Origin of the sequence: Haladaptatus sp. ZSTT2 (genome assembly GCF_037081775.1) — an archaeon.
GTDB lineage: Archaea > Halobacteriota > Halobacteria > Halobacteriales > Halococcaceae > QDMS2.
This window is the reverse complement of the sequence record NZ_JBAMHQ010000001.1, coordinates 2,147,807-2,370,431: the sequence shown is the minus strand read 5'-3', so window position 1 is coordinate 2,370,431 and position 222,625 is coordinate 2,147,807. Positions and strand designations below refer to the sequence as shown.

At 61.0% G+C, this 222,625-nt stretch carries 233 protein-coding genes, 1 tRNA gene and 1 pseudogene (2 of these 235 cut by a window edge); 127 read left to right on the top strand and 108 right to left on the bottom strand.

Annotated features, from left to right (window positions below):
• On the top strand, window positions 1–458 hold the end of the coding sequence (locus V5N13_RS12910; RefSeq protein ID WP_332898335.1) for an alkaline phosphatase family protein. The gene continues 886 nt to the left of window position 1, outside the view; only the last 458 of its 1,344 coding nucleotides appear in the window; its start codon lies off the left edge, out of view; the stop codon is at window positions 456–458.
• On the opposite strand, the gene V5N13_RS12905 is transcribed toward V5N13_RS12910, so the two are convergent.
• Window positions 455–1,534, bottom strand: coding sequence for a tubulin/FtsZ family protein (locus V5N13_RS12905; protein WP_336361094.1), 1,080 nt, complete (start codon window positions 1,532–1,534; stop codon window positions 455–457). The genes V5N13_RS12910 and V5N13_RS12905 overlap by 4 nt on opposite strands.
• Window positions 1,535–1,608: 74 nt before the next feature.
• Between V5N13_RS12905 and V5N13_RS12900 the strand changes: the two genes are divergently transcribed.
• From V5N13_RS12900 to V5N13_RS12870, 7 genes are all read left to right on the top strand, one after another.
• The gene (locus V5N13_RS12900; RefSeq protein WP_336361093.1) at window positions 1,609–1,971 is read left to right on the top strand and encodes a DUF7310 family coiled-coil domain-containing protein; all 363 of its coding nucleotides are present in this window, start codon (window positions 1,609–1,611) and stop codon (window positions 1,969–1,971) included.
• The gene (locus V5N13_RS12895) at window positions 1,968–2,195 is read left to right on the top strand and encodes a DUF7311 family protein (protein WP_336361092.1); all 228 of its coding nucleotides are present in this window, start codon (window positions 1,968–1,970) and stop codon (window positions 2,193–2,195) included. Before V5N13_RS12900 ends, V5N13_RS12895 begins: the two co-directional genes overlap by 4 nt.
• Entirely contained in the window at window positions 2,196–2,369 is a 174-nt protein-coding gene (locus V5N13_RS12890; RefSeq protein WP_336361091.1) for a DUF7286 family protein, read from the top strand.
• Window positions 2,344–2,832, top strand: a complete 489-nt coding sequence (locus V5N13_RS12885; RefSeq protein WP_336361090.1) for a DUF5791 family protein — start codon at window positions 2,344–2,346, stop codon at window positions 2,830–2,832. The genes V5N13_RS12890 and V5N13_RS12885 overlap by 26 nt, the downstream gene beginning before the upstream one ends.
• Window positions 2,832–3,725 (top strand): NAD(P)H-binding protein, encoded by an 894-nt coding sequence (locus tag V5N13_RS12880; protein WP_336361089.1) that lies wholly within the window; start codon window positions 2,832–2,834, stop codon window positions 3,723–3,725. The genes V5N13_RS12885 and V5N13_RS12880 overlap by 1 nt, the downstream gene beginning before the upstream one ends.
• A 73-nt stretch (window positions 3,726–3,798) precedes the next feature.
• Window positions 3,799–4,974, top strand: coding sequence for a DHH family phosphoesterase (locus V5N13_RS12875; RefSeq protein WP_336361088.1), 1,176 nt, complete (start codon window positions 3,799–3,801; stop codon window positions 4,972–4,974).
• 36 nt (window positions 4,975–5,010) lie between these two features.
• Complete coding sequence (locus V5N13_RS12870) at window positions 5,011–6,099, top strand: aldo/keto reductase (RefSeq protein ID WP_336361087.1); 1,089 nt, start codon at window positions 5,011–5,013, stop codon at window positions 6,097–6,099.
• Here the strand turns inward: V5N13_RS12870 and V5N13_RS12865 are convergent, their stop codons facing one another.
• On the bottom strand, window positions 6,100–6,270 hold the full coding sequence (locus V5N13_RS12865; protein ID WP_336361086.1) for an HVO_0758 family zinc finger protein: 171 nt from the start codon (window positions 6,268–6,270) through the stop codon (window positions 6,100–6,102). It abuts the gene before it with no gap.
• 82 nt (window positions 6,271–6,352) lie between these two features.
• On the opposite strand from V5N13_RS12865, the gene V5N13_RS12860 reads away from it, so the two are divergent.
• The gene (locus V5N13_RS12860) at window positions 6,353–7,531 is read left to right on the top strand and encodes an MFS transporter (protein ID WP_336361085.1); all 1,179 of its coding nucleotides are present in this window, start codon (window positions 6,353–6,355) and stop codon (window positions 7,529–7,531) included.
• A gap of 22 nt (window positions 7,532–7,553) precedes the next feature.
• On the opposite strand, the gene V5N13_RS12855 is transcribed toward V5N13_RS12860, so the two are convergent.
• The gene (locus tag V5N13_RS12855; RefSeq protein WP_336361084.1) at window positions 7,554–7,937 is read right to left on the bottom strand and encodes a hypothetical protein; all 384 of its coding nucleotides are present in this window, start codon (window positions 7,935–7,937) and stop codon (window positions 7,554–7,556) included.
• Window positions 7,938–8,035: 98 nt separating this feature from the next.
• Here V5N13_RS12855 and V5N13_RS12850 point away from each other — a divergent pair, with 98 nt between their 5' ends.
• From V5N13_RS12850 to V5N13_RS12840, 3 genes are read left to right on the top strand one after another with little or no spacing between them, the layout of a single operon-like run.
• Window positions 8,036–9,136 carry a glycosyl transferase family 2 gene (locus V5N13_RS12850; RefSeq protein WP_336361083.1) on the top strand — a complete coding sequence of 367 codons (1,101 nt, stop codon included), beginning with the start codon at window positions 8,036–8,038 and terminating at the stop codon, window positions 9,134–9,136.
• A gap of 26 nt (window positions 9,137–9,162) precedes the next feature.
• Complete coding sequence (locus tag V5N13_RS12845) at window positions 9,163–9,624, top strand: DUF7109 family protein (protein WP_332898317.1); 462 nt, start codon at window positions 9,163–9,165, stop codon at window positions 9,622–9,624.
• A gap of 25 nt (window positions 9,625–9,649) precedes the next feature.
• Window positions 9,650–10,249, top strand: a complete 600-nt coding sequence (locus V5N13_RS12840) for an NUDIX hydrolase (RefSeq protein ID WP_336361082.1) — start codon at window positions 9,650–9,652, stop codon at window positions 10,247–10,249.
• Window positions 10,250–10,253: 4 nt separating this feature from the next.
• Here the strand turns inward: V5N13_RS12840 and V5N13_RS12835 are convergent, their stop codons facing one another.
• Window positions 10,254–11,063 (bottom strand): alpha/beta fold hydrolase, encoded by an 810-nt coding sequence (locus V5N13_RS12835; RefSeq protein ID WP_336361081.1) that lies wholly within the window; start codon window positions 11,061–11,063, stop codon window positions 10,254–10,256.
• Window positions 11,064–11,263: 200 nt separating this feature from the next.
• Between V5N13_RS12835 and V5N13_RS12830 the strand changes: the two genes are divergently transcribed.
• Both V5N13_RS12830 and V5N13_RS12825 read left to right on the top strand, forming a co-directional pair.
• Window positions 11,264–12,046 carry a DUF7388 family protein gene (locus V5N13_RS12830; RefSeq protein ID WP_336361080.1) on the top strand — a complete coding sequence of 261 codons (783 nt, stop codon included), beginning with the start codon at window positions 11,264–11,266 and terminating at the stop codon, window positions 12,044–12,046.
• Window positions 12,047–12,077: 31 nt separating this feature from the next.
• A complete protein-coding gene (locus V5N13_RS12825; RefSeq protein ID WP_336361079.1) occupies window positions 12,078–13,190 on the top strand; it encodes an NAD(P)/FAD-dependent oxidoreductase in 1,113 nt (370 codons plus the stop codon).
• Here V5N13_RS12825 and V5N13_RS12820 read toward each other — a convergent pair whose 3' ends face one another.
• Together V5N13_RS12820 and V5N13_RS12815 are read right to left on the bottom strand one after the other, a co-directional pair.
• The gene (locus tag V5N13_RS12820; protein ID WP_336361078.1) at window positions 13,191–13,658 is read right to left on the bottom strand and encodes an Hsp20/alpha crystallin family protein; all 468 of its coding nucleotides are present in this window, start codon (window positions 13,656–13,658) and stop codon (window positions 13,191–13,193) included.
• Complete coding sequence (locus tag V5N13_RS12815) at window positions 13,655–13,813, bottom strand: DUF7559 family protein (RefSeq protein ID WP_332898311.1); 159 nt, start codon at window positions 13,811–13,813, stop codon at window positions 13,655–13,657. The genes V5N13_RS12820 and V5N13_RS12815 overlap by 4 nt, the downstream gene beginning before the upstream one ends.
• A 79-nt stretch (window positions 13,814–13,892) precedes the next feature.
• Between V5N13_RS12815 and V5N13_RS12810 the strand changes: the two genes are divergently transcribed.
• Both V5N13_RS12810 and V5N13_RS12805 read left to right on the top strand, forming a co-directional pair.
• Complete coding sequence (locus tag V5N13_RS12810) at window positions 13,893–15,614, top strand: radical SAM protein (protein WP_336361077.1); 1,722 nt, start codon at window positions 13,893–13,895, stop codon at window positions 15,612–15,614.
• An 80-nt stretch (window positions 15,615–15,694) separates the two neighbouring features.
• The gene (locus V5N13_RS12805) at window positions 15,695–17,515 is read left to right on the top strand and encodes a flippase-like domain-containing protein (protein ID WP_332898309.1); all 1,821 of its coding nucleotides are present in this window, start codon (window positions 15,695–15,697) and stop codon (window positions 17,513–17,515) included.
• Here V5N13_RS12805 and yjjX read toward each other — a convergent pair.
• On the bottom strand, window positions 17,512–18,021 hold the full coding sequence (gene yjjX, locus V5N13_RS12800) for an inosine/xanthosine triphosphatase (RefSeq protein WP_336361076.1): 510 nt from the start codon (window positions 18,019–18,021) through the stop codon (window positions 17,512–17,514). The genes V5N13_RS12805 and yjjX overlap by 4 nt on opposite strands.
• Window positions 18,022–18,253: 232 nt before the next feature.
• Here yjjX and V5N13_RS12795 point away from each other — a divergent pair, with 232 nt between their 5' ends.
• The 4 genes from V5N13_RS12795 (at window position 18,254) to V5N13_RS12780 (ending at window position 21,542) form a co-directional block, all read left to right on the top strand.
• Window positions 18,254–19,228: a transcription initiation factor IIB gene (locus tag V5N13_RS12795; protein ID WP_332898307.1), complete on the top strand. Its 975-nt coding sequence runs from the start codon at window positions 18,254–18,256 to the stop codon at window positions 19,226–19,228.
• Between the two features lie 86 nt (window positions 19,229–19,314).
• The gene (locus V5N13_RS12790) at window positions 19,315–20,352 is read left to right on the top strand and encodes a DNA-methyltransferase (protein WP_336361075.1); all 1,038 of its coding nucleotides are present in this window, start codon (window positions 19,315–19,317) and stop codon (window positions 20,350–20,352) included.
• A gap of 36 nt (window positions 20,353–20,388) precedes the next feature.
• Window positions 20,389–21,069 carry a type I 3-dehydroquinate dehydratase gene (locus V5N13_RS12785; RefSeq protein WP_336361074.1) on the top strand — a complete coding sequence of 227 codons (681 nt, stop codon included), beginning with the start codon at window positions 20,389–20,391 and terminating at the stop codon, window positions 21,067–21,069.
• A 53-nt stretch (window positions 21,070–21,122) separates the two neighbouring features.
• Window positions 21,123–21,542 (top strand): zinc ribbon domain-containing protein, encoded by a 420-nt coding sequence (locus V5N13_RS12780; protein ID WP_336361073.1) that lies wholly within the window; start codon window positions 21,123–21,125, stop codon window positions 21,540–21,542.
• Here the strand turns inward: V5N13_RS12780 and V5N13_RS12775 are convergent, their stop codons facing one another.
• The 5 genes from V5N13_RS12775 to trpC all read right to left on the bottom strand — a co-directional run bounded on the left by V5N13_RS12775 (window position 21,543) and on the right by trpC (window position 26,443).
• Window positions 21,543–22,715, bottom strand: a complete 1,173-nt coding sequence (locus tag V5N13_RS12775) for a 3-dehydroquinate synthase II (RefSeq protein ID WP_332898303.1) — start codon at window positions 22,713–22,715, stop codon at window positions 21,543–21,545.
• 117 nt (window positions 22,716–22,832) lie between these two features.
• Window positions 22,833–23,627, bottom strand: coding sequence for a 2-amino-3,7-dideoxy-D-threo-hept-6-ulosonate synthase (locus V5N13_RS12770; protein ID WP_332898302.1), 795 nt, complete (start codon window positions 23,625–23,627; stop codon window positions 22,833–22,835).
• A gap of 28 nt (window positions 23,628–23,655) precedes the next feature.
• Window positions 23,656–24,468, bottom strand: coding sequence for a tryptophan synthase subunit alpha (gene trpA, locus V5N13_RS12765; protein ID WP_336361072.1), 813 nt, complete (start codon window positions 24,466–24,468; stop codon window positions 23,656–23,658).
• Window positions 24,465–25,694, bottom strand: a complete 1,230-nt coding sequence (gene trpB / locus V5N13_RS12760; protein WP_336361071.1) for a tryptophan synthase subunit beta — start codon at window positions 25,692–25,694, stop codon at window positions 24,465–24,467. Before trpB ends, trpA begins: the two co-directional genes overlap by 4 nt.
• Window positions 25,691–26,443: an indole-3-glycerol phosphate synthase gene (gene trpC, locus V5N13_RS12755; protein WP_336361070.1), complete on the bottom strand. Its 753-nt coding sequence runs from the start codon at window positions 26,441–26,443 to the stop codon at window positions 25,691–25,693. The genes trpB and trpC overlap by 4 nt, the downstream gene beginning before the upstream one ends.
• A gap of 93 nt (window positions 26,444–26,536) precedes the next feature.
• On the opposite strand from trpC, the gene V5N13_RS12750 reads away from it, so the two are divergent.
• Both V5N13_RS12750 and V5N13_RS12745 read left to right on the top strand, forming a co-directional pair.
• Window positions 26,537–26,998, top strand: coding sequence for an MGMT family protein (locus tag V5N13_RS12750; RefSeq protein ID WP_336361069.1), 462 nt, complete (start codon window positions 26,537–26,539; stop codon window positions 26,996–26,998).
• Between the two features lie 83 nt (window positions 26,999–27,081).
• A complete protein-coding gene (locus V5N13_RS12745; RefSeq protein ID WP_336361068.1) occupies window positions 27,082–27,930 on the top strand; it encodes a VOC family protein in 849 nt (282 codons plus the stop codon).
• Between the two features lies 1 nt (window position 27,931).
• On the opposite strand, the gene V5N13_RS12740 is transcribed toward V5N13_RS12745, so the two are convergent.
• Window positions 27,932–28,621 (bottom strand): CPBP family intramembrane glutamic endopeptidase, encoded by a 690-nt coding sequence (locus tag V5N13_RS12740; protein ID WP_336361067.1) that lies wholly within the window; start codon window positions 28,619–28,621, stop codon window positions 27,932–27,934.
• 4 nt (window positions 28,622–28,625) lie between these two features.
• Window positions 28,626–30,656, bottom strand: coding sequence for an ATP-dependent protease LonB (gene lonB, locus V5N13_RS12735; protein WP_332898295.1), 2,031 nt, complete (start codon window positions 30,654–30,656; stop codon window positions 28,626–28,628).
• Between the two features lie 174 nt (window positions 30,657–30,830).
• Here lonB and V5N13_RS12730 point away from each other — a divergent pair, with 174 nt between their 5' ends.
• The 3 genes from V5N13_RS12730 to V5N13_RS12720 are packed head-to-tail and all read left to right on the top strand — an operon-like array spanning window position 30,831 to window position 32,712.
• Complete coding sequence (locus tag V5N13_RS12730; protein ID WP_332898294.1) at window positions 30,831–31,349, top strand: nicotinamide-nucleotide adenylyltransferase; 519 nt, start codon at window positions 30,831–30,833, stop codon at window positions 31,347–31,349.
• Entirely contained in the window at window positions 31,346–32,095 is a 750-nt protein-coding gene (locus tag V5N13_RS12725) for an SAM hydrolase/SAM-dependent halogenase family protein (RefSeq protein ID WP_336361066.1), read from the top strand. The genes V5N13_RS12730 and V5N13_RS12725 overlap by 4 nt, the downstream gene beginning before the upstream one ends.
• Window positions 32,095–32,712: a trimeric intracellular cation channel family protein gene (locus tag V5N13_RS12720; RefSeq protein ID WP_336361438.1), complete on the top strand. Its 618-nt coding sequence runs from the start codon at window positions 32,095–32,097 to the stop codon at window positions 32,710–32,712. The genes V5N13_RS12725 and V5N13_RS12720 overlap by 1 nt, the downstream gene beginning before the upstream one ends.
• 2 nt (window positions 32,713–32,714) lie before the next feature.
• Here V5N13_RS12720 and thsA read toward each other — a convergent pair whose 3' ends face one another.
• Entirely contained in the window at window positions 32,715–34,292 is a 1,578-nt protein-coding gene (thsA, locus tag V5N13_RS12715) for a thermosome subunit alpha (protein ID WP_336361065.1), read from the bottom strand.
• A 246-nt stretch (window positions 34,293–34,538) separates the two neighbouring features.
• Between thsA and V5N13_RS12710 the strand changes: the two genes are divergently transcribed.
• Window positions 34,539–35,351 carry an amidohydrolase family protein gene (locus V5N13_RS12710; RefSeq protein ID WP_336361064.1) on the top strand — a complete coding sequence of 271 codons (813 nt, stop codon included), beginning with the start codon at window positions 34,539–34,541 and terminating at the stop codon, window positions 35,349–35,351.
• Here V5N13_RS12710 and V5N13_RS12705 read toward each other — a convergent pair.
• Together V5N13_RS12705 and V5N13_RS12700 are read right to left on the bottom strand one after the other, a co-directional pair.
• Window positions 35,348–36,250 carry a glycosyltransferase family 2 protein gene (locus tag V5N13_RS12705; protein ID WP_332898290.1) on the bottom strand — a complete coding sequence of 301 codons (903 nt, stop codon included), beginning with the start codon at window positions 36,248–36,250 and terminating at the stop codon, window positions 35,348–35,350. The genes V5N13_RS12710 and V5N13_RS12705 overlap by 4 nt on opposite strands.
• A 58-nt stretch (window positions 36,251–36,308) precedes the next feature.
• A complete protein-coding gene (locus tag V5N13_RS12700) occupies window positions 36,309–37,013 on the bottom strand; it encodes a class I SAM-dependent methyltransferase (protein WP_332898289.1) in 705 nt (234 codons plus the stop codon).
• A 107-nt stretch (window positions 37,014–37,120) separates the two neighbouring features.
• Here V5N13_RS12700 and V5N13_RS12695 point away from each other — a divergent pair, with 107 nt between their 5' ends.
• From V5N13_RS12695 to V5N13_RS12680, 4 genes are all read left to right on the top strand, one after another.
• Window positions 37,121–37,285 (top strand): hypothetical protein, encoded by a 165-nt coding sequence (locus tag V5N13_RS12695; protein ID WP_336361063.1) that lies wholly within the window; start codon window positions 37,121–37,123, stop codon window positions 37,283–37,285.
• Between the two features lie 133 nt (window positions 37,286–37,418).
• Complete coding sequence (locus tag V5N13_RS12690; RefSeq protein ID WP_336361062.1) at window positions 37,419–37,700, top strand: MarR family transcriptional regulator; 282 nt, start codon at window positions 37,419–37,421, stop codon at window positions 37,698–37,700.
• A 37-nt stretch (window positions 37,701–37,737) separates the two neighbouring features.
• Window positions 37,738–38,520, top strand: coding sequence for an MBL fold metallo-hydrolase (locus tag V5N13_RS12685; protein ID WP_336361061.1), 783 nt, complete (start codon window positions 37,738–37,740; stop codon window positions 38,518–38,520).
• Between the two features lie 36 nt (window positions 38,521–38,556).
• Window positions 38,557–39,201, top strand: a complete 645-nt coding sequence (locus tag V5N13_RS12680) for a YkgJ family cysteine cluster protein (protein ID WP_336361060.1) — start codon at window positions 38,557–38,559, stop codon at window positions 39,199–39,201.
• 24 nt (window positions 39,202–39,225) lie between these two features.
• On the opposite strand, the gene V5N13_RS12675 is transcribed toward V5N13_RS12680, so the two are convergent.
• On the bottom strand, window positions 39,226–40,410 hold the full coding sequence (locus tag V5N13_RS12675) for an MFS transporter (RefSeq protein ID WP_336361059.1): 1,185 nt from the start codon (window positions 40,408–40,410) through the stop codon (window positions 39,226–39,228).
• A 243-nt stretch (window positions 40,411–40,653) separates the two neighbouring features.
• On the opposite strand from V5N13_RS12675, the gene V5N13_RS12670 reads away from it, so the two are divergent.
• Window positions 40,654–41,034 (top strand): hypothetical protein, encoded by a 381-nt coding sequence (locus tag V5N13_RS12670; RefSeq protein WP_336361058.1) that lies wholly within the window; start codon window positions 40,654–40,656, stop codon window positions 41,032–41,034.
• A gap of 176 nt (window positions 41,035–41,210) precedes the next feature.
• Here V5N13_RS12670 and V5N13_RS12665 read toward each other — a convergent pair whose 3' ends face one another.
• Window positions 41,211–41,636 carry a TRAM domain-containing protein gene (locus tag V5N13_RS12665; protein WP_332898282.1) on the bottom strand — a complete coding sequence of 142 codons (426 nt, stop codon included), beginning with the start codon at window positions 41,634–41,636 and terminating at the stop codon, window positions 41,211–41,213.
• Between the two features lie 233 nt (window positions 41,637–41,869).
• Here V5N13_RS12665 and V5N13_RS12660 point away from each other — a divergent pair, with 233 nt between their 5' ends.
• The gene (locus V5N13_RS12660; RefSeq protein WP_332898281.1) at window positions 41,870–42,106 is read left to right on the top strand and encodes a DUF7123 family protein; all 237 of its coding nucleotides are present in this window, start codon (window positions 41,870–41,872) and stop codon (window positions 42,104–42,106) included.
• Here V5N13_RS12660 and V5N13_RS12655 read toward each other — a convergent pair.
• The 12 genes from V5N13_RS12655 to V5N13_RS12600 form a co-directional block, all read right to left on the bottom strand.
• Window positions 42,103–42,717 (bottom strand): winged helix-turn-helix transcriptional regulator, encoded by a 615-nt coding sequence (locus V5N13_RS12655; protein ID WP_332898280.1) that lies wholly within the window; start codon window positions 42,715–42,717, stop codon window positions 42,103–42,105. The two genes, V5N13_RS12660 and V5N13_RS12655, sit on opposite strands and share 4 nt — an antisense overlap.
• A 51-nt stretch (window positions 42,718–42,768) precedes the next feature.
• Window positions 42,769–43,983 (bottom strand): SPFH domain-containing protein, encoded by a 1,215-nt coding sequence (locus tag V5N13_RS12650; protein WP_336361057.1) that lies wholly within the window; start codon window positions 43,981–43,983, stop codon window positions 42,769–42,771.
• 114 nt (window positions 43,984–44,097) lie between these two features.
• Window positions 44,098–44,661 carry an NfeD family protein gene (locus V5N13_RS12645; protein WP_336361056.1) on the bottom strand — a complete coding sequence of 188 codons (564 nt, stop codon included), beginning with the start codon at window positions 44,659–44,661 and terminating at the stop codon, window positions 44,098–44,100.
• Window positions 44,662–44,698: 37 nt separating this feature from the next.
• Window positions 44,699–44,866, bottom strand: coding sequence for a DUF7312 domain-containing protein (locus V5N13_RS12640; RefSeq protein ID WP_336361055.1), 168 nt, complete (start codon window positions 44,864–44,866; stop codon window positions 44,699–44,701).
• 23 nt (window positions 44,867–44,889) lie between these two features.
• Window positions 44,890–46,644 carry a pyruvate kinase gene (pyk, locus tag V5N13_RS12635; RefSeq protein WP_336361054.1) on the bottom strand — a complete coding sequence of 585 codons (1,755 nt, stop codon included), beginning with the start codon at window positions 46,642–46,644 and terminating at the stop codon, window positions 44,890–44,892.
• Window positions 46,645–46,762: 118 nt separating this feature from the next.
• Window positions 46,763–46,888 carry a hypothetical protein gene (locus V5N13_RS12630; protein ID WP_336361053.1) on the bottom strand — a complete coding sequence of 42 codons (126 nt, stop codon included), beginning with the start codon at window positions 46,886–46,888 and terminating at the stop codon, window positions 46,763–46,765.
• 50 nt (window positions 46,889–46,938) lie between these two features.
• Window positions 46,939–48,999, bottom strand: coding sequence for a methionine--tRNA ligase (gene metG, locus V5N13_RS12625; protein WP_336361052.1), 2,061 nt, complete (start codon window positions 48,997–48,999; stop codon window positions 46,939–46,941).
• A 262-nt stretch (window positions 49,000–49,261) separates the two neighbouring features.
• Window positions 49,262–49,951, bottom strand: a complete 690-nt coding sequence (locus V5N13_RS12620; protein ID WP_336361051.1) for a LiaF transmembrane domain-containing protein — start codon at window positions 49,949–49,951, stop codon at window positions 49,262–49,264.
• 43 nt (window positions 49,952–49,994) lie between these two features.
• A complete protein-coding gene (locus V5N13_RS12615) occupies window positions 49,995–50,561 on the bottom strand; it encodes a YqaA family protein (protein WP_442905076.1) in 567 nt (188 codons plus the stop codon).
• A 104-nt stretch (window positions 50,562–50,665) separates the two neighbouring features.
• Window positions 50,666–51,418: a DUF7537 family lipoprotein gene (locus V5N13_RS12610; RefSeq protein WP_336361050.1), complete on the bottom strand. Its 753-nt coding sequence runs from the start codon at window positions 51,416–51,418 to the stop codon at window positions 50,666–50,668.
• Between the two features lie 43 nt (window positions 51,419–51,461).
• The gene (ppsA, locus tag V5N13_RS12605) at window positions 51,462–53,735 is read right to left on the bottom strand and encodes a pyruvate, water dikinase (RefSeq protein ID WP_336361049.1); all 2,274 of its coding nucleotides are present in this window, start codon (window positions 53,733–53,735) and stop codon (window positions 51,462–51,464) included.
• 138 nt (window positions 53,736–53,873) lie between these two features.
• Window positions 53,874–54,773 (bottom strand): PhzF family phenazine biosynthesis protein, encoded by a 900-nt coding sequence (locus V5N13_RS12600; RefSeq protein WP_336361048.1) that lies wholly within the window; start codon window positions 54,771–54,773, stop codon window positions 53,874–53,876.
• A 109-nt stretch (window positions 54,774–54,882) separates the two neighbouring features.
• Here V5N13_RS12600 and V5N13_RS12595 point away from each other — a divergent pair, with 109 nt between their 5' ends.
• From V5N13_RS12595 to mtnP, 3 genes are all read left to right on the top strand, one after another.
• On the top strand, window positions 54,883–55,047 hold the full coding sequence (locus V5N13_RS12595; RefSeq protein WP_332898269.1) for a hypothetical protein: 165 nt from the start codon (window positions 54,883–54,885) through the stop codon (window positions 55,045–55,047).
• A gap of 94 nt (window positions 55,048–55,141) precedes the next feature.
• Entirely contained in the window at window positions 55,142–55,837 is a 696-nt protein-coding gene (locus V5N13_RS12590) for a phosphoribosyltransferase (protein ID WP_336361047.1), read from the top strand.
• A gap of 36 nt (window positions 55,838–55,873) precedes the next feature.
• Window positions 55,874–56,734 (top strand): S-methyl-5'-thioadenosine phosphorylase, encoded by an 861-nt coding sequence (gene mtnP, locus V5N13_RS12585; protein WP_442905075.1) that lies wholly within the window; start codon window positions 55,874–55,876, stop codon window positions 56,732–56,734.
• 228 nt (window positions 56,735–56,962) lie between these two features.
• On the opposite strand, the gene V5N13_RS12580 is transcribed toward mtnP, so the two are convergent.
• The 6 genes from V5N13_RS12580 to V5N13_RS12555 all read right to left on the bottom strand — a co-directional run bounded on the left by V5N13_RS12580 (window position 56,963) and on the right by V5N13_RS12555 (window position 64,443).
• Window positions 56,963–57,793, bottom strand: coding sequence for a ScpA family protein (locus tag V5N13_RS12580; protein ID WP_336361045.1), 831 nt, complete (start codon window positions 57,791–57,793; stop codon window positions 56,963–56,965).
• On the bottom strand, window positions 57,786–61,358 hold the full coding sequence (smc, locus tag V5N13_RS12575; protein WP_336361044.1) for a chromosome segregation protein SMC: 3,573 nt from the start codon (window positions 61,356–61,358) through the stop codon (window positions 57,786–57,788). Before smc ends, V5N13_RS12580 begins: the two co-directional genes overlap by 8 nt.
• A gap of 74 nt (window positions 61,359–61,432) precedes the next feature.
• The gene (locus V5N13_RS12570; RefSeq protein ID WP_336361043.1) at window positions 61,433–61,702 is read right to left on the bottom strand and encodes a DUF7518 family protein; all 270 of its coding nucleotides are present in this window, start codon (window positions 61,700–61,702) and stop codon (window positions 61,433–61,435) included.
• Window positions 61,703–61,809: 107 nt separating this feature from the next.
• Window positions 61,810–63,132 (bottom strand): amidohydrolase, encoded by a 1,323-nt coding sequence (locus V5N13_RS12565; RefSeq protein ID WP_336361042.1) that lies wholly within the window; start codon window positions 63,130–63,132, stop codon window positions 61,810–61,812.
• A 1-nt stretch (window position 63,133) separates the two neighbouring features.
• On the bottom strand, window positions 63,134–63,592 hold the full coding sequence (locus tag V5N13_RS12560; protein ID WP_332898262.1) for a hypothetical protein: 459 nt from the start codon (window positions 63,590–63,592) through the stop codon (window positions 63,134–63,136).
• The gene (locus tag V5N13_RS12555) at window positions 63,592–64,443 is read right to left on the bottom strand and encodes a DUF3100 domain-containing protein (protein ID WP_332898261.1); all 852 of its coding nucleotides are present in this window, start codon (window positions 64,441–64,443) and stop codon (window positions 63,592–63,594) included. Before V5N13_RS12555 ends, V5N13_RS12560 begins: the two co-directional genes overlap by 1 nt.
• A 178-nt stretch (window positions 64,444–64,621) precedes the next feature.
• On the opposite strand from V5N13_RS12555, the gene gatB reads away from it, so the two are divergent.
• The 3 genes from gatB to V5N13_RS12540 all read left to right on the top strand — a co-directional run bounded on the left by gatB (window position 64,622) and on the right by V5N13_RS12540 (window position 68,420).
• Window positions 64,622–66,109 (top strand): Asp-tRNA(Asn)/Glu-tRNA(Gln) amidotransferase subunit GatB, encoded by a 1,488-nt coding sequence (gene gatB, locus V5N13_RS12550; RefSeq protein WP_336361041.1) that lies wholly within the window; start codon window positions 64,622–64,624, stop codon window positions 66,107–66,109.
• A 68-nt stretch (window positions 66,110–66,177) separates the two neighbouring features.
• Window positions 66,178–66,813, top strand: a complete 636-nt coding sequence (locus V5N13_RS12545; protein ID WP_336361040.1) for an ArsR/SmtB family transcription factor — start codon at window positions 66,178–66,180, stop codon at window positions 66,811–66,813.
• Window positions 66,814–66,836: 23 nt separating this feature from the next.
• Window positions 66,837–68,420 (top strand): S8 family serine peptidase, encoded by a 1,584-nt coding sequence (locus V5N13_RS12540; RefSeq protein WP_336361039.1) that lies wholly within the window; start codon window positions 66,837–66,839, stop codon window positions 68,418–68,420.
• On the opposite strand, the gene V5N13_RS12535 is transcribed toward V5N13_RS12540, so the two are convergent.
• On the bottom strand, window positions 68,417–68,893 hold the full coding sequence (locus V5N13_RS12535) for a hypothetical protein (protein WP_336361038.1): 477 nt from the start codon (window positions 68,891–68,893) through the stop codon (window positions 68,417–68,419). The genes V5N13_RS12540 and V5N13_RS12535 overlap by 4 nt on opposite strands.
• A gap of 166 nt (window positions 68,894–69,059) precedes the next feature.
• Between V5N13_RS12535 and V5N13_RS12530 the strand changes: the two genes are divergently transcribed.
• The 3 genes from V5N13_RS12530 to V5N13_RS12520 all read left to right on the top strand — a co-directional run bounded on the left by V5N13_RS12530 (window position 69,060) and on the right by V5N13_RS12520 (window position 72,992).
• Window positions 69,060–71,543, top strand: a complete 2,484-nt coding sequence (locus tag V5N13_RS12530) for a DNA topoisomerase I (RefSeq protein ID WP_336361037.1) — start codon at window positions 69,060–69,062, stop codon at window positions 71,541–71,543.
• A gap of 40 nt (window positions 71,544–71,583) precedes the next feature.
• Entirely contained in the window at window positions 71,584–72,288 is a 705-nt protein-coding gene (locus tag V5N13_RS12525) for a phosphoglycerol geranylgeranyltransferase (RefSeq protein ID WP_332898255.1), read from the top strand.
• A gap of 395 nt (window positions 72,289–72,683) precedes the next feature.
• Window positions 72,684–72,992 (top strand): HalOD1 output domain-containing protein, encoded by a 309-nt coding sequence (locus V5N13_RS12520; RefSeq protein ID WP_336361036.1) that lies wholly within the window; start codon window positions 72,684–72,686, stop codon window positions 72,990–72,992.
• Here V5N13_RS12520 and V5N13_RS12515 read toward each other — a convergent pair.
• Window positions 72,989–73,426 carry an NUDIX hydrolase gene (locus tag V5N13_RS12515; protein WP_336361035.1) on the bottom strand — a complete coding sequence of 146 codons (438 nt, stop codon included), beginning with the start codon at window positions 73,424–73,426 and terminating at the stop codon, window positions 72,989–72,991. The genes V5N13_RS12520 and V5N13_RS12515 overlap by 4 nt on opposite strands.
• Window positions 73,427–73,490: 64 nt before the next feature.
• Window positions 73,491–74,042 (bottom strand): DUF7344 domain-containing protein, encoded by a 552-nt coding sequence (locus tag V5N13_RS12510; RefSeq protein WP_442905074.1) that lies wholly within the window; start codon window positions 74,040–74,042, stop codon window positions 73,491–73,493.
• Between the two features lie 380 nt (window positions 74,043–74,422).
• Here V5N13_RS12510 and V5N13_RS12505 point away from each other — a divergent pair, with 380 nt between their 5' ends.
• From V5N13_RS12505 to wecB, 9 genes are all read left to right on the top strand, one after another.
• Window positions 74,423–74,701 (top strand): PadR family transcriptional regulator, encoded by a 279-nt coding sequence (locus V5N13_RS12505; protein WP_332900075.1) that lies wholly within the window; start codon window positions 74,423–74,425, stop codon window positions 74,699–74,701.
• A 230-nt stretch (window positions 74,702–74,931) separates the two neighbouring features.
• On the top strand, window positions 74,932–75,921 hold the full coding sequence (locus V5N13_RS12500; protein WP_336361033.1) for a DUF1616 domain-containing protein: 990 nt from the start codon (window positions 74,932–74,934) through the stop codon (window positions 75,919–75,921).
• 2 nt (window positions 75,922–75,923) lie between these two features.
• Window positions 75,924–76,508, top strand: coding sequence for a metal-dependent hydrolase (locus V5N13_RS12495; protein ID WP_332898250.1), 585 nt, complete (start codon window positions 75,924–75,926; stop codon window positions 76,506–76,508).
• 186 nt (window positions 76,509–76,694) lie between these two features.
• Window positions 76,695–77,330 carry a DapH/DapD/GlmU-related protein gene (locus V5N13_RS12490; protein WP_332898249.1) on the top strand — a complete coding sequence of 212 codons (636 nt, stop codon included), beginning with the start codon at window positions 76,695–76,697 and terminating at the stop codon, window positions 77,328–77,330.
• Between the two features lie 5 nt (window positions 77,331–77,335).
• Complete coding sequence (locus V5N13_RS12485) at window positions 77,336–78,433, top strand: DegT/DnrJ/EryC1/StrS family aminotransferase (protein WP_442905099.1); 1,098 nt, start codon at window positions 77,336–77,338, stop codon at window positions 78,431–78,433.
• Entirely contained in the window at window positions 78,430–79,416 is a 987-nt protein-coding gene (locus V5N13_RS12480; protein ID WP_336361032.1) for a Gfo/Idh/MocA family oxidoreductase, read from the top strand. Before V5N13_RS12485 ends, V5N13_RS12480 begins: the two co-directional genes overlap by 4 nt.
• On the top strand, window positions 79,413–80,753 hold the full coding sequence (locus tag V5N13_RS12475; RefSeq protein ID WP_336361031.1) for a nucleotide sugar dehydrogenase: 1,341 nt from the start codon (window positions 79,413–79,415) through the stop codon (window positions 80,751–80,753). Before V5N13_RS12480 ends, V5N13_RS12475 begins: the two co-directional genes overlap by 4 nt.
• Window positions 80,754–81,851 carry a glycosyltransferase family 2 protein gene (locus V5N13_RS12470; protein ID WP_336361030.1) on the top strand — a complete coding sequence of 366 codons (1,098 nt, stop codon included), beginning with the start codon at window positions 80,754–80,756 and terminating at the stop codon, window positions 81,849–81,851. It abuts the gene before it with no gap.
• Complete coding sequence (gene wecB / locus V5N13_RS12465) at window positions 81,848–82,936, top strand: non-hydrolyzing UDP-N-acetylglucosamine 2-epimerase (RefSeq protein ID WP_336361029.1); 1,089 nt, start codon at window positions 81,848–81,850, stop codon at window positions 82,934–82,936. Before V5N13_RS12470 ends, wecB begins: the two co-directional genes overlap by 4 nt.
• A 1-nt stretch (window position 82,937) precedes the next feature.
• On the opposite strand, the gene V5N13_RS12460 is transcribed toward wecB, so the two are convergent.
• Both V5N13_RS12460 and V5N13_RS12455 read right to left on the bottom strand, forming a co-directional pair.
• Window positions 82,938–83,399 carry an SRPBCC domain-containing protein gene (locus tag V5N13_RS12460; protein WP_336361028.1) on the bottom strand — a complete coding sequence of 154 codons (462 nt, stop codon included), beginning with the start codon at window positions 83,397–83,399 and terminating at the stop codon, window positions 82,938–82,940.
• 81 nt (window positions 83,400–83,480) lie between these two features.
• The gene (locus V5N13_RS12455; RefSeq protein WP_336361435.1) at window positions 83,481–84,569 is read right to left on the bottom strand and encodes a DUF354 domain-containing protein; all 1,089 of its coding nucleotides are present in this window, start codon (window positions 84,567–84,569) and stop codon (window positions 83,481–83,483) included.
• A 191-nt stretch (window positions 84,570–84,760) separates the two neighbouring features.
• On the opposite strand from V5N13_RS12455, the gene V5N13_RS12450 reads away from it, so the two are divergent.
• The 7 genes from V5N13_RS12450 (at window position 84,761) to V5N13_RS12420 (ending at window position 96,985) form a co-directional block, all read left to right on the top strand.
• The gene (locus V5N13_RS12450) at window positions 84,761–85,969 is read left to right on the top strand and encodes an antibiotic ABC transporter permease (RefSeq protein ID WP_336361027.1); all 1,209 of its coding nucleotides are present in this window, start codon (window positions 84,761–84,763) and stop codon (window positions 85,967–85,969) included.
• 87 nt (window positions 85,970–86,056) lie between these two features.
• Window positions 86,057–88,009, top strand: a complete 1,953-nt coding sequence (locus V5N13_RS12445; protein ID WP_336361026.1) for a hypothetical protein — start codon at window positions 86,057–86,059, stop codon at window positions 88,007–88,009.
• Window positions 88,010–88,029: 20 nt separating this feature from the next.
• Window positions 88,030–89,145, top strand: coding sequence for a glycosyltransferase family 4 protein (locus tag V5N13_RS12440; protein ID WP_336361025.1), 1,116 nt, complete (start codon window positions 88,030–88,032; stop codon window positions 89,143–89,145).
• 58 nt (window positions 89,146–89,203) lie between these two features.
• Window positions 89,204–90,778, top strand: coding sequence for an alkaline phosphatase family protein (locus V5N13_RS12435; RefSeq protein ID WP_336361024.1), 1,575 nt, complete (start codon window positions 89,204–89,206; stop codon window positions 90,776–90,778).
• A 113-nt stretch (window positions 90,779–90,891) separates the two neighbouring features.
• Window positions 90,892–92,148, top strand: coding sequence for an AI-2E family transporter (locus V5N13_RS12430; RefSeq protein WP_336361023.1), 1,257 nt, complete (start codon window positions 90,892–90,894; stop codon window positions 92,146–92,148).
• A 504-nt stretch (window positions 92,149–92,652) separates the two neighbouring features.
• Complete coding sequence (locus V5N13_RS12425) at window positions 92,653–95,211, top strand: hypothetical protein (protein ID WP_336361022.1); 2,559 nt, start codon at window positions 92,653–92,655, stop codon at window positions 95,209–95,211.
• 100 nt (window positions 95,212–95,311) lie between these two features.
• Window positions 95,312–96,985 carry a right-handed parallel beta-helix repeat-containing protein gene (locus V5N13_RS12420; RefSeq protein ID WP_336361021.1) on the top strand — a complete coding sequence of 558 codons (1,674 nt, stop codon included), beginning with the start codon at window positions 95,312–95,314 and terminating at the stop codon, window positions 96,983–96,985.
• On the opposite strand, the gene V5N13_RS12415 is transcribed toward V5N13_RS12420, so the two are convergent.
• Complete coding sequence (locus V5N13_RS12415; RefSeq protein WP_336361020.1) at window positions 96,958–97,926, bottom strand: glycosyltransferase family 2 protein; 969 nt, start codon at window positions 97,924–97,926, stop codon at window positions 96,958–96,960. The two genes, V5N13_RS12420 and V5N13_RS12415, sit on opposite strands and share 28 nt — an antisense overlap.
• 242 nt (window positions 97,927–98,168) lie before the next feature.
• On the opposite strand from V5N13_RS12415, the gene V5N13_RS12410 reads away from it, so the two are divergent.
• From V5N13_RS12410 to V5N13_RS12400, 3 genes are all read left to right on the top strand, one after another.
• Window positions 98,169–99,668 (top strand): lipopolysaccharide biosynthesis protein, encoded by a 1,500-nt coding sequence (locus V5N13_RS12410; RefSeq protein ID WP_336361019.1) that lies wholly within the window; start codon window positions 98,169–98,171, stop codon window positions 99,666–99,668.
• A 74-nt stretch (window positions 99,669–99,742) separates the two neighbouring features.
• Entirely contained in the window at window positions 99,743–100,912 is a 1,170-nt protein-coding gene (locus V5N13_RS12405; RefSeq protein ID WP_332898233.1) for an FG-GAP repeat domain-containing protein, read from the top strand.
• Window positions 100,913–100,960: 48 nt separating this feature from the next.
• On the top strand, window positions 100,961–101,620 hold the full coding sequence (locus V5N13_RS12400) for a hypothetical protein (protein WP_336361018.1): 660 nt from the start codon (window positions 100,961–100,963) through the stop codon (window positions 101,618–101,620).
• Between the two features lie 31 nt (window positions 101,621–101,651).
• On the opposite strand, the gene V5N13_RS12395 is transcribed toward V5N13_RS12400, so the two are convergent.
• Both V5N13_RS12395 and V5N13_RS12390 read right to left on the bottom strand, forming a co-directional pair.
• Entirely contained in the window at window positions 101,652–102,530 is an 879-nt protein-coding gene (locus V5N13_RS12395) for a glycosyltransferase family 2 protein (RefSeq protein ID WP_336361017.1), read from the bottom strand.
• On the bottom strand, window positions 102,527–103,651 hold the full coding sequence (locus V5N13_RS12390) for a Gfo/Idh/MocA family protein (protein WP_336361016.1): 1,125 nt from the start codon (window positions 103,649–103,651) through the stop codon (window positions 102,527–102,529). Before V5N13_RS12390 ends, V5N13_RS12395 begins: the two co-directional genes overlap by 4 nt.
• 243 nt (window positions 103,652–103,894) lie before the next feature.
• Between V5N13_RS12390 and V5N13_RS12385 the strand changes: the two genes are divergently transcribed.
• Window positions 103,895–104,116 (top strand): hypothetical protein, encoded by a 222-nt coding sequence (locus V5N13_RS12385; protein ID WP_332898229.1) that lies wholly within the window; start codon window positions 103,895–103,897, stop codon window positions 104,114–104,116.
• Between the two features lies 1 nt (window position 104,117).
• The gene (locus tag V5N13_RS12380; protein WP_336361015.1) at window positions 104,118–105,053 is read left to right on the top strand and encodes a glycosyltransferase; all 936 of its coding nucleotides are present in this window, start codon (window positions 104,118–104,120) and stop codon (window positions 105,051–105,053) included.
• Window positions 105,054–105,233: 180 nt separating this feature from the next.
• Here the strand turns inward: V5N13_RS12380 and V5N13_RS12375 are convergent, their stop codons facing one another.
• The 3 genes from V5N13_RS12375 to V5N13_RS12365 form a co-directional block, all read right to left on the bottom strand.
• Window positions 105,234–105,458: a hypothetical protein gene (locus tag V5N13_RS12375; RefSeq protein ID WP_336361014.1), complete on the bottom strand. Its 225-nt coding sequence runs from the start codon at window positions 105,456–105,458 to the stop codon at window positions 105,234–105,236.
• Between the two features lie 38 nt (window positions 105,459–105,496).
• Entirely contained in the window at window positions 105,497–105,961 is a 465-nt protein-coding gene (locus V5N13_RS12370) for a winged helix-turn-helix domain-containing protein (protein ID WP_332898226.1), read from the bottom strand.
• Between the two features lie 94 nt (window positions 105,962–106,055).
• Window positions 106,056–106,679, bottom strand: a complete 624-nt coding sequence (locus V5N13_RS12365; protein WP_332898225.1) for a DUF7344 domain-containing protein — start codon at window positions 106,677–106,679, stop codon at window positions 106,056–106,058.
• Window positions 106,680–107,317: 638 nt separating this feature from the next.
• On the opposite strand from V5N13_RS12365, the gene aspS reads away from it, so the two are divergent.
• From aspS to V5N13_RS12330, 7 genes are all read left to right on the top strand, one after another.
• Window positions 107,318–108,622, top strand: a complete 1,305-nt coding sequence (gene aspS, locus V5N13_RS12360; protein ID WP_332898224.1) for an aspartate--tRNA(Asn) ligase — start codon at window positions 107,318–107,320, stop codon at window positions 108,620–108,622.
• A gap of 220 nt (window positions 108,623–108,842) precedes the next feature.
• Entirely contained in the window at window positions 108,843–110,048 is a 1,206-nt protein-coding gene (locus tag V5N13_RS12355) for an MFS transporter (protein WP_336361013.1), read from the top strand.
• A gap of 48 nt (window positions 110,049–110,096) precedes the next feature.
• Window positions 110,097–110,672, top strand: coding sequence for a pyridoxamine 5'-phosphate oxidase family protein (locus tag V5N13_RS12350; protein WP_336361012.1), 576 nt, complete (start codon window positions 110,097–110,099; stop codon window positions 110,670–110,672).
• Between the two features lie 72 nt (window positions 110,673–110,744).
• On the top strand, window positions 110,745–111,578 hold the full coding sequence (locus V5N13_RS12345) for a pantoate kinase (RefSeq protein WP_332898221.1): 834 nt from the start codon (window positions 110,745–110,747) through the stop codon (window positions 111,576–111,578).
• A 36-nt stretch (window positions 111,579–111,614) separates the two neighbouring features.
• Window positions 111,615–112,367, top strand: coding sequence for a 4-phosphopantoate--beta-alanine ligase (locus tag V5N13_RS12340; protein WP_336361011.1), 753 nt, complete (start codon window positions 111,615–111,617; stop codon window positions 112,365–112,367).
• A gap of 55 nt (window positions 112,368–112,422) precedes the next feature.
• On the top strand, window positions 112,423–112,686 hold the full coding sequence (locus tag V5N13_RS12335; RefSeq protein WP_336361010.1) for a hypothetical protein: 264 nt from the start codon (window positions 112,423–112,425) through the stop codon (window positions 112,684–112,686).
• 41 nt (window positions 112,687–112,727) lie between these two features.
• Entirely contained in the window at window positions 112,728–113,654 is a 927-nt protein-coding gene (locus V5N13_RS12330) for a sulfide-dependent adenosine diphosphate thiazole synthase (protein ID WP_336361009.1), read from the top strand.
• Here V5N13_RS12330 and V5N13_RS12325 read toward each other — a convergent pair.
• The 5 genes from V5N13_RS12325 to V5N13_RS12305 form a co-directional block, all read right to left on the bottom strand.
• Complete coding sequence (locus tag V5N13_RS12325) at window positions 113,651–113,917, bottom strand: hypothetical protein (RefSeq protein ID WP_336361008.1); 267 nt, start codon at window positions 113,915–113,917, stop codon at window positions 113,651–113,653. The genes V5N13_RS12330 and V5N13_RS12325 overlap by 4 nt on opposite strands.
• A gap of 51 nt (window positions 113,918–113,968) precedes the next feature.
• On the bottom strand, window positions 113,969–114,640 hold the full coding sequence (locus tag V5N13_RS12320; protein WP_336361007.1) for a class I SAM-dependent methyltransferase: 672 nt from the start codon (window positions 114,638–114,640) through the stop codon (window positions 113,969–113,971).
• Complete coding sequence (locus V5N13_RS12315) at window positions 114,637–115,533, bottom strand: thiamine-phosphate synthase family protein (RefSeq protein ID WP_336361006.1); 897 nt, start codon at window positions 115,531–115,533, stop codon at window positions 114,637–114,639. The genes V5N13_RS12320 and V5N13_RS12315 overlap by 4 nt, the downstream gene beginning before the upstream one ends.
• Complete coding sequence (gene dcd, locus V5N13_RS12310; RefSeq protein ID WP_332898215.1) at window positions 115,530–116,117, bottom strand: dCTP deaminase; 588 nt, start codon at window positions 116,115–116,117, stop codon at window positions 115,530–115,532. The genes V5N13_RS12315 and dcd overlap by 4 nt, the downstream gene beginning before the upstream one ends.
• Before the next feature lie 62 nt (window positions 116,118–116,179).
• Window positions 116,180–116,812, bottom strand: a complete 633-nt coding sequence (locus tag V5N13_RS12305) for a Yip1 family protein (RefSeq protein ID WP_336361005.1) — start codon at window positions 116,810–116,812, stop codon at window positions 116,180–116,182.
• Between the two features lie 85 nt (window positions 116,813–116,897).
• On the opposite strand from V5N13_RS12305, the gene pth2 reads away from it, so the two are divergent.
• The 3 genes from pth2 to V5N13_RS12290 all read left to right on the top strand — a co-directional run bounded on the left by pth2 (window position 116,898) and on the right by V5N13_RS12290 (window position 119,412).
• Window positions 116,898–117,236, top strand: a complete 339-nt coding sequence (gene pth2 / locus V5N13_RS12300; RefSeq protein WP_336361004.1) for a peptidyl-tRNA hydrolase Pth2 — start codon at window positions 116,898–116,900, stop codon at window positions 117,234–117,236.
• A 97-nt stretch (window positions 117,237–117,333) separates the two neighbouring features.
• Entirely contained in the window at window positions 117,334–118,653 is a 1,320-nt protein-coding gene (gene truD / locus V5N13_RS12295; protein WP_336361003.1) for a tRNA pseudouridine(13) synthase TruD, read from the top strand.
• A 39-nt stretch (window positions 118,654–118,692) separates the two neighbouring features.
• Complete coding sequence (locus tag V5N13_RS12290; RefSeq protein WP_336361002.1) at window positions 118,693–119,412, top strand: DUF2103 domain-containing protein; 720 nt, start codon at window positions 118,693–118,695, stop codon at window positions 119,410–119,412.
• On the opposite strand, the gene V5N13_RS12285 is transcribed toward V5N13_RS12290, so the two are convergent.
• Window positions 119,413–120,633 carry an MFS transporter gene (locus tag V5N13_RS12285; RefSeq protein WP_336361001.1) on the bottom strand — a complete coding sequence of 407 codons (1,221 nt, stop codon included), beginning with the start codon at window positions 120,631–120,633 and terminating at the stop codon, window positions 119,413–119,415. It abuts the gene before it with no gap.
• 217 nt (window positions 120,634–120,850) lie between these two features.
• Here V5N13_RS12285 and V5N13_RS12280 point away from each other — a divergent pair, with 217 nt between their 5' ends.
• The 5 genes from V5N13_RS12280 to V5N13_RS12260 all read left to right on the top strand — a co-directional run bounded on the left by V5N13_RS12280 (window position 120,851) and on the right by V5N13_RS12260 (window position 122,268).
• Window positions 120,851–121,135 (top strand): 50S ribosomal protein L37ae, encoded by a 285-nt coding sequence (locus tag V5N13_RS12280; protein ID WP_332898209.1) that lies wholly within the window; start codon window positions 120,851–120,853, stop codon window positions 121,133–121,135.
• 11 nt (window positions 121,136–121,146) lie between these two features.
• Window positions 121,147–121,281: a DNA-directed RNA polymerase subunit P gene (locus V5N13_RS12275; protein ID WP_332898208.1), complete on the top strand. Its 135-nt coding sequence runs from the start codon at window positions 121,147–121,149 to the stop codon at window positions 121,279–121,281.
• Between the two features lie 75 nt (window positions 121,282–121,356).
• Window positions 121,357–121,611: a KEOPS complex subunit Pcc1 gene (locus V5N13_RS12270; protein WP_336361000.1), complete on the top strand. Its 255-nt coding sequence runs from the start codon at window positions 121,357–121,359 to the stop codon at window positions 121,609–121,611.
• Between the two features lie 39 nt (window positions 121,612–121,650).
• Window positions 121,651–122,028, top strand: coding sequence for a prefoldin subunit beta (locus V5N13_RS12265; protein ID WP_336360999.1), 378 nt, complete (start codon window positions 121,651–121,653; stop codon window positions 122,026–122,028).
• Complete coding sequence (locus tag V5N13_RS12260) at window positions 122,029–122,268, top strand: DUF3194 domain-containing protein (RefSeq protein ID WP_332898205.1); 240 nt, start codon at window positions 122,029–122,031, stop codon at window positions 122,266–122,268.
• 56 nt (window positions 122,269–122,324) lie between these two features.
• Here the strand turns inward: V5N13_RS12260 and V5N13_RS12255 are convergent, their stop codons facing one another.
• Window positions 122,325–122,843 carry a response regulator transcription factor gene (locus V5N13_RS12255; RefSeq protein ID WP_336360998.1) on the bottom strand — a complete coding sequence of 173 codons (519 nt, stop codon included), beginning with the start codon at window positions 122,841–122,843 and terminating at the stop codon, window positions 122,325–122,327.
• A gap of 122 nt (window positions 122,844–122,965) precedes the next feature.
• On the opposite strand from V5N13_RS12255, the gene V5N13_RS12250 reads away from it, so the two are divergent.
• Window positions 122,966–125,041, top strand: coding sequence for a histidine kinase N-terminal 7TM domain-containing protein (locus tag V5N13_RS12250; RefSeq protein WP_336360997.1), 2,076 nt, complete (start codon window positions 122,966–122,968; stop codon window positions 125,039–125,041).
• 2 nt (window positions 125,042–125,043) lie between these two features.
• Here V5N13_RS12250 and V5N13_RS12245 read toward each other — a convergent pair whose 3' ends face one another.
• Window positions 125,044–126,900, bottom strand: coding sequence for a DUF2070 family protein (locus tag V5N13_RS12245; RefSeq protein ID WP_336360996.1), 1,857 nt, complete (start codon window positions 126,898–126,900; stop codon window positions 125,044–125,046).
• Window positions 126,901–126,935: 35 nt separating this feature from the next.
• Window positions 126,936–127,484, bottom strand: a complete 549-nt coding sequence (locus V5N13_RS12240) for a GMP synthase subunit A (RefSeq protein WP_332898201.1) — start codon at window positions 127,482–127,484, stop codon at window positions 126,936–126,938.
• 323 nt (window positions 127,485–127,807) lie between these two features.
• Here V5N13_RS12240 and V5N13_RS12235 point away from each other — a divergent pair, with 323 nt between their 5' ends.
• Window positions 127,808–129,091 (top strand): hypothetical protein, encoded by a 1,284-nt coding sequence (locus tag V5N13_RS12235; RefSeq protein WP_336360995.1) that lies wholly within the window; start codon window positions 127,808–127,810, stop codon window positions 129,089–129,091.
• Here the strand turns inward: V5N13_RS12235 and V5N13_RS12230 are convergent, their stop codons facing one another.
• A complete protein-coding gene (locus V5N13_RS12230) occupies window positions 129,092–129,613 on the bottom strand; it encodes a DUF7097 family protein (protein WP_336360994.1) in 522 nt (173 codons plus the stop codon).
• A 74-nt stretch (window positions 129,614–129,687) separates the two neighbouring features.
• Between V5N13_RS12230 and V5N13_RS12225 the strand changes: the two genes are divergently transcribed.
• The 7 genes from V5N13_RS12225 to V5N13_RS12195 all read left to right on the top strand — a co-directional run bounded on the left by V5N13_RS12225 (window position 129,688) and on the right by V5N13_RS12195 (window position 136,143).
• Entirely contained in the window at window positions 129,688–130,035 is a 348-nt protein-coding gene (locus V5N13_RS12225) for a DUF192 domain-containing protein (protein WP_336360993.1), read from the top strand.
• A gap of 71 nt (window positions 130,036–130,106) precedes the next feature.
• Window positions 130,107–131,645 carry a (R)-citramalate synthase gene (locus tag V5N13_RS12220; RefSeq protein WP_336360992.1) on the top strand — a complete coding sequence of 513 codons (1,539 nt, stop codon included), beginning with the start codon at window positions 130,107–130,109 and terminating at the stop codon, window positions 131,643–131,645.
• Between the two features lie 41 nt (window positions 131,646–131,686).
• A complete protein-coding gene (locus V5N13_RS12215) occupies window positions 131,687–132,121 on the top strand; it encodes an acyl-CoA thioesterase (RefSeq protein ID WP_336360991.1) in 435 nt (144 codons plus the stop codon).
• Between the two features lie 94 nt (window positions 132,122–132,215).
• Window positions 132,216–132,845 carry a Yip1 family protein gene (locus V5N13_RS12210; protein ID WP_336360990.1) on the top strand — a complete coding sequence of 210 codons (630 nt, stop codon included), beginning with the start codon at window positions 132,216–132,218 and terminating at the stop codon, window positions 132,843–132,845.
• Window positions 132,842–134,326 carry a hypothetical protein gene (locus tag V5N13_RS12205; protein ID WP_336360989.1) on the top strand — a complete coding sequence of 495 codons (1,485 nt, stop codon included), beginning with the start codon at window positions 132,842–132,844 and terminating at the stop codon, window positions 134,324–134,326. Before V5N13_RS12210 ends, V5N13_RS12205 begins: the two co-directional genes overlap by 4 nt.
• Window positions 134,313–135,014, top strand: a complete 702-nt coding sequence (locus V5N13_RS12200; protein ID WP_336360988.1) for an ABC transporter ATP-binding protein — start codon at window positions 134,313–134,315, stop codon at window positions 135,012–135,014. Before V5N13_RS12205 ends, V5N13_RS12200 begins: the two co-directional genes overlap by 14 nt.
• Window positions 135,007–136,143, top strand: coding sequence for an ABC transporter permease (locus tag V5N13_RS12195; RefSeq protein WP_336360987.1), 1,137 nt, complete (start codon window positions 135,007–135,009; stop codon window positions 136,141–136,143). Before V5N13_RS12200 ends, V5N13_RS12195 begins: the two co-directional genes overlap by 8 nt.
• A gap of 3 nt (window positions 136,144–136,146) precedes the next feature.
• Here V5N13_RS12195 and V5N13_RS12190 read toward each other — a convergent pair whose 3' ends face one another.
• The 4 genes from V5N13_RS12190 to V5N13_RS12175 form a co-directional block, all read right to left on the bottom strand.
• Window positions 136,147–137,169: a metal ABC transporter permease gene (locus tag V5N13_RS12190; RefSeq protein WP_336360986.1), complete on the bottom strand. Its 1,023-nt coding sequence runs from the start codon at window positions 137,167–137,169 to the stop codon at window positions 136,147–136,149.
• On the bottom strand, window positions 137,166–137,909 hold the full coding sequence (locus V5N13_RS12185) for a metal ABC transporter ATP-binding protein (RefSeq protein ID WP_336360985.1): 744 nt from the start codon (window positions 137,907–137,909) through the stop codon (window positions 137,166–137,168). The genes V5N13_RS12190 and V5N13_RS12185 overlap by 4 nt, the downstream gene beginning before the upstream one ends.
• A complete protein-coding gene (locus V5N13_RS12180) occupies window positions 137,906–138,973 on the bottom strand; it encodes a metal ABC transporter substrate-binding protein (protein ID WP_336360984.1) in 1,068 nt (355 codons plus the stop codon). Before V5N13_RS12180 ends, V5N13_RS12185 begins: the two co-directional genes overlap by 4 nt.
• A 183-nt stretch (window positions 138,974–139,156) precedes the next feature.
• Window positions 139,157–140,599: an amidase gene (locus V5N13_RS12175; RefSeq protein WP_336360983.1), complete on the bottom strand. Its 1,443-nt coding sequence runs from the start codon at window positions 140,597–140,599 to the stop codon at window positions 139,157–139,159.
• Window positions 140,600–140,714: 115 nt separating this feature from the next.
• Between V5N13_RS12175 and V5N13_RS12170 the strand changes: the two genes are divergently transcribed.
• Entirely contained in the window at window positions 140,715–140,942 is a 228-nt protein-coding gene (locus V5N13_RS12170; RefSeq protein ID WP_336360982.1) for a hypothetical protein, read from the top strand.
• Window positions 140,943–140,956: 14 nt separating this feature from the next.
• Here the strand turns inward: V5N13_RS12170 and V5N13_RS12165 are convergent, their stop codons facing one another.
• The gene (locus V5N13_RS12165) at window positions 140,957–143,299 is read right to left on the bottom strand and encodes a heavy metal translocating P-type ATPase (protein WP_336360981.1); all 2,343 of its coding nucleotides are present in this window, start codon (window positions 143,297–143,299) and stop codon (window positions 140,957–140,959) included.
• A gap of 152 nt (window positions 143,300–143,451) precedes the next feature.
• Here V5N13_RS12165 and V5N13_RS12160 point away from each other — a divergent pair, with 152 nt between their 5' ends.
• Window positions 143,452–143,661: a hypothetical protein gene (locus V5N13_RS12160; RefSeq protein WP_332898184.1), complete on the top strand. Its 210-nt coding sequence runs from the start codon at window positions 143,452–143,454 to the stop codon at window positions 143,659–143,661.
• Window positions 143,662–143,676: 15 nt separating this feature from the next.
• Here the strand turns inward: V5N13_RS12160 and V5N13_RS12155 are convergent, their stop codons facing one another.
• The gene (locus V5N13_RS12155; protein ID WP_332898183.1) at window positions 143,677–144,114 is read right to left on the bottom strand and encodes an ester cyclase; all 438 of its coding nucleotides are present in this window, start codon (window positions 144,112–144,114) and stop codon (window positions 143,677–143,679) included.
• An 86-nt stretch (window positions 144,115–144,200) separates the two neighbouring features.
• Window positions 144,201–145,133: a DMT family transporter gene (locus V5N13_RS12150; RefSeq protein WP_336360980.1), complete on the bottom strand. Its 933-nt coding sequence runs from the start codon at window positions 145,131–145,133 to the stop codon at window positions 144,201–144,203.
• Between the two features lie 153 nt (window positions 145,134–145,286).
• On the opposite strand from V5N13_RS12150, the gene V5N13_RS12145 reads away from it, so the two are divergent.
• Window positions 145,287–146,033, top strand: a complete 747-nt coding sequence (locus V5N13_RS12145) for a PHP domain-containing protein (protein WP_332898181.1) — start codon at window positions 145,287–145,289, stop codon at window positions 146,031–146,033.
• Window positions 146,034–146,081: 48 nt separating this feature from the next.
• On the opposite strand, the gene V5N13_RS12140 is transcribed toward V5N13_RS12145, so the two are convergent.
• Window positions 146,082–146,165 (bottom strand) — tRNA-Ser (locus V5N13_RS12140).
• Between the two features lie 105 nt (window positions 146,166–146,270).
• On the opposite strand from V5N13_RS12140, the gene V5N13_RS12135 reads away from it, so the two are divergent.
• Entirely contained in the window at window positions 146,271–147,221 is a 951-nt protein-coding gene (locus V5N13_RS12135) for an AAA family ATPase (protein WP_336360979.1), read from the top strand.
• Window positions 147,222–147,233: 12 nt separating this feature from the next.
• On the opposite strand, the gene V5N13_RS12130 is transcribed toward V5N13_RS12135, so the two are convergent.
• The 14 genes from V5N13_RS12130 to V5N13_RS12065 all read right to left on the bottom strand — a co-directional run bounded on the left by V5N13_RS12130 (window position 147,234) and on the right by V5N13_RS12065 (window position 158,754).
• A complete protein-coding gene (locus V5N13_RS12130; protein ID WP_336360978.1) occupies window positions 147,234–147,731 on the bottom strand; it encodes a DUF7519 family protein in 498 nt (165 codons plus the stop codon).
• Entirely contained in the window at window positions 147,728–149,047 is a 1,320-nt protein-coding gene (locus V5N13_RS12125) for a DUF58 domain-containing protein (protein ID WP_336360977.1), read from the bottom strand. The genes V5N13_RS12130 and V5N13_RS12125 overlap by 4 nt, the downstream gene beginning before the upstream one ends.
• A complete protein-coding gene (locus V5N13_RS12120) occupies window positions 149,048–149,623 on the bottom strand; it encodes a DUF7269 family protein (protein ID WP_336360976.1) in 576 nt (191 codons plus the stop codon).
• Window positions 149,620–150,537: a DUF4129 domain-containing protein gene (locus tag V5N13_RS12115; RefSeq protein WP_336360975.1), complete on the bottom strand. Its 918-nt coding sequence runs from the start codon at window positions 150,535–150,537 to the stop codon at window positions 149,620–149,622. Before V5N13_RS12115 ends, V5N13_RS12120 begins: the two co-directional genes overlap by 4 nt.
• Window positions 150,538–150,598: 61 nt before the next feature.
• On the bottom strand, window positions 150,599–151,006 hold the full coding sequence (locus tag V5N13_RS12110) for a hypothetical protein (protein WP_336360974.1): 408 nt from the start codon (window positions 151,004–151,006) through the stop codon (window positions 150,599–150,601).
• A gap of 51 nt (window positions 151,007–151,057) precedes the next feature.
• Complete coding sequence (locus tag V5N13_RS12105; protein ID WP_336360973.1) at window positions 151,058–152,554, bottom strand: cobyric acid synthase; 1,497 nt, start codon at window positions 152,552–152,554, stop codon at window positions 151,058–151,060.
• Window positions 152,551–153,252: a cob(I)yrinic acid a,c-diamide adenosyltransferase gene (locus V5N13_RS12100; RefSeq protein WP_336360972.1), complete on the bottom strand. Its 702-nt coding sequence runs from the start codon at window positions 153,250–153,252 to the stop codon at window positions 152,551–152,553. The genes V5N13_RS12105 and V5N13_RS12100 overlap by 4 nt, the downstream gene beginning before the upstream one ends.
• Complete coding sequence (locus tag V5N13_RS12095) at window positions 153,249–153,959, bottom strand: adenosylcobinamide amidohydrolase (protein WP_336360971.1); 711 nt, start codon at window positions 153,957–153,959, stop codon at window positions 153,249–153,251. The genes V5N13_RS12100 and V5N13_RS12095 overlap by 4 nt, the downstream gene beginning before the upstream one ends.
• Complete coding sequence (locus tag V5N13_RS12090; RefSeq protein WP_336360970.1) at window positions 153,952–154,962, bottom strand: threonine-phosphate decarboxylase; 1,011 nt, start codon at window positions 154,960–154,962, stop codon at window positions 153,952–153,954. The genes V5N13_RS12095 and V5N13_RS12090 overlap by 8 nt, the downstream gene beginning before the upstream one ends.
• Window positions 154,952–155,950: a nicotinate mononucleotide-dependent phosphoribosyltransferase CobT gene (cobT, locus tag V5N13_RS12085; RefSeq protein ID WP_336360969.1), complete on the bottom strand. Its 999-nt coding sequence runs from the start codon at window positions 155,948–155,950 to the stop codon at window positions 154,952–154,954. The genes V5N13_RS12090 and cobT overlap by 11 nt, the downstream gene beginning before the upstream one ends.
• A complete protein-coding gene (locus tag V5N13_RS12080) occupies window positions 155,947–156,501 on the bottom strand; it encodes an NTP transferase domain-containing protein (RefSeq protein ID WP_442905073.1) in 555 nt (184 codons plus the stop codon). Before V5N13_RS12080 ends, cobT begins: the two co-directional genes overlap by 4 nt.
• Window positions 156,486–157,229, bottom strand: a complete 744-nt coding sequence (cobS, locus tag V5N13_RS12075) for an adenosylcobinamide-GDP ribazoletransferase (protein WP_336360968.1) — start codon at window positions 157,227–157,229, stop codon at window positions 156,486–156,488. The genes V5N13_RS12080 and cobS overlap by 16 nt, the downstream gene beginning before the upstream one ends.
• On the bottom strand, window positions 157,220–158,116 hold the full coding sequence (gene cbiB, locus V5N13_RS12070) for an adenosylcobinamide-phosphate synthase CbiB (protein WP_336360967.1): 897 nt from the start codon (window positions 158,114–158,116) through the stop codon (window positions 157,220–157,222). Before cbiB ends, cobS begins: the two co-directional genes overlap by 10 nt.
• Entirely contained in the window at window positions 158,116–158,754 is a 639-nt protein-coding gene (locus tag V5N13_RS12065) for an HAD family hydrolase (RefSeq protein ID WP_336360966.1), read from the bottom strand. The genes cbiB and V5N13_RS12065 overlap by 1 nt, the downstream gene beginning before the upstream one ends.
• Before the next feature lie 513 nt (window positions 158,755–159,267).
• Here V5N13_RS12065 and V5N13_RS12060 point away from each other — a divergent pair.
• The 4 genes from V5N13_RS12060 to mobA all read left to right on the top strand — a co-directional run bounded on the left by V5N13_RS12060 (window position 159,268) and on the right by mobA (window position 165,591).
• Window positions 159,268–160,140: a sensor histidine kinase gene (locus tag V5N13_RS12060; protein WP_336360965.1), complete on the top strand. Its 873-nt coding sequence runs from the start codon at window positions 159,268–159,270 to the stop codon at window positions 160,138–160,140.
• 74 nt (window positions 160,141–160,214) lie between these two features.
• The gene (locus V5N13_RS12055; RefSeq protein WP_336360964.1) at window positions 160,215–161,762 is read left to right on the top strand and encodes an NADH-ubiquinone oxidoreductase-F iron-sulfur binding region domain-containing protein; all 1,548 of its coding nucleotides are present in this window, start codon (window positions 160,215–160,217) and stop codon (window positions 161,760–161,762) included.
• A 1-nt stretch (window position 161,763) separates the two neighbouring features.
• A complete protein-coding gene (gene fdhF / locus V5N13_RS12050; protein WP_336360963.1) occupies window positions 161,764–164,976 on the top strand; it encodes a formate dehydrogenase subunit alpha in 3,213 nt (1,070 codons plus the stop codon).
• A 3-nt stretch (window positions 164,977–164,979) separates the two neighbouring features.
• On the top strand, window positions 164,980–165,591 hold the full coding sequence (mobA, locus tag V5N13_RS12045) for a molybdenum cofactor guanylyltransferase (protein ID WP_336360962.1): 612 nt from the start codon (window positions 164,980–164,982) through the stop codon (window positions 165,589–165,591).
• Between the two features lie 9 nt (window positions 165,592–165,600).
• On the opposite strand, the gene yqeC is transcribed toward mobA, so the two are convergent.
• Window positions 165,601–166,329, bottom strand: a complete 729-nt coding sequence (yqeC, locus tag V5N13_RS12040) for a selenium cofactor biosynthesis protein YqeC (RefSeq protein ID WP_336360961.1) — start codon at window positions 166,327–166,329, stop codon at window positions 165,601–165,603.
• Between the two features lie 131 nt (window positions 166,330–166,460).
• Between yqeC and V5N13_RS12035 the strand changes: the two genes are divergently transcribed.
• On the top strand, window positions 166,461–167,612 hold the full coding sequence (locus V5N13_RS12035; protein WP_336360960.1) for a HAMP domain-containing sensor histidine kinase: 1,152 nt from the start codon (window positions 166,461–166,463) through the stop codon (window positions 167,610–167,612).
• A 42-nt stretch (window positions 167,613–167,654) separates the two neighbouring features.
• Here V5N13_RS12035 and V5N13_RS12030 read toward each other — a convergent pair whose 3' ends face one another.
• The gene (locus V5N13_RS12030) at window positions 167,655–168,617 is read right to left on the bottom strand and encodes a winged helix-turn-helix domain-containing protein (protein ID WP_336360959.1); all 963 of its coding nucleotides are present in this window, start codon (window positions 168,615–168,617) and stop codon (window positions 167,655–167,657) included.
• Between the two features lie 178 nt (window positions 168,618–168,795).
• On the opposite strand from V5N13_RS12030, the gene V5N13_RS12025 reads away from it, so the two are divergent.
• The gene (locus V5N13_RS12025) at window positions 168,796–168,945 is read left to right on the top strand and encodes a hypothetical protein (protein ID WP_336360958.1); all 150 of its coding nucleotides are present in this window, start codon (window positions 168,796–168,798) and stop codon (window positions 168,943–168,945) included.
• Between the two features lie 30 nt (window positions 168,946–168,975).
• Window positions 168,976–169,182 carry a hypothetical protein gene (locus V5N13_RS12020; protein ID WP_336360957.1) on the top strand — a complete coding sequence of 69 codons (207 nt, stop codon included), beginning with the start codon at window positions 168,976–168,978 and terminating at the stop codon, window positions 169,180–169,182.
• Between the two features lie 85 nt (window positions 169,183–169,267).
• Here the strand turns inward: V5N13_RS12020 and V5N13_RS12015 are convergent, their stop codons facing one another.
• The 4 genes from V5N13_RS12015 to V5N13_RS12000 form a co-directional block, all read right to left on the bottom strand.
• Window positions 169,268–170,473: a glycosyltransferase gene (locus V5N13_RS12015; RefSeq protein ID WP_336360956.1), complete on the bottom strand. Its 1,206-nt coding sequence runs from the start codon at window positions 170,471–170,473 to the stop codon at window positions 169,268–169,270.
• A gap of 169 nt (window positions 170,474–170,642) precedes the next feature.
• Window positions 170,643–171,617 (bottom strand): D-2-hydroxyacid dehydrogenase, encoded by a 975-nt coding sequence (locus tag V5N13_RS12010; RefSeq protein WP_336360955.1) that lies wholly within the window; start codon window positions 171,615–171,617, stop codon window positions 170,643–170,645.
• Between the two features lie 142 nt (window positions 171,618–171,759).
• A complete protein-coding gene (locus V5N13_RS12005) occupies window positions 171,760–172,242 on the bottom strand; it encodes a NosD domain-containing protein (RefSeq protein WP_336360954.1) in 483 nt (160 codons plus the stop codon).
• A 3-nt stretch (window positions 172,243–172,245) separates the two neighbouring features.
• Window positions 172,246–173,169: a glycoside hydrolase gene (locus tag V5N13_RS12000; RefSeq protein ID WP_336360953.1), complete on the bottom strand. Its 924-nt coding sequence runs from the start codon at window positions 173,167–173,169 to the stop codon at window positions 172,246–172,248.
• 760 nt (window positions 173,170–173,929) lie between these two features.
• Between V5N13_RS12000 and V5N13_RS11995 the strand changes: the two genes are divergently transcribed.
• Window positions 173,930–174,568, top strand: a complete 639-nt coding sequence (locus tag V5N13_RS11995; protein ID WP_336360952.1) for a cysteine hydrolase family protein — start codon at window positions 173,930–173,932, stop codon at window positions 174,566–174,568.
• Window positions 174,569–174,585: 17 nt separating this feature from the next.
• On the opposite strand, the gene V5N13_RS11990 is transcribed toward V5N13_RS11995, so the two are convergent.
• Together V5N13_RS11990 and V5N13_RS11985 are read right to left on the bottom strand one after the other, a co-directional pair.
• A complete protein-coding gene (locus tag V5N13_RS11990; protein ID WP_336360951.1) occupies window positions 174,586–174,789 on the bottom strand; it encodes a hypothetical protein in 204 nt (67 codons plus the stop codon).
• 115 nt (window positions 174,790–174,904) lie between these two features.
• Window positions 174,905–175,204 (bottom strand): antibiotic biosynthesis monooxygenase, encoded by a 300-nt coding sequence (locus V5N13_RS11985; RefSeq protein ID WP_336360950.1) that lies wholly within the window; start codon window positions 175,202–175,204, stop codon window positions 174,905–174,907.
• A gap of 274 nt (window positions 175,205–175,478) precedes the next feature.
• Here V5N13_RS11985 and V5N13_RS11980 point away from each other — a divergent pair, with 274 nt between their 5' ends.
• The 5 genes from V5N13_RS11980 (at window position 175,479) to V5N13_RS11960 (ending at window position 180,309) form a co-directional block, all read left to right on the top strand.
• Complete coding sequence (locus V5N13_RS11980; protein WP_336360949.1) at window positions 175,479–176,864, top strand: FAD-binding oxidoreductase; 1,386 nt, start codon at window positions 175,479–175,481, stop codon at window positions 176,862–176,864.
• A gap of 229 nt (window positions 176,865–177,093) precedes the next feature.
• The gene (locus V5N13_RS11975) at window positions 177,094–177,666 is read left to right on the top strand and encodes a pyridoxamine 5'-phosphate oxidase family protein (protein ID WP_336360948.1); all 573 of its coding nucleotides are present in this window, start codon (window positions 177,094–177,096) and stop codon (window positions 177,664–177,666) included.
• A 90-nt stretch (window positions 177,667–177,756) separates the two neighbouring features.
• The gene (locus tag V5N13_RS11970) at window positions 177,757–178,869 is read left to right on the top strand and encodes a winged helix DNA-binding domain-containing protein (RefSeq protein ID WP_336360947.1); all 1,113 of its coding nucleotides are present in this window, start codon (window positions 177,757–177,759) and stop codon (window positions 178,867–178,869) included.
• 139 nt (window positions 178,870–179,008) lie between these two features.
• Window positions 179,009–179,872, top strand: coding sequence for a hypothetical protein (locus V5N13_RS11965; RefSeq protein ID WP_336360946.1), 864 nt, complete (start codon window positions 179,009–179,011; stop codon window positions 179,870–179,872).
• 5 nt (window positions 179,873–179,877) lie between these two features.
• The gene (locus V5N13_RS11960) at window positions 179,878–180,309 is read left to right on the top strand and encodes a hypothetical protein (RefSeq protein WP_336360945.1); all 432 of its coding nucleotides are present in this window, start codon (window positions 179,878–179,880) and stop codon (window positions 180,307–180,309) included.
• Window positions 180,310–180,388: 79 nt separating this feature from the next.
• On the opposite strand, the gene V5N13_RS11955 is transcribed toward V5N13_RS11960, so the two are convergent.
• The 4 genes from V5N13_RS11955 to V5N13_RS11940 form a co-directional block, all read right to left on the bottom strand.
• Window positions 180,389–180,697: a hypothetical protein gene (locus V5N13_RS11955; RefSeq protein WP_336360944.1), complete on the bottom strand. Its 309-nt coding sequence runs from the start codon at window positions 180,695–180,697 to the stop codon at window positions 180,389–180,391.
• Between the two features lie 15 nt (window positions 180,698–180,712).
• Complete coding sequence (locus tag V5N13_RS11950) at window positions 180,713–181,192, bottom strand: MOSC domain-containing protein (protein ID WP_336360943.1); 480 nt, start codon at window positions 181,190–181,192, stop codon at window positions 180,713–180,715.
• Window positions 181,193–181,249: 57 nt separating this feature from the next.
• Window positions 181,250–181,816, bottom strand: coding sequence for a peroxiredoxin (locus tag V5N13_RS11945; protein WP_336360942.1), 567 nt, complete (start codon window positions 181,814–181,816; stop codon window positions 181,250–181,252).
• A gap of 122 nt (window positions 181,817–181,938) precedes the next feature.
• The gene (locus V5N13_RS11940; protein WP_336360941.1) at window positions 181,939–182,925 is read right to left on the bottom strand and encodes an ornithine cyclodeaminase family protein; all 987 of its coding nucleotides are present in this window, start codon (window positions 182,923–182,925) and stop codon (window positions 181,939–181,941) included.
• Between the two features lie 188 nt (window positions 182,926–183,113).
• Here V5N13_RS11940 and V5N13_RS11935 point away from each other — a divergent pair, with 188 nt between their 5' ends.
• The 3 genes from V5N13_RS11935 to V5N13_RS11925 all read left to right on the top strand — a co-directional run bounded on the left by V5N13_RS11935 (window position 183,114) and on the right by V5N13_RS11925 (window position 187,769).
• Window positions 183,114–184,508 carry an APC family permease gene (locus V5N13_RS11935; RefSeq protein ID WP_336360940.1) on the top strand — a complete coding sequence of 465 codons (1,395 nt, stop codon included), beginning with the start codon at window positions 183,114–183,116 and terminating at the stop codon, window positions 184,506–184,508.
• A gap of 395 nt (window positions 184,509–184,903) precedes the next feature.
• Window positions 184,904–185,293, top strand: a complete 390-nt coding sequence (locus tag V5N13_RS11930) for a hypothetical protein (protein WP_336360939.1) — start codon at window positions 184,904–184,906, stop codon at window positions 185,291–185,293.
• 1,210 nt (window positions 185,294–186,503) lie between these two features.
• Complete coding sequence (locus V5N13_RS11925; protein WP_336360938.1) at window positions 186,504–187,769, top strand: RNA-guided endonuclease InsQ/TnpB family protein; 1,266 nt, start codon at window positions 186,504–186,506, stop codon at window positions 187,767–187,769.
• A gap of 36 nt (window positions 187,770–187,805) precedes the next feature.
• Here the strand turns inward: V5N13_RS11925 and V5N13_RS11920 are convergent, their stop codons facing one another.
• Window positions 187,806–188,174, bottom strand: a complete 369-nt coding sequence (locus tag V5N13_RS11920; protein ID WP_336360937.1) for a hypothetical protein — start codon at window positions 188,172–188,174, stop codon at window positions 187,806–187,808.
• A 251-nt stretch (window positions 188,175–188,425) separates the two neighbouring features.
• On the opposite strand from V5N13_RS11920, the gene V5N13_RS11915 reads away from it, so the two are divergent.
• Entirely contained in the window at window positions 188,426–188,710 is a 285-nt protein-coding gene (locus tag V5N13_RS11915) for a DUF7261 family protein (protein WP_336360936.1), read from the top strand.
• Here the strand turns inward: V5N13_RS11915 and V5N13_RS11910 are convergent.
• From V5N13_RS11910 to V5N13_RS11900, 3 genes are all read right to left on the bottom strand, one after another.
• Window positions 188,671–189,849, bottom strand: coding sequence for an inorganic phosphate transporter (locus V5N13_RS11910; protein WP_336360935.1), 1,179 nt, complete (start codon window positions 189,847–189,849; stop codon window positions 188,671–188,673). The genes V5N13_RS11915 and V5N13_RS11910 overlap by 40 nt on opposite strands.
• Window positions 189,846–190,634, bottom strand: coding sequence for a hypothetical protein (locus V5N13_RS11905; RefSeq protein ID WP_336360934.1), 789 nt, complete (start codon window positions 190,632–190,634; stop codon window positions 189,846–189,848). The genes V5N13_RS11910 and V5N13_RS11905 overlap by 4 nt, the downstream gene beginning before the upstream one ends.
• Before the next feature lie 455 nt (window positions 190,635–191,089).
• Entirely contained in the window at window positions 191,090–192,646 is a 1,557-nt protein-coding gene (locus V5N13_RS11900) for a right-handed parallel beta-helix repeat-containing protein (RefSeq protein ID WP_336360933.1), read from the bottom strand.
• Window positions 192,647–193,372: 726 nt separating this feature from the next.
• On the opposite strand from V5N13_RS11900, the gene V5N13_RS11895 reads away from it, so the two are divergent.
• Window positions 193,373–195,052, top strand: a complete 1,680-nt coding sequence (locus V5N13_RS11895; protein WP_336360932.1) for a multicopper oxidase family protein — start codon at window positions 193,373–193,375, stop codon at window positions 195,050–195,052.
• On the opposite strand, the pseudogene V5N13_RS11890 reads toward V5N13_RS11895, so the two are convergent.
• Window positions 195,035–195,380 (bottom strand): annotated as a pseudogene (locus V5N13_RS11890) (zinc ribbon domain-containing protein); the annotation flags it as partial. The gene V5N13_RS11895 and the pseudogene V5N13_RS11890 sit on opposite strands and share 18 nt — an antisense overlap.
• 113 nt (window positions 195,381–195,493) lie before the next feature.
• Here V5N13_RS11890 and V5N13_RS11885 point away from each other — a divergent pair.
• From V5N13_RS11885 to V5N13_RS11875, 3 genes are all read left to right on the top strand, one after another.
• Complete coding sequence (locus tag V5N13_RS11885; RefSeq protein WP_336360930.1) at window positions 195,494–196,384, top strand: CPBP family intramembrane glutamic endopeptidase; 891 nt, start codon at window positions 195,494–195,496, stop codon at window positions 196,382–196,384.
• 419 nt (window positions 196,385–196,803) lie between these two features.
• Window positions 196,804–197,232 (top strand): hypothetical protein, encoded by a 429-nt coding sequence (locus tag V5N13_RS11880; protein WP_336360929.1) that lies wholly within the window; start codon window positions 196,804–196,806, stop codon window positions 197,230–197,232.
• Window positions 197,233–197,863: 631 nt separating this feature from the next.
• The gene (locus tag V5N13_RS11875) at window positions 197,864–200,617 is read left to right on the top strand and encodes a GAF domain-containing protein (protein ID WP_336360928.1); all 2,754 of its coding nucleotides are present in this window, start codon (window positions 197,864–197,866) and stop codon (window positions 200,615–200,617) included.
• A gap of 113 nt (window positions 200,618–200,730) precedes the next feature.
• Here the strand turns inward: V5N13_RS11875 and V5N13_RS11870 are convergent, their stop codons facing one another.
• Window positions 200,731–201,726 (bottom strand): halocyanin domain-containing protein, encoded by a 996-nt coding sequence (locus tag V5N13_RS11870; protein WP_336360927.1) that lies wholly within the window; start codon window positions 201,724–201,726, stop codon window positions 200,731–200,733.
• 173 nt (window positions 201,727–201,899) lie between these two features.
• Here V5N13_RS11870 and nirK point away from each other — a divergent pair, with 173 nt between their 5' ends.
• The 5 genes from nirK (at window position 201,900) to V5N13_RS11845 (ending at window position 205,599) form a co-directional block, all read left to right on the top strand.
• On the top strand, window positions 201,900–202,928 hold the full coding sequence (gene nirK / locus V5N13_RS11865; RefSeq protein ID WP_442905072.1) for a copper-containing nitrite reductase: 1,029 nt from the start codon (window positions 201,900–201,902) through the stop codon (window positions 202,926–202,928).
• Between the two features lie 11 nt (window positions 202,929–202,939).
• Window positions 202,940–203,257 carry a CGCGG family putative rSAM-modified RiPP protein gene (locus tag V5N13_RS11860; protein WP_336360925.1) on the top strand — a complete coding sequence of 106 codons (318 nt, stop codon included), beginning with the start codon at window positions 202,940–202,942 and terminating at the stop codon, window positions 203,255–203,257.
• Window positions 203,258–203,513: 256 nt separating this feature from the next.
• Window positions 203,514–203,849, top strand: coding sequence for a hypothetical protein (locus tag V5N13_RS11855; protein WP_336360924.1), 336 nt, complete (start codon window positions 203,514–203,516; stop codon window positions 203,847–203,849).
• 122 nt (window positions 203,850–203,971) lie between these two features.
• The gene (locus V5N13_RS11850; protein WP_336360923.1) at window positions 203,972–205,327 is read left to right on the top strand and encodes a hypothetical protein; all 1,356 of its coding nucleotides are present in this window, start codon (window positions 203,972–203,974) and stop codon (window positions 205,325–205,327) included.
• Entirely contained in the window at window positions 205,324–205,599 is a 276-nt protein-coding gene (locus V5N13_RS11845; protein WP_336360922.1) for a DUF7410 domain-containing protein, read from the top strand. Before V5N13_RS11850 ends, V5N13_RS11845 begins: the two co-directional genes overlap by 4 nt.
• 111 nt (window positions 205,600–205,710) lie before the next feature.
• Here V5N13_RS11845 and V5N13_RS11840 read toward each other — a convergent pair whose 3' ends face one another.
• Entirely contained in the window at window positions 205,711–206,277 is a 567-nt protein-coding gene (locus V5N13_RS11840) for a hypothetical protein (RefSeq protein WP_336360921.1), read from the bottom strand.
• 655 nt (window positions 206,278–206,932) lie between these two features.
• Window positions 206,933–207,475 carry a GNAT family N-acetyltransferase gene (locus V5N13_RS11835; RefSeq protein WP_336360920.1) on the bottom strand — a complete coding sequence of 181 codons (543 nt, stop codon included), beginning with the start codon at window positions 207,473–207,475 and terminating at the stop codon, window positions 206,933–206,935.
• Between the two features lie 573 nt (window positions 207,476–208,048).
• Between V5N13_RS11835 and V5N13_RS11830 the strand changes: the two genes are divergently transcribed.
• The 10 genes from V5N13_RS11830 (at window position 208,049) to V5N13_RS11785 (ending at window position 216,410) form a co-directional block, all read left to right on the top strand.
• Window positions 208,049–208,342: a hypothetical protein gene (locus V5N13_RS11830; protein ID WP_336360919.1), complete on the top strand. Its 294-nt coding sequence runs from the start codon at window positions 208,049–208,051 to the stop codon at window positions 208,340–208,342.
• 200 nt (window positions 208,343–208,542) lie between these two features.
• Window positions 208,543–209,265, top strand: coding sequence for a hypothetical protein (locus V5N13_RS11825; protein WP_336360918.1), 723 nt, complete (start codon window positions 208,543–208,545; stop codon window positions 209,263–209,265).
• Between the two features lie 313 nt (window positions 209,266–209,578).
• Window positions 209,579–209,962: a hypothetical protein gene (locus tag V5N13_RS11820; RefSeq protein ID WP_336360917.1), complete on the top strand. Its 384-nt coding sequence runs from the start codon at window positions 209,579–209,581 to the stop codon at window positions 209,960–209,962.
• Complete coding sequence (locus V5N13_RS11815; RefSeq protein WP_336360916.1) at window positions 209,962–210,915, top strand: PASTA domain-containing protein; 954 nt, start codon at window positions 209,962–209,964, stop codon at window positions 210,913–210,915. The genes V5N13_RS11820 and V5N13_RS11815 overlap by 1 nt, the downstream gene beginning before the upstream one ends.
• Window positions 210,912–211,223 (top strand): hypothetical protein, encoded by a 312-nt coding sequence (locus V5N13_RS11810; RefSeq protein ID WP_336360915.1) that lies wholly within the window; start codon window positions 210,912–210,914, stop codon window positions 211,221–211,223. The genes V5N13_RS11815 and V5N13_RS11810 overlap by 4 nt, the downstream gene beginning before the upstream one ends.
• A gap of 99 nt (window positions 211,224–211,322) precedes the next feature.
• Entirely contained in the window at window positions 211,323–211,847 is a 525-nt protein-coding gene (locus tag V5N13_RS11805; RefSeq protein WP_336360914.1) for a hypothetical protein, read from the top strand.
• Between the two features lie 4 nt (window positions 211,848–211,851).
• Window positions 211,852–212,388, top strand: a complete 537-nt coding sequence (locus tag V5N13_RS11800) for a hypothetical protein (protein WP_336360913.1) — start codon at window positions 211,852–211,854, stop codon at window positions 212,386–212,388.
• 233 nt (window positions 212,389–212,621) lie between these two features.
• Window positions 212,622–215,792 carry a PAS domain S-box protein gene (locus V5N13_RS11795; protein WP_336360912.1) on the top strand — a complete coding sequence of 1,057 codons (3,171 nt, stop codon included), beginning with the start codon at window positions 212,622–212,624 and terminating at the stop codon, window positions 215,790–215,792.
• 103 nt (window positions 215,793–215,895) lie between these two features.
• Window positions 215,896–216,225, top strand: coding sequence for a HalOD1 output domain-containing protein (locus V5N13_RS11790; RefSeq protein ID WP_332898112.1), 330 nt, complete (start codon window positions 215,896–215,898; stop codon window positions 216,223–216,225).
• A 35-nt stretch (window positions 216,226–216,260) separates the two neighbouring features.
• On the top strand, window positions 216,261–216,410 hold the full coding sequence (locus tag V5N13_RS11785) for a hypothetical protein (protein WP_332898111.1): 150 nt from the start codon (window positions 216,261–216,263) through the stop codon (window positions 216,408–216,410).
• A 47-nt stretch (window positions 216,411–216,457) separates the two neighbouring features.
• Here V5N13_RS11785 and V5N13_RS11780 read toward each other — a convergent pair whose 3' ends face one another.
• The 6 genes from V5N13_RS11780 to V5N13_RS11755 form a co-directional block, all read right to left on the bottom strand.
• Window positions 216,458–217,024: a COG4315 family predicted lipoprotein gene (locus V5N13_RS11780; protein WP_336360911.1), complete on the bottom strand. Its 567-nt coding sequence runs from the start codon at window positions 217,022–217,024 to the stop codon at window positions 216,458–216,460.
• Between the two features lie 65 nt (window positions 217,025–217,089).
• Window positions 217,090–217,392 (bottom strand): hypothetical protein, encoded by a 303-nt coding sequence (locus V5N13_RS11775; protein WP_336360910.1) that lies wholly within the window; start codon window positions 217,390–217,392, stop codon window positions 217,090–217,092.
• A 54-nt stretch (window positions 217,393–217,446) separates the two neighbouring features.
• Window positions 217,447–217,734, bottom strand: a complete 288-nt coding sequence (locus tag V5N13_RS11770) for a winged helix-turn-helix domain-containing protein (protein ID WP_336360909.1) — start codon at window positions 217,732–217,734, stop codon at window positions 217,447–217,449.
• 19 nt (window positions 217,735–217,753) lie between these two features.
• Complete coding sequence (locus V5N13_RS11765; protein WP_332898107.1) at window positions 217,754–218,356, bottom strand: protein sorting system archaetidylserine decarboxylase; 603 nt, start codon at window positions 218,354–218,356, stop codon at window positions 217,754–217,756.
• 48 nt (window positions 218,357–218,404) lie between these two features.
• The gene (locus tag V5N13_RS11760) at window positions 218,405–218,947 is read right to left on the bottom strand and encodes a metal-dependent hydrolase (protein ID WP_336360908.1); all 543 of its coding nucleotides are present in this window, start codon (window positions 218,945–218,947) and stop codon (window positions 218,405–218,407) included.
• Between the two features lie 54 nt (window positions 218,948–219,001).
• Window positions 219,002–219,580, bottom strand: a complete 579-nt coding sequence (locus V5N13_RS11755; protein WP_336360907.1) for a DUF7139 domain-containing protein — start codon at window positions 219,578–219,580, stop codon at window positions 219,002–219,004.
• A 148-nt stretch (window positions 219,581–219,728) separates the two neighbouring features.
• On the opposite strand from V5N13_RS11755, the gene V5N13_RS11750 reads away from it, so the two are divergent.
• Window positions 219,729–219,968, top strand: coding sequence for a winged helix DNA-binding protein (locus V5N13_RS11750; RefSeq protein WP_336360906.1), 240 nt, complete (start codon window positions 219,729–219,731; stop codon window positions 219,966–219,968).
• Here the strand turns inward: V5N13_RS11750 and V5N13_RS11745 are convergent, their stop codons facing one another.
• Window positions 219,969–221,297: a cytochrome P450 gene (locus tag V5N13_RS11745; RefSeq protein ID WP_336360905.1), complete on the bottom strand. Its 1,329-nt coding sequence runs from the start codon at window positions 221,295–221,297 to the stop codon at window positions 219,969–219,971.
• Between the two features lie 564 nt (window positions 221,298–221,861).
• A protein-coding gene (locus tag V5N13_RS11740; protein ID WP_336360904.1) for a DUF7260 family protein crosses the window boundary here: on the bottom strand, window positions 221,862–222,625 show its 3' portion. 157 nt of this gene lie beyond the right edge of the window; the window shows 764 of its 921 coding nt (coding positions 158–921); its start codon lies beyond the right edge, outside the window — the gene reads right to left on this strand; the stop codon is at window positions 221,862–221,864.

Below are 222,625 nucleotides of genomic sequence, written 5' to 3'. Positions count from 1 at the left end.
GAGACAGCAAGGCCTACTCGCTCATCCCCGGCCGTTTCTACATCAACCTAGAAGGCCGCGAACCGCGTGGAAGCGTCCCGAAAGAGGAGTACGAAGCCGTCCGCGAGGAACTGAAGACGAAGCTCGAAGAACTCGAAGGCCCCGACGGCAAGAAGGTGGCTGAGCGCGTCGTCAAAAAGGAAGAAGCCTTCCGCGGTAACCACGAGGACATCGCGCCCGACCTCGTCGTGATTCCGAACCACGGCTACGACCTCAAATCCGGCTTCAAGCCACACGGCGACGTGTTCGACGTGGGGCCACGAAACGGGATGCACAGCTTCGACAACGCCTCGCTCTATATCGACGACGAAAACGCGACCATCCGCGATGCAGACTTATTCGACATCACACCAACCATCCTCGACCTGATGGATATCGAGTTCGCCCGCGACGCCTACGACGGCGCGAGCCTGCTCTAAAAGAGGTCGTCTAACTCGTCGCTTTTGAACGCGGCCGCCGGGTCAGCCCGCTTTTGTGGGCGCGACTCGTGGGCCGTTTTCGCGCGTTCCATGAACTCGGCCAGCCGCGGCGAGCGTTCGACACCGCTCACGAGGACGAGCGCGGCGATTCGGTCGCTCTCAAGCGGGAAGTCGCCTCCGCGCACCTGCATGCTTCCCGTTTCGTCTTCGAGCCAGCGGCGCGCTTTCTCGACGCCTTTGCGCGAGAGGCGGTCTGGTTTCCCGGCAATCACGAGCAGCGCCGCCTCTGCCTCGATGGCGTTCGGGAGACTCGACCCCGTGAGCAGCGCATTGCGTGCAACGCTCGTGATGACGGTCAGATTCTCGCTCGCGTCCGGACTGGCTTCCGCGCTCGCGTAGCCAAGTGCCGCAATGCCGCCGCCACGAAGCGTGTTGATGACCTCGCTCGAATCCACGACACTCTCGCCAACCCCTTCCGTGGCCTCACCCGCCGCGAGAAGGAGGCCCACGCGCTGGGCGATGTTCTCGTTGATTTTCGAGAAGCCTTCCTCGACACTCTCACCCGTTGCGTGCCACGCGTCGTTGTCGATGAGCAACACGGCATCTGCCTCGCGGGCGACTGTCTTGAGCGAGCGACCAGCGTTCGCCTGATAGAGTGAGCCTTCGCTGCGGCCGGGAAGCACGCCGAGAACGTAGACGGGAATGTCGTAGATACGCTTCAGATGGCGAGCCAGCACCGGCGCACCGCCACTGCCTGTCCCGCCGCCGAGTCCAGCGACGATGAACAGTGCCTCTGCTTCTGAGGTGATGCATCCGTCAAGAGCGTCCATCACTTCTGGGGCGTCTTCGTCCATGATTTTCGCGCCCATCTCGTTGTCGCCGCCCACACCGTGGCCCTTCACTCGCTCTTGGCCGATAAGAATCGTGTCGAGCGTAAGCGATTGGAGATCTGCGCGGGCCGAGTTGACCGCGAGTGCGCCTTGGATGGCGTTGAATCCCATCTTGGCATCGAACTCGGCCATTCGCTGTGTGAGTTTCCCCCCAGCCTGACCAACCCCGATGAGAACAGCTTTCATACCTACTGGTCAATGTCGAAACTATTCAACGTTGTCCCGATCATTCAAACCGGATGGCGGAACCAGCGTGAGCCATGACCGAGATAGACGCTCTCGAAGAGCGACTTAGCGCCGTTGAGCGCACACTGACGGACACAGACCAGCTCGTTTCCGACCTCGAACATGTCGCGGCACTCACCCAACGAATCGACGCCGTCACAGACCGACTCGACGCCGCGGTACAGGCGGTTCGCGGCTACGTTGGCCAACAGAAGGCGGTGAATGACGACGTCGAACAGCGCGCAGACGCCGCGCTCGCCGCAGTTGACCGCCTCGAACGAACCCTCGATTCGACCCAGCCCGAACCCGAACCGCGCCAGTCGCTCGACTCGTTCGAGCCAGCAGAGGACACCGGCGAGGAGGTCACTGGACTGCTCGAACGGTTCAGAGCGCGGTGATACTCCGCGTCGTGCTCGCGTTGCTGTTGGCGACTGCGCTCGTCGCCGTGAGCCTGCCCGCAATCGAGCGTGCGAGCGTCGAATCGACCGAGACGCAACTGCGCGCGACGATGAGCCAATTTCAGACGGCCATCGAAACGCTTCCAGAGCGAACGGACCCAGTCTCGCCGGAGCGTGCGCTCACCAACCAGACACTCACGCTCAGGCCGCGACGCTCGATGTAGATGGCGATGGGGGAAAAAGAACGGTTCGGGCGCGCACCGCGCGTGTCGTTTTCGGTCGAAACCGCAGTCGCGGTGGTCGTGCCACCCGGCGGGACGGGCGTTGGGGACATCGACGGGAACGCAGACGAACGCTCTGCAGGCTGGGGAGATGGCACGCAGTCGCACGGCAAGTGACAACCACTTGTACCCGGAGGGCATACCGGGGAGCATGTTGTACGACGTGAGCGACGAAGCGGGCGACCTGTCGCCCACCGAGCTTCGCGCCCTCTACGAGACGGAGTTGCGCGAAACGATTTCCGCGGTGGGCATCGAAACGGTCGCAACCAAGAGCGACGTGGACGTAGAAATCATCGAAGAACTCGCAGGCGGCGACTCCCCGGCGCTGACGCTCGAAGACGCTGCCTCGATTCTCGCCTGTGACGACGACCTTCCCGACAAACGCACCATTCTGGTCGAAGTCCGTGACCACCTGCTGATGGGGATGACGATGGCGATTCTCGACGTCGAAGCCATCGAATCGGGGCTGAACAACCACCTCGACGCCCGCGACATCCAGCAGAAAATCGAAGGGCGTGCGCCGATGACGCTCACCGAATTCGCGTCGCTCCATCAGTTCATCGAAAGCCGCAAACGCTGATGCGCGTCGCAATTCTCGGCTGTGGCTACGTCGGCCTCGAACTCGGCCGCCAGCTTTCGACCGACCACGAAGTCGTCGGTGTCCGCCGGTCTGCTGCGGGATTGGCCGCCATCGAGGCTGCTGGCTTCGACGCAGTTCGGGCAGACCTGACCGACCCCGACTCACTGGCGGCGGTTCCAGACGTCGATGCGCTCGTCTTTGCGGCGAGTTCCGGTGGCCGTGGCCCGGACGCCGCCCGTCGAATCTTCGTGGACGGTCTCCACGGCGCACTCGAACACTTTGGCGAGCGCGAAACCGTCCCCGACCGCCTCCTGTATACCTCCAGTACTGGCGTGTACGGCGACCACGACGGCGCGTGGGTGGACGAGCAGACAGAAATCGACCCGACCACCGAGAAGACGCGCGTCCTCGCAGAAGCCGAGGATGTGGCGCTTTCTGCGGCCGACACAGTCGGCATCGACGGCACCGTCGCACGCTTTGCGGGACTGTACGGCCCGAACAGATACCGCCTCGACCGCTACCTCACGGGGCCAGTCACGGAGGGCTATCTCAACATGGTGCACCGAGACGATGCGGCCGGTGCGCTTCGCTATTTCCTCGAAACCGACTGCGCACGCGGCGAGGTGGTACTGGTCGCAGATGACGAACCCGCCCCGAAGTGGGAGTTTGCCGACTGGCTCGCCACGGCGTGTGGCGTCCCAGAACCGCCAAAGCAGACGAAAGCCGAGCGGCTCGCAGACGAGACGCTTTCTGCGGCCGCAAAACGCCGAATTCTGACGAGCAAACGGTGTTCAAACGAGTACCTGCGCTCGCTCGGCTACGAGCTTGCGTATCCGACCTACCGCGAGGGCTACCGGGGGACGATCGACGCGTACCGCGACGCAGGCACGTAATATGTCAACAACTTTCGGTTGGGTTTCGTGATTGAGGGTAACATACTTACCAATCGGCGTAGAGCGAATTGATATGTCGAAACAGGCCGTCGTAGGAGGAGATTTCGGTCAGTTGACCGATACTGCTTCGGCCTTTATCGAGCAAAATCCGCTCGTCCTCGTCGTGGTTGCGCTTGTGGTGCTCCTCATTCTCGTGGTGGTGTTCAGAAACGGCCCACCTCGGCTTCTACGACCCAAAGGTGCACGCTTTGTAAAGCAGCTACAGAAGTACGACGAGGTGTCGGTGTTGATGCACCCTAACCCCGACCCGGACGCGATGGCCTGTGCGGCCGCGGTTGCCTTTCTCGCCGACAGTGTGGATACAAACGCGACGTTGCAGTATCCGGGGAAGATTCGCCACCAGGAAAATCGGGCGTTCGAGACGGTGCTCGACCTCGAACTCCAGAACATCGACAACGCGAGCGAACTCGCCTCGAAGAACGTCGTCCTCGTAGACCACAACGTCGCACGCGGGTTCGACGGCGCGTCGGGAATCACTCCGTTTGCGGTCATCGACCACCATCCCGGAACGGGCACGGGAACGCAGTTTACCGACTGTCGAACCGACTACGGCGCGTGTGCGACGATTCTCGCAGAGTACATAGACCAGTTGGGCTACGAGCCACATCGGGAGGATGATACGGTCGAAACGCCGCTTCCCCGCGAACTGGCGACGGGGTTACTGTACGGTATTCAATCGGACACAAAACACCTGACAAAAGGCTGTTCTGCAGCGGAGTTTCGGGCGTGTAGCTACCTCTTTGCAGGCGTCGACGAGGATGCCCTCGACCGCATCGCCAATCCGCAGGTCGAAGGTGAGGTGCTCAAAATCAAGGCCCGTGCGATTACGAAGTGCGACGTGAACCCGCCGTTCGCCGTGAGCGACGTGGGCGACGTGGAAATCGTCGATGCGATTCCCCAAGCCGCAGACGAACTCGTGCGCCTCGAAGGCGTGACCGCCGTCGTCGTCCTCGGTTCGCAAAACGGGACGATTCACCTCTCGGGGCGCTCGCGCGACGACCGCGTCCACATGGGCAAAACCCTCCAAGAAGTCGTCGACAACATCCCGATGTCGAGTGCGGGCGGCCACGCGCGAATGGGTGGCGGCCAACTCTCGCTTGAGCACATGGAGGGCATCGGGCCGCGAAAAGGCCTCAACCGCTCGGAACTCGTAGACCGCCTGTTCGACGGGATGGCGGGCGAACTCTAACTCCCCGCTTTTATTCCTCGCGCCGTAAGGCACTGTATGGCCACACAGGACGGCACGTGGCGCTACCGTAACCGCTACTTTGAGCGGTACGGCCGCGCGTACTTTCGACGCTTTGGCGACCAGACGGTCACGAGCATCGGCCTCGGTACCTATCTTGGAGAGCCAACCGACGCGGTGGACGAGGCGTATCACGACGCCATCGTCACCGCGCTCGAATCGGGCTGTAACGTCGTCGACACCGCCATCAACTACCGGAATCAACGCTCGGAGAGAATGGTCGGGAAGGCGCTCGAAGCCGCCGATGTCGAACGCGACGAAATCCTGCTTTCAACCAAGGGCGGGTTCGTGACGTTCGACGGCGACCGACCCGAGAATCCGGGGGCGTACATCAAGTCCGAGTACGTCGATTCTGGGCTGGTTTCCCGCGACGAGTTGGCTCACGGCAGCCACTGTATCTCTCCTGACTTTATCGACGACCAACTCGACCGCTCGCTCTCGAATCTCGACCTCGATACCATCGATCTCTACTACGTCCACAACCCCGAGACGCAACTCGACGTGCGCTCACCCGAGGACGTATACGACCAACTTGAAGCCACGTTCACCCGACTCGAAGAGCGGGCAGCGGCGGGCGACATCAACCACTACGGCGTGGCGACGTGGGATGCCTTCCGCGTGCCGAAAGAACATGAGCATTATCTTTCGATTGTCGAAGTCGTTTCCCGAGCACGGAAAGCCGCGCGTGCGGCGGGTAACACCGCGACGCACTTTCGCGCGATTCAACTGCCGTTCAACGTTCGGATGGCGGATGCGTTCACCGAAGAAAGCCACGACGGCCCGGACGGTCCCCAGAGCGCGCTCTGGTTTGCGCGCGAGGCTGGCCTCAACGTGTTCACGAGTGCGAGCCTTCTGCAGGGAAAACTGGCGACGGGCCTCCCCGAGGCGGTGGCCGCCCAACTGCCCGGCGAGACGACGGCCCAGCGCGCGCTCAACTTTGCGAGAAGCGCGCCGGGTGTGACGTGCTCGCTCGTCGGGATGTCCTCGCCCGTCCACGTCGAAGAGAATTTGAAAGCCGGTGAGGGAGACGCGATGGGTGCCCGAGCGTTCGACGCGATTTTCGAGTGATTAGCGCAGTTCTCGCCACTCGGTTCCGCAGTCCGGACACGCTCGAACCGAGCCGATTTCGTCCGGGTCGTTGCGGGTTTTGAGCGTTTTTTTACACTCCGCGCAGGTGAGTCGTTCGTAGGTGTCTTTGGTGATTGCGCCCGACCGAAGGCCCTTGCGGGTGGATTCCATACCACCGGCCTACGAAGCCATCGGGGAAAAATACCGGGGTCAGTTCGCAACCTTTGAGGGGGGCGCTCGCGAAAATCCGAGTGTGTCACGCCGCCAGCTCTTCGGGTCGCTTTGTGCGATGGTGTTTCTCGTCAACTTGGGGCGAGTGCTGTTTGCCCCCCTCTTAGAGCCACTCATCGTCGATTTCAACACAACGCGGACGACGATGGGGCTGGTGGCCACCCTCGCGTGGATGGGCAGCGCAGTCCCCCGGATTCCGACGGGTTACCTCCTTACGCGGGTCCGCCGTCATCGAGTCATCCTCTTCACGGGACTCATCCTGACCGTGGCCTCGCTGTTCACCTCGCTCGCCACCTCCGTCCAGATGTTGATGGTCGGCTCGTTCTCGATGGGGCTTGCGAGCGGGGCGTACTTCATGGCCGCAAACCCGCTCGTGAGCGAGCTGTATCCACAGCGCCTCGGGCGGGCAATCGGGATTCACGGCATGTCGAGCCAGCTTGCGGCGGTTCTCGCACCCCTACTGGTGACCGCCGTCTTGTTCCTCGATACGTGGCGGGCGGTGTTCCAACTCGTCGCCGTCGTCGCGCTGCTCGCGACCGGCGTGCTCTATCTCGTTGCGCGTCGGACGGACATCCCGGACAGCGGGGCGTCAGACCGCGACCTGCTCGCCGCGGTTCGCCACCAGTGGCCGGTTATACTCGCTGGCATCGCCTTCATCGGCGCGACCTCGTTCGTCTGGAACGGGCTGTTCAACTGGTATCCGTCCTATCTGACCGCAAAAGGGCTGACTCCCGAAACGTCGAGAACCATGCTGTCGGTCGTGTTCGCCGCGGGCGTCCCCGCCTTCTTCATCGGCGGCCGCTTCGCAGACCGCTTCGATACCGTCCGACTCCTGTTCGCCATCATCGGCGCGTTCTCTGTGAGTCTCGTGGCGCTCACGCTCACTTCCGGGCTCGTCCCGCTCATCGCCGTGAGCGTGGTTCTCGGATTCTTCATCCACAGCATCTTCCCCACCGTGGACACCTACATGCTCACCTCGCTGCCGGACAAACACAAAGGGAGCGCCTACGCCGTGTTCAGCGGGACGATGATGCCGTTGCAATCGACGGGTTCGTACGTGGTCGGCAGCCTCACGGACATCGGGTACAGCTATTCGCGGGTGTACCAGTTTTTCGCCCTCTGTCTCGTTGGCTTCATGGTCGTGCTCTTCGTGCTCAACCGGACGGGACGGATTCCACGGCGCGGCGAGGTTCAAAACTAACCCGGGCCAACCTGCTTCGCAGTTAGTCCTGCCAGTACGTCGATGACTCAATGCCCCCATTTTCTTGGATTGTGAAGGAAGAATACGAGGTTCCATCCGTTTCTAACGGGAGCGAGAACGCCTCTCTTGCCATTCGTTCGTCAGCTACGGTGACTGTTATTTTGTAGTCACCCTTGGCAGAGAGCGTTGTCACGTTCCACGTCGCCCCCGGCTCAACCGTCTCTCGGGCACGAACGAGTTCGCCATTCTTTGCAATCTGGACGCTAACAGCGTGATCCGAGTCGTCGTGATTGTCGATGACCACCTTATGTTCCACCGAGGCACCCCAGAATCCGCCGGAGAAAACCACGAGCAACACGAGAAGCGACATTATTCCGAGTATCGCCACCCGATGGGACCGCTTCATGTGTCTGAATGCGACACCACACACCTAAGTTTTGTGACGAGTATACTCGTGCACAGAGATAGCGCCGCTTTTTGCGACCCGGAACCTATCAGCCGCCAATGGAGTACGTCCAAGAGCGCGTCACGACGCTCCACGACCTCACTGGCTACGTCCCCGACGCCCCGACCGACCGGGCCGCCGTCGTGGTGCCGATGACCGAACGCGAGTACGCCGGACTGGCCCCAGAGCGCGTGCTCTCGACGCTCGAAGCCGTATCCCCGGCCCGCGTGGTCGTCCCCCTTCGCGCCAGCGCAGACCACGTTGAGGACTTTCGAGACTGGTTCGACGCCTTCGAGCTCGACGTAGACCTGCTCTGGTGTAACGGCCCGGAACTGAAATCGCTCCTCGCGGACGCTGGCGTCTCGGGGGCGATGGGCAAGGGTAGAGACGTGTGGCTCGCGCTCGGCCTCGCGGCGAGCGAGGAGTTCGTCGTCGTCCACGACGCCGACGCGAAAACCTACTCGCGGGCGCACGTCCCACGCCTGCTCTCGCCGCTCGCAGGCGAGTTTGAGTTCACGAAGGGTTACTACGCGCGCGTCGAGAACAACCAGCTCTACGGGCGGCTGGCCCGGCTGTTCGTCGCTCCACTCATCCGGGCGCTCGCAGACGAACACGACGCGCCCGTTCTCGACTATCTGGCGGCGTTTCGCTACCCACTCGCGGGTGAGTTCGCGGTCACCTCGAAGCTCGCGCGCCACCTCCGACCCCAGCGTCAGTGGGGACTCGAACTCTCGACGCTCGGTGACGCCTTCGGTGCGGTTGGCTTCACCGGCTCCGCGCAGGTCGATTTGGGCAGACACGAACACGACCACCGCGCGGTGTCCGGGCCGACCGGCCTCTCTGAGATGAGCCACGGCGTCGGGCAGGCGCTCTTGCAGGTGCTCGCAGACCACGACGTGACGCCCGCCTACGAGAGTCTGCCGAGTCGCTACGAAGAAGTGGCCTACGAGTTCATCCGCCAGTACGCCGCAGACGCCGCGTTCAACGGCCTCAACTACGACCGCGAGGCAGAGCGCGAGCAGGTGGCCGTATACGCCGATGCCATCGACCCACTCAGGGAGGATACGCGCCTGCCGTCGTGGGACGAGAGTCCGCTCTCACCCGACGAGGTGTGGGAGGCAGCACAAGCTGACCTCGCACACGCGAGGGATGAAGATTAAGCACGGGTGGCCAATATGTGCAGACAATGGAGTTGACTCACGACGAACTCGCGGGGGTAGTTTCGCTCTTTTCTGCGCTCACGCGCGAGGAACTCACCACCGCACTCTCGGAACTCGCCTACCGAAACGGCGAGGAAGGCGACGTTCCAGTCGAGGAAATCGACGCGGCCATAGAGCGTTATTTTCTGGTCGAGTTCGAGCGCGAAGGCACGACGTATCTCACGCCCGGGCCGGTTGCGTTTCCCGAACTCCCCGAGGGCGGCGAAGACCTCCCGCACATCCTCTCGGTCGAGAAGCGCGAGGTAGACCGCGAGGCGATTATCACGCCGCTCGAAGCCCAGTTTCGAAAGGACGCCGCAGCCGCGGTGGACGACGGCGATGACGAGCGCATCCACCACCTCCTCGACGTGAGCTACGACTTAGAGGCGTGGGGACCGGTTGAATTGGGCGACGAACGCGACCTGCTCGACGCGGCCCGGGCGAATTAAGCCGCTCCATCGCATGACTTTGACTATGAATCTCGACCGGGTGGCTCGCTACTCGCCCACGGCAGTCACGGACGAGGAGCGAGAAGCGGGTGTGCTCGTCCCCATCCTCACCCGCGACGACGAACCACACCTGCTGTTTACGAAGCGCGCAGACCACCTTGGCGAGCACCCCGGTCAGATGGCGTTTCCCGGCGGCGGGCGCGAACCCGCAGACGATGACCTCGCCGCAACCGCGCTCAGAGAGGCGAACGAAGAGATTGGCTTAGACCCTACAACTGCGGACATCGTGGGCCAACTCGACGATATTCGGACGATCACGAGCTACGCTGTCCGCCCGTTCGTCGCCACGGTTCCAGACGCGACGTACACGCCCGATGAGCGCGAGGTCGCAGAAATCGTCGTGCTCAAACTGTCTGATCTCACGAACCTCGACAACTACGAATCAGAGCGCCGCTTGCATCCCCATTACGGCGACATCCGCCTGCACTTTTTCCACGTCGATGGCTACACCGTCTGGGGCGCAACCGGCCGCATCCTCGTGAATTTCCTCGAAATCGCAACCGACTGGGAGATGCCGCCGGAAGTTGATCGGGTGGTTGATCCGGATGCCGACCTTCCGTCCTGACTTTTCACGGCGTCTGCGGAAGTGACTCAGACTCACCAGCGAAGGCGAGCACCTCCGCTACGAAGCGGTCTGTCGCCGAATTTATTGCGACGTGGCCGTGGCCTTCGAAGGTGACGACACGACAGTTCGGGAGCACCTCGGCGAGCGCGGCAGTCGCCTCTTTGAGGAACGGCGCGCTCTCACTTCCAGTCAGCAGGAGCGTCGGTGTTTCGAGCGGTGCCAGTCGGTCGGCGTCGAACACGTACGCTGCCGGTGCGGCTTCCTCTCTGACCACAGTGTGGGCCGCACTGACGCGTGCTGGCCAGTTGGGTGCGGCGCGAAGCACGTCTACTTCGTCGAGTGACATACCGGCAACGTCAGTAAAGAACTGCACGAGTGCCTGTTCGTTTTCTTCGTTTTCGACGAGTGCGTGGAGTTCTGCGAGCGTCGCTGCCGGGGTGAGCTCTCCCGGCGTGCGCAAGAACGGCGGCTCGTACAGGATGAGTTTTCTGATGTTGTCAGTACGCAGTGCCGCTTCGAGCGAGCAGAGCGCGCCGTAGGAGTGCCCGAGCAACACCACGGGTTCGCTAATCGAATTGATGACGGCGACAATGTCCTCGAATTCGCGTTCGAGTGCGTACTCAGGAGAATCACCGCTTTCGCCGCGACCACGACGGTCTATCGCATAGACCGTGAACTGTTCTTCAAGCGCAGGGCGGATTGGTTCCCACCGCGTGTGGTCTGCGGTCGTCCCGTGGACGAGGACAAGTGGTGGCCCGTGTCCCGTTTTTTCGAAGGCAATCGTGGTTCCGTCTGCTGAGGTAACTGTGTCCATACGTCCACCCCTACCTGAGAAAACGCCGGCAACGAACGTCTCTTTTTCTCAGCGTTTCGAGAGCGTTCCAAGCATGCAATCGATAATTTCGCCACGAGCGATAGCCTTTTGCCGGGAACGGCGATAGAAGAGGTATGGTCGCACAGACGATGGATCGAGTTCCGGACTGGCGATAGTGTATTTTCCATGCGAGGTGTCCAATGCTAACTGGCGAGACGCGTCTCTCTGAGACCGGGCTGGACGCAGTTGCGCTCAAGCCCGCAGAGTGTGACGTGGGCCGAGCAGCAACTCTGGCAGTGGACGTCATCACAATCGACTACGAGGGGGCAGAACACCTCCCCGATGCCGAGGTGCTTGCCACGCTCACCGAGACCAAGGAAGTCAGGCTGACGACACCCGTTCGCGCAGACGGCTTTGACCCCCTTGGCGACGATTCGCGCTACGACGAGTTACCTGAGGGCATCAAACAGGTGCTCGTCGCCGGGCATTCTGCGTATCTCACCGACGCCGAGCGCAAACGACCCATTGCGCCTCGGTTGTCCGCCGCACTCGCTGCCGCGCCTGATTCGTGGGTCGGTACGGAGGGTATCGAACGAATCGCGCTCGCCACCGGCGGGACGCAGTTCGACCTGCTCTCGCGGACGACGCGCCGAGATACCCGCGCCCTCAGAGCGGCGGGCTACGACGGCGAACTCGCGGTGTACGCACCCACGGTTCTCACCGACGACGAGGACGCGATTCTCGACGCGGTCGGAGCCTATGCGTCCCGCAGACGCCCCGTCGCGCGGGCGCTCCCCGACGGCGCGGCCACCGATTCGTCGGCCACCGGGCGTGCACGGAAGGTGCTTCTCGCTGCGAGCAGAGACTACGCGCTCGTCGGGACGCCCCGAGGCGTCCGCGAACAAATCGACGCTCTGCGCGCGGTTGGCGTGGATACGGTCGTTGGCTATCCCGCCCGCGGTATCGACGAGTTCCTCCGCTGAAAACTAAGTCCCCCTCGCTCGTTTTTCCGGTATGACACTGCACGTCGCCGTCGTCGGTGGCGGAGCCGTTGGCGTGACCGCCGCCCACGACCTCGCCCGCGACGGTGCGGACGTAACGCTGTTCGAACGCGACGAGCTGGCGAGTGGGTCGAGCGGCCGGGCCGCGGGCGTCTGCTACTCGGCGTTTCCCCACGCCGTAGACGCCGAAAACGGCCGTCGCTCACTCGACCGGTTTCGTGCGCTCTCTGAGAGCCGCGACGACTTCGAGTTTACCGGGTGTCCCTACGTCTGGTTCGCTCACGAAGATGATACAGAACGGTGTGACGGCGTGCGCAAACAGGTCGCGCAGATGAACGCGGTCGGTGCGGACGTTTCGGTGGTCTCTCCCGACGCCCTCCGTACTGCGTTCCCCGCGCTCGAAACGGTTGGTATCGGCGTCGCCGCACGATGTGACGATGCGGGCTACACCGAGCCAGCGACGTACGTTCGGGCGATGGGGGCGAAAGCGCGAGAGGCTGGTGTTCGCATCGAAGAGGACACGCCGGTTCGGTTGAGGGAATCGGGAACGATTCTGACACCTGCGGTGACTCAGGAGTTCGACGCCGTGGTGCTCGCAACCGGGGTTCAAACGAAGCAGGTGCTCGCGGAGAGTGGCATCCAGATTCCGATGAAACCCTACCGCGTGCAGGCGCTCACTACCGAGCCGACGCAGGCGAGCGCCGAGATTCCGATGACCTACGACGCGACAGAAGGGTTCTACTTCCGACCGCGAAAGGGCGGTCTGCTGGTTGGTGATGGAACAGAGTTGTTCGAGCGCGACCCGGACGATTACCCGAAAGACGCCGACGACAGCTTTGTCGAGACAAATTGCTCCCGGGTCGAAAATCGGGTTGCGTTCGAGCCAACCGTCTCGCGTGCGTGGGCGGGGATGTGCGGCGCGACACCGGATTGCGACCCACTGGTTGGCGAACTTCGAGACGGGCTGTACGTCGCCTGTGGGTTCCAAGGCCATGGCTTCATGCGCGCGCCAGCAATCGGAGAACGGCTCGCAGAGCACGTGCTCGGCGGAGAAGGAATACAGGAATTCGACCCGGGGCGATTCCGCGGCGACGAGGAGTTCGAAATCGTCGAAGGGCTGAGCTGATTATTCTTCGTCGGCGTCGAGAGGTCCGTCGTCCATCTCGCCTTGCGTGGCGTCGATTTCGACCGTCTCGTCTGTTTCGACTTCGACGTTCGTCTCGCGTTCTTTCGGCACGCGAACTTCGAGCGTGCCGCTTTTCGTGAGCGTCGCGGTCGCTTCGTCGGTGTTTACCTCGGCCTCTGGTGGGAGGGTGACACTGCCGTCGAGCGAGAGGCCGCGGCCGGGAAACCGCATCTCGTAGCCGTCGTGGAAGTCACGAAAGCGGTCTACGCGGACGTGGATGGCGTTCTCTGCAAAGCGTACTTGGATGTCGCTCTGGGTCGCGCCGGGCGCGTCAAAGACGGCGAGATAGGCCTCGTCGCTTTCGAGGAGGTCTACGGGAAGCGGCTTTCGCTCTTGGACGCGCGAAGAGGCGCGGCCGACGTTCTCGACGATGACGTTGCCGATGGATTTGCCAAGTTCCTTTATCATACGGTGATTTCCTCCAGCGAATCGCCGTCTCCGCAGTACGGACAGATGAAGTCCGCGACGGTGACGCTCTCTGGCATGTCGTAGGTGTAGTGCAGCTCGAACATGTCGAGTTCGCAGGCGTCGTTGGTACAGGCTACTTCGACGGTCTTGGGCATGGGGGTGGATAGTGTATCCACGAGTATAAGCGCGAGGGCTTTCGCATCCGTTTTACCGCTCGACTGGCTAGGAGGCCCAATGACTGACCCCGCCGACCTGCAGGTTACCATCGTTGACGGCTACGTCGACGAACCGGCGCACTTCGGCGTGCCGCCGTACATCTCGACGTACCCTCGCTACACGGCGGGCGCGCTGGTAGACGCCGGGGTTCCGGAAGCCCAGATTACCTACCACACCATCGACGCCCTCCGCGACGAGATGATGAACTGGCAGGACGTGGAGGAAGCAGACCTGCTTATCTACGTCGGCGGGATGACTGTCCCCGGCAAGTACGTCGGTGGGACGCCCGCAGAACCCGACGAAGTGAAACGCCTCGCGTGGACCGCGACGGGCACGACGCTCATGGGCGGCCCCATCCGCTTCGGCGTCGGCGAACAGAACGAGGGCGGCAGCGACATGGAGCGCAAGGATTTAGACTACGACTTCGTCGCCAAAGGCGACATCGAGGCCGCAGCTCACGACCTCGTCGAAAGCGGTCTCGAAGGCTTTGGCGACCGGATGCGCTCGAACGAGGAAATCGACCGCTGGGCAGCAAACGGCGCGTTCGTCATCGAGAACCACCCGAACTACCCCGAGTACCTCATCTGCGAGATGGAGACCTCTCGGGGCTGTGCCTACCGGTGTTCGTTCTGTACCGAACCCCTCTACGGCAATCCCGCCTTCCGCTCGGCTGAGTCGGTCGTGAGCGAAGTCGAAGCGCTCTACAACCGCGGTGCGCGCCACTTCCGCCTCGGGCGACAGGCCGACATCCTCGCCTTTGGCGGCGACGGCGAGAAGCCGAACCCAGACGCCCTGCGCGACCTCTACGGCGGCATCCGCGAGGTAGCCCCCGACCTCGGGACGCTCCACCTCGACAACATGAACCCGATTACCGTCGTGAAGTGGCCCGAATTGTCGAGAGAGGGCATTCGGATTATCGCCAAACACAACACGCCCGGCGACACCGCGGCGTTCGGCCTCGAAAGCGCAGACCCCGTGGTCCAAGAAGAAAACAACCTGAACGTCACCGCAGAACAGTGTTTCGAGGCGGTGAAAGTCGTCAACGAAGAGGCGGGCTGGCGACCCGGCGAAGACCCGTCTGTCGCGCCCACCCACGGCGAGGACGCAGCAGCCCGGCTCCCAAAGCTGCTCCCCGGTATCAACCTGCTCCACGGCCTCAAAGGCGAGACGAAAGCAACCTACCAGCACAATCTGGACTTCCTCCGACGCGTCTACGACGAGGGGCTGATGGTTCGTCGGGTGAACATCCGCCAAGTCATGGCGTTTGCTGGAACCGAGATGTCCGAGACGGGTGCGGCCATCGCCAAAGACCACAAGAAGCTGTTCAAGAAGTACAAAACACAGGTGCGCGAGGAGATCGACAACCCGATGCTCAAACGGGTCGCGCCGCCGGGAACCATCCTCCCGAACGTTCACTTAGAGTACCACAAAGACGGCAAGACGTTCGGCCGCCAACTCGGGACGTATCCGCTGCTCGTCGCCGTACCGGGCGAACGCGAACTCGGGCAGTCGGTGGACATCGCGGTGACCGACCACGGCTATCGCTCGATTTCGGGCGTCTGCCACCCACTCGACGTCAACGAGGCGTCGATGGACGAGCTGATGGCGATTCCCGGGCTTGGCCGTCAGCGTGCTGGCGACATCATTGTCAATCGACCCTACACGGCGCCGGACGACCTGAAATCGCAGGTCGGCGCGGACGTTGGCCCCTTCATCGACACGCTTCTTCCCAACCAGTAAAACTACTCTGTGGGGCGACTGGTCTGGCCGCTGAACGCAGGCCAGAAGTGCTTTAGGAGTCGGTGGCCGAAATTCGGGTAATGAGCCAAGACGTTGAAGTGAGCGTTGTTCTCCCCGCCTACAACGAGGAGAAAACCATCGAGCACACGGTGAAAACCACGCTCGATACGCTCGCATCATTTCTTCCCCCCGGCTCGTTCGAAGTCATCGTCGCAGAGGACGGGTGTGACGACCGCACCCCAGAACTCGCAGACGAGATGGAAGCGGCCTACCCGGCGGTTCGCCACTTCCACTCAGACGAACGACTCGGCCGCGGCGGCGCGTTAGAACGGGCATTCGAGGCGTCCCACGGCAGTACGTTGGTGTACTTCGACACGGACCTGGCGACGGATATGCGGCATCTAGAAGAACTCGTAGAGAGCGTTCGCTCCGGCGAGTACGACATCGCAACCGGGTCGCGGTGGATGCCGGGCAAGGAGATAGACCGTCCCGCAAAGCGCGGGATTCCGAGCAAGGGCTTTAACGGCCTCACGCGGCTGTTCCTGCGCTCTGACCTGCTCGACCACCAGTGTGGGTTCAAAGCGTTCGACCGCGAGGCGCTGTTCTCGATTATGGACGACGTAGAGGACAACCACTGGTTCTGGGACACGGAAGTCCTCGTTCGCGCCCAGAAGAAGGGCTACCGCATCAAGGAGTTTGCCGTCGACTGGACGCCGATGGAGGACACGAAAGTCGACCTCGTCCGCGACGTGTTCGGGATGGGCAGTCAGATTCTGCGCGTCTGGTACGAGTTCTCCGTGAGCCCGAAAATCAACCGCACCACGACGCTCGCGGCGGGGACGGTGCTCACCCTTGTCGCGCTCGTCTTCATGACTCAGTACCTCGACTTCAGTCAGGTCATCACGGAGATGGAGGGCGCAGACCCCGTCCTCATCGGGGTGGCCGCGCTTGTCTACCTCGTCTCGTGGCCGCTTCGCGGGGCACGGTATAAGGATATCCTCGACAAACTCGGCTTCCGCGAGAAGACCGGCTTTCTCACCGGCGCAATCTTCATCAGCCAGACCGGGAACCTCGTGTTCCCTGCCCGCCTCGGTGACGGGGTGCGCGCCTACGTCGTGAAAACCCGGCGGAAAGTGCCGTACCCCTCCGGCTTCGCGTCGCTCGCCGTCGAACGGGTGTTCGACTTGCTCACCATCACGGTGCTCGCCGGGTCGGTGTTCATCCTACTCGCGCTCACCGGCTTCACGAGCGTCGAAGGGTTCGCTCAAGCCATCACGCAAATCAGTGGCGAACGGGGTAACAGCGGGAGATACGCCCTCTACCTCGCCGGGTTCGTCGGCGTGGCAGCCATCTCTGCGACGGCACTCATCGTCGCCTCCGCACGCACCGAGAGCAACTACGTCCGCTCGTTCATCACCCGCATCAGCAACGACTCGTATGCGGACTACGTGGCGGGCGTCTTAGAGCGGTTCGCCGGTGACGTACAGGTCGTCGCAAACGACAAGCGAGCGTTCGCCCGCGTGGGCGCGAGTAGCCTCCTCATTTGGACGCTCGACGTGCTCACCGCCGTCCTCGTGTTCGCCGCCTTCGGCGTCTCCTTGCCGTTCACGACGCTGCTCGCGGTTGGCTTCTTCGCCGTGAGCGTCGGGAACTTGGCGAAAGTGCTGCCGCTCTCACCCGGTGGCGTCGGCCTCTACGAAGGGGCGTTCTCGCTGCTCGTGGTCGCCCTGCTCCCCGTCTCGTGGGAACTCGCCCTTGGTGCGGCTATCGTCGACCACGCGGTGAAAAACGTCGTGACGGTCATCGGCGGCGTCGCATCGATGTTGCTGCTCAACGTCTCGCTCACGACGGCGGTCAAAGAGAGCCGCGACGTGCCAGACGTCGAGGCCGTCGATAACTAGTAAAGTTCAGTGACGAAGGGGCCAAGCGCCCCGGCCACGGCGTGGGTCAGTGCGTCTTCGCGGTCGACGACGCCCGCCGTGAGCGCGCCCGCAGCACCCTGTTTTTTCGCCACGTTGGTCATGTCGAGCACGTCGTCCATAACCGGGCCGAGTTCCTCGCCCGCCTCGATGCGTGTGGCGATAGAATCCGGCAACGCGAGACTCGGGCCTGCGCCTTTGCCCACAGTTTCACCGTCGGTGACGGCCGCCCACATCACGAGATACAGCTCGCCTTCGATGGGTGCCACGCCGCCTTCGATACCCACGCCGAGGTCGTATTCGCCCGTGGCAAGCACCGCACGCGCCCGATTTTCAGCGCCCGAGATGGTTTCGGTGAGACCGTAGGGCTGTTCGCTCACGCCCGAGTCGACCGAGACGGCGTCGACGGTCGTGGAGAGTACGTCGCCCACGGCGCGTTCGGTCGCCCTGACTTTGACTGGATTCTGACTGCCAACGCCCACTCGCATAGCAGGGCGGTGGCAGGCCGGGCACTTGGTGGTTCGTATCCGCGGCCCGACCATGACAATATATAACACTTGTGCTGATTTGGCCTGAAACGGCCATATTTTCTGGTTTCGACCGGGTTCGGTGAGGTAAACCAAAACGGTTATATAAGTTTCGTCCGAAGCCCGGGCCACGGACAGCCATCCGGGATTTCTCCAGATACGCTTCCCGGACAGCCCCCGCCAGCGCACACCCATGAGAGAACACACTCGAACACGAACCCGAGCGAACCAAGAAGAGAGCGAGAAAGAACAGGAATCGGGCAGTAAACTCGACTGCCCAGAATGTGGCTCCGGCAAGGTCGTCGCCGACTCGACCCACGGCGAAACGGTCTGTCAGGACTGCGGTCTCGTCGTCGACGAAGGCGAAATCGACCGCGGCCCGGAGTGGCGCGCATTCGACGCCCGCGAGAAGGATAAAAAATCGCGTGTTGGCGCACCGACGACCAACACCATGCACGACAAGGGGCTTTCAACCAACATCGACTGGCGCGACAAGGACGCATACGGCAAGTCCCTTGGCAGCCGCCAGCGCGCGAAGATGCAGCGGCTTCGCAAGTGGAACGAACGCTTCCGCACCCGCGACAGCAAGGAGCGCAACCTGAAGCAGGCGCTCGGCGAAATCGACCGCATGGCCAGCGCCCTCGGTCTCCCGAACAACGTGCGCGAGACCGCCTCCGTCATCTACCGCCGCGCGCTCACCGAAGACCTCCTCCCCGGCCGCTCCATCGAGGGCGTCGCCACTTCCGCCGTCTACGCCGCCGCCCGGCAAGCGAGCATGCCCCGCAGTCTCGACGAGATTGCAGAGGTCTCCCGCGTCGAAAAGAGCGAAATCGCGCGCACCTACCGCTACGTCGTACGCGAGCTCGGCCTCGAAGTGCGCCCAGCCGACCCAGAGAGCTACGTCCCGCGCTTTGCCTCCTCGCTCGACCTCTCCGAGGAAGCAGAACACCGCGCCCGACAGCTCCTTCGCAACGCGAAAGAACAGGGCGTCCACAGCGGCAAATCGCCGGTCGGCCTCGCCGCCGCCGCCGTCTACGCCGCCGCGCTGCTCACTAACGAGAAGACGACCCAAGCCGCCGTGAGCGAAGTCGCAGACATCAGCGAAGTCACCATCCGCAACCGCTACCACGAACTGCTCGAAGCCGAGCAGGACGTGCCGATGGCGTAAGTTCGGACACCACCGTTTTTGCGTTTTCACCACCGCCGAGTCGAGAGACCGCAAGACTAGTACGGAAGGCCCCTGACTGTATGTCCATGCAGACCGACCACGCCATCTACGCGTCGGACGCCCGCGAGATGGCACACGTAGACGAGGGCGCAGTCGACCTCGTCGTCACCTCCCCGCCCTATCCGATGATCGAGATGTGGGATGGGCTGTTCTCGTCGCTCGATTCGACGGTCGAATCTCACCTCGAATCGGGCGCGGGTGACGACGCCTTCGATGCCATGCACGACGCCCTCGCCCCGGTCTGGGACGAACTCAAGCGCGTCCTCCGCCCCGGCGGCATCGCCTGCATCAACATCGGCGACGCCACCCGCTCGATTGGCGGCGAGTTTCAACTCTTTCCGAACCACGTCGCCGTCATCGACGCCATGCGCGACCGCGGGTTTTCGGTACTCCCCGACATCCTCTGGCGAAAGCCCTCGAACCGGCTGACGAAGTTCATGGGCTCAGGGATGCTTCCGTCGAACGCGTATGCGACCCTCGAACACGAGTACATCCTCGTGTTTCGAAACGGCGGCACCCGGGCGTTCGACCCCGGGTGTGCAGAACGCTACGAGAGCGCCTTCTTCTGGGAGGAACGAAACGAGTGGTTCTCAGACCTCTGGACGGACGTACAGGGAACCGGGCAGTCGCTTGACGGGGCGACCCGCGAGCGGTCTGCAGCCTACCCGCTCGAAATTCCCCTGCGCCTGATTCAGATGTATTCGGTGTACGGCGACACCGTCTTAGACCCGTTTTGGGGAACCGGAACCACGACGCTCGCGGCGATGGTCGCGGGGCGAAACTCGGTGGGCTACGAACTCGACGAGACCCTCATCGAGCGCTTCGACGACCGCGTCGAGAACGTCCCTGAAATCGCCAGCGAACGACTCGAAAACCGACTCGACTCCCACCGCGACTTCGTGACCGCCAGAGCCGCGACGGGCGAATCGCTCGACTACGACGCGACCCACTACGACTTTGCTGTCGTGACCAAACAAGAACGCAACATCTTGCTCTACGACGTCGCCGCGGTCGAACCCCACGAAGACGGCTATCTCGTCCGCCACGAGCGCCACACCGAATAGGGGTACGTTTTTCCATCTGAGCGCGTACACACAGCTATGAATTTCGACGAGTTCGTCCTCGCCGCGAGTACGGCGACGCTCAGCGACGAACCCGACGCCCGCCCCGTGGCCGACGCCGTCGAATACCGGATGGACCTCGCCACAAACCCCCGCTCGGCGCTCCGCGACTACGACGGCGAGTTGCCACTCATCGCGACCAACCGCGTCCACTGGGAAGGCGGTGAGGCCGCAGACGACGCAGCCCGCCTCGACGCGCTCTGTGAGGCGGCCGAACACGATGCCGTCTGCGCGGTTGACATCGAACTCGAAGCCATCGAATCGGGCAACGGCGAGCGCGTCGTTGCGGCCGCCCGTGAGGCGGAGACGACCGTCATCGTCTCGATGCACGATTTCGAGGCGACGCCACCGATTGCCGAGCTTCGCCACCTGCTAAAAACCGCGAGCGACCACGGCGACGTGGCGAAGCTCGCGTGTACGGCGACCTCGCTCGATGACGTCCTCGACGTGCTGTTCGCCACCCGGACGTTCGATGCGAACGGCCGCGCCGTAGCGACGATGGCGATGGGCGAGGTGGGCAGACACTCACGCGTCGTCGCGCCGCTGTACGGCTCGCGGATTGGCTATGCCCCAATTAAGCCGGAAGATGCGACCGCACCCGGCCAGTACGACCTCGAAACGATGCGACTGCTCGTTGACAAACTCGACAGCAATGACTGAGACAGTGACCTTCGGAAGTTTAACAAACGGTGACAACCGAGACGGAGGAAGTAATGGGGCAAACCTCGCGTAAGCGCCCGTGGCTTGCGGCGCTGTTGGCGTTCGTCTATCCCGGCCTTGGTCACGTCTACATCCGTGAATGGCTGAGAGCACTGCTCTGGTTCGGGTTGATGATTGCAACGGCGTCGTTCGTCATTCCAGAACAGGCCGTCCAGACGGCCGACCTCTCGATTGCTGCTCTCACTCGCGCGAGCGAGCAGCTGTCGCTCGAAGCGGCGTTTACGGTGCTGTTCATCACGCTGTTGAGCATGATCGACGCCTACCGGCTCGCGGCAACGAAAAATCAGGCCGTCAAAGCCGTCGTCGAGGGGACGCGGTGTCCGTCGTGTGGCCGCGACATCGACCCCGAACTCGACTTCTGTCACTGGTGTACGACGGAACTGCCGCCCACGATGGGCGACGGCGCAAACTGATTACTTCTCGATGATGCTCTCTTCTACGGCTTCCCCGAAGTGGCGAGCCGTGTCCTCGTAGTAGATTTTCACCTCGTCGCCGACGGCGAGGTCGGTGACTGCCTTGCGACCCTCAGATGTGGCGACTTTGATGGTCTCTGCGTTCTGGAGGAGGGTTTCGATACGGTCGCCGCTTTGCGTTTCGGCTTCGACGCGGAACATCGGACGTTTCTCGATTTTCGCCCGCCCGACGATTGCCTCACGAGTGTGGCCCGCCGTATCGACGACCTGCACCTCGTCGCCGCTTTTGAGTTCGGCAAGGTACTTCGTGCCGCCGTCTGGCGTCCGGACGTAGGCGTGAACCGCCCCGGCGTTCACCCGAAACGGCCGGGAAGCGACGTACGGCGACTCCGCGGTCTCTGCGTGGACGAAAAACAGCCCGCGGCTCATGCTGCCGACGAGCATGCCTTCGTCGTGTTCGAACAGCGACCCGGTATCGACGCAGACGCGGTCTGCAGAGCCGGTCTGTTCGACGGCGGTGACGGTCGCCCACTGGAGGTCAAGCGATTCGCGCTCTGATTCGTCGCGCACATCGACCGTCCGGCGAATCTCGTCCGGGTCGTCGGTGTCGAGCAACACGGCGTCAGCGCCGAGTTCGAGCGTCTCGAATGCGGTTTTGGCCTCCTCTGCGGTCTGGACGCCCGCGACGAGTTCGGTCTCCTCACCAATCCGAGCGATGAGGTTTTCGAGCGGGATGATGGTCCAGTCTTCACCGATGACGATGGTGTACTCTGCGTCGTGGGCGGCGGCTTCTGCGAACGCCTCGTACTCTTTGTTCAGGATGCGGACGTACGCGCCGTGGGCGCGGTCGTCGCTCCGACGCAGGGTAGAGAGGTCAGCAGAGCCAGAGAAATCAGCGGGGAGGTCGACCGTGCCGTCGCCTTCGCCTTCTTTGCCGACGATGGTCACGTCGGGGAGGTCTTCGACGGCGTCGGGTTCTGCGTCCATGACGTGGACGTCGCCGTTTGCGAACGCCGCGACGTTCACCTGACCGAGTTCGCGGACTTTCGAAACGTCCTCGCTATCGACGAGCACCCAGTCGACACCGGCTTCGAGTCCGGCGGTGATTCGTTTTCGTCGCGCCTCCCAGTCGCCGACGGTGTCGTCGGCTTTGAGCCATACGGAGCGTGTCATACTTTGACGCTCGCGGCGGGGATTCTTGAACGTGGCGGAAGTGGCACTTCCGTCTCACCGCCCGATTTCAGCGCGGCCGCTCTATATGGGGATTTCGAGAGAAACAGTGTGTCGGGCTCAGGCTTTGACGGCGAGGCCAGCGCGTTCGAGGGCTTTGTCCGCGGGGGCGTCATTGTGGACGACGTCGGTGACCGCACGGGCGATTGCTTCTGGACTCTCGTGTTGGAAGATAGACCGGCCCATCGAGACGCCCGCCGCACCGCCGTCCATCGCACCACGGACCATCTGGATGGTCTCTAAGTCAGTGCCACGCGAGCCACCGGCGATGACGACCGGCAGGCGGGTCGATTCGGTGACGTGTCGGAAGCTCTCCGGGTCGCCGGAGTAGGCGGTTTTGATGATGTCCGCGCCGAGTTCCTCACCGAAGCGAGCGGCGTGGCCGAGGGCTTCTGCGTCGTGTTCGTCGATGCCGGGACCGCGGGCGTAGGTCATCGCAAGCACGGGGATGCCGAGGCGGTCTGCCTCGGAGGTGACGCGCGCTAAGTCTTCCATCTGCTTTGGCTCATGGTCAGAGCCGACGTTGACGTGGAGGCTGACGGCGTCTGCACCCGCGCGGATGGCGTCCTCTACGGTGCCCGTCATGCGTTTGTCGTTAGAATCCGGTCCAATTGTCGTAGAAGCGTTGAGATGAACGATGTAGCCTTTGCCGTTTTTGTTTCCGTGGACGCGTGGTGCAATCCCCTTCTGGGTGAGCACGCAATCTGCGCCACCGCGTGTGACCGCATCAATTGTCGATTCGATGTCTTTGAGGCCTTGTACAGCCCCAAGTGTAATGCCGTGGTCCATCGGGACGATGACGAATCGACCCCGTGTACCGATGCGTTCGAGCCGAGCTGCTTTTCCGATAGTCATTAGTATGTTAGTGTGTAGCAAGCGTTAGTTATGTGCGTTCCGGTCGCGGCACACGTTGTTCGAATCCGGTCCGTGCGCCTTCTGCCAGTTCTCTCGCTTTTCGTTCTAAATTCGACGTGACATTCTCCCCGGAAGCAATCAGGTCGACGAAGACGCTCCCGGCGACGACCCCGTCTGCTCCCGCCGCGACGATTTCGCGGGCGTGGTGGCCCTCGCTCACGCCGAAGCCGACGGCCTTTGGCACGTCGTACGTTGCCAACCGACCGAGACTGTCGTGCGTCTGGGTGCTCACGTCCGCCTGCGCCCCGGTCGTCCCGAGGCGGGCTTGGACGTAGACGAATCCCGAAACCTGTTCCATGACGCGGTCTAAACGCTCGCCTTTCGTCGTCGGGGCGACGATGAAGATGAGGTCGAGGCCGAACTCGTCGCAGGCCGCCCGCAGGTCGTCCGACTCCTCGACGGGGAGGTCGGGGACGATAAGCCCCGAAATTCCTGCTTCGGCGGCCGCTTCGACGAACGCCCGGACGGGTTCGTCGCCGTACTGGTAGATGAGGTTGTAGTACGTCATGCAGACAATCGGCACGGCCACGTCGAGGTCGGCCACCAGGTCGAGATACGACTGTGGCGTCATTCCCGCGTCAAGCGACCGCTGGATGGCGTTCTGGATGGTTGGCCCGTCCGCGATTGGCTCCGAGAAGGGCAGGCCGAGTTCGATGATGTCCGCCCCACCGCGGGCGAGCGCGCGAACCTGTGCTTTCGTACTCTCTGCGTCCGGGTCGCCCGCCGTGATGTACGGAATCAGGGCCGGGCCGTCGCGGAAGGCTTCGCCAATCTCGCTCATTCGAACACCCCCATCTCCGGCGCGTTCGCAAGGTCGCGCTTTGCCGTCTCCTCAAGCACGGACTCCAAATCCTTGTCGCCGCGCCCGGAGATGTTCACGATGACCGACTCCCCGAGGTCGTCGGCCGTTTCGAGGTAGGCAATCGCGTGGGCCGTTTCGAGTGCTGGAATAATTCCTTCTTCCTGCGAGAAGCGGTGGAACGCTTCGAGTGCGGCGTCGTCGGGAACTGTCACGGGCGTCACCCGCCCAGTATCGACGAGGTGGGCGAGTTCCGGGCCGACGCCGGCGTAGTCGAGACCCGAACTGATGCTGTGCGATTCGAGAATCTGGCCGTCCCGAGACTGCAGCAGGCGGGTGCGCGCACCGTGGAGCACGCCGACCGACCCCGTCGAGAGCGATGCGGAGTTCGGCGCAACGCCCGTCTCCTCGTCTACGTCGAGACTGGAGCCACCGGCTTCGACGGCGTACAGCGCCACGTCCTCGTCGGGGACGAAGTTGTGGAACGCGCCCATCGTGTTCGACCCGCCGCCCGCACACGCGACGACGCTGTCGGGGAGGCCACCGGTCTTTTCACGAATTTGCGCGCGCGCTTCCTCGCTGATGACCGACTGGAAGTCGCGCACCATCCGTGGGAACGGGTGGGGCCCCACGACAGACCCGATGACGTAGTGGGTGTCTTCGACGTTGGTCGCCCAGTCGCGCATCGTCTCGTTGATGGCTTCTTTCAGGGTTCCGCGGCCCACGTCGACGGGGTTGACTTTGGAGCCGTTGATGCGCATGCGGAAAACGTTCGGGCGCTGGCGGGTGATGTCTCGGCGACCCATGTACACCTCGCAGTCCATGCCGAGATGGGCCGCGGCCATCGCCGTCGCCGTGCCGTGTTGGCCCGCGCCGGTTTCCGCGACGATGCGTTCTTTGCCCATGTACTTGGCGAGCAACACTTGGCCGAGCGCGTTGTTCAGCTTGTGTGCGCCGCCGTGGACGAGGTCTTCGCGCTTTAAGTACACCTCCGTGCCGTAGCGTGCGCTCAGCTGTTCTGCGTGCTGGAGCGGCGTGGGGCGACCGCCAAAGTCCCGCAACCGGGCGCGAAAGTCGTCCATGAACCCGTCTTCGTTTTCGAGCACGTAGCGTTCGTACGCGTCGGTCAGTTCCTCGATGGCGGGCATCAGCACTTCCGGGACGTACTGGCCGCCGTAGTCGCCAAATTTCGCAGGTGAATCGCTCATAGCTGTGAGAGGAGTCGCGTGTTTGCAGTCACGTCGCCGTCCATGATTGCCGTTCCGATGAGCAGGCCGTCCGCCCCAGCGGCGCGCATCCGCGCCACGTCGTCCGGCGTCGACACCCCGCTCTCTGCGATGAGTGTCACGTCGTCTGGCACCTTTGGTGCCAATTTCTCGAACGTGCCGAGGTCGACGCTGAGCGAGGTCAGGTCGCGGTTGTTGATGCCGATGATGTCCGCGCCTGCGCCAAGAGCTTCGTCCAGTTCGGTTTCGGTGTGGACTTCGACGAGCACCTGAAAGCCGCGGTCGCGGGCGGCGGTGAGCAGATTTTCCAAATCATCGACGAAGCGGACGATGAGGAGAACAACGTCTGCTTCGACGGCGTCGAGTTGCTCCTCGCGGAGGATGAAATCCTTGCGAAGGATGGGAACGTCCACCGCTTCGCGGACGGCGCGGAGATTCGAAAGCGAGCCACCGAAGTGGTCGGGTTCGGTGAGTACCGAGATGGCGGCCGCCCCACCCGCGACCATCTCGCGGGCGAGTTCGGCCGGGTCGTCTGCGCGCACGCCCTCGGTCGTCGGGCTCGTCGGTTTCACCTCCGTGATGAGTGGCACCCGACCGGCGTCCTCGACGGCTGCAAACGCCAATTCGAGCGACCGCGGGTCGACGGACACCCGTTCTGTGACCCCATCTCGCTCGCGTGCGGAGGCGAGAATGGCCGCCACTTCGGGGGCGACCTCGTCTCTAACTACCATTGTTGTTCAATGATGAACTGATTTGTACATAAGACTTGCGCCGTCAGGCCGTCAGTGCCGAATGTTCAAGTCCGTGACGACCCTCTACCTGCTATGGACGAGTCCGCCGGTATTTACGCACGAGAATCCGAGTATCTCGACCGATACGTTCAGATTGGCGTTGCAGGCGACCGGGTCATCTCCGTCTCTTTTCCCGACACGGTCGATGCTGCGAGCTCCTCGAAACACCCAATTCTCGACCGCATTTTTGCGTATTTAGAAGGTGTTCGTGAGTCGTTCGCCACGGTCGATATTGCACTCACCGTGCCCACCGCTCATCGACGAGTGCTCGAAACGGTCCGACAAATCCCGTACGGCGAACAGTACACCGTCGAGAAGGTGGCACGCCTGACCCCCGAATTGAACCCCCAAGACGACGACGATATGACGCTCGTGCGGACCGCCTTGGACGAAAACCCGACACCGATTTTGATTCCAGACCACCGCGTGCGCGACGCACCGAGCGCCGCACCGCCGGAAATCGAGCAGAAACTCCGGTCGCTCGAAGGACTCTGACGGGCAGAACGCGACACACGTTGCACCGAGCGATGGGGCTATCCAAACACGTCCCCTACCAGACACAATCACGGTGAATTTCGATGACTGATTCTATCGCCCCCGATACACACATTGGCCGCGTTGCCCTGCACGTCACCGACCTCGACGAACTCGTGTCCTTCTACCGCGACACGATTGGCTTGGACGTGCTCGAAACGACGGCCACGACAGCCACCCTCGGCGTGGGTGAGACGCAGTTGCTCGAACTCACCGCGACCGACCTACCGGAGCGAACACGAGAGGAAACTGGGCTGTTTCACACCGCGTTTCGCGTGCCCACTCGGGCCGCACTCGCTGATGCGCTCGTGCGCGCAGAGCGTGACTGGCAGCTCTCTGGCGCATCAGACCACCTCGTGAGCGAGGCACTCTACCTCAGAGACCCGGAAGGAAACGGTATCGAACTGTACGTAGACCGCCCCCGCGAGGAGTGGGAGCGCGACGAGGCCGGAAATCTCCGGATGGACACGCTCCCGCTCTCGCTTTCGTCACTGCGCGAGGCGGGCGACCCAGAGCGCCGAATGCCCGCGGGCACCGACGTGGGACACATCCACCTCGAAGTGTCGCAAATTCCAGCGTCGCGGACGTTCTACACCGAAGTAGTCGGCATGGACGAACCCGTGAGGCTGCCGTCGCCGTACGGCGAATCGTCGCTGTTCGTCTCGGCTGGTGGGTATCACCACCATATCGGCGCGAACGCATGGAACGGCCGCACCGAACCGGCGACGGGCCGCGGCCTTGACTGGTTCGAACTCGTCGTTCCAGATGCAGACGCGCTCGCCGCGCTATCTGCGCGCCTTTCCGATGCGGGCTACGACGTGGACGATTCCGATTCCGAGCTTCGAGTCCACGACCCGGACAGCATCGAGCTGCGTGTGCGAGTCGAGCCGTAATTCACAACATGCCTTCGTGCACCACGAATTCGAGCGCGTTCACGACGTAGTGGGCCACGACGACGACCACGAGGCTGCCAGTGGCGATGAACGCGGCGGCGAGGACGAAGCCGACGAGGCCGGTGACGACGACGCCGGCGACGCCCTGTGCGCCGTGACCGAGCGCGAATGCGAGCGAGGAGAAGGCGGCGAGCGCCCACGGCGAGACGACGAAGCCCGCGCTCAACGCCCCGACGAGCGCCCCGCGAAAGAGGAGTTCTTCGAAGCCTGCGATGATGGGCAACACACCGAGTAAGAGCAACAGCCAGCCGCGCGTCGTGGTCGGCGCGAGCGCGGCGCGGAGGTCGTTTTCGTGGTCGAAGCCGAGCCGTCGCATCGTCCACGCGCCGAGTTGATTGCCGCCAAATAGGACGGCCCCGAGCCCGAGGCCGAGGCCAACGGTTGCTGTATCAGGAAGGTGAACGCCAAGCGCAGCCCACGGAATCTGGGCAATCCACGCCGCAAGGAGTAAAAAGAGGCCGAGAATACCCTGTGAGAAGGCGACGTTCACGAGCAACAAGCCCGTCGAGAGGTTCTGTGTCGGTTCGGGTTCGTCCTCCTCGCTCACGACCGAACGCGAGGCGTAGGAGAGCGATAATAAGAGCAGTAAAATGAGGGCGACGAGTCCCGAAAACGCCGCCCACCTGGCCACGGCCTTAGTTCGGGCTTGGGCTACCGGGTCCGGGACGGCCCGACTTGTCGAGCGCCTGTCCGGTGATGCTCTTCAAGCGGTCGACGAGCGAATCTTTCTCCGGTTCGCCCGCGAGTGCGACTTCGAGCACTTCGCTGATGTGGCTGACCGGGATGATTTCAATCTGCTCTTTGTACTCGTCTTCGATCATGACGTCCTGCTCGTTTGCAGACGGAATGATGACCTTCGTGAGGCCAGCCTTCGCGGCAGCCTCGATTTTGTGGGTCACCCCACCGACGGGGAGCACGTCGCCACGAACCGAGAGCGAGCCCGTCATCGCGAGGTTCTGCTCGACGGGGATGTCTTCTAACGCGGAGATGACGGCCGTCGCAACCGTGATAGAGGCGGAGTCACCGTCGACCCCACCCTGTCCGGTCTGGACGAACTGGATGTGGATGTCCTTCTCCGAGATGTCCTCGTCAGAGAACTTCTTGATGATGGCGCTCACGTTCTGGACGGCTTCCTCTGCGATGTCCTGGAGCTGACCAGTCGCAATGACCCGGCCGGGGCCTTGCGATGGCGTCACTTCTGCCATCACGGGGAGGACGATACCGGAGTCCTCTCCCATGACCGCAAGCCCGTTGACGCGGCCGGTGACTGCGCCCTCGTTGACGGTGAGGTCGTAGTCCTTGCGGCGCTCGATGTACTGGTCTGCCAGTTGTTGCTCGATGGAGCGCGAGCGCTGTTTTGCCTGCAGGACGTGGTCGCGCGTGGTTGCCTGTGCATCCTCGGCGCGGGCGATGTCACCCGCGACGCGGACGAGGCCACCGAGGTCACGGAAGCGCAGCGTCAGGTGACCCTTCCGGCCCGCGCGACGGCGGGCTTCGAGGATGACCTCGCTGATGGCGTCTTCCGTGAAGTGTGGGAGGCGACCGTCCTTGGCGACTTCCTGTGCGACGAACCGGGCGTACCGGCGGCGCATCTCGGGGGAGTCGCGGATGGAGTCGTCCATGTACACCTCGTACCCGTACCCTTTGATACGGGAACGGAGTGCGGGGTGCATGTTCTCCATCGCGTCAAGGTTCCCTGCGGCGACCATGACGAAGTCAGTCGGGACGGGTTCGGTCTGGACCATCGCACCCGAGGAACGCTCGGACTGGCCCGTGATGGCGAACTTGCCCTCCTGAATCGCCGTCATGAGGTGCTGCTGGGAGCGAATGTCGAGCGTGTTGATTTCGTCGATGAACAACACGCCCTTGTTCGACTTGTGGATGGCACCAGCCTCGACGCGGTCGTGGCTTGGCGTTTCCATCCCACCGGACTGGAACGGGTCGTGGCGCACGTCACCGAGCAGTGCACCCGCGTGGGCACCCGTTGCGTCCTCGAACGGCGCGCTCTTCGTGTCGCCGTTGTTGACCAGCAGGTTCGGAATCATCGCGTCACTCGACCGGCTGCCGTACCGGAAGGCGAGATAGACAACACCCGCTGCGAGGATGCCGAGCAGAATCTGCTGGGCGACGAGCAGCGAGTAGCCAATCACGATGGCGATGATAATCCACATGAGGAACGAGCGCATCTGGTTGCGCTTTCTGGCTTCCTCCTTGTGTGCTTCAATAATCTGTTCACCCTTGCCCGCGGGGACGGTGCGGACCTTTGGCTCGTTGCCGTCATCCGGATTGTGGTAGACGAGGACGTCCTGCATCTCCTCTTTTGGCAGGAGTTCACTCATCGCCTTTGCGAGCATCGATTTGCCCGTACCCGGCGAGCCAATCATCATGACGTGACGCCGCTGTTTGGCGGCTTTCATGATGACGTCTCGGGCGTGGTCCTGGCCGATGACCTGATCGACCAATCTGTCGGGGATTTCAATGTCCTCTGTGGACGTGATTTGCAGGCCACCAAGCAGGCTGTCTTCGTCCGCTTTGACAACCGCCGACTCGGCCCCGACCTCGACATCACTGCCGAGTTCATCTCTGGATTCGTCTCGTTCAGGCTCCGGAGAAACCTCTTCTTCGGCTTCCGACGAGACGTTGTCAGTATCCATGTCGTTACTCATAGAACTACGGTTTCCGCTACCTGAGATTCAGGGGCTATCCTTTGATATACTTTCTCCCCGATTGTCCCGGGCAAACACGACCGAAACTCCCGGACTGAGCGAGGTTCCGGAGAAACTTGCCAGACGATTCGGCCGACCCGACGGATTTTATAAACCCGGCTTGTAACTCCGGGTATGACTCGTGGGTTTTTCATCGGCCGCTTCCAGCCGTTCCACAACGGACACTTTGCGATGGTCGAGCGCATCGCAGAAGACGTAGACGAGCTCGTCCTCGGCATCGGGAGCGCCGGTGACAGCCACTCCACCAATGACCCGTTCACCGCGGGCGAGCGCATCATGATGATAACGAAAGCGCTCACCGACTTAGACCTCGTCACCTACGCCGTTCCCATCGAGGACTTAGACCGCAACTCCGTCTGGGTGAGCCACGTCCAGAGCATGAGCCCGACGTTCGACGTTGCCTACTCGAACAACCCCCTCGTCGTCCGCCTGTTCAAAGAGGCGGGTGTCACGGTGCGACAATCGCCCATGTTCAACCGCGCGGTGTTCGAAGGAACCGAAGTTCGCGCGCGCATGATAGATGGCACCGACTGGGAGGAACTCGTCCCAGATGCAGTGGCGGAGGTCATCGAGGAAATCGACGGCATCGAGCGCATCCAGCACGTAAGCGACACGGACGCAAACGACGGATGATTACGCTCTCCTCTGATTTCGGCTCGCCCTATCCGGCGGCGATGAAAGGCGTCATCCTCCAGCAAAGTGAGGCGCGCCTCGTCGACGTGAGCCACGAGTTTCCACGCCAAGACGTGCGCGCCGCGGCGTTTTGGCTCCGCGAGGTGCTCCCTCATTTCCCACCGGCCGTCCACCTCGTCGTGGTTGACCCCGGCGTCGGCACTGACCGCAAAGCCCTCGCCGTGCGCGCGGGTGACCACGCCATCGTCGCGCCCGACAATGGCGTCGCGCTGCCCGCAGCCCACTCCCTCGCAGACGACATCGAGGTGTTCGAACTCGACGCTGAAAACCCCGCAAGTGCGACCTTCCACGGCCGCGACGTGTTCGCGCCGTGGGCTGCGACCATCCACGACGCAGGCCTAGACACGCTCGCAGACATAGACGGCGTGACGCCCACCGACGACTACGCAATCGAACGCTTCCCCGACCCCGTCCTCAACGCCGGAAGCGCAGAAGGTGAGGTGCTCGTCGTCGATGACTTTGGCAACGTGATTACGAACATTCCGGGGCACGTCCTCGCAGACAAAGACATGCTGCGCGTGGGCGACCTGCAGGTTCCCGTTGGCCACACGTTCGCGGCCGTCGGCATCGGCGCGAAGGTCGTCACCGTCGGGAGCCACGGCAACGTCGAACTCGCGGTGAACCGCGGGCGCGGCGACGAGGTGTTCTCGCTCGACCCCGGCGACCGCGTCGAACTGTCGTGGTGATGCTCGACGCCTTCGCCGTCATGAACATCGTCGGCCTGCTCGCGTTCGCCGTCACCGGCTCGCTCAAAGCCATCGAAGAGCGCTTAGACGTGCTCGGCGTCGCGGTGCTCGGCATCCTCACCGCCCTCGGCGGTGGAATGACCCGCGACGTGCTCGTCGGCGCGATTCCGAACGCGCTCCAATCAACCGACGACGTGACGATTGCCTTCGTGGGCGTCGTCCTCGCGCTCGTACTCTCGCGGAGCCGGAAAAACTGGGTACAACACTCCGCGATTCTCGTCCCCGACGCCATCGGCCTCGCCGCGTTCGCCGCCACGGGCGCGCTCGTCGGTGCGGACGCGGGCGTCTCAGGGTTCGGTATCGTCTTGCTCGCCACGCTCACGGGCGTCGGTGGCGGCCTCATCTCTGATATACTGCTCCTGCGCGTGCCCGGCGTGCTCAAAGAAGATTTCTACGCGACGTGCGCCATCGCTGGTGGAGTCGTGTTTTGGATAGCGACGATAAATGGCGTGGGCGAACAGCTTTCGGCCGCGGTCTGCGCCGCGACGGTCGTGTTGTTGCGGTTACTGGCCCTTCGCTTCGACTGGTCGTTGCCGCGCGTCGAAGTGGGTGGATGAGCTTATTTTGCGGCGATGACGTCGTCGATGCGGACGATCATGGTTGCGGCTTCGGTGGCCGATTCGACCGCTTCGTGCTTGACGGCGGCTGGGTCCATGATGCCGTATTCGAGCGGGTCACCGATGACGCCGGTCTGGCCTTCTGCGATGACGCCTGCGCGACCCTCGGCTTCGAACCGCGAGCGGAGGTCGACGAGCGCGTCGATTGGGTCCATCCCGGTGTTCTCTGCGAGGGTGCGCGGGAGCATGTCCACCGCGTCCGCGAAGGCGTTGACGGCGAGTTGCTTGCGCCCCTCGATACCCGCGGATTTCGCACGGATGTAGTCTGCAACCGCAATTTCGGTCGCGCCCGCACCGGGCACGACACCACCCTTGTCGAGGGCCGCGGTGACCACGTCGAGGGCGTCTTCGAGCGCGCGTTCGAGTTCGTCACAGACGTGTTGGGTGCCACCGCGGACGAAGACGGTCACGGACTCTGCGGCCGCGCCACCTTCGAGGAAGGTGAGTTCCTCGTCGCCAAAGCGGCGGACGTGGATGCGGTCTGCGTGGCCGAAGTCGTCGTCGGAGACGTCTTCGAGCGTGCCGATGCGGGTCGCACCGGTCGCCCGAGCGATGGCCGTCGCGTCCTTCTTGCCCACGTTTTCGTAGGCGAGGATGTCGGCTTTGGCGAGGAACGAGCCGACGCGGTCGTCGATGTCGTCGGTGGCGAACACCACGTCAACTCCGGCATCTTTGAGGGCCGCAGCGTAGCCGCGGAGTTCACCCTCTTCTGCCTCGATTGCGGCGTTTAGTTGTTCGATGGAGGTGATGTTGTACTCGGCATCGACGTGGCTCTTTCGCACGTCGAGTTCCATGTCGAGGACGGCGATGGTCGCGTTTTCGACCGTCCGTGGCATGTTCTCGTTTACGGGTTCCTCGTCGAGGATGACGCCCTCTACGAGTTCGGTCGCGGACGACGACGAGCCGACCTGCGTGTGGATGCGAACGTTGTCGCGCTCGACTTTCTTCTCGCCTTGGACGTGGCGGATTGCCTTCACGACGGTCTTTGCGAGCACGTCTGCGGCCACGTCACCGGTTCCCTTGCCGGTCATCGAGGACTCTGCGACCTTTTCGAGCAGGTTGTCGTCGAGTTCGTCGGAGAGTACCTGCGCGTCGATGGCCTCGTGGGCGAGGCGGGCGGCCTCGTGGTAGCCTTCGACGATGGTGGTCGCGTGGACGTCGTCTTCGAGCAGGTCTTCTGCCTTGGCGAGCAGTTCGCCAGCGAGAACTGCCGCGGTGGTCGTTCCGTCACCGACTTCGTCCTCTTGGGTCTGGGAGACTTCGACAATCATCTGGGCGGCCGGGTGCTCGATGTCCATCTTGTTCAGGATGGTCGCGCCGTCGTTCGTGATGACCACGTCACCGGACGACGAGACGAGCATCTTGTCCATCCCACGCGGCCCGAGTGTTGTACGAACCGCGCCGCTTACGGCTTTGCCTGCTGCGATGTTCGACCCCTGGGCGTCGCGCCCGCGGGTTCGTCGCGTTCCCTCACTCAGAATGAAAAGGGGCTGACCCCCGGCGTAGAATGCTTGTGACATAATTGAAACCTCGCTATAGGAATGTTTACAATTCTATATAAAGATTGCTGCCTGTGCGAAAAAATCGCACGCAAGCGACGGTGTAGCGCGGCGCATTCTGGTGAGAGGGTCGTTCAACTATGTGATAGTCTCCGCCAGTCAACTCGAAAATCGTGGGGCAAAGCGGGCGTGTTCACCCCTACCGACACGTATTTCATCAGACATGAATCGGTACGACCATATCCCACCCCAACCATGCCTTGTGAAATGCTGGAGCTGGAACACGGATTCCGTGTTGTGGACGTACACACCCGTCTCAGCACGGCGGAAGAAGGTGTCTCAGAACGCGGCCGCGCCATCGGCCCGGAGAACTTAGAGCGCGAGATTCATCAAGCAGGTGTCGTGAAAGCCGTCGTCTATCCCGGCTCTGTGGAAGGGAACTACCTCCGGGCGAACAACGCCGTCGCCCGCATGAGCGTCGAACGCCCGTTTGTCGCGTTCGCTCGCATCAACGGCGCGCTCGATGCGGACGCGCGACTCGGTGCGCGGGTGCGCAATCTCACTGCCCGACGCAAACCCCACCACACCTCGCCCGAGGACGTCGAACGCTACGCCTACGACGACCGCTTCAGCGGCTTCATGCTCGACCCGAAGGCAGACGGCATCCCGGACACCGAAGTCGTCGAGCAACTCGCAGACGTGTCGCTTCCGCTGCTCGTGCGCGGGGGCGAGAGTTTCCCCCCGGCGGCCGTCGCAGAGGCGTTTCTCGACTGGGACGTGCCCGTGATTCTCGCACACTTCGGCGGCCATCCGCTCAACCGCGGCCTGATGGGCGAGGCCATCTCGCTGTTAGACGACTACGACTCGCTTTATCTCGACACGAGTTTCGTCCGGTATCGCGGCCAGCTCGAACGCGCCATCCGCGAACATCCAGACCGGGTGCTGTTTGGCAGCGGCGCGCCCGACACCCACCCAAACGTCTCGGTGATGGAGATTCTCACGCTCGACGTGCCGGAAGACGCCATGGCTCGCGTGTTCTCGAAAAATCCCTCGCGCGTCATCGACGCGCTCGCACCTTAACGCCAGGTGTACACTTCGACCGCACGGTCTGCGCGTGCGGAAATGCCGTTCGGGTTGCGTCGGGTGTGTTTGTCTTTTCGCCGCGCGAACACCGCGTCTGCGGTGCCCCGACCCATCCCTCTCAGCACGTCGCGGCCGTTGCCCACCCAACTCGAGGGCGTCGCCTCGCCGCGAGCGACGTCACGAAGCGTTCCCACGGCATCCGACGCGCCGTGGCTGAACATCCGACGGGCGACCGTCGGGCGGATGCCGTAGTTTTTCACGAGGCGATACGAGAGGGCACGATACTTCCACCCCCAGTCGCGCTCGTGGCGACCGCCGTCTGCTTCGAGGCCACTTCGAACGCACATTTTGCCCGCCCAGCCGACAGAAAAGCCGTTTGCTGCGAGGCGGTGCGAGAGGTCGCGGGCACCCCCTGTCTGGAGGTATTCGTCGAAGCCGTCTAACTCGGTGAGCACGTCGCGGTGGAACGCCGCGTTCGACCCGTTTATGTAGGTGACCTCGCGGCCCGCAATCGAGCGCGATTCGACGACTTCGGAGGCGAGACCCGTCCGCAGTTCGCGGTGGGTCGGGCCCGTGGCGGCATCTGCCGTTTCGAGACGCTCGATGACGGCTTCGTACCAGCCGGGTTCGATGGCGCGATTCGAGGAGAGAAAGGCAATCGCGTCGCCGGTCGCCCGCACGGCCCCGGCGTTGCGGGCGACGTTCAGGTTTCGGTCTGCGATTTCGACGAGCGTCGCGACGTCGTCGCGGTCACGAATCATGCCCGTCGTGCCGTCGGTCGATGGGCCGTTTACGACGACGCATTCGACGGCAGGAGCGTGTTCACGCAGCGAATCGAGGCTGCGAACGAGGCGCTCTCGGTCGTTGAGCGTTGGGATGACCACCGAGAGCTTCATAGTACTCGATAGCGCCACGGATAGGTAAAAATACCCGGTGTTCAGGGCCGCAAACCTGTTAATTTATCGTCGCTTTCCAGTAGGACACGGAAGCGAGATCACCGAGCGGGGTGTCGCCAAGCGAGGTGTCGAGACGGCGCGCCGTCGAGGCGATGCCGTTTGGAATGCTTCGGTAGAAGCCGTAGGGCAAGAGGAAGTCGTGTTCGACGTGTTCGAGCGAGAGGTCGGTCTCGCGAAACAGCGAGGAGACCTCGTCTTCGGTGTAGAGGCGCGAGCCCATCGGGAGCAGCCAGTTGTACACAGAACGCGCACTCGGCGCGTTGAACGTATCGAAAAAGACGATTTCCTTCGAGACACGGCGCATCTCAGAGAGGAACGAGGCAGGCGTATCTGCGAGGTGGAAAAACCGCATTGCAAACACGATGTCGAAGTGGTTGTCGGGGAACGGCAGACGGGCGGCGTCGCCGCGCATGAACTCGATGTGGTCTGCGACGCCCGCGGCCTGTGCCTTGTGGCGACCCTGTTGGAGCATCGCCGTCGAGATGTCGAGACCGATGATGTCAGCCCCGCGCTCTGCGAGCATCACGGTGAACCGACCGGTCCCGCAGGCGATTTCGAGGACGGCTTTGCCTTCGAGGTCGCCTATGGCATCGAGCAACGCCTGTTTTTCCCGGCGGTCGATGAGTCGGCCGCCTCGAGAGAACCGCTTTGTATCGTACTCTTCGGCCACCTCGTCCGCCTGGTACCACTCCTGCCCTTTCACGCTACCTTCACTACTCTGTTGGGGGGATAAAACGATACTGGAACAGTCTGACCAAAGCGGGTAAGAGCGGCATAATTATGCCCCTTGCTACCAAACTACATAGTACGATGCCGACGTGTACGCATTGCGGCAACGACTACGCGACCGAGCAACTCATCCGTCACGAACGCCCGCGCCTCGTGGTCATCCACTGTCCGGGCTGTAACGCACCGCTTGGTCGCTACCACCGCCACGGTGACAATCCACAAACAGACCACTTCCGACGCGCGTAGCGCCCGAACGTGACAACGAGAGTGACTGGTCAACCTTCTATGTTTAAAGGATGATTATATGCACTTATGCATCCCTATTATTTGGATGTGTATAGAGACAAGATTTACCACAGACCTTCGCTGAGCCAGTGGTATGAGCACGACCACCAAGGAACGTACTCGCACAGCCGAAGAATCACCACTCGCAGATCCTGACTTCCGCGAGCGACTGCGGGAGCTCCCCCCAAGCGCAAAGCTCGTCGCAAAAGTCCTCGAAGGCGAATCGCCGCTCTCACAGGGCCAACTCGCGGACGAATCGCTGCTCCCAGACCGCACGGTTCGCTACGCGCTCAACCGCCTCGAAGAAGTCGACCTCGTGAACTCGCGCTACTCGTTTCACGACGCGCGCAAGCAGGTCTACACGCTGAAAAACTGAACCCAGTCTTTTCGTCACCCACCCACGTTTTTGTGGTATGGAACCCGTCTGTAAACGCCCCGTGAGCGTCGCCACCTACGCACCGGAAGGGGCGACCAACGCCTACCTCGTCGGGACAAGCGGCGCGATTCTCGTAGACCCCGCCGCCCGGAGCGACGCCCTCGACCGCGAAGTCTCCCGACGAACGGTCGCACGCATCTTGGTGACCCACACCCATCCCGACCACGTTGGTGGCGTCGCCGATTACGCCGCAGAGACTGGGGCGACCGTGTGGGCGCGCCGAGGGCGCGAAGCCGCCTTCGAGGACGCGACCGGCGTCGCGCCCGACCGCACCTGCATCGAGGGCACGACGCTCACTGCAGGGAGTGGCGAGCAAGTCACCGTCCTCGACACACCGGGCCACGCGCGTGACCACGTCGCCCTCGAAAGCGAGTATGGCATCTTCTCGGGCGACCTCGCCGTCGCCGAAGGAAGCGTCGTCGTCGCCGCGGGCGAGGGCGACATTCGCGCCTACCTCACCTCCCTGCGCCGGCTCGCCGCCCGCAACCCCCCGCGGCTGTATCCGGGCCACGGTGAGGACATCGAGAACGTGCGTGAGACCTGTGCGCGCCTGATTCGCCACCGACTCGACCGCGAGCAACGCGTGCTCACCGCCGTCCGCGAGGGGGCGACCACGCTGGAGGCCATCACGGACGCGGCCTACGAAAAGGACATCTCTGCGGTGCGACCGCTCGCGGAGGGAACCGTCGCCGCCCACCTAGAGAAACTTGCCGTCGAGCACAAGGTGTACTGGGACGGCGCACGCGCCAATCCACGCTGACGACGCGTTTTTCAGCACTCGGGCGGTAGCAGGCGTATGCAAAGCCTCGAAGCCGAACTCGAAACGGCCCGCTCGCTCGCTGTTTCCGAGTTAGCCGACGCCATCGAGTCGATTGGCTTCGAGTGTACCCGGTGTGGCGCGTGCTGTAAAGCCGACGACGAAGACCCACACACGGCGACCATCTTCCCCGACGAAATCAGGGACATCCAGCAGACCCACGAGTACGACTGGCGCGACGTGGCCCGGCCGATGCCCTACGGCTTAGATGATGGAGCGGGCGAGACCTTCGAATGGGCCATCCAGACCACAGGCTGTGGCGACTGTTCGTTCTACGTCGAAGCAGACGGCGAGGGTGCGTGTTCGATTCACGACGACCGACCGCTCATCTGCCAGACCTACCCGTTCAGCGTGGCGCTTGGCGGCACCAGCCAGCCAATGGGCGAAGCCGTCGACCAAGCTGGGATGGTTCGCGCCCACGAGTGCGAAGGGTTGGGCCGCGATATTTCGCGCGACGAGGCGGAGGCGTTGGCAGCGGCGCTCAAAGAACGCGCGATTCGTGAGTTGGAGGAAGCCATCGGCGTCCGCGACAACTACACAGGTACCACTCCCGACGACGGCGACATCGTGGTACACGATTCGGAAGGGGCAAAGCAAGTGGACGGAACACCGGTCGACCGCTGAGGGGTGGGCTGTTGGATTCGGCTGTCAGTGACCGGATGTTGTTTTTGGAAGGCGGGCCAAGGCGGCAATCCCGCACACAGCGACCAAGCCGCCAATGGCGAAGGTCATCGTCCACGAGACGACGTCGATGAGCCAGCCAGCGGCGACCGGCGCGACGAGCGACCCCGCGATAGAGATGGTCATCAACACCGAAAGGCTCGTCCCGCCGGATTCGCTCGGGGACAGTTCCTCTACGTAGACGTAGAACACGCCCGTCCCGAGCTGCGAACCAATGCCAGCGAGCACCAGCGCAACCACAAAGCCGACTACAGATGTGGTGAACACGGCGACGATGAGCGCCGGAAGCACGAGTAAGAACGCGGCGGTAATCACCGGTCGCCGTCGGCCACCGATGCGGTCTGAGAGCCACCCGCCGCCCGGCCGGGCGACCAGTCCCATCGCGGGAACCAGCGCGGCAAGTGCGCCCGCGGTGGCGATATCGACCCCGATCACTTCGGTCGCATACGTGGGCATCCACGAGTTCAAGAACACGAACAGAGAGTACGCACAGAAACTGCTGACCGCGATGGCCAACACCCGGCGATTCCCCAGCGCGGCCACGAATTTCGACACCGAGAGGACAGACGAGTTCCGAACCGGCTCATCGAGCGCCCAGACGAACAACGGCAAGCCACAGAGCGTCACGACAGCGTACACGGCCACGACGCCACGCCAGCCGAGAAGTGGTTCGAGCGTCGGCCCAGCGGCCTGCGCGAGCGTGACTCCGGCGGGGGCGCTCGCCACGAACAGGCTCGTCCCGAGGGCCCGATGTGACTGTGGAAACGACTGGCTGACGATGTTGGCGTTCGCCGTCCAGAGAAAGACGGCCGTGATGCCGCCAACGAACCGCGTTGCGAGAAACGTCGGGTACGTCGGGGCGAACAGGCTTGCCACAGAGACGACGAGAAAGAGGAACACCCCGGCCCACACGAGTTTCCGATTGTCGTAGCGGTCCATCAGGAAGCCGCTCGGAATCTGAAACAGCCCCCACGCAAGGAAGACGGCGCTGATTGAAAGTCCGGCAGTCGGTTTGTCGATGCCGAACGCCGCGACGAACGACGGCATGATGCTCGCGGGAGCAAAGAGGTAGGCGTTGAACCCGATTGAGACGATAAAACAGCCCACAAGCGCCAGCCATGGGCGCTTAGAGGATGCTCCCGCTGTAGTCATAGTGGAACCAGTTTCGGCGGCGGTAAAGCCTCGGGGGTTGCGGCACCTTTGCCGTTTTCCCACACGGTTCCGTCATCACGACGCCACCCCAGAAAAGTTGAATAGTGGGCTGCTGGCTGCAAACGACACGCCGACCGTGCTTCTGGCTAGAAGGATGGACACTCACTATTAATAGGTCAAATCGGTAGGTCGTCTGAATCTAACGAAGCGTTCGCGCACCCAACCCTCCCTTGGGAAGCGCAAATGCACACGAAAATAGAGTCGATTCCCACCGAAATTGCGAACGACGAGATGGTTCTCCGCGAGATGCACCTCGGCAACATGAACGTAGGCTACGAAACGTTTAGCGCCCACGTCGAGACCGATGAGATGTTCAAAGACCTGCCAGACGGCCGCTGTCAGTCGTCCCACTGGGGATTTTTGATTGAAGGACAGATGACCCTCCGATTCGAAGATGAGGAGGAGGTTGTCGAGGCTGGCGAGGTGTACTACATCAAGCCCGGACACAACGTGACCATCGAAGCTGGGACGAAACTCGTCGAGTTCAGCCCACTGGACGAGTCCTACGAGGATACTCTCGAAGCCGCCAGTGAGGGCGTAAAGAAGATGGAAGCCTCAGACTGACCGAGAACTTCCATTAGCAGCTTGTTTTTCGTAGAACGAAGCGAATTGTGGAGCGTCGCGGTGTGGCGCGCTCGCTCCACGTTTTAGCACCCGAGAGCGAGGTATCGCTCTCGGCCTTTTTCATGGAAGTTTTTGCAAGAGGGGGTCGCTGCGCGGCCCTCCACAGCAAAAAGTTCCTAGAGGACGTCGTCGTCGATGATTTCGCCCACGGCGAAGTTCGACTTGACTTCCGACACTTCGATTTTGACGCGTTCACCGACTTCAGCGCCCGGAACGATGATGACGTAGCCGCGCTCGACGCGAGCGATGCCGTCACCTTGCTTGCCGATATCTTCGATTTCGACGTAGCGGATTTCACCGATTTCGACGGGTGGCTGGGGCTCAGATGAGACCGTAGACCCGGACGATGGTGCTGGTTCGCTAGCGTCGCTGCTCTGCGATTCTTCCGCCTCTTGGCGGGAGATGAGTGCAACTCGATAGGTTTCGCCGGCTTCGATAGAACCAGTTTCAATTTCACGACGTGGAATCTCGACGACGTACGTGTCGTCGGTGACCGTCACGTCCGCGCTGAACAGACACAAGAGCTTATCAGAAATCTCCAAGGGTAAACCTCCGTCGTGAGGTAATGAAGGCAACTGATAAAGAAGTACCGCCGCTCGCCGGCTAACACGTACACACTGTGGAGTCTCACTCGGGCGTGGACGTTAACCGGCTGTACCAACGGGGCCAACAGGGGAGGTCACAGAGTGGGTATTCGACTCAAGAACCGCAAGACTGCGGCGTGTTAACTGGCCGTACCAAACTGGCTAAAGTACCCTCGCGCATAGAATGGAGTATGAGCACGAGCGCGGCAGCAGTCAATCTCTCCGATAAACAACGGCGCATCCTCCAGTACCTGCGCGAACGCGGCGAGACGAAGACCTACTTCAAATCGCGGCTCATCGGCAAAGATCTCGGACTGTCGGCAAAAGAGGTCGGGACGAACATGACGGCCATCGAAAATGGCGAATTCGACATTCACGTCGAAAAGTGGGGCTACTCCTCATCGACGACGTGGAAGGTCACCGTCTAAGGGTCGTAGCGAATCAGCGAGGCGGCGTCTGCGGCGAACGCTGCGGCGTCTTCGTCAAAGGAGTTTGCGTAGCGGACGAGCAGCGTGAGCAGAGTTTCTGGTTTCAAGACCGCGTAGCCATCGGCCCGCGAAAGGAGGCCCGCGCGTTCGAGTTCGGCAGCGTACTTGCTCACCGTTGGTCGCGACACGTCCAGATTTTCTGCGAGCACACTCGCCGTGATTTCGGGGTCGCGCAGGAGTGCAATCAGCATCCCGCGTGGGGTTTCACGCCGGAGGTAGCCAAGCGCGATTTGCTCGAACTCGGTAAACTGCCCCGCGGCGAAAAAACGCTTGTAATCGCCGTCGCGCCGACTTTCGACGGCACCGGCCTCGATGAGGCGACGCAGGTGGTGTTGGGTTTCGCCAGTCCCGAGTTTCAGGTCGTCACGAATCTTCGAAAAGTGTGCGCCGGGGGTGGCCGCGAGGTAGCCAGCGATGGCCTCACGAGCGTCACTCTCGCCCGTGTCTCGGCCGGAATCGACGAGGCGGGCGAGCGGGCTTGCCGCACCCAGTGCAGCGAACCGTTTGAGGGTCGCCCGCTTGCTTTCGTCGACGTTCTGGCCACCAGACATATGCGGTGAAATTAGGCGCTCTGCGATAAAACGCCTTCGCTTGGCTGAAATTTACTCGCGTTCTGCTTCAGGTTCAGCTTCAGGTTCGGCTTCAGGCTCTGTTTCGTTGGCTTCGTCTGCTTTGAGTTTCGACTTGTCTACATCGAGGTCGTCGCTGAGTTTCGAGTCCATCTCTTCGATGGCATCGTCGATGCTCTGCATGTCAGCAGAGCCCGCTTTGACGGCTTGGGCGGCTTCCTCCATGGCTTCGATATCGACTTCGGCCTCTTGGTCGATTTCACCCAGGATTTTCTCGATGTCGTCAAGCCCGAGCATCTCGCGGGTTTCGTCGTCGAATTCGAGACTCGTCAGCTGGTCTGCGTTCATCTGGACGTCGCTGCCAGTGAGGTGCTTGCCGTAGCGCGAGAACAGCGAGGTGAGTTCCTGTGGCAGGACAAACGTCGTCGATTCGCTCTGGCCAATGGCTTCGAGCGTCTCTAAGCCTTTGTCGATGACGGCGCGCTCGCCCATCGATTCGGCGGCTTTCGCGCGCAGGACGGTCGAGATAGCGTCACCCTGTGCTTCTAAGATTTGACTCTGTTTTGCCCCTTGGGCGCGGATGATGTTCGACTGCTTGTCACCCTCTGCGCGCTCGATGGCGCTGCGGCGCTCACCTTGGGCTTCGAGAATCATGGCACGACGGCGACGCTCGGCGGAGGTCTGTTGCTCCATCGCCTGCTGGACGTCGGCGCTCGGGTTGACCTCGCGCACCTCGACCGATTCGACGCGAATCCCCCACTCGTCGGTGGGTTCGTCGAGTTCGCGGCGGATGCGCGCGTTGATTTCTTGGCGTTTGTTCAGCGTCTCGTCCAGTTCCATGTCACCGAGGACGGCGCGCAGCGTGGTCTGGGCGAGGTTAGAAACCGCAGTTTTGTAGTCTTCGACTTCGAGGAACGCCTTCTTCGCGTCCATCACCTTGATGTAGACGACGGCGTCGGCGGTCACCGGCGAGTTGTCGCGCGTGATGGCCTCTTGGCGCGGCACGTCGAGCGTCTGGGTACGCATGTCGAAGCCGTAGGTTCGGGAGACAAACGGCGGAACAAAGGAGATACCGGGTTCGAGCAGGCGGCGGTACTCACCGAACACCGTCAGCGCGCGTTTTTCGTACGCGTTGACGATTTCGACCATCTGGTAAACGATGATGATGGCGAGCAACAGCGCCACGACCGCTCCAATCGAGAACACGAAGTTCGGCCCCAGCGTTTGCAAGGGAATTACAGGGAGCATATGTGAATCTCTAGAAGGGTAGGCTGAAAAGGGTTCCTCCGAAACTGGCCACCGACTGGCGTATTATCGGCGTGTGGGTACGTTTGTGCGAGAAACAGCAGTCGCCACAGGTATTTAGATGGCGTCCGACTCAGACTCCCGCTCTACGCGTTCTGCTTCGCTGCGTCCACGGGCGAGTTCGCGGTCGATGTCGTCTTCTGCGAGTTCGAGTGATTCGACGGTGATGACGTTGCCCCCGCCGGGGTCTACGACCACGACTTCGGTTCCTTCGGGAATCGTTCCGTGTACCGAGCGGGCGGCGTAGTAGGGGTTGAACCCGCCAGCGTCGAGTTTCACCTCGCCTGCGGTCTGGGTGACCTCTTCGGTGACGCGGCCGGTTTGGCCCTTGAGCGAGGCAGAGTCACTTGTCTGTCCCGACCCCTTTCCGCCGTAGATATCGAGGTTGCGGTACGCCCAGAGGGCAGCCCCACCAACGCCGAGGACGAGCCCAGCGAGGACGAAGGGCATGAGCGCCGGACCGATAAACGAGGCGAGAAAGAGACCGATGAGACCGGAGACGAGCAGGGCGACGCCGAGGACGATGAAGTGTGCACCCGGTGCCAGTGCTTCTGCAACGACGAGAATGGTGCCCGCGATAACGAGCAACAGCGATAGCGACTGGTCGAGAAGCTCTACCATACCCCACTTTGGTCCGGGGTGTGGATTAACGTTTGGCCTACAGGAGGAGCCGCGAGAGGGCAAAAATGGCGAGCAACGCTCCGAGGACGACGAACGCGATGTGCTCTGGCTTCGGCGAGCCAGGGGTGAGCCCCGAGTCTGCCTCCGCCTCGGCGTCGGGGTCTTCTAGGTCTTCGAGTTCGTATTTCCAGTCGCCATCAGACATGCGTTACTCTAGTTGCTCCCGCCTCAAAAGGGCTCCCGTCGCGGGCCGCGCAACACGTTACCTTCGTAGACGACACCGCGTTCAGCGTCGAGGGTTACCGTCGTGCCCGCAGGTACCGACAGCTCCGCGTCGCTCACCATCGGTACGTCGAGTTCGCGGGCGACGAGCGCCGGGTACCCCGTCATGCCGGGCTGGCGGGCCACGATGCCCGCAATCACCGAGAGGTCGCCGTCGAACTCGTCGTCGAAGTTCTCATCGAGGACGAGAATCGAACCGGGTTTTACATCCGAGAGGTCGCCGTCTGAGAGCGTCACCGCGGGGCCAACTGCCCGGCCCATGTGCACGCTGCGGCCGGTCGAGATCGGTTCGGCCGCGACGTGCACCTTGAGCATATTCGTCGAACGCCCTTCAAGTTCGCTCATCATCCCAGACACCACGACGACGGTGTCCCCGCTTTGGGCGACGCCCGCGTCGAGGGCGGCCTGTGCGGCGCGGTCAATGATGGTCCCCACGCCTTCGCTCGCGCCCAAATCGACGTACTGCGGGTTGACACCCGCAGAGAGCGTCAACTGGCGACGCACCACGTCGTTCGGCGTGGCGGCGACAATGGGCACTTCCGGGCGGAACTTTGCGGTTTTGAGCGCCGTGTACCCGGATTCGGAGGCGACGACCACCGCGCTCGCACCAACGTCGCGGGCGAGGTAGCGCGCGGAGCGAGAAAGTGCCTCGGCGCGCGATTCACCGGCTTTCGGGATGCGCTGTTCGCGGCCTTCGACGTAGTCGTCGCTCGATTCTGCCTCGCGGATGATGCGATTCATCGTTTCGACCACGCGCACGGGGTGGTCGCCAACCGCCGTCTCAGCGGAGAGCATCACGGCGTCGGTGCCGTCTAAGACGGCGTTCGCCACGTCTGAGGCCTCGGCGCGGGTGGGACGCCGAGAGTGAATCATCGAATCGAGCATTTCGGTCGCGGTGATGACCGGCACGCCCGCGTCCCGACAGGCGCGGATGATGCGCTTTTGGATGATTGGCACGTCCTCCATCGGGCATTCGACGCCCAAGTCGCCACGGGCGACCATGATGCCGTAGGCGGCTTCGACGATTTCATCCAAATTCTCGACCGCATCCGCGCGCTCGATTTTGGCGATGACAGGAATGGCCGCGCCGCGCTGTTCGAGGGCTTCGCGGACGGCGTAGATGTCGTCTGCGCTCCCGACGAAACTCGCGGCGACGAAGTCCACGCCAGCTTCGACCGCTAAATCGAGTTCGCGGCGGTCGTCCTCGGTGAGCACGTCTAAGCCCAAATCTACGCCGGGGATGTTCACACCCTTACGGCCTTTGAGTTCGCCGCCGCTCTCGACGCGGGCGGTGACGGCGTCCTCGGAGATGGCTTCGACCACGGTTTCGATGCGGCCGTCGTCTAAGAGGACGCGGTCGCCTTCGGAGACACCGTCGATGCTCACCGAGAGGCCGACGCGCTCTGGGGTGGCGTCGTCGCCTTCGTAGAACTCGATGGTCGAACCAGTTTCGAGGACAATGGAGTCGTCTAAGGGTGCAGTTCGGACTTCCGGCCCGGCGAGGTCGAGGAGGACAGAAAGCGGCTCAGTGGTCGCGTCGTCCACCTGCTGGACGGTTTTGACGAGGTCTTTTCGCGCTTCGGTGGAGCCGTGGCTCGTGTTGAGTCGGGCGACAGACATCCCCGCGTCCGCAAGGTCGCGGATGACGCCGGACCCAGAAGAAGCAGGGCCGAGCGTACAGACGATTTTGGCGTTTCGCATTACTCGAAACGAAGGGACAGCACGGGAAAAAGGCTGTGAGAGGTCGTCACCACAGCCGGGTGTAGGCGTGGTGGATGAGGCCAATCGGGAGGAGGATGGTCCCAAGGGCGAAGCCGAGTTACGTGAGACGCGGCGACGCGGTCGATTCGACCTGCATGCTTATCGAAATAGAGACGGACACAATCGAAAAGAATCCGGCGACGATAATCAGTCGGGGGAACGCAATCGCCTGGCGGAGTGACATACGTGAATTCGTCACCCTACCAACAAATAGGTTGCTCGACCAGCCGGTGCTTACGCGACCTTCGTGCCCGGTTCTGCGTCACCGAGCGTCGTCAGCAGGTCGGCTTGGTCGCCCGCGGCGAGCAACATGCCGTTCGACTCGACGCCGAACAGTTCTGCCTTCTCAAGGTTTGCGACGATGATGACCTTCTCACCGACGAGGTCGTCTACGTCGTGCAGTTGCTTGATGCCCGCGACGATTTGGCGGGTTTCAATCCCAATATCCACTTCGAGGCGGACGAGTTTGTCGGAGCCTTCGATTGGCTCTGCGAGGTCGATTTCCCCGACACGGAGGTCGAGCGCGAGGAAGTCGTCGAAGCTGATACGGTCGTCTGCGAGGGGTTCGAGTTCTGGCATGTCGGAATCGTCGTCTTCGTCTGCGTCGTCTTCAGCCGCCGCGGCGGCGATGGCCTGTTCTAATTTCTCGTTCAGTTTTTCGACCTGCTCGTCCGGAATTTTCTCGAACAGTTCGCTCGGCGCGTCGAAATCGGGCTGTGGTTCATCGAGGGCGGCCTCGATGCCCACGTCGTGGACCGAGCCGTCTTCACCGAGTTGGCTCCAGAGATTATCCGCCTTCTCGGGCAGCGCGGGGGCGAGGATGACGGCGAGCGCCTTCGAAAGCTGCACGCAGTCGTAGATGACCTGTGCGGCCTTTTCTGGGTCGTCGTCAGTGAGCTTCCACGGCTCGTTGCGCTGGATGTACTCGTTGCCGAACTGGGCGAGGCGCACACCGGCGGTCGTCGCCTGCCGGATGGAGTAGTCGTTCAGGCCGTCGCCGAACTCGGAGATGGCTTGTTGGATGCGCTCGCGCACCTCATCAGAGAGTTCTGCGTCGGGCGTCCCCTCGTAGTTGCGGTGGGCAAACAGCAGCGAGCGGTAGAGGAAGTTGCCGACCGTCCCGACGAGTTCGGAATTGACGCGCTCTTGGAAGCGCTCCCACGAGAAGTTGATGTCCTGTTGGAAGCGACTGCCGGTGGCGATGTAGAATCGCAGGAGGTCCGGGTGGAAGCCTTCGTCTAAGTACTCGTCAGCCCAGACCGCACGGCCTCGCGAGGTCGAGAAGCCTTTGCCGTCTAAGTTCACAAACCCACTCGCCATGACGGCGCGCGGTTCGTTGTAGCCCGCGCCGTGGAGCATTGCGGGCCAGAAGATGGTGTGGTGTTGGATGATGTCGCGGCCGATGACGTGGACGATTTCGCCGCTCTCTTTCCACGTCTCCTCCCAGTCGTACACGTCCGCGCCGACGCGTTCGCTGTACTGTTTCGTCGAAGCGATGTACTCGATTGGTGCGTCAACCCACACGTAGAGGACGAGGTCTTCTGCACCTTCGCCGGGGTAGTCAATACCCCAGTCCATATCACGGGTGATACACCAGTCTTGGAGTTCGCCTTCAATCCACTCGCGTGGCTGGTTGCGGGCGTTGTCCGTGCCCTCTAAACGGTCGATGAACTCCTGAAGATAGCCCTGCAGTTCGTTCAAGTTGAAGAACTTGTGTGGCCGCGAGCGGTACTCTGCGGGGTTCCCGGTGATGATACTGGTCGGGTTCTCAATTTCGCCGGGTTCTAAGTGGCGACCACACCCCTCGTCGCACTCGTCACCGCGTGCGGTTTCCCCACAGTAGGGACACCTCCCGGTGACGTAGCGGTCGGGGAGCGGTTGGTCTTCTTCGGGGTCCCACGCGACCATAATCTCCTTCTCGTAGATGTAGCCCTCTTCGTCCAGTTTGCGGACGATTTCCTGGGTGAGTTCCGTGTTGGTCTCGTCGTGGGTGTGGCCGTAGTTGTCGAAGGCGATGTTGAACTTCGGGAACGTCGCCTCGTACTTCTCGTGGAAGCGCAGTGCGAACTCCTCGGGCGTGACGCCTTCTTTCCACGCATTCACGGCGACGGGCGTCCCGTGCATGTCGGAGCCGGAGACGAACGCCGTCTGCTGGCCGAGTTTGCGCAGGCCGCGCGAATAGATGTCGCCGCCCACGTAGGTTCGCAGGTGGCCGATGTGCAGGTCGCCGTTTGCGTAGGGCAACCCGCACGTCACCACCGCGGGATTGTCCGTCGGAAACGAATCGTGACTCATACTCTGTGCTCACTCTCGTGGCGGTGTAAAACCCGCCGATTTCGGTCGTGTGTCATTAGTTCATTAGCCGCTGGTCGCGCTTCGGTACAGAACTTGAAAACCGGGTTTCCACCACGCAGCCACCGTATGAAGGCGATTTGCGCGACTTCCTCCCGACGACGGCTCCAAACGGAGCGCGGGCTACATACGCATCGAAAACTGGGACGGAGCCGTCTGCGTCACAGAAACCCGTAGTCCGCAATCGGATAAAAAGGTTCGCGCCTCAGTCGGTGATTTCGACGCCACCAAACGCCGCAAAGCCCGTGATGACGAGGTCTGGTGCCTCACGGTCTTCATCCATCGGGTGGCGCAGGCGCGAGTCTTCGACGCCGCCGAGGATGGGCAACACTTCCAAGCGAACGTCCCACTCCGGGGGTACTCTGAACTCTGCGGCACCGAACATGGCGATGACGTTGAGCGTCGCAGGCGGGGCAATCGTCGCGTCGCGGAGGTCGATGTCCGCGCCGCCGAAAATCGCCATCACCTCGCCACCAGTGAACGCTTTCGAGGCGAGACGGCGCTCTACGCCGCCAAAGGCGACAATCGTATCGAGACGGTCTACGAGTTCGGCAGGCACATCGCGGCGGCGCGCCCGGTTGAGGATGATTGCTGCGCCGACGAGGACGATTCCGAGGGGCCACCACTGGGCGACGAACGCATCGGAAAGCACGTCGAGGACGAGCAGTTGGATGGTTCCGGCGACGACGATGAGGAACACCGGCCCGACGAGATTGCGCCCCCTGCTGCGGACGATGGCCCACACGCCGAGGAGGACGAACAACGACGGGACGAACTCCCAGAGCCGGCCGGTGTCGTACAAACCCGTTGTCTGGATGAGCAACAGCAGCCCAATTATGATGATAACCCCACCGGTGAGCAGTTGGCCAGAGAACCTGCGACGACTAGCTGCCATAGTAGTGAAATTCGCCGCCTCAGAGCCTAAGCGTATGGTTTTGTTAGAACACTGATGAGAACGCCCCGAGGACGCCGAGGGTGAACAACAATCGCCCGACGCTCCCCGCAAACGTGGCCGCGGCGAACTTCACGTAGTCCTCTTCTAAAACGGTGAATGCGTAAATCGAGAGGGTGTCCGGGAAGCCGGGCACGGACAGCGCGAGGGCAAGGCCGACGAACCCGAAGCGTTTGGCGAGCGCGACGATGCGCCGCTCAGACCACGCGACGATGTCGATACCGGAGCGTTCAAGCGCACGAACGATTGGCCCGGCTTGCTTCGCCTGATGACCGATGTGGAAGGCGAACACGCTCCCTGCGGCTTTCCCAAGCCCGCTGACTAAGATAATGAGTCCGAGTTCGACCGAGTGAGGCAGACCAAGTTCAAGTGGCGCGCCGAGGACGACTTCGCTCGGTAGCGGGAGGACAATCGCAATGAGAAACGAGTACAGCGCGATGATAAAGAGGCCGAGCGGTCCCGTCGCAGTCTGAACGGCCTGTTCTAATGCATGGAAGAAGCCATCGACGGAGAGGGAAAGTTCGATGACAGACACCAGTGCAACGGGTGACACACTCGTTGGTCAGAACCCAGCGAACCTAAGTCTTGAGGGAACGGCACGAGAAATCGTGGTACACCCTACCACATATACAGGAGTCAAATTTACGACATACTAGCCTATTCGCCTCCGGAGACCCACGACGGCTTTTCGACTGGAGCGCCGTTCTGGATGAGTTGATACTCGACGGTCATCGTCTCTTTCGACCCGTTCAGCATGTACTCCATCGTGATGGACATGGCGTGGACGCGGCCGTCTTCGGTGACGATGATGGTCCCCTCGAAGTTGGACACGTCTGATGCGCCCTGCACGAGGTTCGTCACATTGTCCGGTGCGGTGTCCGTGGTGACCGTCGTGTACGTGTGCCCGTCTTCTTCCTTCGTGCTCTCGACGGTGTAGCTGTCGTCGACGAAGGTGTCGATGAACGACGCGCTTGCGAGACTCGCAGGCGGTTGTGGGTTGCCGCGCTGATACTGGGTGTTACCGCCGCTCTGGACGCGGACGAACTGGGCACTCTCGTTTGCCCACACGTCGAACTGCGCCGTAGACGCCCCGGCGGTTTCGGTCACGCGATACTGATACGGCGAGTAACCTTCAGCGACGAGCACCTGTTGGTGGCGCGAGAACTCGACAGACTGCTCCTCGCGGATGATGGTGCCGTTGATGACGATATCGGTTTCGTAGCTCTGGGCTCCTAAGGCGTCTACGTGCGCCGCTAACAGCGCCGTTTCGTTGGTGATTCCCTCCGCGGTCACGCCGGGTGCGGTTGTCGCATCGCCCGCACCGGGCGCGTCACTCCCCGCAAACGGGAGTGAACACCCCGCGAGCGCGACGAGCGCGACGAGCGCGAGCGTTGTCGCTGTCCGTTGCATGCGCTCAGGTCTGTGGCGGGGTGTGAAAAAAGACTCCGTTCGCTTACCGGACCGAATCGAGCAGGAGTTGCTGTTCGACGCGCTTTACCTCGTGTTGCACGTCGCGGACGGCGTCGATGTTCGCGCTGATGGAACTGACACCCTTGTTGACGAGGAAGCGAACCATCTGTGGCTTCGAACCGGCCTGCCCGCAGATGCTCGTCTTCACGCCGTAGTCGCGGCACGTCTCGATGGTCTGGCCGATAAGCTTGAGAACCGCCGGGTGGAGTTCGTCGAAGCGGTCTGCGACGCGCTCGTTGTTGCGGTCAACTGCGAGCGTGTACTGGGTGAGGTCGTTCGTCCCGAAGGAGGCGAACTTGATGCCCGCTTGGGCGAGTTCCTCGATGCACAGCGCGCTCGCTGGCGTCTCAATCATGACGCCCCACGTGCGCTTGCGTGGGTCGATACCTGCACCCTCCATCAGGTTCTTCGCCTTCACCACGTCCTCTGCGTCGTTGACGAGCGGGAACATGATTTCGACGTTGTCGTAGCCCATCTCGTAGAGCTGACGGAAGGCGGTGAGTTCGTGTTCGAAAACCTCAGGTCGGTCTAAGCTGCGGCGGATGCCACGATACCCGAGCATCGGGTTGTGTTCGTTCGGCTCGTCTTCGCCGCCCTGCAACTGACGGAACTCGTCGGTCGGGGCGTCTAAAGTGCGGACGCGAACCGGACGCGGGTAGAACTCGTCTGCGACCCCGCGGACGCCCTCGACGATTTCCTGGACGTAGGCGTCCTCGCCGTGGTCTTCGATGTAGCGCGCTGGCGTCTTGCCCGTCGAGAGAATCATGTGTTCGAGCCGAAGCAGACCAACCCCGTCTGCACCCGTCGCGGCGGCGCGTGGGGCGGCTTCGGGGATGGAGACATTGACCTTCACTTCGGTCGCCGTCATCGGCTTGACCGGCGTCTTCGGTCGGGCTTCCTCGATTGGGTCGCGCTCCTGTGCCTTGTCCGCTGCACCGCCCTCGCGGATGGTGCCCTTGTCGCCGTCGATGGTGACGACTTGGTCGTCAGAGAGTTCGCGCGAGGCGCTTCCCGTTCCGACGACGGCAGGGACACCGAGTTCGCGCGAAACGATGGCGGCGTGACTCGTCATGCCGCCTTCGTCCGTGATGATACCCGCCGCGCGCTTCATCGCAGGCACCATGTCGGGCGTCGTCATCTCGGCGACGATGATGTCGCCTTCGCCGACCTTGTCGAGCTGGTCGAGCTTGCGGACGATGCGCACCTTGCCACTGGCGATTCCGGGGCTGGCCCCGAGCCCGTTCAAGATGACGCTGTCTTTGTGTTTCTGTGTGGCCGTCCCGTTGCCGTCGGTGCTGGCTTTCGCGGCCTCCTTCGAGATGGTCGTGATGGGGCGTGATTGCAGCATGAACGCTTCGCCGTCAACGATGGCCCATTCGACGTCTTGTGGCGTGTCGTAGTGGGCTTCGACGATTTCACCGAGTTCGACGAGGCGCTCGATTTCGCTCTCGGTTAAGACGCGCTTCGTTCGGAGGTCGTCTTCGACTTCCGTTTCGATGGTGTGGCCCGTCTCTGGGTCTTTGATGCACTTGATTTTCTTGTCCGCGATGGTGACTTCCTCGACCTCGCCGGATTTGCGGTCTACGACGTAGTTGTCAGGAGAGACAGACCCGGAGACGACCGCTTCGCCAAGCCCCCACGCGGCTTCGATGATGACGCGCGGGTCGCCAGTCGAAGGGTGGCTCGTAAAGAGGACGCCACTTTTCTCAGAATCGACCATCTGCTGGACGACGACCGCGATGTTCACCACATCGTGTTCGAAGCCCTGCTGTTGCCGGTAGTAAATCGCCCGCTGGGTAAACAGCGAGGCCCAGCACTCGCGAACCTTATCGAGGAGTTCGTCTTCCCGGATGTTGAGGAAAGTCTCCTGTTGGCCCGCGAAACTCGCATCAGGCAGGTCTTCTGCGGTCGCAGACGAGCGCACCGCAACGAACGAATCCCCCTCTCCAAGATTCCGGTATGCGTCGAGGATCTCCTCGCGGAGGTCGTCGGGCATCTCGGTCTTGAGAATGAGGTCGCTCGCGTGCTGTGCGGCTTCCGCGAGTGCTTTCGAATCATCGGCATCGACGTCAACTGCTTCGAACAGCTCCTCGTCGATGCCGGTTTCTTCGATAAATGTTCGGTACGTACCCGCCGTTACGACGAATCCCGGGGGTACGGGAAGCCCCGCATTCGTAAGCTCACCAAGGGACGCGCCCTTGCCACCCACGGATTCGAGGTCATCAGCCCTGATTTCGTCCAGCCAGAGTACAGGCATTATCTTCATCCATATGCTGACTAAGTGCGATAAAGAAGGTTCCGGCTCTTATGGATGAGATAACGTAGCATGAACTGCGGGTTTGAGCAAAGTTCGCAGACGGAATCCGCCTCCTCAGTTGCGATAAACTGACAGGATTCAGGCTTCGAGAATCTCGTCTTCGTCGAGCGTGGGAACCACGACCGACCCGTCGAATGACGTCACGGCGCGCCCGCCAACCTGAATCTTGTCACCGACGCGCACGCGCACCGTACCCGGCCGCGAGACGAAGTGCCCCTGCTCGAACAGCATCTCGTCGGGCATCGTGTCGAACGCACCAAAGTGTCGCAGATACGCGCCCGTCGCGCCACTCGCGGTGCCCGTCACGGGGTCTTCTGGAATGCCTGCGCGCGGCGCGAACATTCGGCCGTGGAGCGTCGCCTGCGCAGAGAGTACGTCGAACGTGAAGGCGTAGATGCCGGTCACGTCCACTTCCTCGCTGAGTTGCTCAACCGCCGCCATGTCCGGGTCTGCCTGTCCGAGCTGTTCTAAGAAGGTGACAGGGACAATGAGAAACGGCAAGCCGGTCGTCGCCCGCGCGAGTGGCAGTTCGTCTTCGATGTCTGTGAGCGCCGCCGGGTCGATACCGAGGGCGTCTGCCACCTCGGCGGGGTCTACGTCCACTTCACGAATCGCAGGTTGGCCTTGGGTCATCCAGACAGTGCTGTCTTCCTCAACAGTAATGTCGAGGACGCCGACGTTCGTTTCGAGCGTATGGTCGCCCACGTCGAGGTCGCCGTTTTCAGCGAGAGCAGCGTGCATCGCAATCGTGGCGTGGCCACAGAGGTCGATTTCCTGTTTCGGCGTGAAATAACGCACCCGTCGGTCTGCGCTCCCCGTCGAGAGGACGAACGCCGTCTCGCTTTGGTTGAACTCGCGGGCGATAGCCTGCATCTGGCCGTCAGAAAGACCGTCTGCGTCGGGGACGACCCCGGCTGCGTTACCCGTGAGCGGTTCGTCGGTAAAGGCGTCCACCTGTAGCGCGCGGCGTGTCTCCATAGCTCACCCGTTGGCGGCCCCGCCTATCAAGTCTCCGACGGGGACAGTCCAAAAAAACGGCCATTTTCTTTATTGTATTTCAGCACGCAATTTTGTCGAGGACAGCCGTATGAGCCTCACAGACAAGATAAAAGGCCTCGTCCCGGGAGGCGAGGAGAAAACCTACTCGTATCGGTGTCTCGAATGCGACACCGAGTTCGAATCGCCCGAACAACACATGGCGAAGGTCGAATGCCCGAACTGCCACGCTCGTGGTGGCCGATCTATCGTCTGAGTCCCCGTTTTTTCGCGCTGGCACGCACCCCGCTGAGCGCTTTCATACCACTTAATTGTCCGCGCCACCTCCGACGTGGTGGTGAACATCTAGTATGGGCGACCTGCCGGACGAATTCAAGTGCACCATCACGAATTGGGAATACATCTATGGCCTCTGTAGAGAGGTCAGCAACGAGGTCAAAGCCGCGAACTTCGAGCCGGACGTGGTCGTCGCACTCGCCCGCGGTGGCTGGTTCGCCGGGCGCTGTATCTGTGACTTCCTCGGGCTTGACGACCTCACGAGCCTCAAGATGGAACACTACGTCGGCACCGCCCAGAAATCGGGCAGCCCCGAAGTGCGCTATCCCATGCCGGAAGGCTCCGTCGAAGGCAAAGACGTGCTCATCATCGACGACATCGCGGACACGGGCGGCTCCATCAAGCGCGCAGACGAGTACGTCCGCGACCGCAACCCCGGCGAGGTCCGCACCGCAACCCTCCAACTGCTCGGGACGAGCGAGTTCGAGCCGGATTTCGTTGGCGAAAAACTCGAAGAGTGGGCGTGGGTCGTCTACCCGTGGAACTTCATAGAGGACATGATTGACCTCACGAGCGGTGTGATGGAGAAAGCCGGACAGGACAGCTATACCCAAGAGGACATCCGCCACTTCCTCAAACACTACCACGAAGTAGACCGCATCGAGATGGAAATCGCCCAGCCAAATCGCCTGAACGAAGTCCTCGGTGAGATGAACCGCCGCGGCGTCATCGCATCGGTCGGGCAGGGCGAGTGGACGCTCACAGAGTAGCGTCTCGGAATTCTTAGGTGGCGGGGTCGAGAAGTTTTGTCTATGATTGGCTTTATCGGCGGCAGTGGAATCTACGAAGCCCTCCCGCTCGAAAACACCCGCGAGGAGGTTGTCGAGACGCCGTATGGCGAACCAAGCGCACCCGTCACCATCGGGGAGTTCGGCGACACCGGCCGCGAAGTTGCCTTCCTCCCGCGCCACGGCTCGAAACACGGTCGCTCACCGACGCATCTGCCCTACCGCGCGAACATCTATGCGTTCAAAAAACTCGGCGTGAAGTACATCCTCGCGAGCAACGCGGTCGGCAGCCTGAAATCGAGCCTGCACCCGGGCACGCTCGTCGTCCCGAACCAGATTTTCGACCGGACGAAACACCGGAAATCCACCTTCTTCGGCGACGGCATCGTCGTCCACCAGCCCATCACCGAACCGTACAGCCCCGAACTCGTGAGCCACCTCTCTGCGGCAGCGAAAGAAGTCACGAACGCCAACGTCCAAGAGGGCGGCACCTACGTCTGCATCGAAGGCCCACAGTACTCGACGCGCGCAGAATCCGAGTTCTACCGCGCACAGGGCTGGGATGTGGTTGGGATGACCTCGATTCCAGAAGCCAAACTCGCCCGCGAAGCCGAAATCGCCTACGCCACCGTCGCCGGCGTCACCGACTACGACGTGTGGAAAAAAGACCACGAAGTCACGCTCGCCGAAGTCTTAGAGAACGCAGCAAAGAATCAAGAAGCCATCAAGCGCACGGTCGAGGAAGCCATCCGCACGCTCCCCGAGGACTTCGAATGTGGCGCGCACACGGCGCTCGAAGGCACGATAAACACGCCAGCGGAGGCGATTCCAGCAGCAACTCGCGAGCGCGTCGAACTGCTCGTCGGCGACTACCTGTAAAGCCGTCGCTCACGGCGTTTTTCGACAGCTGTAAAGTGGGTATTACCGACGGGTATGGCGCACGTACGTGAGCGCTCGGAGGAGTTCGTCGTGGTCAACCCGTCCTTCCGTCTCTTTGAGCCGTTCCTGAAGTTTCGTTGGAGTCATGCTACACATTACCATACATGGTTTTCCATTATAATTGTATCGCCACTCTACACTGAGAACACCGAAAACAACAAAACCGCTTCAGTCGGTCTCCGCCACCGCATCGCTCGCCGTCGAAACGGCCGACGGATTCTGAATCCAGAGGTCACCGAAGATGTCCTCTTGCTCCAGATGAACCCGCCCACGGTGTGCCATGAACAAGAGCGCAAGGAACGTCGTGACCCGCGAACCGCCTGCCGTGGAAACCTCCTCGAACAGCACTTCGGTGCGGCCGTGTTCGTACTGCTCTTTGAGCATCAGCCACACGTCGTCGATGACTTCTTCGATGTGTTCGGTGTGGGCCGTGCCCGTGACCTCCTCTTCGGTCGGTTCGTCGTCCATCCGGAAGTCGTCGGCCGACCGATAGTCGAGCGTCTGCGTGCCGCGACGAAAGCCCTTTGGCGAGTTCGAGGTGTCGTACTGGCGACTCTCTTTCCACCACGTTCCGCGCTCTGCCTCGCGCAGTTCGCGCACGAGTTGGTCGAGTGTCTGGGGCGTGCCGCGCACCGATTTGCGGTCGAGACGGCGCTCCATCTCGGCTTCGAGTCCGGCGATGGGGTCGGGACCGTCGAACTCGGGTTCCTGACCGGGCGGGGCTTCCCACGGCTCGACCCACTCCTCTTCGGGTTCCGGGTCGTCCGGTTCGAGCAGCGCGTCTGATTTCATTCGGAGGAGGACGCTCGCGTAGAACAGTGCCCGTCCCGAGGTGCGCAGGTCGGCTTCGTCGAGCGCGGCGAGGAACTTGTCTGTGACCTCCACGATGTCGATGTCCCACGGCTCGATTTCGCCCTCTTCTGCCAACTGTACGAGCAGTTCGACCGGCTCTTCGTGGGCCTCTTCTTCGATGATCGGCTTTGGTTCGGCTTCAGTCATCGGCGGGCACCTCCTGACTGCTCAGGTCGATACCAGTCACGACGCTCACGTTGTCATCGTGCATCGTGACGCCGATGGCGCGCTCTGAGCGTTCGAGCATCGCAGAGCGGTGGGAGACGACGACGAACTGGGCGTCGCCCGCGAGTTCGTCCACCATCTCGCCGACGAGGTCGGCGTTCACCGCGTCTAAGAAGGCGTCCACCTCGTCGAGCGCGTAGAACGGCGCGGGGTTGTAGCGCTGAAGCGCGAAGATGAACGCGAGCGCAGTAAGCGATTTCTCCCCACCCGACATCGCATCGAGGCGCTGGATTGGCTTGTCGCCCGGCTGGGCTTTCATCGTCAGGCCGCCGTCGAACGGGTCGGCCTCGTTTTCGAGATGCAAGGTGCCAGACCCACGCGAGAGGCTTGCGAAAATCTCCTCGAAGTTGTCGTTGATGTCCGAGAAGGCGTCCATGAACGTCTCCTTTTTCAAGGATTCGTAAGACTCAATGCGGTCGTTGATGGCCTCTCGTTCGTCTACGAGCGTCCCCTTCTTGTCAGTGAGGTCGTCTAAGCTGTCTTTGACCTCGTCGTACTCGTCGATGGCGAGCATGTTGACCGGCTCTAAGGCCTCCATCTTCCGCTCTAAACGGCCAATGGTGCGTTTGACCTCGTCGTGGTCTGGAATCTCCTCGGGGTCGTACTCACCCACCTGCGCGGCGAGTTCGTCAACCTCCCATTCGAGGCGGTCTGCGGCGCTCTTCGCGCTGTCGAGTTTGGATTCGACCCCTGAAACCTTCTCGCGGGCCTCGTCGCGGGTCTGTTTGGCTGCCTTGAGGTCGCCTTTGAGTTCCTCGCGCTCTGCTTTGAGGTCTGCGAGTTCGTCTTCTAAGTCCTCGACTTGGCTCTCTTTTTCTTCGAGAACGGCGTGCTGGTCTTCGATTTTGCCTTCGAGGTCGGCAATCCGCTCTTGCTGGTCTGCCTTCTTGTTCTGGGCGGACTCGATTTCGCCATGGAGGTCTTCGATGGACTCCTCTGCATACTGTTTCTCCAAGCCGAGTTCGTTGAGCCGCGCGTCGAACTTGTCCTGTTGAGCCTCGTACTCCTCGATGCTCGCGCGAATCTCGTCCATCTCGTTCGTGAGCTGTGGAATCTTCGAGTCTGCGAGTTCCGATTCCAGCTCCGCGATGGCCGACTCAATCTCCGCGATGCGCTCGTCGTGGGCCGTCAGGTCGGCTTCGAGCGACTGCATCTCCTCGTTTACGTCTTCGCGCTCGCTCTCGATTTCCGTGATGCGCGCTTCGAGCGCTTCGATGCGCTCGTCCGTGCTGTCGAGTTCACCTTGGACGCGCTCTACGTCGGCTTCGATGTCCCGGACTTGGTCGGTCGCGTCCGTTTTCCGGTCACGGGCGTCGTCAAGGCGCTCTTCGACGCCACGAATCTCCTCGTTCAACTCCCGGCGCTCGTCTTCGAGCGAGGCGATTTTCTCCGCGACGCGTTCGAGTTGGCCCTTGCCGGATTTCGAAAACGAGTAGCGCGAGCCACTGGACGACCCACCGGTCATCGCGCCGCTCTTTTCGACGAGTTCGCCAGAGAGCGTGACGAGTCGGAAATCACCCATCAGGTCGCGGGCGGTTTCGATGGAGTCCACGACAAGCGTGTCGCCGAGGACGTACGAGAAGATGCCCGCGTACTCTTTGTCGAAGTCAACGAGGTTGTAGGCGAAGTCAACGACACCGTCGTGGTTCGGCACGCTCGGCAAGCGCCGCGTGTGCATCTTGTTGATGGGCAAGAACGTCGCGCGACCCGCGTTCCGGCGTTTCAGGTACTCGATACACCGCTGACCGATGCCGTCGTCACCGACGACGACGTGCGCGAGTCGGCCTCCTGCGGCGGTTTCACACGCCGTCGCATACTGCTGGGAGACGCCGCCGAGTTGGCCAACCGTGCCGTGAACCCCATCGAGGTCCCCGTTCAGGATGGTCGTGACTGCGCGCCCATAAGACGAATCGCCGGACTCGTCTGCGTGTGCGTTGAGTTCTGCGTACTCCTGTTGGCGGGCGCGCAGTTGTTGTTCGACCTCGTCTAATTCGTCTTGCAACTCGCGTTTTTGCTGTTTGAGGTCGTCTACGACCTGTGAGATGTTTTCCCGATTCTTCTTCGCCTTCTCAAGTTCGTCCTCTAAGTCGCGGACGGCGGCTTTGAGCGCGGGAACCTCCTCGCGAACGGTCTCGATTTCTGCCTGCTTTTCTGCCTGCTCGTTCGAGCGCCGTCGTGCCTCGTCGAGCAGTCGGTCTTGCTCGCGTTGGGTGGCGTTTTTCGCCGTCTTCGCTTCTTCCAAGGCCTCGCGTTTCTCGGTCAGTTCGGCTTTCACCTCGTCGTACTCGGTGTCCACCGCGTCGATTTCTGCCTGCAACTCTGCGAGGTTGGCTTCGTGTTGCTGAATCTCAGCAACGACGGAGGCCTTTGCGACTTTCGTCTCGCGGATTTCGCTTTCGACGTCATCGACCGTCTCCTGTTTACGGTCGATTTGGATGAACGCCTCGCGGCGGCGCTGTTCTGCCTCTTGAATCCGTTCTTCGGCCGCCGAAATGGCGTCTTCGAGGCGGGCGATTTCGCCTTTGACCTCCTCGATTTCGCGCTTGATTCGCAGTTGCTCGTCTTCGCCTTTCGTCTCGATTTCGGCGTTGAGGGTTTCGAGTTCTTCCTCTAAGCGAAGCACACGGCCCTGCTTTTCGTCTAAGTCGGACTGGAGCGATTCGAGCTTCTTTTCGTGGCGCTCGATGCGCTTTTCGGTTTTCGCTAACTCCGCGCGCTTGTCTTCGAGTTCCGCGGCTTTCAGGTAGCCTACGTACTCCTGTTTCTCTTCGCGATAGCCCTTGTATTCGAGCGCTGTCTCGCGTTCGTCTTTGAGCTGGTCGAGTCTGGCCTGTTTTTCTTCGATGCGGAGTTCGGCTTCTGCGATGCGGTCTTTGACGACTTCGAGTTCCTCGAAGGCGGCGTCTTTTTTCGCGTCGAACTCGGCCACACCGGCGATTTCGTCGATGATGCCCCGTCGTTCATACGGCGTCATCTGGATGATGCCGGTCACGTCGCCCTGCATGACGACGTTGTAGCCTTCAGGTGTGATGCCCGCTTGGGCGAGCAGCCCTTGAATGTCAGAAAGGTTCACCGAACGGCCGTTCAGATAGTAGTACGAATAGTAGTTCTCGGGCGTCTCCTTCACCCGTCGACGGATGGAGATGTCGTCTACTTCACCGATGTTCTCGGTGCCAGCGGCGCTCACGACCTGTTGACGGCTGAGCGTCCGCTCTGAATTGTCGAGGACGACTTCGACGCTGGCTTCGCGGGTTTCGTCGCCGCGGGCGTCGCCGTCGTCGCCGGGGTTGTAGATAAGGTCAGTCAGTTTTTCCGCGCGAATACCGCGCGTTCGAGCGAGTCCGAGGGCGAACAGCACGCTGTCGATGATGTTCGACTTCCCCGACCCGTTCGGGCCAGAGACCGTGGTGAAGTCCTCGTAGAACGGAATGCGCGTCTTGCGCCCGAAGCTTTTGAAGTTGTCAAGGACGATTTCTTTGATATGCATAGGTCAGCGAGATGTCGCGCATAGCTGGCGCGCGACGCGGCCAGGAATCTTGGGTGACGACGGGGTCGGCTGTGTTATGCGACGATGATGTCGTCCGTCTGCGTCGATTCCTCGTCGGTGCTGTCTGCATCCTCGCTCTCCTGCCCTTTAGTGGCTTCGGAGGTGTCCTCGGCTTCGGTTTTTCGGGTGAGTTTCCGGTCGAGCAGATCTTCTGGTTGTACCTCCTCCTCGAGCGCTTTGACACGCTCTTTGGTCTCGATGAGTTCGTCGGTCAGCCCTGAGACGGAGGCCTGGAGTTCTTTCACGCGCGTTTCGAGTTCCTCGACACGGTTGCCGCGAGTCATACTTATACCCGCCTTTCTACACCCATAAACATACGTCAGACATTGTGAAAAAACATGACAGGTTTGGAGATGGTTCGGGGAAATAACCAGTGAAATCGGAGAGTCGATTAGTCGCGGTAGGATTCGGCGACGTCGGCTCGAATCGACCGAATCATGGACAAATACTCGTCGGAGGAGAGTTTTTCGGCCTTTTCGGCCCGCAAGGTGTCCATGGCTTCGGTGTCGGTGAGCAAGTCAACCAGCGTGCAGGCGGTGAGTTTGGCCGGCAGGATGTACGCCATCTCCTCGTCTACGACGCCGAACTCCCGAGAGTGGACGCTGCCCTCGAAACCGCCCGTCCACGGGTGGATGCCCGGCAGAATCTGCGTCACGTCGCCCATGTCTGTCGAACCGGTGATGTGCGGACGGCCCGGTGTGACCGCATCCTCGCCCACCAGTTCGCGGGCGTTTTCGTCGTACGCTGAGACGATGGTCTGGTCGGTTCGAAGCGGCATGTAGCCGGGGAAGTCGTTGATTTCGATGTCGCCGCCGACCGCGAGCGCGCCCGATGTGAGCGCCCGGTTGACCGTCTCGTTTGCCTCCGTGACGGCTTCCACCGTTTTCGCCCGAACGTACGACTCCATGCGCACGTCGCTCGGGACGACGTTCACGCCGTCGCCACCCTTCGTGATAATCGGGTGGACGCGCACGGCGTCGTCGTCTTTGAACACCTCACGCTGGGCGTGAACCGCGTTCATCCCAATCATCGCGGCGTTGAGCGCGTTGATACCTTCTTCGGGAGCGGCCCCCGCGTGGGCTTCTTTCCCGGTGTAGGTGACGAATTTGCCCACAAACCCGTTGGTCGAGAAGTTGCTCGTGATGACGCGGTCGGGTTCGTCGCTGCCCGCGTGCATCATCATCGCCATGTCGATGTCATCGAGATAGCCGCGACGGATGAGTTCCTGTTTCCCGCCGAAAAACTCGATGTCACCGGATTCGACCAGTTCGCGGCGATAGCCAAGGTCGAGATACTCCTCTGCGGGGACGCCAATGAACTCGACTTCGCCGTCAAGTTCGTCTACCACGTCGCTTGCGATGAGGCCGAACGCCGTGCCGGCCAAATTCGCCACCTGCGCGTGGTGGCCACAGGCGTGACACGCGCCGGTCTCGGGATCTGCGAGCGGGTGTTCGGGGTTGACGAGCGCGTCGAGCTCGCCGAACACCGCGGCGGTGAACTCACCAGAGCCAGCGCGAGCGCGAGCGCCGGTGATGGCGATGTCCGTCTCCACCTCTAAATCGAGCGATTCGAACACCGCGGCGACCTTCTTCGTGGTTTCGACTTCCTTGAAGCCGAGTTCCGGTTCGGCTTGAATCGACTGTGCGAGTGCAATAATCTCCTCGCGGTGGTCGTCGATAGCGGCACAGACGCGCCGTTTGAGGGCGTCGGTCACGTCAGATAATCCCCTGTGCGCTCAAGATGAGTTCTGCGATGAGGGCAGAGCCGAAGAACGTCCCGAAGAAGACGAACACGGCGACGATGACGAGCTTCCAACTCACCTCTTTCATGCGCCCGGTCTGCAGACCAATCGAGAGTCCGGCGTAGGCGAGAATCGGCGTCGTCGTAGCGAGGAAGCCGATCCGTTCTACGTATTCGAGAAACACGCCCTGCACTGGCGAAAACGGAATCGCCAGCAAGAACGAGATTATCATGGCGTAGGCGAACGCCGGAAGGTCGAGCGGAACGACCCGCCCGAGCAAGAGTGCGGCGAGGCCGATGGCGATGATGATGAGCATTCCCGGGAGGGCCGCAATCGGGCCGGTGTCCGTGGCGATGGTGTTCGCCGTGAGCGTAAGGAAACCAATGACGAGCAACATTTTCAGCGATTCTGTGGTGAACTCTGAGGTTTCCATCAGTCGTCACCTCCGAACAGCGGAGCGAGTTTCGCATAGAGTCGGTTGATGACCGGCAGACCGATGAACAGCACCATGTACAGGCCCGTGATGCCGGTCAGCAGGTTGCTCGTGCTTGCAAATGCGAGGATGTCCTCTTTGGGGACGGTCGTGACGACGTTTGCGAGTGACGACGAACACGCCGTCATCATGCTCGCAGACCCCATCCCACAGGCCATCGACAGCGACAGTGGGTGCAGGCCCGTTGCGGGGGCGAACCCGCCGAGGATGCCGAAGAAGACGGTGCCGAGGACGGTTCCGGTCATGTAGGTACCGAGAACGCCACGGCCCTCAGCCGAGTCGATTCCGTACTTGTCGGTGATGACGCCGAGGGTCGGCTCCCGAGCGATGCTCACTGCCCCACCGATTGCTTCGCGCTTCAGTCCGAGCGCAAGGGCGAGTGGCAGCGCGAACAGAATCGTGGCGAGGTTGCCGAACTCTTGGAGGACGAACGCCGGGCCTGCTTCGACGAGACTGTAGAAGGCAGGGGCGACGAGTGAGCCGTACTTCACGCCGAGTGGCATGAGCGCGATGATGAGCAGCGGCGAGGCAATCTTGCTCACGTCCTTCGAAACGACGTTGCGAAGCGGCTCGACGACTTTGCCGAGCACGCTGTAGCTGAGCAGAATGCCGAAGATGACGGCGAACAGCATCGGGAGTAAAACGACCTGCCCCGGTCCGAGGGGGAAGACCTGTGTTCCGATGAGTTCTGCGACGACGACGATTGCGAAAACGGTTCCGTGGGTCCGCAGGTGTGCAGACCAGCGCCCGGCGGTGCGGATTGGCTCCCACCGTGATGAGTCAGAAGTCATGTGTTACTTTTTCTCGTGTGAGTTGTGAGGTTATCACACTAGTATATAAGAATATTCAGCCACCAGAGATAATGTTGATATAACCACATAATATGCGGACGAAAGTTGGACGAGATTCCAAATCCGGCGGCCGGCCGTTCCCGTTAGTCTTTAGCCGCCAGCCGTCAAATCGCGGCTAATGACCGCACAAGCTGCCGAGACGCAGGACCTCGCCGTCGTGATTGGGTTAGAGGTCCACGTCCAGCTAGAGACTGCCACGAAAATCTTCTGTGGGTGTTCGACCGACGCCGCCGACGCGGAGCCAAACTCGCGCACGTGTCCCGTCTGTCTTGGCCTCCCGGGGGCGCTGCCCGTCCTCAACGAGGGAGCCGTCGAAGCCGCCGTCAAAATCGGCAAGGCGCTGAAGGCGACCATTCCCGAAGAGACCACCTTCCACCGGAAAAACTACTTCTACCCCGACCTGCCCAAAGACTTCCAGATTACGCAGTACGACGCGCCAATCTGCCAAGACGGCGAACTCGAAGTGAACGTCAAAGGCGACGCACGCGTCATCGGCATCGAGCGCGCCCACCTTGAGGAAGATCCCGGCAGCCTCCAGCACGTCGGCGGCTCCATCGACACCGCAGACTACGTCCTCGTGAACTACAACCGCGCGGGCACGCCGCTCATGGAAATCGTAACCAAGCCCGACTTCCGCTCGCCGGGCGAGGTGCGCGCCTTCCTGAAGAAGCTAGAGGAAGTGCTCGACTACCTCGGCGTGTTCGACTCCACGCGCGACGGCTCGCTGCGCATCGACGCGAACATCTCGCTCATCGGCGCGGACAAGGTCGAAGCCGACGGGTCGATTAGCGACGAGAACCTCGCCGCCGCGAACCGCACCGAGGTGAAGAACATCTCCAGTCACAAGGGCGCAGAGAAGGCGCTTGCCTACGAAGTCACCCGCCAGAAGAACGCCGTCATGCGCGGGCGCGAGGTCGAACAGGAGACCCGCCACTGGGACGAATCGCGCGGCATCACCGTCTCGATGCGCTCGAAAGAGGAGGAAAAAGACTACCGCTACTTCGGTGAAGCAGACCTGCCGCCGCTGCAAGTCGCCCACTGGAAAGCAGAACTCGACATCCCAGAGCTCCCACACGCCCGCCGCGAACGGTTCCAGGTGGAGTACGGCCTCTCCGCCGAAGCCGCCTCGAAACTCACGTCGACGAAGCAGGTGGCAGACTTCTACGAGCAGGTCGCCACCGAGTTCGACCCCGACCTCGCGGCGACGTGGGTCGCGGACAACCTGCTTGGCGAACTCAACTACCGCGACATGGCGATTACGGACGTTGCAGACCGCTTAGACGAGTTCATGCGACTCATCGAACTCGTCGACACCGAAGAAATCACGGTCAAACACGCCCAGGAAACCGTCATCCGAGCGATGCTCGACGAGGGCACAGACCCCGACACCATCGTCGAGCAAGAAGGCCTCGGTAAGGCCGATACGGGCGAGGTCGAGCAGGCAGTCGAGGCGGCCATCGAGGAGAACGAAGACGCCGTTTCCGACTACCACAGCGGCGAGGGGAGCGCGCTCAACTTCCTCGTCGGGCAGGTGATGCAGAAAACCGGCGGCAGTGCAGACCCCGGAACCGTCAACAAGCTGTTACGCGAGCGCCTCAACGCCTGAGGCGAACGTTCACGATAACAGACGAGTGGCAATGGGGCTTAATATGGCTCCACACCGTATCCATGACAATGTCAGGGTTGATGCCCTCCGACAGCGATGCTCTCTCGAACCAAGAGGGCGAGCTGCGAACGCTCTGGCTAGACAACGAGGACGCGGGTGACCTGCTATCGTCGCTCGCCTCCGAGACGGCACGGGCGATTCTCACGGAACTCCACAAAGAGCCACAAGCAGCCTCTGAGCTGGCCGATTCCGTGGGAACCTCGCTCCAGAACGTACGCCATCACCTCACCAACTTAGACGACGCGGGGCTGATTCGCGTCGCGGACATGCGCTATTCGCCAAAGGGTCGTGAGATGAACGTCTATGCCCCGGCACAGGAACCGCTCGTAGTGTTCGTCGGGCGTGAAGAGAAAAAAGACGGCTTCGTCGACTCGTTAAAGCGGCTGTTCGCCGCCGTTGGCGTGCTCGCCGTCGCCAGCTTGCTCGTCCAACTGCTCGTCCAAACGACCGTCGTTGGCGTTGGCAGCCCCGGCAGCCTCCCGCGCGTGCCCGACTCGGTCGGGTCGTCGGGAAGTGTGCTGTCGTTCTTCGACGCCGTGCCACCCGGCGCGTTGTTCTTCGCCGGTGGCGCGCTCGTCCTCGCGCTCGTCGCGGGCTGGCTCTACGTCAACGAACGGGGCACACCTAAAAGAGAAAGAATTTAACGATTAATAACGGGGGTATAGGTATGCGGGAGCGCGGGGGGCAGTTTGCAGTTTTTGCACTGGTGTTCGCACTGGTGGCTGTCGCCGTCGCTCCCGGTTTCGTGTTCGATACGGGCGACCAGTTCGACGGGCCGAGTCAGGAGCGACTTGCGCAACTCGAAGAGCAGCTTCGCCCCGTCGAAGAGGAGTTTCGCCACGAGCAGGTAGACCGCGACGCGCAAGTCGTCGTGATGTTGAAACAGGGCGCACCAGTGCCAACGGGCCATAGCCTCCAGATAGAGCGCGTAGAGGAGCGCAAAGGCAGCCAGTATCTCCACGGCTCGATTCCGTACTCCGAGATTACCATGCTCTCTCGAGACCCGAGTACCGAAACCATCCTCATCGAGAGCCAACCGCACATGCCACGACTCAAAAATCGCGTGGCTGCAGGCGTCGAGACGATTGGCGCGACCGAGTTACACCGCCACGGCATCACCGGTGAGAACGTGACCGTTGGTATCGTCGGCCGGGGCTTTCGCGTGAGCAGCCCCGAAATCGCAGATTCCGTCGGCGCGTATCGGACGTTCTCGACCGAAGACTCGCCGCCCGCTGTAGACGCCCACGGCACGGCGGTTGCGAGCATCGTCGCGGACACCGCCCCCAATGCATCGTTGTATCTCGCTGACGTGGGCACGGAGACCACCTCCGACGAGTACGACGCGGCGGTGACGTGGCTGCTCGACGCAAAGGTGGAAATCATCCTCGATGCGGGCAGCTACTTCGACCACGGGGAGCGCGAGTCAGAAATCAACGATATCGCTGCCCGCGCGAGCGAAGAGGTGCTGTTCGTCACTTCCGCCGGAAACTACGCAGAGCGCCACTGGCATGGGCAGTTACAGCCGACAGACGAACCGTGGGTTGCGTTTGCAGACGGCGTCGAAGGCAACTCGCTCGCCGGTGGCGACCCCGTCCGCGGCGAAGTTCACCTCACGCTGACGTGGAACACGAGCGAAGATTACGACCTCTACTTGCTTCGTGAGACCGGCGGCCAAGACACCGTGGTTGCCAAATCGACCAGCGAAGGGACAGACGGTGTCGAGCGCATCTCCGTGGTGGTGCCCGAAGGCAAGTACTACGTCGCTATCTACGGCGAGGACACCACCGGGAACGCGACGCTCAACCTGTTTTCGACCAGTCACACGCTCTCGTATGCGACCGCGGCGGGAAGCCTCGCTGCCCCGGCAACCACGCCGTCGGTGGTGACCGTGGGGGCGAGTGAAAACGGCACCGTCGCCGCGTTTAGTTCGCGCGGGCCGACCGCGGCGGGCGACCCCGGCGTTGACCTCGTCGCGCCGGGTGGCGTCGGCGGCGTCGACATTGCGGGCGTCTCTGCGGGAACCTCAGTATCTGCGTCCTACGTCGCTGGGTCGGCCGCGCTGTTGAAATCCGCGTATCCGAGCCTGTCGAGCGACGAAATCACCGCGTTGCTCACCGATTCGGCCACCGACATCGATAGAGACGGGGTGGATGCGGCGAGCGGCTACGGCGAGATAAACGTCTCATCGGCCTACGAGCGGGCAACAGAGACCTACGAACCGCGCGACACCGGCATGGCCACCGAACCCTAATCCGTTTTCCAGTAGAGCAGGCCAAGGATGAGCGCAGCGCCCGCCTCAGAGAGTTTCGAGGCGGCGTCTAAGGGCACTTCGACGAGGTGCTGGACGACCGTCGTGAGGATGCCGCCGCCGTGGGTGTGGCCGCCCGCCGCGAGGAACGCTTGGCCGTGGTTGATGACGGTGTGCCAAAGCACCCAGCTTCCGATGTAGGTGCACATCATGGCAATTCCGAGGAGGTAGAGCAGCTTGCGGTCGAGTAGGCCGTTGAACAGCGCGTAGAGGCCAACGAGGACGACGATGGCGGACGCCGTGAACAAGAAGGGGCGTGGGTCAGGGAATGCCGCCGAGTTCAGGTAGTAGGAGACGGCGCTCGGCCGGGAGTAGACGAGCACGCGGGGAATACCAAGAAAGAGGTGAACGCCCACCGAGATGAGAACGAGTTGCGCCGCGATGAATTCGAGGACGCGGACGGTTCCCTTGTCCATGCCCGCGGCTTTGGCACCATAGGGTAAGAGGCAATCGATTCTCACTCTCGCGTGCGCAAGCGCACGACGCGCACGGGCGCTGTGTGGCGGTTTTACGGCGAAAAGTATAGAAACGACCTGCGCGTAGGTCGGTGGTAATGACTGCAATCTCGCGGGGTGTCCCCTCGTGGAGCTGATAATTACAGAAAAGGACATCGCCGCCCGGCGTATTGCCGACATTCTCTCCGGCGAACACGCGAGCGTCGAGCGCGAACACGGCGTCAACGTCTATCGCTGGGCCGACAAGCGCGTCATCGGGCTGTCCGGCCACGTCGTGGACGTGGATTTCCCGCCCGAGTACTCGGATTGGCGCGACGTCGAACCGGTCGAACTCATCGGCGCACAGGTCGTCAAAACGGCGACCAAAGAGAACATCGTCCGCACCCTGCGCCTCTACTCGCGCAAGGCAGACACGGTCACGATTGCGACCGACTACGACCGCGAAGGCGAACTGATTGGCAAGGAAGCCTACGAACTCGTCCGCGAGGTGAACGAGGACGTACCCGTCAGGCGCGTGCGCTTCTCCTCGATTACGAAAAACGAGGTCACCAACGCGTTCGATGAACCGGACGACCTCGACTTCGACCTCGCGGCCTCCGGCGAGGCCCGACAGATCATCGACCTCGTGTGGGGCGCAGCGCTCACGCGCTTCCTCTCGCTTTCGGCCCGACAGCTGGGCAACGACTTCATCAGCGTCGGCCGGGTGCAGAGTCCGACGCTCAAACTCATCGTCGACCGCGAGCGCGAAATCGAGGCGTTCGACCCCGAAGACTACTGGGAACTGTTCGCAGACCTCACCAAAGACGACGAGGCGTTCGAAGCGCAGTACTTCTACGAGGCAGAGGACGGCACGGAAGCAGAACGCGTCTGGGATGAACAGACGGCAGCAGACGTGTTCGAGACGCTCCAGAAAGTGACGGCTGCGACGGTCACCTCGGTCAACCGCCGGACGCGCACCGACGACCCGCCAGCGCCGTTCAACACCACGCAGTTCATCCGCGCGGCGGGGTCGCTTGGCCACTCGGCAAAGCGGGCGATGAGCATCGCAGAAGACCTCTACACCTCCGGGTTCATCACCTATCCACGGACGGACAACACGGTGTACCCGAACGACTTGGACGTGCGCGACTTACTGGAAACGTTCCAGAACCACCGCACCTTCGGTGAGGACGCGAAATCGCTGCTTGAGGTCGAAGCCATCGAGCCGACGCGCGGCGACAGCGAGACGACCGACCACCCGCCGATCCACCCGACGGGAGAGATTCCGACGCCGACCGAACTCAGCGAGGCAGAGTGGGAAGTGTACGAACTCGTCGTTCGGCGCTTCTTCGCGACGTGTGCAGACCCCGCGGAGTGGGAGCACCTGCGCGTGGTCGCGGAGGCAGAAGGCCTCAGCCTCAAAGCAAACGGCAAACGCCTGCTCGACCCCGGCTACCACGCCGTCTATCCGTACTATTCGACCAACGAGAACTTCGTCCCCGACGTGGACAAAGGCGAAGAACTCGCGGTCAGCAACGTGCGAAACGACTACAAACAGACCCAGCCGCCGCGCAGATACGGTCAGTCACGGCTCATCGAGACGATGGAGAAGATGGGCATCGGCACCAAGGCGACGCGCCACGAAACCTTAGAGAAACTGTACGACCGTGGCTACGTCGAATCCGACCCGCCGCGTCCGACCCGCCTCGCCATGGCGGTGGTCGAAGCGGGCGAAGACTACGCGGAGAACCTCGTCACCGAGGAGATGACGAGCCAACTCGAAGCCGACATGCAGAAAATCGCCCGCGGCGAGGCCACCTTAGACGAGGTGACCACCGAATCGCGGGAGATGCTCGAAAAGGTGTTCGAGGAGCTCGAAGCCTCCCGCGAGGAGATTGGCGAACACATCCAGAAGTCGCTCAAGGCGGACAAAACGCTCGGACCATGCCCTGAGTGTGGCAACGACCTGCTGGTGCGCCGCTCCCGACGCGGCTCCTACTTCGTCGGCTGTGACGGCTACCCCGAGTGTACGTACACGCTGCCACTGCCTTCGACGGGCAAGCCGCTCATCTTAGATGAAACGTGTGAAGACCACGAGCTGCGCCACGTCAAGATGCTCGCCGGTCGCCAGACGTTCGTCCACGGCTGCCCCCAGTGTAAGGCAGACGAGGCCGACGAACAGGAAGACGAAGTCATCGGCGTCTGCCCGGAATGTGGCGAGGAACACGACGGCGAACTCGCCATCAAACGCCTGCGGACGGGGTCGCGGCTCGTCGGCTGTACGCGCTATCCAGACTGTGACTACTCGCTCCCGCTCCCTCGACGCGGCGAAATTGAGGTCACCGAAGAGCGCTGTGAGGAACACGACTTGCCCGAACTCGTCGTCCACAGCGGCGACGAGCCGTGGCAACTCGGCTGTCCCATCTGTAACTACGAGGAGTACAAGTCGCGCAACGAAGTGACAGACATCGAAGATTTATCGGGGGTTGGAAAGAAGACCGCAGACAAGCTCAAGGATGCCGGTATCAAGAGTCTCGAAGACCTCAAAAACGCCAGCCCGGAAGACGTTGCAGACCAGGTTCAGGGCGTGAGCGCAGACCGCGTCCGCGAGTGGCAAGCCCAAGCAGACTGAGGCCGAAGGGGTTTTAGTCAGCCATCGGATTTGAAAGCGTATGCGAAATCCGTGGGATGACTGGGACCACATCGTGAAGCTCGACCCAGACAAGACACTCGCCGACGGCGAGACGTTCGAAGACGTGTGTGCGACGGGAACCGACGCCATCGAAATCGGTGGCACGACGGGCATGACCGAGGAGAAGATGTCTCGCGTCGTCGATGCCTGTGGGAAGTACGACACGCCGCTTTACATCGAGCCGAGTCACGCCGGGGCAGTCGTCCACTCTGATTATCTCGACGGCTATCTCATCCCAGTCGTGTTCAACGCGGGCGATATGACGTGGATGACCGGCGCACACAAAGAGTGGGTGCGCATAGACGACAGCATCGACTGGGAGATGACGACGACCGAAGCCTACATCGTCCTCAACCCCGACTCCTCTGTCGCTGAGTACACCCAAGCGAACTGCGACCTCGAACCGGACGACGTGGCGGCGTACGCCGAGGTGGCAGAGCACATGTTCGGCCAAGAAATCGTCTACATCGAGTACTCGGGCATGCTTGGTGACCCTGAAACGGTGAACGCAGCCCACGACGCCCTTGACGACGCGACGCTGTTCTACGGCGGTGGTATCGGTGATTACGACGCGGCCTACGAGATGGCGTCCGTCTCCGATACGGTCATCGTTGGCGACCTCGTCCACGATGAGGGCGTCGATGCCGTCGAAGCGACCGTTCGTGGCGCGAAAGACGCGAAGTAACCGGCGACCGATTTTCCGGCGTTCGACGACCAGACAGCCCCCGGTGTCGGCAATGTGTGCCGGAGACTGCGCAGAAAGTCGTATTTAAACAATGTGGTCGACAGCTGATAGTCAGACAAATATACCAAATTTCGGACGTATGGTATTTGAACCACTATAGGGGTTAACCCGAACACACTACCTCTAGAACGCCCATCTAGATATTCCTGACACTCAGCATTTCAAAACGATATGGTATTTATGTGCCAGCAAAACCCGAATGACTATATACTGGTTTGACGCACAAGCGAATGTAGAAAACCCGCAGTCACCACAATGCGACCACGTATCTGAGCACTCGATATTTCACCCCACCTACGATGGACTCACACCAAACTGCTAACCGAACGGTACCGTTGCACGAGCAACACGCAAACACGTATCACAGCTACCACGAACCGGGCAACGACGGAATCGGAGCGACAATCATGGATGCGCTCACGTCGATTAGTGAGCAATCGCCGAGCGAGCTTGGCCCGCTCAACGACGTCATCGACCCTGACGCCCTTGACCGCCTGTTTCACTCCCAACCGGACGGGCGACCGCGTGGCTCTGGATACATCCACTTTTCAATCCAAAACTACGAGGTGAGCGTCCACAGTAGCGGCCACATCTCGATTACCCCCCACCACGAAAACACGGTACGCCTCGCAGACCAGCGTTAGCCGAGCTTCGAGAGCTGTGCGTCGAGGTTCTGTCTGAACGCGGCATCGGTCGGCAGTGGCACCCACGAGTACGAATATACGTCACCGACCTCTTCGCCCCGGCCCGTGACGGTGTGCTCCCAGGCGTCGCGCGGTTCGTCTACTTCAAGGTGGAAGAAATATCGACGATAGTGTTTCAGACGGTCTGCTTTCTCGCGCGTCCACGTATCTGCACCGAGCGGGCGGATGGCCGAGAAGTCGGTGAGGCCGCTTTCTTCTGCGACCTCTCTGAGCACGGCGTCATACGGCGACTCTGCGTGTTCGATGGTGCCTTTCGGGACTTGCAGGCCGGAAACCGCAGCCTCGTGGAACACGAGCAACTGCGGGCAGCCATCGACCTCGCGGGTGATGTATGCACAGGCTTTGGGGACAGTGTCCACCCATTGTGAAATCATGGAAAACAAAGACGAGAGCTGCCACATTAGTTACTCTCGACCTAAAGACCCTCTCGATTGTTGGTCATTCGATCAACGACTCAATAGAGGACATATCATTGCCCCCGCGCTGGCGCGTGTAGAGATAGTGGACGACCGTGATGCCGATGACGCCAATCGCAATGATGAACGCCACAGAGGTGCCGTTCATCGAATCGAACGGTGGAAACTGCAGCCACAGCCCGACGAGCAAGAACAAACTCACGACCGAGAGCACCGCGTAGTAGAGCGGCCACGGAAGCGTCGGCGCTGGCTCTGAGTCGAGATAGCGAGACAGCTGGTCTGCTTTCGGGGTGAGTTCTGCAATCCGGGCGTCGCTATCGTAGCGAACGATGTCGAACTCTGCGAGCTTGGGCAGATGCGTCTGGTAGAGTGAGATGTAGACTCGTCTGGTCTCTTCGTCAGTGATGGCGTCGAGTGGCTCACCACTTTCCCACGCTGCGATATGTGTCGCCAAATCTTTCAGCTCCGCTGTTCCCTCGTGCGAGTAGAGGTAGTAGATGACGTATCTACGCCGAGAACTGCTCAATACCTCGAATATGTTATCTTTTGAGAGTGTATCCGTCGTCTGTGACATGTTCAGCTCCTGAGAGCGACCACGGACATCCCTGCCCACCCTTGTGTGCATCATGTGCCCGAACAACCAACTATACTTGAGCGACCATCTTTGTTACAGAGTCGTTATAAACCACCGATTAATGATACGTCGAGAACAGGTATCTCCTAATCGCTGAGTTCTGGGGGATTCAAGCACACACTATTCGTCCCCAATGGCCACAATTCGCCCGATTGAGCCGCGAGCAGACGTTTTGTCAGATTGCCAAGAACCTGTACAAGAAAGCATGTATTACACGACAGCGGGCAGATACAACCCGAATAGTGTTTCGCAATTAACAGACATTCACGGGTGGATAACAAAATCCCTAGCGCCAGTATATGCTCTACATGTCAATGGAGATGTTCGAACTGACTGGCTTCCAGCGCGACCTGCTGTACGTCATAAACGGCAAGGACAAGCCATCAGGGCAAACGATCAAAGAAGAACTCGAGCAGTACGTAGGCGAGATTAACCATGGGCGGCTGTATCCGAATCTCGATACACTCGTCGAAAAGGAGCTGGTAGAGAAGGGGCAAATCGACCGGCGCACAAACTATTACAACATCACCCAGCGGGGGAAAGACCTCATCGAAAAGCGCCGCGAATGGGAACGCCAGTACCTAAGCGCCGTGATGTAACCAGAACATAGGAGCGACAGACTGTCCGCGGGCTGTCACAGTTCGAACACTCCTATCGCAGTAATACACGGACACGACCGCTTTTTCTCAACAACCGTCTCAGTGCCAGTAGCCACAGCCAGCGGGCAGATAGCTGCCGACTAACAAAGCACATTCCTCGCGTGTAACAGACAAATGAGTCAGGAGACGCACGGTCTGAGTGGGGGGAAACCGATGGCCAGAGGGAGCTGATGAAACCGTTGAGCATCGGCCTCGGCCAAGAGACGAGCGACCGTCGACTGCCGTGGGACGTGAGCATCGTCATCGTTCTCGTCCTCATCTCACAGGCAATCATCCTGCTCGACGCGGCATCGCCGGTTCGTATCCTCCTTTCGTTGCTTGCGTTAGCCTTCCTTCCCGGCTTCGCCCTGACGACGGTTGCGTTTCCCGGACACGTCTACCGCCACGACGAGGCGGCGGCCACAGACCGCGTGGTGCCGAGTCTCGACACCGCAGAGCGACTCGCGCTCTCGGTCGCGTTCAGCCTCATCGTCGTGGTTCTCACCGCGTTTTTCATCTCGCAGACGGCGTTCGGCCTCTCGGTTGGCCCGCTCGTCACCGCCGTCTCGTTTCTGACGATTGGCTTCTCGCTGCTCGGGGCGTTGCGCCGGTTGCGCGTGCCAGAAGCCGTTCGGTTTGCAGTCGTCCCACACGAACAGTACGAAGCGATTCACCGCTGGCGACAGCAAACCGACTCCGTCGATGTCGCCATCACGCTCGTGTTGGTGGTCGCAATCGCCGGGTCGCTTACCGGGCTTGGCTTCGCGCTCATCGCACCGGAATCGGGCGAATCGTACACGGATTTCCAGTTACTCGCAGAGGAAAACGGCCAGCTCATCGCTGGAGGCTATCCGACTGAGTTGGTTCGCAGCGAGCCAGCTAACCTCGTCTTCGCCGTTTCGAACTACGAGCAAGGATCAGTCACGTACACCGTCGTTGTCCAGATACAGCGCGTAAACGACGCCGGGCAGGTGACGGGAACCGCCGAACTCGATCGATTTTCAGAGACAGTCGCGGACGGCGACCGCTGGGTCGCCCCACACACGGTGACGCCCGAGACGACGGGCGATGACCTCAGAATCGCGTACCTCCTCTACAAGGGGGATGCCCCGGAGACGCCGACGCAGGCAAACGCCTACCGGCAACTCTATCTCTGGGTGACGGTTACTGAGGCTGCTTGAGCATGTGGCCCTGGGAACACCTCGCGGTTGGCTATCTCGTCTATTCACTGTCCGTTCGACTCACCCACCGCAAAGGCCCCTCTGCGGGTGCCGCACTCGCCGTAGCGTTCGGTTCGCAGTTCCCAGACCTGATCGACAAACCGCTTGGCTGGACGTTCGCCATCCTCCCGAGTGGCACATCGCTTGCCCATTCGGTGCTCATCGCCGTTCCGGTGGTCACGCTCGTCTGGATCGTCGCGCTGTTTCGCGGGCGGCGCGACGTGGGAACCGCGTTCGGCGTTGGCTACCTGCTTCACCTGCCGGCCGACGCCCTGTATCCGCTCGCCCTTGGCCGCCCGCCGAAGTTCGATTCGTTTTTCTGGCCGCTCATTCAGGTCGAGTCGAGTACGCGCCAAGGCTTGCTTGCGAACTTCTTCTACTACTTTGGCCAGTACGTAGACGTGCTTGGAACGCCGGAAGCCACAGCCTACCTCATCTTTGAGTTCGGGTTGTTGTTTGCTGCGTTCGGACTCTGGCTCCTCGATGGCCGCCCGGGACTCTCGCTTTCGGGCCGGAGACGCCGCGAGCGGTCTGCCCCGCGTGACTGAGCAGATTAACGACCGATATATTCGGGAATCGCAGGACAGTACGCCCGGTTTGTCATTCCTTTCCGCAAATAAATCCCACACTTCCGATGGTCAGTACCTGAATAACAAAGCGCGAAAAGAGGCATTCAACTAACAAGCCCACCACCAACACGGGGTATCGTGGAAACGGGGGGAGGGCAGGGAGTTATGAGTCACAGCTACGATAACAGTCAGCCGGTGAATGCGGGGGAGCCGGCACCGCAGCAAGTACAGCTTGGAGATCACTGCCGTATCGAGGATGGCGTCTATCTCGCCACCGCGTACGACGTACACAAGCGCCCAACGACCATCGGTAACTGCGCGGCCATCCGTGCGGGGACAAACATCTACGCCGATGTCACGGTTGGCGACAATCTCAGAACCGGCCACAACGCGCTCATCCGCGAGGGGACGACCATCGGGGATGACGTGCTCGTCGGAACCAACACCGTCATCGACGGGCAGACGACCATCGGCTCGCGCGTGAGCCTGCAGACGAACGTCTACATCCCGACGAACACCACCATCGGCAACGACGTGTTCGTCGGCCCGGGGGTCACCATGACCAACGACATGTACCCGATTCGAAAGGAGTTCGACCTCGTCGGACCGACCCTCGAAGACGGCGTGTCGATTGGCGCGAACGCGACGATTCTCCCCGGCGTCACCGTCGGCAAAGAGTCGTTCGTCGCCGCCGGCGCGCTCGTCATCGAAGACGTGCCACCGCGAACGCTCGCACTCGGCGTGCCCGCGACCTATCGCCCGCTGCCGGAGTCGCTGCAGGGAGGAAATCAGATCGCATGATGTCGATTCCCGACCAGCGAATCCACCTTGCAGACCCACGCATGGGCAAAGAGGAAATCGCGCGCGTCGTCGCGGTCATGGAAAGTGGCCAGCTCGCAGACGGCCCGGAAGTCCGGGCGTTCGAAGACGAGTTCGCCGCCTACTGTGGCGCGACCCACGGCGTCGCGGTCTCGAACGGGACGACCGCGCTCCACGCCGCCTTCGTGGGACTCGGCCTCGGTGAAGGCTCGCGCATCGTCACCTCGCCGTTCTCGTTTATCGCAAGCGCAAACGGCATCCGCCTCGCGGGCGCTGACGTCGGCTTCGTCGATATCGACCCGGCGACGTACAACGTAGACCCGCACGCGCTCGAAGCCCAACTTCGCACCGGCGAACAAATCGACGGCGTGCTCGCCGTCCATCTCTACGGACTGCCCGCGGACATGGCGCACCTCGCCGAACTCCGCGACGAGTTTGGGTTTGCCCTCATCGAAGACGCAGCCCAGGCCCACGGTGCGACGGTGAACGGAAAGCGCGTTGGCTCGCTCGGCGACGCCGCCTGCTTCTCGTTTTACCCAACGAAAAACATGACCACCGGCGAAGGCGGCATGATTCTCACCGACGACGAAGCGGTTGCAGAACGCGCCGCTCGCTACATCAACCACGGTCGCGTGGGCACCTACGAACACTCAGAAGTCGGGCACAACTTCCGGCTGACCAGCATCGGCGCGGCCATCGGGCGCGCCCAATTGGAGAAGCTACCCGGCTTCACGCAGGCGCGACAGGCAAACGCCGCCTTCCTCACCGAGGCGCTCGCGGACGTGGACGTTCTCACGCCACACGTGCCCGCAGACCGGACGCACGCCTACCACCAGTACACGGTACGCACGCCAGACCGCGACGGTCTCATGGCGCACTTAGACGAGTGGGGAATCGACTCGGGCGTCTACTACCCGAAACCAATCCACCAGCAACCGGCGTACGCGGACATCACGTTCCACGCGCCGGAAGCAGAGCAGGCGGCCAGAGAAGTGCTCTCGCTCCCTGTCCACCCGACGCTCTCGGACGAAGACCTCCAGCGCATCGTGGATGCGGTCACCGTCTACACGGAGGGACAACTATGAACAACATGAACGGCACACTGAAAGCAGGCGTTATCGGAACCGGCGTGATGGGACGCAATCACGTCCGCATCTACAGCGAACTCTCGAAAGTCCACCTCGTTGGTGTCTGTGACGCGAACGAAGCGGCGGCCCACGACGTGGCCGAAACCTTCGGGACGACCGCGCTCACGCTGGACGAAATCATCGAGCAATCTGACCTTATCTCGATTGCGGTGCCCACCCAGTTCCACTACGAAGTGGCACGAAAGTGCATCGAGAATGGCGTCCACGTCCTGATCGAAAAGCCGTTCGTTGACGACCTAGACCAAGGCCGCGAGCTCATCGAACTCGCAAAAGAACACGGCGTCATCATCCAGGTCGGCCACATCGAGCGGTTCAACCCGGCCGTGGGCGCACTGCTCGAACTCATCGGCGACCTCGACGTCATCGCCATCGAAGCCCACCGTCTTGGCCCACCGCTGGCGCGCCAAATCGAAGACAGCGCCGTGATGGACCTCATGATTCACGACATCGACATTCTGCTGTCGCTCGTGGACAGTCCCATCGAACGCATTTCGGCAACCGGGGCGCGCGGCGTGCAACACGCAACCGCGCAGGTGGCCTTCGAAAACGGCGTCCTCGGCGTGCTCACCGCGAGCCGCCTCACTCAGAAGAAGGTGCGGACGCTCAACGTCACCGCCCGTGAGTGCCAAATCGAGGTCGATTACATCGACCAGACGGTGCGCATCCACCGCCAGTTCCACCCGCAGTACACGGACGAGAGTGGGAAGATGCGCCAGCGCTTCGAGAGCGTGACCGAACGGCCGCTCGTCGAAACCGGCGAGCCGCTGAAGCGCGAACTCAGCGCGTTCATCGACGTGGTCGCAACCGGCGGAACGCCGCTCGTGACCGCAGAACAGGCGCTTCGCGCAATCGAAGTCGCCCGGCAAATCGACGGCCTCGCATCTGCGAGCGAGATGAAAGCAAAGGTACTCACCGAATGAACGGGCTCTACAACGCAACTGAATCGCACGAAGACCAACGCCACGCACTCGTTTCGGGCGAAATTCCCGTCTCCGTGTTCGGACTCGGGAAGATGGGACTCCCGCTCGCTGCGTGCTACGCAGAGGCGACGAGCAACGTCATCGGCGTGGACGTAAATCCCGCCGTTGTCGAGGCCATCAACCGAGGCGAGTGCCCCATCGAGCGCGAACCCGGACTGGACGAACTCGTCTCTGAGCTCGTGATGGACGGGAAGCTTCGGGCGACGACGGAAGCCGACACCGCCGTCGCGGAAGCTCGGATTCACGTCGTCATCGTGCCGACGCCCATCACCGAGGAGAAAGACCCCAACCTTTCGATTCTCGAAGACGCAGTCTCGAAGATTGGCCGTGGCCTCAAACCGGGTGACCTCGTCATCATCGAGTGCACCGTGCCGCCGGGAACGAGCAAAGACCTCGTCGTCCCGCTGCTCGAAGCCGAAAGCGGCCTCTCGTTTGGGGAGTTTGGCGTCGCGTTCTGTCCAGAGCGCACCTCAAGCAGCCGCGCCCTCCAAGACATTCGTGGCGCGTACCCGAAAGTCGTCGGCGGCGTGGACGCAGAGAGCGCCCGCGTGGCAGAACTCATCTACCACGAAATCAACTCGAACGACGTGCTCGTGGTCTCCGATGCGACCACCGCGGAGGCCGTCAAGCTGTTCGAAGGCCTCTACCGCGACGTGAACATCGCGCTCGCGAACGAACTGGCGCGCCACGCAGACGATCTGAGCGTGGACGTGAACGAAGCCATCGAGGTGGCGAACAGTCAACCGTTCTGCCACCTGCACTCGCCGGGACCTGGCGTTGGCGGCCACTGCATCCCCTACTACCCGTACTTCGTCATGCGCCGGGTAGAAGGCGACATGCCGCTGCTTCGCACCGCCCGCGAGGTCAACGACAGCATGCCCGAGTTCACCGCCGGGAAGATGCGCGAGGAACTCGAAGCGACCGGGAAGCAGATCGCGGATTCGACCATCCTCGTCCTCGGGCTGACCTACCGGCCAGCCATCAAAGAGACGCGCGCGGCACCCGCAAAGCCGCTCATCGAGTCGCTGCGACGGATGGGCGCGCAGGTGCTCGCGGTTGATCCCATCTTGGACGACACGAGCGAGTTCGACGCGGTTCGCGTCTCGCTCGACGACGATGAAACGTACGACGTAGACGGCGTGATTATGGTCACGCCACACGAGGAGTTCGACGACATCGACTGGTCGCGCTTCGAAAACGTGGCCGTCATCGACGGACGCGGGACGCTCCACGGCCGGGCGGCCGACCACCGCGTCTACACTATCGGGAGCCGATAGATGTACCGCGGGCAACGTGTCGGCATCGTCGTGCCCGCATACAACGAGTCCCAACTCATTGGGACTGTCATCGAAACGATTCCCGATTTTATCGACCGCATCTACGTTTTTAACGACCGTTCGACCGACCATACGTGGGACGTGATTCAAGCGAGCGCGGCCACCGCAAACGCGGCGATTGCGAGTGAGGCAGGCTACGACGAGCGGGTCGTTCCGATGAACAACCCGCGAAACGTGGGCGTTGGCGGCTGTGTGAAACAGGGCTACGCGCTCGCGCTCGCAGACGGCCTCGACATCGTCGCGCGCATGGACGGCGACGGGCAGATGGACCCCACGCAGCTCCCGCGCATGCTCGACCCCATCGTGGACGACGTGGCTGACTTCGTGAAAGGCAACCGCCTCTGGTACAAAGAGTACCGCGAGGGGATGAGCCGATGGCGGGTGTTTGGCAACTCGATTCTCACCGGACTGACGAAGGTGGCGAGTGGCTACTGGAAGATGGTCGACCCACAAAACGGGTACTCCGCAATCTCCATAGAGGCGCTCAAAACCATCCCCTTCGAGGAACTCTACGAGGGCTACGGCTTCGAGAACGACCTGCTCGTCATGCTCAACGTCTACGACCAGCGCCTCGCGGAGGTGGCCCACCCTTCGATTTACGGCGACGAAGTCAGCGACATTCGTTACTCGACGTTCGTCCCGCATCTCTCGTACATCCTGTTGCGGACGTTCCTCTGGCGCCTCAAGATGAAGTTTTTCGTCTACGATTTCCACCCGGCGGTGTTCGGCTACATCTTCGGGCTGTTTGGCCTCCTCGTCGGCGTTGTCGCCGCCGTACTCACGATTCGTGACGTGATTGCGGGCGTGGCGATGATGGCCGACGTGATGTTGACGATAACGATGTTTTGGCTCTCAGCGCTCTTGCTCATCCTCGCCGTGAGCGCAGATGTCGAACGCAACGCCCACCTCGTCGTGCTCGTCCACCACAAGCCGGGTGAGGGGCGGGGCGACCACGCGATGGAACCCGTCCCTCGGTCGGTGTCGTCACCAACCGACTCCTCGCCCACACTCGAACCAAACCGACGTGATATGCAATGAAAATCTGTGCTGTCGTGGGCGCCCGCCCACAGTTCGTAAAAGCGTTCCCAGTCTCGCAGGCGCTTCGCCGTGACCACGACGAAGTGCTCATCCACACCGGCCAACACTACGACGAAACGATGTCGGCGGTGTTCTTCAGCGAACTCGGGATTCCAGAACCGGACTACAACCTCGGCGTCGGCTCTGGAACTCACGCCCACCAGACAGCGGCGATGATGGAGAAGCTGGATGCCGTCTTCGACGAAGAACAACCGGATGTGGTGCTCGTCTACGGCGACACCAACTCCACGCTCGCCGCGGCGATGGTCGCGGCGAAACGAGACTGCTTGCTCGCCCACGTCGAAGCCGGACTCCGAAGCTTCAACCGCGAGATGCCAGAGGAGGTAAACCGCGTGCTCACCGACCACGCTTCAGACCTCCTGTTCGCGCCGACCGAAACCGCGGTCTCGCATCTCAAAACGGAAGGCATCACCGACGGCGTCCACCTCACCGGCGACGTGATGTACGACGCCATCCTCGCGGTTCACGACCGGGCGATGGCCGAATCACCGATTCTCGACTGCCTCAACCTCAGTGACGGCGAGTACATCCTCGCGACCATCCACCGGCCGTCGAACACGGACGACCCGAAAACGCTGAAGCGCATCATCCAGACGCTCGGTGACGCACCGCTCCCGGTCGTGTTCCCGGCCCATCCGCGCACCGTCGCTCGCCTAGAGGAGTTCGAACTGCTCGATATGGCCCACAACAATCTGCGACTCATCTCGCCAGTTGGCTACCGCGACCTCGTCCGCCTGCTCGCGGGCGCAGAGCGCGTGGCGACCGACTCTGGCGGGATTCAAAAAGAGGCGTTCTTCCTCGATACGCCCTGCGTCACGCTCCGCGAAGAGACCGAATGGGTGGAGACGGTCGAGGCCGGGTGGAACGTGCTGGTCGGCGCAGACCCGGATGCGATTCGCGCGGGCCTGACCCACGAGTTTGCGTTACAAATGGATGAGAAGCCGACGCCCTACGGCGACGGCCACGCCGCCGCGAAAATCTCCGAGGTGCTCTCACGCGAAGCGCCGATTGCCGTGAAAAACTGAGTTAGACCGCCGCATCTGAGTGGACTGATTTTTCGAGTGTTTCTGCGCGTTCTTTGAGCGCCTCGTTCACGCCGGTGAAGTTGCGCTCGGTCTGGCTACCCATAAAGCGGTTGAACGGGCCGACGAACAGCCCGGAGAACTGCTCTGCCTGGGTGAGCCGCGAGCGGCCATCACCGAGGTCATCGATGACGAAGCGGTGTTCGCCGTCGAACAGACCGTTCACGTAGAGGTGGCCAAGCCAGCGCAGCTCTCGATTTTCGTCGGCTTTGAGCACGCGCGGCTTGAACGATGGCACACGTCCGGCGGCGGGGCCGGGGCGAATGTGGAGGCGCGAACCTACCGTGGGCGACCCCGAGATGTGCATGTAATCGTTCCACTCTGGGTATGTCGAAAAGTCGGTGAGCACCTGCCAGACCGTTGCTGGCGATGCGTCGATGTCGATGGAAGTGGTGAGTTCTGCCATTGGACACATGACGTCGGCTGAGGTAATAGCACTCACCGAACTGTGAGGAAAAGAAGACTGTCAGCGTGACGTGGACAAGGGTCAGACCGCCGGTCTGACCGGAGCGATGTCGGCGGTGAGATCGAGGCCGGTTGTGTCGCCCAACTGCTCTGCGACGGCCACGATGAGGTCGGTGAGGTTCACGTTGTCCGCGACGTAGGCGTCGCGTTTCGCGGCCCACTCGTCTTTCGCAGACTCGTCTGCGACCAGCGCGGTGGCGGTGTTGAGCACGTCGTCGAACGCCCGGATGTTGTAGATGAGGCCGTGGGCGGCGAGATCGGTGAAGTTGCCCATGTCGTCTGCACCGACCCATGAGTTAGACCGGATCGCGGGCGTCCCGAGCAAGGCGGCTTCCGTGACCATCGTCTGGGTGTCTGCAACGAGCAGGGAGGCGGCGGCGAGCGCGTCGTGGAGCAAGCCCGGATGCAGCGCAAACCGGCGGGCAGGCAGGGCGTCGAAGTCCATCGCCTCCGACTCGTCGGAGACGAACACCGTGACGTGGGCGGCGAGCGCGGAGATGAGGTCGCGGCGCTGGGTCGGGCTGAAGCCTGCGTGGCCCACGTCGTGGTGGGAGCCAAAGGCGTTGAAGCGAACGATGGCGAACCGCTCGTCGGGATCGAGGCCGAGCAGTTCGCGGATGTGGGGATTCGGCTCGTACACGTCCGGGTGGAGGTAGGCCGTCTCTTTGAAGCCCGCAAAGCGGACGTGTTTCGGGCCGAGGTCTTTGCGGAACGCGCGTGGCGTCAGGATTGCCGTGGCGAACGGACGGGAGACAAGGTGGTCGAAGGTCGTGGGTTCAGAGTCGAGAATGAGGACGACGGGCGTGCGCGAGACCGCCCCGGCGAAGGCGGCGTACGACCCCATCCCGAAGATGAGGTCGGGGTCGAAGCGACGGGCCTCGCGGAAGATAGTGGCAAACTGACTGGGCAGGTTTCGAAGCAGCGAGTTTTTCGACGGCCCACACTTCCCGTAGACACGGTACGGCAGTTCGTAGTACGAAAGCAACGGAACAGTGACGCCGTAGTCTCTGCCGAGGACGAGCACGTCGTGGCCCGCGGCTTCGAGTCGCGCCACGGCGTGTTTGTAGAGGTGGACGTGAGCGGGGGTGTTTGTGAAAAACAGGTATCGCATCTCTGCCGGAAAAAGGCGGGCAAGCGGCGTTACTAATCGGCGCATATTTTCACCGATTCACTGTAAGCCCGACATAATGCATAGGGTACACCAGACCGCGATTCTGTGGGTTCGTGTAAGGTGACATTACAGTCAGGCAATCGCGCACACGCTCGCCATAACAATTCGTCGTGCCTTCCTCTGTTTGCTGAATGACTGCCGCTCTGGAGCGCTCCATCGACGCCGAATCGCTACTCACAGAGACGCTTCGCTACGCCCGGACGCGGGCGTACACGGGCTGGGACTACGCAGACGGCATGAGCAGTCGGCTGCTGCAGGCCGTTCCCATCGATAACCAGTGGCTCAACCTCGTCGTCCAAGAGGGTATCAAACGCGCCCCGATTAACCTCCGGCGGCTCTTTCTGGTCGAGCAACGCCAGAGCTTCAAGGGGAGTGCGCTGTTCGCGCTCGCCAACCACAACGCGAGCCTGCTCGGGCTCGACGAAGTGGACTACGACGCAGAAGCCACGCGACTGGCGGACTGGCTCGTAGAAACCCGGCGAGCGGGGTACAACGGCTTCTGTGGCGGCCACGCGCACGCCCTCCAAGATCTCGGCAGTCGGCGCGCGCCGACCGAGGGAGACGTGGTCTCGACCACCTACGGCGTGCGTGCGCTGCTCGCACTATCGACGTTCGACCCCGAGTACGCGACGCTCGCAGAGAGTGCAGCCGAGTTCCTCACGCGCGACCTCAACTACACAGAAACCGCAGACGGAGCCTACATCACCTACGTCGCCGCGGAAGACGCGACCTACCACACGCTCAACGCCATCGCGCTCGCAGCGAGCCTGTTCTGTGACCTGTACGAACACACGGGAACCGTGGCGTATGCTGAAAAGGCCACAGCGTTGCTCTCCTTCGTCGTCGCCCGGCAAACGCCCCTCGGCGGGTGGTACTACCGCGACCCGCCGGAGGCGTCGCACCTCTCGATGGACGGTCACCATAACGGCTTCATCATCGAGTGTCTCGTGCGCTACGCAGAACAGGTCGATGCAACGCGGTTTGCCCCGGCGCTCGACCGGAGTTTGCAGTTCTATCGCGACCAGTTGTTCGAGCGAGACGGCGCGCCCCGCTGGGACGAGAAACGAGTCTTCCCGCGCGACATCCACGCTGCCGCACAGGGCATCATCGTCTTCACGCGAGCGGGCGACCTCGATTTTGCCGCACGAATCCTCGAATGGACGGTGCGAACGCTCTATGCGGGCGACGGCCAGTTTTTCTACCGCAGAGAGCACTTCTATACGAAGCGTATCGTTTTGATGCGGTGGGCGGAAGCGTGGATGGCCTATGCGCTCTCAGAATACGCAGTGGCGCACCGAAAAGCGAGCGTACAGCCACCGGAGGCGACCGATGTTCGGTGACGGAACCGCGGCTTTGCGGGCGTCTACGACCATTATCCCAGCTATAACAAAGACTGTCTGTAGGCTGATAGAGACAAGGAGCCGTCTGTGCACCCAGATCGAACAAACCTAGAGCGGATGGAGTCAGCGGTTGACCGACTGGTAGACGGTGCGTTTACGAAACACCGCCACGATGTCGTTGTCGATAGCTCGTACGCCCGGCGTCGCGGCGAAAAGGTCGCGCTCACGATTGGCTTTCTCGGCCTCATGGCGGCGGTGTTCGTCGCCCGCGGCGACCCGGCGACGAACTACGAACTTTCGATATATCAGGCAACGCCGGTCGGCTACTGGGTCGGCGTCAGCGTCGCGTTACTGATCTCAATTGTTATCGCCTTCTACGCGTCGGGGCGCACCGTCCGCACCGCGAGCGTGCTGCTCGCCGGGGCTGCGACGACATCCATCGTTGGCCTGCCGTTGATTCGCGGGTACTACTTCTACGGCTTGCTCGACGCGCTCATCCACCTCGGCTGGGCGCGCTCGCTCAATGCGGGCGTGTTCACCGTCTACAGCATTCCGTATCCGGGCAGTCACCTGTTCGCCGCCACGATTTCGCGCGCGACCGGTGTGGCGATGCCGACCGCAATGATGCTCACCGTCATGGTGTTCCTCTTGCTCTACTTCATGTTCGTCCCGCTCACCGCACGGCTCATCTTCCCCGACCACCGTGTGACGACCATCGCGGCGTTCTCTGCGTTCTTACTCCTCCCCATCAACAGCCTCGCAACCCACCTCTCCTTTCACCCGTTCACGCTCGCAACGCTGTTTTTCCCCGTCTTTCTCTTTCTCCTCGTCAAACACATGGTACACGAGGCGGACGACGACCGCCTGCCGCGTCGCATCACGGCCGTCACGCTGCTCATGCCTCCGACGGCATTCGTCCTCATCATCCTCCACCCACAGCTCACGCTCAACGTCCTCCTGTTCGTCTTCGGGGTTGCGGGCGTCCAACTGCTCTATCGGCTGGCCCGCCCGGAGAGTCCGACCGCCTACTACCGCGTCATCTACGGACAGGCACTCATCTTGCTCATCATCTTCGTCTTCTGGGTCGACCAGCACCAATCGACATTCAACACGCTAGACCAGACGCTCGCCGCCATCGAAGGGCTGTTCTTTGGCACCGAAGTCGCAGGTGAGGTCGTGAGTGCGCAGTCTGATTCGGCGAGCGACATCGGTGTGAGCATCTTCGAGCTGTTCGTGAAGCTGTTCCTCGTGAGTGCGGGCTACCTCGCGCTCGCAGCCATGCTGGTACTCGGACGGATTCGCGGGAAGCGAACCGCGAGCCGCATCGACAGCATGCTCCCGTTTTTCTTGTGGGGTTCGCTCGCGCTCGTGCCCATCGTTGCCGCCCAGTTCATCGGCGACGTGTCGACGTACTTCTTCCGTCACCTCGGCTTCGGGATGGTCATCGCCACGATTCTCGGGGCGATTGGCGTCCATCAGTTCAACCGCTCGCTCGACACGTCGTCGGTGCGCACGCTGTTGCGCCCCATCTTGCTGATGTGCGCGGCGTTCGTCGTCGTGCTCTCGGTCGTGAGCATGTTCCCCTCGCCGTACATCTTCCTCCCCGGCCAGCACGTCTCGGCCCAGCACATGGAGGGCTATCAGGCGTCGTTCAACACCCAACCGGCGGACAAAACCATCTGGTACGCCGCGATTCGCACCGGGATGGACCGGTACGAGGCGGCCTACTACGACGAGCCGTTCGTCGTCCACAGCGGCCCCGTGACCGAGGAGGGGATGCTCACCGGGTTGCGCGCGTACTTCGAGAACCATCCAGAGGAGGTCGTCAGGCGCGACCACTGGCTCGTCGTCACCGAGACAGATATCGAGCGCGAGGTGGTCGCCTACAAGGAGCTTCGCTACTCACGCGAAAGCTTCGCCGCGATAACCCGCGAGCGCAACGTCAACCTCGTACAGTCGAACGGCGAGTTCTACCAGTTCTACGTCGATATTGGCAAGCGCCCGCCCGTTCCTGAAGGCACGTTCCGGTCGAACTCGTGAGCCAGCAGACCCACCGTACCATGAACCCAGAACCTGATATTGCAGTGCTCGTCGTTGGCCCGGCAAACAGAGAAACCGGCGGGATTGCGCGCTACATCGCCGCACAGCGCGAACATCTCCCGCCGTCGGTGCGGATGGAGACCTACGACGTCGCGCCCAGCGCAGACGGTGAGGGGCGACGGTGGCTCGTGAGAGAACTCTTCCACGCGGGTAAGCGTGCGCTGCGCTTCCCGTTCCAGTCGCGCCCCGACATCGTCCACGTCCACACGTCACACGAGCGGTCATTTTACCTCTCGTCGTGGTTCGTGTTCGTTTCTCGCTACCTGTGGCGACGGCCGACGATTCTCCACGTCCACGGCTCTGCGTTCGACACGTTCGTCCAGTCGGAGTCGGGGCTGGTACGCTTTTTCCAACGACGCGTGTTCGCCGCCGCGACCGCGGTACTCGTCCTCTCTGCATACTGGAAACAAATCCTCGAACCCGTCTCGGACCAGACGAAGCTGTTTGTCCTCCCGAACGCCATCGACCCGGACGAGTACGACCCTCACTTCGACGTGACGCCGCCCCACGTCGTGTTCATCTCGAATCACGTCGAGCGAAAGGGGATTCGAGAGTTCGTGGAAGCGGTCGAACAGCTCCACGAAGCCGGGCTGGTTTTTCGCGTCACGATTGCCGGGAAAGGCCCGCTCTCACATCTCGCAGAAGGGCTTGCCGCGCGGTATCAGGACGTGTCCTACGTCGGGTACGTAAGCGAAGCCGAGAAGCGCGCGCTGCTCGACAACGCCTCGATCTACGTCCTGCCAACGCACGCAGAGGGCTTGCCGATTGGGATTCTCGAAGCCATGGCGGGCGGCAACGCGATTCTCTCGACGCCGGTTGGCAGCATTCCCGAACTCATCCGGCCGGAAAACGGGCGACTCGTCACGCCGGGAAATGCAGACGACCTCACAACCGCGCTGGCCGCGCTCCTCACAGACCCGAAGACGGTTCGAAACATGGCCCAACAGAATCGCACGCTCGTCGAAGAGGCGTACACGTGGCAGGAGGTGGCGGTGCAGTTGACCGCGCTGTACGCCCGCCTGCTCGACCGACCACACGAGATAGACCGAGACGCTCCTCCGGTCGTCATCGAGTAACCAGGCTGTAGCCGCCGATTAACAATGCCCATCGCCCGCCTTGTTGGCGATAGTAACGATGGTCACAGACACCAGTCGCCGGGCGCTCATCCTCGGCCTCGACGGGATTCCGTGGAACCTCATCGAGCAGTGGACGGAAACGGAGGACCTGCCGAATTTTTCCCGACTCATCGCGGAGGGGGCGAGCGGGCCGCTCGAAAGCACGAAACCGGCGAACACGCCGGTTGCGTGGCCATCCATCGCGACCGGGACGTGGCCCGACCGCCACGGCATCTACGAGTTCATTACGGTAGAAGAAGACTACACCCAGCGCCCCTACACGCGAAACGATATCCGCGAGCCGACGCTCTGGGAGATGCTCACGCCCGCGGTGGTGGCGAACCTGCCGATGACCTACCCGCCCGCCCCCATCGACGGGAAACTCGTGACCGGGATGATGACCCCCTCTCTGTCTGCGCGGTTTGCCTTCCCGGAGTCGCTCGAAGCGCAGATCAAACGCGAGATTCCAGACTACCAAATCGAACTCAGGTGGCACGAGTACGACGGGCGGAAAGCCGAATTTCTCGAAGAACTCACGACGCTCGTCGAAAACCGTCGTCAACTGATGCGCCTGCTCATGGCAGACGACGACTGGCGACTGTTCTTTTTCGTCTACGTCGCCCCAGACCGCCTCCAGCACCTCATCTGGGACGAGGCGGTGCTACTCGCTCACTACCAACTGCTCGATGAGATTCTCGGTGAAGTGATGGACTATGCGACCGAGCGCGATGCGACGCTGTTCGTGGTCTCAGACCACGGGTTTGGCCCGATAGACCACGTCGTGAGCGTCAATCGCTTGTTGGTCGAGGAGGGTTTCCTCGTCCCGAAATCGCAGACTGGGACGCGCGGCGTGCTCTCGACGCTCGGCATCACGAAGCCGCGCGTCCTTGGGGCGCTTGCGCGGATTGGGCTCACCGAGCAACGACTGGTTCACGCGCTTCCGGACGAACTCGTGAACGCCGCCGCCCGCCAGATTCCCGGCACCCACCAGCTTCACGACGTTGACCACAGCCAGACAACGGCGTTCCTCCACGGTCTCGGAAGCATCTACGTGAACGACACCGAACGATTCGACGAGGGTATCGTCGCGCCCGCCGAGAAGGCCCAGGTGAAAACCCACCTGATGGGCGTGTTAGAACGGCTGACCGACCCGGAGACGGGTGAGCGCGTGCTCACGGTGTACGACGGCGCGAGGCTGAACCCCCGCGACCCCGACGGCCCGGATATCGTCGTGACGGCCAACGAGGGCTACCACATCGAGCCGACCCTGTCGCCGCACATTATCGCAGATTCGCGGGTGGCAGAGGCCTACCACCGGCCGGAAGGCATCTTCTTCGCGTGGGGGTCGGACATCGAAGCAGGCGTCGCCGTACGCGACGCCACGGTCGTCGATGTCGCGCCAACCGTGCTCCACGCCGCGGGCGAGCCGGTTTCGAGTGGGGCGGACGGGCGCGTGCTCGCAGAGATTTTCACTGCCGACTCGACACACGCGGTCGAAACCCGTGAGTACACTCGCTCACAGGCGGCTGGCGCGGTCGCAGAAGATTACAGCGATGTCGAAGACCGGCTGCGCGGGCTTGGCTACCTCGAATAGGAAGTTCAGGGCCGGGACGATTAAGCCGACAGAGAGCCAACCACTTTTGAAGCGAGTCCGTTACTGTTCATCATTGGGGGATGGGAGAGCAGTCGTGGGTAACCGCCTGTATCATGGCCGAAGAAAACCACACAGACAGCAGTTTGCCGAGCGAGCACGCACTGCGTAGACTCCCGTTTTTCGAGGGGATGCGCAGAGACAGAGCCGTGTTGTGGGTGGTCGCCATCCTGCTCCTTCTCACCTTGTCGTTCATCGTTTGGCAGTTCATCGGAACGGTCGTCCTCGGCTTGTTCATGTACTACGTGACGCGGCCGGTGTTCCGGCAGGTGCAAAAGCGTATCGAGCGCCGCCTGTTCGCTGTCGTCGCCACGCTCATTCTGGTGACGATTCCAGTGCTGGGACTCGTCGGGTGGGCGCTCGCCATCGTCATCACCGCCGTCTCTCAGTTCCTCGACGCAGAACGCCAAAGCGAGTTGACCGCGCTCATCGAGCCGTATCTCGACCTCACGAGCGTCCTCCACGACTCAGAGGAGACGCTTCGCCTGCTCGTGACGAACCCAGGCCAGCTCGCTGAGTCCGGGCTGGGTGACGTGCTCACGCAGCTTTCTGACGTGCTGGTTGCCTCGCTCTCGACGTTGTTGAACGTCGGCTTTCACGCCTTTATCGCGCTCTTGATTGCGTTTTTCCTCCTCAAAGACGACTACCGGCTTGTGGCGTGGGGCAGGCAGACGATTCTTAGAGACGACAACCCGCTCGAACACTACTTCGAGACGGTCGATGCCGACTTGAAGTCGATCTACTTCGGGAACATCCTGAACGCGCTTGCGACGGGCATTCTCGGCGTGGTCACCTACATCGTGCTAAACCTGTTCGCCCCGGAGGCCGTTGCCATCCCCGAACCCGCGCTCGTGGGATTGCTCGTCGGGGTGGCAAGCCTCGTGCCGGTCATTGGTATGAAACTCATCTGGGTACCCGTCGCGGTGTTTCTCTTCGCGCGGGCGGCGCTCGTCGCGCCCGAGGCGCTCTGGTTCCCTGTCGTGTTCAGCGTCGTCTCGATTGTTATCGTCGATACGATTCCAGACCAGTTGCTTCGCCCCTACGTGAGCGGCCGGTCGCTCCACATCGGGGCCGTGATTCTCGCCTACACCTTCGGCCCGTTGCTGTTTGGCTGGTATGGCATCTTCCTTGGCCCGCTCATCTTGGCCGTCGTCTACGAATTTGGGAGAATCATCTTCCCGTGGCTGGTCAGTCCCCACCGACAGAGTGACGAGGTAGCCACAGACGACCAGGACGACGCTGTGGCGACAGACCTCCCCGCGCCAGCCGACTCCGACGGGGCTGACTCGCCGTCTCCCGCAGACGGGAGCTAGCCGCGCACATCGGTTCGTGACGCTTGCACCCGAATGACGGTGCTCGTACGGTCGGAAAAGCGTCACAACTGGAGGGAAATCCCGGAAGCAACAGGTTTCGAAGTTCCGTGGCTAGAGAGGTGACAAGAATGAGACTCATAGAGAGGACAACACGTCTTCAAGGCCGTGTGTAACGACTTCATACCCCACGGAGAGAAACACTCACAGAACGTGGAAACTCCGTCGAGCAAATCTCTGTATGACGAGTGTCACCCAGTTCGTACTGTTTCACGAGATGGACAGTCAACGCGTCTGTTCTAGCCAAATTCGTTCGCATGCACGTGATTAATTCAGAGATAATTTCGCTGCGACAACTGTTAAGAGCGGATGAATCATCCGTCTTCTAGATGTGTTTTCAATCACTATATTCAAGAAAAAATTAGTATATTATCGTGATAATCATGGAATCGAACTAATGTCAGAAACAAAATATTTATGCCCTATAACTTGTGCTTAACAATTGCAATGGCACGCAAACTGGCACGCGAACAGCGACAACAATCGGCGGACAATGAGGACGGTACGCTCCTCAACCGTCGTGATTACTTGAGAATGGGTGCGTACGCGGCAGCGGCTGGCACCACCGCGACGGCAGTCGCAAGCGGTGGCGCGGCGGCCGCGACGACTCGACACGGGATTAGTTTCGACCGGGTCGTCAACATCGTCGAGGACTACGGGGCAGACCCAACCGGGAACGAACCCGTAAACGCCGCCATCTCTGAGGCGGCGAGCGATGGCACGCTCATCACCTTCCCCGAAGGAACCTACCAATTCAACGGCAAATACATCCCACGAAACAACCGACTCGGGTTCCTCGGTGAGGGCGACGTGACGTTCGTCCCGCCAGCGGGCTTCGATGACCTGCTCATCGACAGCTGGTCTGGCTACGACGAACTGCTCATCGAGAACATCGACATCGACATCCGCGACGAGAGCACGACTGCAGGCATCCGGCTCAAATGCCAAACCAAATTCCACGTAGAGGACGTCGAATACCTCGGGCGTGGCCTCACCGCCAGCGGCGGACAGACGAGCGCGTTCCTCCTCGCGCTCGAAAGCGAAGACGGCGAAGGCGTCCTCAGAAACGCCGTCGCCAAGAAAGGCTCTCGATTCGACGGCTACGAGGGTGGCAACGGCCGCATCGGTGTGTGGATTGGCTGGTCGAACAAAGGGACGATTCGGTTAGAGCAGTGTGACTTCCGCGAGTTCGGGAACAACGCTTGTTACACCTCCCGGACGCCCGGCAACGTCCAAATCGTCGACTCCTACTTCTGCAACAACAACGCCTCCCAAATCCGCATCAGCGGCGAGGGCAGCTACGTCAAAAACTGTGTGCTCGAAATCGACTTCGACAAGTACACTGGCCCGACGCCAATCGACACGGAAACCGAGTTCGGTATCCGCGGGATTTCCATCGATCAGGGCGTCCAACAGGACGTTCCGGCCATCCCAGCGGGAGCAGAAATAATCGACTGTGATATCATCGGCCGCAACGCCCCACAGGGCATCGGCCTCATCAACGTCTCCCCACAGGGGCGCAGTGTAACGGTCAAAAACACCCGCATCCAGTGTGACCTGCCGAACACGCCCGCCGTCCGCCGGGGTGAACCCGGGTCGATTAGCTGGCGGCCATACCAGGATACCCCACCAAAACCCCACTACGTCCGCCTCGAAAACTGTAGCATCACCGGCAGCTCAGAGGGACGCGAAGCCGTCTTCATCGATAGCGCGGACGCGAGCTACGTCAAAGACTGCTGTATCCAGCAGACCGGCAGCGACCGCGACGGCGTGCGCATCATCAATTCGACCGACGTGGACGTGACGAACTCCACCGTCAACGTGAGTGGCACGGCCGTCGACTACCAGAACTCAACGGGCGAGACGAGTGGTATCGAGCAGTCCGGAACCTGTCCCGTCCCGAGCACGGATATCGGTGCATCGAGCGAGCCAGCAGAGGATGACTCGACCGACGAACCCACAACAACGACGACCGAGTCCTCGGCGGAGTCCGACACGACAGAAACCGACACGACGGACATGGATGCAACCGAGGAGACAACCGCTGACGCGGACAGCGAAAACGTCCTCAGCATCAACGGCGTCGAATCACCCGGCGAATACGAGTTCTCCGTGAGCGGCGACCTCCAGAAAAGCGATGCGAACGGCGCGACCATCGACGACAACGACACGCTCTCGGGTTCGACCGCGAGCGGGCAGGTCGAAGGCGGCATCGACAGCTACACCTTCACCGGCGAAATCACCGACTTCAGCCTCTCTGGTGGCGAGCCAACGATTACGGTCAACGGCGAAGCCGTGAGCCCGGATTCGTTCTCGGAGACGGAAGCCGACACTGAAGAAACGACGAGCAACGACACTGGGTCGGCTGCAAGCGACGAGACTGACACCACGGAGACGAGCACCGAGACAGAGAGCACCGACAGCAGTTCCTCGGCCGGGTCGAGCGAGTCGTCCACCGACGAGAAACAGACCCACACGCTCTCCTTCGCGGGGACGAGCGACGCGTCGACTGTCTACTACTTCAACGTGAGCGGCGAGGTTGCAGAGGCCGAAGAGAGCAGCCTCGGCCTTGATGCAAACGTGTTCGACACGACGGTCGAAGGTGCGGTCGGAAACGCCACCCACGCCTACGAGTTCACGGGTGAAATCACCAGCATCGCCGCAGAAGGCCCCGGCATCATCCTCTTAGACGGCGAGCGAGTCCACCCTCACGAGGCAATCGCCACGGTGCCCGAGCTGCCGAACCTCCTCATCATCAACGGCAGCCTGAGCGACGACGTGACGGGCTACCGCATCGCCGTTGACGGCGAACTCGAACGCAGTGACGCGCTCAGTACGGCTCCCGAAGACGCGACGACGTGGGACCGGATGGAAGACACCGTCGCAGACGGCAAGGCAGTCGGCGTGGTTGCAGAGGGCGTCGACGCCTACCGGTTCAAAGGCAACGTGACGCGATTCAAGGTCTGTGGCTCCGCGGCTATCACCTTCGAAGACCTGGACAAATAGCTCCTCCAGCCAGTTTGCGCCACACGCCCGCCCCCTGAACATCCCGGTTTCTCGCGGTAATCGCGGTATAACAATACGTTTCTGTCGTCTTTTGTCGGTAATGGGCCCGCCCACGTCCAGACGACGCTATCTTACCGCCCTCGGAGCGGCTGCGCTGGGCGGGCTTGCGGGCTGTCAGGTCAGACAGGAGCCGACGCCAACGACGACCGAGACGCCCACCGAAACACCGACAGAAACCCCGACGCAGACGCCAGCGGGCCCGCCCGAGTTGCTTCGCCACGGCATCCAGTTTTCCCGCGACGTAGACCTCGTCGCAGACCTCGGAGCCGACCCGACCGGAACCGAGCCAATCAACGCGCTGCTCACGACTGCGGCGACGGCGGGCACGCTCATTCGCGTGCCGGAAGGACGCTACCAGTTGGATGGACGGTTTATGTTCGAGGCCGACACCGTTGGCTTGCTCGGAGAGGGTGACGTGACGTTCGTTCCCCCGACTGGCTTCGACAGCATCCTGCTCGACACCAACGGCGGCGTCCACGACGAAATCGTCATCGAGAACATCGACATCGACCTCTCTGCGCCCGACACGACCGCAGGCATCCGCATCCAAGCGCGAAGTCGGTTTCACGTAGAGGACGTGGAGTACCTCGGCAGAGGCGTCGATACCATTAGCGGGCAGGTGAGCGCGTTTCTCCTCTCGGTCAGTGACCCAGACGGCGTCGGCACGCTCCGCAGAGCCGTCTCGAAACAGGGCTCGCGCATCGACGCCTACGTGAACGGTAACGGGCGAATCGCGGTGTGGGTTGGCTGGGACAACAAGGGCACCATTCGCATCGAGGAGTGCGATTTCCGCGAGTTCGGGAACAACGCCTGTTACACCTCGCGCACGCCGGGAAAGGTGCAAATCGTCGATTCGTACTTTCTCAACAACAACGCGTCGAGCATTCGCCTCGGCGGGAAAGGCAGTTACGCGGAAAACTGCACCATCGAAATCGACCTCAGCAAGTACACCGGCCCGCCACTCGAAACCACCGAGACGGGCTTTAACACCCGCGCAATCGTGGTCGAAACCGGCGTCCAACTCAACGTTCCGGCCATCGAACCGGGCGCGGAGATTCGAAACTGCACCGTGCTCGCCCGCGACTCACCGAAATCCCAGTCGCTCATCGAACTCTCGCCACAGGGCCGGAGCATGATCGTCAAAGACACGACCATCGTGTGTGACTTAGACGACACGCCCGCGATACGGCGGGCGAAGCCCGGTGAATTGCCGTGGCGACCCTACCAACAAATCCCGCCGGAGCCACACTGGATTTCGCTCGATAACGTCACCATCACGGGCACAGCACGCGGCGGCGAGGCCATCCGCATCGAAGGTGGCACCGATTCGGTCATCAGCAACTGCACCATCGAACAGCCGGGCGCGGGGCGCAATGGGATTCGCTTCATCGACACGGTCGGTTGTCTCATCGACGGCGGTACAATCGACGCCGGGCGCTATCCCATCACGATACAGTACAGCGGTCTCGCGGACGGGCAGTGTCTTCTCGAACTTGACGACCTCCCACAGCTCAGCTCACAGGAACTCGTGATCGAAGCCATCCCCGTGCTCCACGAACTCGCAGCCGAGCTATCGGATACGTGCATCGTCACCGCCGCACCGCCGTACGTGAGCGGCACCCACGAGTCAGTCATCAGAATTGCCGATATCAGAGCAGACGCCAGTTCCGAGCCGACCGTTCGGGTTTACGGCGACGTGCTGTTCGAAGCCTGAGCCGTCGAAATTCGGCGTTTGACCGACTGCGCGAGTCGGTAGGTGACGCGACCGCCGAGCGAGAGCACGAGATACACCCACGCCGTTTTGTTCGTTGGCTCGGCTCGAATTGCCCGCATCGAAGCCCGACGCGCAGCCGCGTAGTGGCCAGTGTCGAGGGCGGCGACGGCGAGCATTCGCGCCATCGACGCCTCGAATTGGCGTTCCATCCCGTAGGACGCCGCGAGTGGCGCGTGGGTGTCGAGAAACAAGGGGTAGGACACGTCTTGAATCCGGGCGAAGTCGCTCGACAACTGGCCGTGGTCGCCCATCGTGCGGATGACGAGCGGTTCTGGAACGGCGAGGAACTGACACACCGTCGAAAGCCGGAGATACCACTCGCGGTCTTCCCAGATGGGGAAGCGTTCGTCTATCGTCCCGGCGTCCTCGATGGCCGCCGCGCGCACCATCACCGTCGAGAACGGGGCGAGTGGCGCGCCTGCGAGCAGTTGTTCGGTGACCCACCCCTGCGTGGTCGGCGTCCGAATCGTCGTCGTGTTCCCAGCCCCATCGACGTAGCGCTGGCCGGTGTAGACCACGCCAACGTCGGCAGCCGCCGTCTCGAAGGCTTCGACCTGTTTCTCGATTTTCTCCGGGTCCCATCGGTCGTCGTCATCGAGGAAGGCAACGTACGCACCGTCTGCGGCGGCGATACCGCGATTGCGCGCGGCGGCCGCGCCCTGTGGGTTCGCAGATCGGATGAAGTGAATCTCCGCGATGGCATCCAAGTCGAGACCCGTGAGAGCGGCTTCTGCGGGCGTCGTCGAGTCGTCTACGACGATAAGTTGAATCGAATCGTAGGTTTGGGCGTTGACGCTCTCTGCGGCCGCTCTGAGCGCCGCTGGTCGGTTAAACGTCGGGACAACGACGCTCACCAACGGCTCTGTTTCCCGACCGGTCATACTACTCCTTTGCCCGGTGGCTACATTGTTAGCCCGCGCCTGTCACGTCGCCCGGGAGACACAATTGCGAGACTGCACGCCGGATTCGGAAGGAATCGCAGCCCGCCGCGACTGCGAATAGGGACGCCGTTTTCTCATTAACTCTGTTATAACAATTGCTGAACGTGACCCATCTACGTCCCAATGAGCGAGTCGCGTGTTTTGAGGGCAGTGTCACCGACAAGTAAGCGAGGGCGTGGACGATGAGTCGCGCACGCGGGCTTATCCGCCGGCTGTTGCCCGGCGACTCGCTGGCGGACAAAACCATCAAAGGCGGCATCTGGGTGACGCTGTCGAATCTCACCGACAGGGGCCTGCAACTCGTGTTGCTCATCATCCTCGCGCGCCTGCTCGAACCGGCCGACTTCGGGCTGATGGGAATTGCGCTGCTCACGGCGACAGCGCTTCGCCGCCTCTCGAATTTGGGCTTGAATCAGGCGCTCATCTACCAGCGCGAGGACGACGTCGACCACTATCTCAACACAGCCTGGAGCATGGAGATCACACGAGGGCTCATCCTCGCGGTGGTGACGTTTGCGGTCGCCCCGTTCGTCGCAGCCCTGTTTCACGAACCGCGCGCACTCCCGATTTTGCAGGTAGTGGCGATTTCGCCGCTCCTCACGGGGATTCGCAATCCGGGTGTCATCTACTTCCAGAAGAATCTCGAGTTCCACAAACAGCTCGTCTACCAGCTGTCGGGGTCGCTCACCAACTTCGTCGTGGCCGTCGCCATCGCCGTCGCCTACGGCTCGGTCTGGGCGCTCGTCCTTGGCTACGTGCTCGCTGATGCGGCCCGGCTCGTCGTCTCCTACGTCGCTCACGACTTCCGCCCCTCACTCGCCTTCGACCTGCCCGCCGCCCGCGAACTGTTCGGCTACGGCAAGTGGGTGACCGGCGGCGGCATCATCACCTTCCTCTACAGCCAGGGTGACGACGCGGTCGTTGGCTGGCTGTTGAACGCCACGTCGCTCGGATTCTACCAGCTCGCCTATCAGTTTGCGATGGCTCCGGCCACGGAAATCGCCGCCGTGATTTCGTCGGTGGCGTTCCCGAGCTATTCGAAATTGCAGGACGACGTTCCCGCCTTGCGAGAGGCGTTTTTCCAGATGATTCAGGTGTCAACCGCCGTCTCGTTCCCGCTCGCGGTGGGCATCGTCGCGGTGGCTCCGACGTTCGTCATCGCCTTCCTCGGCCCGGTGTGGGAACCCATCATCGTCCCCATCCAACTCATCGGCGTGTACGCCTTCCTCGTCTCGATGAACATGACCTTCGGCCCGGTCTGGCAGGCGCGCGGGCACCCCGACTACGCGACGAAGGTTTCGACGCTGCGCACCATCTTCCTCGCGCTCATCATCATCCCCGCCACGCTCCAGTTTGGCATCGTGGGCACCGCAGGCGCAGTGGTCGCAACGTACCTCGTCCCCTCCGTCCCGCTCGACATCTATCTGGTCGTGAAAACCGTCGAAACCACCTACGCTCGTTTCTTCCGCGAGATTGCCTATCCGCTCATCGCAAGTCTCTCGATGGGAGGGGTGGTTTGGGCCGCCCAATCGGTCCTCACACTTCCACCGTTGCTCGAATTCGTCGTCCTCGTGCTCGTCGGCGCTGCCGTCTACGGCGCGATTGTACTCGTCCTCATGACGCGCTTTGGCTGGGGGCTTGGGAAGAACCTCCGGACGATTGGGAACGTCGTTAAGGGGTGACGAGCGGGCCGGTTACGGCGAACCTGTCGATTAAGCAGTCGCTTACAAACCCGTACCGCCACGTCTCACCGCCAATGGAGTTTCGCCACGAAACCATCGACCCCAGTCCGCCGTGTACCCGCCTCGGCATCTGCCTCACGACCGACCTGACCGGCAACGGCTATCAGGACGTTATCGTCGGCGGAATGGGCGCGATGAAGAATCTGAAGATTCGCGGCAAGTACAGCAACCTCCCGAATCTCGCGGGCGTAAAAGACATGCTCGGATTGAAAGAGACGAGCATCTTCTGGTACGAGAATCCGGGGTGGACGCGCCACAAACTCTCCACCTCTCCGGATTTGTACGTGTTCGGCAACGCGCTTGGCGACATAAACGGCGACGGACGTGTCGATTTGGTCGTCGGACAGGGCTATCGCGGTACCAAACTGTTCTGGCTCGAACAGCCAGAAGACCCCACAGCGCCGTGGACAGAACACCTGATTCACGACAAGTACGACAAGTACCACGACATCGCCGTCGCAGATGTGGACGACGACGGCGAAAACGAGGTTATCGGCCTCTCACAAGAGAGCAAGGTCATCTTCTACTACGACGTGCCAGACGACCCCACCCAGTCGCCGTGGCCGGAAGAAAATCTCCACGTCATCGCAGAAGGGCTGGCCATCGAAGGCCTCGTCGCGGTGGACATAGACGGCGACGGCGAAACCGAAGTGGTCGCCGGGCCACACATCTTCTCGCAGCCGGACGAAACGGGTGGAAACTGGCAGCACGAGGAGATTTCGCCGGGCTGGGACTACACCCGCACCGCCGTCGCAGACATCGACGACGACGGCGAGCTAGAGATTATCCTCGCAGAGGGGGATTCGCCTACCTACGGCACGCACGCCGGGCGTGTGGCCATCCTCGACCCCCCGACGTGGGAGGCGACCTTCCTCCACGAAGACCTGTTCTGCCCCCACAGCCTGCAGGTCGCGGACATCGATGGCGACGGCCGTCTCGACATCTACGTGGCCGAGATGGGTCTTGGTGAGCACGCGAACCCGCGCCAGTTCATCTTCCACAACAACGGCGACGGCACGTTCGAGGCGGAACTCATCGCAGAGGGCATTCCGACCCACGAGGCGAAGGTCGTCGACTTGAACAACGACGGCCGCCTCGACATCGTCGGTAAGCCCTACGAGCCAGAGCGTCACGTCGACGTGTGGTACAACGAAGGCGGCGACCAGGGCGTCGCAGACGACTGAACGCGGCCGTATCAGCACATATAATTAGTGCTGCCAAAACGTTTTGACATGGCACTTCTCTCAGCGGCCGCCGCGGGTGCGGTTCTCGGCGTCCGTCACGCACTCGAAACGGACCACCTCGCCGCGGTGGCGACGCTGGTCGAAGACGACATCGACCGGGCGGGGTTCGTCGGTGCGTCGTGGGGACTCGGCCACTCGCTTCCCATTTTGGCGCTCGGCGTGCTGTTCGTCGTCCTCGGCATCCATCTCCCCGAGTCGATTACCCGTCTGTTCGAACTCGTCGTCGGTGGCGTCCTCGTGTTCCTCGGCGCGCGCATGCTCTATTCGCTCGGCAGCGTCGACGTGGCCGCCCACGGCCACGGCAAAGCCGTCCACTCTCACCTGCAAATCGGCGGCGTCTCGCTTGGCTTCGACCACCAGCACGTAGACGACGACTCGTTTCTCGTGGGCATCCTCCACGGCGTCGCCGGGAGCGGAATCCTCGTCATCGCGCTCGTCTCGTCTGCGCCGACGGTCAAAACCGCCCTCACCTTCCTCGGCGCGTTCAGCGCGCTCACCGTCGTGACGATGGCCGCCGTCTCCTTCCTCTGGGGCCGTACCCTCGACACGCAGTTTTCGACCTATCTGAAAGCGACGGCAGGTATCTTCGGTATCGTCGTAGGGTCGCACCTCGCGCTCTCGCAACTCGCAGGCTTCGGCCTGTTCTAAACGGCTTTTCTCACTCGAAAAATCAACGTCGTCAGGTTGTGCGTACAGTGAGCGGTTCGGTGAGCGTGGTGAGAATCCGGAGTTTTAGCCGGTCGCGGCGGGCGAGCGGCGGCTGTTCGACCGTCGGACGCTCGTCGTACTCGGCCACCACAGCATCGAGAGGTGGCGCCGGGGCAGTGACCCTCGCATCGCGGCGACGGCGGTGGAGGTACGACCAGAAGTCGGTGGCGTAGTCGTGGCTGGTGACCGCCTCGGGATAGTAGATGCATTTCTCTCGGGGGATTCCGGCTTCGAGCGCGCGGCGCGTCCAATCAAGCGCCGCTTGTCCAGCGGTCTGTTCGTCGAACCCGCCGAGCGACAGGAAGGTGTCGCGGTCGAACGAGAGGTTTCCCGCGAGGTCGAGATACGTCGAAAACTGCACGGAGCCGAGGTCGTAGGCGGGCTGGGTCGCGTTGTAGAGGTGGGCGGTGTGCGGGAGCACGCGGCCGCGGGCGGCGACGATGTTGTTCACCCGGTGGGCGCGCAGGTGGGCTTCGACGAACGTCGCCGCTGGCACTGCATCGTCAGCTAGGAAGATAAGCAACGGCCCGGTTGCGAGCTGTGCGCCGATGTTGTGAGCGAGCACCGCGCTGGTTTCGTCTCTGACCCGAACGCCGAGTCTGACCCGGTGGGTCGTGGCGAGGAGTGAAGACAGGTTCCACGCAGTTCCTCGATCCACGACAATCACGTCGTAGGCCGTTTCGGTCTGGGCGTCGAGCGCGTCGAGCACCGTCGTAAGCAGGTCGCGGTTGGCCGCGGCGGTGGTGACGACCACAGTTGCGAGCACCTCGTGTGCGGGGATGGTGTAGTCAGTTATCGACTCGATGTGAGTGGCGTAGCGGGCGTCGAGCGAGGTGGTCACAGCGCTCATGCGGTCGGTGAGGTGTTTGGCTCGGGGTGTAAGTCGCCAGCGTCGACCATCGCCTGAAGCGGGTTGTCCTCGATGGTGAGTGGGAGCGTGACGCGACCCCGCCGCCGCGCAGACTCCCAGCACGCGAAGATGACCTCGGTTGCGGCGAGTGCGTGCGAACCGCTGAGTTCACAGTCGCGGCCGGTTTCGAGGCAGTCAACCACCGACGCGATTGCCCGGTCGATGTAGCTGAGTGGCTCGTCGCCTCTGCCAACCCGCGAGAGCAGCGCGCCGACGCGCCCCTGCTTTGGCGGGCCGTAGATGCCTTCGCCGTCGGTGTCGATTGCCTGCCACTCGCCGCTCGTGCGGACGAACAACGCGGGCTTGCCCTCGCGGATTTCGATGACGCCGTGAGTGCCCACAAGCCGAAGATAACACCCGACAAGGTCGCGCCCCCAACCGGTGGCGGCGAGGCCGTAGACGCCGGAGGCGTACTTCCACTGGGCGAGGCCCTGATTCTCGTTGTGCGCGCCGAACCAGCGATTCTCCTCTGAGTAGTCGATTTGACAGAGCACCCATTCGACCGGCGAGTTGTCAGTCAGGTAGTTGGCGAGGTCGAACAGGTGGGTGCCCGTATCGTAGAGGTCTCTGTCGGAAAATTCGATGCGCTGGAGGCTCCCGATGTCGCCCGCGTCAAGGAGTTCTTTGGCGCGGCGAAACGGCTTACCAAAGCGGTACTGGTGGTTGAAGGTGAGCTGGACGCCCTCCTGTTCGCAGACGGCGACCATCTCCTTGCAGTCGCCCCAGGTAAGTGCCATCGGCTTCTCACAGTGGATGGCCTGCACCGAGGGATGGCGGGCACACCCGATGACGATTGGGGCGTGTGCGCCGGGCGGGACGGCTACGCTCACAATGTCCGGGTTCTCGGCGTCGAGCATCGCGGCATAGTCGTCGTAGACGCCCGTGATGTCGAACGTATCTGCGAACGCACGGGCATTCTCCGGGACGATATCAGCACAGGCAACCAACCGACACTGTGGGAGGCGGGCATACGCCGCGGCGTGGCGATACGCCATCGCAAAACCCTGTTTACCCGGGGCTTCTTGCTTTGCTCCCGTTCCCACGAACGCAACTGAAAACATTCCTACGCGAGAGGAGGAGAGGAACGTGCAAGAGTATAGACTGGTTAAACAGCACTCACGACCAGAGCGGCCAGCAGGCGCTCGAAAACGCCGTCTTTTGGCGACTTCGTGTCTGTAGCGTGACGTGACCTGTGGGACGGGAACGCCAATCTCTCATTGAAACCGACGATTAACCACACCGACCGCCAACATCGGTGTGAGAAGCGCTCTCATAACTAAGCGAGTTGTTCCCGATTGAAGCCTATGAGCGAGCGATGCCCGCACCGCCCCGGCGGACGCACCAGTGATTGTGCGCTGTGCCAACCGTTGCTCGGCAAAGAAGCGGAGGAGACGCGAACCCTCTATTACGCATCTGGCCGGTGGAGCGCGCGCAAAGCGGAAGAACCGACACAGCCGAAAACGCTGACCGTCCGCCACGATTCGGCCGCCGTAAGCGAGTGGAAAGACCGCCACGGCAGCGATTGAGATGGCCCCACGGGTCTCGGTTATCGTCCCTGTTTTCAACGACCCAGCCGGGATCGCGCTCACCCTCTCGTCTCTGCTCGAACAGACCGACGACGACTTCGAAGTGCTCGTCGTGGACAACAACTCGACCGACGACACCCGTGCGGTGGTGCGTGAGTTCGCCGCGCGCGATTCGCGCATCCAGTTGCACGTCGAAGCCGACATCCAGAGTTCCTACGCGGCGCGCAATCGTGGGATTCGTCACGCGACGGGCGAGTTGCTTGCGTTCGTTGACGCGGACGTGACCGTCGAACCCGACTGGCTCGAAGCCGTCGTCGCACGCATGGCCGACGACGTGTCCTACCTCGCGTGTGCGGTCGAAATCTACTCACCGGGCACCGAAACCTTCGCCGGGAAGTACAATCGCCTGACCGACTTGCGCGTTGACTACTTCGTCTCGCGGCTCGATTTCGCGCCGACGTGCTGTCTCGTGGTCCGCGCGAGTCTGATAGAGGAATTGGGCCCCTTCGACGACCGGCTTACGTCGAGCGGCGACCTCGAATTTGGCAACCGCGTCGCGGCGGCAGGCTACCCCCTCGGCTTTGCCGCCAACATCGTCGCTCGGCACCCGGCGCGAACCTCGGTGCGGTCGCTCGTGAAAAAGGCAATCCGCATTGGTCACGGGAAAACCCAACTCAGGGAGCTGTATCCCGCACGGTACGGGCGGCCACGCCGAGGGCTCGTGAATCCGGGTGCGTACCTGCCGCCGACCCCAAGGGCGTTGCGGACGCTCGTCGCGGGCTGGGAGACGCTCAGCGTGCGCGAGAAAGTCGGCGTGTTTGCGCTATTTTACCTGCTCAGACTGGCGAAAGCCTACGGACAACTCGAAGCTGCGTTCGCTGCCCAAGACCGGCGTTCACAGGGGACACGCCAGCCGCGTCTGTCAGGCCGCGCCTGAGCCACCGGCTGTTGATATGTCAATGAATTAAGAATGGCTCTGGGCCGCAACCACAATAGTCGCTGGCACGCGAACTGGCATAGGTGCGTCGCGGCCCTGAGCAACTGTATTTTTGTTCTGTCGGCTGATAAACGCTCTGGATAGTATCACGGTTAGGAGACAGTTTCGAGAGCCGTGAGGTTACAAATCATTACGGAACGCTTCCACGTTCGGGAGGTCTGCGACGCCCGCGTGGCTGCCGAGATACTCACCGTCTTCTACCGCAGTGGAGAACTCCGCTGGCGACTGGTACTCTCTGAACGTGAGTACGCGCCCACCTTCGACGGCGAACACGATTTCAACCGTGCCATCGGGAAGTCGGTAGTGGTCTGCTTTGGCCACCGAAGCCGGTCGGTCACTAGCCATATCCGTTCTCTACGCACCGAATCTATTTGAACGCTAATCTATTTCGACTCCTGTTGGAGCTCCCACAACCGCTCGAACTGTTCGAACAGCGCATCGTCGGGCGAGAGTTCAATGGTCACCGTTCGCGTATCGAGGTCGACGCGCAGCGGCTCGATGTCGATTTCACGCGGGGCGTTCGTGTACGGCATCGCCGGGTCAAGGTGCACGCGGAAATCGTCTTCGGCAAGGTCGATGCCGATGTGCTCGGTTGTCGTGGTGTACGCACGTTTACTCGGTGTGCTCGTCACGCCGTGTTCTTCGCGCATGAGGCCGCTTTCTATGAGCGCAGAGAGACGCCGATAGATCGTCGATTGGGACACCGACGTGCGCGCCGTGAGGTCGTCTATCGTCACTGGCCCATCGACGCCCGCCTGTAAAATTTCGCGCGCAACCGCATCGCCAAGTAGGTCGAGGACGCGTTTGCTCGTCGTTCCTCCGTCTCCATTGCCCCCCATATGCCCCATATTCACGTTACTAAAAGGATGTCATCGGATATGTATGTTCGCTCACAAAAAATGGGCCGGTCAGCGGCCGTTTCAGGTGCGGTACGGACCGAATTCAGTCGGCAGGCTGGATCTGCTGGGCGCGAAGGGCCGAGAGCAGCTCGAACAGGCGACCGTCCGGGAGGTACTGCTGGTAGAGTTGCACGCCGGTGACGGCGACGAGCGTGGCCGTGCTGAGCGCGGCCCACCAGAGGCCGGGAATCGCCGTGAACGGCGAAAGTCCGGCGAGGGCCGCGGCGACGCCGAGCCCGATGGTGATGGCGACGGCCATCACGTACTTGCCGAGCGACGATGCGGCTTCTGGCTGCGTCTCCGTCAGGTACGGGTCGAGCTGACCAGCAGCATCGAGGAGCTGAATCGTCCCGCGGTTCTTGTTGAACGCGATGACGCCTGCGCCGTCCATCTTTGGCAGGTGGCATTGGTAAAGCCCGATGTACACCCGCTTTCGCTGGTCGGAGGACAGCTCCATGACCGTGATGTTGTTTTCTTTCGCTGCGATGTACTCTGCGAGCTCGTCGAGACGGGCCGTTCCCCCGTTCTCTTCGAGATAGCGGAGCGCATCGCGGCGACGGCGGTTCTTCAAAATTTCGAAGATGACGTCCTTTTCAAGCGGCTCTGCTCTAATAGCAACGTCTCCCCCCACGTTTGCGTCTTGCGCGACGGATTGTAGTGAACTCATGTATATCACCGTTGAGCACAAAATGCACGTACGAGTTACCAAGAGACACTGATGGCACAGATACACTGGCCGTTCCCCCATTGTATTCCCCTTGGGCCCCCACGCCCACCATGCTGGTTACCTTTAACCAAACAATAGTATGTGCTCTCTTAAGATAAGGTTAATCCAACGTTGCAGTTTTTGAATATGTTCTGGGCTACTTTCGCACGAATTGACGGAGAATAGTTAGAAACAGATATTATTTACACAAAAAATGTGCAGAGATTAAATAACATGGCAGAATCGGAGTATACTGGTAGTATGAGAATACCACCACAGACACCGCCGTCATCTCTCGGAAGTGCCCACACAACGGAGCCGATACTATCTATAAATTGATACTCATCGCCTATGGAGTGTCAGGTTTACTAGAATAGGTAAGTCCGACATAAATCCCACACAGAATGGTAAGTCTATGGCGTGTGAATGGAAGAGCGAAGGCGCGTTGCGGTATCCGATATACTAACCCTGAAAGTCACGAAAACGGGCGCGTTGCAGAAATTGCAGGGCACGCGTGGTGCGAATGCGCCTCGTTTTAGGAGGTGTGTGTGAGCGGTGAAAACGCGGGTGTTAAAGGGAGTGCCTCCAAATGCGCCGGTATGGAAGACCGGACACACACGGCAGACGTTTCGCCCGGCGAAACGGTCACTATCGCGGGGTGGGCGCACGAGACGCGCGACCTCGGCGGCATTGCATTCCTCATCGTTCGCGACAAGACCGGTAAGATTCAGGTCAAATTCGAGAAAGACGAGATGGACGACGACCTCGTCGAGACGGGCACGCACGTCTCGCGCGAAAGCGTCGTGCAGGTCACCGGCAAGGCAGAAGAAGAGCCACGCGCGCCAACCGGCGTCGAAATCGTCCCCGACTCCATCGAAGTGCTCGCACCTGCCGAGCCAGAGCTGCCGCTCGACCCGTCGGGAAAAGTGGACGCTGAACTCTCGACGCGCCTCGACAACCGCACCTTAGACGCCCGCCGCGACGAGACGAAGGCCATCTTCGAGATTCGCGCCGAAATCCTCCGCGCCGTGCGCGACTACTTCCGCTCCGTTGGCGGCACCGAGATCAACACGCCGAAAATCGTCGCAACCGGCACCGAGGGTGGCACGGAACTGTTCCCAATCACCTACTTCGGCCAGGAAGCGTTCATGAACCAGTCGCCACAACTGTTCAAACAGCTCATGGTCGGCTCCGGCTTAGAGCGCGTCTTCGAAATCGGCCCAATCTTCCGCGCTGAAGAGCACAACACGCCGCGCCACCTGAACGAAGCGACGATGATCGACTTCGAGAGCGCATTCATCGACCATCAAGAGGCGATGGACGTGTGCGAAGGCACGCTCAAGGCAGCCTACACTGCGGTCGCAGAGAACTGCCAGCGCGAACTCGAACTTCTTGGTCTCGAAGACGAGTTCGAAGTGCCAGAAGACGACTTCCCACGCCTCACCTACGAGGAAGCCATCCAGCGCATCAACGCGACGGGCGAACTCGACGAGCAGCTCGTCTGGGGCGACGACCTTCCGACCGAAGGCGAGAAAGCACTCGGTAAGGACGTCGGTGGCCACTACTTCATCATCGACTGGCCAAGCGAAATCAAGCCGTTCTACATTCAGGATTACGACGACGACCCCGACCTCTCGAAGGGCTTCGACCTCATGCACCCACGCATGGAACTCGTCTCCGGCGGCCAGCGTGAACACCGCTACGACAACCTCGTCGAAGGCTTCAAACAGCAGGGTCTCGACCCGGACGCCTTCGAATACTACACCAAGATGTTCAAGTACGGCATGCCGCCACACGCGGGCTGGGCGTACGGTGTCGAGCGTCTCGTCATGACGATGCTCGGACTGTCGAACATTCGTGAAGCGGTTCTGTTCCCGCGAGATCGTCAGCGCCTGTCGCCATAGGCGACGGCGCGCCCCATCGAGTGGGAGCTCGTCGGACAAACGAAGTGCAGTCCAACGGTGTCCCCAAGAGATCGCCAACGCCTGAGTCCGTAGGACGAAGACTCGGGAAGCGAACCACTACCACTAATTCTTCTGCCGCTAACCTGGCCAGTGTCAGCACTGCCCAGAGGAACGGCTTTCCCTCCCGCGTTCCTCCTTCTATTAACTGGAGGGGACGGGGATGACACGAACACAGACGAGCCTGATTGTCCGCTACTACGTCTACATGGCAGGCGCGTCATTCGGCTTCATCGCGCCCATCTGGGTCGTCCTGCTCGAATCGAGAAATCTCTCGTTTACCGAAATTATGGTGCTCGATGCGGTGTTCGCGGTGACCATCGTCCTCGCGGAGGTGCCGACGGGCTACCTCGGGGACAGTATCGGGCGGCGCACGAGCATGCTGTTGAGCGCGCTCATCGTGAGCGGGTGCTCGCTCGCGTTTGCCGTGGCCCAGCGCTTCGAGACGTTTCTCGTCGTCTACTTCATCTGGGCGATTGCCATCACCATGCGCTCTGGGAACGACAGCGCGTGGCTCTACGACACGCTGAAGCAGTACGGCGAGGAGGCGACGTTCACGCGGGTTCGCGGGAGAGGGTTCTCGGTTCTGCTCATGACGGGTGCGGCGTCGTCGCTCGCGGCAGGCTGGCTCGCGGACGTAGATATCCGCTATCCGTTCGTCGCGTTCGCCATCATGGGCGTGCTGAGCGCGGTTGTCCTGCTCACGATGCCGGAGCCGACCATCGAGGCGGCGTCGGATGCGGAAACGCTCTCGCTTGCCCACGTCCGCGAGGTCATCCAGCGCAAGCTGTTTCGCCCGCCGCTCCGGGCGTTCGTCATGTTCGTCGCGTTGTTCTACGCCGCGACGTGGAGCATCGAGATTCTCGTCCAGCCGGTGAGCACGCGAATCGGCCTTGGCTTCAACGAGTTGGGCATCATGTACGCCGCGTTCGCGGTGGCCGGGGCGATTGCGTCTGGCTACGCAGACCAAATCAAAGAGAGGATTGGCGTCCAGCGCTGGCTCATGGCTGCATCGCTCGCGCTGGGGATGAGCCTGCTGTTAACGCTCGCCGTCCCGCTCGTCGCGCTCCCGGCGTTCTTGCTCATGCACACGACGTTCAACGCGGCGCTACCGATGGTCGAACAGCACCTGAACGACCGGATGCCCTCGGTCGGTCGGGCGACCGTCCTCTCCGCGATGTCGATGGCCGTCTCGGTGGCCAGCGTCCCGCTCAAACTCGGGAGCGGCGCGCTGGCCGATGCCACGTCTCCGGCGATGGCGGTCGTCGCGCTCGGCGGCATCTTGCTCGCTGGTGGCCTGTATGTCGTCGTTGTGAACGTCCCGCTCACGGGGGGCGAATCGCTGGTTGTAGGCGGCGAGAGCGACTGAACTCGGGAAACCGACACGCCCATAGTCCCAACTTCCCAAGCGCTCACAATGAGCGACGAGCTGCCGGGCAGCGACGGCGAGCACACCCTGCAGGAGCGGTTTGAAACCAAAGAACAGGCGTTGCGCTTCTACGAAGACAGCATGCACGCGGAGCTAAACGATGCGATGCAGCGATTCATCGCAGAGCGCATCATGTTCTTTCTCGCCACCGCCGACAGCAAGGGGCACACCGATTGCTCGCCCCGCCTTGGCCCTCGCGGGTTCGTCACCGTTGTAGACGAGACGACGCTCGCCTATCCCGAGTATCGCGGCAACGGCGTCCACGCCTCGCTCGGGAACATCAAGGAAAACCCCTACGCTAGCCTCACGTTCGTCGACTGGTGGGATACGACGGTTGGCCTGCACGTAAACGGCCCCGCCCGACTCCGTAAGGAGATAGCGGGAGTCACCGACCCCGCGAACACCGACCGAAAGAAGGTGTGGGTCGAAGTCGAAGTCGAGGAGGCGTACATTCACTGCGCAAAACACCTCCCCCAACTCTCAATAGAGGAGTTCAGCCCACCGTGGGGCACCGACGACGAGGACGTAAAGCGCACCGGTTTCTTCAGCGACGACAAACTGTAAGCGTTTTACAAGCGCATAACCGAGACGCGAGTAGAAAATGCTGGGCGACTGGGCACGGGAGGCAGACGCGTGATGAGCCGCGAGCGTGCAGAAGCGTTCGTCCCTGGCCACGTCACCGGATTTTTCAGCGCCCATCACCATGACAACCCGCTCCGTGCAGGGTCGCGCGGGGCCGGCCTCACCCTCTCAGATTGCGTTCACGTCACCGTCGAACCGGCCGACGAGACAACGGTCACGCTCAATGACCAGCAGGCAGAGATGGCCGCGGTAAACCACGTCCTCACCGAACTCGGCGTGACGTGTACGGTGACGGCGACGACCGACCTCCCCATCAGCGCGGGCTTTGGCGTCTCCGGAGCAACCGCCCTCGGTGCGGCACTCGCTGCGAACGCCGTCTCCGACTGCCATCGCTCTGAGAACGCGCTCGTCGGCCTCGCTCACGCAGGCGAAGTGACCGCCGGAACCGGCCTTGGAGACGTGGTTGCACAGGCTCGCGGCGGCGTTCCTGTCCGGCTCGAACCCGGCGCGCCCGGCTACGGCCTGTTGGACGGCATTCCCGCCAGAGCGCGCGTCGAGTACATCACGTTCGGGTCGCTTTCGACCGCCGATATCATCACTGGCGACACCGCACAGCTCACGAAAGCAGGCGAGCGCGCGCTCGCCTACCTGATGGAGGAACCGACGCTCACGCGGTTCATGATTGCCTCACGGAAGTTCGCCCGCGAGGCGGACTTGCTGACGCCGGAAGTCGAGGAAGCAATCGAGGCCGTGCGAGCAGATGGTGGGCAGGCGGCGATGGCGATGCTCGGCCAGACGGTGTTCGCCCTCGGTACCGGCCTCTCTGATGCGGGTTACGACGCGGCTTCGTGTCGTATTCATCCGCCGGGAGCCACCCTCGCTGAGTAACGCGCGATTTTTCAGGTGGACGGATAAAGCAGTGCTATGAGCGAAATCGAGGTTCCAGAAGACCACCCCCGATACGCGTCGCTGCTCACGCGACACCGTATCGAACAAGGGGTGAAAAAGGGGATTACGAGCCTCCAGGGACTCATTGCCGAAGGGCGCGGCGAGGCCTACGACTACCTCCTGGGAGAACAAACGCTGCCGAGCGCTGACGCCGCCGCACGCGCCGCGGCCGCCCACCTCCTGCTCGCAGACCACGCCGTGCTCTCGGTGAACGGCAACGTCGCAGCACTGGTGCCCGGCGAAATAGTCGAACTCGCAGAAGCGACGGGTGCGGACATCGAAGTGAACCTGTTCAACCGCACGCCAGAGCGCATGCAGGCCATCGCAGACCACCTCACAGAACACGGCGCAGCCGAGGTGAAAGGACTGACCGCAGACGCGCGGATTCCGGGCCTGGGCCACGAGCGCGGCAAAGTAGATGCAGACGGTATCTACGACGCCGACGTGGTGCTCGTGCCGCTCGAAGACGGCGACCGCGCGGAGGCGCTTGGCGCGATGGGAAAAACCGAAATCGTCGTGGACTTGAATCCGAAGTCCCGCTCCCCGCAGATGGCCGCGGTTCCCGTCATCGACAACGTGATGCGGGCGATTCCGAACATCACGCGCCACGCCCGCGACATACAGGATGCCTCGCGCGACGAACTCGAAGCCATCGTCGCCGCGTTCGACCGCGAAGCCGCCCTCGACGCCGCAGAGCAGGCGATTCGAACCGGCATCGACCGCGAGTAACCCGAACCAGTGAGGCTTCGAGATTAGGCCGCTCGCACGCCTCTGTACGGATGCAATGCAGACAGACGCCGGGACAGACCGCATTCTCCGCCTCGTCGTTGGCTCCCTTCTTCTCGCCGTGGCCGCCGCGACGTACACAGAACAGTTGAGCGTTACCCTGAGCCTGGTCTGTACTGTCGTCTTAGTCACTTTCGTGCTCCTGAGTGGCCTCGCTCGCCATACGTCGCTGAGTATCCCTGCATTAATTCGACCCAGCCTGTACCGACAGAAGGGACGGGGAGCAGACGAGTTGCGCCCCGCAGACCACAAGTCGCACTGACCAGAAGGCATTAATATCACTTAGTAATATCACTAGGTGGTATGAGCCAGTTCGAACCATTCAGTGCAGCGAGTGAGGCAGCGGTAACGAGCGCAATCGCCCAGTCGTGGAGCGAGGAGTTTTTAGAACACGTCGAGTCTGACGTTATTATCGTCGGGGGTGGCCCTTCTGGCCTCGTCGCGGCCAAAGAGCTGTCCAGTCGCGGCGTGAAAACGATGGTCGTAGAGAAGAACAACTATCTCGGTGGTGGGTTCTGGCTCGGCGGATTCCTGATGAACAAAATCACCGTCCGCAGCCCGGCCCATCGCGTGCTCGACGAACTCGGCGTTCCGTACGAAGAGACGGATACGGAGGGCCTCTACCTCGCAGACGGTCCCCACGCGGCCTCCGCGCTCATCGCGGCGGCGTGTGCCGCCGGCGCGAAGATACAGAACATGACCGAGTTCACGGATATCGTGGTGCGCGACGACCACCGCGTCGGCGGCATCGTGATGAACTGGACGCCCGTCCACGCCTTGCCCCGAGAACTCACCTGTGTCGACCCGGTGGCCGTAGAAAGTGACCTCGTCATCGACGGCACGGGCCACGACGCGCTCGTCATCAGTAAACTCAGAGAGCGTGGTGTGTTTTCGGCACCCGGCCTCGACCACGCCGCAGAGCACAACACCGGCATGGACAAAACCGGCTCCGATGAGTACGGCGCACCCGGTCACGACTCGCCCGGTCACGACTCGATGTGGGTCGGGAAATCAGAAGACGCAGTCGTCGAAAACACGGGCCTCACCCACCCTGGCGTCATCGTCACGGGGATGGCCACCGCGACGACCTACGGTCTGCCGCGGATGGGGCCGACTTTCGGCGCGATGTTGCTCTCGGGGAAAAAAGCCGCGCAAGCCGCGCTGGACGAGTTAGGCGTGGACGCAGAGCCGGTCACCCTCCGCGCGGAACCCGCGCCCGCAGACGACTAAGCCGTCCGTCGCGTCCACGCGACCTCCATCGATAGCCAAAAGCTCACCCACAACAGCAGGACGGCGAACACGATGGCGGTCGAGGCGAGTACGCCAAATCCCTGTGCGAACAGGTAAAATACCGAGTACCCGCTCGCAAAGAAGACCAGTACAATCGCTAACCCGAGCAGCCCAAATGCATGGTGTGCGACCGCGCCGACGTGCGGACAGGTGGCAACATCGTCGCCCGCCGCGGGGTCGTGTCGTTTGTTAGCATCCACCATGATAGATGATTCGCTCCCAAGCATATCAAACGTTACTGTTTTTTCGACCTATCAGACCGTGCCGCCGGTTACCTGCACGAAACCGAGGGCGTGCTCCGCGTGATGGCGGCCCGTCGTACGGTGTGAGAGCGTCCGCCGGGCGGCGGCCACGCGCTCGTCGAGCACCTCCCACGGCGGAGCCACGTGGCGTTGGCTGGTGCCGGGCGGCGACGACGCGAGGACGAACAACTGAAAGAGCAGGTTGAACGGCTCGCCCGCGAGCTGTGAACTCTGGGCCGCATCGAGCAGCGTGATGTGACCGCCCGGCCGAATCAGCGCAATCCAGTCGTCAACGACGCGTGCCGGGTCTGTGAGCATGCCCACGACGAACGAGGAAAACACGGCGTCCACGGGGCCGGAGATGGGTGGTCTGCTCGCATCGCCACGGACGACGTGGACGTTCTCCCAGCCCTCGCGGTCGATGCGGTCGCGGGCGTGGTCGAGCATCGTCGCGGTGTAATCGACGCCAACGAGCGTCCCGTCCGGGCCGATTTGCTCGCGGATAAAGGGGAAGTTCGCTCCCGTGCCACAGCCCATGTCCACCACCGTATCGCCGGGTTCGAGTGCGAGCGTCGAGACGGCGGCGTCACGCACCGAGCCAACGCCCGGCGTGTGTGTCGCAATCACGTCGTAGAGTCGCGCCCACCGCCCGTAGAACGCCTGTGCGTCGGACACACCGCTCATACTATGTATCGGATACGCTCTGCGACGGCTTGGGCGTCGCGCCCGAGGAGGTAGGTGATGGGTTCGATACCGAAGCTGCCGGGCTGGTAGAGCACGTCCGCGTCGGGCGCATCCGCAAGTGCGGCGTCGATGGCTTCGTCGAGCGGGAGTTGCGCGTCGAAGGAGACGGCGTTGGCGTCGGTCGCTTCGAGCGCGGCGACGATGTCCTCGTCGTAGCGAATGTTGAGCACCGCGCGCGCCGAATTGCCGTTTCTTCTGGCGGCGAGCAGGACGCTCGCGAGGTGCTCGCTCACGCCGAATTCGGGGTCACCAGGAACAGTCGCCTGTCCTTTCACGTCGAAGATGCGCCCAGGGACGCCCACTACGTCGTCGATGGTCGTCGCATCCGGCAGGCATTCGACGAGATTCGACCCCACATTTGGAATGAGCATCGCAAAGCCGCTCGTGTTCTGGAGCGTCCGCACGCCGCGGCGAACCGACGACAGCGCGCGTTCTGAGGCCCTGAGGCCGCTTTCTGGGTCGTGAATCGAGAGCGAGCCGTCGAATCGCGCAAGCTCCGGCATCTGGGCCTCGTGGAGTTGGGCGAGCAGGTCGCCCCGTTCGAGTTTGCGGATGAGCACCTCAGTTTCCACGAGACCTTGGACCGTACTCATATCGCCCGCTGCAAGCCCGTCTGCGAGTCGCGTGACGAGCTGTTCGACGCGCGCGTCTGCGAGAATCTGCTCGTTTTGCGTCACCTCGCCATGGGCGTATTTCGAGACCGCACTCTGGCTGATGCCGAGCACGTCCGCGACCTCACTCTGAGTCAAACCGCGCTCACGCAGAGCCTCTGCGAGCATCGACCGAAACGTCGGCAAGAACTCGTCTACGACGATTTCTTCGATGAATCTCACTGGTCGCCACCGAACTCCCGGTCACCCCCAATCCGCGACGCCTGTGGGCCGACCTGGTCTTGGTATTTCGAACCGCGTCCGGAACCATAGGGGCGCTCTGCGCGGGTTTTGAGTTCCGTGAAGATGAGCTGAGAGATGCGCATGCCTGGGGTGAGCGCGACCGGAGCCGTGCCGAGATTCGAGAGTTCGAGCGTGATTTGGCCGCGATAGCCAGGGTCTACGACGCCCGCCGTGGCGTGGACGACGATGGCGAGGCGACCAAGCGAGGAGCGACCTTCGACGTGCGCGAGCAAGTCAGCCGGAATCTCGACGCGCTCGATGGTCGTCCCGAGGACGAAGTCACCGGGATGGAGAATGAATTCCTCCCCATCTTCGACGACGGTTTCTTTGACGTATTTTCCCACTTCGTCGTCGCGGTTCGGGTGGATACAAGGAATGTTCGCGCGCTGAAATTCGAGGAATTCGGGGCCGAGTCGGAGGTCGATGCTCGCCGGTTGAATCTGGAGTTCCGGGTCGTCCAAGGGGCCGACGACAAGGTCACCGTCCGTCAGTCGATCGCGGATGTCCGCGTCTGAAAGTATCATATCACACTATCGCACACCGGGGGTCGTAAAAGGCGCTGGTTGGCGCGAATCCACGAGAGGTCTCAAATCACCGAGAAGATGAAAAAGATGACAGCAATAATCCCAGCCACGCCCATGGCAGTGTCGAGTTTCAGGCTGTGAACGTGTTTGATGCCAAACGACCAGATGTAGCCCTGCCAGACGGCGCTGATGAGCGGGACGACGATTCCAAAGATTCCTGCTCCGCCTTCGAGACGGGAGACGAGCGCGGTGAGTTGTCCGATTGACGTCACCGTGAGTTCGCCTTGGAGCGCGATAAAGACCGACGCGGTTGCGAGAAATGCGGTGAAAATCGTCGGCACCATGCCCCACGCGGTGACGGTGAGCGAATCGGTGAAATTGCCGTCACCGTCTGCGAGTTTGCTTCCGATGTGCACCATTCCCGCGACGATAACCCACCCGATAAACATCGAGAAGAACACGAGAAAAAGCTGGCCGACCAGCACGTCCCAGAGTATCGAGTCGAACGAGACAGTTCGACCGTTCTGCGTCGTGGTTGCATCGATTTTCCAGGCGAGGACTACGCCCATCAGGAGGAGGTTGACGACCGCAAACACCGCCACCACAGCGACCGCCCCGACCGCGGCCATGAAATCGTCCGCCCACGGGTTGTCCGCGAAAAACGCATTAGGGTCGAAGAGGAGGGTTCGAAACACAATCCGGCATTCACGTCAATAATTTAAGTATTTATCCCACAGGCGAGTAGCCACACCTATAGTTTACCGCCGACTCGCCTCGTGTATGAAACAAGCCATCGTCGCCCGCACGGACATCGGCATGGGGACGGGGAAACTCGCCGCACAGGTCGCCCACGCCTCGCTTTCTGCCTACGAAGACGCGGACTCTCGCGCTCGCTCGAAGTGGAAGGGTGAGGGGCAGAAGAAGGTCGTCCTCAAAGCTAGCAGCGAAGCCGAACTGTTCGAACTCGCGGACAAAGCCCGCGCCGAAGGCCTGCCCTACGCCATCATCCGCGACGCAGGACACACCCAACTTGAGCCGGGGACGGTCACGACGCTCGCGGTTGGCCCCGCACAGGACAACCTCGTGGACAAGGTGACGGGCGACCTCTCGCTGTTCTAATTCTCCACCGACGTCTCTTGGCGTAAGGTTGGTGCCCTTAAGGTAGTCCACGAGAAGTTCACGATATGAATCTCTCTTCGTCCGGAGGCCGTGCCTGATGCGTCCGGCCCAGCCCGTCGAACAGGTGGTCGGCATCGACTACTATGTGAGCGATGCAGACGGTATCGGCGGCCGCCTTCGCGTCGCACCCGAAGACTTTCGGGTGCACGAACTCGAACGCTTCTCGGTCGAACCCGTGGACGCAGACCCCGGTTCCTACGCCTATCTCGTCTTCCGGGCGACGCTCAAATCGTGGGACACGAACCAGTTTACGAAGGAAGTCGCCTCACGCATGGGTATCAGCCGTGAACGGCTCTCCTGGGCCGGGACGAAGGACAAACACGCCGTCACCACCCAGCTGTTCAGCATCTACGACGCGACGCCTGAGGAGTTGCCAGAGATTCGGGACGCCGACATCAAAGTGCTCGGACGGGCGGGCCGCGGCCTGCAGTTTGGTGACCTCGCTGGCAACGAGTTCTCGATTCGCGTCCGCGACGCCGAGCATCCAGAGAACGTGCCCGAAATCACAGAATCGCTTGCGAACTTTGGCGGGCGCGAGGGTGTCGTCGGCGTGCCGAACTTCTTTGGCCACCAGCGATTCGGGAGCCAGCGCCCGGTCAGCCACGAGGTCGGTCTCGCCGTCGTCCGCGGTGACTGGGAGGACGCGGTGATGGCCTATGTGGGGAATCCCGCAGACAGAGAGCGCGACCAGACCCGTGAGGCACGCCAATTTGTCGAGGAGACACGCGACTGGAAAGCCGCGTTAGACGACTATCCGGGCTACCTCGGCTACGAGCGGGCGATGCTCCACAAACTCGTCGAGAACGGCGGGGAGACGCCCGAGCACTTCCGCGAGGCGCTCGAAACGCTCCCCACCAATCTCCAGCGCCTGATGGTGAACGCCGCGCAGTCGTATCTGTTCAACAAGATTCTCTCGGAGCGACTTGCTCGGGAGATTCCGTTCGACACCGCCGTCGCGGGCGACGTGGTCTGCTTTGCGGACACGAGCGCCCCCGGCGACCTCGTGCTGCCCGACACCGACCGCGAGCAGGCCGTGACCGAGAAACGGGTTGACACCATCAACCGCCACTGCGAGCGCGGCCGGGCGTTCGTGACCGCGCCGCTCATCGGGACGGAAACTGAGTTCGCCGACGGCGAACCGGGCGGCATCGCCCGCGAAGTGCTCGACGCCGAGAACCTCACCCGCGAGGACTTCGACCTGCCCGGAGAGTTCCATTCGAAGGGCACACGGCGGGCGATTTTGCTTCAAACTGGACTCGACGTGGAGGACACGACGTTCACCTTCTCGTTGCCGAAAGGCTCCTACGCGACGGTTCTCTTGCGCGAGTATCTGAAGTCCGACCCGAACGCGATGTGAAACACGCTACTTAACTGTAATTGTGAGTTGGCCTTTCCTATGAACTGTCGGCAGTGCGCCTCGTCGCTCACGCGCCCGGGTGACTACTGCCTTGTCTGTGGGACGCGCAACTGCGACACCGTCGTCCTCGACATCGAACGCGACCACGCCACCCTCACCTTCCTGTTCGAGGAGGAGGTCGTCGGCCGCTCAGACGTGCGCACCACGCCCGAGCCAAACGACGAGTTGACCGTGGTCGAACTCCGCAACTTTGCTGGGCGCATCGCAGATGACCTCCAGCGCAAACGCCCCGACGAGGTGTACGCGACCGGCGACCGCGAGGTGATTCAGGCAGTTCGGGCACAGGCGCACTACGATTTCTACCGAGTGTCTGGCGACGACCCCGTCGAGGCGGTGCTTTCGCGGCTTGGCGAGCCAGCGCTCGACGTGGTCGACCTGAAACCCAAAGAGAAACTCGGCGGCTCACACACCACGCTCATCGGCGAGCGCGACGGCATGAAAGTCATCATGCTCGTCGCGGAGCATCCGAACGTAAAGAAAGTCATTCCCGGCCCAATCGACGCGGGTGGGTCGGGGTCTCGAACCGGCGTCCGGGCGAAAGCAACCCGCGCGGACGAACACGGCAACGTCAGACTCCTGCTTCGTGACGGTTCCAGTGTACAGGAAAATCGCGTCGTGACGACCGCGGGCGACCGCGAGATGGGCGAGCGCGTCCGCGACGATTTGAACGACGCGCTCGCTTCGGAAGGATATCAGTAGCTAGTCGTCAGAAAGGCTCAGCGTCGTCGGATTCACTTCGCCCGTCTGTGAGTAGATACTGCCTACGAGGAGGACGCCCGCCACGAGCGGGATTATGGCACAGGCGGCGTAGACGGGTGGGTAGCCGAGAGTGTCGATAAGCGGCAGGGCAACCATTGGCCCGAGCGCGCCGCCCAAATCCCCGAGGACGTTGTTCGTCGCGGTTGCCCGACCCATGCGTTCGGTGGGCGTGAAATCAGCAAGCAGCGCGATGAGCGGGCCGCTCGTGCCCCCCTGTCCCGTGCCGATGAGGAGGCAGGCGACCGCGAGCATGGGGATCGTCTCTGCGACCGCGAGCAGGGCGAACCCCGCAAAGGAGATGGCGAGAAAGCCGAGCAAGACGGGGATGCGCGCGCCGTAATCGTCGCTCAGTTTGCCGCCGCCGAAGGTGAACACGGCCGCCGAGACGACGGTGAGGGCCATCAATAGCCCCGACATTCCCTGTGGGCCGTAGCCCCAGATGCTAAAATTGTGGAAGTCGAGAAAGAGGACGAGCGTCGAGAACAGCGCGCCGAGATAGGCGAAGTAGAGCCCGAAGTTCACCGCGCCGACGGTGAGTGCGGGTGCGCTCACGTCAACGTCCCACGGTTTCACCCTCGTTTGCGGGCCGGAGACGTGCGTTTCTGGGATGGCGAAGTACGCGATGGCGCTCGCAAGCAGGGCAAACGCCGCTGCGAGGACGAACGCGACCGTGACCGAATAGAGGTCGCTCACGACGCCGCCCATGACCAATCCAGCTGGGAAGCCAAGCGTGATGCCGCCGCGGACAACGCCCATGTTCGTCCCGCGAGATTCGCCGGTGCTCACGTCCGCGGCGATGGTGTAGGCCGTGGCGAACACGAGCGCGCTTCCAAGTCCCCAGAGAATGCGCGCGAGGAGGAACCACGCCTCGGGGAATTCGGCGTTCAGCGCCACGACGTAGCCGAGGGTGGCAAGCCCTTCGACGAACAGTCCCGCGATGAACGGCTTTCGCGTCCCGATGCGGTCGATGAGCGAGCCGGCGGGCGTGTTGGCGACGACGCGCGTGAACCGATTCGCGCTCAAAATGAGGCCGACGACGAACGGCGAGATGCCGAGCAGTGCCCCGAGGTTCGGGAGGATGGGGAACACGACGCCACCGCCGAAGCCGACGAAGAAGGTGCTCACGATGACGGCGGCGATGATGGTGCGCGGACGGCTCATCGACGCCGGCTCCCACGGTGCGACAGCACTGAACTCATTGCGTGTCGCTAGGTGGTTCGACCGGCGGGTTATCCCTGTCGTTTGCGGGTGTCTCCACCGGCTTCCACGCGAGTCGAGCACGCCCCGCACACGCCGCCGATGCCCCCTGACAAACCCACACAGAGCGCCTCCGCAACTCAAAGGCTTTATCTGTCCCCTTTGGTTATGGACACGTATTATGGCCGAGCAAAAGAAGGGACGACGAACCGGTTCAGCCGGTCGGTTCGGCGCACGCTACGGTCGCGTTGCGCGACGCCGTGTAGCCGAGATTGAAGCGGATACGAACAAAAAGCACGCCTGCCCAGAGTGTGGCGACCACAAGGTCTCCCGCAAGGGTACTGGTATCTGGCAGTGCGCCCGCTGTGACTACAAGTTCGCAGGCGGCACGTACCGCCCAGCCACGCCTGGTGGAACGGCGGTCAAACGCTCCATCCGCGCCGCGCTTTCGAGCGACGACGAATAACTCTCTCACCTATGAGCTACAAGTGTTCGCGCTGCAAGCGAGACGTTGAACTCGACGAGTATGGCGGCGTTCGCTGTCCGTACTGTGGCCACCGCGTGCTCCTCAAAGAGCGCAGTCGCGTGGTCAAAGAAGTCGACGTCAACTGAGCGGTGCCCTCGTTTCCGTCGGGTTCGCCCCGATGCGACGTGTGGTGACCGAACTGTACCTGCCGAGGACTCCTCTTGCATACCGCGATTCTAACGTTCGAGTACGACGACGCCGCCTACGCCCGGATAGTGGCACGGAGCGTCCGCCAGGAACTGGATGAGATTGCAGGCAACCGCACGAGCGCCACACTCGCTCGTGAGGGGGCCACGGTCACCATCGAAGTGTCAGCAGATGACCTCGTTGCTCTCCGTGCGGGGTGTAATACGTGGCTCACCCTGGTCAAAACGGCGGAATCGCTCGCGGACGTTGGATTTACCGCGCACGAGTAAGAGACAGGGTTTTTCAGTTAGCATCGCCACGGTGGTGATATGCAAGGTAGTCTCCCACCGGAAGCACAAGAAAAGCTCGAAGAACTGCAGGGTCTCCAGCAGACAGCCCAGCAGGTCGCAACCCAGAAACAGACCGCAGAGTCCTCCCTTCAGGAGGCCAAAACGGCACTCGACGAACTCGAAAACATCGACGAGGACGCGACGATGTACCGCGAGGTCGGCGAGCTGTTCGTCCAGACCACCTACGAGGAAGCAAAAGAGAACCTCTCCGACAAGGTCGACACGCTCGAAATCCGCGTCGAGACGCTCACGAAGCAAGAAGAGCGCGTCGAAGGTCAGTTCGAGGAACTCCAGCAGGAACTCCAGCAGATGCTTGGCGGCGGCGCAATGGGCGGCGCTGGCGGCGCAGCACAGTAAATGCCAACCGACGAAGACGTCGTTCAGACGGCTGCCGAGGCGGCTGAAGGACTCATCTTCGCACGGTATAAGCGCTCTGAGGTCACCGACCTCGACATCACCGTCCACTTCGAGGAGGGCGTCCTCGAAGTCGACGTGTACCTAAACGCCCCCGGCGACGCGGAAGCCGTGGCCGACGAAGCGGCACGCGCCGCACAAGACGCCGTTGACGAGCTGTTCGACGAGGCGCAGTCGGCCTAACGTCGTCACTTCTTTCAGGAACAACAAAGACGAGCGACAGCGCCGGAATCGGGCCGTTAGAGTTTGTGCGCGACGCGCTCGCGGGCGCTTTCGAGTTGCGAAAGCAGGGCCTGATACTCTTCGAGCGTGGCGAGTTCGTCGGGCGAGTTGGTGGCTTCGAGGGCGTTTCGACGCGCGGCAAGAGAGTAGTATTCTTGGACGGCTGCATCGAGCGATGAGCGTTCGAGGAGCGATGCAATGGTATCTCGGAGCCCTTCTTTGGTCGGTGGTTTCACGACGTATTCATCGAGTCCCATTTCGACGATGTCAACGTCGGGGTCGACCGCACTGACCATCGCCACGCGACAGTCCACCTCGCGGGCGCGAATCTCTGCGAGCACTTCGTCGCCCGACATCCCCGGCATCCGTCGGTCGAGTAACACGACATCGACCGTCTCGTCGAGGCGGGAGAGAGCCTGCTCACCGTTTGCGGCAAGTCGGGTGTCGTAGTCAGATCCGAGCCAGATATCGTACATTTCCGCGATGTCGGGCTCGTCTTCGACAATCAACACGACGGGAGAGTTTGACAGGCCCATTACACCTACATGGAAACAGACAGACAATAATGTTCTGCAACGAAGTCCGCGGGCTCATCGATTACGTATTCCAGTGTGAAAGTCACCGAAGCTTGTATATTAGGTGGTAATAGAATAGTGCCATGGCGTGGCAAGCGACGCCCTATACATTTCCCCTCCTCCTTGCGAGCACGGTTGCGCTGCTGTTAACAGCGTACGTGCTGAGCTACAGAAAGACGTTCAAACAACAGCGGATGACCGCGTTTCTCGCCGTCACGATGGGCGTCACAATCTGGTGTACTGCGTATTGGTTTCAACTTTCGATAACAACGCTCGCAGGCAAGGTGTACTGGACTCGGTTCGTGTGGATTGGCGTGGCGCTCATGTCGGTTGCGTGGCCTGTTTTTATCTTTGCGTACACGGGCCGACACCGCCTGCTCACGCCCCCTTCGCTGCTTGGCATCAGTGTGCTTCCGGCTGTGGCTGTGATACTGGTCTGGAGCCACACGTTTCGACAACTGGTGTTCACGCCAGAAGCCATTCACACCCATCCACAGGGCATGTTTCTCGAAATCAGTCCTGGCCCCGTGTTCTTGGGCTTTCTCTTGTACACGTACGTCCTCGACGTATTCGTCATCGGGTTGCTCGCCCACGACGCGTACAGCACGGAGGGAGTTCGAAGACGCCAGAACCTCTTGCTGATCTGTGCGGGAGTGATTCCTCTGCTCGCAAGCTGGGCAAGCGTCACAGAAGCCCTCCCGTTTCCCCACCTAGACATGACGCCGATTACCCTCGGGCTGACCACCCCGCTTGTCGCGTACACGCTGTTTCGCTACCAGTTTTTAGACTTGATTCCGGTCGCCCAGCGCAAACTCATCGACGAGATGGAAGACGGCGTCATCATTCTCGATGAGAACTACCGCATCGTCGATTACAATCCAACGGTAACGCACCTTTTCGATACCGACACAAACTTCGTTGGCGAGCGAGCGCAGACGGCACTCTCTGCGTATCCCGTGTTGGTTTCGTGTCTTTCTGATGAGGGGACGTGTAGCGAACTCGTCACAACAAACGACGAGATGCTACGCTACTACGACGTCACATGCACGCAGTTCGAGACACAGACCGAGGCGGGCTACATCCTGAACCTCCACGACATCACCACGCGGCGCAAAGTCGAGCGACGCTATCAAACGATTGTCGAACAAGCATCGACGATTACCGTGCTCGTGAACGAAGCAGGCGAGTTCGAATACGTCACGCCGTCGCTCGAACGAACGCTTGGCTACGCATCTGCGGACATCCTTGGCGACCCGTTCATAGAGTACATCCACCCAGACGATGTCGAGCACATCTTCGAGACGTTCATAACCATCCAAGAAGGCGGGACGAGCGACTGGGTTGAACTCCGCGTCCAGCACGCAGACGGGTCGTGGCGCGTCATGGAGGCAAAAGGCGAGAACTTACTCGAAAACCCAGCCATCGGTGCGATTCTGTTGACCGCACACGACGTGACCGAGCGCAGACAGTACGAACAGCGCCTCCAAGTGCTCAATCGCGTGTTGCGCCACGACGTTGGCAACAAGATGTCCGTCGTGCAAGGGGCGATTTCGATGGTACGAGAGGAGACCGACAATGAACACGTCCGCACATGGATGGAGAAAGCCCACCGCGCGGGGCAAGAACTCCTCGAACTGAGCCAAAAGTCGCGTCGCATCGACATGCGATTAGACCGTGAATCGGAGGTTCGCTCGGTCGATATCGTCAAACAGGTCGAGCAAGCACTTACAACCGTCCGAGCCACATATCCAACGGCGAACATTGAGTGTGACATCCCCGACACAGCGTGGGTAAACGCACTGCCGCTCGTCAAAGTTGGGCTTGAAGAACTGCTCGCAAATGCCGTCGAGCACAGCGACCAAGACGTCCCCACGGTGACCCTCTCGATTACGAACGCCGAGACGGGCGTTGTCGAGATACACGTTGCAGACAACGGCCCCGGCATCCCCACGATGGAGCGCGAAGTGCTCGAACGTGGAGCCGAATCCCAGCTCAAGCACACGAGCGGCATTGGCCTGTGGCTGGTCCACTGGATTGTCACGGCCGCAAACGGTGAGTTGACCATCACGGAAACCGAGCCACGCGGCACGGTTGTGACGCTTCGTTTCCACGAGGCCGAACCGAGTTCGGCCGAACAGGTCAAAATTGCCCAGGACTGAACCTACGCGAGCAGGAAGATGAGGACGCTCACGGCGAACACGACGATGATGAACGCAGCTGCGAGCGCGCCACCCATCGACATGAGCGCGTTTGCGTGACTGGCGAGCGTCTCAGTGCGGTCGTTGCCGAAGACGGTGACGGAGGCGCGTGAGGACGCCATCCCCGCTTCGACGGGCTCTAAATCGGCGCGAGCGGTTTCTGTGAGCGAGCAGATGAGCGAGACGAGTTCGTCGTGTGGAATCGCACCGCCGACCTGATTTGCGGACTTGACCGTGTTGACGACGTGGGTGTCCGTGGTCATGATTTCAGCGGCGTCGACGTCAGGAATCGCCTCGACGATGCGGTCACGAAGTCCGGGTTCCATGTTGTTGCCGTCTACGAGGACGTACGCGGTGAGTTGGCCTTCGACTTCGACCACCGCCACGCGAACGCCGAGGGGGCCGATGCCTTCAGGTGCGCTCCACGGCGTTCGGTCCCACGCGACGCCGAGTTGTATCGGGCCGCGTGGCGCGTCGGTGAGTCCTTCGGCCACTGCCCCAGCCGCCTGAATCATGTCGTAGGAGCGTTTGCTCCCGGGGACGACGTGGCCGAGGTCGGGGCCGGAGAGGCCGTTGTTCGAGTTGTGAGCGTCGACGAGCATTACGTCTTTGAGGCCGTGGACGCGGGCTTCTGCCCCGGCGGTCATCCCAATCGAGAACTCCACGTCGTCTGCAAACTGCGGCGAGAACGTCGAGACGAGCAGCGCATTGTTGCCGAACGCTTGCCCGATGAGCGACGCATCACCAACGCGCTTTCTGACGCTTTGAGATGCCACGCCGTCGTACGAGATGGCCGAAACGGCCTCGCTTGCGGCATCCAGAATCGAATCGACCTCGCGCTCGGTGACGAGGTTGAAGTCGTGGCCAGCGGTTGCGTGGGGCGGGAACGCCATGCCCTCAGACCACGCTGCGACGCGCTCTGGAAGGTTGCCACCGCCGATTTCCCCCATCGGACCGGGGTGTATCATCGGGAGCGTAAAGCGGGCTTTCTCCCTGCCACCGGGCGTCCGAAATGAGAGGACGGTGACGGGAACGATTGCCTCCTCACCGATGTCCTCGAAGAACGTTTCGAGTTCGCGCGACCCCTCAGCGATGTGGCCAATGAACCCGCGGATAAAATCGAGGACAGAGACGTCCATGCTCCGTCGCCACGGGCGGTCGATGACGGTGAGAAACGCCCAGACGGCCCCGGCATAGAGCACGCAGATGACGCCGAGAACGAGGAAGTCTTGGGGGACGACCACGAGCAGTTCCGGCGGGGCGCGTTCAGGGCGTGAGAGAAACGACCGAGCGAGCGGGCCGCCAATCTCGAAGTAGCGCATCGTCCCCGAGTAGATGAACAAGAGCACCGCAGACGCGACGGTGTGGATGCTCGCCGGAATCGACGCGATGAGCAGCGACTTTCTGGAGACAGCCATCACGACGAGCAGGCGAAGCGCGAACACGCTCGCCAGCGCGGCGAGCAGCGTATCGAAGACGAATCCCTGGCCAAGCGGCGTGAGCACCGCGATGATGCCCGCGAGGACGAGAAAGGCGACCACGACGAGTTCGCCCGCGAGCGCGAGCAATGAGGCGCGATTGCGCGTGAGTTGGCCGCCGAGTTTCCCGTCTATCCACGGGGTCAGCGCGCTCGCGATGAGGGTTGGCAAGCCAATGAAGAAGATGCCCTGCCAAGCGTCTTCGAGAACGAACCGAAAGTCGAAGGCGGCGACGCCAGCAACGGCCGCGATGAGGAGGGCGAACCCGAGGCTCGAATACCACCGCGGTGCGCGGAAGATGTAGCGAGAAAGTGCCGCAAGGTCACCCTGCGTGGCGGTCATTACCCAATAATTCTAGCCAGAGGACAAAAATCCCGTTACTCGCAGATGGCGCGGAAGTTCTCGAACACTTCTTCGCCCTCGTCGGTGTGGGCGACTTCCGGGTGCCACTGGACGCCGTAGAGGTCACGGTCGGTGTCGCTCATGGCTTCGATACCGCACACGTCGCTCGTGCCGGTGTGGGTGAAGCCGTCGGGGAGTTCTTTGACCTCGTCTGCGTGGCTCGCCCAGACGCGCGTCTCAGGGGCGAGCGACCCGATGAGTGGGTCGTCCTCGTCGAGCACTTCGACCGTCACGTCGGCGTAGCCGCCGTACTCGCCACCGCCGACGCGCCCGCCGAGTTTCTCTGCGAGAATCTGCATCCCGAGACAGATGCCAAGAACCGGAATGTCCAACTCCAGATACTCCTCACAGCGGCCGATGTCGTCCATGCTCGGGCCGCCCGAGAGGACGATGCCGTCTGCGTCAATCTCCTCGGGTGGCGTGTCGTTGTCGATGAGGTCGGTGTCGATACCGAGGTCACGAAGCGCCCGGTGTTCTAAGTGGGTGAACTGCCCGTGATTGTTAATCACGACGATGCGGGTCATTAGCGGTGAGTAACGAGTATCGTCGTATAAACCTCCTGAAACTGGCCGAAAGCGGGTGCGAACGAGCGATGACTCCCCACGGAGTGGGCAGTTTCGTTGTGTGGATGAGGGAAACGGAGTCTGCTCATGAGTTATTGTGGGAAGGAGTTATCACGCCGTTTAGGAGCGCCATTCACCAGACTGGACCCCCTTATTTTCGGAACTGACAAGACGATATTTCCAGATAACGCGCATATTATTCTATCCAGTAGGAACACACAACATGAAGTAGCGAATTGGTAACAAAGTCAGTAAGCGATGATGGTCTGGCTGGGTAGACAGTCATGACAGACACACCGACGTCACGCCGCACGCTGTTGAAGCGTGGAGCGCTCATCGCGGGGGCGGCATCGCTTGGAATTCCGGGCACGGCCGGGGCACTAGAAGAACAGAACGCGGTCTGTGCACAGTCGCCGGGCTACTGGGGAAGTAACCCGGACGCGTGGCCGGTTTCCGTGCTCCAAATCGCCAACAAACGCGCACCAAAGGAGTTCTGGATTTCGTACTTGCTCAACCGAGCAAGCGGCGGCGATAAAAACCGCATCCTTGCCAAAGCGCTCGTCGCGGCCAAACTCAACCAGTACGCCGGGGCGGAAGATGCGTGCATTCGGTATCGCGGCACCGCAGACGATTGTATCGGTGGCGGTATCTGTCACTACGGCGTGCCGGGCGTGGCGGTGCGCTGGCTCTACGCTGTGGGCTTTGCGAAGTTCGGAACGCCTGCGTACGAGCCAATGGACAGTTGGTACACGGAAATCACGCTCCCCGACAGGTGTACGGGCAAATGGGTCACGAAACACGCAAACGGCGAATGTCTCTACGACACCTTAGACGCCTACAACAACGGCGAATTGTGCGCGTGTGCCGCCGAGGAAGAACCCAAAGAAGCTCGCTTCGAACTGACCGCGTTCGAGGCTCCAGAAGTCGTTGAGCTTGGAGCCGCGTTCACCTATTCATTCACCGTCGAGAACACGGGTGGAGAGGCGGGGACGGTCGAAACCGAAATCGCCACCGCCGTCGCCGAGTGGTACGCCTATCCGTCGTCGCCGGTGACGTGGACGGCGACGCTCAACGCCGGCGAGAGCAGAACCTTCGAAAACGACCCGCTCAAACTCTGGTGGGAAGCGCCGTTCTCGATTTCGCTCGCTGCGTTCAACGAGTCGAGAGAAGTGCGGACGACGCGGCCAGTGATGGAGTTTGGTGAGGGGTTCGTCACCGGACACAACGTTCGCTTTTCCGTCAACGCCTTCGAGCACGTTCCAGACCCCTCGAATCCGGTCACCCACGTCGAGATTACGTGCGAGAATCAGACGGACGAGGCCGCACCGATTCCGGACATGGGCTTAATGTGGCTCTTTTCGAACGGGTCGTACCGTTATGTCGATTATGGCAACCAGCCGCCCGTCTTCTCCGGCGAACTCGCCGGGAACGAGACGAGGACGGAGACCATTACGTACGAAGTCGAGCAGTCGTTCGGCACGGCCGACGTGACCGTGGGCTGGGAGGACGAAGACCCGATTGGCAGCATCGGAGCCTACTGGTCGAACAACCCGTCGAACATCAGCTAGTCACTCCGTTTCTCGCCGCTCGCTTGCGGTTTCAAAGCCGAGTTCGTCCAGTTCGTGGCCGCGGCGCGTTTCGGCCTCGGCGAGCGCCTCCGGGTCGGGGCTGGCGTCGTCGTCGATACGAGCAAACGAGGTGTGGATTTTCGCGTGACACCACCGACAGAGAAACACCGTGATTTCGTGGGTTCCGGCCTCGCGGTTTGCGTACGAGAGGTGGTGTTCTTCGAGTAGCGGTCGCTCGCCGGAGTGGGTGTTCAGGCGCTCTGGCAAGCCACAGCGGGCGCACTCGCGGTTGTGTTCGGTCGAGCGAAAGTGCGGGCAGTCGCGCCACGTCCACTCGTGGTCGGGATTCGCCGCCGGACAGTGAAAGTCGTCTGCGCGGCGCGCTGCGGCGAACTCGGGGTCGTTGCCGGCGTAGTGGAAGGCGTAGCGACACCGGCCGTCGTCGGTGAGGTGGTCACACCGCGAAACGTGGGTGTAGGGGTCGTCCACCCCGACCGACGTACCCTGCGGCGTCTTTTCCATACCCACTCTCGTTCGCCCTCGAATTTCAAGGTAACTCCCGAACCACTTTTCCACTCGCCGGGAGAGGTGTGGGTGTGCGTCTCGTTCACGACAGCAACGGTGGGCAACACCCCCTCGCCACGCAGGTAGACACGGCCGACACCATCCTCCAGCAAGGCCTCGGCCTCATGTTTCGGCGCTCGATTCCCGACGACTACGCGCTCGCCTTTCGCTTCGGGAAGGCAAAACGCCGGGACATCCACATGCTCTGTGTGTTCTTTCCCATTGACGTGATTTGGGCGCGAGACGGCGAGGTGGTGAAGGTGAAAACGCTCCGCCCGTGGCGTGGCTACGGCGCGGCCGCTGCTGACCTGCTCGTTGAACTTCCCGCGGGGAACGCAGCAGGCGTCGAAGTCGGTGACCGCATCGCCCTTGTCGAGTGAGCAGCAACATCTGCCACATAGGCCCACTTTAAGTTCATAGAGACGTTCCCTGAGAATGGCTATCATGACCAGTGACTGTTTTATTCGGGTCCCTTCCCGAATCACACCCCACCTCTGACCCCGTTTCTGTACAGTTCGTAGATACAACGCTCCGCGACGGTGAGCAAGCGCCAGGTGTCTCGCTCACCCCAGACCAGAAGGCCCAGATTGCCCGTGAACTCGACCGGGCGCGGGTCTCGGTCATCGAAGCAGGCAGCGCCTGCACCGGCGCGGGCGAGCGCGAGACCATCTCGCGAGTCGCCTCGCTCGGCCTCGACGCGAAGGTGACGAGTTTCGCCCGCGGCGTCCAAGGCGACATCGACCTCGCGCTCGACTGTGGCGTCGATGGTGTCCACCTCGTCGTGCCGTCGAGCGACCGTCACATCGAAACAAAAGTCGGGACGACCCGCGACGGCGTGGTCGAAAAGACCACCTCACTCGTCGAGTACGCCCGCGACCACGGTCTCTGGGTCGAAGTCCTCGGCGAAGACGGCTCGCGCGCCGACTTAGACTACCTCGAACGGCTGCTTGGTGCGGCCCTCGATGCGGGCGCAGACCGCGTCTGTTACTGCGATACGGTCGGGCACGCGACGCCCGAACACACCTACGAGGCCGTCTCGCGGCTGGCTGCACTCGGGCCAACGAGCACCCACACCCACGACGACTTGGGCCTCGCCGTCTCGAACGCCCTCGCAAGCGTGCGCGCCGGTGCAGACCTCATCCACGCCACCGTAAACGGCATCGGTGAGCGCGCGGGCAACGTCGCACTCGAAGAAGTCGCCATCGCTCTCGACCACGGCTACGGCATCGAGACGGTCGATACGACGCGGCTGTTCAAACTCGCCCAGACCGTGGCGACGGCGACGGGCATCCCGCTCGCGCCGAACAAGGCCGTCGTCGGCGAGAACGCCTTCAGCCACGAGAGCGGCATCCACACCGACGGCACGCTCAAAGACGACGCGATGTACGAACCCTACCCGCCAGAAAAGGTGGGCAGGGAGCGGCGGCTCGTCCTCGGCAAGCACGCCGGGCGCGCGGGCGTCAAAGCCGCGCTCGACGAACACGACGTTTCGGTCACCCCAGAAGAACTGGGAACGGTCGTCTCCCGCGTGAAAGAGCTCGGTGACCGCGGCAAGCGCGTCACCGACGCGGACCTACTCACGATTGCAGAAGAAGTCCAACAGCGCGAACGCGACCGCCGCGTCGAGTTGCTCGGGCTGACCGCCGCCTCGGGTGGCGGCACGCCAACCGCGAGCGTCCGCCTGCTCGTCGATGGTGAAGAACGTGTGGCCTCCGGCACGGGCAGTGGCCCGGTCGATGCCGCCGTCTCTGCGGTGCGCTCGGCGCTCGGCCCGGCCGCAGACGCCCAGCTCGACAGCTATCACGTCGATGCAATCACGGGCGGCACCGACGCCGTCGTGACCGTCGAAGTCGAAATGTCGCGCGATGGCCGCCACGTCACGGTCGCCTCCAGTGAGGCAGACATCACGCGCGCCAGCGTGAACGCGATGGTCGATGCGTTAGACCGCCTGCTTGCGGCCGACTCGAACCACGTCCTCGCGGACGACTAACCCCGACATACCTTCTTTGTGCGCGCCACCCCACGTGAGCCATGGCTGAGTACTACGACGTGTTCGAAAACCGGGTGCGCTTTGCGGAGACGGATATGCAGGGAATCGTGTTCTACGGCAACTACATCACCTTTCAAGACGAGACATTCAACGCCTTCCTGCGCGAAATCGACTACGGCTACGACACTCTCGCAGAGAAGGGATGGGACGTGCACGTCGTCCACGTGGATATGGATTATCACGCGTCTGCGGAGTTCGACGACGTGCTCGTAAACGCGATGCGCGCAGAGACGATTGGAACGAAAAGCCTGACATTCGCCTACCGGGTGCGCAGAAAGGCCGACGAGACGCTCCTCGCCGCAGGCCACGTCACCTACGTCGCGGTGGATGCAGCGACCGGCGAGGCGATTGCCGTTCCCGATGATTTCCGGGAGGCGCTGATCGAGTTTCAAGAAACGCCACCGACAACGACGTAGCTCGCAGGTGAGAAACTCAAATAAACACATGACGAGTTGTGTGATATACCGTACCCCTGATACAGTTAACTCCTCTCGAAACTAACGTGAAGTGATGATTCTCGACCTTATCACGAACCCGGACGCGTTCTTCCGGGAAGAGGCCGAGTCACCACGGCTTTGGGGAGCCGCTGGAATCGTATTGCTTGTGGGGGTTTTGAGTGCTATCACGTCGTACCTCTTGCTCTCTCGCATCGTTTCCGTACTCCCTGCCGAAGGTGGCCAGGCAGTATCGCTTCTCGTATTCGGATTCGGGATCGGTGGCGCACTCGTCGCACAGTTCGTCATCTGGCTCGTGTTCGCCATCGTGTTTCACGTCATCTCTATCGTCTTCGATGGCGAGGGCAAGTTCACCAAAACGCTCGCATTGACTGGCTGGGGCTTTTTTCCCTCCATTTTCGGTGGGTTGCTCGGCATCGGCGCGATGTACCTCGCGCTGCAAGGCATTCCCGCACCAACGTCGCCGGAGGCCATCCAAGCGTATTCACTCGCCGTCACCCAGAGTTCGACGCTCCGACTCGCGTCGCTCGTGGGCATCGTGTTCACGCTCTGGAGTGCGTTCCTCTGGGCGTTTGCCGTGAAACACGCGCGAAATCTCAGCTTCAGACAGGGCCTGTACACCGTTGCGATTCCCGTCGGCATCAACATCGCACTCTCGGTGTTCGGTCAGGTGTTCACGTTATGAAAGCGCCCCTCGTCGCGGCGCTCATCGTCTGCTCGCTACTTACGCCGATGGCCGTCGTCGCCCAAGAAGACGCGTTCATCTCGGTCACGGGCGCGACCACCACACCGGAATCGCCCGCAGTTGGCGACCTCGTGACGGTGACGGCGACTATCCGCAACTCGGCCGGAAGCCAGCAAGCGTTCGAGGTTCGGTCGGTCGAACTGGTCGCTCGCACCGGAAATACGGAGTACGACCAAGTGGACAACATCGGCACGATTTCGCCGGGTGAAAGCCTGAGCGTCCCGCTCACGACGACGTTCGATGAGGCGGGCGTCAAACGCCTCGAACTCGAAGTGCGCGGACGGAGTGTGAACGGGTCGAGCGAGACGGTTCGCTACCCCGTCACCATCGACGTGCGCTCACAGGAAGCCGCCGGAACGGTGCCGCGCGTCCAGATTCTCTCTGAGACGCTCGTCTCGAACACCGAGAGCGTCGTGACGGTTCGCGTTTCGAACGGCGGGGAAGCCACGCTACGGGACCTCGACCTCACGCTGTCGGGTCGGGAGATTACCGTCGAAGACAACGCGCGGGTGCTGCCGCGGCTCGAACCCGGCACGCTCACGACGTTCAATTTCACCGTCGAGAGCCAAGACCCCGGACGGACGGGTATCGACGCACGACTCGACTACGCGACCGCGAGCGCACGGCGCTCTGTCACGACGACCCGCGACGTAACAATCGAACCGCTCAATGAAAACGTCGTGGTCGAAGCGAGCGTCGTAAGCCTGCCAGAGACGGACACCACCGTCACGCCGCCGGTCTCCGTCGAAGTGCTCAACTTGGGGAACGCCGCCATCGAAAGCGTCGTCGTCACGGCCACGGTTGACGGCGTGCCGGTCGCACGCACCCTCATCTCAGAGATTGACGCAGACAGCACCAGTGTTGCCCGCCTCAACCTTTCCGGGGTGACCGACCCGGCCGACCTCGTCATCACGGCCAGCTACGACATGGGAACCGTCGAAGGGTCGAGCCAAACCTCGCTCCGCTACACCCCGCGCGTGGGTGTCGTCTCGCTCACCGGCATCAACACCGAGTTCGAAGACGGCAAGCTCCACATCACCGGAAGTGCGAGTAACGTCGGCCAAGGCACCGCGGAGAGCGTCGTCGTCCGGGTCGTCCCCGCAGACGGCGTGACGCCTGCCCAGCCGTTCAAAGAGTACTTCGTTGGCACCGTGCCACAGAGTGATTTCGTCGTGTTCGACCTCTACGCCGTGGTCAGCGACAACGCGACCGCCGTCCCCGTGAGCGTCACCTACCTCGCTGGCGGCGAAGAGCGCTCGGAGACGGTGCAGGTTCGAATCGAAGACTCACAGCCAGCGACCGCCCCACAAGACGATGGCGGCTTCAGCCTCCCACTCATCATCGGAGGACTGTTCATCGTCTTGCTCGTGGTCGGCGTCATCGGCTACGCTTGGCGCAACTCACGTAATGGCACTCGTTGAACTGCGCGACGTGGTCAAGCGCTACGAACTTGGCGGCGAGACGCTCACCGTCCTCAAGGGCGTGGATTTCGCCATCGAAGCCGGCGAGTTCGTCGCGGTGATGGGGCCGAGTGGCTCCGGCAAATCGACCATGCTCAACATGATTGGCCTGCTCGACGAGCCAAGCGAAGGCACCGTCCTCCTGCGCGGGGAAGACGTGACCACGCTCTCAGACCGCGAGCGCACCAAAGCCCGGCAGGGAGCGATTGGCTTCATCTTTCAGGACTTCTATCTCATCCCGTCGCTCACCGCGACCGAGAACGTCGAACTCCCGACGCTGTTCGGCGGTGCCGGAAACAAGAAAGGCCGTGAGAAATCCATCGAGTTGCTCACGAGCTTTGGCCTCGGCGACCGCTTAGACCACCTCCCGAAGGAACTTTCTGGTGGTCAACAACAGCGCGTCGCGATCGCGCGGTCGCTCGTAAACGAACCCCAAGTCCTGCTCGCAGACGAGCCAACGGGGAACTTAGACCAGAAAACCGGCAAGGAGATTTTAGACCGCCTCCGGGAGATTTGCGATTCTGGCGTTGGCATCATCGCGGTCACCCACGACCCGAACGTGGCCGCCTACGCAGACCGCCGGGTCAACATCGTAGACGGCGTCATCGACGGCGACGATGCGCTTGCGCGGGAGGACCACGATGCTTGAGCCACTCTACCGACGATTCCCGTCGGTGATGATGGCGCGGCGCAACCTGACGCGCAACAAGGTGCGCTCTGCGCTCGCCATGCTCGGCATCGTCATCGGCGTCCTCGCCATTGCCTCACTCGGTATCTTCGGCAACACGCTCCAAGTGAGCGTCACCGAGTCGCTTGGCGACATCGGGAGTGAGATTATCGTCTCACCCGCGTTCGACGAGGGTGTGAGTTTCTTAAACGACCGCGACGTCCAGAACATAGAACGGGCCGCCCCCGGCGCGAGCGTCACGCCGGTTGCCCAAGGACAGGGGGTGGTTGAGTTCAGCAACGAACGACAGGTGGTGCAACTGTTTGGCGTCTCCCGGCCGGGCGACCTCTACGAAGCGGAATCCGGCACCCTCCCGCCAACGCTGCGAAGCGGCGCGCTCATCGGGACGAACCTCGCGGAGAATCTCGGCGTGCGCGTCGGCAACAGCATCATGGTCGATGGGAAAAGTTACCGCGTGACCGCGATTCTCGCGGCGAGTCAGGCGTTCTCACCGACCTCCGCGAGCAATGCTGTTGTCCTGCCAATCGACGAGTTCCCCGCCCGCGAGTACGACCAAATCGTGGTCGATGCGGGGACGGGTCTCGAAGCCAATGCCACTGCAGACGCCATCCGCAAGTTGAACGACCGCGACACCCGCTATGAGGTGTTCGAACTCGCAGACATCTCAGAGCAGATCACCCAAGCGTTCGACGCCATCGGGTCGTTCCTGATTGCGATTGGCGCAATCTCGCTCGTCGTCGCGGGTGTGAGCATCCTGAACGTGATGCTCATGAGCACCATCGAGCGACGCACCGAAATCGGGGTTCTGCGCGCCGTGGGCGTCCAGAAAGTCGAGATTCTCGGCATTATCCTCGTCGAGGCACTGCTGCTCGGGATTCTCGGCGGCGTCGTTGGCATCTTTCTGTCGATTGTCGCGGGCATGGCAGTGAGCCAGTTCATCCTTGGCGACCCGTGGGGGGTGTTCACCGTGGCGAACTTCGTGTTCATCGCCCAGGCCTACGGCTTCGCACTCGGCGCAAGCCTGCTCTCTGGACTCTATCCGGCGTGGCGTGCGGCGAATCTGAATCCCGTGGACGCGCTTCGCGGGTGAAAATCAGTCCGAATCCGATTCTGCAGATCTCTTTTTCGTCGTGGTGATGCTGCCGAGTTCCGGCACGGTATCGTCCGTAACGCGCGTCTGGAGTTTGCCAAGTGCGACCGCACCGATGTAGAGCGCGACGGCGACGAGCACGATAACGCCGCCTGCGGTCGCCCCGCCGTAGTAGGAAACGCCGATACCGAGCAAGACGGCGAGTTCGGCGAGGACGACCGAGACGACGAGCGACTCTGAGAAACTCCGCGAGACTTGCGTTGCCCCGGCAACCGGGACGACGAGCATCGCAGCGACAAGAATGACGCCCATAATCTGCATCGCGCCGACGACGACCATCGCGGTGAGCATGACCATCACGCGGTTGAACCACGTGACCGACAGGCCGGAGACAGCCGCGGCAGTCTCGTCGAAGGTGACGTACAGCAATTGGTTTCGAAACAGCGCAACCGTGCCGACGATGATGACGAACAACACGAGCAAGATGGCGGCGTTCTCGGCCGAGACGGTTGCGAGGTTGCCAAACAGGAACTGATTGACGCCAACGGCGAGACCGCCCGCGTTGATGCTGATGAGCACCGACCCGAGGGCGAACCCGGTCGAGAGAACGATTGCCATCGACACGTCGTTGTAGGCGTCAGTCGCCTCGGAGATGAGTTCGATGAGCAACGCGGCGAGGATGGCGACGACGACGGCCGTGAGATACGGCGAGACGCCGAGGTTGAGCACGGCGTTCAAGAACAGCCCAATCGCAACGCCCGCGAAGGCGGTGTGAGCAAGCGCGTCGCCAATCAACGCGAGTTGGCGATGGACGAGGAACGTCCCAATGAGCGGGGCCATCACGCCGATACAGAGGCCGACGAGGATGGCCCGGTGCATGAACTTGTACTCGGGACTAATGAGTTCGAGGCCCGTCAGGTGGTAGAGGCCTGTGAGCAGCCAGTACCAGAGGTCGAGCAACACGTAGAGCGGCGTCAGCACGGGGTCAAGCGGGCTTGCCTGCAGGAGTACCTCGAAGGGAATCATTGAACCCCTCCGATGGCGGTGGCAGTGCCGAACGCCCGCCCGAGGGCGTTGCTCTCTATGAACTCGTCGGTCGGACCGTCGAAGTAGATGCCCCGATTGAGGCAGACGACGCGCGCAGCGTGTTCGGTCACTGCGCCGAGGTCGTGTTCGATGAGCAAGATGGTGATTCCCTGTTCGTTCAGCGCAGAGAGGAGGTCGTAAAACGCCTCGACCGACTCTGCGTCAACCCCGACGGTCGGTTCGTCTAAGACGAGCAGGTCGGCTTCCCCAGCGAGGGCACGCGCGATGAATGCCCGCTGGCGCTGTCCGCCCGAAAGCTGGGTTACCCGGCGATTTGCGAACGCGGTCATCCCGACGGTGTCGAGCGCCCGGTCAACAATCGCCCAGTCTTCCTGCGAGAGACGACCGACCCCGACGTGGGGGAACCGGCCCATCTTCACGACTTCGCGCACCGTGATTGGCATCTCCTTCGAGGCACTCGCGTGCTGGGCGACGTAGCCGATTCGCGCGCCGTCGTCGAATGCCTGCGACGGTTCGCCGAACAGCTGCGCGGTGCCCTCGTCGGGCTGGAGCAATCCGAGCATGAGTTTCATCAGCGTCGATTTCCCCGAACCGTTCGGTCCGACGACGGCGACGTACTCGCCTGCCTCGATTTGGAGCGAGATATCTTCGACCACCGGCGTTGCGGTGTAGCCAAACGACACAGCAGAGAGGTCGATGACGGGGCTCGGCGCGCTCATTCGAAGTTTCTCCACTCGCTGTCCCACCCGTCGAGACCGACCTCTTCAGGCGTTTTGTTCCCGAGAACGACCTCGAAGGTGGGCATGTTGATGTTGTAGGCGATTTCCTCGTAGCCCCAGTTCTCTGCAACCCAGTCCTCGCGGACGCCCGCATACGGCGTGACTGGGTAGTACGCTTCGACTGGTGTCTCTGCGAGCAGTTGCTTTGCGGGCTTTCGCGTCTCGAAGACGCCTGCGCCGATGTACTTGATGTCGTGTTCGTCGATAACGTCCTTCGCTTCCGTGATGTCGCTCGGTTTCACGTCGCCACTCGCCGCGAGGTTCACGACGAGCGGGCGCATCTCGACGCCGTAGCGCACGCCGATGTACTGGAACGCGTTGTGCGCCGCGAGTTGGACCACCTTGCGCTCTGCGGCGTCGAAGACGGCTTGGTAGTCGGCGTCGATGCGGTCTAACACATCGGTTTTGTACGTTGCTGCGTTCTCAGCGAAGGTGTCTTCGTGGTCGGGGAAGTTCTCGATGAGACCGGCGCGGATGTTATCGACCGACGTTTTCGCTCGCTGTGGATCGAGCCAGAAGTGCGGGTCTTGCCCGCGGCCGTCGCCAACACCCTCTTCTTCCGGGTCTAAGCTCGCGGCGAGGTCGACGAGTTCGACGCCTTCGCGGGCGTTGATGAGCGCCGTATCGACGTTGTCGTCTTTGAGCGTCTGAATCGCGCGGTCAGCCCACGGTTGGAAGCTCTCGCCAACGTGGAGAAACGCGTCTGCCTCGATGATGTCCTTCGTAACGCTCGCGTTCGGCTCCCAACCGTGGCCGTGTAGGCCGGTCGGAACCAGATTATTCACCTGTACTGGCGTGTCTTCGGCGATTTTCCGCGCGAAGTCGAAAAAGCTGAAGAACGATGCTGCGACGACCGGGTTGTCGCCGGTGTTCTCAGCGCCACCACCAGCAGTCGCCCCGCCACCGGTACAGCCAGCGAGTCCTGCTGTCAGTAGTCCCGCCCCGGAAGCGAGTGCCTGTCGGCGCGTTAGCAGTCCAGTCGCCCGTCGTTGCGAATCAGTCATTGTTATCGGAGTTAGATTAGAGCCCATATTTAATACTATTGTTCTAACCAGAAGTTTAGACGAGTCTAATTTATAATTAGTAACCATTTTCTAACATCACAAGCGAGTGGAGAGGAACTGCGATAGTATCCTGTAGCGACAGCTATGGGCTGAGTCGACTAGAAAATGTAGTTTGGTTTTCAGTTAGTTCGGCGGACGGTGAGCGTGCCACGACGCGATTTTTTCGAACGCTCGACACGCCGCGAGCACCACGTCATCTGCGTGACGACGGCCAACGACTTGCATCCCGACCGGCCGGCCGTCTACGACTCCCGCCGGAACCGACGCCGCGGGGTGGCCCGTCAGATTGAACGGGAGCGTGAGATACCAGCCCGTGTATGGGTCGATTTCCTCGCCGTCAATTTCTTCGGGGCCGTAGATACCGCGCTCGAACGGCGGCGTGCCCATCGTTGGCGTGAGGAGGATATCATACTCGGCAAAGAGGTCTGCAAGGGCATCGACTACCTTCGTCCGGACGGCGTTCGCCTCGCTGAGCGCCAGCATCGAGTGCTTCTTCCCGAGGTGTGCCATCGCGCCGAACGCCGGACTCAGGTCGTCTCCGTGTTCGGCGAGGTCAACGCCAAAGGCTTCCTCCGAATGTTCGACCGTCCACGAAACCCGCGCCTGAAACAGGGTGCGCGCGGCGTTTTCGACCTCGTCCCAGAACTCTGAGAACGCCGGGTCTGCTCGTTCGACCGTCATCCCCGTTTCTTCGAATTTTTCAGCCGTCTCGTCAGCAATCGCACGCACGTTGTCTGCGACGGTGAACGCCTCCATATCCGGCGAGTAGGCGACTGTGAGGTCGGAGACGGGTTGGTCGAGCGCGGAACGATAGCTTCCCTCAGGTGCTGGAATCGAGAAGGGGTCGTGTGCTTCGGGACCAGCGAGCACGTCCATCGCCAACGCCGCGTCCTCGACGGTGCGCGTGAGCGGTCCGGAGTGAACGAACGGCCACGCGTCGATGAAGCCGTCCGGCCGACTGCGATGGGGCACGCGCCCGAACGAGGGTTTGAGGCCGAAAATGCCACAGCACGACGCCGGAATACGAATCGAGCCACCCGCATCAGAACCGAGCGCGAGCGGAGCCATTCCGTCTGCAACGGCGGCGGCGCTCCCGCCCGACGAGCCGCCTGAGGTGTACTCGGGCGCGTAGGGCGTCCCCGAGGTGCCAAACAGTTCGTTGTCGGTGATGGCGACGTGCCCGAATTCGGAGGTGTTCGTCTTGCCGAGAACGATACCGCCCGCGGCTTTTACCCGGGCGACTTCGAGTGCATCCTCGTCAGGGACGTACGCAGCGAGCGGCTTCGACCCGAAGGTCGTCTGGATTCCCACCGTCTCGAACAGGTCTTTGACGGCAATGGGAAGCCCACAGAGCGCGCCCGGGTCGTCGCCGCGTGCGAGGGCGTCTTCGGCTTCACGGGCTGCCTCGCGGGCGTCGGCTTCGACGAGGTGAACGTAGGCGTTCGTGCGCTCGTTTCGCTCCTCGATACGGGCGAGATAGGCGTCTACCACCTCGACCGGCGAAAGGTCGCCAGCGCGTATTTGCCGAGTCAGCGACGCCGCAGATTCGAAACACAGGTCAGTCATGCTGTGTGGGTTTCTCACACGGTGTGAAAAGTGTAGGTTTGACGGCAGCGAGGGGTGATTCGGGCTTGCTCCTGAAAGGCGAACTGACTTCGCACACGGCGTAGACGGGTCACGAATGTGGCGAGACTGGCCAAACATACAACCATACGGCCATACCGGGAAATTCCTCCTGCTCTGGGCAGCGCTGTTCGTGTGGGTCGGGTCGCTTGTCGCGCTCAAACTCGTGTTCAACGCGGGCAACGTCGTGCTCACCGTCGCCGCGGTCGTCGTGGGCGTGGCGGTACTCTACGCCGTCCGGACATTGTTCGTACACGCACTCACCGACGAGAAGCAGCTAAAGTAGCGCAACCGACGTTCTCAAACGCTGTCGCCAAACGCATCGACAAACACGTCGTCATCCGGTTCGATTCTCGAGAGTCGCATCGCGTTACCGGTGACCACCGTCGTCATGCCCACGTCACCGGCGAGCACCGCGACGACGACGGAGACGAACCCGAGGGGGATGCCAACGGCGAGTATCGCTTTGACGGCGAGGCTTCCCCAGATGTTCTGGCGGATGACGCCGTTTGCCTCGTGGGCGAGGTCGTAGAGGTAGGGCAACCGCGAGAGGTCGTCGGCCATGAGCGCGATGTCTGCGGTTTCGATGGCCGTCGCGGAGCCTGCCGCACCCATTGCGATGCCAACCGTCGCGGTGGCGAGTGCGGGCGCGTCGTTGATGCCATCACCGACCATGGCAACCGAGTCGTATTCGGCGAGCAGTCCTTCGACGGCATCGACTTTTTCCTCGGGTAGGAGGCTCGCGCGGTAGTCGTCTACGCCGACCTGTTCTGCGACAGCCCGGGCCGTTCCTTCGTTGTCGCCGGTGAGCATCACCGTGTGGACCCCGCGTTCTTTGAGCGCCGAGACGACGGCTTTGGCCTCGGGTCGGACGGTATCGGCTACGGCGATGAGTCCCTCGATGTCGTCTTCGGTGCCGACGAGGATGACGGTCTTCCCCTGTGCTTGGAGGCGCGGAATGGTGTCGGAAACGAGGTCGAGACAGTCGTCGCGCTCACAGAGCGTCTTCGTCTCTGTGGGAAGTCCACCCGCGCTCGTCGTGAAGTGGACGTGCGCCAAATCAAAGCCCAAGTCCTCGAACAGCGCGGGCTTTCCAGCGTAGTGGGTTTCGCCGCCGAGGTCTGCCCGCACGCCCTTCCCGGTCAGGCTCTCGAACTCGTCTATGTCCGCGGTGTACTCTGCGTCCGCGTGGGCGGTAATGGCCGAGGCGATGGGGTGTTCGCTGCGCGATTCGACGCCCTGTGCGCATTCGAGCACGTCGCTTTCTGAATTACCGTTGAGCGGAATCACGTCGGTGACCGACAGTTTGCCCGTCGTGAGCGTCCCCGTCTTGTCGAAGGCGACGGTTTCGACCTCACCCATCGCTTCGAGGTGACTGCCGCCTTTGATGAGCACGCCGTTTTTGGCGGCGCTCGTCACGCCCGACACGACCGTCACGGGCGTCGAGATGACGAACGCACACGGACACGCGATGACGAGCAAGGCAATCCCGCGGACGAACCACTCAACCCACGGCGCGGCGAACAGAAGCGGCGGCACGGCCGCCGTGAGGATGGCTGCGGTCACCACGACCGGCGTGTAGTAGCCCGCAAAGCGCTCGACGAACTGCTCGCGTTTGGTCTGTTTTTCCTGTGCGCTTTCGACGAGGTCGATGATGCGCGAGAGGGTGTTGTCGGCGGCGGTGGCCGTCACTTCGACTTCGAGATAGCCTGCCTCGTTGAGCGTCCCGGCGTACACCTCGTCGCCCGGTGCCTTATCGACGGGGACGCTTTCGCCGGTGATTGGCGCTTGGTTGACCGCACTTTCGCCCTCTACAACCGTGCCGTCGGTCGGAATCTTCTCTCCCGGCTCGACGACGACGAGGTCGCCAATTTCGAGGTCATCGACCGACCGTTCGTGGGTGTGGCCGTCGTGTTTGACGGTGGCCGTCTCGGGGGCGAGCGAGAACAACTCTGCGAGCGAGGTGCGAGCGCGCTCGATGGAGCGTCGTTCGAGCAGCTCAGCGACGTTGAACAGGACGGCGAGCGACCCGGCTTCGACGAACAAATCCACCGACGGAATGGCGAGCGTGACGCCCGTCGCGGCGAGGATGGCGACGCTCATCAGGAAGTCGATGTCGAGATTCAGATTCCGCGCCGAGTAGTAGCCGTTGCGGACGATGACCTGTCCACCGACGACGATGGCCGCGAGAAACAGCACGTCGGAGACGACGAAGGGCCGAGTGAGGACGGTTGCAACCGTGACGTTCACGCCCGCGAGGAGGAACTCAAAGAGGAGGGCAGCCGCGAGGAGGACGCCGCTCACGGCCGTCTGTTTCGCGCGGGTCGAGTGCCAGACCGAGGTGGTGTCGTCGTTCGCAGACTGGGTGGCTTCGGCTAAATTCGTCACCTCGTAGCCCGCACGGTCGAACGCCGCGAGAACGGCGTCGCTCGTGGTCTGTTCTGCATCGTAGACGACCTCTGCCTTTCCGGTCGTCGGGTGGAGGTCGTACTCCACGACGCCCGTCACGTCGTCGAGGGCGTTGCTAATCTTCCCGGCGCACGACGCACAGTCCATCTCGGGAACAGAAAGGGAGAGTTGTTGCCGGTTGTTCCCGCCATGGCCGCGTCCATGGCCAGAAGCCGCAGGCGAGTCCGCAATCATTGGCTGTTTTTCGTGGTCACGGGTTATTAATCAAGCTGCCATTTGTGGGGCAGGATTTAATAAAATTCACTATTTTCTTCAGTCCGAGTTAATAAATCGAGGCGAGCCAGTGCAAACGCGCGACTTTTGCGTTCGTAGATAGAAGGCAGGATATGGAACGGACGACTGAGGCCGTGGTCGCGGTGTTACCCTTCCTCTTGTTGGGCATCGCAGACATCGTCTTACTGCTCTTTTGGGGGCTCGACCCGCTCTGGGGGTTCATGATTCTCCCACCCATTCTGTTCATGAGCGTCCTCGCCTGGGTCGGGTTCAAAAGCGGCTTCATCGGGAAGGACGTCGATGACGCCCAGCGCCCCGGGTAGTACAAAAAGCGGTAATTAGCTGCCCTGTTCGGGGAGCATGCCGACCTGTTGCATCAGCGAGAGGCCGTCTGGAATCGCCCACGTTTCGACGACTTTCCCGTTTTCGATACGGAATTCGACTGCGTCGGTGACGGTAACACGCTTGTTCGTCGCCGGGATGCCGTTTAATTCGCCCGTGTGCGTTCCCTGACTCGTCCCGCGGGTGACGACGCGGTCGCCCTCTGCGATGATGTCGTCGATGGTGTACGACGTCTCAGACAGTCCGGCGTGAATGGCTCTGAAGTACTCTTTTACGCCTTCCGGACCCATGATGTCACCGTCAACGGTCACATCGTGGCCGACGTACTCAGGTGCACAAAGCTCGTCAATTGTGTCGTAATCCTGCCCCCAGAGCGCCTCCAGCGATTTTCGGGCAACGTCTTTGTTCTGCTCAATGGTTTGTGTATCAGCCATGGCTTTCCACCAGTCGTACAGACGATAGGCGAGGCGATAGCCATTGACCAACTTCCAGAAAACGGGGACTGTCAGGCGTTTTTGCATCAAGAATCCGCGTGGGTTCGCAGCCGCGAGACGACCGCGCCGACGCCATCGAGCAACGCCGCTCGTTTGACGAGTGCGAACCCACAGAAGATGGCGAGAAAACCGAGCACGCTTCGCGCGCCGATGAGCGTCCCGAACAGGACGAAGCTGAGCAGCGTCGCCCACACGGGTTCGAGGTAGCCAATCAGGTTGATTTGAATCGGGCCAAGGCGGTCTAACAGGTCGAAGTAGATGAAAAAGGCAACCGCTCCAGAACCGACCGCGAGGTAGGCAAGCGAGAGGAACGCCGTCTGCGTCCACGCGATGGCCACGAACGACTCCCCGCGCGCAAGCGAGACAACGTGGAGCAGTGCCGCCCCGAACACCATCGCCCACGACTGCACCGATTGGACGGGAAAGTCCGTCCGAATCGGGCGCGTGAGCACTGCACCGAGGGCGAAACTCACCGACGCCACGAACACCGTTGCGATGCCGAGGACGTTCGCCGTAAAGAGGTTCTGTGGGTCGGGATTGGCGATGATAGCGACGCCGAGCAGTCCGCAGGCAAGCCCCACCAGCCCGAGCGGACGGAGGCGTTCGTCGGGGAGCAACACGCTCGCAAACGCCGTCGTCAACACCGGGCTGAGGCTGATGATGACCGCTGCAATCGCTCCCGGAACGTGGCGCTGGCCAAGGTACAAAAAGGCGTGGTGGCCCGCGATGAGAAACGTCCCCGAGATGCCCACAATCAGCCACTCCGTCCGACGGCGTGGCAGCCAGCGGTCGGTCGTGAGCGCCGCGTAGCCGAGCATGAGCGCTCCAGCGAGGTAGTAGCGAAGCGCGGCAAAGAGGATGGGCGGGAAGAAGTCGAGCCCAATCTCGATGGCCACGAACGACCCACCCCAGAGCAGGCCAAGAAGGGCGAACAACGCAGCGGTCTGCTTTCGGCTCACACCAGATACTTTGGGTGGGTGACGAAAAAGCTGGCTTCTCTGGCAAGCGAATATCGCCATTGCGAACGGTGTTGAAGAAAACTCCAATCTGGAATCAGTCAGTCGGGCAGAACGCTTAACACGCTCTTTGCAGTTGCCTCTGACACGAGAAAAATGGCCGGCACAATCTCCGTTCGTATCGACCCCCACGTCCACTCCGAGGGGTCGTACGACGGCCGGGAGCCTGTCGAGTTAATTCTCGACCACGCGAGCGACATCGGACTGGACGGCGTGGTCATCACCGACCACGACACCATCGAGGAGTCCCGGAAAGCCGCCGAATTAGCCCCCGACTACGGCCTCATCGGTATCCCCGGCGTCGAAGTTTCGACCAAGGCCGGTCACCTGCTCGCACTCGGCGTCGACCAACGTCCACCCCGAGGCGAGACCTTCGCAGACACCGTGTCCCGCGTCCGCGATCTCGGCGGCATCGCAATCGCGCCCCATCCGTTCCAGCGCACCCGCCACGGCGTCCGCAAGCGCAATCTCACCGACTGCGACGGCATCGAGGTGTACAACTCCATGCTGTTCACCGGGTATCGAAATCGCCGCGCAGACAAGTTCGCAACGCGCCACGACTACCCCAAAATCGGCGCGAGCGACGCCCACTACCTCCCGAACATCGGCCGTGCGTACACGAAAATCCACGTCGACGAAGCCGACGTGTCCTTCACCAAGGAGACGCTGACCGGCGACCTGCTCATCGACGCGATTCGTGACGGTGACACCACGTTTCACGGGAAGCGGACACCGATTCACAAGAGCGCCCGCCAGTATTCGATTGGTGCGAGCCGAAAATCACTGTATCTGCTGACCTCGCAGTTGTCGTTTCTCCCGACCTTCCCGGCGTCGATGGAATGAGACAGTCGCGACACACGCGTCGCTCGCGGGTTTTGGAAAGTTGAAAGACGCCGAGAGTGAGATTTGAACTCACGAGTCCGAGGGACAGTTGCTTTCGAGGCAACCGCCTTGGCCGGGCTAGGCTATCTCGGCTCCATCAGAGACTTCCAGCGTGTTGCGTTTATCCGTTTCGATTTTTGCTGGCCCAAAAGCATGAAATTCGGTAGACATAAACGCCCACCGAACCGCGATATGTGCATGAATGTCACGGAGGCGAGCGCGGAGTGTGCGGCCGTCTTAGACGGTGTGAGCACCGCCGTCATCGCAGAGCGCAACTTTCTCGAAAGCGTCCTCATGGGTCTCGTCGGACAGGGCCACGTCCTCATCGAAGACGTGCCCGGGACGGGCAAGACGCTCACCGCCCGGAGCTTTGCGAAAGCACTCGGCCTCTCGTTTTCGCGCATCCAGTTCACCCCTGACCTGCTTCCCTCCGACGTGACCGGCACCCACGTCTTCAACGAAGGCGACCGCACCTTCGAGTTCACCGAAGGCCCCATCTTCGCGAACGTCGTCCTCGCAGACGAGATAAACAGAGCGCCGCCGAAGACCCAAGCCGCCCTCCTCGAAGCGATGGAGGAAAAGCAAGTGACGGTCGATGGCGACACCCACAAACTCCCCGATCCGTTTTTCGTGATGGCGACGCAGAACCCCGTCGAGCAGGAGGGAACGTTCGCGCTCCCCGAGGCGCAGGTAGACCGCTTTGCCGTCAAGACGGCGATTGGCTACCCGAACGAAGACGGCGAGTTCGACCTGCTCAAGCGTCGGGCGGCCCGTCGCGTCCAGAGTCCCTCGGTCGAGCGCGTCCTCACGACCGAGCGCGTGCGTGCGCTCCAGCAGGCCCCTGAAAGTATTCACGTCGAAGACGACGTGCTGCGGTACATGGTCGCCATCTCACGCGAGACGCGCGCCGACCCGCGGGTCAGAATCGGCGTGTCGCCGCGCGGAACCCAGCGGTTGTTCGAGGCCGCCCGCGCCCGCGCGGTCATCGTCGGCCGCGAGTACGTAACCCCTGATGATGTGAAACGAATCGCTCCCGCGGTGCTCGCCCACCGCGTCGTCCTCACGCCCGATGCGAAAATCAGCGACATCACGAAAGCGACCGTGATCAACGACGTGCTCGACGAGGTCCCGGTCCCAACCATCGACTGACCGACAGCAGACCTACCCGCGAAGCACGGACGTGAGCACCAGCGCGCCGATGAGCAAGAGCACGAGCGCGGTGAGCGAGTTGGTCGTCATCGCCATGAGATAGACGACGTAGCCAAGCACCCCAACGAGTGCGACGACGGCGACGCTGCCGCCTGCGTGAACGAGTTGCGCGCGTTTCGTCGGTGCGTTTCTCCCCAGTTGCTCCCCGAGACCGATTGCGTTCTCACCGACATCCCATGCGAGCACAGTCGCGCCGATGCCGAACAGCGTGAGCGGGATAGAAAGCCCTGACACCCCGGCGAGGAGGAGCGCAACGAACAGCACGCCTGCGCCGAGTGTTACTGCGACGCGCCGCCCGCGGAGGATGCCAATGGCGATGCTGAGAACGCCCGCGAGTGCGAGCAACACCGTAGACGGGCCTGCGTAGGCGGCGACGAACACGGCAACCAGCGCAACGCCCATCGTGAGCGCCCGGCCAAAATCGGGGGGCGTTCGGTCGATATCGGTCATTGGGCGAGCCTCCGCGTGGCCTTTGCGAGCGTCTCGGGGAGCGATTCAGCAGCGGGCCAATCGATGACGCGAATCCCAACTGCGCGCAGATTCGACAGCCGCGTCTGGCGCTCGATGCGGGCGAGTCGCTGGCCCGGCGTGGCCGTCGCCGTCGGGTCGGGGCTGAGAACGGTCACGAGGTGGCCGTAGGCGTCGAAGCGGCGGGCGAGCGACGCGATGTAGTCGTCGCACATCGGGGAGATAAGGACGAGCTGGGCGTGGCTCGGCAGTTGTTTTCGAATCTGGTTGACTCGGACTGACGGGTAGAACGGGCCGGTCGGTGGTGTCGCTGCGAGCGATTCGTGGGTCGAAAGCGCTTCTCTCACCCGGGCGCGGTGTTCGCTGTCAGAGCGCGGGCCAAGCCAGAGCGGTGTCGGTGAGAGCGTTGCCACGCCCACTTGGTCGCCCTGTGCGAGCAAGGACACGAAGGCGTGGGCCGCGGCATCGACGCTGCGCACGACCGCCGGTTCCGAGTCCTCGTCGGGGGCGACGTATGCGGCGTCGCGAGCATCGATGAGCAACACGACGGTTGCGGCGCGCTCTTCACGGAATTCGAGCGTCGAGAGTCGCCCCGTCCGGGCTTTGCGATTCCAGTCGATGCGTCCGAGTGGGTCGCCGGGACGGTACTCTCGAGTGGCGAAAAATTCGATACCCGACCCGCCCGTGTCGGTTTCGACCTGCCCGGCGTACTGTGAGGTCTGGGTGCGAAGTGGAAACGTGCCGACGGGGGGCAACGGCGCGACGCAGGCGATGGACGAGTCGCACTCGATTTGAACCGCTCGCTCGACCGTCCCGGGCAGGTTCCGCGCGAGGGCGAGCAGTGGCTGGAACTGGTGACCGCCGCGCACCGCTTCGATGGTGTATGAAAGGGTCACAGATTCGCCCGGCTTGAGCGCGGTCGCACACCGCGGTGAGCCACCGACCACGTCCACACCCGGCGGAACGCCGTCGGTGAGTCTGAGGTCGGTGAGCCTGCCATCGCCGTCGTTCATCACGGTCGTCGTAACCTCGACTTCCTCGCCGGGGTCTGGCGTTTCCGTCGAGACGGTTCGTGACACCTGCAACGAGACCACAGGTGGGGTTCGAAGCTGGGCGTAGGCGGCGAAGCCAACGCCGAGGACGCCCGCGAGCAACACCGCGGGCCGATTCGTGAGAACGCCGAGCGCGCCCGCGATGAAGGCGACGACGCTGATGCCCGTCCACCGGCCAGTCTGTCGGTCGATGTTCGTCCCGAGGGCTGGGAGGGCGTCCGGGTCGGGGCGCAGGTGCTCGCGCATTCAGCGCTCCTCCGTGATGAGCCGTCGGTTGAGCGCGTCGATTACGTGTCGGGCGCGCTGTTGAAAAAGCGACTCGCTCATGAGCGAGGTTCTGAGAAAGCCACCGAAGAAGCCAGCGTCGTCTACCTCCGCGGCGAAAAACGCCGCGGCGTGAACGTCGTCCGTCCACGTCCCCTCGCGGAGTTGGGCGTTGGCCTCCGCTTCCGAGAGGCCGCCGTAGCGCGTGAGTACGTCGATGGTCGCCCGTTCGAGCCGGTCTCTGACCGCATCTCGACGGCGGGCACCGCGCATGCGCCCCATCGCCCCGAGGACCCCGAACCCTTCGTCGAACTCGGCACCGGGAATCGTGACGGGGTCGCGGTACTCGACCGGGTGTGTCGTGGCTGCCTCGTCGGTCGAATTGAGGCGGTCTGTGGCCGCACTCACGGCCTGGACGAGCGCCACGACGCCGAGGATGGTGACGAGGAGTTGGGTTTGGCTGACGCCGTCGAGAAGGCCGGGAACGAACGCGACGGCGATACCGCCGAGAACCGCACCCGCGCCGAGAAGGGAGAACAGCGTGCGACTTCCGTTCATGTCGCATCCGCTCCGTAGGTGCGTTCGATGCGTTTGAGCGCGCTCACCGCGCGACGTTCGTGTTCTTCGGTGGCCGACTGCCCGCCGTAGCGCACGTCCTCGAACAGCCGCGTGAGTTCGGCCACATCCTCACGTTCCATCCCCGCCGCGACGGCCGCATCCGCGAACTCTGTGGGCGTACTCGACTGTGGATTCGGCAGGTCGAGGTGGTCGGTCATCGCCTTCCACGCGCGGTACACCTCGTTTTCGGGTTCGCCGCCGAGCTGTTCGATACGGCGAGCAGCGCGACCGGCGACCGCGCCGAGTTCTGCGACTTCGGCTGATGGCGCGCCGGGAACCGTCGCTTCCTCGTCGTCGCCCCGTACGGACTTCGTGTACGCGAAAATACCGAGCACGAGGACGAGACCGAGGAGGATGGCGACTGGCGTCGACACGGCGGGTTGGGGGGAAACCACCGAGTTCGTCACCTCACCGAGCGTGCCGCCTCCGGGCAAGGTAATGCGGTCACCGGAGCCAAACCCACCGGACCCGCTTTCGAACGAAAACCCGCCCGCACGGAGCAGGTAGTACATGAACACGGCGAGGAAGATGCCGACGCCGAATACGAGGACGGGACCTTTGACGCCGTAGTCTTTGTAGAGGACGACGATGCCGACGAGCGCGCCGACGACGATGAGGATTCCAAGGAGCTTTGAGAGGAGGCGATAGAACGGCGAGGCCGCTTCTTCGACTGGTTCGGGTGGGGTGGGGCCGCCAAAGGAGAACTCCTCGTCAGGGCCGACGCCGATATCGCTTCCCCCGACGCCAGCACCCGGCGACGACGCTGCGGTGGCGTCGAGATTCGCAGCCGCGACGGAGAGGGCGAGTACCGAGAGGAGGGCGATGGCGGCGAGCGCAACGTGCTGCCGGTTCACACGAAACGTAGGCCACGGGCAGAGTTTAGGTTTTTCCCATTTCGCCAACAGGTTCGCCGACCTACGCTTTCTGCACCCACACGTTCACGTCCTCGCGGATGTGGGCTGGCACCTCCACCTCATCGAAGTTTTCGAGGTGGATGGTGTACACATCACCGCGTGCCGTGATGTGACCCGGCCCGAGGCTCTCGAAGTGCTGGCTGAGGCCGTCGTCCCACTGCTCTGCGATAATGTGACTGAGCATGGCGAACATCGCGTCCTCCTCAGAGATGCCGTAGCGACCCTGCGACTCGACGATTTTCACGCTGCAGGTCGGACACTGGTGAATCTCGTAACCGTCGGCCGTAGCGAAGATTTCTTCCTCGAAATCGATGGCTGCGAGGCGCTCTTCCATCTGGCCGTGGGTGCCACAGACGGCCTTTTCTTCCGGCTGGTCGCCGATGTAGAGGGGGTTGTAGTCGTTGAGCATGTTCCGGTCTCCGTCTGGGCAGGTAATTGCGTTGTGGTCTCGGGTCAGTCGCTATTGACTATCGAAACATCCCGCAATAACATCTGAATCGAGATTTTCCATGACCAATCGCGCCGCCCGGTCTGCAGGGTCGTCAGTCGTTCCAAGCGCATTGGGAACCTGCTTGCCAGCAGCCGAAAATATGCCTTCCACAAATGACCGACGAAGCGACTCGTTCTCGAACAGGCCGTGTAGGTACGTGCCGAGTATGCTCCCGGTCGCCGCGCTTTCGGGGCCGAGCGGCCGAGCAACTGACCCTGCCGCGCTCGTCCGACCCATGTGGATTTCGTAGCCGGTGACAGTTCCAGAGAGACCAGCAAGCAGACCATGGTCGTCCACCTCACAGGTCGTCCGCGTCACGCGCTTTTCGGGGAGGAACTCGGTCGTAACTGGAAGCAGGCCGAAGCCCTGAATCGCGCCGCGTTCGCGCGTGCTCTCGACTTCGACGTTCGTGAGACGGTCGCCGAGCAGTTGAAAGCCGCCACAGATGCCCACGACCGGCCCATCAAAGGCGCAGATGCGTTCGCCGAATCCGGCGTCACGGAGCGCGAGCAGGTCATCGACCGTGTTCTTCGTGCCCGGCAACACGACGGCGTCAGCCGTGTCGAGTGAGTCATCGAGGGGGACGAACGCGACGCGCACGCCCGGTTCTGCGGCGAGCGGTTCGAGGTCGGTGAAGTTCGAGATGTGGGGTAGCCGAGGCACGGCAATCGTGATTGCGTCCGGTTCGAAAATGCCGTCGTCAGTGCCCCACACCGCGAGTTCCGTTTCAGTAGGTAACGAAACGCTGTCTTCTTCGGGCAAGCCGGGGTCGTCGTAGGGAAGCACGCCGAGACACGGGACGCCGGTTCTCGCTTCCAGATCCGCAAGGCCGGAATCAAGCAGGCTCGGGTCGCCGCGGAACTTGGTGATGACGGTTCCAATCACACGTTCTCTGAGTTCCGCTGGCATCAGTTCGAGTGTCCCGTAGAGGCTGGCAAACACGCCACCGCGTTCGATATCCCCCAAAAGGAGGATGTCAGCGTCCGCGAACCGCGCGGTTTCGCGGTTGGCGAGGTCGCGGTCTGCGAGGTTGATTTCCGCGATGCTCCCCGCTCCCTCTGCGACGATGACGTCGTACTCGGCGGCGAGTCGCTCGAAGGATTCTTCGGCCGCGGACTTCGCCTGTTCCCATCCGTCTTCGTAGTACGCTCCGGCCTCAAAGTTGCCGACCGCTTTGCCCTGAATCACGAGTTGGGACTGACCGTCACCGCGCGGTTTGAGCAGGACGGGATTCATGTCCGTCGTCGCTGGAACCCGCGCCGCCCGCGCTTGGACGAACTGCGAGACGCCGATTTCGCCCCAGTCACCGTCGGGCGACAGGGCCACCCGCGCGTTGTTGCTCATGTTCTGGGCTTTGAACGGGGCGACCGACACACCCGCGTCAGCGAGGGCGTGACACAGGCCTGCGGCGACCGTGCTCTTCCCGACGTGGCTCGCGGTGCCCGCGACCAGAATCGTGCGCGTCAATACTCCGTCCCTCGGCGTGCGCGTTGGCCAGCGTCGAATGGGTGTTTGTGCTTTTTCACCTCGGTCACGAGGTCTGCGCCCTCGAAGACGTACTCGGGTGGTTCGTGCCCGCCGGTCAACACGAGTTCGAGATTCGGCGGTTTGTTCTCGATGAGTGCGACCACGTCTTCGGGTTCGACCAGCCCGCGATTTGCGGCGTAGAGAATCTCGTCTAAGATGAGCATGTGGACGCCCTCCTCGGGTTCGCCGTCGAGTGCAAGTGGTTCGTCGAGCGAGACGCCCGACGCCCCCCAGAGCAACTCGCGTGCCCGGTCGAGGCCGGCTTTGGCGCGGGCTTCGTGTTCGTCGTCGTCGCTTTCGTCTAAAAAGCCGTGCCAGCCGTAACTCCCCGAGGTTTCGTAGGTGAATCCGGGGAATGCGTCGATGGCGTTGTACTCGCCGCGCACGTCTTCGACGCTTGAGGCACCGCCTTTCATGAACTGAAGGAAGTGGACGCGATAGCCGTGGCCCGCGGCGCGAAAGCCCATGCCGAGTGCGGCGGTCGTTTTTCCTTTCCCGTTGCCCCACCACACAGACACCAGCCCGAACTCCTCTGGAGAGTTCGGTTCGATGGCGCGAGCGGTCGGCGTGCGGCCCTTTCCGGGCGTGTTTTTGAGCTGTGCGTCGCGTCGTGTTTCGTCTGAGTTTGAATCGGTCATCGGTATGGGTTAAAAATGGTTGCGCGGTCTGTTGTGGTGACGCCGTATTTGGCGTCTGCAACGCTCGTTGGCATCGGCTTGTCGGGATTCCCCGCATAGCGGGCGGCGAGCGAGGCACTCACCGCTTCGCGCACGCAGGCCCGTGCGGCGGTTCCGACGGGCGTTGCACTTCCGGTGAACGTGGCGTCCTCGCCTGCGGGGTCAGCGCCGACGATAACCGCGTCAGTCGTCGTACCGGTGAACCCAGTTTTCGCGAGCAAGGTCGCGGTTTTTGCCTCGACAGCCACGCCGAGGAGCGTCGCCAGCGCGTCGTCCGCGAGCGCGCGGTCGGTACAGAGAATCACGTTCACGGTTCCCGCCTCCGGCCCTTCGACAGGCGACGATGGCTCGCCCGACGGTTCCATCGGAAGCGCCGCCGGGTTCGAGACACCCGCGGTGGCGAAGGCGACAACGCCGTCCAGACGCGCGCCGCGAAGGTGTTCCATATCGACGCCCGTGAACAGCGTCGGCCCCGAATCTGTGAAGCGTGCCTGCGCTCTGCGCTCTCTGGCGTACGCGCTGAGGTCGGTGTGTTCCCACCCCTCCGGAACGCTCACGTTGAACGCGGCGTCGGCGTCTTCGAATCCGCCGTTCCACCCGGTCGAAAGCCAGCGGCCACCGGGCTGAGAGACGCAAAGTACCTCCTCGCAAACGGTTGGCTCAAACATCACAGAGCACCGCCAGCAGTTCGTCGTTCTCGTCGGGCAAGCGAACTGCAACCCGGATGTGCGAGTCGAGACCGCGGAACGTCGTCGCGTCGCGGATGGCAATGCCGTGGGACAGCGCGTGATCGAGAAGGTTCGCCACGTCCCTGTCGCCAACGTCGAGCAAGAGGTACGGTGCGTCCGAGTGATGCACCTCGAACTGTTCTGCGAGCGCCGCCGTCATGCGCTCGCGTTCGTTCGCCACGCGAGTTCTGGTCGCTGCGATGAATGCGGTTTCGCGCATACAGAACGCGCCGACGGCGAGCGCGGGCGTGCCCATGTTCCACGACCGACGCGCGGTGAGTAGGGCGTCTCGCAGGTCGCCATCAGCCACCGCAAAACCAGCGCGGATGCCCGGCAGGCCGAACAGTTTGGTGAGCGAGCGCGCCACGATGACGCCCGGTTCGCCCGCGAGCGAGGGGTGGTCGGTGAACCCGAGAAACGCCTCGTCTACGAGTAGTGGCGTGCTAGCTTCGTGGCAGGCGCGGGCAAATTCGCGGAGCGAGTCTGGGTTGTACGCGTCTCCCGTCGGATTGTTCGGGTTGCACACGATGGCGAGCGCATGTCCCTCCGGGTCGGTTTCGAGCAGTTCGTCATGTGGCACGAACTCGGGCTGTGCGCCCTGTAGCTGTACTTCCCGGGCGTACTCGCCAAAGCTCGGATACGGGATGAGCACGGAGTCGCCGGGTGAGACGGTGCACTCGATGGCGAGGCGAATCGCGGCGAGGCCGCCCGGCGTCGGGATGGTTTGGGTTGAGTCACAACCGACGTATTCTGCCGCCGCCTCCCGGTAAGCCGCGGGCGGTTCCTGCGGGTAGGTTCGCGCCTGCTCGAAGGCGGTTTCGTACACCTCGCGGACGCCCCGTGGCACGAGTGGGTTCGTGTTCGCGCTGAAATCAAGGACGGTTGGGTCGTCGCTGCTGCCGTGGGGAACCCGACCCGTCGCGCGAATCGCCTCAGGCTCCATTCGCTCCCACCAACCGGTCGTAGCACTCGACGAGTTGTTCTCGAATGGCTGCCATCGAAACGTCGCGTTCTACGGCGACGGCGAGCGCCCCGCCCATGCCCGCGCCCTCCTTTGCAACGCCCGCGCAGTAGTGCTCCGTGGCGACGTGTTCTTGGTCATCGAATCCGGGATCGGTGACGGTGAAGGTGAGGCCGAGGTCGGCTGCAGCGCCTTGAACATCGGACGACGGGTCGTTCGCGACGAACGACGTGGTGGCGAGTTCGAGCGGGGCTTCGATGCCCTGGTGTCGAACGAGCGCGGCGGCCGCAATCTGTTGGGTGCCCCCGGCGAGCGTGACGCGAGCACCCCGAGACAGCGCGCCGACGGCGATGCCGGACACCGCCGCGAGCATCGGGTCGCCCATCTGCCGCACTGCTTCGAGTGGGTATTCTGCGCAGTCGCCGGGCGCAAGGTTGCTCGCAGTGAGGCCCTCCTCCACGACGCGTTCTTTCAGCGATTGGGGATTCTCGGGGAGCGACGACGAGGTGGCGTGGGGTTCGCCGAGTGCGGTGAGCACGCCGAGCGCCGTCGTCGTCCCGCCCGGAATGGTCTCCCCGATGACGAGGTGGTCGTCGGGGAGCGATTCGCCGAGTTCGACGCCGCGGTCGTAGATGGCTACAGCGTTCGGGACGGGGTCTCGATTTCGAATGTCGCCGCCCGGTCGGTCGCCGAGGTCGACGGTTGGTGCGCCCGTCTGTGCGGCGAGTCCCGCGTCCACGACCAGCAGTGGAAAGTCCGTGCATTCGCGTACCGCGCGCGTGACGATTGCGGGGGTAGGACAGCCATCAGGGCTCACGGGCACGACTGGCGCAAGTGTCGGTTCGCCGTACTCGATGAGTTCGGCGTCTGCGGGGGGCGTGTGCGCCATCAGCGTCCGGGTCGCGCCCGCGGCACTGATACCCTCGATTTGGGCGGTTTCGGTCGCGGCGCAGGCGAGGACGAACCTCATCGCCACGCCTCCGAAATCTGGGCGTCTGTTGGTCGATTCACGTTCACTGCCAGTCGTGGGTCAGCTGCAAGATACATGGTTTCAGAAGTGGATGGGGCGACGATGTTCACGCCCGTTGGCGCGACGGCTTGCCCCTCGTGGTCGAAGGTCAGGTCGGCGCTCACACCGAGTCGGTATTTGAGCGCGGCGGGGACACAGACGGTGAGCGAGTCGCCGTCGTAGGCGTCGAGGACGGCGTTGAGAACCTCACCCGTGAGCAACGGCAGGTCTGCGGCGACGGTCAGGACGGGTTTCAAGACGCGCGAGAGGGCGTACCCAAGGTCTTCAACGTAGCCCTCGCCGGGCGTCTCGATGTGCGGGAGCGAGTCGAGGTGGCGGGCGGTTTCGGGAGTGTGCGGTGAGACGACAGCGACGGTGCGCTCGACACGGCTCTCTTCGAGCGCAGTGATGACGGCATCGACCATCGGCTCGCCCGCGATTTCGTAGAGCGGTTTTTCCACGTCGGCGTTGAGGCGGGTGCCGCGGCCACCGCACATCACCAGCGCATCCATGCGACCACCCCCGCGTGGAGCGCGACGGCGCGCGCGAGTTCGTTGGTTGCGCCGAGTACGTCGCCGCTCACGCCGCCGAGCGTGCGGTTCGCCCACCAGAACACGACGAGTGCGGTTGCGAGTCCGGCGACGAGCGCGACGGACGCGGCAGGTGTGGGCCACGAAAGCGCCACGACGGGAAGCGAGACGAGCAGCGGGAGGGCGAACGAGAGCGGGCCAAGCGGTTCGGTGAGCGCGGAGCCGAGTCCCTCGTGGGCGGCCGTCCCGAAGCACGCGACCAGCACCATCCCGAGTTTTGCGCTGACCTCGGCGGCGACGACCACAGAGAGCGCCGCGAGTGGAAGGCTTGCGAGCGAGAATCCTGCGGTTGCGACGCCGAGAAACACGACACAGACGGCGAGAACGGCTCCGACCCCGACGGTCGTATCGCGCATGACTTCGCGTCTGCGTTCGGGGCCGCCGTGGACCGCGAGCGCGTCACCGAGGTCTGCCACGCCGTCTGCGTGGTTGATGCCGGTGACGACGAGCAGCCAGCAGACGAACACGATGGCCGCCGTCGCTGGTGGAAGTGGGAGGAGCAAAGGAACCGCGAGGAGCCCACCGATGACGTACCCCGCGAGCGGGAACGCGGCCGGAGTTCGCAAAAAGGCCTCCCACGCCGTTCCGGTCTGTCCGACGGGAACCTGTGAGAGGAAGCCGAGCGCGCCCTTGAGGGCCGTCAGAACCACGCAATCACCCCGGCGAGGAAAAAGGCGAGGACGCACGCGACGTTCACGATGCGGACGCCGCGGGTTGCCCTCTCAGAACTCGGCAGCGACGCCTCGGGATTCAGCGTGTAGGTGTCGGGTTTTCGCAGTTGGGCGTTCGTCGCCGCGGCGAGCGTCGCCATCGGCCAGCCAGAATTGGGCGACGGCGGTGCGTGTGCCCACCTTCGTGCCACGGAGAGCGCGCGCAGATTCCGGGCGGCAAGCGCAAGCAAGGCGGCGCTTGCGCGGGCGGGAAGCCACATCACCGCGTCGTCGAGGCGGGCGCTCGCGGTGCCGTGGGGTTTGTCTGGATAGCCGAGCATCGAATCGAGCGTGTTCACAGCTTTCACCCACACCGCACCAGCGACGCCGGCGGCGAGCGAGACCTGCACGCCGAGGGCGAACGCGAGCAGGGGTGCGACGAGCCCGTCTGCGAGATTTTCGGCCGCGCTCTCGACCGCGCCGCTGCGGAGTTCGCCCGGCGAGAGATTGGTGGTTTCTCGACCGACGAGACCGCGGATATGGCTGCGTGCGGTCGGATCATCCGCGTCGATGGCCGCGAGCACGTCACGGGCGAGCGAGACGAGCATCGACCGACTCGTGGTCGAAAACAGCCAGAGTCCGGCAACGAGCGCGGCGAGCAGGGGCGTGGAAATGACGAAAATCGTGCTTGCGGCGACGAGCGCCGCCGCGAGTGGAAAAAAGAGTGCAATCGCCGCGCCGACGAGTGTTGGCGTGCGCCAATCGCGGTCGAGCGGCGCGATGAGTCGGCCGAACATCGCCACGGGGTGAACGCGTGCTGGTGGCTCCGCAAAGCGCGCATCGAGCACGAACGCGAGTCCCACGGCGAGAATGGCCGACAGTCCCATCAGTGGGCCTCCAACCAGTCGGGAAACTCCGTGAGAGGGACGTCGTCTAGCAGGACGGCGGTTGCGCCTGCAGCTGTCGCGCCGCCGTCGGTTTCGGGGTCGTCACCGACGTGAATCAGGTCCTCGATGGGTGTGTCGAGCATACGGGCCACCGACTCGAACGCGCGGGCGTCGGGTTTGCGCCAGCCACAGCCGAGGCTCGTCATGATACAGTCGAACATCGGTGGGTAGAGGTCAGAGCGAATGAGCGTCCGGTTTGCGAGGTCGGGGACGCTGCAGTTCGAGAGGATGGCGACCGGGCCGCGGTCTGCGGCGGCTTTGACGGCTTCGACGGCTCCCTCGCGGGTGGTCACGTCGGGGTCGAACGCGGCGACGAGCGCCCGGCGAACCACGTTGCCGTGGCCGTCGCCACCGGTTCTGAAATCCACGTCACGGCTGCGGAGTGCGGCGTTGACGTGGGCCGGAAGCGGCACTTCCGCGCCGTCGGGAGCGTCGATGTGTACCTCGTGGTAGGCGTCCTCCCAATCGTCGGGAACGGCGACGTTTCTCGCGGCCAGTTCCGCGCCGACGGCGGCGGCCGGATTCTCCGGATACTCAGCCTCAACGAGCGTCCCGAACAGGTCGAACGAGACGCTCATCGCTGCCTCCGACTTGACGAATGCTGCGGTAGGTTGGGGAGCATGCGCTGAAACACAGTTGTTGTGACCTCTACACAAACCAATAAAAATGTATCTAAGACAAGTATGTTTGTCTTGTACGTGACGACAGCAGCTTGGAGCTGGCACAGACTTGATTGGAAAATCAATGAGCCACGACAACGCACGTACGTCAGAAGAGTAATATGAGTGTCTCTAGCACAATAATTAAGCACGCTGCATGAGACAATGGGGTAAGACGTGTCAACTCGCACGGTTCCTTTCGCTGCTTCGACGGCTAGCATCGCCGGTCTCGGAGTGGTGCTCTTCACCTTTTTTATTCTACATTTAATAGTTGTAGACGAAATCCGACACCTGTTCGACCTCCACCACATCGTGGAGTTGTGTCTGCTCGCGTTGTTCCCAACGTCGCTGCTCCTGGGCGTGGGCTGGCTCTCGCAGCAATCGTTTCGGGAAACAGTACGTCGTCGGATTGCAGGGTGGGTGTTTGGCAGCATGCTCTCTGTGGGAGCCTTGGCTTTGCTCGTCCTCTTTGCAACTGAGGTTCCTCTACTGAGTGAGAAAGCGAGTTTCATGCTGCCAGTGGCTGTGGGTATCGGGGCGAACGCGGGCTTCATCATCGGCACGAACGAAGCCCGTGCGATACAGCAAGCAGAGGCAAGCGCCCGGGCAGAACTCTCAGCCGAGTTCGCAGAGGCAGAACGCGTCCGTCTCGAACACCTAAACGACCTGTTGCGCCACGACATCCTGAACTCGGTGATGGTGATTCAAGCGATGGCAGGTGTTCTCCTCGAATCGAATCCCGACGAAACCGCCCGCGACCGCCTCGAACGAATTCGCCGCCAGAGCGACCTCGTCACCGAACTCATCCAGAACGTGCGGGTCCTCGCCCAGCTACCGACCGACGAATACGAACTCGAAGCAGTCGACCTCACGGAAATTCTTACGGTCGAAATAGCAGCGCTCAACGAAGCGTACCCGGCTGCGACAATCGACCTCACGATACCGGAGCACGCCTACGTCCACGCAGACGCGCTGGTCGGGTCGATATTCATGAACCTCGTCAGAAACGGCATCGTCCACAACGACAGCGACGCACCGCACGTCTCGCTCACCGTGACGAAAGCCGACGATACCGTGTCGGTTCGCGTCGAAGACAACGGCCCCGGCCTCCCTTCGTACGTCATGGACACCCTGTTCGAACAGCAAGAACACACAGACCACGGCCTCGGCCTCTACCTCGTGAAAACTCTCGTAGAGAAGTACGACGGAACCATCTCGCTCTCCTCGACGGGCGACGAAGGAACGGTGTTTACCGTCACGCTCTCGGCGGTCAGCGCCTCCGACGCGCTCTCGATTAGACAGTAAAATACGCCTGCAAGCGAGTCGCTGTGGTACGCCGTGCCACAAGCCTTTCCTCTGTTGCATCCGCATCGCTAGTAATGGCAGACACACAGGGTGTGGTGGGGCGCTCCTCGATACTTCGGGTCTGTGGCGACGGCGAGGCTAGCGACCGGCTCAGGGCCGTGGCCGCGCAGACGGCGACAGACACACCAGTCGTTGCCGTGAGTTCGACCGGCCTGTCCGGCATCGAACCGCTCGTCGCGCTCACCCGCGATGGCGCGACCGAGTTCTACATACAACCGGACGACGACACGCTTTCTGACGCGATTTCCGCATTCGAAGACGGGACGCTCGCAGACGACCACGCAGATTTCTCCGTGCCCCACGAGGAGACACAGTGGACGTTCCCCGTCCCCGAGTCAGGACCGCTCTCGGTCGGGGTGCGACGCACCCTCGGCCGCTGTGGCTGGGTCGTCCCGGATGCACCCGCAGATTACGACGCCTTTGCGTTCAGACACGCGCAGGAGGTAAGTGAGAAGGCAACCACGCGACTTCGAACGCTTGGCCTGCTCGGGCGTGGACGCGGCGACGGCCGCACCGACCAATCCATCATCGAGGCGTGGGACACCGCCCGAGAAACCGCGGGCGACCCGGTCGTGGTCGTGAATGCAAACGAGAGCGACCCGCGAAACCAGACCGACCGAACCCTGCTCTGTGGTGCGCCCATCGACATCATCGACGCCGCGCTCGCTGTCGCGCAGGTGGTGGGCGAAGACGAAGCTGCAGATGTGGTGTTCTACCTAAACGAAACGGACGAACTCTCCCAACGCCGGGTGCGAGATGCGGTCGCCGCCCTCGAAGCCGCGTTCGACCTGCCAACGACACCCGAAGTCGTCTCTGGCCCCGACCGCTTCATCGCCGGTGAGATGACAATGGCGCTCGAAGCCATGGAGGGCAACGACCGCCTCGAAGCGCGACTCCGGCCGCCATCGCCCGCCGCGTACGGGTTGTACGGCCGTCCCACCGTCATTCACACGCCGCGTACGCTCGCACAGGTGCGCGAGGCAATACTGTCACCCGACCACTTTGACGCAGACAGCGCAGACCCCGGCACACGCCTCGTGACCGTGACGGGTGGCGAAGCGAGCGCAACCGTCGAACTCGCTTCCGACGATTCGCTCTCTGCGGTTCAGGATGCAGTCTCCTTCTCCGAGTCGCTCAAACTCGCCTGCGTTGGCGGGCAGTTCGGTGGCCTCACGCGAACGCTCGACGTTGCTGCGAATGCACCCGCACTTTTGGACGCGAATCTAGGCACCGATGGAGCCGTCGAACTGTTCGGCACGCACACCTGCCCGGTCGCGCTCGCAGGGACGCGCTCGCGCTTCGCTGCAGAGGAAAACTGCGGGCGGTGCGTGCCGTGTCGTGAGGGGTCGACGCAGTTGGTGACCCTGCTCAGGAGCGTCTACGATGGCGACTATGACGACGGAAAAATCCGTGAATTGGCTCGCGTCATGCGCGAGACGAGTACGTGCGACTTCGGCCAGATGGCCTCGCGGCCGGTGACGACGGCGATGGCCGCCTTCGAGAACGACTTTATCGAACACGCCGCCGGGCGCTGTCCGACCGGCGTGTGCGAGGAGGTGTGAGATGAGTACCGACAAGCAAGACCCACTCCCTGGCGTTCCGCGCATTAACGACCCCCGAACGAGCACCCCCCTCACCGAGACGTTCAGTCCGGGGACGGCCAGCGACCCCGAGGTGGGCACGACGGGCGAGGAGCTGACGACCATCACTGTCGATGGAACCCCCGTCGCGCTCCCTCCCGATTCGACCATTATCGACGCACTCGGAAGCGTGGAGACGGCCGCCAACGTCCCCGCGCTCTGTTACTACGACCGCCACGAGGCGGGCGAGTCGTGTCGAACCGACGCCGCAGACGGCATTGGCCCGCGAAGCGAGTGTCGCACCTGCATGGTCGAAACCGACGCACACGGACTGGTTCCGGCGTGCAGTTTCCCGGCAGAAGACGGGCTGTCGGTCACGACGGACACATCTGGGGCGACCGAAGCCCGCGACGTGAATCTCGACCTCGTGCTCTCGAATCACAACCTCCGATGTACGACGTGCAACCAGAACGGCCGGTGTGAACTCCAGGATGTGAGCATCGAAAACGACGTGATGCACCCGCGCTACGGCGTGTTCGACGACCGCGACGAGTACGAACCGCTCGACGATTCGCATCCGTTCATCCAGGTCGACCGCAACAAGTGCATCCTGTGTACCCGGTGCGTCGACGCCTGCAACGACGTACAGATGGAGGGTATCCTCCGCATCGAAGGGTCGGGCTCGGATACCCGGATTGCCTTCCAGAACGGTGCGGAGGCGATGGCCGACTCTGAGTGTGTCTCGTGTGGTCACTGCGAGACGGTGTGTCCAACGGGGTCGCTCACGGCGAAGGGGATGGCCAATCTGGCGACGCTGCCGATTCCCGGCTTCAACCAGCGCAACTCGATTGGGAACGTCATCGAACACGAGAAGGCGGAGACGGCGGTGCAAAACGACGCCCCGAATCGCGGCATCGGCGGGATGAGCGAGACGGAAGTCGCCGAAAAATCCGGCGTCGCGCGGATGATGGCGCGGGCGAAACAGCGTGCCCGAAAGACGGCTGATGGGCTGGGCGAGAAGGCGATGAAAACGGTCGAACACACCGCAGAAGACCTCGCGGCCCGAACCCTCCCCGAAGGCTATCTGTTCTCGGTGGCGAACGCCGTGAGCGACGTGCGCCTGCGGAGCGTCGAGAAGACCGAGACGACGTGTGGCTACTGCTCTGTGGGATGCAGATTCGATGTGTACACCAAACACGACGACTTCCTCGGGGTTCAGCCAACCGACGCCGACGTGGCCCCCGTAAACGACTTTTCGACCTGCGTGAAGGGGAAATTCGGCTACGAGTTCGTGGACGCAGACGACCGCCTGACGAAGCCGCTGATTCGCGGTGCGGACGGCGCGTTCCACGAAGCGTCGTGGGACGAAGCGTTAGACCGAGTGGTCGAGGGCTTCACCGAGATTCGAGACGAGTCCGGCCCCGATTCGCTCGTCTGCTTTGCCTCCTCGAAGTGTACCAACGAAGAGGACTACCTGATGCAGAAGTTCGCCCGGCAAGTGCTCGGAACCAAGAATATCGACAACTGCGCCCGATTGTGTCACTCCTCGACGGTCGCCGCGCTCAAACAGACGGTGGGCTTTGGCGCGATGACCAACCGCATCAACGAGGACATCGGGAAGACCGACGCCTACCTCATCACCGGGTCGAACACCACCGAGAGCCACCCGGTGCTTGCGACGCGCATCAAACAGAGCGTAGACGCGGGCGCGGACTTGGTCGTGTTCGACCCGCGCAAAGTCGGCATCGGCGAACACGCCACCCAGTTCACGCGCGTGAAACCCGGCTACGACGTGGCGTGGATTAGCGGCCTCACGCGCTACATCATCGACCACGACCTCCACGACGAGGCGTTCATCGAGGAGCATACGAAGCACTTTGACGAGTTAGTTGAAAAGGTCGAACCGTTCACCCCCGAGGAAGTCGAGCGGCTCACGGACGTTCCGGCTGCCGAACTCGAACAGGCCGCAGAGACGCTCGCGGCTGCAGAAAACGTCGTCTTCGGCTGGGCGATGGGCATGACCCAACACTCCCACGGCACCCAGAACGTGCTCGCGCTCGCCAATCTCGCGCTCACGCTCGGCCAGGTCGGCAAGGAGAAAGCCGGGCTCTCGCCGTTCCGCGGCCACAACAACGTCCAAGGCGGGGGCGGCGACATGGGCACGCTCCCGAACTCCCTGCCAGGATATCAGGACGTGACCGACGAATCGGTGCTCGACAAATTCGAGGAGGCGTGGGGCGTCCGCCCGCCGAACGAGGTGGGCCTGAAAGTCCCGGAAGCGTTCGACGAAGTCCACGAGGGAAACGTCCGCGGGATGTACATCATGGGCGAGAATCCGGCGCTTTCAGAGCCGGACATCAGCCACGCCGAGAAAGCCCTCGCTGACCTCGACTTCCTCGTCGTCCAAGACATCTTCCCGACCGAGACGACCCAGTACGCAGACGTGATTCTGCCTGCGGCCGCGTTCCCCGAAAAAGACGGCACCTTCACGAACACCGAACGCCGCGTCCAGCTCGTCGGCAAGGCGATGAACCCACCCGGCGAGGCGAGACAGGACTACGAGATTCTGCAAGCGCTCGCAAACCGCATGGGCTTCGACTGGAAGTACGACCATCCCGCGGACATCATGGACGAAATTGCAGACGTGACACCCATCTACGGCGGCATCGACCACGACCGCCTCGCCACCGAAGGCGGCCTCCAGTGGCCGTGCTGGGACAAATCTCATCCGGGCACGCCGTTCCTCTACGAGGACGGCTTCAACTTCGAGGACGACAAGGCACGATTCGTCCCCGCCGACATGGGGCAACCCGGCGAGTTGCCCGGCGAGGAGTACCCGCTCACGATGACGACGGGGCGCGTCCTCTATCACTTCCACACGGGAACGCTCACCCGGCGCGTCGAAGGCATCATGTCCCACGTCGGTGAGAGTTTTGTGGAGATTCACCCCGAAACCGCAGCGGCGCTCGGCATTGCAGACGGCGACTACGTGACTGTCGAATCGAAGCGTGGCGAGATTACCGTGAAAGCCGTCGTCACCGACCGCCCGGGCAAAGGCGTCGTGTTCATCCCGATGCACTTCGCGGCAGGGGCGGTAAACCGCCTCACCAACGAGGCGTTCGACGAGGTGAGCGGTATTCCCGAGTACAAGGTGGCGAGCGTGCGCGTCAGCCCGGCCGACCCAGTGGAGGACTAACCCGTGGCGCGCGCCGCCGTCATCCTCGCGGGTGGGCGCTCAACGCGCTTTGGCGAGGCGGACAAAGCCGTCGCCCCCCTCGCAGGTGTGCCCATGATTCGACGGGTCGCAGACCGGTTGGTCGATGAAATTTCTGAACTCGTCGTGAACTGCCGCAGTGACCAGACCGCGGCCATGCGCGAGGCGATGGCAGGCTATCCGCACCCCGTGACGTTCGCAGAAGACGAGGAGCCAGATGAGGGGCCGATGGCTGGCATCAAAACCGGCTTGCGGGGGGTCGCAGCCGAGTACGCCATCGTCGTCGCCTGCGACATGCCGTTCGTGGATGCGGGCCTCGTCTCGTATCTGTTCGAGCGTGCGGCGGGTCACGACGCCGCGGTTCCCAAACTGGACGACGGCTGGTATCAGACGACACACGCGGTGTACCGCGCACAACCGATGGCAGACGCCTGTGAGGCCGCGCTCGCGGCGGGAGAACACAAGATTATCGCGCCGCTGTTCGAACTCGATTACGTCATCGTCGATGACGAGAGGATTCACGCTCACGGTTCGACGGAAAGTTTCGAAAACTGCAACACCCGCGAGGAGTTCGAGGCCGCCGCCGAACGCTTGTAGATGAGTGTCTCAGCGTTCGACGGTGGCGACGAGCGGCGAGTCGCTGGTCATCTGAGCGAGCACGACGCGTGGAACGGAGGTGCGCGCGAGCACCTCGGCTGCAATCTCGCGGCCGACGGTTTCGAGGGCTGCGTCATCCACCATATTGATGAGTGGAATGACCGTCGCGCCCTCGGGGATGGCTTTCATCCCGCCGTGGTCGCTTGCGAGGACGGTCGCAACGGCTTCAACACTGAGTTCCTCACCGAGTGCGGTGCCCGTCACGCCCGCGACGCGCTCGGGGCGGTGGACGTGTGTCTCTGTGAGTGGCTTGCCGACGACGCGCGCGCTGGCGATTGGCACGACCGTGTCCGCGGTTTTCGGCAGTTGTGGTTCGCGGTCGTTCGGCGCTTTGAGCAGGCGGGTGCGCGCGCCGTCTGCTTTGACGAGTACGGGTACGTCTGCTGCGGTGGCAAGCTGGTCTACGACGGTCGGGTCGTAGCCCTGATACCGGTCTTCGCGTTCGCGTGCGGCGACGAGGCCGAGCGGCCAGTCGTGTGCCGTTTCGAGTGCGGCGACTGGGTCGTCGGTGACCAAAACCTCGCCAACCTCGGGGTCGAAAATTGGGATGCGAACGGTGGCCGTAACGATGGCGCGCGAAAGCCGGTTTGCAAGCGTATAGAGCGTCGTTTTCTTCCCGCCCGCACCGACGACACAGGTGAGTCCGGCGTCCGCGGCGAGTGCTTCGACGATGTCCATTGGCTGGCGGTACGGCCCGTGGCGAGAAAAAGACCCGCGCACGCGAGCGCTGTCGATGTAACATCGTATTTTTGGAAAGTCAGTATTGTCGGAAGATACATCTCATGAAAGCGCGAGGGTATGTTCAGACAATGACGACGGTGAGACGGGTACAGTGGCCGGATGCCAACGATATACCGCAGGGAATCATCGGACTCGGTGTCGTATTGTTTTTCTCGCATTTCTGGGAGTGGGTGGTCGATCCAGCCTCCTTCAGTCTGGTGTTGTCACCCGGCTTACTCGCAAACCTCGTCAGTACATTTCCGCTCACCGTGGGCATCGTGCTTGGTGGATACTGGCTGCGACGAAGCGACCTCAGCAGGCAGCGGTACACGCGAATTGCGAAGTGGTGTCTCGGCTGTCTGTTCCTCTTTCTCGCCATCAACGTCGTCATCATCGTCGTGCTTTTCATCGAGTTTCTGCCCGCAGACCAACAGACGTCGCTGTTGGTCGGCTGGCTTCGGTTTGCCATCGCTACGGGCGCGGCAAGTGGGCTGTTCATCGGCATCATCGAAGCCCGGGCTATCGACCGCGAACTCACCGCCCAGCGGGCGACGATTCGCGCAGCCGAACTCGAACAGCAGTCAGACCAACTCGAATTTTTCAACTCGATTCTCCGCCACGACGTGCTAAACGGGATGACCGTCATCAGAGGGCGAGCGGAACTCCTCACCGAGACCGAAGCAGACGAACTGAGGCTGAGTCACGCAGAGACCATCCTCCGGTGGAGCGACGACATCGTCCAAGTCATCCAGCGCGTCCGGCGCATCCTCGAAACGCTCACCGAAGGGGCAGAGTACGAACGCCACACCGTAAATCTCTCTGCGATGCTCGAAGCCGAGCTAGAACGGGTGAGTACGACCTATCCGACCGTTACGTTCGACGCGTCGATACCACCCGATGTGACAGTCGAGGCGGACGACCTGTTGAGTGAAGTGTTCGGCAACATCCTCACGAACGCGGTCGAACACAACGACCCAACAGACCTCACCGTAACGACGGCGGTTACCGTCGGCCCGAAAAGCGCCACCGTTCGCATCACCGACACCGGGAAAGGGATTCCAGATGGGGAAAAAGAGACCATCTTCAGACGGGGTGAGTCCAGCCACGCGAACAAAAGCGAGAATGGCTTTGGCCTCTTTTTCGTCGACTCGATGGTCACGGCCTACGGCGGTACCGTCCACGTCGTCGATAGTCAGCCACATGGCGCGGAGTTCGTTATCGACCTCCCCAGAGCCTCCTAACGGATGACAGTGGAGGAATCCATCGGGTTCAGACGCGAGTTATCACTCAGCGTCGCTCTTCGTTGCTGAATCAGCCCGTTTTGTGCGGGCTGCAGTCACCACAGATAGCGTGTCGTCGAGGGTGACCCACAACACCTCGTCATTGAGTGGAATCCCGACGCGAACCGTGAGTGGGTCGTCGGTGAGGACGGTTGTGTACTCGTGACTCGTGGCCGGGATACACCACGGCAGTGTCCAGAGCGGTATCTCGGCCAGCGTGTGGCCCTGGTCACGGAAAAACTCGATGACGGTGGGTTCGAACAGCAGCGTCTCACCCATGGTCAGGAAGGCCAGCGCGTCGCACTGCTCGCACTCGTAGACGACGCCGGGGCCGGGAAAGTCGTCGAAGTGCGCTTCGAGTTTGATGCACAGGTCGGAACTTGCGACGGCGTCAGAGCGCCCGAGAACAGTCTGGTCGGTCCGGCTGGCACATCGCGGGCAGATACCGGCCATGAAGACCAGGTAGTCAGCCCGCAGTTTGCGGTCACTCGCCTCGACGACTTCCTCGGGTGTCCGTCCGACTTGCCCTCCGGGTGGGAAAACGGCCATGTAGTGATACTGGTTACAGTCGGCGCAGGTGATGACCACTTGGTCGTGGTCGAAGCGGGCGTGGAGGATACCGTTGCAGGTGACACATTCGCCCTCCACCGCGAAGGCCGAAACTGTTGGATGGACGATGAAATTCCCGGCGACGATCGCTTGAATCACGTTGTCCCCGGCGTGGCTGAGGTGAAATCCCTCATCGGTGCGTTCGACGAACCCCGGAACGAGTTTGTTCAGGTGGTAGTTAAACTGCGAGCCGTCGCGCATTCCGACGCGCTTTCTGAGCTCGGTGAACGAAATCGGACGCTCGTTGACCGTTGCCAGTTCCCACAGGATTGCAAGCCGTGTCTCGTTCCCGATAGCTTTAAACGCCTCAGCTGGGTCGTGCCGGTTGCGCTGGTTTTCCTCCCCCAATGCAGTCATCTCCGTACTAGGACGACGGGCAACAGCAAAGTCGTATCTGGCGGGATGCGGGACGGTGGCGTAGCGGCTGAACAGTCTGCCTTTCTTAGGAAACAAATTTTCAATCAATTGGCCGATAGAAATGTTTTTCAGCTAACATATATCGTCGCCACGAACGTGGTGTTTACTGGGGAAAACAATGAAACAAGTAACCCACACCCGCTCGATTGCATCACTCCAAAGCTCGCTGGTTAGTCCGCGTCTCATCACGTTCTTGCTGCTCCTCGCAGCGCTGTTCGTGCTGAGCATGGGGTCGGCCGCTGCGATGGAAACGTTCCACGTGATCTGAGAACGACAGTGCAGGAGAACGACACGAACGATGGCACTTGAACTCCTGCTCCTGTTCGTCGTCTGGGTGACGGTTTTCGGACTCGTGGTACTCATGCCGTGGGCAATCATCAAGACGATGAGCGGAGCGCACGACGCATTTGAACTGCGCACGTATCGACAGTCGCTTACCGTCCCGGAACCGGTCACCCAACCGCGTATCGAGGACGACAGCCTCCTCGTCGAGGCTGAGGCGTGACAACCAATGAACGCACTTTTTCAGCTGGTTCAACCTGATGAAATCCACACAGAGCTCACTGAACGCGAGCAACGAGACCGGGCCGTTACTTTCCGGTTCCAACCTTCTCCGTCACGCGGAACGACGACGGTGGGTGGAGAATCCCGACAACCGTCCCCATCGAGTGGACGACGCTGATGAGCGGCACGAGCGGGAGCGCGAACACCCACTTGAACTCGGACACACCGTAGTAGAGGAGGCCACGGACGAACCAGAACGCGGTGAAGACGGCGAGTGACATCGACGCAAGCAGGAACAGCCCAGCGTAGACCACGCTCACGCCGACCAGCGCGAGGGGCAACGCGACGACGGTGACAATCGGCGAAAGCGCCCACGCGAAGTTACGGATGCGCGTCAAGGCACGGTACGGCCGCGGCAGGAGCGCGGTCGCTTCGATATTGCCCGCCGCCCAGCGCCGTCGTTGCTGGAGGATTTCACCGAGCGACGGTGGGGCTTCGTTCGAACACGTGCTCGTGGAAAGCGCGAAGTCGATGTCGAACTGTTGGGCCGCCGCCCAGACGAAGGCCGTGTCCTCGACGAGCGTCTCGCGGTCCCACGTGACCTCGTTCTCGAGTTCGGTTCGCACCGCGATACCGCCACCCCATGCGAACAGCGGGATTTGAAGACGGGCAAACGCGCGCTGTTCAATTTGGACGCCCATCCGATACACGTCTGCGAGATACGAGAGCACGGAACCGGTTCGACGCGGCCGCTCGCGCAGTTGCACGACATCTGCGTCCGGGAGGCCGTCGAAGTGCTCGACGATGCTGTCCTCGTCGAGGTAGAGAACGAACTCGCGGTCGCACGGAAGCGTCCGGCGTGCCCACTCGATGGCACGACCCTTCTGGACGGCCGTACACTCGAACTCGTCGGGGACGACGTGTACCTCCGCGCCGTCTATCTCGATGGGTTCTTCGGCGATGACGTGTCTGTCCGTGAGTTCGTCGGGCAGCGAATCGACCGTCGATTGCACGACTTCCGCAGCATCGATGGTCAGGATGCGCACTTGAATGTCGTCGCCGCCGTACTCGGATGCCGGAGATTCATACCCCGCGCCGAGGACGTAGCTCAAGGCGACCCAGAGCACTGCGGAGGCGAAAAACAGCCCCGTCGTACCCCAGAGGACGACTTCGAGCAGGTGTTCGTACGGAATCGGAAGCCCGGCGAGCCGCCCCGGGAGCGCGAGCAGGGCAAGCCCCACGACCAACACACCCCCGATGAGGACGGTGGCGATGCGTTCGAATTGTACCATACGCGAAGCTACGTCGAATACTACAAAAATCCGAAATATCGTTCTGCATCCTCCGTATCGTTCAGACCGTTCAAAACGGCTTAGGCAGAGTGAAAACCGCGCTTCTACGTGTTCTGCACATATGAATAATCATTCAAAATTATGAAAATTCTCTCCGATTCCACCGACCCTATTGGGGCTTCGATGGAGCGACGATTTGATTTTTCAACTCCTCACCCGCATCGAGGCGGCCGACGTTTTCAGCCACAATATCCGCGAGTCGTTCCCAGTGTTTTGGCGTGTGGCCACCCGTATGCGGCGTGATGAGGCAGTTTTCGAGCGTCCACAGCGGATGTGCTTCGGGGAGCGGTTCGGGGTCAGTCACGTCGAGGGCAGCGCCGCTGATCGCGTTCGCTCTGAGGGCAGAGACGAGCGCGCCAGTATCGACAATCGGCCCGCGGGCGGTGTTGATGAGCACGGCGTGCGGTGGCATCGTGGCCAGTTCAGCTTCCCCGATAAGGCCGCGCGTCTCGTCGGTGAGCGGGCAGGCGACGACGACGAAATCACTCCGCGAGAGCGCGTCGTGGATGGCAGCTTCGTCGAAACCACACACCTCGTCGGTCGGACCACCCCTCTCGGGCGTGTAGCGGATGCCGATGGTGTCCACCTCGAAGCCCTGGAGACGCTGGACGAGCGCCTGTCCAATCGAACCGAGGCCGATAATCGTGACCGTACAGCCGGTGAGTTCGCCCGACTGGAAGTGTCGCCACTCGGCGCGTTGCTTGCGTCGCCAGCCTTCGTGCAGTCGCCGGGTGAACACCAGCATGTTGCCGAGTGCTTGCTCTGCGATGCCCGGCGCGTGAATGCCGCCCGCATTGGTGACGGCAACCCCGCGGGCGGCGAGTTCGTCAACCGGAACGTGGTCAGTCCCCGCGAACGTACAGGCGAACAGTTCGAGTTTCGACGCCCGCGAGAGGAGCGATTCATCGAGAGTGATGCCCGTGACGATACGGGCGTGAGAGACCAGTTCGCGTTCCTCTGTGGGTGTTCGTGCGAGCGCGACGGTTCGGTTGGGGAGGCGTTTTCTGAGTTCCGCTGCGTACGGTTCCATCGAGAGCCCTTCTGTTCCCTCGCGGAGAACGACGATGTCTGGCGTGGAAGTCATGGAGACAGGTGTGTTGTGTACGAAAGCGGACGCTCACCTTAGTCTTCATCCCGTGAGGTGCGCTCCTCGAGCACACCGTTCTCGCTGAATCAACGTTCGCCGGGAGTTCGCCCGCAAACGTTAATCGTAAGTAAGGAAGACGTCAGTCACGACGTTCGTCTCGATAGACGTCTCTGCCAACGTTCGACTCGAACACGTTGTCCCGAAGGAAGTCGTTACTCATCGAGTCGAAGGCGATACCGATGATGTTTCCAGTGAAGGTGTTCTCCGTCACAGAAACTCGATTCGTCTCTTCGAACGATAGGCCGTATCCATTTCTGTCAAAGCGTGAGTTCAGAACCCGTCCCTTTGTCACGTGCTCTAACCAAATGCCGTAATCCCACTCGGTGAGCGTGACGTTTCGAATCACCACGTTACTACATCCGGTGACGAAGATACCGGAGGTATCGCTCACGCCAAAGCCATCGATCGTGTACCCTGCGCCGTCGAAAACGACGTCATCGGATTCGATTCGAATACACGCTTCAGAGAGGTGTGTCCCGCCCCCGTGTTCGATATCCGTCGCCAACTCGTACGTTCCTGGTTCAGAAATCGTCGTCCGTCCATCGATTCGTGTCACGGACATCGACTACACCTGCCCCCACTCAGGAACGCGCTTGCGCTCTTCGCCCTCGAAATCTGCCGTACCCGACATCGCCTGTATCGAGTGAGCGTCTTCCATACTCCAGACCGCCCCATCCTCGTGAAACAGGCCGTTGACAACGCCGTAACTCCGCTGTGGTTCGACCCACGCTGGCTTTACCATCAACGACCAGAAGAAGTTCCCATAGCCAAACTCGTGGATGAGCGGCGCCAGACTCGCATACTTCGGAGTCTGTTCGCTCGGCTTCTTTGGCGACGCGCGTGCACGCTGCCACTCGGTGAGCCAGATGGGGGATTCCACCGCATCGTGCATGTACGACACGCGCTCTAACATCGTCCGAAACATCCCTGGATTCGAGGCGAAATTATAGTGAAATTGGAGGATGTCGCTCCCCCAGTCGATGTAGTCTGCGTTATTTACCAGACTCGTCGCCCCGACAGTTAGCGGAACGCTCCCTCGTTTTGCGGCGACCCGTTCGAACATCTCCGCTGCGAACTCATACTTCGAGGATTCCCACCCCGGTTCGTTCATGACTTCGATGCCGAGCAGTCGATCATCATCGCGATACCGTTCCATGAACCAATCGACGAACCCTCTCGGCTCGTCCCACTTCTCCCGATTGAACAACACGATGCTCGATGGCGAGCTGAGCCCAATCGCGGTCTTCGGGTCGGTATCCGTAAGTCGACTTGGCGTCGGTTCGATTCCGATGGCATCGAACAGGCCGATGAGAACCGAAATGCCGCGGTCGTCTGCAGCCTGGAGGAAGTGGTCGAGAGCAGCTTCGTGGGCCTCCGGGTCTTCCAGCCACGCTTCGTAACACAGCCACGTCCGAACTGCGTTCAGGTTTACCTGCCTCGCATACGAAAGGTCTCGTTCGACGACGGCCGGGTCGTACTGCTGCCACATCTGATAGAGGTTGAAAGCTCGCGAGGGGATGTACACCGCTCCACGCACGTCAATATCGTCATACGTAGAGCGTTCTGGAATAGCCGATTCATTCGGGGTGACCGGCGTAGATGGCTCCGAATCATAGGCTACATGCTCAGGAATCGTATGACCAATCACATACCACGCAGCACCTCCAACGCTCCCAGCCGTACCCAACAAAAGCAGTTGCCGCCGTGTCAGGTCATTCGTCATGGTTGCCTCCACGCTGCCCATTGCACTTGGGCGCGATTTTTGAGAGAGCATGTAAGGAGTTGCGTTCTATGAACGTTCCCACCGAGTTGGGTGAGTACGTACTCGAACCCGGATGGCAAACTGACCTTCTCTCACCTCTCACAGCGTGCCCTTCTGCGAGGACTGCTCGGTCGAACAACGCTGTGTCGTGTCCTGGATTCCTTCGAAACATAGTTGGCTGAGCATTTTTCTGCAGGCGTTCGCCACCACTGCCCTCCCACGGATGGCTCGTCTTAGTGTGAGTTTCCGGGAGGGTTAAAAAGTGGTTCTGGCCACATTCTCGAATTCAACCATAACGGGCTGAAAACGGAGCGATTCAACCGTCTACAGACTGCTGCATCGAGTGGTCGCGTGAAGCAGGACGATAAACCCGAAAGACAGCCACCACTGAACTCTCCTGTGGTGGCATGTGTGGTGGTATTTGGGGTAACCTCAAGGACACCGCTATCTATATCCAATCGGCTAACATCATTATTAATGATGAGCTATGTCCATCACACTCGTACCAGAACGAACCGTACTGCTGATTACCGACCCACAAGTTGATTTCCTCAAGCCTGAAAGCGTCGTCTGGGATCACGTCGGTGAAACAGTCGAGGAGAACAATGTCGTCGAAAATCTGGTTCAACTGAGAGACGCTGCCCGTGAAGGTGGTATCAAGGTGTTCTATTCGCCACACTACTACGAGCAAGACGAGTACGAAAGCTGGCAACACCTGAACACTATCGATGGGATGATGTTCGAGACCCGGATGTTCGACCGCGCTGGCTCAGGGAGCGACTTTATTCCCGAACTCGAACCCGACGACAACACCTTCGTGTGCGCGCCACACAAGCAGCTCAGTGGGTTCTGGAGCAACGACATCAACACGCAACTCCGCCAACGCGACATTAGCACGATTGTACTCGCAGGAATGAGCGCGAATCTGTGCGTCGAATCACATCTTCGCGACGCCGTTGAAGCTGGATTCGAGGTCGTCGTCGTTACTGATGCAACCGCCGCTGCTGGCAAAGCCGCGCTCGATGCCGCCTACACGAACTACGGCTTCATCGCACACGAAACCACCACGACCGAGGAGATAGTTCCTCGACTCGCGCAAAGAGAGATGGCTCCAGCTGACGATTAACCCCGAACAGTCGACTTTCAGCCTTTTTCGAATTGTCCACCAATAACGAGGCCAATCGTAAGGCCAATTGAAGTTCCGATTGCAATACCCAGCGCGATATTGTTGAAGACAACCCCGAACACAACGCCGAGTCCTGCGCCGAGGGACATGCCGAGTGCGACGGCGAGGGCGAGAGTTTGGTCGGCTTCCTCCTTCGCGTCATCGACCGACAGTTGACTCATTGGATGAACAACACTTGTGAACTGGATAAATCTCTGTGTCCAATTGACTGAAAGCTCAGGCTACGTACCGATGTAGTGGAACGTTAGAAAGTGGGGTCAACAGCAGGAGTGCAGGTTATGCAGACGGTTCGATAACCGATTTCTGATCGACCATCTTTACGACCGACAGTTCTGGCATCCCCTTCACGCCTGCAGCCGCCAACCGCTCACGCATCTCTTCGGACCCAAAGAACGCACGAGGATCTTCTGCGTCATCCCAGTCGAACAGGACGACGACCTCGTTCGGATCGTCCACACTCTGGAAGGTCTGATAGCCCAGCTGTCCGTGTTCAGTGCGGAAGGAATCGTTACTGTCGAACGAGGATTTCCACGCCTCGAAGTCCGCCACGGTAGCCGTTGCAACTAAGAACGCCATTTATATCACCATCAATTATGTAGGTTTCGGGAGGGTATAAATATGCCATGTACTAGAATTGCATAGCTATCTAATAGCGGACGGCTTCTTTGCTCAGACGCCCCCCTGACCTGGTCCTACCGCACCGGGAACGATACGCACCCAATATGCTGTTCGACCGCACTAACTCACCCAACAACTGTCAGATTCGGCGTGTAAGACGTAGAATGGGTTTTCATCACCCATTGTCCCATGGGAACGGCTAACGCAGTTCGTGTGGTAGAAGACCTACGTGATGGTAACAGTTAGCGACTTCCGAAAAACGTTTCGTGGTACCCTGCTCCAGCCCCAAGACAAGGGCTACCACGAGGCCCGTGCGGTCTGGAACGGGGCAATCGATCGCCATCCTGCGGTCATCGCTAGGTGTGCAGGCACCGCGGATGTAATCGCGGCTGTGAACTTCGCACGGGACCACGACCTCGAAATCGCGGTCCGCGGCGGCGGCCACAATGTTGCCGGCACCGCCGTCTGCGACGACGGAATCGTTATCGACCTCTCAGCGATGCGAGCCGTGTGGGTTGACCCGGGCGCACGAACCGCCCGAGTACAGGGCGGTGCCCTGTGGGGTGATGTTGACCACGAGACCCAGGTCCACGGCTTGGCAACCACGGGCGGCATCGTCAGTCACACCGGCGTCGCTGGACTCACACTCGGCGGTGGAATTGGCTGGATGATGCGCACGCACGGCCTCACCGCCGACAACGTGCGCTCGGCCGATGTGGTGACCGCCACTGGCGAATTCATCCGAGCCTCGGACGACGAGCACCCGGATCTGTTCTGGGCGCTCCGAGGCGGTGGCGGAAACTTCGGCATCGTGACTTCCTTTGAGTTCGCCCTCCACCCTGTTGGTCCAACTGTACTCGCCGGCCCCGTGTACTGGGCAGCGGACGACACCGCCGACGTGCTACGCTTCTATCGCGACTTCGCGCGGGATGCTCCCGACAAACTTGGCACCGTCATCAAGTTCGGGACTGTTCCTCCTCTCCCAGCTGTCCCTGAGGAGCTTCATTGGCGACCCGCCGTTGCCATCAACACCTGCTACGCCGGGCCAGTCGACGAGGGTGAACGCGTCCTCCGACCACTGCGTGAGTACGGGACACCGCTTCTCGACCTAGTTTCGGCCAAGTCCTATTTGGCACACCAGGGTGGGCTCGACAGCACCGTCCCCCATGGATGGCACTACTACTGGAAATCGACCGATCTGCCGGAGCTGTCCGATGACCTGATTGACGTGTTCGTGGACCACGCTTTCTCGGCGGAATCACCCCGCTCGTACTCGGTGCTATTCCATCTCGGCGGCGCAGTGAGCCACATCGATGATGACGCCACCGCCTACACCGGGCGGAACTCGCCTCACAACCTCAACATCAACGGTGTCTGGCGTCCCGACGAGGAGGAGAAGTACGCCGAGTCGGAAACAGCGTGGACCCGTCGCTTTTTCGACGCGCTCGAACCCCATCGAGAGGGAGTCTACGTGAATTTTCTTGACGCCGACGACGGTACCCAACGGGTCCGTGAAGCCTACGGTGCAGACACCTACCAGCGTCTCGCCGAGGTCAAGGCCGAATACGATCCCGAGAACGTGTTCCACCGCAACCAGAACATCGAGCCGGCCGTCTGACCCGTTCTCACCCGACAATCCTGCGAAGTAACGGTTGATTCAACAACGCGTGCTGAATACGCGCCCTGCATGCACCACGACCGCTGAACCCAACGCAGACGCTGTCAGAACCCACGTGAACAGACAGAGACGATTCGTGCTTGCTACAGTGCTCGCATTCCGACTCATGGAGTGACGGAAACGTACCGAAACCTCCGAATCTATGTTCTCTCCCCGCGCTCCTTTTGCCATGAGCGACGACATCGAGAACATCACCGACACCATCCGCTATCAGGGCAAAGCGGTCTCCGACCCGGAGTGGATCCCAGCGTTCCTCGCCACCCAAAAATCGGGCGTCATCGGGCTGATTGACGACGACACGCCGCACCTCGTGACACAACTGTTCGTCTACGACGACGAGGAGGGCGCGATATACCTCCACGGCGCACAGGGCGGGCGCGCCCACGACCTCGTGGGGGCGGGCGACGAACCGCGGGCGTCTTTTACGACCCACGAGATGGGACGGTTCATCCCCGCAGATGAACCCGTGAACTTCACCGTCGAGTATTCGAGCGTGGTCGCCTACGGAACCATCTCGTTCGTCTCTGCGGAAGCCGAAAAGCGCCGCGTACTCGAACTGTTCATGGACAAATACGCGCCACAACTCATCCCCGGCGAGGATTACGAACTCATGAGCGAGGAGTCCATCGACCGGACGGCCGTGTATCGGTTCGCCGTCGAATCGTGGAGCGGAAAAGAGGGCTGGAAGGCTTCCGACCATCCGGGTGCATACGATTTAGACGCGGAACGAGAGGCGGAGTAACGTTCGGATGACAGAGTGAAGACCATCGTCTTCGTTCTCGACCAGCCAGTTCGGAGATAGTGCTTTCTGGCCCTTCACCGTAAAATTCGTATGGTACGGACGTTCTCCGATGACGAGGTGAGACGGCTTCGTCTGCGTTCTCAGCTACTCGACACAGGGACTGCCACAGACGTTCCGGACGTACTCTCCCGTGTCTGTGGCCTCCAAGCGCAGGATGCGGGGGCAGCGACGCTCGGTATTAGAACACGGAGTTCGGGCGTGACCGCCGCGGACGTGGAAGCGGCCTTGTTCGAGAACCGGAGCGTCGTTCGAACCTGGTGCATGCGAGGCACCCTCCATCTCGTCGCCACCGAAGACGTTCCATGGTTGCTGTCGGTGTTCGGCCCCGTGTTCGTCGCCCGGGGGCGGAAACGACTCAGCGACCTTGGGTTTGACGACGATGCAAGCGCGAACGCAGTCGAGACGATTCACGACGCAATCGACGACCATGGACCGCTCACCCGAGCGGAGATTGTGGAGTCGGTCCAGCGAGCCGGGTTTGCGTTCGACGCTCGTGGTCAGGCCCCGTTTCACCTCATCCTCCGTGCGGCATTGCAGGGACTCGTCTGCAAGGTCGCACCGGTAGACGGGGCTGAGGCGTACGGACTGCTCAGCGAGTGGGTGGGGATACGAGAGTTCCCGAAGAGAGAAGCCAGCTTGCGAACCCTCGCGCGGCGCTACCTTTCTGCGTATCAACCCGCATCCCTCGCGGACTTCGCCTCGTGGTCGAAATTGCCGATGGCTGACGTTCGAGCCGCGTGGGCGGCAATCGAGGACGAACGAACCGTCGTCAACGACGGTGGAGATAGAATCGAGATGTTGGCCGGAGACGTTCCCAATCAGGATGATATTCAGGAATCGTCGCTCCGATTGCTCCCCCGTTTCGACACCTATCTCCTCGGGTACGCAAGTCGGGAATTCGCTGTTTCGCCAGCAAAGGAAAGCAACATCTGGCCGGGTGGAGGTATGATTCAACCCACCGTTATCCACGATGGTCGCGCGATCGCAACGTGGAAACTTGACCGCTCGAAGCGCCAGACAGAAGTGATTTTCGTACCGTTCGACGAGTTTCTCGCCGATTGGCACGCGACGTTAGACGCGGAAGTGGAGGATATCGGACGATTCCTTGATGAAGATGTGGGCTATCGAATCGAAGGGAGTTGACGCCGAATGCGCGCTGGGTTTACTCACATTCGTAGTCGAAATCGGCTCCTCGATTTTGAGACTGCCCACTACACCACCCAAATATTCATACTAGTAATAATCCGATAAGCTAATATTACCTCCAGTTGTATGCAAAGCCATGCCTCTTGCTGGCACAGGCTTCGAATCCTGCCACTTCCCACAGATTCCGTACGACGAGGTGCACTCTGCGCACATCCGAGCAGAAATCCGACGGGGTGCGTTCGAAGACCTCGACCACCGAAGGTTCGTAAACGACCTCGTCTACGTCGAGTGGTACACACGAATCGGCATCGCACCGACGCTCAGGGCGACTACTGCCAACGGAATCCGCGCCACCATCTGGCGACTTGCGCTGAAACACCCGACCGTGTTCGACACCATTCGACGCGAACTTGGAGCCACGACGCGCAATGAAGCGTTTAACGAAGAGGACTTCGGTAAGTGGAACTGGAACGGGGAAGAAGACCCACTCTCTCGGCGCATCTGGGCGACTCGTCATCGGTGGGAGTGGAATCGAGTGTGCGATGAGAAGGCGAAAATTAGGCAGGGAACCGCAGACCGGGTGCAACTCAGCGTCCGTCCAGCATTTGCGCCGTTTCGGTTTCCGAAGCTTCACTACGACGACCTCCAGTCAGACTTCATCGTCGCAGAGATTCGACGCGGCTCGTTCGACGATGTTGAATATCGACAGTACGTGAACAAGCTAGTGTACATTGAGACGTGGACGCGCGAGCCAACTCGCATCGCGTTCAATGCAGTCCCCCATTACAAACCGTGGCTCCTCTGCGCCCAGTTCCCCGAGGAATACGACATCATCCGGAGAGAGCTGGACGCGCCGACGCGCGCAGCGTTCGAACGCAACCCACCACCCGTCCCTGCTGGCGAAGTCGAACAGCGAGGGCGTCAGCACAAACGCGAGTGGCTCGCGGTTCAAGAAGACAGTAGCCCGTCCGAATCGAGTCTGTTTGGAACGCGGCGGTGAGCACCATGCGCATCGAAGTTCCAGAGGGTGGCTTTGCAGACGAGATTACCGAACGACTCATAGATGCCATCATCGCGGGTGCGGACGAACTCGCCACCGGCGTCGCCCGCGACCTCGTTCAGAAAGACCGCTGCGATACGTGTTGCGACACGAGATTCGACTACACCGAAGACGGTCCGCTCTCTACGATAACGCACGTCGAACACATCGCCTACGAAGCAATCACGCTCATCGGATTGGCCGAACACGGGACGTTGACCTTCGACCCGGTCGCGTACGATTGGGTGTGTGTCGGCATCGAAACGACACTGGTTGTGGAATTTTTCAACCGCTGTGCGCCCCCGGAACGGTGCGCCGTGTGTAGAGACCGGAGCATCGAGGAGTGTGGTCATTGGCGGTCGGGCAGTGAATGTCCGTATCGAGGCGAGGCACCGTAACCGGAGTGAAGTCTCAAAAGTTGTCTCTCAGTGCCCGTCCCACCTTCAACGAAAAAGCGCGATTCACCGGCGGCTCGGGTTAGTCCCAGCCGTAAATCGCGTCAAATTCGGCTTTTCGGGCTTCGAACGCCTCGTACATGCGGTCGCTCACTGCCTCGGCAGACTCGTAGCCGTCGACCCGTTTGGCGACGATTTGGCTTACCATCGCACGCGTAAAGTTCTCCCACGGTTTCGACGGCGAGTTGATGCTCGCTATCTGTTCGTCGTCATCGAGAATATCGATGTAGCAGAGGTGATTGCCGCCCTCTGGGTGGTCAGGGCCAGTGCGGACACGGAGCGTCAGTGAGTCACCGAGGGCGACTTCGAGTGGATGAGTTGAATCAGTCATCGGTAGCTGGTGGAATTAGAGAATAATCGCGTCGTCACGTTCGATTCGTCCAGACTCGATGACTCGTGCATCGAGGCCGCCGCGATGTTTCAGTGCATCTGCGACTTTTCCCTTTCCGACAAGCCCCTGCATGTACCCACAGGGCTCACAGAGATTCAGCCCCTCACAGACGGCGTCACCAACCTGAAACCGTTTGCCGACGAGATGGTTGAGCGCCACGTCGCGCGTCACGACGTTCCGGCGCGCATCCCCGAGGGCGAGGGCGATGTTGTAATCCTCGCGGACGGCTTCGATGGCCTCCAGTTCGATGAAGGTGATGTCGCTCGCCTCGTTGTTCGGATTGTCTTCCCACTCGTTCCAGATGCCCTTGCCCTTGAAATAGCGGTCACCCTCGATGCCCCGGTCTTCGACCGCGTTTACCGACTCGTGTTCGACCATCTCGTCTCCCGTATCGGGGGCGGTGAAGATGCGAACGACCACGCCGTTTTCGCTCATGTATGTGGTGACATGCCACGCCACTATTAAACTAGAGCCCACGGTCTGACTGGCTCGTTACTGGGAGTCGTTGCTCACCCACGCCAGAACGTTGCCTGCGTGCTCGTCTGGAGGGAAAATCGGATAGAAGACGTGTTCGATTCTCCCGTCAGACACGACCAGCGTCAACCGCTTCAGATAGTCGGCCCCCTCAATGGTGAACGTCGGTAACTCGAGTGCCGTCGCCACCTCCCACTCGGCATCGCTGAGCAGCTCAAAGGGAAGGTCCAGCCGGTCACGGGCCTCGCGTTGGTACTCACTCGTCTGTGTAGACAGTCCGTAGACCTCACCGACCCCACTCTCTCTGAGCGCCTCGTACTGACTGCGAAAGCCGAGCGACTCGGGCGTACAGCCACGGGCACCCGGGACCGCTTCCCAGCCCGCTGGAATCACGTCCGTGTCTGGCCGCCCCGTCAGCGGATAGACATAGATGACCGTTCGCGGCGGAAGCTTGTGGAGAGAAACGGTGGTGCCGTCGGTTGCTGGGAGTGACAGCTCAGGCAGTTCCATCCCGCGGAGATGGTCGGCCGCACCATCGTCTTCCGGTACTGGGAGGTTGTCTGGCAATGGGAAGTCCTCTGACATACACCGGTCAATCACTCACACAAAAATAAACCCCTACTATCTGTCCAATAGTTGGACAGTGGTCAAAAAATAGATGATTTTAGAGATTGTGTGCAATTTTTAGGTGAGCGTCGGCGGCTGTATCACAGCGACAGTTCGCTGCCGACACTTTCGGACACTGCGTGGTCATAGATATGCCCAGCCACCGCCGCATCCATCACCGCAGACCCGACGCTTTCAACGACGATGACGTCCTCGGGCGACGCTCGCTTCGCCTCGCCAGTGAGCAGGTCCGAGAAGGGAATGAGGTCGTCCTCAGCGAGAGCACTCTCCAGAATATCGCCAATCTCGGCCACCTCTTCTGGGACGTCCGCAAACACCGTGCTCGCCCCTTCGATTGTTTGCGCATCGAGTTCCTGCATCTCGGCGGTGTACGCACCGATTCCGACGACAGTCGTTCCCGGTGCGAGGTGGGCACCCGAGAACACCGGTACGGTACTCGTCGTCGCGGTGATAACCAGCGTCGCATCCGAGACGGCAGCTTCGGGCGATCCGGCCGTCTCGATAGGCACGTCGAGTTCCGTCGTGAGTTCTCGGACCGCCTCGGCAAGCATCGATTCGTTGTGGTCGTACAGGATAATGGATTCAACCTCTGCTGCGGTTGTCACCGCGCGAATCTGCCAGCGCGACTGCGTTCCCGCACCGATGACGGCAAGCGAAATCGGTCCTGCACAGAGCTCTCGTGCGGCCAGTCCGCCGATGCAACTCGTCCGCGCGGCCGTGATGACTGAGCCATCCATATACGCCACTGGAAGCCCGGTTTCTGCTGCGTTCACCGCGATTTGGGCGTGTATCGTCGGCAGCCCACGACGCTTGTTCTTGGGGTGGACGCTCACGAGTTTCGTGGCGAAATACTCGCTGCCGTGGATGTACGCAGGCATGACGAGTCCTGTCCCGAGCGGTTCGTCTGGGTGGCTTGAATCGAGTTTTTGCCCAACTGGAAAGTGTGGTCGCTCCGGCCGTTCGACCTCGCCACGACCCTGTTTGCGTAAGGCGTCTTCAACGACGGAGAGAACGTCTTCAATATCAAGAAGGCCTCGAACGTCTGCATCCGAGAGAATGCGAGTCATTAGCACTCAATGACGGAGATGGCGTGTAGTTCTTTCCGTCTTCGGCGCAGGTCGCTCACTGCACAGCGGGGAAATACACGGCACTCCAGTCGTGAAATGGCAGTGTAATCCTCATTTATTTTCACACATTCAAAACGGATAGAAACCCATAAATAGGGCGATTCAACTTATCTTCGAGACATAGTACCATGGCAGGGGAACTCTCCCGCGTCCTTTCGAAGCGCGACATTTTTGTGCTCGCCTTCGGCGCAATGATTGGGTGGGGTTGGATCGTACAGACCGGCTACTTCATCGACCAGAGTGGGGTATCCGGCGCAATCGCGGCGTTCATCCTCGGCGGGTTCATGGTGAGCGTCGTCTCACTCATCTACGGCGAACTCGCCTCCGCGATGCCGTTTGTCGGCGGCGAACACAGCTACAGCCTCAAGGCGCTCGGGCCGATTGGCTCGTTCGTGTGTACGTGGGCGCTCATCTTCGGCTACGTGAGCGTCGTCGCCTTCGAGGCAATCGCGCTCCCGAGCGCACTCGCCTACATCGTCCCCGGCTTCAACGTCTTCGAGCTGTGGACCGTCGCCGGAAATCCCGTCTACGCCTCGTGGGTCGCCACCGGCGTCATCGGTTCTGTCGTCATCACCTACCTGAACTACCGTGGCGTTCGCCCCGCCGCGCAGTTCCAGGCCATCCTCGCGCTCGTCATCACGCTCGCCGGCGCGACGCTCCTCGCAGGCGCGCTCTTTAACGGTACCTCGCCCGCAGACCCACCGTTTGCCGGCGCGGGCATCGGCGGAGTGTTCACTGTCGCCATCATGACGCCGTTCATGTTCGTCGGCTTCGACGTGATTCCCCAGGCGGCAGGCGAAGCGAACATCTCGCCAAAGCTCCTCGGGAGCCTCATCGGCATCTCGGTCGTCTGTGCCGCCACGTTCTACATCGCCGTTATCTGGGCGGCCGGACACGTCGCCTCCGGCGCGGTGCTCGTAGACAGCGCCCTCCCCGCAGCCAAGGCGATGGAAATCGCGTTCAACAGCCAGACCATCGGCCGTATCATGGCGCTGGCCGGACTCGCTGGCATCCTCACGAGTTGGAACGGGTTCGTCCTCGGCGCGAGCCGCGCGATTTACGCACTCGCAGACTCAGAGATGCTCCCCGACTCACTCGCCACGCTCCACCCGAAACACAACACGCCCTCGACCGCAATCGTCCTCGTCGGCGGGCTCGCCGCGCTCGCACCGCTGTTCGGCGAGCAGATGCTCATATGGATTGTCAATGCGGGCGGCCTCGGACTGGTCACCGCGTGGTTCCTCGTCGTCATCTCGTTCCTCGTCCTGCGCTACCGCGACCCCGCGATGGAACGGCCGTTCAAGCTCCCCGGCGGCTACGCCGTCGGCGCACTCGCCCTCGCGTTGACTGTCTTCTTCATCGGCCTCTACATGCCCGGGTCGCCATCTGAACTTGGTGTCTACGAGTGGGCAATCATCCTCGCGTGGTGTGTCCTCGGTGCCGTATTGCTTGGGCTGGCCGGTGGCTTCCCGAGCAGGAGCGAAGCGCGGTCGCATCTTCGCCAGCAAGAATTGAACGACTGAACGGCGGAACGAGAAAATCGCGATTTAGGTAGCATTTTTATCCGTATCACCCTTGAACGACCGACGTGGGTGGGCGACGCCGACTCAGCCTAGAACGTACGAGAGAGGACAACAGTTCTGGTTCCGCCACCGTCCGGTGTTTTCGCCGTATCGTTCGATGGCGAGTTGCCGACGACATACATTGTCTGTTGCACGCCAATTTAGACAGCACCTGAGTAGACTTCAGCGGTTGTGCGCAATAGCAGGAACAGTTACCTCAGATACTGTGTTCTCGATATTCCCTAGTGGGCTTTTTCGGGTCGGGGTCGCTCGACGTGGAATGAAATACGTCCTGCTGGCTGCAGTATTGTTATCATACCATCATTATTATTACAGGGCCACCCTACCAGCCACCTATGGCGATGAGGATAGCGACCCGTCTCGAGGAGTTCTTCACCAAACGGGCGGAGGGGAACCTGCGAAGCATTATCAAATACGACCACGACGGCACCGAGGTGGTCTATCTGCGCGAGGACGTAGCCGCCCGTTACTCCGCCGAAGAGGTCGAGGAGGCGGTGGAAGACTCGGTGATGGAGTCGTTGTTTGCTCCGGTGTATGGGGACATCTACAATGATGACCACGGGGAGTTGACGTGCATGATCAAGTGCTTCGAGAACGTCATCGAGATGAATTTCGTAGTGGACGACGGGGTGGGCGCATCGGTGGCGCTGGATGCGAATGCGATGACCGGAGCACGGGGTCTCGTCGCCGATGCACGGGCCATTGTCCTCGAAGAACGGGAATAGCGCGCCACCCTCCGCAACCAAGGCGGCGACAACCGCTGTCGGGCATCCTCAAGAGAAATTTCGGAGTTTCGATTGGCGTGGTATTTCTATGGGAATCTGCATCAGTTTGGTATCAGTTCAGCTGCTGAATACACCCTCTGTATCTTGCACGCCACTTCTCTCAATCTCCGAGGATTTCAGCAAAATCTTCACACTCGGAGTTCGGGCTTCAAATCGGTGGAGCTATCGAACAAAGACTTCTCAGGCACTCGTTCGGTTTCCACAATCGGGTTGAAACCCCGGAAGAAGGCGTAAGAATGGGGAATTGATGTGAGTGTGGAGCGGACCGTGAGGGGGATCGGGTACAGAAGACAGATTAAAGATTGTAGGAATAGCGACCTCCCAGCACCTGTATTCGACGGAATTGAATATTCCAATCGCGCACCGAGAAGAGTTGTGATGCTCGTAGAAAACCAGTAAAATCGAAAACCGCCAGACGTTAACCGATTGTGGAAATTCTGAAGGCGAAATTGACTCTCAAGCATGGTTCATCGAATGCCCACCCGAATATCAAGCACCCCACAATATCGCCCTCCTCAACGCCTCTCACACCTGTTCACAGGCTTCAAACTACAAACCGACCACCACCTCAAAACCCCCCACACTCACATCTACATCTTACGTACAAGCGCTCTACCGGGGAAAAACACCGATTGTGGAATGAATGGCTGAATTCCCGAATACTAGAGGAGGCGCTCTAAAACTCCGGCTCAAGGCGAAATAGAAAGATTTCGATGAATGGGTAGAATTGGCCGGTCGAATGAGGATGGAAGAGAAATCAAATCGCGGGCTTGAGAGGCTCTATGGCGGCAGATCACATGAATACACTTGGAGAGAAACCGAAGAAGAGCTCCTGAAATCGGTCCAAAATCCGATTGTGAAGCAGGACTGTGAAAATCGAACCGAGTGGAAGTAAGGGTCAAATCAGTCTAAGGGGATGCTTTTGATTGGGGTTGTTGAGGAAAACCAAAGTTCTCTGAGCATGAAAACTCGCATACTGAAGTCGATTGTGGAAATTAAGGTGGCGTTTGCGAAACCACGGAGTTTCTCTCGTTCTACAGGCAGTACAAGGCGAGTGCCCCGAGGCTTGACCTCGGGGGTGAAGCCGACAACGCCCAATCTATCAACGATAATCTATACCTTTACAGCACTTGAGTCCGTCGAATAGTGTATGGAGAAGTCGCTTACGAAGACACTCGTCTTCCAACTCCAACCCGATGACGAGCGACTTCTCTCCGAAGCGTATCACGAAGCCCGATGGGTGTACAACCAGACCATCCAGTTAGCGACAAACGGAATGGACTGGGACAACATCTCACCCCGTCTGGAAGACGAGGCAAACCTCGTGAAGAACACCACGCAACGAGTCGTCGCCAAGTCGTTAGACGCACTTCAGCAATCCTACGACCGAGACGACTACAACACGCCCAGTTATGAGAAAACTGGCCCATACCCGTTGAGGATGAACTTCACCGAAGGATACAACCTTACGCTCAAAGACGACGGGATACACTACCGAATCAGTGCCAAACCATACAACCCAGTCAACGGCACGCTTCGTGGTTCGCCTGACAACCTCGAACTTCTCGAACAAGCCCTCGAAAGCGACAAATGGCGTGTTGGAACAGCCGAAGCGATAGTTCGCAACGGAAACCACGAACTGCACGTCAACGTCACTCACCTCGAAGCGACCGTCCACGACAAACACGACGCTCAAACCGTCGTGGGAGTGGATATTAACGAGGACTGTGTGGCGCTTGCCGCCCTTCGTGAAGACGACCTTGTGGATTCGGTGGTCATCGACTACCCGGAAATCAAACACGAGCGGCATCGATACTTCACGATGCGAAAGCGGATGCAGAACGTTGGGCAGACAGCGTTCGACCGTGTGTTCGAGAACAAAGAGGAGCGATACGTCCACGACCAACTCCACCAAGTCTCCCGCCAGATTGTGGAGTGGGTTCAGCAATTCAAGTCGCCACTCGTTGTGTTTGAAGACCTCAAGCATATGCGAGACTCGATTAACTATGGCACTCGGATGAATCGTCGGTTGCACTCATTGCCGTTTCACAAACTCCGTTCGTTCGTCGCGTACAAGGCGGCGTTCGAGGGGATTCCAAGCGAAGATATTGACCCGGCTTACACCAGTCAGATGTGTTCTTTTACGGAGTGTGAGCATACGGCTCGGTCGAATCGTCGGAAGAAGCGGTTCAAGTGCAAAGCGTGTGGTCGGCAAGACCATGCTGACCGGAATGCGGCAGTGAATATTGCGAAGAAAGGGTTGGAGTCGTTGAATCGAAATGTGCCTGCTCTCAAGACGTTGCCGAATATTCGGAAACTGCGACGACAGGCATCGGGCTGTGTGAATCAGCCGACCGTGTCCCAACCGACCGTTCGAGGCTATCAGGCCGATGGTCGAGTGGGAGTGTCCGACTAACCCACGGGAAGCCTCGGGGCTTGACCCCGAGGAAATTCACGCGTCGCTACTAGAGACGTTCTGAATTTCGAGGCCAACCTCGTCGAAGACGATGTCGATTGCACAGATTTGGTAGGTCGTGTCGTTCACGGTGATGAGAAATCCATCAGTCTCAATGTGGGACTCTTCGAGGGTGTAGTGAGCCTCATCGATAGATTCCTCCGGTAAGCCAGTGCCACGGAGGTGGGTGTCGCTAATTGTGACTTTGAGATCGCTGATAGTCATGTCGAAACTGCCGAGTTCGACGACGGAGGAGTCAGAGGCGGTCGTGTCGCCGTCACTCTGGGCAGCAACGCCGCCCGTTCCTGCGATGAGGACGCTCATTACGACGAGCATGCCGATGAGTGCCGCTTTCTTTGTAGTCATAGTCGATATGATCCGCATCGACGGCTATTCCTCAGAGTGTAATAGTGGGTGGCGATTGTTGAACCACAATCCCGATTGTTTTATTCAATCCGTGCTGGTCAGTACGATGACCGCCCTGATTCAGCGTATGTGGTTTCGTGAACCTGCCGTGTGTGGGTTTACACACATCATAGAGTGAACTGTTCTGCTGGAATGACTGTTTTTAGCGTAGGTGGATGGTCTGAAACCGTCAAAAAGGCACGAAGTTGGCGATGGTCTGGAAGGCGAGTGATGGGGGTGCTTCCACCTTCCAGCAAGCAGTTGCGACTGCGGGTACGGATATTCCCCAACGCTACGACTGGGATTCACGCGAGGCGGCAGTCGAAACCATCCGCGGCCGACTCAGCCCTACCATCGAAACGCTCGAAACTTCGCGGATAGAGAAAGGCACCACCTACGAAATTTCGACGAATCAGACCGTCGCTACGTCGTGGGCGACGGCGAACTGTCCGGCGGCTCAGAAGCCGAATATCGGGACAAAGCGGAACATGAGATAGGAACCAACCGTCGCGATGGCCGGCACAACGTTCTGCATCAGGACGACCCGAGCGGTCGTCACCGGGTTGAACAGCGCCCCTGGGCGGGGGATGTCCTCGGGGTTCTCCGCGCCGATGGGGGGAAGCGTTTCGCCCTCCTCGTCGGCTGCCAGCGCGTCGACCCTGACAGGTGGCCCGCCGTCGCTGACGACTATCTCAGAGGCGGTCATCGGTCGGGTCGCCCGCCCCCAGCCCAACCCGACGATAGACATCGTCGCGATGATGACGAAGCTCGCGGGGATGCCGAGCGCCGAGAGGAAGACGACCAGCGTCGAGGAAACCGACGCGACAACGATGGCCGCAGTAAGGGGGAGTTCCGTGATGTCACTGCCCATCGTCTCTAAGGTTCGTCGGGCGATGGTGAACGCCCCGATGGTGACGGCGATACCACCGAAGATGATGGCCGGGTTCATCGCCAGTTCGCCACTGCCGACCAGCGGTGCGACGGCGTTGGCGATGTTCGACGTTCCCGAGGAGAAGGCCATCAGACAGCCGATTGCGACGACGGTGAACGTCCCGCCCAGCTCCCGACGGTTTGTCGTTCGGTGGACTCGTGGGATGGGGATACGGCCCGATCGGTCGATGTCGAACAGGGGCCCCGTGCTGCGCTCCATCGCGACCATCCCGTTCAGCCGGGCGTAGAAGTACCGACCGATGATCAACGAGACCCAAAACCCGATGATGGGGGAGACGACCCACCAGATGACGATCTGGCCCATCACGGCGAGATTCAACACGCCACCGGCCAGCCCGAGGCCGGCGATTGCACCCACAGCAGTCATCGAGGTCGATGCTGGCACGCCGAAGACGTTCCCGACCAACAGTGCAATCCCGATGAAAAAGAGAACCATGATGGAGGATTCGGGCGTGAAGATACCGGTATCGACGACCAGTTCAGTGCCGAGTTTCGCCACGACGTTCCGGCCGAGCGTCCACGCACCGATGAAGAAGAATACGCCCATCAGTCCCGCGGCAGCGGGCTTCGAGATGGCGTCGGCACCGACAGCAGGCCCGAACGCCGGGCCCGTGGTCGACCCACCGATGTTGTAGGCGACGAACATCGAAACAAGGACGCCAGAGACGAGGAGGACGCTAATCATCGGTCCTCTGTCTCGTCGTCCTCGGTTGTCTCGTCCTTTTCCTTCTTGGCCGCCAGTTGTTCTTCCAAGGTTTTCTCCACTGTTTCGCCAACCTTTTCGTCGACCGTTTTCTCGACAGTCTCGCCAACCGTCTTCTCCACTGTCTCACCGACTGCCTTCTCGACGGTTTCCCCAACCGTCTTTTCAACCGTTTCGCCAACCTTCTCGTCAACCGTCTTCTCCACTGTCTCACCGACTGCCTTCTCGACGGTTTCCCCAACCGTCTTTTCGACCGTCTCGCCGACCTTCTCGTCAACCGTCTTCTCCACCGTCTCTGCAACCGTTTTCTCGACCGTCTCGCCGACCTTCTCGTCAACCGTCTTCTCTACGGTCTCGCCAACCGTCTTCTCCACTGTCTCACCGACTGCCTTCTCGACGGTTTCCCCAACCGTCTTTTCGACTGTCTCTCCGACTTTCTGGTCGACCGTCTTCTCCACGGTTTCTCCAACCGTTTTCTCTACGGTCTCGCCAACGGTCTTTTCGACCGTCTCTCCCACCTTCTCGTCAACCGTCTTCTCCACTGTCTCGTTGACCGTTTTCTCGACGGTCTCCTTTACGGCCGTCGTCATCCAGTTCGGGTCAAAACGAGCCATCTTCCAGACAACGTGGAGGACATAAGAGACCAGCACCCCGAACCCGAACGCTAGCCCGATGGCAGTCCCGGCGACTACGATCAACCCGACCGAAACCGCGATTAACAGCCCGTAGGTCAAGTCGACGATGGAGTCGACGCGGCTCGGGTTCACGACCAACCCTCTCCGACGGTCACCTGCCCCGGAAGAACGAACCGGGACTCAATAGCTGTGAAAAAACACATATAGATTAACGACTCCGCTCGCCCAAGTAGCTTGGCAAAGTACCGTTGGCCAACAGGGCGTCAGAACCGGCGAGACATACCAGCACTCGGAACTACAATGTCCCTGCCTCGAAGCAAGCGTCCGGGAGCGTCCTCCGTCTGTTGTATGGTGACGTATAACCGAGATAACCGAAGCCTGAGAACGCTGAAGTGAGCGAACAGAGCCGTCTCAGTCTGTGGAGTTGCACAATCGGGTTCGAACCCCGGGGAAAGTGCTGAAAATTGAGTTTTGCGGTGAGTGGAGAGCCGAGCGCGCGCTGCTCACACGGTCACCGTCGAAGCTACAGCCAGGAGAGGGCGTAGCCACCTGAGAGCGAAACACAGCTCGGGCTGTCGCCTTCGACGTTAGCTCGTATCGTTGCCGTACATCTCAAGGCCCGCACAGCCATTGTCTTCGACACCGCGTTCGATGTCGCTGTTTCGAATCGTCACATCCGAACTCTGATCGCTCAGTTGGATTGCCTCATAGCCATCTACCGACTGGGCGTTCAGGTCCTCAATGAGGAGGTCGGACCCCTTCACGACGAACGGGTAGGCAGCGGCCGTCTGTTGTCCGCCAGAGACGCGCGAGCCAACGCCGTCTAACCACATTGCCTTCCGGCCGCGGTCGCCCGTCTGATTGTAGTTGACGTTGTGGAACACACAGTTGTTGCGTGTACTGCGAATCGCAGTCGGCCAGATGTACCCCTGTGCGTCGCCAGTGATATCCAGGTGCTTGCAGATGACCGCGCCTGCGTCAGAGCCGTTGATTTGGATGGCGTTGCCGCCACGCTGAATCTCGATATCGGAACGGGTGATTTTCGTCGAACCAGCATTGGATTGGACGACGATGCCGTGATTGACTTCGTCACCAACGTGCACGTCAAGACGGCTCAGCCATGCGCTCTCGACGTCGTCCATGACGGTGAGCGCGTGGCCGTTCGGCTTCTCCAGTCGAATCGTGGTGTCGTCCACCCGAAGGTCAGACCCTCCATCGAGGCGGATGCCCCGCTGGTTCTGGTTTTCGTCGTGTTGCTGGTCAACGACGACTTCTGCACCGGTGATGAGACAGTCGTGACCACTCATTCGAATGCTCGCAGCCTCACTGTTTGCGAAGCGGCCGCCGTTTACGATGACGCGGCCTTCTGAAGGAGTGTAAAGACCGTTGTCCGGCCAATCGTTGAGTTCGCAATCCTTGAACTCAAGTTGTCCTACGTGACTCTTCGAGGTCATCAGCCCAGATGGGCCGCGCCAGATGTCACCCGGTGCGTTCTCGGAGAACGCCCCACCGTCGTTCGCGCGAAAACGCTTGACCATGCCCTTGCCGTCTGCTGAGAGGATATTGAATAGCCCTGGGCCGAACGTTCCACTGTCGTGGCGACCGACGACCGTGATGTCATCGACAAACAGTCCATCCGTGACTTCTGCTTCGATGACGCGGATGCCCGTATCGTCGGCCCGAAGGTCGACCGCGAACCCTTGGACGCGCAGATCGACGCCAGGGTCGTAGTCAACACCGAGTCTGAAGAGCCGATACTGTGGCCCGTCGAAGTTGTGGTAGTTTGCGGGGACGAGCGTGGCGTCGTCGCCAACCATCCCAAAGTTTTCGAAGCCCGTAAACCGGAACTGCGAGTCCATGAAGTACCGCCCTGGTGGGAACTTGAGTAGCGTGTCGTCTGCTGCATACTTTTCTAAAATCGGCGTGATGGACTCGTCGCCGGAGTTGTCCGCACCGGCGTCGTCGACGATGTCGATGACGCGGTCGTACCGGTCTTCGACGTGTGATGCAGCCGCTGTACCTGACGTGAGGAGTGACGCGCCCGCCGCGGTTGCCCCAAGTGCACCCAGAAAAGACCGTCGTCCGAGTGTGGAGGAGGTGTTTGAGTTGTGGTTCGAGTCTGTCGAGGGAGTCGTGTCGCGCATTGTTATCTTAGCCCGTAGGGTCGCTGCTTTCGAACTGCGAGTCTGCGGAGATGATGGACAGCTATTGGCCCCGTAACATCAGCCAACAGCACAATACAACTTTACTGATAGTAGGTTCCGTGTGAGATACCGACCACACAGACACAACCCCCGACACCACAAAGCACTTATGGAGTGGATTTTTCACCAAATATGGACGCTTCAACTGGCGGCTTTTCTGATAATTCGACCCCTAAGCGAAATAGTAAGGAAAATTATAGTTTAAGATTTGGTAAAAATATATGATAATTCTAGTAGAGGTGCCTCGTTCGAGTGAAATCCCGTTGTATGATGGGGGTTCTGGTCATTTCACTCGATTCGGAGGGTTGCCAGCATCTCTCCTCAGCGAAGCAGTTTGGCTGGCGAAACTGTTGGCTGATTCACATGTGTCACTTCCAGCGGACGTTGCCCTGCAAACTACGTCGAACCACGAGTTCCACGCATCTCTGATTCGGCCTGCACTTGGAGAGTCGGGTAGCGAAATCGGGGGTTAGCAAGACCAACGTGCCACCATTTAACAATTCAATATCATTTTGTGCGGGGGTCGATTTGCAGGTTCTGTTCCGAACCTCGTGTTTTACGAAGCCCCACTGTTTCGACGAACCGGAAGTCGAACGTGTGCTGGTTCACTTCTAGACCTGGGCCAGAAACAATAATAAGGCAAAAATCGAAGCCCGACCCTGAACGATGCCCTCCGACCCCACCCGACGAACCGTGTTGAAGGCGGCTGGGAGCGCCCTGACACTCCCCGCGCTGTACGCTGGAACGAGCGCAGCTACCACCGCAGGCACGTCACCAGAACTCGAAAAGTACGTCCAACCGCTACCGATTCCGACTGAACGAACGCCCGATGGACGACGAAATGGAGCGAAATACTACGAGATCCCGATCGTGGAATTTTCGGAGCGGCTGCACCCCGACCTCCCGAAAACGACGCTGTGGGGATTTGACGGGCAATACCCCGGGCCGATTATCAACGCACGGCGAAACGAGCGGCTCAACATTCGGTTCGACAATAGTTCGCTCCCGGAAGCCCACCTCCTGTCTGTAGACGAGCGAATTGCGGGAACGAAGCCCGAGGATTATCCCGGCTTCGACGGCCTCGTTCCAGAGGTGCGAACGGTAACGCACGTACACGGCCTCAACGTCGAACCGGAGAGCGATGGTCAGGCGGACATGTGGACTTCCCCTGATGGAAGTACCGGGCCTCGATTCGCCAAGCACGTCCACGAGCTTCCGAATCGGCAATCGAGGATGACAACGTCGTATCACGACCACACGCGAGGCATTAGTCGGTTGAACAACTACGCCGGCTTGGTCGGCTTCTACTTCATCACCAGTCAGGCAGAAGAGCACCTCAACCTGCCAAGTGACGAGTACGACGTTCCGCTCATGCTCCACGACCGGACGTTCAACGAAGACGGCTCGCTCTCCTATCCGGACTCGTTCGAACCGAACGTCGCTGGCGATACGGCCGTAATCAACGGTGCAGTGTGGCCGTATATGGAGGTCGAACCGCGTCGCTATCGCCTCCGGTTCGTGAACACCTCGAACGGCCGGACGTACAACCTCCACCTCGAAAACGACGACGGCACGGACGTCCCGACGATGCACCAGTTTGCCGCCGATCACGGCTTCCTCGACCGGGTCGTCCCCATCGGGCCGGACGGTGACCTGCACTCGCTGTTGCTCGCTCCCTTCGAGCGCGGCGACGTTATCGTTGATTTCTCAGCACACGCAGGCGAGACGATCACGCTCAGGAACGACGCCCCGTTCCCGTTTACTGGCCTCGACGAACACGGTGACCACGATGGCCACATGGAATCGGGAACGTCCCTTCCCGAGTTGATGCAGATTCGAGTCGCAGAGTCAAACGGCAAGGTGGCAGACGAGAGTGCAGACTCAACCACACTCGACCTGCCAACGGTTCCGCGACCAAACGAGAAGGCCGCGCGAAAAACGCGCCACATGACGATGACCATGACCCAAGACGAGTTTGGTCGTCCGCTTCACTTGCTGAACAACCGACGATTCAACGACGAAACCACTATCAAACCACACCTTGGGACGACCGAGATCTGGAACGTCGAAAACAAGACCATGCACACCCACCCGCTCCATCTCCACCTGGTTCACTTCGATGTTCTCGGACGCGGGCCTGACGGAACGGACGAACCTGCCCCGAACGAACGGGTTGGCAAAGACGTCGTTCGAGTGAATCCTGGGGAGACGGTTCGAATTCTCGTGAAATTCGGGGATTTCGTCGGCCAGTATCCGTGGCACTGCCACATCCTCGAACACGAGGATCACGAGATGATGCGTCCCTTTGAAGTCGTGCGAAAGGTTGAGTCAGTTACTCACGACTGAAGTTGTGGGTTTGTCAGTAGATTCTCTCTCCACCGTCGAATTGACGGAGGCGTAAAAATCCCCATTCAGGTTCAGCCTCCCTGACGTTAGCGTACACTGATAGGGTGCGCCTCCACCCAAGACGTCTGCCCCGAGTGGGTTTCTTCAACAGTTTACGAGCGATGTTCTTGCTCGCGTTATAATCCGCATTCAGATCGTACTCACACTTCTGACACACGAACTGGTGTTTCGACCGTCGAATGTTCTCGTGCGTAAATCCACACGATGAACACCGACGAGACGTGTACGCAGGACTTACCTGCCTGATCATGATGCCGAACATCTCGGCTTATTACTCAGTGTACTGGTAGAGTCAGAAACTCGCTGAATTATATATGAGGATAGTTCCCAAGATGTTAGAATTGTAAGAAGACATACTTGAATTGCTCACCGATTTATTGTATGGCAACACTTCGTCTCCCGTGGGTCGATGAACACCCGGTTGCGGCGTTTTTCATCGGCGCGTACGCCTATACGTGGGTCATCTCCGCGCCAGCACTGTTCATGGAACCGAGCTGGACGGCGGCCATTTTCATCTATCTAGGGAGCTTCGGGCCACCAATTAGTGCGGCCGTCGTGACGTGGCTCAGGGGCGATGACGTCAGAGCCTGGGCCCGACAAATTACGAAATGGAACGTTGGGTGGCAGTGGTGGGCTATCGCGTTTGGCCTCCCACTTCTCGCTGCGGTACTCATCACGGCCGGAATCGTTGCCGTCCGTGGGCCGGTTGATCTCGGCCAATCGCTCGTCTCACCGGCGTTATTCGTCGGAGTTTTCCTCTTTGCGCTGGTTCTCAGTGGTGGGCTCAACGAGGAACCTGGCTGGCGTGGGTTTGCCCAGCCACGACTTAACGAGCGCTACGGCGCGGTTCGGGCGAGCCTCATCGTCGGCATCGTTTGGGCGGGATGGCACCTACCGTACTTCTTCGCGCCCATCACGCCACACTCGAGTTTTCCGCTCGTAAACAGAATCGGATGGTTTGGCGGTATTCTCGCACTCTCGATACTGCTGGCGTGGGTATACAACAACACGGGCAGCGTGCTCATCGCGATGGTTTTGCACGCGATGGTGAATACAGCAGACATGGTCATCCCGCTTGCCGCCGACCAAATTCTGGTCGATGGTGTCATCAACGAACAGGCGGTTGGCATCGTCACGAGCGTCCACTTGTTGGTGTACGTCTTCATCGCGCTCGTCATCGTCGCCTTCTTCGGGCGAGAAACCCTCGCTCGTGGAGAGCCACCGGGATCGTCGTATATCGGTGACCGACAACAGATGGTAGCCGACAACTGAGGATGGAGTAGCAACCACAACTCACACAGGTATGTGAAGTTTGACCACAGCACCGAACACGATGTCACTCACTTCTACACTCCGAGAGAAGCAGTTCCGTCGTATCCCGCTGTATCGTCCAATCTCCGCTGAGAAATGTGGAATCTCAAACGTTACTCAATGCGATTGGAGTTCCCGACGGCGTCCCCTATTGAATGACGCGATTACATTAAGAGAGTGCAGTATTCGATAATGCAGAATAAAATCGCTACAAGAAATCGGACAAAATTGGTACAAAACACCCGACTCGCCACCGGAGTTATCCATAATTACCATTATGATAAGTTTATAGAATTGCCAAAATAATCAGGATTTTCTGTCTATTGAATAGGATTGTAACAAAGCCAGGTCACCTCGTAGACACAGAAGGAGTTGGAACAATGGCAGACAAACAAGTCGATGACATCAGCAAAGATAGAAACATCAACAGACGAACAATGATACGGGCAATCGGTGTGACATCGGTGGGCCTGTCTGGCTTGGCTGGCGTCGCAAGTGCAGGGGAAGTAAAAGAGAAGGGACTGTTGTACAACTTCTACGGTTGCAGCCAAGTCTGCGTCAATAAGAAAAAGGTCGATGGAAAGAAAGTGAAGGCCGTCGTGTGGACGGGAAAAGATTTCGACTACCGGTACATCTACCAGTCGTCAAACCGGAATGACCCGCCAGTCAGAGACTGGAAGAACGTGTACTGTTCCGCAGTCAAGAATAGCAAAGAGGCCATCGTTGGTATCAGATTCGGTCACACCTTCATCGAGAATCCCAACCGCTGTGCACAGAACTATCCGAAACCCGGTGGGTCGATACTCTAACCACAGGTGGAAAACACCGGTTACACGGCACTCACGACGCGACAACCACGCACTCCGTTTTTTGCTGAAATACCGGATTTTCCTTCGCAGACAAGAGTGTCGGAGACACCCACTCCAGGTTGGAGTGTTACGCGTCAGATACGGAGGTCAATCGAACCCGAATAGTGACATCCTCCCCGCCCTGAAAAGCGGGTTTTAGCCTTGTAACCTCAATAATATGTGTATATATTTCCCTATTACAATACTATCAGTATTGCAACAAGAGCTATAGTAACTGACTGGCTTGCGTTCGGTAATGGCAACTTCACAACAGCCGATTGTCGAAACGTACCACTGCCCAGATTGTAACGGAAAAATCGTGTTAGACGACACCTCGTGGGGGTGTGCGCACGTATCCGGGCATCCGGCAGATTGAACGAGAGCGACACAATTTTCACATAGTTGGTGGGGGTGAATACATACTCCACACAAATGTCTAAACGATGATTTATTGTGAAGATTTACTTGAGCATGCGTGTCATCGGCCAGACGCGTATGACTCGGATGGTGGGTATAATGTTCTAGGTGAGCGAAAAAATACAAAAGGAAATCGAGGGAAAGATTGTTACACCTTGCATTCTCAATATCCTACATGACTGCTGGTGTAATGGGGTTTTGGCGTCACTGGGCGATTGCGGTTCTCGGCGCAATCCTCGTATTGTTTAACCTCGGAACCTTTTGGGCCAGCTCAAGTTCCTCGATTGTGGCGGCAATCGAGTCAATTGTGCCGTTCGTGCTCGCGGTTGTACTTACCGCCTACGGTGTCAAAGTGGGTCGTCGCCCATTCTCTGCAACCCGGATGGAGCCACTCATCAAATGGAGTGTTGCCGGCATGTTTCTCATCGGACTGCTCGGGATGTGGGAGATGGGCCTCCAAATGCTCAAGGGTGCAACCATCAGTCAGACCATCCACGAAGTTTCGAGAACCGCGACGGTCGGAGCCGTCGTCGGGTCGGTCATTGGACTGTACGATGGGCGAGGGAACGAGCAACTCCGTGAAGCAACGCGCTCCCAACAAGCCATCGCCGCTGCGACAGATGGGATCGCCATCCTCAACGAAGACGGCGAGTACGAGACGATGAATCAGGCACATGCGAAGGTGTACGGCTACGACGACCGCGAGACGTTCCTCGGCGAAACGTGGCATATGTGCTACACGGAAACCGAGGTGACCCGGATCGAACAGGAGGTCATGCCGGAGCTTGCCACCGAAGGATCGTGGCGCGGCGAACTCGTCGGGCTCCGAAAGGACGGGAGTGAGTTCCCACAGGAGATAACGCTCTCGGCGCGGTCAGATGGCGGACTCGTCTGCATCGTTCGAGACATCTCAGATCGCGTCGAGCACGAAACCAAACTCGAAGCACTCCACAGCGTTACTCAAACATTCCTGACGGCAGAGTCAATCGAATCGATTGCAGAGCAGATAATCACGACCGCAAACGACGTCCTCGGCTACCCGCTCGCGGTCGTGTGGACGTACGACGCCACAAACGATCGGCTCGTCCCGTATTCAGTGAGCGATAGTGCGCGTGATTACATCGAACAACAGGGGTTGGATGAGTTCCCCATTCTCGAATCGGGGTCTGCTGAGGTAGAACAGTTCAAACGAGGGGCATCGACTTACGTACCGCGGTACGAAACACTCGAAAACCGCCAGAACGAGAACATCCCCCTTGGGGCTGTGTTGATGATACCACTCGGTGAATACGGAATGATCAGCATCAGAACGCAAAAGTCGGATGGCATTTCTGCATCCGACCGCCTTCTCGCGGAGATTCTCGGGTCAAGTGCACAAACGGCAATCGAAAAACTCGACCGAGAGCAAAAGCTCGTGAGCCGCGAGCAGCGACTCAGTACGATCTTAGAAAACATGCCGGTCATCCTGTTCGCCTTCGATAGAGAGCGAACAATCACCCTCCAAGTGGGAAGCGCGCTCGAACACGTTGGGGTGGAACAGAATCAGATGGTGGGACTGCAGCTCGAAGAGGCTGTCAGCAACTCACCAGCGGTTCTAGAAGCAGCAGAACTGAGCCTCAACGGCGAGTTCGTCGATTGCACACTCGACCTCTGGGGACAGACCTACCAGGTCTGGTATCAGCCGCTCTGGGACAGCGAAGATGGAGAGGTCACGAGCGTCCTCGGCGTCGCCATGGACGTGACCGAACGCGAAAAGCGCGAACGCGGAATCCGACTGCTGCACGAATCGACCCGCGACATGATGCTGGAGACGGACCCTGTCGAGATCTGTCAGATAGCGGTCGAAACCGCACAGAACGCACTGGGGTTGCCAGTGTCGGGTATCTGGCTCAAGACAGACGACCGACCACGACTCGAACCAGTCGCGTGGAGCGAGGCGGCCGACTCGATGTTCGACGAACTACCCGTGTGTACACCGGGCAACAGCATCGTATGGCAGACGTATGAGAGCGGCGAGGTCATTCATTACGACGACGTGAGCGAGGCGACGAAGCGGTTCAATCCGGAAACGAAGGTTCGAAGTGAGCTCAACTTGCCACTCGGCGAGTACGGCGTGATGAACATCGGCTCGCTCGACTACGGCGCGTTCGATGAGACGGATATCACGCTGTCGAAACTCCTCGTCGCTAACACCCTCGCCGCGCTTGAACGAGCAGACCGCGAACGGGCACTGCAACAACAAAAAGAGCAGATGGAGTTTTTCAACTCGATTCTGCGCCACGACGTGTTAAACGGGATGATGGTGATTCGAAGTCGAGGCGAGTTCCTCACAGAGCAGCTCGCCGAAGAGCAGTTGCGGTTCGCAAAGACGATTGTGGGCTGGAGCGACGACGTCATCGACATCGTCCAGCGGGTTCGGACAGTGTTGAATACGCTCACCGGCGACAAAGGCGCAGCCTTCGAAGCGGTTAACCTCTCTACAACGCTCCAAAAGGAGATCGAGCGCGTCGGGAACACCTATCCAGCGGTGCAGTTCGAAACGGACGTTCCAGCAGACCTCACGGTGCAAGCAAACGAATTGCTCGGTGATGTGTTCGGCAACATCATCACGAACGCCGTCGCTCACAACGAGATGGACGGACTCCATATCACGGTGACAGCGGAGAAACAGGCACAACAAGCCTCGATTCGCATCGCCGACAACGGCCGTGGCGTTCCTGACGAACAGAAAGATGCGGTGTTCCGACGCGGAACGTCAGGGCACACCACAGAAACGAACTCCGGTTTTGGCCTCTACTTCGTCGATTCAATGGTCGAGTCGTACGGTGGCAGCGTCTGGATAGAAGACAACACACCCCAGGGTGCCGTGTTCGTCATCGAACTTCCGATCCCTGCTACGGAACGACCAATGTTAGACCACGAACAGTGAAGGCACCGCGAAACGCAAACCGCGAGTCAGTAAGCCACGACTGATGTCGTGGGCTGCCTGCTTGTATTCATATGAATCGGTCGACTCATGAGTAAAAAGGTTGAACCGAAGTGCTAGTTCTTGCGTTGAGTATTCAAGCGGTCTCGAATCCGTAAGAATGCACCAAACGCGAGCGGGGAGAGCAGCGCCGCACCGAGGGCACCGAACACACTGAGGTGTGCAGGGGTGATTTCGTACACTCCCTCGAAGACATCACCCACGACGATTGCGCCTTTCATTCCTTGTTTCCCGTGTGGTTCGCAGGCGTACTTACTGATACCGACGCCATCGAAGGCGTACCCCCATTCGCCTGTGGACTGTAGCGGGCTTGCGTACGTGCCATCTTCGGCCACGAATTTGTGTGGACCGCCCTCACCAATCCACTCCCAGTGGACGCGGGTGCCGGGATCTATGTGAATGGCCGGTGGGGAAATCGCAAATCCGCCGCCGTTTCCCTCCGCACCGATGTACACGCGCACATCTGTTTGTCCACGCATGTCGACGGTGCCCTCGAAGTTATCAACGTCGTCGAACCAGTCGCCGTAATCGGGTTCGCGAGAAACGTACGTGTAGTCGGGTTTCGGTGGTGAGGCGGTGACGTTGCTATCGCCGATGATTACCGCACCTTTCATCCCCATTGGCTTGTGCGGGCCACAGACATAGGTCGAAACTCCCTCATCATCGAACGTGTATTCGAACGTACTCTCTGCAGCTTCAAGCAGCTCACTCTTGTAAGCGCCGTCCTCGGCGACGACATTGTGCATTCCACCCTCACCGGTCCACGTCCAGACGATTGTCGTGCCCGGATCGACGCGAACCGCTGGCGGGTCAAATGCGAACCCGCCGCCGTTTCCCTCGGCACCGACCGTAACCCCTACGCGCGCGTTGCCGCGCTTGTCGACGATACCACGATAGTTAGAAACGTTCGCAAACCACTCGGTGAGATTGCTTCCGTCTTGCGCAGCAACCCTGCGTGTGGACCCAAGAGCTGCCCCACCGACAGTGAGCACGGTCGCCGTTTTGAGAAATCCACGTCTGTTAATGCGTGGAGTTGTGTTGGACGCACCCATACATAACCATACCAGAGATGTATAAATAACCACAAAACACGGTTCTTAGAGTTTGAGACTGGTGTTTCTGTTATTTACCGTTTCCATTTCAATGTGTAGGTAGAGGGAAGATATTCATGACCTTTTTGACAACTCGTCGGCAAGTGTTGCAGGCCACTGGTCTTGGTGGTGCAATGGCACTGGCTGGCTGTACGATAGGAAACTCGCCAAGCAACGACATCCGGACGAGCCCACTCCAACTCCAAACTGAGGTCGAACTTGAACCGGCAAAGCCTGTCGATGTCGAGAGAATCGCCGCAGATCCACGTGATATCCCGGCCCCGATTTCTCGAACGACCCCCACAACAGTCGAGGTTGAACTAGAAACGCTCGAACTCGTTGCTGAGGTCGAGTCGGGAGTCACGTTCACGTACATGACGTTCAACGGGCAGGTTCCTGGGCCATTCATTCGCACCCGCGTCGGCGATACGGTCGATCTTACGATTCGAAACCACGAAAACAACTCGATGGTCCACAATGTGGACTTCCACGCGTGCCGTGGCCCGGGAGGGGGTGCTGAGGCGACGACTGTCGCGCCAGGCGAGGAAAAGCGTCTCCGTTTCAAGGTGACCTATCCAGGTGCGTTCATCTACCACTGTGCAGTTGCAAACGTCGATTACCACATCAGCGCCGGAATGTTCGGCATCATCCTCGTCGAACCCGAGGAGGGGCTCCCTCCGGTCGACCACGAGTTCTACCTCGGCCAACACGAACTCTACACGAACGGGAAGACCGGCCAGAAGGGCCACCACGAGTTCGACTTCGTGCGAATGGCGATGGAGGATCCAACGTACGTTCTGATGAACGGCGAGAAGTATGCGATTACGCCGAACAAATACGCCGAGATGAACGTTAAGACGGGTGAAACCGTGCGCATCTTCTACGGCGTCGGTGGCCCAAACCTGTTCAGCAGCTTCCATCCAATCGGCAGCGTGTGGGACGAAGTCTGGGAACAGGGTGCACTGGCGAGCGAGCCGATGCGGTACGTCCAGACGACTCCCGTACTTCCCGGCAGTTCGTGTGTCGCGACGATGTCATTCCCCGTGCCGGGTGACTTCAAACTCGTCGACCACGCACTCTCACGAGTTGCCCGTAAAGGGGCACTCGCCATCGTCACTGCTGAAGGACCAGCGAATGCAGACATATTTGAGCCGATTGAATGAAACGCACAACCATGACTTCCGCGCATACCGACAAACACGGCACAGTCGAACCGGTTACAGACCGCATCCATGAGACCTCGTGGTCGGCGAATCTCGAAAAGCCACAGCACGCTGCCGACATCGACCTCGTCATTGCGCAGGCACTCACTGCAATCGAGCTGACGGCACCGGGAAACCACGTCAATCTCGTCACGCACGGTGACCACGACCACCCCGAAACGTTCCTTTTCGACGCACTCGAGAACGCGGTCGAAAACACGGATATCACTTGGGAGTATATCAAGCAGTGTGGGTGTGGCGGTCACGTAACCCGCGTACACGTCGAGTGAATCACCTCACACATTTCGCCACCGACCCTCGCAGGTTACCACTCCCGAACGGAAACTGAGCCGCTGAACGTCAGAGATGCTACCGCGTGTTTTCAGGAGTATTGATAGAAGGAGAGGAACGTTCAGCTGTGTTCCGTGCCGATTTCTTGGAAGCGAAAACAGTCAACGGAGGACACTCGCGGTTTCACCAGCCAAATTCAGTCAATAGGATAGAACGTTCGGAAGGGGCTTACGTGCCGCTGTCTTCTAGAGGTCTATGAACTTCGCCGAGCGTTTTGGGGACCTATTCGAACGAGGCGAGCGAGAGCAAGCCAGAGAGCTTGCGAAAGCGGTGCTCCGAAACGAGCCAGTAAACAGCGTCGAGGTCACCGACACGGCAGTCCACGTCGAGACGCCCTCGTTTCACGGCACCCATCAGGTGACGACCACCAACGGCGGTGCGGCCGAGATTCAACGCCAAGGTACCTACCGATACAAGAGCGAGGCTATCGACCTGTCGTTCACCACGAAGACGATGACCGATGAAGCGTACGAGCAAGCCAGTGCCCGCCTCGCGGAGCAAGGCACCCACGAATCAAACACCATCGAATAGGGTGGAGCGGGCGTCTCACTACTCTACGCAGGTGAACAGCCACACGCCGTGGTGATTATTACCCCGTCAGTCGAATAGTCATACGACTTATACGAATGCAGGCGAACCGACGATTTCTGCGAGTGGGACTCACGCTAGTCGGAGCCACGCTGCTCGCCCAGCCCGCGGCGGCCCACGTCGGCAGCCTCGGCGGGTTGATGGCACCGGTGGCGGTGCCGACGTGGCTCACGATTCTCACCGGCGGCATCATCGTCGGCGTGTCGTTCATGTTCACGAGTCTGCTCACCGACCACGCCGCCATTCGCACGATAAACGGCTGGCGGCTGTTGCTCTCACCGCCCACCTCGATTCGTCGGGCGCTTCGCATCACGGTACAGGGGCTTAGCGTCGGCGTCTTGGTGGTGGTCATCACAGCCGGACTCATCGGCCCGCAGACACCAACGTCGAACTTCGCCATTCTCTTCGTGTGGGCGGGCTGGTGGGCGGGCTACACGATGAGCGTCTACCTCCTCGGAAACACGTGGGAGTGGTGCAACCCGTGGCGCGCACTCGTGGCACTCGTTCCCCGAACCGGGTATCGAAGCTATCCCGAGCGACTGGGCGCATGGCCGAGTGTCGTCGCACTGCTCGGCCTCGTCTGGCTCGAAGTTATCAGTCCGGTCGCGAGCGACCCACAACTGCTCGCAACCGTCATCGTCGGCTATTCGGTGGTCACCCTCGCCGGGGGGGTGGTGTTCGGGCCGGATGCGTGGTTCGAGCAGGTCGACCCAATCGCGCGAGTGTTTCGGTGCTACGGACGAATCGCCCCGCTGCAACGAACCGAGACAGGCGTGGCGTTCAAACTCCCGACCGCCGCGCTCGCCGCGCGCAGAGACGACTTCGAAGCCGACGACACCGCGTTCATCATCGCGTTGCTGTGGGTGACCACCTACGACGGCTTCATCTCGACGCCGCTGTGGGGGACCCTCCTCCGCCCGCTCGTCGCCATGGGTGTGCCACCGCTTGCGATCTACTTCGGCACCATCGTCGCCGGGTTCGCACTCTTTCTGTCGGTGTTTCGCCTCGCCGCCCGGCGATCACGGCGCTCTGGGCGAACCTACATCACCCCACGATTCATCGAGGGCTGGTTCGCGCCGGCGCTGTTGCCGATTGCAGCGGGCTACCACCTCGCCCATTTTCTTGGCTTTTACATCACGCTCTCGCCCGCGCTCCAGACGGTCGCACTCCAACCGTTCACCCAACCCGCAGACGTACTGGTGTTGATTCTCCCTGCGTGGTTCTCGCTCGTGCAACTCGGCTTCGTGCTCTTCGGTCACCTGCTCGCCATCTGGACCGCCCACGCACTCGCGTTCGACCTCTTTCCCGGGAAGCTCAAACCCATCCGGAGTCAGTACCCGTTCGTTGTCGTCATGATTTTCTACACGATGACGAGCCTGTGGATACTCACGCAGCCCTTTACCCCGCCACCATACGTATGACCGAACTCACTCCAGAAACAGTCGTCTCGGACACAGACCCACCCGCAACGTACTGTCGCTACTGCGACCAGCCGTTCGATTCGGCACAAACCCGCGCACTCCACGTCGGAGAACGCCACGCAGACGTGTGGACGAACGCAGACCAGACGGCCTACGACGAGGCGCTCGCTGCAGAGGACGACGAACTCTGGGTGTACCACATGAAAGTCGTCGTCGGCCTCGCGGTGACGTACGCCATCGTCGTGGTCGTCTACATGATTGTCCTCGGCTGAGCGAGGAACCCAGACCGATTACTTCAGCCGGACGGCCGTGCCGTACGCGATGACTTGTGAAAAAATTCGATGTATTTTCGCGGTGGATGCGTTTTTCTTCGCGATAGGCAATTAGACGGGAGTGGACAGGAGTGCTCTGAGCCCGCCGATGAGCAACCGGTCGAGCGAATGGGTCGCCACGCTATAGGAGACGAAGAAGACAACCATCACAACGAACTCGACGGACACGAATGCGCCGACGTTGAGCGCCGCGAGCGCGGGAAGCAGCGCGATGGCGGTGTCGATGGCACTGGCGAACGTCGCAAGTGCGAGGCCACCGCCGACCAAGAGGAGGCCAAGGTAGGCAGCCAGCCGCGCCGATGAGGATGGCCCACGCGACCGAGCTTGCCGGGAAACGTCGCGTTCTGAGCCAACGCCGAGGGCGGCGAGTTGGCGACGGACTTGGTCGATGGTGGTCACCACAAAGACGAACCAAAGGAAGCCCGCCAGTCCAAAGCCAACGGTTGCCGGCGAAACGGTTGCAAACAGGTCAGTCACGACCGCTTCGATGGTCGGCCCCGCGCGGGCTACGAGGTAATAGAACAGCGCAAAGCCGAGTGCGGCATCCACTGGGCCGTACGCAGGAACCGCCCCCGTTCGCGTGTCGGTATGCGTCCCAGTATCGACATACGTGCTCATACCTAGAGAAACGTCGTTCTAGTGCTTCAAGCGTCTCGGTGAGTCCCGTTGCGTGAGATTATTCCGTCGCGGGCAGCGGCGAGTTTGCCACGGAGCTATCGAGAGCGCCCTCGCTCAGTCGGTCGTAACAACAAAATGTCGAGCCGTCAGGGATGCGGCGGCGAGCGCACAGCGAACGCGCCGACTACCGCATCTCTTCGAGGGAGGTCGCAGTGTCCGACATTATCCATGCCGTCTCGCTGTCCGACTCCTCGATACAGATAGCAAAAAACGACTCTCGACCCTCATCGACGGTGATACGAAACCCGCGACTTGTCAGTTTTTCAGTTTGTTTGGGTGGAGATTCGGTAGGATTCACACCTTCGTTCAGGACCACCAGTACATAACGGGCACGGTTTGGGGTGCGGCCGGGCTTAACAGGCCCCACACCCGCTCTTTGTCCGTGTTTCTTCGAGGTGGTAGGAGAGACTATTCTCAGTTCTAACACGTATTGGAAGCGCCCACCCCGACACGCCGATCGCGTATTTGTCGGATGTTGGGAACGATTTTATCGTCATGTTATCAGGTACCATGGGACGTGGTGAAGTGAGGAGACAGAGCGCTGGTGAAGCCGAGTGACACGGCATGTGCAGCCACATCAAGTGTGCAGGTCGCGTTACGCGCCGTCCCACTCCTCACGGAGCAACCCGTACTGCACCATGTCGCGATGGGCACCATCGACGAACATGAACTGGCGTTTTCGCCCTTCTTCGGTGAAGCCAAGCGATTCTAAGAGGCCGCGCGACGCTTCGTTGAAGTCGAACGCTTGCGCGCCAATCGCGGGTGTGTTGTACGAGCGAAAGACGTAGTCGATGACGAGCGAGACGGCCTCTTTGCCGTAGCCCTCACCGTGTACCTCAGGGACGAGCCAGTAGCCGAGTTCCGGGCGTTTGTAGTGACCATCCATGACCGCGATTTGTCCGATTCGAGTGATGCCGTCTGCGCCGTCTGCTGGCTCCTCATTTTCGAGACAGACGATGAGTGTATCCGGGCCGTTTCGATTGGACGAAATTTCGTACTGGCCCTGATTTTTCACCTTGTGGCCAAGCGAATACCGAAGTTCTGGCTCGGCACCTGCGCGCTGAAGAAAGGGGATGTCTTCGGCTTCGGCGGTCCGAAGTGTGACCCGCTCGCCGCTCGTGACGCGTGCACCTGGCATGGTTCAGGCGAGAAGGGGGGTTGCAATACGCTTTGTGTCTCTCCTGTCAAATCTTCACTGCGAACTATCAGTTCCCCCGCCGATACTGAGGTGGCATTGGTGGGCAACCCGCAGTGCTTCAGTGGCGATGAGGGCGACCTAGCGGGCGACGGGGTAGACGATTCGTGACTGGTCGCAGAGCCGAACCGACGTGACGGGTGACTAATAAAACGCCCCACCGTGCCGACCTAATCAGCCAGACAGCGCACCAATGGTCACATTGCTGAATTTGGATAATCCTCCTCCGACACCACTGACAAATTGTGTGAGCGGCGAAAATAGCGGGTTTCGAAGCCAAGCTAGAACGACACCATACATATCCATACAGTTGCTGTCATTGATATATCAAAATGGGAAACAGATATTACGGTGGTCAATCACACATTAGTCAGACACACAGCATACGCTCGGCGGACGGGCCACATGAGGAGGAAAAGACGAAAGCGGAGAAACAATCGAATGAGATGCACCGGCGACAAGAAACAGAGTGGGAGCTGTAAGACTGAAAAATTCATGCGAAGACATGCCCAATGGATGGCGCAACCTGACGACCGAATCCTAGAATTTCTCGAAGCGAGTGGCGCACACCGCGCCCGAACGCTTCGAACCGAACTGGCAGAGACGGGCGGCGATTTGAACTATCCGCTCGACTATCTCGAACAGCGGTTGGAACTGCTCTGGCGAGCGGGACTACTCGAATACGACGGCTTCGATGCCGCGTACGCACTGACCGACCTCGGGGCAGACTATCTCTCTGGACGGCTTGACGCGAGTGACCTCACCCTAACAGACCCGGGCACAGAATCGAACACGGTCGACCGAGTGTGATATCCAATGCAAACCAAAGCCTTGACCGAGCGAAGACACCAGGCTCCATGACGACCGGACAACCACAATTAGGGTCACGCGAATACCTGTGTTACCACCTGCTGGTGGCACTGGAAGAAGTGAATACGACCAGTATCTCCCGGTCAAAATTCCTCAAGTTGAGTTGTATCACAGACCACTATCTCCAAAATACCCTCGGTGTGGAGATTGAGTTGCCGCGCTATTGGTACATCTACGGCGAAGCACTCGACGAACACGCGCTCAACGGCGATTTCTACCACGCACCCGCGGCGAAATACTGGAACGGCCAAGAGTACATTCCCGTGAACGGACTCAGCGAGTGGGAGTTCGCCGCATCTGCGTCCACCAAAGCGGCAATCGACGACGCAATCGACTGGACAGTCGAACAGTTAGGGCAGAAAAACACCGACGAAATCACGCAGTTTCAGTTCGACCACCTCGCACCAAACGAATTCATTCGAACGCTCGATGCGCTCAGGCGCTGGCTCGACCGGACGGATTACAACCAACAATCCACCCTCGGTGATTTCGAGCCGGGACTCAAATCGACCCGCCGCGTCGTTGAAACGGCGCTCGACCGCTTGGAAGCCACCTACCCAGCCGATGACTATCCGGAGTTATACAAACTGTTCTTGCAATGGCATCGAACGGTCAAAGCGTTGCTCGAACACGACCCCGATTACGCGGTTGTCGCCGAGTTTCTCGACTGTTTCATCAACGCATTGAGTCGTGTCGAACTACGCTTTCACCACTGTCAGTACATCCCCGATGAGCGCATTAGAGCGTGGGAAGCAGACCGTATCGAAGCAAAGGAGATGTTCAGAAACACGCTCCGGAAACGGCGGATGTCGCTCCTCGGCACGAGCGAACAGCAGACGCAGTCTCAGGTGTCGCTCAAGTAAAGTGGGCGAGTCAACGGTCGTCGCGGGTTTCGTCCAAGTGTGGTGAAAACGGAAAGTCGACTCGTGGATCGAATTAGCGGTTTCTTTTTGACTGAGATAGCGTCCCAGGTGTTCAACGGCCAGTGAGCAATTAGGAACACGCCCAACAGATACTAGCAATATTAAAGCAAATTCTACGTGTTCCGCTGCGCCCGTCGTTTTTTGTATTACCGGGTCACAGCGTGCGAATCCAACATTAATCCAGACTGACATTTTAATTTCACAATTATTCAAACATATATTTATATCGTTGAATGAGAAATTATGAGGGAGAATGTCGACAGAAGAGTTCGTCTCGCGCCCGCTATCCGAGGTGGTCCGGAGCGTTGCCGGGGCAGTTGCACAAGGGCAAGCAGAGTTGGATCGACAATCGCTGGCAACCCAGCGTGATTTAGACCGTGCGGTCGCGCGCGGCGACCTCGACTATCCGGCAGAGGCAGCGTGGCTTCGCTTCTCGGGCGTCGATGTTGACCTCCAAGTGACGCTCTCTATTGAGGGCGAACCAGAGCGCGATTCGTCGGGGACGATTCGGGCATATCGACCACGCCTAGTCGCAAAACCGTTGCATGCCAGCGAGAGGTCGGTATCAGAGTACGAAGCCGACATTGCGAGTACCGTGGCGCTCCAAATCGTTCCGGTTCCCGCACGGAGGGACTGATGAGTTTTGACCCCCGGCGCGGGGGAATTGGTATCGGTCGAGACGCGCCGTTTCGTGTCGATGAGTTAGAGCGCGTAAACCGCGAGCACTTAGACGATGAGGAAGCTGCAGAGATAGAGACGCACATTCGCGCCCGTGACGAACTGATTGCAACCCTCCAGACAGATCTCGTCGGGATTCAAAGCGAGCGCGACGCGCTGACCCACCGCGTCGAAGTGTTGGAAAAAGAGCGAGACTCCCTTCTCGACCGCCTTGATGGGTTCGAGGCGACGCGACCGATGCTCGAACCGGATGCCGTCTTCACGGATTTCGGTGATGCACTCACGGCTGCGAGCGCCGAACTGTCCGGTACAAACTACGCCGTCTCTGACCTTCACGTTGATTTCAAAACGCTGGTCGTGAACACCGACGAAGGCATTCGCTTTCACCTGCCAGAACCGAGCGAATCCGTCCTGAGTGAATCGATTAGCACGTTCCGTTTTGATCTCACAGCCACAGCCAAAAAGCCGGAGACGACGTTCGTATCCGTGCCAGACGTGCGGTTCGTGGACCGCGAAGCGGCGGAAGCCGTCATCGCCCGCGCCGGGTTGACCGTTGGCAGCGTCGACGTGATTACGAGCGACGACCAGCCAGGAACCGTGATAGAACAGTTCCCGTCACCGTTTTCGCTCACCGAACCGGAGATGCCGGTCGATTTAGTCCTCGCAGACGGCGAGGTTGAGCGCGTCCTCGACGAGCGAGACGTGACGCAACCAGAACGCGAGTCGCGCGGAATCGTTGCACTCACGGAGATTTCGGGGGTGGGAGAGACGTTTGCGCGGCGACTCGAAAACGCCAACATCAAACGAGTGGTTGAGGTTGCTTCGGCAGACCCTGAAGAACTTGCAGTGGTCCTCGGAACTAGCGTCGGTCGAGCTGAGAAAATTATTTCCGACGCGCAGAGGCTCAAATGACCCTCGCAGACCGGTTCGGCGCGCGTATCGAGGTGGCGGGGCCGACGCCGAGTGACGAGACGTTCTTTCTCGTCAAACGTGTTCCTGAAGCCGACCACGAAACGTTCATGCGCGGAGTTCTCACCGTCGTCGGCGTCGGCAGTCTGGTCTTTCACCACCGGTCTGGCATTGCCGTGGTACACACCTCGTTTCGCCGGGCTACTCGAGTTAAAACCGCGCCGCTGGTAGCGATGGCAGGTCCAGTGAACATCGACCAGGATCGCCTCCGGGCGACGCTCGGAGCGAACGCCCCGTCTGTCGAATCGTGAACGGCACCATGCGTTCACCCACCATTACCCCTCCACTCGTTGTTATTTTCAGATACATTTAATATATATTTAGTCGAATAGTCTTTGAGGATTGATAACATGAGTGTTGGCCAAGAACTTCTAGACGTCCCCCTCCCGGAGATGGTGGCAAGTCTAGCACAGGGTATTGCAGACGCACAGCATCAACTTGACAAAAACTCCGTTGAGGTGGCGCAAGTACTCGCAGAAACGGAAATCGAAGTAGTTCCTGCGATTACACGAACGATTGCGGCGGACGGAAGCGTCACGTTTGAAGCCGCAGACGCAATCGACGTCTCACTGTTGCAAGTCGGTCTGTTTCCGACGTTCTATCAGTTTAGTGAAGCAACTATCGAGGTCGAAATGGACATCAAAACAAAACTTCAAACCGAGACCAACGTCGAAGTCGGCATCGATACCAAGTTTGGCTGGGGACCGTTCAGCGCGAACGTCTCGGTTGATGTCGAGCACAATCGGAAATTCGGAAAGGAGGTACACGGAACCTCTCGGCTGGTGACCAAGATGGTTCCCGTACCACCACCGAAGTACCTGTTCCCCGAGGTCGAGACCATCGACAACCGCCCAGCGGCTCCTGAGGACGCGTGAGAAGATGCCGATAACGCCCCTCGACTTGCAGCGACGCGCGCTTATCCAGCCCGTGCATACGCGCGAGGAGCCGGACGTACCGTTCGATGAACTGCTGTACATGCTCGCAGAGGGTGTCACCGAAGCACAAACAAAACTCGACCTCTCGACCGCCGAGTTGCTTGCTGTCCTCTCGGAGACACGTGTTGATGTCGTTCCACAACTCACCCGCACGCTCGCCGTAGATGGAACGATGACGACCGAAGCCGAGGAACCGGTCTCGCGTTCGTTGCTCGAACTCGGATTCGAGCCGACGCGCTATCAGTTCAGCGAGGCGACCGTCGAAGCCGAATTCGACATCAGTATCGCGGAGACGTCTGAGACAGACCGAGAAGAAGAGGGTCGGCTGGTCGGATTGCGAGCTGGGACCTACGAATTGAACCACCAGCGAACGTTCAACCGGGAGGTTTCTGCGAACGCGCGATTTACCGCGCGTTTACAGCCCGTCCCACTCCCGCTCGCATTCACCCCAACAGAGGAGACCGATGTAGACGAACAGTAACCACGAATTGTACGCGCCCCCGTACTGTCTCCCGGGCCCGGGTGGTTTTTCGGTGTTATTTGTTTCAAAAACACACTATGTAACTCGAAATGTTCATTCATTGTTACAGAAATTATGGCGCAGTTTTTTTATCTCGGAAGTGTGAGGAAGTAGTAACCCGCTCACCCAAGATGTCATCCTATTTTTACGTTCTTGTTGTCACGGATCGATCCACCGCAGCCACAGGTGAGCAGATGCGTTCACACCTCGCCGCAAACGACATTCGGGTTGAGTTCACCGACACAGACCAGTGGCGAAGCCGACTCGCAGACGAAGAGGTTCACGCCTTCGTCACCGATTTCGATAGTTACGACGCCCTCTGTTCGGTTGATTCATCGCTCCCAGTCATCATCTACGACGACCCACCGTCAGAACACGCCATCGCCACAGCATACGAGGCCGGAGTGGCGACAGTCATTCAGCGCACCCCGGAAAGCATCCACATTCTCAGCGAAACTCTCCAGCGGATACGAACCACCGAGCCACGCGAACCACGCCTCGAGACGCGCGACGACGCCCACCTCGCAGCAATCGTCGAATCCACTGCAGACTGCATCATCACCATCGACACCGACAGCATCATCCAGTTCGTGAATCCGGCGGTCGAAGCGCTGTTTGGCTACGAGCCAGCAGAACTCATCGGCGAATCGCTCGCGGTACTGATGAGCGACAGCCTCGCCGCCCAACACCACGACGCGGTCGCCCGCTATCTCGAGACGAACCAACGCCACTTCGACTGGAGTTACGCAGAACTCCCCGGCGTGCACAAAGACGGCAGCGACGTGCCGTTTGGCGTCTCGTTTTCCGAGTTTACGCAGGATGGAACCCGGTATTTCACGGGCGTCATCCGCGACATCGCAGACCGAAAACAGGCAGAGCAGTTGCGGCGAAAGCGAAAACGCCAGTTCGAGGCGGTGTTCAACGACCCGTTTACGTTTTTCGCCCTGCTCGGGCCGGATGGGACGGTGTACAACGCAAACCAGCCCGCCCTCGACGTGGCGAGCGTTGCCTTAGAGGACGTGGTTGGCAAGCAGTTCTGGGACTGCCCGTGGTGGTCTCACTCTGCGGAACTCCAAGCGCAGCTAAAAGGCGAACTCGAACGCGTTGCAGACGGCGAGTACAGCAAGTTCGAAGTCACGTACGAACGGTCTGATGGCACCACCGTCGCCGTCGATTTCCAAGCGCGGCCGGTGTTCGTTGGCGATACCGTGACCGGCATCGTCGCAGAGGGACTCGACATCAGCGAAGAACGACGCCTCCAAGACGAGTTGCGCACCCAGCGCAATCTCAACCAGCAGGTCATCGACACCGCGCCGGTCGGCATCATGATTCTCGACGAAACAGGGGAAATCGAACACATCAACGACCGCGCGGTGGAGATTGCAGGCGTCTCGCGCGACCAGTTGCGAAACTCCCCACCCGACTTTGCGTTTACCGACGGCAACGGCGAACCGCTTTCTATCGACGAACTCCCGTTCACGAAAGTGCTCGAATCGGGAGCCACCGTCTACGACTTCGAGTTGGGCATCACCCGACCCGACGGCAGTTGGGTGTGGCTGTCGATAAACGGCTCGCGGACGCGCGTTGAAGACGGCGATGCGATGCGCGGCATCTTCACGTTCGAAGATATCACCGAGACGAAACAGCGCGAGACGCGCTTCGAAGCGTTGAACGAAAAAGCCCAACAACTCCCCGAAGCGAAGACCGCCTCCGAGGTCTGTTCAATCGTGGTCGAAGCGGCCACAGACGTCCTCGACCTCCCCTACACCTACATCTTAGAGTACGACGAAGCAGAAGGCGACCTCACACTCGCCGCCCAGACAAACGGGGCGGCCGCGCTCGTCGACTCGCCGTTGCTCGGGGAGGTTGGCGACAGCCCGGTGTGGGAGGTGTTCATCCGCGACGAAGCGACCGTCTTATCCGAGTTCTCCGCCCCCACCGAAGAGAACGCGAGCGTCCAGTGTGTGGGCATCTTCCCACTTGGCGAGTTCGGCGTGTTCGTGACGTGCTCGCCCGAGAAGGAGGCGTTTCGCGAGACAGACCTGTTGCTCACCGGGATGCTCTGTTCGAACGCGCGCTCGTCGCTCAATCGCGCCGCCCGGGAAGCAGACCTGCGCAACCAGCGCGACCGCCTCGAACAGAAAAACAAGCGACTCAACCGGGTAAACCGCATCAATCGAGCCATCCGCGACATCACGAAGGTGCTGATTCAAGCGGACACCCAAGAGGAAATCGAAGCCCTCGTCTGTGAGAAGTTGGCGGACATCGACCCGTTTGCGTTCGTCTGGATTGGCCACACGAATCCGACGACAGAGGCGGTTACGCCGGTTAGCTCTGCGGGCGCTGGCGACGGCTACCTCGACCACATCACCATCACGACCGACGGCACGGAGACGAGTCGCGGGCCTGCAACGCGGGCCATCGAAACCAGAGAGCCACAGGTCCAGAACAATATCTTGACCGACGCGGTCGCAGAGCCGTGGCGCGAAGAGGCGCTTTCGCGTGGTTTCCGGGCGAGTGCAGCTGTCCCCATTGTCTACAGAGACACCGTGTACGGCGTGTTGAACCTGTATTCAACGAAACCGCTCGTCTTCGAGGAGATGGAGCTGTCCGTACTCGGAGAACTCGGCCAGTCGATTGGCTATGCGATGAACGCCCTCGAACGAAAGCGCGCGCTCGTAAGCGAGAGTTCGGTCGAACTCGACTTCACCATCACAAACCTCGAAACGCCAATCCTCGGCTTCATCGACGGCTCGCAGGGCCAGTTCACGCTGAAAACCGCCGTGCGACGACTCGACGGAAACATGCACCTGTTTTTCAACGTGCGGGGAATTGCCCCCGACGTAATTCGGACGCACGCAGAGCAATCGGCTGCCGTCAGTCAGTTCACGCTCATCGCAGAGTCGGACGGCGAGTGTCTCTGTGAGTGTACCATCGAGAGTTCGACGTTCATCTCGACGCTCATCGAACGGGGGGCGAGTCTCGACCAGCTCTCGGTCGAAGATCGGGCGGCGGAGTTGAAAGTCAGAGTGCCACAGAGCACGGACGTCCGCCAGTTCGTCGCCCACCTCGAATCGACGTTTGGGCACGTCACGCTCAAGGCGCGCCGAGAGTTCGACACTCCCGTGATGACCCAACAAGAGTTCGAAAACGAGGTGCGAAACCGGCTCACAAAACGCCAAGAAGAGGTCATCAAAACGGCGTATTTCAGCGGCTTTTTCGAATGGCCACGCCGGAGTAATGGTCAGGAAGTCGCAGAGATACTCGGCGTGACACAACCGACCGTCAACAGACATATTCGCGCCGGTGAGCGGACCTTATTCAAGTTACTCTTTGACAGAGACGAGCGTCAGACGCAAGAGTAGGAGCGTCAGACGGCCGATTTACTATGCTAAATTTTCCCCGGTTCGCGTGTAACATACCAACGGTCAACTTCTTAGGAAGTCTAAAACCCATGAATGTTCGAAGATGTACGAAACGCTTCGGATGAACGGAAACGAGGGGGCATTTACGCGGCCAGTGAGCGAGTTACTCGTCGAAGCGCTCGCAGACTGGCACGCAGTCGAGCCACACGAATTGCACGTGTGCGTGTTCGACTACGTTGACCCCGAAGCACTCGATTCGCTCTTTCGAACGACGCGCGTCGGCGGCCGACGAGAAGGAACGGTGACCGTTCCACTCGAAGAGGTTGTCGCCACAATCGAAGTCACGGCCACAGACGCGGTCGATATTTCTCTCGAACCAAAGCAGGCAGACCCAGCCAGCGGCGTCTCTTCGTACACTGGCCTTAGCGACTAATCGCCACTTGACCACCCCACAACACACCACTCATCATGGACTACAAACAACCGCAGAAAACTGACGACTCCGACCTCATCTACACCGAATACGAAGACGAATTCCGCTCCGTCGCGGTCATCGAAGACCCATCGATGACCGACGCATGGCTGCTTTCGACCAAATACGTCCCGCTCGAACAGTAAGGCGCACCCGCTGATTTTGTCCAGCGAAAAACTCGTGACAGGAGTGTTCAGAACGCGTAGTAGCTCTGGCTGGTTTCTGTGTCGTCGGTCTCCGACGGTCTGATCGGCGTTCCATCGGGTTTGAGTACCCACCAGATGTCGTTTACACCCTGCCCTTTCGCGTCACCGGGGTTCTCATCAGGGGCGAAGTAGTAGAGCGGCCAGCCACCCGCAGCCACCTGCATCGAGCCGTCATCTCGCTCGAAGGTGGTGAGTGCTGCAGACACGTCGTCCGTTTTCGTGGGCGAGTCGGTGACGGTAAGCGGCGGCCACGTCGACGCACAGCCCCCGCTGCAGGTGCTCATCGGGTCGCCTTCGGTGTCCCGGTCGAACATGTAGAGGGTGCGTCCGTCCGGGCCAACGAGAATGTCGCCGAGGTCGGGGTGGGACGTGACCTGCACGGTGGCCCCGTCCATCCCGCCTTCGGTGGTTGTCATTTCTGCGTCCGTGGTCGTCGCCTCGGTCGTGGACGCCGTCGTTGTCGTCTCGGTCGTCTCGCCGCCAGAGCCGCCAAGGCAGCCCGCGAGGCTTGCAGAGGCGGTCACGGCGAGAAACAGGCGTCGTGAAATGGCCATATCTAGAACGGCGAGCGACCGCGGTATGAGCGTTGTCCGAACTTCATCCAAAATTCGTCCAAGCTTCACTCGACGGTGATGCGTGTGAGGTAGGCAAGCGCAACGAGTTCCAGCCCACAGAGCAGTGTCATACCGACTTGCACGTCGGTGCCAGCGTTCTCGAACCAGCCGATAAAGGCGGGGTGGAACACGTAGAAGTAGAGCCACAAGAGGTTTTCGACGAGCAGGAAGGCGGCGAACACGAGCAGGCCTTTCGTGTGCCGTGCCCCGTGGGCGCGGAAGTTGCGCAGCCAGACCGAGCCAAGTGCTACGAGCAAGAGCACGTTTACGGCGGCGGCAACGCGTGCTGCGTCGAGCAGGCTACTCATCAGTTCCTCGTTGGTGTGTCGTCGCTATATGTGCTGTCCAAAATTCGTCCGAACTCATGGGTCCTCCCGGTCAACGACTGCGAGCACCTCTTCGACGACGTCCCAGTTCGATTTGAGCTGGTCGGTGAACAGGTAGACGGCCGCGTAGTCGTCGTCCGTGCGACGAACGACGTTGTTCTTCATCAGCACGTCGAGGTGGTGGCGAATCGTCGTGTAGTCGAGCTCTAGCGCCGTTGCGAGTTGGTTTGCGTTCTGTGGCCGCTCGTTGAGTGCTTTGAGAATGCGAACCCGCGTCGGGCCGCCTCGTGAACTCGCAAGCACGTACCAGAGAACGCCCTCCATCTACGGTGTGTTCTGCTGATTACTCCTTAAACCCGTGGGCGAGCATCGAGGTGCCCGCATACACGCGGTCGCCTTCTTCGACCGCCAGCATGTCTTCGGTGATGTCGGGTGGGAGAAGCACGTCGGCGCGACTTCCGAAGGAGATGTGGCCGATACGGTCGCCTTTTTCGACCTCATCACCGGCTTCGACGTAGGGATGGATGCGCCGGGCGAACCAGCCGGCGATGAGCACGACGGTGAACTCTTCGAATTCGATGTGGAGCTGTTCGTTGTTGTCCGACTCTTTCGAGAAGGCGAGCTTGTAGCCGCCGGGTTTGTGCGTGACGTTCTGCACCGTCCCCGCGAGTGGGGCGCGGTTCACGTGGACGTCGCGGGCGCTCATGTAGGTGCCAACGCGGAGTTGGTCGCCCTCGCGGCGGATGACCGACACCTTGCCGTCTGCGGGGGCGGCGACACCCTCAGTGGTTATCTCGCGGTCGGGGTCGCGGTAGAACAGCAACACAGACCCAGAGAGGAGAAAGCCAAACAGCGCGCCAATCGGGGAGAAAATCGTCGCCGCGAGGCCAGCCAAGAACGCGATTACCGCGAATTTGAGGCCGTCTGGAGCGAGTCCGGTGGACATAGCTCTCGCTTGTTCGGGCGTCGTATCAAAGCCTTGCATCCGTGATGCTCACGAGAGGTCGAAATCGGGAACCTGCTTTCTGAACACCGTGTAGACGACCGACAGCGCGAGGTTCACACAGAGCAGGTAGAACAACGGGCCGTCAGAGAGAACGAAGGCGGGCACCGAAAACGCCACCACGAGCGCGAGGTCTTCGGGCGAGCCGTCGTATCTGACGCCTCTGTCGGGTGGAAGCCAGCGCTTCGTGAGGTGGACGTACACCGCGCGTCGCGACTCGACTTCCCACGGGCGGGCCTCTGCGCCACCGCCGAAGATGTCGGACACCGAGTGGACCCACGCGAACAACAGGAAGGTGAACACGCCAACCGAGAGCGTCGAGGGCCAAACGGCGGCGACCACGGCGGCGGGGAGGGCGACGAGCGCGTAGTAGACGGGGAAGTGGAGCGTCTTTCGGTGCTCGAACAGCACGTCGAGGTCGGGGAAGATACTCGCGACGATGGCGACGCCGAGGACGACGGGTGTAAACTCGGGGAACAGCGCCACGAGTCCGTAGGCGAGGGTCATGCCGACTGCGATGTGCGTTGTCGTCATCATCGACGGAGTCTACTCCGGGTACGGGAGCGAGAAAGAAAGCCGTTCGTCCGGTCAGTTGTTCGAGTGCGAGCGGTTGGTGGCAGAAATCGTCTCAGCGACCTCAGAGCGGTGGACTTCAATCGTGCGCGTCTCGCCTTCGGTCATGATTTCGACGGTCACCTTATCACCGGGCGTGTTACGGGTTTTGAACGTGGCGACGGCGACGAACACGTAGGCGAAGGCGACGATTGTCCCGAGGAAGTACGTCCCGACGACGAGCAAGGTGAGGTCTGGATTCCCCGTCGTCGCGCCGCTCCACCAGTAGGGATAGGCGAACTGGAAGATGGCGACGCCGATAAGCGCGAGCAAACTCCCCCCGAGAACACCACGCAGAGCGGCTTTCTCGGTCGGGAGCGCAATCACGATGCCGAGTAGAATGGCCGGAATGGCGACGCCTGCGAGCACCCCGGCGAGCTTTCGCGCGCCGAACACGCTCAGGCCAAGGGTCTCGAAGAGGCCCGTCGTCGCCATGGCAATCGCGGAGATGAGTCCGGCGGTCCCAAGGACGAGAAACAGCCCACCAGCGAGCACCCGGCGCGGGTCGCGCTCGGGGCGTTCTCGCTTGCTGTAGGCGTCTGCGATACTCTCCATGCCATTCCCTACCGGCGGAACGACAATAATGACACGTCAGACGGACGTATGACGGCCTCCGTGAGCACAGTCACCGACGGTTCCCAGCATAATATTTCGACGATTGTTGTAATGAATCTTTATTATTGTCGAACTGCCAGTGGTGACAATGCATTCGAAGCACGCGACAGCCACGACAGAAACACTCCCGCCAGACCTCGCCTCGCCACGCGCAAAGCTCATCTACCTCTACTTGCACCTCTACTTGCGAACCGAACGCGAGGCTACCATCGACGACCTCCACGAGGCACTCGACATGGCCAAAATCGCACTCTACCCGATTCTCCGAAAACTCATTCGGCGGGGCTACGTCGAACACGAGGGTAGTGACTACCGATTCCTCGCCTGATTACCGCCGCGTCACCCGCACCGAAACGCCATTTTTTGGCCGCAGTGTAATCGCCGGGTCGAGTTTCAGCGGGCGGTCCGACACGGCTTCGATGTCGAACTGTTGGAGAATCGTCGCCAGCACGAACTTCGCTTCGAGCATGGCAAAGCGATCCCCGATACACCGGCGCGGGCCACCCCCGAAGGGGAAGTAGGCGAACGCCGGAAGCTGCTGCTCGAAGGCAGGCGTCCAGCGGTCGGGCCGGAAGCTTCTCGGGTCGGGGAAAAAGCGCGGGTCGCGGTGGAGCACCCACTGGTGCATCCCGATGGTCGCACCTGGCGGGATGGGGTAGCCGCCGATTTCGTCGGCCGCGATGGGTTCGCGCAGCAGGCCGTACACCGGCGGATAGAGGCGCATCGACTCTTTCAACACCCGGTCGGTGAGTTCCATGTGTGGAATGTCCGCCATCGTCGGGGGCTGGCCCTCCAGTTCGTCGAGTTCGGCGTGGAGATCAGCGAGAACGGCAGGATTGCGGGTGAGCAGGTCGAACGAATACGAGAGCGCGAGCGCCGTCGTCTCGTGGCCAGCGAGCACGAGCGTCAACACCTCGTCGCGGAGGTTGTCTGAGGGAACTCCGGCGTCGAGGAGGCGCGACACCACGTCGTCTGCGCCGTCTCGCTCACCTGCCTGTCGCTCGCGGATGATGTTCGCCACGACGGCGTCGAGCGCCTTCGCCGCGCGGTGAAACTCGATGTTGCCGGGCGTCGGAACCCAATCGGGCACTTCAACCGGGAGTCGCGAGGAGCGACGGAACTGCTCCATCACGGTTTCGAGGGCCGCGCCGATTTCGACCGACTCCTTGCGAATATCCACCGAGAACAGGGCGTCCGCGACGATTTCCAAGGTCAGTCGCATCATGTCGTCGTGGATGTCACGCACCTCGCCGTCTCGCCACTCGTCGGTGAGGCGGGTGGTGTAGGCGGTCATCGTCTCCGCAAACGCCGCAATTCTCGTCGGATGGAACGCCGGTTCGAGACGGTGGCGCTGTTCGCGCCAAGTCGCGCCTTCGCTGTTCAGCAAACCCTGTCCGAGCAAGCGGAGTTGGTACTGGAACAAGTCGCCTTTGACGTAATTCTGGTTGTTCTCGACGAGGACGTACTTGATGTATTCGGGATGGTTCAACTGGTAGAAGGGGCGTCTGCCGAATTCCAGATAGACGATGTCGCCATAGGAACGCGCTGCGTGCGTCATGTAGCCGAGTGGGTCGTGGCCGAACTGGAGGCCGTTTCCAACCATCGGAAAGCCAGTCGGCCCGGGCGGCCGTCTCGTGGGCGTTTCGACGAGAGACATGGCTCAGATACGCGAAGAAACCGCATCACTCTTTCTCGGGTGAGTCGGCGACAGTTACGCTGAGTGAGGAAACTCAGGCGAATCGATCCGGTTGAATTCAGCCGAGCGGTGCTGATGAGAACACGTATCAACCACAGTTTCCACTCGAAATCGACGCGATATGTAGAATAGTTACCACAAAGCATTTTCCAAGGTGGGTGTAATAGTGGTTCGATTGTTGATATGAATCGTCGTGCCATCTGGATAGTTCTGTCCCTGCTGCTACTCGGTGGTGGGCTTATCGTCGGAGCGGGGAACCAGCAGAACATCCAGACGTGTCACGACACCTATGACGATGACCCCTCTCAGGTTGTTGAGTGCGAGGATTCCTTCACGGACGTGGTGCACTATGGGTCGTTGTTCAGTGTCTCTATCGGCGTTTTTGGCGTTCTCTGGAGTCTGCGAACCCGTGCGAATTGAGAGTACCACCCGCAAAAAATCCAGTCTGTCATTCGTAGTCGTATCTGAATTCGTTCTGTTCAATGAAATCCGATAACGCCGAGATAACAGAACATACGGCGCTTCTCAGACCCGCCGCGTCAGCATATCGAGGATGTCGTGACGAATATCCCGAAGGCGGTCTACCGTGTTCGCCCCGTCTGCGAGCACGGGATAGGACACGTCTAACGACTGGTAGAGATAGTCGTGGAACTTGCCGCTGTCGGTGCGGCGAATCCCGAATTGAATCCCCGACTGCATCTCCTTTTGGCGCTCGGTGAGCAACGATTTGATGTTCCGCTCGAGGTCGCCAAGGCGTTCCCACGCCGCGTGGAGGTCTGCGTACGACCGCCGGTAGAGTGGCTCTGCGGTCACGTCATCGAGTTCGGTTTCTACGTTGGCGAGCAAGGTGGTCGCTGCTTCGAGGTCTTCGAGTTCCGTATCGAGCGTCCCGAGCATCGCGTCGCGCTGGGTGCACGCGAACTCGGCTTGCTGGATGAGCGCCTGTTTGAGCTGTGGGGTGAGCTGTGTGCCGTGGCTCACCGCCCGGGCGAGTTCGTCGCCGAACTCGAGTGCCATGTGGACTTCGAGTGGCTCGTCGTACTCCTCTGCGAAGTGTGGAACCGCCATCACCGTCTGTTCGAACGCCTCTCGCACCTCCTTTATCGACTGGTCTGCAGTCTGCACGTTTGCGACCGTCATCCCGCCGGTTTGCACTTGCGTCATCACCTGCGAGGCGCTGATGCCCGTGACGCGCCGAAGGAATCGCGCGTAGGCATCGCGTTCTGCGCGGGTACGCGACACCTCTGTGGTACAGATGCTCCGTGCTTGTCCGAGATAGAGGACGGTGG

Excerpts from the sequence above, each read along its gene's own strand:
- V5N13_RS12905 (WP_336361094.1), bottom strand. The coding sequence starts at position 1,534 with ATGAAAGCTGTTCTCATCGGGGTTGGTCAGGCTGGGGGGAAACTCACA.
- V5N13_RS12900 (WP_336361093.1), top strand. The coding sequence starts at position 1,609 with ATGACCGAGATAGACGCTCTCGAAGAGCGACTTAGCGCCGTTGAGCGC.
- V5N13_RS12890 (WP_336361091.1), top strand. The coding sequence starts at position 2,196 with ATGGCGATGGGGGAAAAAGAACGGTTCGGGCGCGCACCGCGCGTGTCG.
- V5N13_RS12885 (WP_336361090.1), top strand. The coding sequence starts at position 2,344 with ATGGCACGCAGTCGCACGGCAAGTGACAACCACTTGTACCCGGAGGGC.
- V5N13_RS12880 (WP_336361089.1), top strand. The coding sequence starts at position 2,832 with ATGCGCGTCGCAATTCTCGGCTGTGGCTACGTCGGCCTCGAACTCGGC.
- V5N13_RS12875 (WP_336361088.1), top strand. The coding sequence starts at position 3,799 with ATGTCGAAACAGGCCGTCGTAGGAGGAGATTTCGGTCAGTTGACCGAT.
- V5N13_RS12870 (WP_336361087.1), top strand. The coding sequence starts at position 5,011 with ATGGCCACACAGGACGGCACGTGGCGCTACCGTAACCGCTACTTTGAG.
- V5N13_RS12865 (WP_336361086.1), bottom strand. The coding sequence starts at position 6,270 with ATGGAATCCACCCGCAAGGGCCTTCGGTCGGGCGCAATCACCAAAGAC.
- V5N13_RS12855 (WP_336361084.1), bottom strand. The coding sequence starts at position 7,937 with ATGAAGCGGTCCCATCGGGTGGCGATACTCGGAATAATGTCGCTTCTC.
- V5N13_RS12850 (WP_336361083.1), top strand. The coding sequence starts at position 8,036 with ATGGAGTACGTCCAAGAGCGCGTCACGACGCTCCACGACCTCACTGGC.
- V5N13_RS12845 (WP_332898317.1), top strand. The coding sequence starts at position 9,163 with ATGGAGTTGACTCACGACGAACTCGCGGGGGTAGTTTCGCTCTTTTCT.
- V5N13_RS12840 (WP_336361082.1), top strand. The coding sequence starts at position 9,650 with ATGAATCTCGACCGGGTGGCTCGCTACTCGCCCACGGCAGTCACGGAC.
- V5N13_RS12835 (WP_336361081.1), bottom strand. The coding sequence starts at position 11,063 with ATGGACACAGTTACCTCAGCAGACGGAACCACGATTGCCTTCGAAAAA.
- V5N13_RS12830 (WP_336361080.1), top strand. The coding sequence starts at position 11,264 with ATGCTAACTGGCGAGACGCGTCTCTCTGAGACCGGGCTGGACGCAGTT.
- V5N13_RS12825 (WP_336361079.1), top strand. The coding sequence starts at position 12,078 with ATGACACTGCACGTCGCCGTCGTCGGTGGCGGAGCCGTTGGCGTGACC.
- V5N13_RS12820 (WP_336361078.1), bottom strand. The coding sequence starts at position 13,658 with ATGATAAAGGAACTTGGCAAATCCATCGGCAACGTCATCGTCGAGAAC.
- V5N13_RS12815 (WP_332898311.1), bottom strand. The coding sequence starts at position 13,813 with ATGCCCAAGACCGTCGAAGTAGCCTGTACCAACGACGCCTGCGAACTC.
- V5N13_RS12810 (WP_336361077.1), top strand. The coding sequence starts at position 13,893 with ATGACTGACCCCGCCGACCTGCAGGTTACCATCGTTGACGGCTACGTC.
- V5N13_RS12805 (WP_332898309.1), top strand. The coding sequence starts at position 15,695 with ATGAGCCAAGACGTTGAAGTGAGCGTTGTTCTCCCCGCCTACAACGAG.
- yjjX (WP_336361076.1), bottom strand. The coding sequence starts at position 18,021 with ATGCGAGTGGGCGTTGGCAGTCAGAATCCAGTCAAAGTCAGGGCGACC.
- V5N13_RS12795 (WP_332898307.1), top strand. The coding sequence starts at position 18,254 with ATGAGAGAACACACTCGAACACGAACCCGAGCGAACCAAGAAGAGAGC.
- V5N13_RS12790 (WP_336361075.1), top strand. The coding sequence starts at position 19,315 with ATGCAGACCGACCACGCCATCTACGCGTCGGACGCCCGCGAGATGGCA.
- V5N13_RS12785 (WP_336361074.1), top strand. The coding sequence starts at position 20,389 with ATGAATTTCGACGAGTTCGTCCTCGCCGCGAGTACGGCGACGCTCAGC.
- V5N13_RS12780 (WP_336361073.1), top strand. The coding sequence starts at position 21,123 with ATGGGGCAAACCTCGCGTAAGCGCCCGTGGCTTGCGGCGCTGTTGGCG.
- V5N13_RS12775 (WP_332898303.1), bottom strand. The coding sequence starts at position 22,715 with ATGACACGCTCCGTATGGCTCAAAGCCGACGACACCGTCGGCGACTGG.
- V5N13_RS12770 (WP_332898302.1), bottom strand. The coding sequence starts at position 23,627 with ATGACTATCGGAAAAGCAGCTCGGCTCGAACGCATCGGTACACGGGGT.
- trpA (WP_336361072.1), bottom strand. The coding sequence starts at position 24,468 with ATGAGCGAGATTGGCGAAGCCTTCCGCGACGGCCCGGCCCTGATTCCG.
- trpB (WP_336361071.1), bottom strand. The coding sequence starts at position 25,694 with ATGAGCGATTCACCTGCGAAATTTGGCGACTACGGCGGCCAGTACGTC.
- trpC (WP_336361070.1), bottom strand. The coding sequence starts at position 26,443 with ATGGTAGTTAGAGACGAGGTCGCCCCCGAAGTGGCGGCCATTCTCGCC.
- V5N13_RS12750 (WP_336361069.1), top strand. The coding sequence starts at position 26,537 with ATGGACGAGTCCGCCGGTATTTACGCACGAGAATCCGAGTATCTCGAC.
- V5N13_RS12745 (WP_336361068.1), top strand. The coding sequence starts at position 27,082 with ATGACTGATTCTATCGCCCCCGATACACACATTGGCCGCGTTGCCCTG.
- lonB (WP_332898295.1), bottom strand. The coding sequence starts at position 30,656 with ATGAGTAACGACATGGATACTGACAACGTCTCGTCGGAAGCCGAAGAA.
- V5N13_RS12730 (WP_332898294.1), top strand. The coding sequence starts at position 30,831 with ATGACTCGTGGGTTTTTCATCGGCCGCTTCCAGCCGTTCCACAACGGA.
- V5N13_RS12725 (WP_336361066.1), top strand. The coding sequence starts at position 31,346 with ATGATTACGCTCTCCTCTGATTTCGGCTCGCCCTATCCGGCGGCGATG.
- V5N13_RS12720 (WP_336361438.1), top strand. The coding sequence starts at position 32,095 with ATGCTCGACGCCTTCGCCGTCATGAACATCGTCGGCCTGCTCGCGTTC.
- thsA (WP_336361065.1), bottom strand. The coding sequence starts at position 34,292 with ATGTCACAAGCATTCTACGCCGGGGGTCAGCCCCTTTTCATTCTGAGT.
- V5N13_RS12710 (WP_336361064.1), top strand. The coding sequence starts at position 34,539 with ATGCTGGAGCTGGAACACGGATTCCGTGTTGTGGACGTACACACCCGT.
- V5N13_RS12705 (WP_332898290.1), bottom strand. The coding sequence starts at position 36,250 with ATGAAGCTCTCGGTGGTCATCCCAACGCTCAACGACCGAGAGCGCCTC.
- V5N13_RS12695 (WP_336361063.1), top strand. The coding sequence starts at position 37,121 with ATGCCGACGTGTACGCATTGCGGCAACGACTACGCGACCGAGCAACTC.
- V5N13_RS12690 (WP_336361062.1), top strand. The coding sequence starts at position 37,419 with ATGAGCACGACCACCAAGGAACGTACTCGCACAGCCGAAGAATCACCA.
- V5N13_RS12685 (WP_336361061.1), top strand. The coding sequence starts at position 37,738 with ATGGAACCCGTCTGTAAACGCCCCGTGAGCGTCGCCACCTACGCACCG.
- V5N13_RS12680 (WP_336361060.1), top strand. The coding sequence starts at position 38,557 with ATGCAAAGCCTCGAAGCCGAACTCGAAACGGCCCGCTCGCTCGCTGTT.
- V5N13_RS12675 (WP_336361059.1), bottom strand. The coding sequence starts at position 40,410 with ATGACTACAGCGGGAGCATCCTCTAAGCGCCCATGGCTGGCGCTTGTG.
- V5N13_RS12670 (WP_336361058.1), top strand. The coding sequence starts at position 40,654 with ATGCACACGAAAATAGAGTCGATTCCCACCGAAATTGCGAACGACGAG.
- V5N13_RS12660 (WP_332898281.1), top strand. The coding sequence starts at position 41,870 with ATGAGCACGAGCGCGGCAGCAGTCAATCTCTCCGATAAACAACGGCGC.
- V5N13_RS12655 (WP_332898280.1), bottom strand. The coding sequence starts at position 42,717 with ATGTCTGGTGGCCAGAACGTCGACGAAAGCAAGCGGGCGACCCTCAAA.
- V5N13_RS12650 (WP_336361057.1), bottom strand. The coding sequence starts at position 43,983 with ATGCTCCCTGTAATTCCCTTGCAAACGCTGGGGCCGAACTTCGTGTTC.
- V5N13_RS12645 (WP_336361056.1), bottom strand. The coding sequence starts at position 44,661 with ATGGTAGAGCTTCTCGACCAGTCGCTATCGCTGTTGCTCGTTATCGCG.
- V5N13_RS12640 (WP_336361055.1), bottom strand. The coding sequence starts at position 44,866 with ATGTCTGATGGCGACTGGAAATACGAACTCGAAGACCTAGAAGACCCC.
- pyk (WP_336361054.1), bottom strand. The coding sequence starts at position 46,644 with ATGCGAAACGCCAAAATCGTCTGTACGCTCGGCCCTGCTTCTTCTGGG.
- V5N13_RS12630 (WP_336361053.1), bottom strand. The coding sequence starts at position 46,888 with ATGTCACTCCGCCAGGCGATTGCGTTCCCCCGACTGATTATCGTCGCC.
- metG (WP_336361052.1), bottom strand. The coding sequence starts at position 48,999 with ATGAGTCACGATTCGTTTCCGACGGACAATCCCGCGGTGGTGACGTGC.
- V5N13_RS12620 (WP_336361051.1), bottom strand. The coding sequence starts at position 49,951 with ATGGCAGCTAGTCGTCGCAGGTTCTCTGGCCAACTGCTCACCGGTGGG.
- V5N13_RS12610 (WP_336361050.1), bottom strand. The coding sequence starts at position 51,418 with ATGCAACGGACAGCGACAACGCTCGCGCTCGTCGCGCTCGTCGCGCTC.
- ppsA (WP_336361049.1), bottom strand. The coding sequence starts at position 53,735 with ATGCCTGTACTCTGGCTGGACGAAATCAGGGCTGATGACCTCGAATCC.
- V5N13_RS12600 (WP_336361048.1), bottom strand. The coding sequence starts at position 54,773 with ATGGAGACACGCCGCGCGCTACAGGTGGACGCCTTTACCGACGAACCG.
- V5N13_RS12595 (WP_332898269.1), top strand. The coding sequence starts at position 54,883 with ATGAGCCTCACAGACAAGATAAAAGGCCTCGTCCCGGGAGGCGAGGAG.
- V5N13_RS12590 (WP_336361047.1), top strand. The coding sequence starts at position 55,142 with ATGGGCGACCTGCCGGACGAATTCAAGTGCACCATCACGAATTGGGAA.
- V5N13_RS12580 (WP_336361045.1), bottom strand. The coding sequence starts at position 57,793 with ATGACTGAAGCCGAACCAAAGCCGATCATCGAAGAAGAGGCCCACGAA.
- smc (WP_336361044.1), bottom strand. The coding sequence starts at position 61,358 with ATGCATATCAAAGAAATCGTCCTTGACAACTTCAAAAGCTTCGGGCGC.
- V5N13_RS12570 (WP_336361043.1), bottom strand. The coding sequence starts at position 61,702 with ATGACTCGCGGCAACCGTGTCGAGGAACTCGAAACGCGCGTGAAAGAA.
- V5N13_RS12560 (WP_332898262.1), bottom strand. The coding sequence starts at position 63,592 with ATGGAAACCTCAGAGTTCACCACAGAATCGCTGAAAATGTTGCTCGTC.
- V5N13_RS12555 (WP_332898261.1), bottom strand. The coding sequence starts at position 64,443 with ATGACTTCTGACTCATCACGGTGGGAGCCAATCCGCACCGCCGGGCGC.
- gatB (WP_336361041.1), top strand. The coding sequence starts at position 64,622 with ATGACCGCACAAGCTGCCGAGACGCAGGACCTCGCCGTCGTGATTGGG.
- V5N13_RS12545 (WP_336361040.1), top strand. The coding sequence starts at position 66,178 with ATGTCAGGGTTGATGCCCTCCGACAGCGATGCTCTCTCGAACCAAGAG.
- V5N13_RS12540 (WP_336361039.1), top strand. The coding sequence starts at position 66,837 with ATGCGGGAGCGCGGGGGGCAGTTTGCAGTTTTTGCACTGGTGTTCGCA.
- V5N13_RS12535 (WP_336361038.1), bottom strand. The coding sequence starts at position 68,893 with ATGGACAAGGGAACCGTCCGCGTCCTCGAATTCATCGCGGCGCAACTC.
- V5N13_RS12525 (WP_332898255.1), top strand. The coding sequence starts at position 71,584 with ATGCGAAATCCGTGGGATGACTGGGACCACATCGTGAAGCTCGACCCA.
- V5N13_RS12515 (WP_336361035.1), bottom strand. The coding sequence starts at position 73,426 with ATGATTTCACAATGGGTGGACACTGTCCCCAAAGCCTGTGCATACATC.
- V5N13_RS12510 (WP_442905074.1), bottom strand. The coding sequence starts at position 74,042 with ATGTCACAGACGACGGATACACTCTCAAAAGATAACATATTCGAGGTA.
- V5N13_RS12505 (WP_332900075.1), top strand. The coding sequence starts at position 74,423 with ATGTTCGAACTGACTGGCTTCCAGCGCGACCTGCTGTACGTCATAAAC.
- V5N13_RS12500 (WP_336361033.1), top strand. The coding sequence starts at position 74,932 with ATGAAACCGTTGAGCATCGGCCTCGGCCAAGAGACGAGCGACCGTCGA.
- V5N13_RS12495 (WP_332898250.1), top strand. The coding sequence starts at position 75,924 with ATGTGGCCCTGGGAACACCTCGCGGTTGGCTATCTCGTCTATTCACTG.
- V5N13_RS12490 (WP_332898249.1), top strand. The coding sequence starts at position 76,695 with ATGAGTCACAGCTACGATAACAGTCAGCCGGTGAATGCGGGGGAGCCG.
- V5N13_RS12480 (WP_336361032.1), top strand. The coding sequence starts at position 78,430 with ATGAACAACATGAACGGCACACTGAAAGCAGGCGTTATCGGAACCGGC.
- V5N13_RS12475 (WP_336361031.1), top strand. The coding sequence starts at position 79,413 with ATGAACGGGCTCTACAACGCAACTGAATCGCACGAAGACCAACGCCAC.
- V5N13_RS12470 (WP_336361030.1), top strand. The coding sequence starts at position 80,754 with ATGTACCGCGGGCAACGTGTCGGCATCGTCGTGCCCGCATACAACGAG.
- wecB (WP_336361029.1), top strand. The coding sequence starts at position 81,848 with ATGAAAATCTGTGCTGTCGTGGGCGCCCGCCCACAGTTCGTAAAAGCG.
- V5N13_RS12460 (WP_336361028.1), bottom strand. The coding sequence starts at position 83,399 with ATGGCAGAACTCACCACTTCCATCGACATCGACGCATCGCCAGCAACG.
- V5N13_RS12455 (WP_336361435.1), bottom strand. The coding sequence starts at position 84,569 with ATGCGATACCTGTTTTTCACAAACACCCCCGCTCACGTCCACCTCTAC.
- V5N13_RS12450 (WP_336361027.1), top strand. The coding sequence starts at position 84,761 with ATGACTGCCGCTCTGGAGCGCTCCATCGACGCCGAATCGCTACTCACA.
- V5N13_RS12440 (WP_336361025.1), top strand. The coding sequence starts at position 88,030 with ATGAACCCAGAACCTGATATTGCAGTGCTCGTCGTTGGCCCGGCAAAC.
- V5N13_RS12435 (WP_336361024.1), top strand. The coding sequence starts at position 89,204 with ATGGTCACAGACACCAGTCGCCGGGCGCTCATCCTCGGCCTCGACGGG.
- V5N13_RS12430 (WP_336361023.1), top strand. The coding sequence starts at position 90,892 with ATGGCCGAAGAAAACCACACAGACAGCAGTTTGCCGAGCGAGCACGCA.
- V5N13_RS12425 (WP_336361022.1), top strand. The coding sequence starts at position 92,653 with ATGGCACGCAAACTGGCACGCGAACAGCGACAACAATCGGCGGACAAT.
- V5N13_RS12420 (WP_336361021.1), top strand. The coding sequence starts at position 95,312 with ATGGGCCCGCCCACGTCCAGACGACGCTATCTTACCGCCCTCGGAGCG.
- V5N13_RS12415 (WP_336361020.1), bottom strand. The coding sequence starts at position 97,926 with ATGACCGGTCGGGAAACAGAGCCGTTGGTGAGCGTCGTTGTCCCGACG.
- V5N13_RS12410 (WP_336361019.1), top strand. The coding sequence starts at position 98,169 with ATGAGTCGCGCACGCGGGCTTATCCGCCGGCTGTTGCCCGGCGACTCG.
- V5N13_RS12405 (WP_332898233.1), top strand. The coding sequence starts at position 99,743 with ATGGAGTTTCGCCACGAAACCATCGACCCCAGTCCGCCGTGTACCCGC.
- V5N13_RS12400 (WP_336361018.1), top strand. The coding sequence starts at position 100,961 with ATGGCACTTCTCTCAGCGGCCGCCGCGGGTGCGGTTCTCGGCGTCCGT.
- V5N13_RS12395 (WP_336361017.1), bottom strand. The coding sequence starts at position 102,530 with ATGAGCGCTGTGACCACCTCGCTCGACGCCCGCTACGCCACTCACATC.
- V5N13_RS12390 (WP_336361016.1), bottom strand. The coding sequence starts at position 103,651 with ATGTTTTCAGTTGCGTTCGTGGGAACGGGAGCAAAGCAAGAAGCCCCG.
- V5N13_RS12385 (WP_332898229.1), top strand. The coding sequence starts at position 103,895 with ATGAGCGAGCGATGCCCGCACCGCCCCGGCGGACGCACCAGTGATTGT.
- V5N13_RS12380 (WP_336361015.1), top strand. The coding sequence starts at position 104,118 with ATGGCCCCACGGGTCTCGGTTATCGTCCCTGTTTTCAACGACCCAGCC.
- V5N13_RS12375 (WP_336361014.1), bottom strand. The coding sequence starts at position 105,458 with ATGGCTAGTGACCGACCGGCTTCGGTGGCCAAAGCAGACCACTACCGA.
- V5N13_RS12370 (WP_332898226.1), bottom strand. The coding sequence starts at position 105,961 with ATGGGGCATATGGGGGGCAATGGAGACGGAGGAACGACGAGCAAACGC.
- V5N13_RS12365 (WP_332898225.1), bottom strand. The coding sequence starts at position 106,679 with ATGAGTTCACTACAATCCGTCGCGCAAGACGCAAACGTGGGGGGAGAC.
- aspS (WP_332898224.1), top strand. The coding sequence starts at position 107,318 with ATGGAAGACCGGACACACACGGCAGACGTTTCGCCCGGCGAAACGGTC.
- V5N13_RS12355 (WP_336361013.1), top strand. The coding sequence starts at position 108,843 with ATGACACGAACACAGACGAGCCTGATTGTCCGCTACTACGTCTACATG.
- V5N13_RS12350 (WP_336361012.1), top strand. The coding sequence starts at position 110,097 with ATGAGCGACGAGCTGCCGGGCAGCGACGGCGAGCACACCCTGCAGGAG.
- V5N13_RS12345 (WP_332898221.1), top strand. The coding sequence starts at position 110,745 with ATGAGCCGCGAGCGTGCAGAAGCGTTCGTCCCTGGCCACGTCACCGGA.
- V5N13_RS12340 (WP_336361011.1), top strand. The coding sequence starts at position 111,615 with ATGAGCGAAATCGAGGTTCCAGAAGACCACCCCCGATACGCGTCGCTG.
- V5N13_RS12335 (WP_336361010.1), top strand. The coding sequence starts at position 112,423 with ATGCAGACAGACGCCGGGACAGACCGCATTCTCCGCCTCGTCGTTGGC.
- V5N13_RS12330 (WP_336361009.1), top strand. The coding sequence starts at position 112,728 with ATGAGCCAGTTCGAACCATTCAGTGCAGCGAGTGAGGCAGCGGTAACG.
- V5N13_RS12325 (WP_336361008.1), bottom strand. The coding sequence starts at position 113,917 with ATGGTGGATGCTAACAAACGACACGACCCCGCGGCGGGCGACGATGTT.
- V5N13_RS12320 (WP_336361007.1), bottom strand. The coding sequence starts at position 114,640 with ATGAGCGGTGTGTCCGACGCACAGGCGTTCTACGGGCGGTGGGCGCGA.
- dcd (WP_332898215.1), bottom strand. The coding sequence starts at position 116,117 with ATGATACTTTCAGACGCGGACATCCGCGATCGACTGACGGACGGTGAC.
- pth2 (WP_336361004.1), top strand. The coding sequence starts at position 116,898 with ATGAAACAAGCCATCGTCGCCCGCACGGACATCGGCATGGGGACGGGG.
- truD (WP_336361003.1), top strand. The coding sequence starts at position 117,334 with ATGCGTCCGGCCCAGCCCGTCGAACAGGTGGTCGGCATCGACTACTAT.
- V5N13_RS12290 (WP_336361002.1), top strand. The coding sequence starts at position 118,693 with ATGAACTGTCGGCAGTGCGCCTCGTCGCTCACGCGCCCGGGTGACTAC.
- V5N13_RS12285 (WP_336361001.1), bottom strand. The coding sequence starts at position 120,633 with ATGAGCCGTCCGCGCACCATCATCGCCGCCGTCATCGTGAGCACCTTC.
- V5N13_RS12280 (WP_332898209.1), top strand. The coding sequence starts at position 120,851 with ATGGCCGAGCAAAAGAAGGGACGACGAACCGGTTCAGCCGGTCGGTTC.
- V5N13_RS12275 (WP_332898208.1), top strand. The coding sequence starts at position 121,147 with ATGAGCTACAAGTGTTCGCGCTGCAAGCGAGACGTTGAACTCGACGAG.
- V5N13_RS12265 (WP_336360999.1), top strand. The coding sequence starts at position 121,651 with ATGCAAGGTAGTCTCCCACCGGAAGCACAAGAAAAGCTCGAAGAACTG.
- V5N13_RS12260 (WP_332898205.1), top strand. The coding sequence starts at position 122,029 with ATGCCAACCGACGAAGACGTCGTTCAGACGGCTGCCGAGGCGGCTGAA.
- V5N13_RS12255 (WP_336360998.1), bottom strand. The coding sequence starts at position 122,843 with ATGGGCCTGTCAAACTCTCCCGTCGTGTTGATTGTCGAAGACGAGCCC.
- V5N13_RS12250 (WP_336360997.1), top strand. The coding sequence starts at position 122,966 with ATGGCGTGGCAAGCGACGCCCTATACATTTCCCCTCCTCCTTGCGAGC.
- V5N13_RS12245 (WP_336360996.1), bottom strand. The coding sequence starts at position 126,900 with ATGACCGCCACGCAGGGTGACCTTGCGGCACTTTCTCGCTACATCTTC.
- V5N13_RS12240 (WP_332898201.1), bottom strand. The coding sequence starts at position 127,484 with ATGACCCGCATCGTCGTGATTAACAATCACGGGCAGTTCACCCACTTA.
- V5N13_RS12235 (WP_336360995.1), top strand. The coding sequence starts at position 127,808 with ATGACAGACACACCGACGTCACGCCGCACGCTGTTGAAGCGTGGAGCG.
- V5N13_RS12230 (WP_336360994.1), bottom strand. The coding sequence starts at position 129,613 with ATGGAAAAGACGCCGCAGGGTACGTCGGTCGGGGTGGACGACCCCTAC.
- V5N13_RS12215 (WP_336360991.1), top strand. The coding sequence starts at position 131,687 with ATGGCTGAGTACTACGACGTGTTCGAAAACCGGGTGCGCTTTGCGGAG.
- V5N13_RS12210 (WP_336360990.1), top strand. The coding sequence starts at position 132,216 with ATGATTCTCGACCTTATCACGAACCCGGACGCGTTCTTCCGGGAAGAG.
- V5N13_RS12205 (WP_336360989.1), top strand. The coding sequence starts at position 132,842 with ATGAAAGCGCCCCTCGTCGCGGCGCTCATCGTCTGCTCGCTACTTACG.
- V5N13_RS12200 (WP_336360988.1), top strand. The coding sequence starts at position 134,313 with ATGGCACTCGTTGAACTGCGCGACGTGGTCAAGCGCTACGAACTTGGC.
- V5N13_RS12195 (WP_336360987.1), top strand. The coding sequence starts at position 135,007 with ATGCTTGAGCCACTCTACCGACGATTCCCGTCGGTGATGATGGCGCGG.
- V5N13_RS12190 (WP_336360986.1), bottom strand. The coding sequence starts at position 137,169 with ATGATTCCCTTCGAGGTACTCCTGCAGGCAAGCCCGCTTGACCCCGTG.
- V5N13_RS12185 (WP_336360985.1), bottom strand. The coding sequence starts at position 137,909 with ATGAGCGCGCCGAGCCCCGTCATCGACCTCTCTGCTGTGTCGTTTGGC.
- V5N13_RS12180 (WP_336360984.1), bottom strand. The coding sequence starts at position 138,973 with ATGACTGATTCGCAACGACGGGCGACTGGACTGCTAACGCGCCGACAG.
- V5N13_RS12175 (WP_336360983.1), bottom strand. The coding sequence starts at position 140,599 with ATGACTGACCTGTGTTTCGAATCTGCGGCGTCGCTGACTCGGCAAATA.
- V5N13_RS12170 (WP_336360982.1), top strand. The coding sequence starts at position 140,715 with ATGTGGCGAGACTGGCCAAACATACAACCATACGGCCATACCGGGAAA.
- V5N13_RS12165 (WP_336360981.1), bottom strand. The coding sequence starts at position 143,299 with ATGATTGCGGACTCGCCTGCGGCTTCTGGCCATGGACGCGGCCATGGC.
- V5N13_RS12160 (WP_332898184.1), top strand. The coding sequence starts at position 143,452 with ATGGAACGGACGACTGAGGCCGTGGTCGCGGTGTTACCCTTCCTCTTG.
- V5N13_RS12155 (WP_332898183.1), bottom strand. The coding sequence starts at position 144,114 with ATGGCTGATACACAAACCATTGAGCAGAACAAAGACGTTGCCCGAAAA.
- V5N13_RS12145 (WP_332898181.1), top strand. The coding sequence starts at position 145,287 with ATGGCCGGCACAATCTCCGTTCGTATCGACCCCCACGTCCACTCCGAG.
- V5N13_RS12135 (WP_336360979.1), top strand. The coding sequence starts at position 146,271 with ATGAATGTCACGGAGGCGAGCGCGGAGTGTGCGGCCGTCTTAGACGGT.
- V5N13_RS12130 (WP_336360978.1), bottom strand. The coding sequence starts at position 147,731 with ATGACCGATATCGACCGAACGCCCCCCGATTTTGGCCGGGCGCTCACG.
- V5N13_RS12125 (WP_336360977.1), bottom strand. The coding sequence starts at position 149,047 with ATGCGCGAGCACCTGCGCCCCGACCCGGACGCCCTCCCAGCCCTCGGG.
- V5N13_RS12120 (WP_336360976.1), bottom strand. The coding sequence starts at position 149,623 with ATGAACGGAAGTCGCACGCTGTTCTCCCTTCTCGGCGCGGGTGCGGTT.
- V5N13_RS12110 (WP_336360974.1), bottom strand. The coding sequence starts at position 151,006 with ATGCTCAACGACTACAACCCCCTCTACATCGGCGACCAGCCGGAAGAA.
- V5N13_RS12100 (WP_336360972.1), bottom strand. The coding sequence starts at position 153,252 with ATGACCGATTCAAACTCAGACGAAACACGACGCGACGCACAGCTCAAA.
- V5N13_RS12095 (WP_336360971.1), bottom strand. The coding sequence starts at position 153,959 with ATGTTTGAGCCAACCGTTTGCGAGGAGGTACTTTGCGTCTCTCAGCCC.
- V5N13_RS12090 (WP_336360970.1), bottom strand. The coding sequence starts at position 154,962 with ATGGAGCCTGAGGCGATTCGCGCGACGGGTCGGGTTCCCCACGGCAGC.
- cobT (WP_336360969.1), bottom strand. The coding sequence starts at position 155,950 with ATGAGGTTCGTCCTCGCCTGCGCCGCGACCGAAACCGCCCAAATCGAG.
- V5N13_RS12080 (WP_442905073.1), bottom strand. The coding sequence starts at position 156,501 with ATGGATGCGCTGGTGATGTGCGGTGGCCGCGGCACCCGCCTCAACGCC.
- cbiB (WP_336360967.1), bottom strand. The coding sequence starts at position 158,116 with ATGGGACTGTCGGCCATTCTCGCCGTGGGACTCGCGTTCGTGCTCGAT.
- V5N13_RS12065 (WP_336360966.1), bottom strand. The coding sequence starts at position 158,754 with ATGAGCGTCTCGTTCGACCTGTTCGGGACGCTCGTTGAGGCTGAGTAT.
- V5N13_RS12060 (WP_336360965.1), top strand. The coding sequence starts at position 159,268 with ATGCTCTCTGTGGGAGCCTTGGCTTTGCTCGTCCTCTTTGCAACTGAG.
- V5N13_RS12055 (WP_336360964.1), top strand. The coding sequence starts at position 160,215 with ATGGCAGACACACAGGGTGTGGTGGGGCGCTCCTCGATACTTCGGGTC.
- fdhF (WP_336360963.1), top strand. The coding sequence starts at position 161,764 with ATGAGTACCGACAAGCAAGACCCACTCCCTGGCGTTCCGCGCATTAAC.
- yqeC (WP_336360961.1), bottom strand. The coding sequence starts at position 166,329 with ATGGACATCGTCGAAGCACTCGCCGCGGACGCCGGACTCACCTGTGTC.
- V5N13_RS12035 (WP_336360960.1), top strand. The coding sequence starts at position 166,461 with ATGACGACGGTGAGACGGGTACAGTGGCCGGATGCCAACGATATACCG.
- V5N13_RS12030 (WP_336360959.1), bottom strand. The coding sequence starts at position 168,617 with ATGACTGCATTGGGGGAGGAAAACCAGCGCAACCGGCACGACCCAGCT.
- V5N13_RS12025 (WP_336360958.1), top strand. The coding sequence starts at position 168,796 with ATGAAACAAGTAACCCACACCCGCTCGATTGCATCACTCCAAAGCTCG.
- V5N13_RS12020 (WP_336360957.1), top strand. The coding sequence starts at position 168,976 with ATGGCACTTGAACTCCTGCTCCTGTTCGTCGTCTGGGTGACGGTTTTC.
- V5N13_RS12015 (WP_336360956.1), bottom strand. The coding sequence starts at position 170,473 with ATGGTACAATTCGAACGCATCGCCACCGTCCTCATCGGGGGTGTGTTG.
- V5N13_RS12010 (WP_336360955.1), bottom strand. The coding sequence starts at position 171,617 with ATGACTTCCACGCCAGACATCGTCGTTCTCCGCGAGGGAACAGAAGGG.
- V5N13_RS12005 (WP_336360954.1), bottom strand. The coding sequence starts at position 172,242 with ATGTCCGTGACACGAATCGATGGACGGACGACGATTTCTGAACCAGGA.
- V5N13_RS12000 (WP_336360953.1), bottom strand. The coding sequence starts at position 173,169 with ATGTGGCAGCAGTACGACCCGGCCGTCGTCGAACGAGACCTTTCGTAT.
- V5N13_RS11995 (WP_336360952.1), top strand. The coding sequence starts at position 173,930 with ATGTCCATCACACTCGTACCAGAACGAACCGTACTGCTGATTACCGAC.
- V5N13_RS11990 (WP_336360951.1), bottom strand. The coding sequence starts at position 174,789 with ATGAGTCAACTGTCGGTCGATGACGCGAAGGAGGAAGCCGACCAAACT.
- V5N13_RS11985 (WP_336360950.1), bottom strand. The coding sequence starts at position 175,204 with ATGGCGTTCTTAGTTGCAACGGCTACCGTGGCGGACTTCGAGGCGTGG.
- V5N13_RS11980 (WP_336360949.1), top strand. The coding sequence starts at position 175,479 with ATGGTAACAGTTAGCGACTTCCGAAAAACGTTTCGTGGTACCCTGCTC.
- V5N13_RS11975 (WP_336360948.1), top strand. The coding sequence starts at position 177,094 with ATGAGCGACGACATCGAGAACATCACCGACACCATCCGCTATCAGGGC.
- V5N13_RS11970 (WP_336360947.1), top strand. The coding sequence starts at position 177,757 with ATGGTACGGACGTTCTCCGATGACGAGGTGAGACGGCTTCGTCTGCGT.
- V5N13_RS11965 (WP_336360946.1), top strand. The coding sequence starts at position 179,009 with ATGCCTCTTGCTGGCACAGGCTTCGAATCCTGCCACTTCCCACAGATT.
- V5N13_RS11960 (WP_336360945.1), top strand. The coding sequence starts at position 179,878 with ATGCGCATCGAAGTTCCAGAGGGTGGCTTTGCAGACGAGATTACCGAA.
- V5N13_RS11955 (WP_336360944.1), bottom strand. The coding sequence starts at position 180,697 with ATGACTGATTCAACTCATCCACTCGAAGTCGCCCTCGGTGACTCACTG.
- V5N13_RS11950 (WP_336360943.1), bottom strand. The coding sequence starts at position 181,192 with ATGAGCGAAAACGGCGTGGTCGTTCGCATCTTCACCGCCCCCGATACG.
- V5N13_RS11945 (WP_336360942.1), bottom strand. The coding sequence starts at position 181,816 with ATGTCAGAGGACTTCCCATTGCCAGACAACCTCCCAGTACCGGAAGAC.
- V5N13_RS11940 (WP_336360941.1), bottom strand. The coding sequence starts at position 182,925 with ATGACTCGCATTCTCTCGGATGCAGACGTTCGAGGCCTTCTTGATATT.
- V5N13_RS11935 (WP_336360940.1), top strand. The coding sequence starts at position 183,114 with ATGGCAGGGGAACTCTCCCGCGTCCTTTCGAAGCGCGACATTTTTGTG.
- V5N13_RS11930 (WP_336360939.1), top strand. The coding sequence starts at position 184,904 with ATGGCGATGAGGATAGCGACCCGTCTCGAGGAGTTCTTCACCAAACGG.
- V5N13_RS11925 (WP_336360938.1), top strand. The coding sequence starts at position 186,504 with ATGGAGAAGTCGCTTACGAAGACACTCGTCTTCCAACTCCAACCCGAT.
- V5N13_RS11920 (WP_336360937.1), bottom strand. The coding sequence starts at position 188,174 with ATGACTACAAAGAAAGCGGCACTCATCGGCATGCTCGTCGTAATGAGC.
- V5N13_RS11915 (WP_336360936.1), top strand. The coding sequence starts at position 188,426 with ATGGTCTGGAAGGCGAGTGATGGGGGTGCTTCCACCTTCCAGCAAGCA.
- V5N13_RS11910 (WP_336360935.1), bottom strand. The coding sequence starts at position 189,849 with ATGATTAGCGTCCTCCTCGTCTCTGGCGTCCTTGTTTCGATGTTCGTC.
- V5N13_RS11900 (WP_336360933.1), bottom strand. The coding sequence starts at position 192,646 with ATGCGCGACACGACTCCCTCGACAGACTCGAACCACAACTCAAACACC.
- V5N13_RS11895 (WP_336360932.1), top strand. The coding sequence starts at position 193,373 with ATGCCCTCCGACCCCACCCGACGAACCGTGTTGAAGGCGGCTGGGAGC.
- V5N13_RS11885 (WP_336360930.1), top strand. The coding sequence starts at position 195,494 with ATGGCAACACTTCGTCTCCCGTGGGTCGATGAACACCCGGTTGCGGCG.
- V5N13_RS11880 (WP_336360929.1), top strand. The coding sequence starts at position 196,804 with ATGGCAGACAAACAAGTCGATGACATCAGCAAAGATAGAAACATCAAC.
- V5N13_RS11875 (WP_336360928.1), top strand. The coding sequence starts at position 197,864 with ATGACTGCTGGTGTAATGGGGTTTTGGCGTCACTGGGCGATTGCGGTT.
- V5N13_RS11870 (WP_336360927.1), bottom strand. The coding sequence starts at position 201,726 with ATGGGTGCGTCCAACACAACTCCACGCATTAACAGACGTGGATTTCTC.
- nirK (WP_442905072.1), top strand. The coding sequence starts at position 201,900 with ATGGCACTGGCTGGCTGTACGATAGGAAACTCGCCAAGCAACGACATC.
- V5N13_RS11860 (WP_336360925.1), top strand. The coding sequence starts at position 202,940 with ATGACTTCCGCGCATACCGACAAACACGGCACAGTCGAACCGGTTACA.
- V5N13_RS11855 (WP_336360924.1), top strand. The coding sequence starts at position 203,514 with ATGAACTTCGCCGAGCGTTTTGGGGACCTATTCGAACGAGGCGAGCGA.
- V5N13_RS11845 (WP_336360922.1), top strand. The coding sequence starts at position 205,324 with ATGACCGAACTCACTCCAGAAACAGTCGTCTCGGACACAGACCCACCC.
- V5N13_RS11840 (WP_336360921.1), bottom strand. The coding sequence starts at position 206,277 with ATGAGCACGTATGTCGATACTGGGACGCATACCGACACGCGAACGGGG.
- V5N13_RS11835 (WP_336360920.1), bottom strand. The coding sequence starts at position 207,475 with ATGCCAGGTGCACGCGTCACGAGCGGCGAGCGGGTCACACTTCGGACC.
- V5N13_RS11830 (WP_336360919.1), top strand. The coding sequence starts at position 208,049 with ATGGCGCAACCTGACGACCGAATCCTAGAATTTCTCGAAGCGAGTGGC.
- V5N13_RS11820 (WP_336360917.1), top strand. The coding sequence starts at position 209,579 with ATGTCGACAGAAGAGTTCGTCTCGCGCCCGCTATCCGAGGTGGTCCGG.
- V5N13_RS11815 (WP_336360916.1), top strand. The coding sequence starts at position 209,962 with ATGAGTTTTGACCCCCGGCGCGGGGGAATTGGTATCGGTCGAGACGCG.
- V5N13_RS11810 (WP_336360915.1), top strand. The coding sequence starts at position 210,912 with ATGACCCTCGCAGACCGGTTCGGCGCGCGTATCGAGGTGGCGGGGCCG.
- V5N13_RS11805 (WP_336360914.1), top strand. The coding sequence starts at position 211,323 with ATGAGTGTTGGCCAAGAACTTCTAGACGTCCCCCTCCCGGAGATGGTG.
- V5N13_RS11800 (WP_336360913.1), top strand. The coding sequence starts at position 211,852 with ATGCCGATAACGCCCCTCGACTTGCAGCGACGCGCGCTTATCCAGCCC.
- V5N13_RS11795 (WP_336360912.1), top strand. The coding sequence starts at position 212,622 with ATGCGTTCACACCTCGCCGCAAACGACATTCGGGTTGAGTTCACCGAC.
- V5N13_RS11790 (WP_332898112.1), top strand. The coding sequence starts at position 215,896 with ATGTACGAAACGCTTCGGATGAACGGAAACGAGGGGGCATTTACGCGG.
- V5N13_RS11785 (WP_332898111.1), top strand. The coding sequence starts at position 216,261 with ATGGACTACAAACAACCGCAGAAAACTGACGACTCCGACCTCATCTAC.
- V5N13_RS11780 (WP_336360911.1), bottom strand. The coding sequence starts at position 217,024 with ATGGCCATTTCACGACGCCTGTTTCTCGCCGTGACCGCCTCTGCAAGC.
- V5N13_RS11775 (WP_336360910.1), bottom strand. The coding sequence starts at position 217,392 with ATGAGTAGCCTGCTCGACGCAGCACGCGTTGCCGCCGCCGTAAACGTG.
- V5N13_RS11770 (WP_336360909.1), bottom strand. The coding sequence starts at position 217,734 with ATGGAGGGCGTTCTCTGGTACGTGCTTGCGAGTTCACGAGGCGGCCCG.
- V5N13_RS11765 (WP_332898107.1), bottom strand. The coding sequence starts at position 218,356 with ATGTCCACCGGACTCGCTCCAGACGGCCTCAAATTCGCGGTAATCGCG.
- V5N13_RS11760 (WP_336360908.1), bottom strand. The coding sequence starts at position 218,947 with ATGACGACAACGCACATCGCAGTCGGCATGACCCTCGCCTACGGACTC.
- V5N13_RS11755 (WP_336360907.1), bottom strand. The coding sequence starts at position 219,580 with ATGGAGAGTATCGCAGACGCCTACAGCAAGCGAGAACGCCCCGAGCGC.
- V5N13_RS11750 (WP_336360906.1), top strand. The coding sequence starts at position 219,729 with ATGCATTCGAAGCACGCGACAGCCACGACAGAAACACTCCCGCCAGAC.
- V5N13_RS11745 (WP_336360905.1), bottom strand. The coding sequence starts at position 221,297 with ATGTCTCTCGTCGAAACGCCCACGAGACGGCCGCCCGGGCCGACTGGC.